This is a genomic window from Rhizobium sp. O111 (assembly GCF_055616315.1).
In genome coordinates this window covers 501,431-723,175 of sequence record NZ_JBSHXL010000001.1, presented here as the reverse complement: position 1 = coordinate 723,175, position 221,745 = coordinate 501,431, and the positions used below count along the sequence as shown (strand labels likewise).

At 62.6% G+C, this 221,745-nt stretch carries 218 protein-coding genes, 2 tRNA genes and 4 pseudogenes (2 of these 224 only partly in view); 111 read left to right on the top strand and 113 right to left on the bottom strand.

What is annotated here, in order from left to right; genetic code table 11:
* Positions 1-563 carry the 5' portion of a LysE family translocator gene (locus ACVTFQ_RS03600; RefSeq protein ID WP_111564446.1) on the bottom strand. The gene continues 76 nt to the left of window position 1, outside the view, so only the first 563 of its 639 coding nucleotides appear in the window; it begins with the start codon at positions 561-563; the stop codon falls past the left edge of the window.
* Positions 564-691: 128 nt separating this feature from the next.
* Between ACVTFQ_RS03600 and ACVTFQ_RS03595 the strand changes: the two genes are divergently transcribed.
* A complete protein-coding gene (locus ACVTFQ_RS03595; protein ID WP_047507677.1) occupies positions 692-1,396 on the top strand; it encodes a helix-turn-helix transcriptional regulator in 705 nt (234 codons plus the stop codon).
* 45 nt (positions 1,397-1,441) lie between these two features.
* Here the strand turns inward: ACVTFQ_RS03595 and ACVTFQ_RS03590 are convergent, their stop codons facing one another.
* Positions 1,442-2,221: an SDR family NAD(P)-dependent oxidoreductase gene (locus ACVTFQ_RS03590; RefSeq protein ID WP_111564445.1), complete on the bottom strand. Its 780-nt coding sequence runs from the start codon at positions 2,219-2,221 to the stop codon at positions 1,442-1,444.
* A 160-nt stretch (positions 2,222-2,381) separates the two neighbouring features.
* Between ACVTFQ_RS03590 and ACVTFQ_RS03585 the strand changes: the two genes are divergently transcribed.
* Positions 2,382-3,296 carry an AraC family transcriptional regulator gene (locus ACVTFQ_RS03585; RefSeq protein ID WP_111564444.1) on the top strand — a complete coding sequence of 305 codons (915 nt, stop codon included), beginning with the start codon at positions 2,382-2,384 and terminating at the stop codon, positions 3,294-3,296.
* 24 nt (positions 3,297-3,320) lie between these two features.
* Here the strand turns inward: ACVTFQ_RS03585 and ACVTFQ_RS03580 are convergent, their stop codons facing one another.
* Both ACVTFQ_RS03580 and ACVTFQ_RS03575 read right to left on the bottom strand, forming a co-directional pair.
* Entirely contained in the window at positions 3,321-4,169 is an 849-nt protein-coding gene (locus ACVTFQ_RS03580) for a metallophosphoesterase (protein ID WP_111564443.1), read from the bottom strand.
* A 323-nt stretch (positions 4,170-4,492) separates the two neighbouring features.
* Entirely contained in the window at positions 4,493-5,095 is a 603-nt protein-coding gene (locus tag ACVTFQ_RS03575; protein ID WP_037180608.1) for a superoxide dismutase, read from the bottom strand.
* Between the two features lie 254 nt (positions 5,096-5,349).
* Between ACVTFQ_RS03575 and ACVTFQ_RS03570 the strand changes: the two genes are divergently transcribed.
* From ACVTFQ_RS03570 to ACVTFQ_RS03555, 4 genes are all read left to right on the top strand, one after another.
* Positions 5,350-5,682 (top strand): hypothetical protein, encoded by a 333-nt coding sequence (locus ACVTFQ_RS03570; RefSeq protein ID WP_111564442.1) that lies wholly within the window; start codon positions 5,350-5,352, stop codon positions 5,680-5,682.
* Between the two features lie 136 nt (positions 5,683-5,818).
* Positions 5,819-6,268, top strand: coding sequence for a M15 family metallopeptidase domain-containing protein (locus ACVTFQ_RS03565; RefSeq protein ID WP_111564441.1), 450 nt, complete (start codon positions 5,819-5,821; stop codon positions 6,266-6,268).
* Positions 6,269-6,405: 137 nt separating this feature from the next.
* On the top strand, positions 6,406-6,996 hold the full coding sequence (locus ACVTFQ_RS03560; RefSeq protein ID WP_111564440.1) for a TetR/AcrR family transcriptional regulator: 591 nt from the start codon (positions 6,406-6,408) through the stop codon (positions 6,994-6,996).
* Positions 6,997-7,078: 82 nt separating this feature from the next.
* On the top strand, positions 7,079-7,582 hold the full coding sequence (locus ACVTFQ_RS03555) for a hypothetical protein (RefSeq protein ID WP_111564439.1): 504 nt from the start codon (positions 7,079-7,081) through the stop codon (positions 7,580-7,582).
* 8 nt (positions 7,583-7,590) lie between these two features.
* Here the strand turns inward: ACVTFQ_RS03555 and ACVTFQ_RS03550 are convergent, their stop codons facing one another.
* On the bottom strand, positions 7,591-7,938 hold the full coding sequence (locus ACVTFQ_RS03550) for a nuclear transport factor 2 family protein (RefSeq protein ID WP_111564438.1): 348 nt from the start codon (positions 7,936-7,938) through the stop codon (positions 7,591-7,593).
* 280 nt (positions 7,939-8,218) lie between these two features.
* On the opposite strand from ACVTFQ_RS03550, the gene ACVTFQ_RS03545 reads away from it, so the two are divergent.
* Entirely contained in the window at positions 8,219-9,454 is a 1,236-nt protein-coding gene (locus ACVTFQ_RS03545; protein WP_470423671.1) for a multidrug efflux MFS transporter, read from the top strand.
* Between the two features lie 289 nt (positions 9,455-9,743).
* Here the strand turns inward: ACVTFQ_RS03545 and ACVTFQ_RS03540 are convergent, their stop codons facing one another.
* Positions 9,744-10,670, bottom strand: a complete 927-nt coding sequence (locus tag ACVTFQ_RS03540) for a bestrophin family protein (protein ID WP_112437082.1) — start codon at positions 10,668-10,670, stop codon at positions 9,744-9,746.
* A gap of 230 nt (positions 10,671-10,900) precedes the next feature.
* A complete protein-coding gene (locus ACVTFQ_RS03535; RefSeq protein WP_112437083.1) occupies positions 10,901-11,788 on the bottom strand; it encodes a branched-chain amino acid aminotransferase in 888 nt (295 codons plus the stop codon).
* 268 nt (positions 11,789-12,056) lie between these two features.
* On the opposite strand from ACVTFQ_RS03535, the gene ACVTFQ_RS03530 reads away from it, so the two are divergent.
* From ACVTFQ_RS03530 to ACVTFQ_RS03495, 8 genes are all read left to right on the top strand, one after another.
* On the top strand, positions 12,057-13,097 hold the full coding sequence (locus ACVTFQ_RS03530) for a zinc-dependent alcohol dehydrogenase family protein (RefSeq protein ID WP_112437084.1): 1,041 nt from the start codon (positions 12,057-12,059) through the stop codon (positions 13,095-13,097).
* A 103-nt stretch (positions 13,098-13,200) separates the two neighbouring features.
* Positions 13,201-14,253: a patatin-like phospholipase family protein gene (locus ACVTFQ_RS03525; RefSeq protein WP_112437085.1), complete on the top strand. Its 1,053-nt coding sequence runs from the start codon at positions 13,201-13,203 to the stop codon at positions 14,251-14,253.
* Between the two features lie 155 nt (positions 14,254-14,408).
* The gene (locus ACVTFQ_RS03520; RefSeq protein ID WP_111564436.1) at positions 14,409-14,843 is read left to right on the top strand and encodes a cupin domain-containing protein; all 435 of its coding nucleotides are present in this window, start codon (positions 14,409-14,411) and stop codon (positions 14,841-14,843) included.
* Positions 14,844-15,236: 393 nt separating this feature from the next.
* A complete protein-coding gene (locus ACVTFQ_RS03515) occupies positions 15,237-16,796 on the top strand; it encodes a TerC family protein (RefSeq protein ID WP_018902479.1) in 1,560 nt (519 codons plus the stop codon).
* Positions 16,797-16,814: 18 nt separating this feature from the next.
* Positions 16,815-17,585, top strand: coding sequence for a trans-aconitate 2-methyltransferase (gene tam, locus ACVTFQ_RS03510; RefSeq protein ID WP_111564435.1), 771 nt, complete (start codon positions 16,815-16,817; stop codon positions 17,583-17,585).
* 393 nt (positions 17,586-17,978) lie between these two features.
* The gene (zwf, locus tag ACVTFQ_RS03505) at positions 17,979-19,502 is read left to right on the top strand and encodes a glucose-6-phosphate dehydrogenase (protein ID WP_111564434.1); all 1,524 of its coding nucleotides are present in this window, start codon (positions 17,979-17,981) and stop codon (positions 19,500-19,502) included.
* A 441-nt stretch (positions 19,503-19,943) separates the two neighbouring features.
* Positions 19,944-20,072 (top strand): hypothetical protein, encoded by a 129-nt coding sequence (locus ACVTFQ_RS03500; RefSeq protein WP_018896989.1) that lies wholly within the window; start codon positions 19,944-19,946, stop codon positions 20,070-20,072.
* Positions 20,073-20,262: 190 nt separating this feature from the next.
* The gene (locus ACVTFQ_RS03495; RefSeq protein ID WP_111564433.1) at positions 20,263-20,691 is read left to right on the top strand and encodes a hypothetical protein; all 429 of its coding nucleotides are present in this window, start codon (positions 20,263-20,265) and stop codon (positions 20,689-20,691) included.
* 255 nt (positions 20,692-20,946) lie between these two features.
* Here ACVTFQ_RS03495 and ACVTFQ_RS03490 read toward each other — a convergent pair whose 3' ends face one another.
* Positions 20,947-21,342: a hypothetical protein gene (locus tag ACVTFQ_RS03490; RefSeq protein ID WP_111564431.1), complete on the bottom strand. Its 396-nt coding sequence runs from the start codon at positions 21,340-21,342 to the stop codon at positions 20,947-20,949.
* A 232-nt stretch (positions 21,343-21,574) separates the two neighbouring features.
* Here ACVTFQ_RS03490 and ACVTFQ_RS03485 point away from each other — a divergent pair, with 232 nt between their 5' ends.
* The 3 genes from ACVTFQ_RS03485 to ACVTFQ_RS03475 all read left to right on the top strand — a co-directional run bounded on the left by ACVTFQ_RS03485 (position 21,575) and on the right by ACVTFQ_RS03475 (position 25,366).
* Entirely contained in the window at positions 21,575-23,131 is a 1,557-nt protein-coding gene (locus ACVTFQ_RS03485; RefSeq protein ID WP_112437442.1) for a helicase HerA-like C-terminal domain-containing protein, read from the top strand.
* 28 nt (positions 23,132-23,159) lie between these two features.
* On the top strand, positions 23,160-23,546 hold the full coding sequence (locus ACVTFQ_RS03480) for a hypothetical protein (protein WP_146618541.1): 387 nt from the start codon (positions 23,160-23,162) through the stop codon (positions 23,544-23,546).
* A 293-nt stretch (positions 23,547-23,839) separates the two neighbouring features.
* The gene (locus ACVTFQ_RS03475) at positions 23,840-25,366 is read left to right on the top strand and encodes an ABC-F family ATP-binding cassette domain-containing protein (protein WP_111564427.1); all 1,527 of its coding nucleotides are present in this window, start codon (positions 23,840-23,842) and stop codon (positions 25,364-25,366) included.
* A gap of 86 nt (positions 25,367-25,452) precedes the next feature.
* Here ACVTFQ_RS03475 and ACVTFQ_RS03470 read toward each other — a convergent pair whose 3' ends face one another.
* The 3 genes and pseudogenes from ACVTFQ_RS03470 to ACVTFQ_RS03460 form a co-directional block, all read right to left on the bottom strand.
* Entirely contained in the window at positions 25,453-25,773 is a 321-nt protein-coding gene (locus ACVTFQ_RS03470; RefSeq protein ID WP_409527939.1) for a YccF domain-containing protein, read from the bottom strand.
* A pseudogene (locus ACVTFQ_RS03465) lies at positions 25,759-25,884 on the bottom strand (YccF domain-containing protein); the annotation flags it as partial. The pseudogene ACVTFQ_RS03465 and the gene ACVTFQ_RS03470, both read right to left, overlap by 15 nt.
* 178 nt (positions 25,885-26,062) lie before the next feature.
* Positions 26,063-27,295, bottom strand: a complete 1,233-nt coding sequence (locus ACVTFQ_RS03460; RefSeq protein ID WP_111564425.1) for an ABC transporter substrate-binding protein — start codon at positions 27,293-27,295, stop codon at positions 26,063-26,065.
* Positions 27,296-27,709: 414 nt separating this feature from the next.
* On the opposite strand from ACVTFQ_RS03460, the gene ACVTFQ_RS03455 reads away from it, so the two are divergent.
* Positions 27,710-28,507, top strand: a complete 798-nt coding sequence (locus tag ACVTFQ_RS03455; protein WP_313760622.1) for a transglutaminase-like cysteine peptidase — start codon at positions 27,710-27,712, stop codon at positions 28,505-28,507.
* Positions 28,508-28,625: 118 nt separating this feature from the next.
* Here the strand turns inward: ACVTFQ_RS03455 and ACVTFQ_RS03450 are convergent, their stop codons facing one another.
* Positions 28,626-29,054: an SRPBCC family protein gene (locus tag ACVTFQ_RS03450; RefSeq protein WP_111564423.1), complete on the bottom strand. Its 429-nt coding sequence runs from the start codon at positions 29,052-29,054 to the stop codon at positions 28,626-28,628.
* Between the two features lie 4 nt (positions 29,055-29,058).
* Positions 29,059-29,382, bottom strand: coding sequence for an ArsR/SmtB family transcription factor (locus ACVTFQ_RS03445; protein WP_026283089.1), 324 nt, complete (start codon positions 29,380-29,382; stop codon positions 29,059-29,061).
* 157 nt (positions 29,383-29,539) lie between these two features.
* Between ACVTFQ_RS03445 and ACVTFQ_RS03440 the strand changes: the two genes are divergently transcribed.
* Positions 29,540-29,794 (top strand): type II toxin-antitoxin system Phd/YefM family antitoxin, encoded by a 255-nt coding sequence (locus tag ACVTFQ_RS03440; protein WP_111564422.1) that lies wholly within the window; start codon positions 29,540-29,542, stop codon positions 29,792-29,794.
* A gap of 1 nt (position 29,795) precedes the next feature.
* Here ACVTFQ_RS03440 and ACVTFQ_RS03435 read toward each other — a convergent pair whose 3' ends face one another.
* Complete coding sequence (locus ACVTFQ_RS03435; RefSeq protein ID WP_111564421.1) at positions 29,796-30,329, bottom strand: hypothetical protein; 534 nt, start codon at positions 30,327-30,329, stop codon at positions 29,796-29,798.
* A 176-nt stretch (positions 30,330-30,505) separates the two neighbouring features.
* Between ACVTFQ_RS03435 and ACVTFQ_RS03430 the strand changes: the two genes are divergently transcribed.
* Complete coding sequence (locus ACVTFQ_RS03430) at positions 30,506-30,898, top strand: GFA family protein (RefSeq protein WP_111564420.1); 393 nt, start codon at positions 30,506-30,508, stop codon at positions 30,896-30,898.
* A gap of 6 nt (positions 30,899-30,904) precedes the next feature.
* Here the strand turns inward: ACVTFQ_RS03430 and ACVTFQ_RS03425 are convergent, their stop codons facing one another.
* The 4 genes and pseudogenes from ACVTFQ_RS03425 to ACVTFQ_RS03410 all read right to left on the bottom strand — a co-directional run bounded on the left by ACVTFQ_RS03425 (position 30,905) and on the right by ACVTFQ_RS03410 (position 36,646).
* Complete coding sequence (locus ACVTFQ_RS03425) at positions 30,905-31,564, bottom strand: ribbon-helix-helix domain-containing protein (protein WP_111564419.1); 660 nt, start codon at positions 31,562-31,564, stop codon at positions 30,905-30,907.
* A 2-nt stretch (positions 31,565-31,566) separates the two neighbouring features.
* A complete protein-coding gene (locus ACVTFQ_RS03420; RefSeq protein ID WP_111564418.1) occupies positions 31,567-32,856 on the bottom strand; it encodes an HlyD family type I secretion periplasmic adaptor subunit in 1,290 nt (429 codons plus the stop codon).
* Positions 32,853-35,264: pseudogene (locus ACVTFQ_RS03415) on the bottom strand (type I secretion system permease/ATPase). Before ACVTFQ_RS03415 ends, ACVTFQ_RS03420 begins: the two are co-directional and overlap by 4 nt.
* A 20-nt stretch (positions 35,265-35,284) precedes the next feature.
* Positions 35,285-36,646, bottom strand: coding sequence for a TolC family outer membrane protein (locus tag ACVTFQ_RS03410; RefSeq protein WP_047508392.1), 1,362 nt, complete (start codon positions 36,644-36,646; stop codon positions 35,285-35,287).
* A gap of 454 nt (positions 36,647-37,100) precedes the next feature.
* On the opposite strand from ACVTFQ_RS03410, the gene ACVTFQ_RS03405 reads away from it, so the two are divergent.
* Together ACVTFQ_RS03405 and ACVTFQ_RS03400 are read left to right on the top strand one after the other, a co-directional pair.
* A complete protein-coding gene (locus ACVTFQ_RS03405; protein WP_470423670.1) occupies positions 37,101-37,724 on the top strand; it encodes a GGDEF domain-containing protein in 624 nt (207 codons plus the stop codon).
* A gap of 117 nt (positions 37,725-37,841) precedes the next feature.
* Entirely contained in the window at positions 37,842-38,216 is a 375-nt protein-coding gene (locus ACVTFQ_RS03400; protein ID WP_162718193.1) for a hypothetical protein, read from the top strand.
* Here ACVTFQ_RS03400 and ACVTFQ_RS03395 read toward each other — a convergent pair.
* The 3 genes from ACVTFQ_RS03395 to ACVTFQ_RS03385 form a co-directional block, all read right to left on the bottom strand.
* Complete coding sequence (locus ACVTFQ_RS03395) at positions 38,213-48,766, bottom strand: T1SS-143 repeat domain-containing protein (RefSeq protein ID WP_470423669.1); 10,554 nt, start codon at positions 48,764-48,766, stop codon at positions 38,213-38,215. The two genes, ACVTFQ_RS03400 and ACVTFQ_RS03395, sit on opposite strands and share 4 nt — an antisense overlap.
* Before the next feature lie 256 nt (positions 48,767-49,022).
* Positions 49,023-49,802: a VOC family protein gene (locus ACVTFQ_RS03390; protein ID WP_111564415.1), complete on the bottom strand. Its 780-nt coding sequence runs from the start codon at positions 49,800-49,802 to the stop codon at positions 49,023-49,025.
* A gap of 73 nt (positions 49,803-49,875) precedes the next feature.
* On the bottom strand, positions 49,876-50,604 hold the full coding sequence (locus ACVTFQ_RS03385; protein ID WP_111564414.1) for a DUF899 domain-containing protein: 729 nt from the start codon (positions 50,602-50,604) through the stop codon (positions 49,876-49,878).
* Positions 50,605-50,688: 84 nt separating this feature from the next.
* On the opposite strand from ACVTFQ_RS03385, the gene ACVTFQ_RS03380 reads away from it, so the two are divergent.
* On the top strand, positions 50,689-51,135 hold the full coding sequence (locus tag ACVTFQ_RS03380; protein WP_111564413.1) for a MarR family winged helix-turn-helix transcriptional regulator: 447 nt from the start codon (positions 50,689-50,691) through the stop codon (positions 51,133-51,135).
* A 2-nt stretch (positions 51,136-51,137) separates the two neighbouring features.
* Here ACVTFQ_RS03380 and ACVTFQ_RS03375 read toward each other — a convergent pair whose 3' ends face one another.
* Both ACVTFQ_RS03375 and ACVTFQ_RS03370 read right to left on the bottom strand, forming a co-directional pair.
* On the bottom strand, positions 51,138-51,896 hold the full coding sequence (locus ACVTFQ_RS03375; RefSeq protein WP_111564412.1) for an RES family NAD+ phosphorylase: 759 nt from the start codon (positions 51,894-51,896) through the stop codon (positions 51,138-51,140).
* Positions 51,856-52,239 (bottom strand): MbcA/ParS/Xre antitoxin family protein, encoded by a 384-nt coding sequence (locus tag ACVTFQ_RS03370; RefSeq protein ID WP_111564411.1) that lies wholly within the window; start codon positions 52,237-52,239, stop codon positions 51,856-51,858. Before ACVTFQ_RS03370 ends, ACVTFQ_RS03375 begins: the two co-directional genes overlap by 41 nt.
* Here ACVTFQ_RS03370 and ACVTFQ_RS03365 point away from each other — a divergent pair.
* Positions 52,238-52,372 carry a hypothetical protein gene (locus ACVTFQ_RS03365; RefSeq protein WP_470423668.1) on the top strand — a complete coding sequence of 45 codons (135 nt, stop codon included), beginning with the start codon at positions 52,238-52,240 and terminating at the stop codon, positions 52,370-52,372. The genes ACVTFQ_RS03370 and ACVTFQ_RS03365 overlap by 2 nt on opposite strands.
* A 2-nt stretch (positions 52,373-52,374) precedes the next feature.
* Here ACVTFQ_RS03365 and ACVTFQ_RS03360 read toward each other — a convergent pair whose 3' ends face one another.
* Together ACVTFQ_RS03360 and ACVTFQ_RS03355 are read right to left on the bottom strand one after the other, a co-directional pair.
* Positions 52,375-53,706 carry an MFS transporter gene (locus ACVTFQ_RS03360; protein WP_470423667.1) on the bottom strand — a complete coding sequence of 444 codons (1,332 nt, stop codon included), beginning with the start codon at positions 53,704-53,706 and terminating at the stop codon, positions 52,375-52,377.
* Between the two features lie 399 nt (positions 53,707-54,105).
* Positions 54,106-54,528, bottom strand: coding sequence for an organic hydroperoxide resistance protein (locus tag ACVTFQ_RS03355; protein ID WP_018898985.1), 423 nt, complete (start codon positions 54,526-54,528; stop codon positions 54,106-54,108).
* A 132-nt stretch (positions 54,529-54,660) separates the two neighbouring features.
* On the opposite strand from ACVTFQ_RS03355, the gene ACVTFQ_RS03350 reads away from it, so the two are divergent.
* The 3 genes from ACVTFQ_RS03350 to ACVTFQ_RS03340 all read left to right on the top strand — a co-directional run bounded on the left by ACVTFQ_RS03350 (position 54,661) and on the right by ACVTFQ_RS03340 (position 56,783).
* Complete coding sequence (locus ACVTFQ_RS03350; protein WP_047507757.1) at positions 54,661-55,131, top strand: MarR family winged helix-turn-helix transcriptional regulator; 471 nt, start codon at positions 54,661-54,663, stop codon at positions 55,129-55,131.
* Positions 55,132-55,248: 117 nt separating this feature from the next.
* Positions 55,249-55,959 carry a gamma-glutamylcyclotransferase gene (locus ACVTFQ_RS03345; protein WP_313760862.1) on the top strand — a complete coding sequence of 237 codons (711 nt, stop codon included), beginning with the start codon at positions 55,249-55,251 and terminating at the stop codon, positions 55,957-55,959.
* Between the two features lie 77 nt (positions 55,960-56,036).
* Positions 56,037-56,783: a class I SAM-dependent DNA methyltransferase gene (locus tag ACVTFQ_RS03340; RefSeq protein WP_111564408.1), complete on the top strand. Its 747-nt coding sequence runs from the start codon at positions 56,037-56,039 to the stop codon at positions 56,781-56,783.
* A gap of 32 nt (positions 56,784-56,815) precedes the next feature.
* Here ACVTFQ_RS03340 and ACVTFQ_RS03335 read toward each other — a convergent pair whose 3' ends face one another.
* On the bottom strand, positions 56,816-57,694 hold the full coding sequence (locus ACVTFQ_RS03335; protein WP_112437163.1) for a LysR family transcriptional regulator: 879 nt from the start codon (positions 57,692-57,694) through the stop codon (positions 56,816-56,818).
* Between the two features lie 96 nt (positions 57,695-57,790).
* Between ACVTFQ_RS03335 and ACVTFQ_RS03330 the strand changes: the two genes are divergently transcribed.
* Entirely contained in the window at positions 57,791-58,018 is a 228-nt protein-coding gene (locus ACVTFQ_RS03330; protein WP_111564406.1) for a DUF1127 domain-containing protein, read from the top strand.
* An 85-nt stretch (positions 58,019-58,103) separates the two neighbouring features.
* On the opposite strand, the gene ACVTFQ_RS03325 is transcribed toward ACVTFQ_RS03330, so the two are convergent.
* The 9 genes from ACVTFQ_RS03325 to paoA all read right to left on the bottom strand — a co-directional run bounded on the left by ACVTFQ_RS03325 (position 58,104) and on the right by paoA (position 68,376).
* Positions 58,104-58,829 carry a L,D-transpeptidase family protein gene (locus tag ACVTFQ_RS03325; protein ID WP_111564405.1) on the bottom strand — a complete coding sequence of 242 codons (726 nt, stop codon included), beginning with the start codon at positions 58,827-58,829 and terminating at the stop codon, positions 58,104-58,106.
* A 169-nt stretch (positions 58,830-58,998) separates the two neighbouring features.
* Positions 58,999-59,835, bottom strand: a complete 837-nt coding sequence (locus ACVTFQ_RS03320) for a L,D-transpeptidase (protein WP_111564404.1) — start codon at positions 59,833-59,835, stop codon at positions 58,999-59,001.
* A gap of 108 nt (positions 59,836-59,943) precedes the next feature.
* Positions 59,944-60,876, bottom strand: coding sequence for an alpha/beta hydrolase family protein (locus tag ACVTFQ_RS03315; RefSeq protein WP_111564403.1), 933 nt, complete (start codon positions 60,874-60,876; stop codon positions 59,944-59,946).
* A 171-nt stretch (positions 60,877-61,047) separates the two neighbouring features.
* Entirely contained in the window at positions 61,048-61,488 is a 441-nt protein-coding gene (locus ACVTFQ_RS03310) for a hypothetical protein (RefSeq protein WP_146618537.1), read from the bottom strand.
* A gap of 63 nt (positions 61,489-61,551) precedes the next feature.
* On the bottom strand, positions 61,552-63,177 hold the full coding sequence (locus tag ACVTFQ_RS03305; RefSeq protein ID WP_470423666.1) for a cisplatin damage response ATP-dependent DNA ligase: 1,626 nt from the start codon (positions 63,175-63,177) through the stop codon (positions 61,552-61,554).
* Between the two features lie 241 nt (positions 63,178-63,418).
* On the bottom strand, positions 63,419-64,429 hold the full coding sequence (locus tag ACVTFQ_RS03300) for a ligase-associated DNA damage response exonuclease (RefSeq protein ID WP_111564473.1): 1,011 nt from the start codon (positions 64,427-64,429) through the stop codon (positions 63,419-63,421).
* Between the two features lie 162 nt (positions 64,430-64,591).
* Positions 64,592-66,799 carry an aldehyde oxidoreductase molybdenum-binding subunit PaoC gene (gene paoC / locus ACVTFQ_RS03295; RefSeq protein WP_111564400.1) on the bottom strand — a complete coding sequence of 736 codons (2,208 nt, stop codon included), beginning with the start codon at positions 66,797-66,799 and terminating at the stop codon, positions 64,592-64,594.
* Positions 66,800-66,802: 3 nt separating this feature from the next.
* Positions 66,803-67,753, bottom strand: coding sequence for an FAD binding domain-containing protein (locus ACVTFQ_RS03290; RefSeq protein ID WP_111564399.1), 951 nt, complete (start codon positions 67,751-67,753; stop codon positions 66,803-66,805).
* Positions 67,750-68,376, bottom strand: a complete 627-nt coding sequence (gene paoA / locus ACVTFQ_RS03285; protein ID WP_111564472.1) for an aldehyde dehydrogenase iron-sulfur subunit PaoA — start codon at positions 68,374-68,376, stop codon at positions 67,750-67,752. Before paoA ends, ACVTFQ_RS03290 begins: the two co-directional genes overlap by 4 nt.
* 600 nt (positions 68,377-68,976) lie before the next feature.
* On the opposite strand from paoA, the gene ACVTFQ_RS03280 reads away from it, so the two are divergent.
* The 3 genes from ACVTFQ_RS03280 to ACVTFQ_RS03270 all read left to right on the top strand — a co-directional run bounded on the left by ACVTFQ_RS03280 (position 68,977) and on the right by ACVTFQ_RS03270 (position 73,192).
* Positions 68,977-69,438, top strand: a complete 462-nt coding sequence (locus ACVTFQ_RS03280) for a (2Fe-2S)-binding protein (RefSeq protein ID WP_111564398.1) — start codon at positions 68,977-68,979, stop codon at positions 69,436-69,438.
* On the top strand, positions 69,435-71,702 hold the full coding sequence (locus ACVTFQ_RS03275; protein ID WP_111564397.1) for a xanthine dehydrogenase family protein molybdopterin-binding subunit: 2,268 nt from the start codon (positions 69,435-69,437) through the stop codon (positions 71,700-71,702). The genes ACVTFQ_RS03280 and ACVTFQ_RS03275 overlap by 4 nt, the downstream gene beginning before the upstream one ends.
* Before the next feature lie 137 nt (positions 71,703-71,839).
* Positions 71,840-73,192, top strand: a complete 1,353-nt coding sequence (locus ACVTFQ_RS03270; RefSeq protein WP_313760471.1) for a c-type cytochrome — start codon at positions 71,840-71,842, stop codon at positions 73,190-73,192.
* An 89-nt stretch (positions 73,193-73,281) separates the two neighbouring features.
* On the opposite strand, the gene ACVTFQ_RS03265 is transcribed toward ACVTFQ_RS03270, so the two are convergent.
* The 4 genes from ACVTFQ_RS03265 to ACVTFQ_RS03250 all read right to left on the bottom strand — a co-directional run bounded on the left by ACVTFQ_RS03265 (position 73,282) and on the right by ACVTFQ_RS03250 (position 77,428).
* Positions 73,282-73,680, bottom strand: coding sequence for a c-type cytochrome (locus ACVTFQ_RS03265; protein ID WP_047507789.1), 399 nt, complete (start codon positions 73,678-73,680; stop codon positions 73,282-73,284).
* A 60-nt stretch (positions 73,681-73,740) separates the two neighbouring features.
* On the bottom strand, positions 73,741-74,667 hold the full coding sequence (locus ACVTFQ_RS03260; protein WP_111564396.1) for an XdhC family protein: 927 nt from the start codon (positions 74,665-74,667) through the stop codon (positions 73,741-73,743).
* A gap of 216 nt (positions 74,668-74,883) precedes the next feature.
* Positions 74,884-77,199: a sensor domain-containing protein gene (locus ACVTFQ_RS03255; protein ID WP_111564470.1), complete on the bottom strand. Its 2,316-nt coding sequence runs from the start codon at positions 77,197-77,199 to the stop codon at positions 74,884-74,886.
* Positions 77,192-77,428 carry a hypothetical protein gene (locus tag ACVTFQ_RS03250; RefSeq protein WP_162726025.1) on the bottom strand — a complete coding sequence of 79 codons (237 nt, stop codon included), beginning with the start codon at positions 77,426-77,428 and terminating at the stop codon, positions 77,192-77,194. Before ACVTFQ_RS03250 ends, ACVTFQ_RS03255 begins: the two co-directional genes overlap by 8 nt.
* Positions 77,429-77,459: 31 nt before the next feature.
* Here ACVTFQ_RS03250 and ACVTFQ_RS03245 point away from each other — a divergent pair, with 31 nt between their 5' ends.
* Positions 77,460-78,815, top strand: a complete 1,356-nt coding sequence (locus ACVTFQ_RS03245) for a TIGR03808 family TAT-translocated repetitive protein (RefSeq protein ID WP_313760472.1) — start codon at positions 77,460-77,462, stop codon at positions 78,813-78,815.
* Positions 78,816-78,974: 159 nt separating this feature from the next.
* Positions 78,975-79,634: a glutathione S-transferase family protein gene (locus ACVTFQ_RS03240; RefSeq protein WP_112437165.1), complete on the top strand. Its 660-nt coding sequence runs from the start codon at positions 78,975-78,977 to the stop codon at positions 79,632-79,634.
* Here the strand turns inward: ACVTFQ_RS03240 and ACVTFQ_RS03235 are convergent, their stop codons facing one another.
* On the bottom strand, positions 79,635-80,531 hold the full coding sequence (locus tag ACVTFQ_RS03235) for a LysR substrate-binding domain-containing protein (RefSeq protein ID WP_111564393.1): 897 nt from the start codon (positions 80,529-80,531) through the stop codon (positions 79,635-79,637). It abuts the gene before it with no gap.
* A 164-nt stretch (positions 80,532-80,695) separates the two neighbouring features.
* On the opposite strand from ACVTFQ_RS03235, the gene ACVTFQ_RS03230 reads away from it, so the two are divergent.
* Positions 80,696-80,866, top strand: a complete 171-nt coding sequence (locus tag ACVTFQ_RS03230) for a hypothetical protein (RefSeq protein ID WP_313760470.1) — start codon at positions 80,696-80,698, stop codon at positions 80,864-80,866.
* Positions 80,867-80,913: 47 nt separating this feature from the next.
* Entirely contained in the window at positions 80,914-81,267 is a 354-nt protein-coding gene (locus ACVTFQ_RS03225) for an MmcQ/YjbR family DNA-binding protein (protein WP_112437166.1), read from the top strand.
* A gap of 6 nt (positions 81,268-81,273) precedes the next feature.
* On the opposite strand, the gene ACVTFQ_RS03220 is transcribed toward ACVTFQ_RS03225, so the two are convergent.
* Both ACVTFQ_RS03220 and ACVTFQ_RS03215 read right to left on the bottom strand, forming a co-directional pair.
* The gene (locus tag ACVTFQ_RS03220; protein WP_111564391.1) at positions 81,274-81,894 is read right to left on the bottom strand and encodes a glutathione S-transferase family protein; all 621 of its coding nucleotides are present in this window, start codon (positions 81,892-81,894) and stop codon (positions 81,274-81,276) included.
* Between the two features lie 104 nt (positions 81,895-81,998).
* Entirely contained in the window at positions 81,999-82,364 is a 366-nt protein-coding gene (locus ACVTFQ_RS03215) for a DUF4406 domain-containing protein (RefSeq protein WP_111564390.1), read from the bottom strand.
* Positions 82,365-82,482: 118 nt separating this feature from the next.
* On the opposite strand from ACVTFQ_RS03215, the gene ACVTFQ_RS03210 reads away from it, so the two are divergent.
* Positions 82,483-83,238 carry a DeoR/GlpR family DNA-binding transcription regulator gene (locus tag ACVTFQ_RS03210; protein WP_111564389.1) on the top strand — a complete coding sequence of 252 codons (756 nt, stop codon included), beginning with the start codon at positions 82,483-82,485 and terminating at the stop codon, positions 83,236-83,238.
* On the opposite strand, the gene ACVTFQ_RS03205 is transcribed toward ACVTFQ_RS03210, so the two are convergent.
* Positions 83,213-83,962: a hypothetical protein gene (locus tag ACVTFQ_RS03205; RefSeq protein WP_111564388.1), complete on the bottom strand. Its 750-nt coding sequence runs from the start codon at positions 83,960-83,962 to the stop codon at positions 83,213-83,215. The genes ACVTFQ_RS03210 and ACVTFQ_RS03205 overlap by 26 nt on opposite strands.
* A 140-nt stretch (positions 83,963-84,102) precedes the next feature.
* Positions 84,103-85,110 carry an asparaginase gene (locus ACVTFQ_RS03200; RefSeq protein WP_111564387.1) on the bottom strand — a complete coding sequence of 336 codons (1,008 nt, stop codon included), beginning with the start codon at positions 85,108-85,110 and terminating at the stop codon, positions 84,103-84,105.
* 155 nt (positions 85,111-85,265) lie between these two features.
* Here ACVTFQ_RS03200 and ACVTFQ_RS03195 point away from each other — a divergent pair, with 155 nt between their 5' ends.
* Entirely contained in the window at positions 85,266-86,003 is a 738-nt protein-coding gene (locus tag ACVTFQ_RS03195; protein ID WP_111564386.1) for a DUF3750 domain-containing protein, read from the top strand.
* 100 nt (positions 86,004-86,103) lie between these two features.
* On the top strand, positions 86,104-87,327 hold the full coding sequence (locus ACVTFQ_RS03190) for an MFS transporter (RefSeq protein WP_111564385.1): 1,224 nt from the start codon (positions 86,104-86,106) through the stop codon (positions 87,325-87,327).
* On the opposite strand, the gene ACVTFQ_RS03185 is transcribed toward ACVTFQ_RS03190, so the two are convergent.
* The gene (locus ACVTFQ_RS03185; RefSeq protein ID WP_112437167.1) at positions 87,314-87,934 is read right to left on the bottom strand and encodes a helix-turn-helix transcriptional regulator; all 621 of its coding nucleotides are present in this window, start codon (positions 87,932-87,934) and stop codon (positions 87,314-87,316) included. The genes ACVTFQ_RS03190 and ACVTFQ_RS03185 overlap by 14 nt on opposite strands.
* A 118-nt stretch (positions 87,935-88,052) precedes the next feature.
* On the opposite strand from ACVTFQ_RS03185, the gene ACVTFQ_RS03180 reads away from it, so the two are divergent.
* Complete coding sequence (locus ACVTFQ_RS03180; protein WP_470423665.1) at positions 88,053-89,498, top strand: MFS transporter; 1,446 nt, start codon at positions 88,053-88,055, stop codon at positions 89,496-89,498.
* A gap of 3 nt (positions 89,499-89,501) precedes the next feature.
* On the opposite strand, the gene ACVTFQ_RS03175 is transcribed toward ACVTFQ_RS03180, so the two are convergent.
* The 4 genes from ACVTFQ_RS03175 to ACVTFQ_RS03160 all read right to left on the bottom strand — a co-directional run bounded on the left by ACVTFQ_RS03175 (position 89,502) and on the right by ACVTFQ_RS03160 (position 93,562).
* Positions 89,502-90,497: an NAD(P)H-quinone oxidoreductase gene (locus ACVTFQ_RS03175; protein WP_111564382.1), complete on the bottom strand. Its 996-nt coding sequence runs from the start codon at positions 90,495-90,497 to the stop codon at positions 89,502-89,504.
* 75 nt (positions 90,498-90,572) lie between these two features.
* Positions 90,573-92,378 (bottom strand): GGDEF domain-containing protein, encoded by a 1,806-nt coding sequence (locus tag ACVTFQ_RS03170; RefSeq protein WP_111564381.1) that lies wholly within the window; start codon positions 92,376-92,378, stop codon positions 90,573-90,575.
* Between the two features lie 168 nt (positions 92,379-92,546).
* Complete coding sequence (locus ACVTFQ_RS03165; RefSeq protein ID WP_018899011.1) at positions 92,547-92,774, bottom strand: ribbon-helix-helix domain-containing protein; 228 nt, start codon at positions 92,772-92,774, stop codon at positions 92,547-92,549.
* A 236-nt stretch (positions 92,775-93,010) separates the two neighbouring features.
* Positions 93,011-93,562, bottom strand: coding sequence for an HdeD family acid-resistance protein (locus ACVTFQ_RS03160; RefSeq protein ID WP_111564380.1), 552 nt, complete (start codon positions 93,560-93,562; stop codon positions 93,011-93,013).
* A 138-nt stretch (positions 93,563-93,700) separates the two neighbouring features.
* Between ACVTFQ_RS03160 and betI the strand changes: the two genes are divergently transcribed.
* Positions 93,701-94,387 carry a transcriptional regulator BetI gene (gene betI / locus ACVTFQ_RS03155; RefSeq protein WP_111564379.1) on the top strand — a complete coding sequence of 229 codons (687 nt, stop codon included), beginning with the start codon at positions 93,701-93,703 and terminating at the stop codon, positions 94,385-94,387.
* Position 94,388: 1 nt separating this feature from the next.
* Positions 94,389-95,852 carry a betaine-aldehyde dehydrogenase gene (betB, locus tag ACVTFQ_RS03150; RefSeq protein ID WP_111564378.1) on the top strand — a complete coding sequence of 488 codons (1,464 nt, stop codon included), beginning with the start codon at positions 94,389-94,391 and terminating at the stop codon, positions 95,850-95,852.
* A 7-nt stretch (positions 95,853-95,859) separates the two neighbouring features.
* Here betB and ACVTFQ_RS03145 read toward each other — a convergent pair whose 3' ends face one another.
* Positions 95,860-96,270, bottom strand: coding sequence for a helix-turn-helix domain-containing protein (locus tag ACVTFQ_RS03145; RefSeq protein WP_112437169.1), 411 nt, complete (start codon positions 96,268-96,270; stop codon positions 95,860-95,862).
* A gap of 6 nt (positions 96,271-96,276) precedes the next feature.
* A complete protein-coding gene (locus tag ACVTFQ_RS03140) occupies positions 96,277-96,594 on the bottom strand; it encodes a type II toxin-antitoxin system RelE family toxin (protein WP_313760468.1) in 318 nt (105 codons plus the stop codon).
* Here ACVTFQ_RS03140 and betA point away from each other — a divergent pair.
* Positions 96,575-98,224, top strand: coding sequence for a choline dehydrogenase (betA, locus tag ACVTFQ_RS03135; RefSeq protein WP_111564376.1), 1,650 nt, complete (start codon positions 96,575-96,577; stop codon positions 98,222-98,224). The genes ACVTFQ_RS03140 and betA overlap by 20 nt on opposite strands.
* Positions 98,225-98,227: 3 nt before the next feature.
* On the opposite strand, the gene ACVTFQ_RS03130 is transcribed toward betA, so the two are convergent.
* Both ACVTFQ_RS03130 and ACVTFQ_RS03125 read right to left on the bottom strand, forming a co-directional pair.
* Positions 98,228-98,428, bottom strand: coding sequence for a type II toxin-antitoxin system RelE/ParE family toxin (locus tag ACVTFQ_RS03130; protein WP_470423968.1), 201 nt, complete (start codon positions 98,426-98,428; stop codon positions 98,228-98,230).
* A 102-nt stretch (positions 98,429-98,530) separates the two neighbouring features.
* On the bottom strand, positions 98,531-98,806 hold the full coding sequence (locus ACVTFQ_RS03125; protein ID WP_111564374.1) for a YlcI/YnfO family protein: 276 nt from the start codon (positions 98,804-98,806) through the stop codon (positions 98,531-98,533).
* Positions 98,807-99,016: 210 nt separating this feature from the next.
* Between ACVTFQ_RS03125 and ACVTFQ_RS03120 the strand changes: the two genes are divergently transcribed.
* Positions 99,017-100,378, top strand: coding sequence for a chloride channel protein (locus ACVTFQ_RS03120; RefSeq protein WP_111564468.1), 1,362 nt, complete (start codon positions 99,017-99,019; stop codon positions 100,376-100,378).
* 15 nt (positions 100,379-100,393) lie between these two features.
* Here the strand turns inward: ACVTFQ_RS03120 and ACVTFQ_RS03115 are convergent, their stop codons facing one another.
* Positions 100,394-100,837 (bottom strand): RrF2 family transcriptional regulator, encoded by a 444-nt coding sequence (locus ACVTFQ_RS03115; RefSeq protein ID WP_026283096.1) that lies wholly within the window; start codon positions 100,835-100,837, stop codon positions 100,394-100,396.
* A 412-nt stretch (positions 100,838-101,249) separates the two neighbouring features.
* Here ACVTFQ_RS03115 and ACVTFQ_RS03110 point away from each other — a divergent pair, with 412 nt between their 5' ends.
* The 4 genes and pseudogenes from ACVTFQ_RS03110 (at position 101,250) to ACVTFQ_RS03095 (ending at position 105,630) form a co-directional block, all read left to right on the top strand.
* The gene (locus tag ACVTFQ_RS03110; protein WP_111564373.1) at positions 101,250-101,993 is read left to right on the top strand and encodes a phosphoadenylyl-sulfate reductase; all 744 of its coding nucleotides are present in this window, start codon (positions 101,250-101,252) and stop codon (positions 101,991-101,993) included.
* 108 nt (positions 101,994-102,101) lie between these two features.
* Positions 102,102-103,055 carry a sulfate adenylyltransferase subunit CysD gene (gene cysD / locus ACVTFQ_RS03105; protein WP_111564372.1) on the top strand — a complete coding sequence of 318 codons (954 nt, stop codon included), beginning with the start codon at positions 102,102-102,104 and terminating at the stop codon, positions 103,053-103,055.
* A gap of 1 nt (position 103,056) precedes the next feature.
* The gene (gene cysN / locus ACVTFQ_RS03100) at positions 103,057-104,541 is read left to right on the top strand and encodes a sulfate adenylyltransferase subunit CysN (protein WP_047507833.1); all 1,485 of its coding nucleotides are present in this window, start codon (positions 103,057-103,059) and stop codon (positions 104,539-104,541) included.
* A gap of 130 nt (positions 104,542-104,671) precedes the next feature.
* Positions 104,672-105,630: pseudogene (locus tag ACVTFQ_RS03095) on the top strand (DMT family transporter).
* Between the two features lie 9 nt (positions 105,631-105,639).
* Here the strand turns inward: ACVTFQ_RS03095 and ACVTFQ_RS03090 are convergent.
* The 4 genes from ACVTFQ_RS03090 to ACVTFQ_RS03075 all read right to left on the bottom strand — a co-directional run bounded on the left by ACVTFQ_RS03090 (position 105,640) and on the right by ACVTFQ_RS03075 (position 108,517).
* Complete coding sequence (locus ACVTFQ_RS03090; RefSeq protein WP_111564371.1) at positions 105,640-106,149, bottom strand: GNAT family N-acetyltransferase; 510 nt, start codon at positions 106,147-106,149, stop codon at positions 105,640-105,642.
* A gap of 15 nt (positions 106,150-106,164) precedes the next feature.
* Positions 106,165-106,983 (bottom strand): bifunctional allantoicase/(S)-ureidoglycine aminohydrolase, encoded by an 819-nt coding sequence (locus ACVTFQ_RS03085; RefSeq protein WP_111564370.1) that lies wholly within the window; start codon positions 106,981-106,983, stop codon positions 106,165-106,167.
* A 152-nt stretch (positions 106,984-107,135) separates the two neighbouring features.
* Positions 107,136-108,062, bottom strand: a complete 927-nt coding sequence (locus ACVTFQ_RS03080) for a hypothetical protein (RefSeq protein ID WP_111564369.1) — start codon at positions 108,060-108,062, stop codon at positions 107,136-107,138.
* 378 nt (positions 108,063-108,440) lie between these two features.
* Positions 108,441-108,517, bottom strand: a tRNA-Pro gene (locus ACVTFQ_RS03075).
* A 269-nt stretch (positions 108,518-108,786) separates the two neighbouring features.
* Here ACVTFQ_RS03075 and ACVTFQ_RS03070 point away from each other — a divergent pair.
* Positions 108,787-109,206: a hypothetical protein gene (locus tag ACVTFQ_RS03070; protein ID WP_111564467.1), complete on the top strand. Its 420-nt coding sequence runs from the start codon at positions 108,787-108,789 to the stop codon at positions 109,204-109,206.
* 159 nt (positions 109,207-109,365) lie between these two features.
* Complete coding sequence (locus ACVTFQ_RS03065) at positions 109,366-109,830, top strand: type II toxin-antitoxin system PemK/MazF family toxin (protein ID WP_111564368.1); 465 nt, start codon at positions 109,366-109,368, stop codon at positions 109,828-109,830.
* Positions 109,831-109,985: 155 nt separating this feature from the next.
* Here the strand turns inward: ACVTFQ_RS03065 and ACVTFQ_RS03060 are convergent.
* A tRNA-Gln gene (locus tag ACVTFQ_RS03060) sits at positions 109,986-110,060 on the bottom strand.
* Positions 110,061-110,247: 187 nt separating this feature from the next.
* On the opposite strand from ACVTFQ_RS03060, the gene ACVTFQ_RS03055 reads away from it, so the two are divergent.
* Both ACVTFQ_RS03055 and ACVTFQ_RS03050 read left to right on the top strand, forming a co-directional pair.
* Positions 110,248-110,544 (top strand): cupin domain-containing protein, encoded by a 297-nt coding sequence (locus ACVTFQ_RS03055; RefSeq protein ID WP_111564367.1) that lies wholly within the window; start codon positions 110,248-110,250, stop codon positions 110,542-110,544.
* Positions 110,545-110,586: 42 nt separating this feature from the next.
* Positions 110,587-111,501: an MBL fold metallo-hydrolase gene (locus ACVTFQ_RS03050; protein WP_111564366.1), complete on the top strand. Its 915-nt coding sequence runs from the start codon at positions 110,587-110,589 to the stop codon at positions 111,499-111,501.
* An 8-nt stretch (positions 111,502-111,509) separates the two neighbouring features.
* Here the strand turns inward: ACVTFQ_RS03050 and ACVTFQ_RS03045 are convergent, their stop codons facing one another.
* Complete coding sequence (locus tag ACVTFQ_RS03045) at positions 111,510-112,442, bottom strand: DUF1499 domain-containing protein (protein ID WP_111564365.1); 933 nt, start codon at positions 112,440-112,442, stop codon at positions 111,510-111,512.
* A 243-nt stretch (positions 112,443-112,685) separates the two neighbouring features.
* Between ACVTFQ_RS03045 and ACVTFQ_RS03040 the strand changes: the two genes are divergently transcribed.
* Positions 112,686-113,072 carry a hypothetical protein gene (locus tag ACVTFQ_RS03040; RefSeq protein ID WP_047507852.1) on the top strand — a complete coding sequence of 129 codons (387 nt, stop codon included), beginning with the start codon at positions 112,686-112,688 and terminating at the stop codon, positions 113,070-113,072.
* A 55-nt stretch (positions 113,073-113,127) separates the two neighbouring features.
* Here the strand turns inward: ACVTFQ_RS03040 and ACVTFQ_RS03035 are convergent, their stop codons facing one another.
* Positions 113,128-113,373, bottom strand: coding sequence for a hypothetical protein (locus ACVTFQ_RS03035; protein WP_018899034.1), 246 nt, complete (start codon positions 113,371-113,373; stop codon positions 113,128-113,130).
* Between the two features lie 105 nt (positions 113,374-113,478).
* Here ACVTFQ_RS03035 and ACVTFQ_RS03030 point away from each other — a divergent pair, with 105 nt between their 5' ends.
* The gene (locus ACVTFQ_RS03030; protein WP_018899035.1) at positions 113,479-113,676 is read left to right on the top strand and encodes a hypothetical protein; all 198 of its coding nucleotides are present in this window, start codon (positions 113,479-113,481) and stop codon (positions 113,674-113,676) included.
* A 92-nt stretch (positions 113,677-113,768) separates the two neighbouring features.
* On the top strand, positions 113,769-114,041 hold the full coding sequence (locus ACVTFQ_RS03025; RefSeq protein WP_047507856.1) for a hypothetical protein: 273 nt from the start codon (positions 113,769-113,771) through the stop codon (positions 114,039-114,041).
* Positions 114,042-114,044: 3 nt separating this feature from the next.
* Here the strand turns inward: ACVTFQ_RS03025 and ppdK are convergent, their stop codons facing one another.
* The 5 genes from ppdK to ACVTFQ_RS03000 all read right to left on the bottom strand — a co-directional run bounded on the left by ppdK (position 114,045) and on the right by ACVTFQ_RS03000 (position 122,356).
* Positions 114,045-116,714, bottom strand: a complete 2,670-nt coding sequence (ppdK, locus tag ACVTFQ_RS03020; RefSeq protein WP_111564364.1) for a pyruvate, phosphate dikinase — start codon at positions 116,712-116,714, stop codon at positions 114,045-114,047.
* 395 nt (positions 116,715-117,109) lie between these two features.
* Complete coding sequence (locus tag ACVTFQ_RS03015) at positions 117,110-120,571, bottom strand: chromosome segregation SMC family protein (protein ID WP_111564466.1); 3,462 nt, start codon at positions 120,569-120,571, stop codon at positions 117,110-117,112.
* 225 nt (positions 120,572-120,796) lie between these two features.
* Positions 120,797-121,489, bottom strand: coding sequence for a DsbA family protein (locus tag ACVTFQ_RS03010; RefSeq protein WP_047507864.1), 693 nt, complete (start codon positions 121,487-121,489; stop codon positions 120,797-120,799).
* 165 nt (positions 121,490-121,654) lie between these two features.
* A complete protein-coding gene (locus ACVTFQ_RS03005; protein WP_313761090.1) occupies positions 121,655-121,834 on the bottom strand; it encodes a hypothetical protein in 180 nt (59 codons plus the stop codon).
* A 33-nt stretch (positions 121,835-121,867) separates the two neighbouring features.
* Positions 121,868-122,356 carry a DUF721 domain-containing protein gene (locus ACVTFQ_RS03000; protein ID WP_111564363.1) on the bottom strand — a complete coding sequence of 163 codons (489 nt, stop codon included), beginning with the start codon at positions 122,354-122,356 and terminating at the stop codon, positions 121,868-121,870.
* Between the two features lie 94 nt (positions 122,357-122,450).
* Here ACVTFQ_RS03000 and mutY point away from each other — a divergent pair, with 94 nt between their 5' ends.
* From mutY to ACVTFQ_RS02980, 4 genes are all read left to right on the top strand, one after another.
* Complete coding sequence (gene mutY, locus ACVTFQ_RS02995; RefSeq protein WP_111564362.1) at positions 122,451-123,548, top strand: A/G-specific adenine glycosylase; 1,098 nt, start codon at positions 122,451-122,453, stop codon at positions 123,546-123,548.
* Complete coding sequence (locus tag ACVTFQ_RS02990; RefSeq protein WP_111564361.1) at positions 123,549-124,157, top strand: HAD family hydrolase; 609 nt, start codon at positions 123,549-123,551, stop codon at positions 124,155-124,157.
* A gap of 2 nt (positions 124,158-124,159) precedes the next feature.
* On the top strand, positions 124,160-124,525 hold the full coding sequence (locus ACVTFQ_RS02985) for a nuclear transport factor 2 family protein (RefSeq protein ID WP_111564360.1): 366 nt from the start codon (positions 124,160-124,162) through the stop codon (positions 124,523-124,525).
* 235 nt (positions 124,526-124,760) lie between these two features.
* Complete coding sequence (locus tag ACVTFQ_RS02980) at positions 124,761-125,672, top strand: hypothetical protein (RefSeq protein WP_111564359.1); 912 nt, start codon at positions 124,761-124,763, stop codon at positions 125,670-125,672.
* Positions 125,673-125,844: 172 nt separating this feature from the next.
* Here ACVTFQ_RS02980 and ACVTFQ_RS02975 read toward each other — a convergent pair whose 3' ends face one another.
* Positions 125,845-126,975 carry a site-specific DNA-methyltransferase gene (locus tag ACVTFQ_RS02975; RefSeq protein ID WP_047507873.1) on the bottom strand — a complete coding sequence of 377 codons (1,131 nt, stop codon included), beginning with the start codon at positions 126,973-126,975 and terminating at the stop codon, positions 125,845-125,847.
* Positions 126,976-127,157: 182 nt separating this feature from the next.
* Between ACVTFQ_RS02975 and ACVTFQ_RS02970 the strand changes: the two genes are divergently transcribed.
* Complete coding sequence (locus tag ACVTFQ_RS02970) at positions 127,158-127,343, top strand: hypothetical protein (RefSeq protein ID WP_047507875.1); 186 nt, start codon at positions 127,158-127,160, stop codon at positions 127,341-127,343.
* Positions 127,344-127,346: 3 nt separating this feature from the next.
* Here ACVTFQ_RS02970 and ACVTFQ_RS02965 read toward each other — a convergent pair whose 3' ends face one another.
* Together ACVTFQ_RS02965 and ACVTFQ_RS02960 are read right to left on the bottom strand one after the other, a co-directional pair.
* Positions 127,347-127,700 carry an antibiotic biosynthesis monooxygenase family protein gene (locus ACVTFQ_RS02965; RefSeq protein WP_111564358.1) on the bottom strand — a complete coding sequence of 118 codons (354 nt, stop codon included), beginning with the start codon at positions 127,698-127,700 and terminating at the stop codon, positions 127,347-127,349.
* Positions 127,697-128,026, bottom strand: a complete 330-nt coding sequence (locus tag ACVTFQ_RS02960; protein ID WP_111564357.1) for an NIPSNAP family protein — start codon at positions 128,024-128,026, stop codon at positions 127,697-127,699. Before ACVTFQ_RS02960 ends, ACVTFQ_RS02965 begins: the two co-directional genes overlap by 4 nt.
* Positions 128,027-128,127: 101 nt before the next feature.
* Between ACVTFQ_RS02960 and ACVTFQ_RS02955 the strand changes: the two genes are divergently transcribed.
* Positions 128,128-128,826: an ArsR/SmtB family transcription factor gene (locus tag ACVTFQ_RS02955; protein ID WP_112437417.1), complete on the top strand. Its 699-nt coding sequence runs from the start codon at positions 128,128-128,130 to the stop codon at positions 128,824-128,826.
* Positions 128,827-128,903: 77 nt separating this feature from the next.
* Here ACVTFQ_RS02955 and ACVTFQ_RS02950 read toward each other — a convergent pair whose 3' ends face one another.
* The 3 genes from ACVTFQ_RS02950 to ACVTFQ_RS02940 form a co-directional block, all read right to left on the bottom strand.
* Positions 128,904-129,329 (bottom strand): DUF1284 domain-containing protein, encoded by a 426-nt coding sequence (locus ACVTFQ_RS02950; RefSeq protein WP_111564355.1) that lies wholly within the window; start codon positions 129,327-129,329, stop codon positions 128,904-128,906.
* Between the two features lies 1 nt (position 129,330).
* On the bottom strand, positions 129,331-129,909 hold the full coding sequence (locus ACVTFQ_RS02945; protein ID WP_111564354.1) for a biotin transporter BioY: 579 nt from the start codon (positions 129,907-129,909) through the stop codon (positions 129,331-129,333).
* Positions 129,910-130,110: 201 nt separating this feature from the next.
* Positions 130,111-130,782 carry a GntR family transcriptional regulator gene (locus ACVTFQ_RS02940; RefSeq protein WP_111564353.1) on the bottom strand — a complete coding sequence of 224 codons (672 nt, stop codon included), beginning with the start codon at positions 130,780-130,782 and terminating at the stop codon, positions 130,111-130,113.
* Between the two features lie 187 nt (positions 130,783-130,969).
* On the opposite strand from ACVTFQ_RS02940, the gene ACVTFQ_RS02935 reads away from it, so the two are divergent.
* Positions 130,970-131,659, top strand: a complete 690-nt coding sequence (locus ACVTFQ_RS02935) for an HAD family hydrolase (RefSeq protein WP_018899055.1) — start codon at positions 130,970-130,972, stop codon at positions 131,657-131,659.
* 238 nt (positions 131,660-131,897) lie between these two features.
* On the opposite strand, the gene ACVTFQ_RS02930 is transcribed toward ACVTFQ_RS02935, so the two are convergent.
* Entirely contained in the window at positions 131,898-132,557 is a 660-nt protein-coding gene (locus ACVTFQ_RS02930; RefSeq protein ID WP_181459223.1) for a hypothetical protein, read from the bottom strand.
* A 232-nt stretch (positions 132,558-132,789) separates the two neighbouring features.
* On the opposite strand from ACVTFQ_RS02930, the gene thrC reads away from it, so the two are divergent.
* From thrC to ACVTFQ_RS02910, 4 genes are read left to right on the top strand one after another with little or no spacing between them, the layout of a single operon-like run.
* Positions 132,790-134,190, top strand: coding sequence for a threonine synthase (gene thrC, locus ACVTFQ_RS02925; protein WP_111561918.1), 1,401 nt, complete (start codon positions 132,790-132,792; stop codon positions 134,188-134,190).
* A gap of 27 nt (positions 134,191-134,217) precedes the next feature.
* The gene (locus ACVTFQ_RS02920) at positions 134,218-135,516 is read left to right on the top strand and encodes a M16 family metallopeptidase (RefSeq protein WP_026283105.1); all 1,299 of its coding nucleotides are present in this window, start codon (positions 134,218-134,220) and stop codon (positions 135,514-135,516) included.
* A 29-nt stretch (positions 135,517-135,545) separates the two neighbouring features.
* Positions 135,546-136,160: a GNAT family N-acetyltransferase gene (locus ACVTFQ_RS02915; protein ID WP_018899059.1), complete on the top strand. Its 615-nt coding sequence runs from the start codon at positions 135,546-135,548 to the stop codon at positions 136,158-136,160.
* On the top strand, positions 136,157-139,069 hold the full coding sequence (locus ACVTFQ_RS02910; RefSeq protein ID WP_111561917.1) for an EAL domain-containing protein: 2,913 nt from the start codon (positions 136,157-136,159) through the stop codon (positions 139,067-139,069). The genes ACVTFQ_RS02915 and ACVTFQ_RS02910 overlap by 4 nt, the downstream gene beginning before the upstream one ends.
* A 21-nt stretch (positions 139,070-139,090) precedes the next feature.
* Here the strand turns inward: ACVTFQ_RS02910 and ACVTFQ_RS02905 are convergent, their stop codons facing one another.
* From ACVTFQ_RS02905 to ACVTFQ_RS02895, 3 genes are all read right to left on the bottom strand, one after another.
* The gene (locus tag ACVTFQ_RS02905; protein WP_111561916.1) at positions 139,091-140,176 is read right to left on the bottom strand and encodes a putative zinc-binding metallopeptidase; all 1,086 of its coding nucleotides are present in this window, start codon (positions 140,174-140,176) and stop codon (positions 139,091-139,093) included.
* Between the two features lie 80 nt (positions 140,177-140,256).
* A complete protein-coding gene (locus ACVTFQ_RS02900) occupies positions 140,257-140,448 on the bottom strand; it encodes a CsbD family protein (RefSeq protein WP_111561915.1) in 192 nt (63 codons plus the stop codon).
* An 87-nt stretch (positions 140,449-140,535) separates the two neighbouring features.
* Positions 140,536-141,141: a YqgE/AlgH family protein gene (locus ACVTFQ_RS02895; protein ID WP_018899063.1), complete on the bottom strand. Its 606-nt coding sequence runs from the start codon at positions 141,139-141,141 to the stop codon at positions 140,536-140,538.
* 139 nt (positions 141,142-141,280) lie between these two features.
* Here ACVTFQ_RS02895 and ACVTFQ_RS02890 point away from each other — a divergent pair, with 139 nt between their 5' ends.
* From ACVTFQ_RS02890 to ACVTFQ_RS02865, 6 genes are all read left to right on the top strand, one after another.
* Entirely contained in the window at positions 141,281-142,117 is an 837-nt protein-coding gene (locus tag ACVTFQ_RS02890) for a protein-disulfide reductase DsbD domain-containing protein (protein WP_181459220.1), read from the top strand.
* A gap of 82 nt (positions 142,118-142,199) precedes the next feature.
* Complete coding sequence (locus ACVTFQ_RS02885; protein ID WP_111561914.1) at positions 142,200-142,685, top strand: peroxiredoxin; 486 nt, start codon at positions 142,200-142,202, stop codon at positions 142,683-142,685.
* Between the two features lie 895 nt (positions 142,686-143,580).
* Positions 143,581-143,706 (top strand): hypothetical protein, encoded by a 126-nt coding sequence (locus ACVTFQ_RS02880; RefSeq protein ID WP_313760291.1) that lies wholly within the window; start codon positions 143,581-143,583, stop codon positions 143,704-143,706.
* On the top strand, positions 143,703-144,443 hold the full coding sequence (locus ACVTFQ_RS02875; RefSeq protein WP_111561913.1) for a metal ABC transporter ATP-binding protein: 741 nt from the start codon (positions 143,703-143,705) through the stop codon (positions 144,441-144,443). The genes ACVTFQ_RS02880 and ACVTFQ_RS02875 overlap by 4 nt, the downstream gene beginning before the upstream one ends.
* Entirely contained in the window at positions 144,440-145,312 is an 873-nt protein-coding gene (locus tag ACVTFQ_RS02870) for a metal ABC transporter permease (protein WP_111561912.1), read from the top strand. Before ACVTFQ_RS02875 ends, ACVTFQ_RS02870 begins: the two co-directional genes overlap by 4 nt.
* Positions 145,313-145,327: 15 nt before the next feature.
* Entirely contained in the window at positions 145,328-146,227 is a 900-nt protein-coding gene (locus tag ACVTFQ_RS02865) for a metal ABC transporter solute-binding protein, Zn/Mn family (protein ID WP_111561911.1), read from the top strand.
* A gap of 31 nt (positions 146,228-146,258) precedes the next feature.
* Here the strand turns inward: ACVTFQ_RS02865 and ACVTFQ_RS02860 are convergent, their stop codons facing one another.
* Both ACVTFQ_RS02860 and ACVTFQ_RS02855 read right to left on the bottom strand, forming a co-directional pair.
* On the bottom strand, positions 146,259-146,567 hold the full coding sequence (locus ACVTFQ_RS02860; protein ID WP_111561910.1) for a Dabb family protein: 309 nt from the start codon (positions 146,565-146,567) through the stop codon (positions 146,259-146,261).
* Positions 146,568-146,703: 136 nt separating this feature from the next.
* Complete coding sequence (locus ACVTFQ_RS02855; protein WP_111561909.1) at positions 146,704-148,587, bottom strand: methyl-accepting chemotaxis protein; 1,884 nt, start codon at positions 148,585-148,587, stop codon at positions 146,704-146,706.
* Between the two features lie 303 nt (positions 148,588-148,890).
* Here ACVTFQ_RS02855 and fdhA point away from each other — a divergent pair, with 303 nt between their 5' ends.
* Entirely contained in the window at positions 148,891-150,081 is a 1,191-nt protein-coding gene (gene fdhA / locus ACVTFQ_RS02850) for a formaldehyde dehydrogenase, glutathione-independent (RefSeq protein WP_111561908.1), read from the top strand.
* A 31-nt stretch (positions 150,082-150,112) separates the two neighbouring features.
* Here the strand turns inward: fdhA and ACVTFQ_RS02845 are convergent.
* Both ACVTFQ_RS02845 and ACVTFQ_RS02840 read right to left on the bottom strand, forming a co-directional pair.
* Positions 150,113-150,269, bottom strand: a pseudogene (locus tag ACVTFQ_RS02845) (endonuclease domain-containing protein); the annotation flags it as partial.
* A 628-nt stretch (positions 150,270-150,897) separates the two neighbouring features.
* On the bottom strand, positions 150,898-151,800 hold the full coding sequence (locus ACVTFQ_RS02840; protein WP_111561906.1) for a LysR family transcriptional regulator: 903 nt from the start codon (positions 151,798-151,800) through the stop codon (positions 150,898-150,900).
* A gap of 99 nt (positions 151,801-151,899) precedes the next feature.
* Between ACVTFQ_RS02840 and ACVTFQ_RS02835 the strand changes: the two genes are divergently transcribed.
* Entirely contained in the window at positions 151,900-152,838 is a 939-nt protein-coding gene (locus tag ACVTFQ_RS02835; protein ID WP_112435948.1) for an AEC family transporter, read from the top strand.
* 284 nt (positions 152,839-153,122) lie between these two features.
* On the opposite strand, the gene rnhA is transcribed toward ACVTFQ_RS02835, so the two are convergent.
* The 5 genes from rnhA to ACVTFQ_RS02810 form a co-directional block, all read right to left on the bottom strand.
* Positions 153,123-153,563, bottom strand: coding sequence for a ribonuclease HI (rnhA, locus tag ACVTFQ_RS02830; protein WP_018902017.1), 441 nt, complete (start codon positions 153,561-153,563; stop codon positions 153,123-153,125).
* Positions 153,560-154,525 carry a homoserine kinase gene (locus ACVTFQ_RS02825; protein ID WP_111561904.1) on the bottom strand — a complete coding sequence of 322 codons (966 nt, stop codon included), beginning with the start codon at positions 154,523-154,525 and terminating at the stop codon, positions 153,560-153,562. Before ACVTFQ_RS02825 ends, rnhA begins: the two co-directional genes overlap by 4 nt.
* A 227-nt stretch (positions 154,526-154,752) precedes the next feature.
* On the bottom strand, positions 154,753-155,754 hold the full coding sequence (gene ispH, locus ACVTFQ_RS02820) for a 4-hydroxy-3-methylbut-2-enyl diphosphate reductase (protein ID WP_111561903.1): 1,002 nt from the start codon (positions 155,752-155,754) through the stop codon (positions 154,753-154,755).
* A 62-nt stretch (positions 155,755-155,816) separates the two neighbouring features.
* The gene (locus ACVTFQ_RS02815; RefSeq protein WP_111561902.1) at positions 155,817-156,596 is read right to left on the bottom strand and encodes an SURF1 family protein; all 780 of its coding nucleotides are present in this window, start codon (positions 156,594-156,596) and stop codon (positions 155,817-155,819) included.
* Positions 156,565-156,948 (bottom strand): DUF983 domain-containing protein, encoded by a 384-nt coding sequence (locus ACVTFQ_RS02810; RefSeq protein ID WP_047507915.1) that lies wholly within the window; start codon positions 156,946-156,948, stop codon positions 156,565-156,567. The genes ACVTFQ_RS02815 and ACVTFQ_RS02810 overlap by 32 nt, the downstream gene beginning before the upstream one ends.
* Before the next feature lie 121 nt (positions 156,949-157,069).
* On the opposite strand from ACVTFQ_RS02810, the gene ACVTFQ_RS02805 reads away from it, so the two are divergent.
* On the top strand, positions 157,070-157,711 hold the full coding sequence (locus ACVTFQ_RS02805; protein WP_111561901.1) for a chloramphenicol phosphotransferase CPT family protein: 642 nt from the start codon (positions 157,070-157,072) through the stop codon (positions 157,709-157,711).
* Between the two features lie 296 nt (positions 157,712-158,007).
* Here ACVTFQ_RS02805 and ACVTFQ_RS02800 read toward each other — a convergent pair whose 3' ends face one another.
* The 6 genes from ACVTFQ_RS02800 to coxB all read right to left on the bottom strand — a co-directional run bounded on the left by ACVTFQ_RS02800 (position 158,008) and on the right by coxB (position 163,320).
* A complete protein-coding gene (locus ACVTFQ_RS02800) occupies positions 158,008-158,886 on the bottom strand; it encodes a cytochrome c oxidase subunit 3 (protein WP_112435949.1) in 879 nt (292 codons plus the stop codon).
* A 57-nt stretch (positions 158,887-158,943) separates the two neighbouring features.
* Positions 158,944-159,549, bottom strand: a complete 606-nt coding sequence (locus ACVTFQ_RS02795) for a cytochrome c oxidase assembly protein (RefSeq protein ID WP_111561900.1) — start codon at positions 159,547-159,549, stop codon at positions 158,944-158,946.
* 9 nt (positions 159,550-159,558) lie between these two features.
* Complete coding sequence (locus tag ACVTFQ_RS02790) at positions 159,559-159,687, bottom strand: hypothetical protein (RefSeq protein ID WP_018902030.1); 129 nt, start codon at positions 159,685-159,687, stop codon at positions 159,559-159,561.
* Positions 159,684-160,640 (bottom strand): heme o synthase, encoded by a 957-nt coding sequence (locus ACVTFQ_RS02785; RefSeq protein ID WP_111561899.1) that lies wholly within the window; start codon positions 160,638-160,640, stop codon positions 159,684-159,686. Before ACVTFQ_RS02785 ends, ACVTFQ_RS02790 begins: the two co-directional genes overlap by 4 nt.
* 71 nt (positions 160,641-160,711) lie before the next feature.
* Positions 160,712-162,409, bottom strand: coding sequence for a cytochrome c oxidase subunit I (ctaD, locus tag ACVTFQ_RS02780; protein ID WP_111561898.1), 1,698 nt, complete (start codon positions 162,407-162,409; stop codon positions 160,712-160,714).
* Positions 162,410-162,426: 17 nt separating this feature from the next.
* Positions 162,427-163,320: a cytochrome c oxidase subunit II gene (gene coxB, locus ACVTFQ_RS02775; protein WP_018902033.1), complete on the bottom strand. Its 894-nt coding sequence runs from the start codon at positions 163,318-163,320 to the stop codon at positions 162,427-162,429.
* 337 nt (positions 163,321-163,657) lie between these two features.
* Here coxB and ACVTFQ_RS02770 point away from each other — a divergent pair, with 337 nt between their 5' ends.
* Positions 163,658-164,263 carry an invasion associated locus B family protein gene (locus ACVTFQ_RS02770; RefSeq protein ID WP_018902035.1) on the top strand — a complete coding sequence of 202 codons (606 nt, stop codon included), beginning with the start codon at positions 163,658-163,660 and terminating at the stop codon, positions 164,261-164,263.
* A gap of 137 nt (positions 164,264-164,400) precedes the next feature.
* Positions 164,401-165,816, top strand: a complete 1,416-nt coding sequence (tldD, locus tag ACVTFQ_RS02765) for a metalloprotease TldD (RefSeq protein ID WP_111561897.1) — start codon at positions 164,401-164,403, stop codon at positions 165,814-165,816.
* 196 nt (positions 165,817-166,012) lie between these two features.
* Here tldD and ACVTFQ_RS02760 read toward each other — a convergent pair whose 3' ends face one another.
* The 3 genes from ACVTFQ_RS02760 to ACVTFQ_RS02750 form a co-directional block, all read right to left on the bottom strand.
* Positions 166,013-166,549, bottom strand: coding sequence for a hypothetical protein (locus tag ACVTFQ_RS02760; RefSeq protein WP_162718066.1), 537 nt, complete (start codon positions 166,547-166,549; stop codon positions 166,013-166,015).
* A 222-nt stretch (positions 166,550-166,771) separates the two neighbouring features.
* Positions 166,772-167,083 carry a nucleoside triphosphate pyrophosphohydrolase family protein gene (locus ACVTFQ_RS02755; protein ID WP_111561950.1) on the bottom strand — a complete coding sequence of 104 codons (312 nt, stop codon included), beginning with the start codon at positions 167,081-167,083 and terminating at the stop codon, positions 166,772-166,774.
* Positions 167,084-167,153: 70 nt separating this feature from the next.
* Complete coding sequence (locus ACVTFQ_RS02750) at positions 167,154-168,479, bottom strand: D-alanyl-D-alanine carboxypeptidase (protein ID WP_111561895.1); 1,326 nt, start codon at positions 168,477-168,479, stop codon at positions 167,154-167,156.
* Positions 168,480-168,726: 247 nt separating this feature from the next.
* Here ACVTFQ_RS02750 and ACVTFQ_RS02745 point away from each other — a divergent pair, with 247 nt between their 5' ends.
* The gene (locus ACVTFQ_RS02745; RefSeq protein WP_111561894.1) at positions 168,727-169,776 is read left to right on the top strand and encodes a polysaccharide deacetylase family protein; all 1,050 of its coding nucleotides are present in this window, start codon (positions 168,727-168,729) and stop codon (positions 169,774-169,776) included.
* A 219-nt stretch (positions 169,777-169,995) separates the two neighbouring features.
* Here the strand turns inward: ACVTFQ_RS02745 and pdxH are convergent, their stop codons facing one another.
* Positions 169,996-170,616, bottom strand: a complete 621-nt coding sequence (gene pdxH / locus ACVTFQ_RS02740) for a pyridoxamine 5'-phosphate oxidase (RefSeq protein WP_018902041.1) — start codon at positions 170,614-170,616, stop codon at positions 169,996-169,998.
* 66 nt (positions 170,617-170,682) lie between these two features.
* On the opposite strand from pdxH, the gene ACVTFQ_RS02735 reads away from it, so the two are divergent.
* The 4 genes from ACVTFQ_RS02735 (at position 170,683) to ACVTFQ_RS02720 (ending at position 174,235) form a co-directional block, all read left to right on the top strand.
* A complete protein-coding gene (locus tag ACVTFQ_RS02735) occupies positions 170,683-171,141 on the top strand; it encodes an RT0821/Lpp0805 family surface protein (RefSeq protein WP_111561893.1) in 459 nt (152 codons plus the stop codon).
* 256 nt (positions 171,142-171,397) lie between these two features.
* Positions 171,398-172,624: a DnaJ C-terminal domain-containing protein gene (locus ACVTFQ_RS02730; RefSeq protein WP_111561892.1), complete on the top strand. Its 1,227-nt coding sequence runs from the start codon at positions 171,398-171,400 to the stop codon at positions 172,622-172,624.
* Between the two features lie 122 nt (positions 172,625-172,746).
* On the top strand, positions 172,747-173,565 hold the full coding sequence (fabI, locus tag ACVTFQ_RS02725) for an enoyl-ACP reductase FabI (RefSeq protein ID WP_026283646.1): 819 nt from the start codon (positions 172,747-172,749) through the stop codon (positions 173,563-173,565).
* 79 nt (positions 173,566-173,644) lie between these two features.
* On the top strand, positions 173,645-174,235 hold the full coding sequence (locus tag ACVTFQ_RS02720; RefSeq protein WP_018902045.1) for a histidine phosphatase family protein: 591 nt from the start codon (positions 173,645-173,647) through the stop codon (positions 174,233-174,235).
* 21 nt (positions 174,236-174,256) lie between these two features.
* Here the strand turns inward: ACVTFQ_RS02720 and ACVTFQ_RS02715 are convergent, their stop codons facing one another.
* A complete protein-coding gene (locus tag ACVTFQ_RS02715) occupies positions 174,257-174,517 on the bottom strand; it encodes a DUF1344 domain-containing protein (protein ID WP_018902046.1) in 261 nt (86 codons plus the stop codon).
* Between the two features lie 285 nt (positions 174,518-174,802).
* On the opposite strand from ACVTFQ_RS02715, the gene ACVTFQ_RS02710 reads away from it, so the two are divergent.
* The 3 genes from ACVTFQ_RS02710 to ribB all read left to right on the top strand — a co-directional run bounded on the left by ACVTFQ_RS02710 (position 174,803) and on the right by ribB (position 180,313).
* Positions 174,803-177,934: a bifunctional diguanylate cyclase/phosphodiesterase gene (locus ACVTFQ_RS02710; protein WP_111561891.1), complete on the top strand. Its 3,132-nt coding sequence runs from the start codon at positions 174,803-174,805 to the stop codon at positions 177,932-177,934.
* A gap of 170 nt (positions 177,935-178,104) precedes the next feature.
* Positions 178,105-179,202, top strand: a complete 1,098-nt coding sequence (aroC, locus tag ACVTFQ_RS02705) for a chorismate synthase (RefSeq protein WP_111561890.1) — start codon at positions 178,105-178,107, stop codon at positions 179,200-179,202.
* A 10-nt stretch (positions 179,203-179,212) separates the two neighbouring features.
* Positions 179,213-180,313, top strand: coding sequence for a 3,4-dihydroxy-2-butanone-4-phosphate synthase (gene ribB, locus ACVTFQ_RS02700; protein ID WP_047507948.1), 1,101 nt, complete (start codon positions 179,213-179,215; stop codon positions 180,311-180,313).
* Positions 180,314-180,364: 51 nt separating this feature from the next.
* Here ribB and ACVTFQ_RS02695 read toward each other — a convergent pair whose 3' ends face one another.
* Together ACVTFQ_RS02695 and ACVTFQ_RS02690 are read right to left on the bottom strand one after the other, a co-directional pair.
* A complete protein-coding gene (locus ACVTFQ_RS02695; RefSeq protein ID WP_111561889.1) occupies positions 180,365-180,718 on the bottom strand; it encodes a KTSC domain-containing protein in 354 nt (117 codons plus the stop codon).
* A 117-nt stretch (positions 180,719-180,835) separates the two neighbouring features.
* On the bottom strand, positions 180,836-182,026 hold the full coding sequence (locus tag ACVTFQ_RS02690; protein WP_111561888.1) for a winged helix-turn-helix domain-containing protein: 1,191 nt from the start codon (positions 182,024-182,026) through the stop codon (positions 180,836-180,838).
* Positions 182,027-182,174: 148 nt separating this feature from the next.
* Between ACVTFQ_RS02690 and ACVTFQ_RS02685 the strand changes: the two genes are divergently transcribed.
* From ACVTFQ_RS02685 to ACVTFQ_RS02675, 3 genes are read left to right on the top strand one after another with little or no spacing between them, the layout of a single operon-like run.
* Complete coding sequence (locus ACVTFQ_RS02685; protein WP_111561887.1) at positions 182,175-182,849, top strand: energy-coupling factor ABC transporter ATP-binding protein; 675 nt, start codon at positions 182,175-182,177, stop codon at positions 182,847-182,849.
* On the top strand, positions 182,849-183,457 hold the full coding sequence (locus ACVTFQ_RS02680) for an energy-coupling factor transporter transmembrane component T family protein (RefSeq protein ID WP_111561886.1): 609 nt from the start codon (positions 182,849-182,851) through the stop codon (positions 183,455-183,457). Before ACVTFQ_RS02685 ends, ACVTFQ_RS02680 begins: the two co-directional genes overlap by 1 nt.
* A gap of 24 nt (positions 183,458-183,481) precedes the next feature.
* Positions 183,482-184,045, top strand: coding sequence for a biotin transporter BioY (locus tag ACVTFQ_RS02675; RefSeq protein WP_047507957.1), 564 nt, complete (start codon positions 183,482-183,484; stop codon positions 184,043-184,045).
* An 8-nt stretch (positions 184,046-184,053) separates the two neighbouring features.
* Here ACVTFQ_RS02675 and ACVTFQ_RS02670 read toward each other — a convergent pair whose 3' ends face one another.
* A complete protein-coding gene (locus ACVTFQ_RS02670; RefSeq protein WP_047507960.1) occupies positions 184,054-184,455 on the bottom strand; it encodes an acyl-CoA thioesterase in 402 nt (133 codons plus the stop codon).
* Between the two features lie 510 nt (positions 184,456-184,965).
* Here ACVTFQ_RS02670 and ACVTFQ_RS02665 point away from each other — a divergent pair.
* The 3 genes from ACVTFQ_RS02665 to ACVTFQ_RS02655 all read left to right on the top strand — a co-directional run bounded on the left by ACVTFQ_RS02665 (position 184,966) and on the right by ACVTFQ_RS02655 (position 187,236).
* On the top strand, positions 184,966-185,901 hold the full coding sequence (locus ACVTFQ_RS02665) for a histone deacetylase family protein (RefSeq protein ID WP_111561885.1): 936 nt from the start codon (positions 184,966-184,968) through the stop codon (positions 185,899-185,901).
* A gap of 2 nt (positions 185,902-185,903) precedes the next feature.
* The gene (locus ACVTFQ_RS02660; RefSeq protein WP_047507965.1) at positions 185,904-186,155 is read left to right on the top strand and encodes an exodeoxyribonuclease VII small subunit; all 252 of its coding nucleotides are present in this window, start codon (positions 185,904-185,906) and stop codon (positions 186,153-186,155) included.
* A 313-nt stretch (positions 186,156-186,468) separates the two neighbouring features.
* Positions 186,469-187,236: an SDR family NAD(P)-dependent oxidoreductase gene (locus ACVTFQ_RS02655; protein WP_111561883.1), complete on the top strand. Its 768-nt coding sequence runs from the start codon at positions 186,469-186,471 to the stop codon at positions 187,234-187,236.
* 169 nt (positions 187,237-187,405) lie between these two features.
* Here the strand turns inward: ACVTFQ_RS02655 and ACVTFQ_RS02650 are convergent, their stop codons facing one another.
* Positions 187,406-187,756, bottom strand: coding sequence for an HVO_A0114 family putative DNA-binding protein (locus ACVTFQ_RS02650; protein WP_111561882.1), 351 nt, complete (start codon positions 187,754-187,756; stop codon positions 187,406-187,408).
* A gap of 128 nt (positions 187,757-187,884) precedes the next feature.
* On the opposite strand from ACVTFQ_RS02650, the gene ACVTFQ_RS02645 reads away from it, so the two are divergent.
* Both ACVTFQ_RS02645 and dxs read left to right on the top strand, forming a co-directional pair.
* On the top strand, positions 187,885-188,805 hold the full coding sequence (locus ACVTFQ_RS02645; RefSeq protein ID WP_111561881.1) for a pirin family protein: 921 nt from the start codon (positions 187,885-187,887) through the stop codon (positions 188,803-188,805).
* A gap of 135 nt (positions 188,806-188,940) precedes the next feature.
* Positions 188,941-190,857 carry a 1-deoxy-D-xylulose-5-phosphate synthase gene (gene dxs / locus ACVTFQ_RS02640; protein ID WP_047508446.1) on the top strand — a complete coding sequence of 639 codons (1,917 nt, stop codon included), beginning with the start codon at positions 188,941-188,943 and terminating at the stop codon, positions 190,855-190,857.
* A 257-nt stretch (positions 190,858-191,114) separates the two neighbouring features.
* Here the strand turns inward: dxs and ACVTFQ_RS02635 are convergent, their stop codons facing one another.
* Together ACVTFQ_RS02635 and ACVTFQ_RS02630 are read right to left on the bottom strand one after the other, a co-directional pair.
* Positions 191,115-191,456 (bottom strand): Atu4866 domain-containing protein, encoded by a 342-nt coding sequence (locus ACVTFQ_RS02635; protein ID WP_409527940.1) that lies wholly within the window; start codon positions 191,454-191,456, stop codon positions 191,115-191,117.
* Positions 191,457-191,458: 2 nt separating this feature from the next.
* Entirely contained in the window at positions 191,459-192,196 is a 738-nt protein-coding gene (locus tag ACVTFQ_RS02630) for an SDR family oxidoreductase (protein WP_112435951.1), read from the bottom strand.
* 150 nt (positions 192,197-192,346) lie between these two features.
* Here ACVTFQ_RS02630 and ACVTFQ_RS02625 point away from each other — a divergent pair, with 150 nt between their 5' ends.
* Positions 192,347-193,234, top strand: coding sequence for an AraC family transcriptional regulator (locus ACVTFQ_RS02625; protein WP_111561877.1), 888 nt, complete (start codon positions 192,347-192,349; stop codon positions 193,232-193,234).
* Here the strand turns inward: ACVTFQ_RS02625 and cax are convergent.
* Positions 193,231-194,370, bottom strand: coding sequence for a calcium/proton exchanger (gene cax / locus ACVTFQ_RS02620; protein WP_111561876.1), 1,140 nt, complete (start codon positions 194,368-194,370; stop codon positions 193,231-193,233). The genes ACVTFQ_RS02625 and cax overlap by 4 nt on opposite strands.
* Between cax and ACVTFQ_RS02615 the strand changes: the two genes are divergently transcribed.
* Both ACVTFQ_RS02615 and ACVTFQ_RS02610 read left to right on the top strand, forming a co-directional pair.
* Positions 194,335-194,778 carry a hypothetical protein gene (locus tag ACVTFQ_RS02615; RefSeq protein ID WP_162718064.1) on the top strand — a complete coding sequence of 148 codons (444 nt, stop codon included), beginning with the start codon at positions 194,335-194,337 and terminating at the stop codon, positions 194,776-194,778. The genes cax and ACVTFQ_RS02615 overlap by 36 nt on opposite strands.
* Positions 194,779-194,868: 90 nt before the next feature.
* A complete protein-coding gene (locus tag ACVTFQ_RS02610) occupies positions 194,869-195,294 on the top strand; it encodes a potassium channel family protein (RefSeq protein ID WP_111561874.1) in 426 nt (141 codons plus the stop codon).
* Between the two features lie 4 nt (positions 195,295-195,298).
* Here the strand turns inward: ACVTFQ_RS02610 and ACVTFQ_RS02605 are convergent, their stop codons facing one another.
* Positions 195,299-196,195, bottom strand: a complete 897-nt coding sequence (locus ACVTFQ_RS02605) for a DMT family transporter (RefSeq protein ID WP_111561873.1) — start codon at positions 196,193-196,195, stop codon at positions 195,299-195,301.
* 171 nt (positions 196,196-196,366) lie between these two features.
* Between ACVTFQ_RS02605 and ACVTFQ_RS02600 the strand changes: the two genes are divergently transcribed.
* The gene (locus ACVTFQ_RS02600; RefSeq protein ID WP_111561872.1) at positions 196,367-197,257 is read left to right on the top strand and encodes a LysR family transcriptional regulator; all 891 of its coding nucleotides are present in this window, start codon (positions 196,367-196,369) and stop codon (positions 197,255-197,257) included.
* 86 nt (positions 197,258-197,343) lie between these two features.
* Here the strand turns inward: ACVTFQ_RS02600 and ACVTFQ_RS02595 are convergent, their stop codons facing one another.
* Positions 197,344-199,275, bottom strand: coding sequence for a methyl-accepting chemotaxis protein (locus ACVTFQ_RS02595; protein WP_111561871.1), 1,932 nt, complete (start codon positions 199,273-199,275; stop codon positions 197,344-197,346).
* A 456-nt stretch (positions 199,276-199,731) separates the two neighbouring features.
* Between ACVTFQ_RS02595 and ACVTFQ_RS02590 the strand changes: the two genes are divergently transcribed.
* Entirely contained in the window at positions 199,732-200,478 is a 747-nt protein-coding gene (locus tag ACVTFQ_RS02590; RefSeq protein ID WP_111561870.1) for a TlyA family RNA methyltransferase, read from the top strand.
* On the top strand, positions 200,475-201,725 hold the full coding sequence (locus ACVTFQ_RS02585) for a class I SAM-dependent RNA methyltransferase (protein ID WP_112435952.1): 1,251 nt from the start codon (positions 200,475-200,477) through the stop codon (positions 201,723-201,725). Before ACVTFQ_RS02590 ends, ACVTFQ_RS02585 begins: the two co-directional genes overlap by 4 nt.
* A 29-nt stretch (positions 201,726-201,754) precedes the next feature.
* Here the strand turns inward: ACVTFQ_RS02585 and ACVTFQ_RS02580 are convergent, their stop codons facing one another.
* Positions 201,755-202,327 (bottom strand): TetR/AcrR family transcriptional regulator, encoded by a 573-nt coding sequence (locus tag ACVTFQ_RS02580; protein ID WP_111561868.1) that lies wholly within the window; start codon positions 202,325-202,327, stop codon positions 201,755-201,757.
* A gap of 227 nt (positions 202,328-202,554) precedes the next feature.
* Between ACVTFQ_RS02580 and ACVTFQ_RS02575 the strand changes: the two genes are divergently transcribed.
* From ACVTFQ_RS02575 to ACVTFQ_RS02560, 4 genes are all read left to right on the top strand, one after another.
* Positions 202,555-202,959, top strand: coding sequence for a RidA family protein (locus ACVTFQ_RS02575; protein WP_111561867.1), 405 nt, complete (start codon positions 202,555-202,557; stop codon positions 202,957-202,959).
* A gap of 72 nt (positions 202,960-203,031) precedes the next feature.
* On the top strand, positions 203,032-203,493 hold the full coding sequence (locus ACVTFQ_RS02570; RefSeq protein WP_111561866.1) for a MarR family winged helix-turn-helix transcriptional regulator: 462 nt from the start codon (positions 203,032-203,034) through the stop codon (positions 203,491-203,493).
* A 42-nt stretch (positions 203,494-203,535) separates the two neighbouring features.
* Positions 203,536-203,937, top strand: coding sequence for a DUF1398 domain-containing protein (locus ACVTFQ_RS02565; RefSeq protein ID WP_111561865.1), 402 nt, complete (start codon positions 203,536-203,538; stop codon positions 203,935-203,937).
* 125 nt (positions 203,938-204,062) lie between these two features.
* The gene (locus ACVTFQ_RS02560; protein ID WP_111561864.1) at positions 204,063-204,278 is read left to right on the top strand and encodes a hypothetical protein; all 216 of its coding nucleotides are present in this window, start codon (positions 204,063-204,065) and stop codon (positions 204,276-204,278) included.
* A gap of 81 nt (positions 204,279-204,359) precedes the next feature.
* Here the strand turns inward: ACVTFQ_RS02560 and ACVTFQ_RS02555 are convergent, their stop codons facing one another.
* The 3 genes from ACVTFQ_RS02555 to ACVTFQ_RS02545 form a co-directional block, all read right to left on the bottom strand.
* On the bottom strand, positions 204,360-206,180 hold the full coding sequence (locus ACVTFQ_RS02555) for a methyl-accepting chemotaxis protein (protein ID WP_111561863.1): 1,821 nt from the start codon (positions 206,178-206,180) through the stop codon (positions 204,360-204,362).
* A 202-nt stretch (positions 206,181-206,382) separates the two neighbouring features.
* Entirely contained in the window at positions 206,383-207,135 is a 753-nt protein-coding gene (locus ACVTFQ_RS02550) for a crotonase/enoyl-CoA hydratase family protein (protein WP_111561862.1), read from the bottom strand.
* Positions 207,136-207,145: 10 nt separating this feature from the next.
* Positions 207,146-208,936 (bottom strand): acyl-CoA dehydrogenase, encoded by a 1,791-nt coding sequence (locus ACVTFQ_RS02545; protein ID WP_111561861.1) that lies wholly within the window; start codon positions 208,934-208,936, stop codon positions 207,146-207,148.
* A 319-nt stretch (positions 208,937-209,255) separates the two neighbouring features.
* Here ACVTFQ_RS02545 and ACVTFQ_RS02540 point away from each other — a divergent pair, with 319 nt between their 5' ends.
* Positions 209,256-210,251 (top strand): transporter, encoded by a 996-nt coding sequence (locus ACVTFQ_RS02540; protein WP_111561860.1) that lies wholly within the window; start codon positions 209,256-209,258, stop codon positions 210,249-210,251.
* Positions 210,252-210,454: 203 nt separating this feature from the next.
* Here ACVTFQ_RS02540 and ACVTFQ_RS02535 read toward each other — a convergent pair whose 3' ends face one another.
* Positions 210,455-210,970, bottom strand: coding sequence for a BA14K family protein (locus ACVTFQ_RS02535; RefSeq protein ID WP_111561949.1), 516 nt, complete (start codon positions 210,968-210,970; stop codon positions 210,455-210,457).
* A gap of 156 nt (positions 210,971-211,126) precedes the next feature.
* Between ACVTFQ_RS02535 and ACVTFQ_RS02530 the strand changes: the two genes are divergently transcribed.
* On the top strand, positions 211,127-212,194 hold the full coding sequence (locus ACVTFQ_RS02530; protein WP_111561858.1) for a glycoside hydrolase family 25 protein: 1,068 nt from the start codon (positions 211,127-211,129) through the stop codon (positions 212,192-212,194).
* Positions 212,195-212,262: 68 nt separating this feature from the next.
* Here the strand turns inward: ACVTFQ_RS02530 and ACVTFQ_RS02525 are convergent, their stop codons facing one another.
* Positions 212,263-213,507 carry an aromatic ring-hydroxylating oxygenase subunit alpha gene (locus tag ACVTFQ_RS02525; RefSeq protein ID WP_111561857.1) on the bottom strand — a complete coding sequence of 415 codons (1,245 nt, stop codon included), beginning with the start codon at positions 213,505-213,507 and terminating at the stop codon, positions 212,263-212,265.
* 153 nt (positions 213,508-213,660) lie between these two features.
* On the opposite strand from ACVTFQ_RS02525, the gene ACVTFQ_RS02520 reads away from it, so the two are divergent.
* The 4 genes from ACVTFQ_RS02520 to ACVTFQ_RS02505 are packed head-to-tail and all read left to right on the top strand — an operon-like array spanning position 213,661 to position 217,007.
* The gene (locus ACVTFQ_RS02520) at positions 213,661-213,873 is read left to right on the top strand and encodes a hypothetical protein (protein ID WP_146618473.1); all 213 of its coding nucleotides are present in this window, start codon (positions 213,661-213,663) and stop codon (positions 213,871-213,873) included.
* A gap of 51 nt (positions 213,874-213,924) precedes the next feature.
* The gene (locus ACVTFQ_RS02515; RefSeq protein ID WP_111561856.1) at positions 213,925-214,530 is read left to right on the top strand and encodes a DUF6656 family protein; all 606 of its coding nucleotides are present in this window, start codon (positions 213,925-213,927) and stop codon (positions 214,528-214,530) included.
* 58 nt (positions 214,531-214,588) lie between these two features.
* Positions 214,589-215,563: an L-threonylcarbamoyladenylate synthase gene (locus ACVTFQ_RS02510; RefSeq protein WP_111561855.1), complete on the top strand. Its 975-nt coding sequence runs from the start codon at positions 214,589-214,591 to the stop codon at positions 215,561-215,563.
* Positions 215,564-215,579: 16 nt separating this feature from the next.
* A complete protein-coding gene (locus ACVTFQ_RS02505) occupies positions 215,580-217,007 on the top strand; it encodes an FAD-binding oxidoreductase (RefSeq protein ID WP_111561854.1) in 1,428 nt (475 codons plus the stop codon).
* 50 nt (positions 217,008-217,057) lie between these two features.
* Here the strand turns inward: ACVTFQ_RS02505 and ACVTFQ_RS02500 are convergent, their stop codons facing one another.
* Positions 217,058-219,805: a DUF1217 domain-containing protein gene (locus tag ACVTFQ_RS02500; protein ID WP_111561853.1), complete on the bottom strand. Its 2,748-nt coding sequence runs from the start codon at positions 219,803-219,805 to the stop codon at positions 217,058-217,060.
* A 299-nt stretch (positions 219,806-220,104) separates the two neighbouring features.
* Between ACVTFQ_RS02500 and ACVTFQ_RS02495 the strand changes: the two genes are divergently transcribed.
* On the top strand, positions 220,105-220,671 hold the full coding sequence (locus ACVTFQ_RS02495; RefSeq protein WP_047508453.1) for a DUF6101 family protein: 567 nt from the start codon (positions 220,105-220,107) through the stop codon (positions 220,669-220,671).
* Between the two features lie 133 nt (positions 220,672-220,804).
* Positions 220,805-221,704 carry an amino acid ABC transporter substrate-binding protein gene (locus tag ACVTFQ_RS02490; RefSeq protein ID WP_111561852.1) on the top strand — a complete coding sequence of 300 codons (900 nt, stop codon included), beginning with the start codon at positions 220,805-220,807 and terminating at the stop codon, positions 221,702-221,704.
* Positions 221,705-221,717: 13 nt separating this feature from the next.
* Here the strand turns inward: ACVTFQ_RS02490 and ubiA are convergent, their stop codons facing one another.
* Positions 221,718-221,745, bottom strand: partial view of a 4-hydroxybenzoate octaprenyltransferase gene (gene ubiA / locus ACVTFQ_RS02485; protein WP_111561851.1) — the 3' end only. It continues 932 nt past the right edge of the window; the window shows 28 of its 960 coding nt (coding positions 933-960); its start codon lies beyond the right edge, outside the window; its stop codon occupies positions 221,718-221,720.

Below are 221,745 nucleotides of genomic sequence, written 5' to 3'. Positions count from 1 at the left end.
ACGAGGATGGTGGCGCGTGGGTTGGAGATCAGCAGCGTGCGGCTGCGCGAGGCGGTGACGGCGATGGTGCCGTAGATCGCCGCCTGCGTTGCCATGGTCATCAGCCCCATGACGATGCCCTGCAGCCAGATCGGCCCATAGACGGGCTTCAGGAACTGCGGATAGACCGCCAGCATGAAGAGATAGGCCTTCGGATTGATGAGGCAGGTGATGGCGCCCTGGCGAAAGGCGCGCCAGCCCGAACCGCTCGTGCCACCTTCGACTGATGAAACCGTGATTGAGCTTGCGATCAGCGTGTAGCCGATCCAGGCCATGTAGGCGGCGCCGATGAAGAGCAGCGGGTTGAAAAGCGCCGGGAGCAGCGTCGCCAGGAGGCCGACGCCGATGGCGCCATAGAGCGAATGCACCGCCCCGCCCGCCATGATGCCCGCCGTCGCCGCCATGCCGGCGCGCCGGCCAGACGTCAGCGAATTGGCGAGCACGAAGAGCATGTCCATGCCCGGGACGATGATGATGCCGAAGAGAAGGGTGAAATAGAGCCAGAGGTTTTCGCTGTAGGTCATGTCAGTTGCCTATCGTCGATCCGCGATGCAGAGCTTGCGGATAGCGTTGAATTTCAATTCGATAGGGTGATCTGTACGACGGCCCAACTGACAGTGTAGTGTCAGGAGCGTTTGGCGGAGGAGAGGATATGCGCAAGGCGTCCCGGCTTTTCGAGATCATACAGCTGCTGCGGCTGGCGAAGCGACCGGTGACGGCCGCCGTCATGGCCGAGGCGCTGGAGGTGACGGTTCGCTCGATCTACCGCGACATCGCGGCGCTGCAGGCGATGCGCGTGCCGATCGAGGGCGGGCGTGGGATCGGCTATATTCTCCGGCCCGGCTTCGACCTGCCGCCGCTGATGTTTACGATCGAGGAAATGGAGGCGATCGTGCTCTCGCTGGCGCTGGTGGAACGCACCGGCGACGCGGCGCTGAAGCAGGCCGCCAAGAGAGTGAACCAGAAGATTTCAGGCGCCGTGCCGGCACCGCTCCGAGAAGCGATGGAGGGAAAGGCGCTCTACGCTTGGGGCACGATCGCGCCCTCGCCGGAGGGTCTGGATCTCTCGCTGGTGCGCGGCGCGATCCGCGACGAGCGAAAATTGACGCTCGATTATCGCGACGAGCTCGGCCGGGGCAGCCAGCGCACGATCCGGCCGATCGCGCTCATTTATTACTCGCAGAGCTCGAACATCGTTGCATGGTGCGAGCTGCGCGAGGCGATCCGCAATTTCCGCAGCGACAGGGTCGAGCGCTGCGTGGAGGCCGAGGGCTTCTTCAAGGGCGAAGGCGACGGTTTGCGGACGCTCTGGACCTCGGGGTGGACACAGACGCCGGCCGCCGTTTCGGCGATCTGACGCCGTCCCCGTGGCTGGGATCACGGGGACGGCCGTTTCTCATCCTCAGAGGGCGGCGCCGCCGGAGACTTCGATGCGCTGGCCGTTGACCCAGCGATTGTCCTCAGAGAGCAGCGAGGCGATCATCGGGCCGATATCGTCGGCGACGCCGGGGCGGCCGAGTGCTGTCATGTCGGAGACCATCTTGTTGACCACGGGATTGTCACGAACGATGCCGCCGCTGAAATCGGTCATGACAGCGCCCGGCGCGACCGTGTTGGCGGTGATGCCGCGGGCGCCGAGTTCCTTGGCGAGGTAACGGGTGAAGACCTCTACCGCGCCCTTCATGGCCGCATAGGCCGAGCTGCCGGGAACGCTGAAGCGGGCAAGACCGCTCGAGATGTTGATGATGCGGCCGCCATCGGCCATCAGCGGCAAGAGCTTCTGCGTCAGGAAGAAGACGCCCTTCAGGTGGACATTGACGAGGCCGTCGAAGGCCTCCTCGGTCGTCTCGGCGATCGAGGCGTGGTAGCTGGTGCCGGCATTGTTGACGAGATAATCGAAATCCCTGGCTCCGAAGGCTTCCAGCGCCTGCCGGACGCTTGCGACGAAAGCGTCGAACGAACCGGCATTGCCGGTGTCGAGCTGGAGGGCGACAGCCTTGGCGCCGGCCGCCTCGATCTCGGCGACGGCGCTTTCGGCTTCTGCCTTATTCGTGTTGTAGGTCAGGATGACATCGACGCCGCGCCTGGCGAGGCTGACCACCGTGTTGCGGCCGAGGCCGCGACCACCGCCAGTGACGATGGCGATCTTGTTCTTTGAATTTGCTTGATTTTCACTCGGCATGACAGGCTCCTTGGGGCTCATTCGATGGCCTGATGCTACGCCTGCACACCCTCTCTGCTGAATGCCGGAACTCTCGAATTTCTTGCCTATTCCTCCAATCGACTTGCGGCCTGAAGCCAGTGATCTAAGATCACTCCCAGTGGTTTTGATGGAGAGCAGCATGGCGGAAGCGCTGAAGGACATGGTGTCGCGCTATATCGATGCGGTCGGTGGCGGCGATGGGTCGTTTGCCATGCCGGTGCCCGTGCCGGGGCTTGCGATTTCGCGCGTCAGCCAGCCGGTGATACCGCATCACCGCATCTACCGGCCGACCATCTGCGTGGTGCTGCAGGGCGCCAAGCGGATCTTGAGCGGCGACCGGGTGCTCGACTATGGCGAGAACCAGCTGCTGATCGTCACCGTCGAACTCCCCGCCTCCGGCCAGATCGTCGAGGCGAGCCCTGAGCAGCCCTATCTCGGGCTCAACATCGATTTCGATCCTGTCCTGATGCGCGAGGTGATGGACGATCTCGAAAATCCGCCCAAACCCTCCGGCGACGGCATCGCCTGCGTCTTCGTACAGGATTTCGACGAAGCGCTGCAGGATTGCGTGCGCCGGCTGCTCAATCTCATGGAGACGCCGAAGGCCATCCCGGTGCTGGCGCGCTCGATCATGCGGGAGATCTGCTACTGGCTGCTGACAGGGCCGAACGGCCGCGAGATCTGCAAGCTGGCGCTTCCGGGCAGCCATGCGCGGCGGATGAGCGATGCGATCTACCGGCTGCGCGACAATTTCGCCGAACCGGTGAGGATCGAGGAACTGGCGGCCGTGGCGCGCATGAGCCCCTCCTCCTTCCACCAGCATTTCAAGACACTGACCTCGATGACGCCGCTGCAATACCAGAAGCACATGCGCCTGCTCGAAGCCCGCCGCCTGATGGTGACCGACGGCGCCAATGTGGCAAGCGCCGCCTATCAGGTGGGCTATGAAAGCGCCTCGCAGTTCAGCCGCGAATACACCCGCATGTTCGGCACGCCGCCGAAGCGGGATGTGAGCGAGATGAGAGCGTCGCCGATGGAGACGGCGGCGGCTTAGGAGCTTGCCGGGGATCGCCTAGGCTCAGCCCCTCAGCGCCAGCACCCTGCTCTCCTCGCGGCCGAAGCCGCGGATCTCGATGCGGTCGGCATGCACGTCGACGATGGCGAAGGTGTTTTCGGCTTCGGTGTCGACCATGCCCTTGAAGTTGACGAAGTGGCAGCCGTCGACCGCGCCGTAATTGCCGACGTGGTTGTGGCCGTTGAAATAGGCCATGACGTTGGGGCTCTTTGCCAGGAGCTCGATCATGCGTTCGCGGTCCCAGCAGTCGTGCTGGTTGGGCGGGTAGACAGGGTAGTGGTTCATGACGATGACGCGTTCGCCGCGCTCGGCGGCGTCGGCGATCTCGGCTTTCAGCCAGTCGAACTGGCGATCGCTGATCATGGCGTTCCAGGCTTCGGCGTTGATGGCGCCCGCGGCACGGAGTTCGGCGAGCTTTTCGGCAGCGATCTCGCGGTAGGGGTGGCCCTCCTCCGGAGCGAAGGTGCTGACTTCATTGCCATCGAGCATGATGAAGCGCCAGCCGTGGTTGGCGAGGCTGTAATAGGGCGCCGGCATGCCGAGGCGGGCGGCGACGTCTTCCAGATGCTCGGGTGCGACGGCGAAGTCGTGGTTGCCGAGCAGGAACAGATTGTCGTGCTTCAGGGCGTCATAGACGGGCAAGATGGTGTCGAAGCTTTTGAAATCGCGGTCGATGATGTCGCCCAGCGTGATGACGAAGCTCAGATCCTCCGCGTTGAAGACCTCGATCGCGGCTTTCAGCTTGGCCGGGCTGTTTTCGTAATAGCGATCCATGCCGGCATGCGGCTCACGGGCGGCGTATTGCGGGTCGGCGATGATGCCGAAGCGGAACAAGGGGAGCGGTTGGGTCATGGTGCCGGATTAGGTGGGGTGGGTGACAGGGATGTGACAGCTATCATCAACGCGGAGGGGGAATGCGCAAGTGGTCGCTTAACGGATGCTGGGGTGCCCGGAGCCCCCTCATCCGACCCTGCGGGCCACCTTCTCCCCTATGGGGCGAAGGGAAGATGGAGCGAGCGGCCGGCTTCCGAGTCTCTTCTCCCCAGCGGGGAGAAGGTGCCGGCAGGCGGATGAGGGGGCCACGAGCGCAACGCCGGCGACACACCCCTCGCCCCACAAAACAAAAACACCCGGCGTCTCCACCGGGTGCTCTCATCACTCTCTAAAAAACCGGCTTACTTGGTTGCGGCTTCGTAGCGTTCCAGGACGTAGTCCCAGTTGATCAGGCTGTCGACGAAGGCTTCGAGGTACTTCGGACGGGCGTTGCGGTAGTCGATGTAGTAGGAGTGCTCCCAGACGTCGACGCCGAGGATCGGGGTGGCGCCGTGGACGAGCGGGTTTTCGCCGTTCGGGGTCTTGGAGATTTCGAGCTTGCCGTTCTTGACGGAAACCCAGGCCCAGCCGGAGCCGAACTGGGTGGTGCCGGCAGCGACGAAATCGGCCTTGAACTTGTCATAGCCGCCGAGATCGGAGTTGATGGCCGCTTCGAGCTTGGAAGGCAGCTTGTTGCCGCCGCCGCCCTTCTTCATCCACTTCCAGAAGTGGACGTGGTTGTAGTGCTGGGCAGCGTTGTTGAAGAGGCCGGCATTGGTGCCGAAGGACTTCTTGACGACTTCTTCGAGCGAGAGGTCGGCGAGACCGGCTTCCGCCGCGAGCTTGTTGCCGTTGTCGACATAAGCCTTGTGGTGCTTGTCGTGGTGGAACTCCAGGGTTTCCTTCGACATGAAAGGCTGCAGCGCTTCGTAATCGTAGGGAAGTTCAGGCAATTCAAAAGCCATGGTCGTCTCCTTTTGGCAATAGTTTGCGTAATCGGCAGGTGTGCGGGAACATAGGAGCGCAAGCTTGGTGAGGCAACCTGCGAAATGTCAAAAAAGACCGCTGCGGAAGAAAATTTAACCGCGCTAAGGGCTTGGCATGCAAGGCGCAAATCAATCATGATGACAGTGCTTTACGGCAAGGCCTTCCAAGCTTGGGCGCGAGGGCCGAAAATGTGCGAGGGCTCAGTATGAGGCTTGGCGTTACAGGGCACCCTATGCTCCACCCGATCGGCTTTGCGGCCGTCTTCATCGCGGCTTTTCAGATCGCGGGCGGCACCGCCTTGGCCTCCTCGGGCGACGGCTGGCAGGATTTTGCAGCCGAGGTGCAGGGAAAATGCGAGATGGCGGCGCGCGCGCAGGTGGAACTGCCGCATGCCGTGGTCGATCCCTTCGGCAGCGAGAATTTCGGCATGGCGCTGGTGACGGGCAAGCCAAAGGGCGCCAACGGTTTCGTCAGCTACTTCTGCATCTACGACAAGAAGACCAAGGCGGTGGAGCTTGGGACGGAACTGGAGACCGAGCGGATGGGGATCTTGCCGGACGAGTGAGGCGGCGCCCCCCTGTCTTCAGCCACACAGCCGCCCTATGCGCAATCAAGGATTGCATTCGATTTGTGTACGCGCAACCTGAATTTCGATAGCCTTCCCACGCCGGCCCATAGATGGCGCGGCATGGGAGGATGTCATGTTTCATTTCAGCAGCGCATCGCTTGCCGCCCTTGCGAAATGCCATCCACATCTGCAGGCCATCGCCCAAGCGGCGATCCGCGAGATCGATTTCAAGGTGCTCGATTCGACGCGCGGGCGCGATGCGCAGGAGCGGGCGTTCAATGGCGGTTTTGCGAAGGTGCATTTTGGCGATTCGGCCCATAACTACGTGCCGGCCATAGCCTTCGATCTGTTTCCTGCGCCCTATGACTGGAACGACAAGGAGGCTTTCATCAGGCTCTACGGAGTGATCATGCCGCTGCCGCAAAAGCTTGGGCTGAAAGGCCTCGACGGCAAGACGCTCCTGTTGCGTGCAGGTATCGACTGGAACATGGACGGCAACTTTAGCGACGGCTGGGACATGCCGCATTATGAGCTGCATCCCTGGCGCAAATGGTCGAAGAAATCGAAGCTTTACGAAGACTGACGTCCGCGCGTGGGAGCGGGCCGTAACGGTGTGCGGGTGCCCTGCTCCGCGCTGCCGGCAATACCAGTCTCAGCTCGCCAGTCACGTTTCCGTGCGCCCCATTGACGACCGACCAACTAGTCGGTAGACTCCCATTCATGGCATCGGACACATACACACGCATTCTCGACACCGCGCAGTCGCTGATCGTCAACCGCGGCTACAACGCCTTCAGCTATGCGGATATCTCCGCGGCGCTGGGCATTGGCAAAGCGACGATCCACCATCACTTCCCCGGCAAGGCCGATCTCGTGGTCGCGGTGATCGCCCGCTACCGGCAGGCGACCGAGGATGGGTTGGCGGCGATGGCGGCGCATGAGCCGCGCGCCGGCCGGCGGCTTGCCGGCTATGTCGGCTTCTGGGAACAATGCATCCGCGACAACAACGCGCCGTTTTGCATCGCAGCCCTTCTCGCCGCCGAGCTGCCGAGCCTGCCGGCCGAGGTCGCCGAACAAGTGAAGGCGCATTTCGACGAGCTCACCACCTGGCTCACCGGCTTCATCGACGAGGGGCTGAGAAAGGGCGAGCTGACGAGTACAGAGGATGCGGAGCGTAGCGCCCGCATTCTCGTCGCCACGGTGCACGGCGCCATGCTGGCGGCACGGGTCGCCGGTGGCGACGCGGAACTTTATGCAAGCATTACAGCGCCGGCGCTGCAGAGGCTGACCCGCCAGATCGCTTCGACCTGATACGTGACGTGCATGCGCATTTCCTACCCCTCTTCTCGTTCTTCAAGCCGACCGACTGGTTGGTTCGCAAAAGGAAACAGACATGGCCAATCCGCTTTCGCTTCTCGGTGAGATCCACACCGCCATCAGCATCATCCCTGCCGTTGCCGGGCTCTACAGCTTTGCCAAATACCGGACCATCCGCCCGGAAACGACGGTCGGCAAGGTCTATCTCGCGACGCTGGCTCTATCAGCCATCAGCGCCTTTGGCCTGTCTTCCACCGGCGGCTTCAATCCCGGCCATGCGCTGGCGATTGTCGTGCTTCTCGTCTCCGCCATCTGTCTCGTGCTGCCGAAACTTAGCTTCTTAGGGCGGCTGATCCCCTATCTAAGAAACCTCGGCTTCTCCTTCACCTATTTCCTGCTCTGGGTGCCCGGGATCAACGAGACCCTGTCGCGCCTGCCGCCCTCACACCCGATCGGCAACGGCCCGGATTCGCCGCCGGTGCAGACTGCTTTGCTGATCTGGGTGGTGCTGTTTGCCGCCGGCAGCCTTGCGCAGGCCTTTCTCGTCTCGCGCGGCCAGGCGCGGCGGGTGATTGCGTAACTGGCTAACTAGGCCTCACGGCCGAAATAGACCTCGACGGCCGCAAGCCTGTCACCCCTGAAGCGGAGCGTTTCCATATTGCGGAACGCTCCGCCGTCGTGTTTGACGGCGCGGTAGCGCACCACGGCCTCATCGCCCGCAAGGCCGAGATATTCGATCTCCATGCGCGTAAATGGCGGCGACGCCGGCCAGCACCTCTCGAAATAGGCGTCGCGGTCGATATGGTCGTCGCGCGGGCTGGAGAAGGTGAAATCCTCCGTCAGCATGGCCGCGACGATATCCTTGCGGCCATCGATATAGGCGGCGTAGAGGGCGCGGACCGTTTTCTCGCGCCTTGTGTCGGTTTCATCCGTCATAGTATTTCTCCTCCTCCTTCAGAAACTGCGGTCACACGGACAAAAGGCCAGCCCCACGAGGCGAAATCCGACATCGGGCGAACGGAATGGCCCCGTATCCGTCCTTGATGGGCTGTCTGCGGAAGGGCTATACCGATGGCGTGCCACCGGAAACGGAGGCTCTCCTGTCTTTCCTCACCCGCTCCGCCCGGCCCTCGCCCGGGCCTGACCGGTTTGTGATCGACATCAGTGCCGCCTTTCCCTTGCGATGTGGACGATCGATGATGCAGAAGGCCCTGACATGAGTGACAAGACAGAGGATGCCGGCGCGGCCGCGCCGGGCTCGATCCATTGGAAACGCAATCTGGCCGTTTCGCTTGTCGGCTCGTTCACGACCATCGTGGCGATGACGCTGCTCCTTCCTTTTCTACCGCTCTATGTCGAGGAGCTCGGCGTCAGCGACCATGCCGCGATCGTGCAATGGTCGGGCATCGCCTATGGCGCCACCTTCTTCGCCGCCGCCTTCGTGGCGCCGCTCTGGGGACGGCTGGGCGATATCTATGGGCGCAAGCTGATGCTGGTGCGCGCCAGCCTCGGCATGACCGTTGCGATCTCGCTGATGGGCATGGCCGGAAACGTCTGGCAGCTGGTGGCGCTCCGGCTCTTCGTCGGGCTGGCGGGCGGCTACTCGTCGGGCTCGATGGTGCTGGTGGCGACGCAGACGCCGAAGGACCGTTCGGCCTGGGCGCTGGGGACGCTGGCCTCAGGCATCATGGCGGGCAATCTGGTCGGGCCGCTGATCGGCGGCGTGCTGCCGCCCCTGATCGGCATTCGCGGCACGTTTCTCGCCGCCGGCGCGATGATCTTCCTCGCTTTTCTGGCGACGCTGTTTCTCATCAAAGAGGAGAAGTCCCCTGCCCGCAAGAAGGCCGCCAAGCAGAGCGGCGGCTGGGCCTCGATACCGGATAAGCGACCCGTCATCGCCATGCTCTTCACCGGCATGCTGTTGATGCTCGCCAACATGTCGATCGAGCCGATCATCACCGTCTATGTCGCGCAGCTGGTGCACGACGCGGCGCGGGTGACCATCATCGCCGGCATCGTCATGTCGGCGGCCGCACTCGGCAGCATCCTTTCGGCCTCGCGGCTGGGCAAGCTCGCGGACAGGATCGGCCACTGGCCTGTCATCGCAGGCGCGCTCGGCATTGCCGGCCTGCTCTTGATCCCGCAGGCGTTCGTTACCTCGTCATGGCAGCTGATCGTGCTGCGCTTCCTGATGGGCGTGGCGCTCGGCGGCCTGCTTCCCTGCATCTCCGCCGTCATCCGCCACAGCGTCCCCGACAGCGCGGCGGGCAGCATCCTCGGCTGGTCAGTCTCGTCGCAATATGTCGGCCAGGTCGCGGGGCCGCTGCTCGGCGGCTTCGTCGGCGGACATATCGGCATGCGGGCGGTGTTCCTCGGCACCTGCGTGCTGCTGATCGCCGGGGCGGCGTATTCTTGGATGGTGCGGCCGCGGGGGGATGCGGTGCGCACGTAAGGTTTTGGAGTTGCTAGGATTCCACGCTCTCGGCGTCATGCTCGGGCTTGTCCCGAGTATCTAAGCACGCAGCAACGCGCTCGACTTGGATGGATCGACCGGGGGCGTGGGCTAGTGTTTATGGCCACGGCTGTCCTAGAAGCCGCGCCGTTGCATTCGCGGAGACGTCCTTAGATCCTCGGCACGACGGCCGAGGATGACGGCGGAGAATTGTCTTTCGCCATTAAGCCATTGATATAAAACGGCTTTCGTGCCTCGCGACACCAGCCGTCGCGGAAGGTGCCACCCCTTACATCAACAAATAATCCACCGCCACCGGCAGCGCCGGCAGGTCCTTCTCGCCCATGGCTTCGCGGATGTTGATCTCGACCGTGTCGGCGATCGCCTCGATCGGGAGTGCGTTGGGTTGCTTGCCGAAGGGTTCTTCCAGCTCGTCGCCGAGCGCGTCGAGGCCGAAGAAGGTGTAGGCGACGAGTGCGGTGGCGAAGGGCATGAACCAGCCGAGTACGTCGTCGAAGCCGAAGGGCAGCAGCAGGCAGAAGAGATGGGCGGTGCGGTGCAATAGCAGTGTGTAGCCGAAGGGGACCGGCGTCCAGCGGATGCGCTCGCAAGAGGCCTGGGCGAGCGTGAGGTCGGCGAGCGTTCGGTCGAGCATCTGGTAGTTGATGTCGGTGAGCAAGCCCTTGGCGCGGAGGTCGGCGAGTTCGCGGGCGATTTCCAGCGACAGTGCTTCGGGCGGGTTGCGGCTGGCGGCGTAGTGGGCGTTGATCGCTTCCGGCAGCAAGCGTTCGACCTTGTGACGGGAGATGCCGGTGCGCAGGTGCGGAACGAGCGACTGGACGAAGGCGATGACGAGCGTCAGCACGCGCTTGCGGGCTTCCTTTCCGGCTTCGCCCGACATTGCTTCGAGGATCAGTGTCTGGCGGGCGAAGTGGCGGGCGGAGAAGACGATCACGCCCCATTGCCGGCGCGCTTCCCACCAGCGGTCGTAGCAGGCGTTGTTGCGGAAGCCGAGGAAGATCGACAGCGCGATGCCGAGAAGCGCGAAGGGGGCGCCGTTGAACACAGGCAGCATACCGGGCCTCAGCGTGTGACAGAGCACGACCAGCGAGGAGAGCACGGCGGTGAGGATGATCTGCGGCAGGACGCGCTTGATGATCGAGCCGCGGAGAATGAAGAAGAGCTTGAAGAGGGTTGGGCGGGGGCGCACGATCATGATGCGAGGGACCAGGTGGGGGTGGGAGTGATGACGACTTTCAACGTAGCGTGTGTGGCCCCCTCATCCGCCTACCGGCACCTTCTCCCCGTGGGGGAGAAGAGACTCGGGGCAGGCCGCTCGCGCCGACCTCCCCTTCTCCCCCGCGGGGAGAAGGTGGCCCGAAGGGTTCAGGCACAACGAGTTGCGCCGGGGATGAGGGGGCCACGCTCTCCTCCCTCAATAGCAGATCAGCTGTCGCTTGCGCTGCGACCAAATGCCCAATTCATGTAGATTTCGAGCGCCTTGCGGGTGACCGGGCCCTCCTGCAGTTCGCGGCCGTCGAGGCGGCTGACGCCGACGACCTTGGAGTAGTTGCCGGAGGTGAAGATCTCGTCGGCCGCCATGAAGTCGTCGACCGAGAGCGTCTCCTCGCGGACCTCGAAGCCGGCCTGGCGCAAAAGGCCGATGACGCGGGCGCGGGTGATGCCGGCGAGGAAGGTGCGGTTGGCGACAGGGGTCTTGACGACGCCGTCCTTGACGAGGAACACGTTCGAAGACGCGGTCTCGGCGACATTGCCGTTCATGTCGCGCATCAGGGCGTTGTCGAAGCCGCGGCTTCTCGCTTCCGCGATCGCGCGGCCGCTGTTCGGATAGAGCGAGCCGGCCTTGGCGTCGGTCATTGCGGTTTCCGGCGACGGGCGGCGGAAGGGCGAGACGGTGAGCGAGTTCGGCTTGTTGTTGCCAAGCGGGGCTTCGAACAGGCAGAGCGCGAAGCGCGTGCTGTCGCCATCGACAGTGACGACGCTGCCGGCCGAGCCATGCTCGCCCCAGTACATCGGCTTGATGTAGATCGGCGTCTTGCCGTCGAACTTCTTGATGCCTTCCCAGGCGAGCGCTTCGATCTCTTCAGCGGTCTTCACCGGCTTCAAGCCCATGTTGACTGCCGAGCGGTTGATGCGCTGGCAATGCAGGTCGAGATCCGGCGCGATGCCGTCGAACCAGCGGGCGCCGTCGAAGACGGTGGAGGCCAGCCACATGGCATGCGAGGTCGGCCCGATCAGCGGCGGGTTGCCGGTCAGCCACTCTCCCTCGACATAGGTCCAGGTGTTGGAACGGGGCGATGTATCGACGGCCATGAGACTCTCCTTCAAGAAATTGCAGGGAGACAAAACCCCGCGTGCAGACCGGGTCAAGGAGAAATATGGCGCGGTGAACGCTAAGCAAGAAACGGCATGCGGTGACGGAGCCAAGGGCAATATTCATGCGTGCTTGATGAAACATGCGGGATGGATGCATCAGTGAAAATCATGGGTAATCCGGTTGGAGCCGGTCGTGACCCCGTGTCATTATGTATGGCAACGAGGATGCCCGCGCACTGAGCGCGCCCTGCAGGAGTGAAGACCCATGAAAGCCATGTTCTACGACGCCTTCGAAAAGGCCCCGGAGATCGCCACCCTGCCCGATCCGACGCCCACCGAAGACGGCGTCGTGATTGCTGTCGGCGCCACCGGGCTTTGCCGCAGCGACTGGCATGGCTGGATGGGCCACGATCCCGATATCAAGCTGCCGCATGTGCCGGGCCATGAGCTTGCCGGCAAGGTGGTGGCGACGGGCAAGGGCGTGATGCGCTACAAGGTGGGCGACCGGGTGACGGTGCCCTTCGTCTCCGGCTGCGGCCGTTGCGGCGAGTGCCACTCCGGCAACCAGCAGGTCTGCCCCGACCAGTTCCAGCCGGGCTTCACCCATTGGGGCTCGTTCGCCGAATATGTCGCGATCGACTATGCCGACACCAATCTCGTGCACCTCCCCGAGACCGTCGACGATGCGACGGCCGCCAGCCTCGGCTGCCGCTTCGCCACCTCATTTCGCGCCGTCGCCGACCAGGCCCGCACCGGGCCGGGCGAATGGATCGCCGTGCATGGCTGCGGCGGGGTCGGCCTTTCGGCGATCATGATCGCCACCGCGCTCGGCGCGAATGCGATCGCCATCGATGTGTCGGACGAGAAGCTGGCCTTTGCGCGGGAGTGCGGGGCCGTCGCAACGATTAACGCGACTGAGGTTGCCGATGTGCCCGAGGCGGTGCGCGAGATCACCAAGGGTGGCGCGCATGTCTCGATCGACGCGCTCGGCCATCCTCAAACCTGCTTCAACTCGATCAAGAACCTGCGCCGCCGTGGGCGCCATGTGCAGGTGGGCTTGATGCTGGGTGAGCATTCAACGCCCTCGATCCCGATGGCGCAGGTGATCGGCCATGAGCTGGAAATCTACGGCAGCCACGGTATGCAGGCCTGGCGCTACGACGCGATGCTATCGATGCTCGCCGCCGGCAAGATCGCGCCGCAAAAGCTGATTTCGCGACGCATCAGCCTGGAAGAAGGCATCCCGGCGCTGATGACGCTCGACAAGGCGGAGACGACGGGGATCAGCGTCATCACGCGCTTCTAGGCCCACAACCGCCTTCAATCAAAACGTGCTTTTCAGTTTGTTGCAATCTTTGGTTTAGATTGCATACTCCCCTTCAACCGGATGAACCGGGATGGAGGGGAGCATGCCAAAGCGTTTTATTCTTTCGATCGATGGTGGTGGCATTCGCGGGATCATCCCGGCGGCCATCCTGGTGGAGCTGGCCAAGCGGTTGGAGGGGCTGCCGCTGCATCAGGCGTTCGACATGATCGCAGGGACATCCACCGGCGGCATCATCGCGGCGGGGCTGACATGCCCGCATCCTGACGATGAGGAGACGGCGGCGTGCACGCCGGCCGATCTTCTGGCGCTTTATGTCGATCACGGCGGCAAGATCTTCGAGAAAAACCCGATCCTAGGCCTCATCAACCCATTCGGCCTCAACGATCCGCGCTACCAGCCAGATGAGCTGGAAAACAGGCTGAAGGCGCAGCTCGGCTTGACGGCGACGCTCGATAAAGGGCTCACCAAGGTGCTGATCACGGCCTATGATATCCAGCAGCGGCAGGCGCTGTTCATGGCGAACACCGACAAGGAGAACAGCAATTTCCGCTACTGGGAGGCGGCGCGGGCGACATCGGCGGCGCCCACCTATTTTCCGCCGGCGCTTATCGAGAGGGTTGGCGAGAGAAACAAGGACAAGCGCTTCGTGCCATTGATCGACGGCGGCGTCTTCGCCAACGATCCTATTCTCGCGGCCTATGTGGAGGCGCGAAAGCAGAAATGGGGCAATGACGAGCTCGTCTTCCTGTCGCTCGGCACCGGCCAGCAAAACCGCCCGGTCGCCTATCAGGAGGCCAAGGGCTGGGGCATTTTAGGCTGGATGCAGCCGTCTCATGACACGCCGCTGATCTCGATCCTGATGCAGGGACAGGCGAGCACCGCCTCCTATCAGGCCAATGCGCTGCTCAATCCGCCCGGCACCAAGATCGACTACTCGACCGTGGTGACAAAGGAGAACGCGGCTTCGCTCAGCTATTTCCGTCTCGACCGGCAGCTGAGCTCCAAGGAGAACGACGCGCTGGACGACGCATCGCCCGAAAACATCAAGGCGCTGAAGGCAATCGCCACCTCGATCATCAAGGAAAACGCCCTGGCGCTCGACGAAATCGCCAAACGCATCCTAGCCAACCAATAACGGCCAAACACGATGCGGTGATCGGCGGGCTGAAAACCCGCCGATAGCGCGGGGGTGCCGATCCGTGCATCGGAGCCTTGCGTTTTCGCGGGTTGCCATTGCCCGGCTAAAGGTCTATCGCGCTCGCCGCTAAGAAAAAGAAAAAGCGAGACATCATGTCCAACTCATTTGTGAACACACATGCGCCCGAGGGCGTACAGGCCGGCTTTGCGCCGGAAGGCCAGCTCGAGCGGCACACGCGGCTTGAAGGAACCTGGCTGAACATCTTCGACGTCACGGTGCCCGCGGGCGGGCGTACGCCGCTGCATCGCCACGAAAGCCCCGAGATCCTGCGCATCATCGAAGGCTGTCTCATCATCCGCCGGATGACGGACCAGGGGCTGGAAGAATTCGAAGCCACCGCCGGCGATATCGTCCGCATCGAGGCCGATCAGGCGCATGGCTATTCCAACCGCGGCCCCGACATCGCCCGGTTTTCGGCAACGATCGACAGCGACATGTCGGACTTCTTCGAAGCCGCCGAATCGCGCACCCGCGACCTGTTGACCGTCGTCGCCAACAGCGACAGCACGCGCATTCTGGCGGCCTGATCGCCGTCTTGGAGCCGTCCGGATCACCGGGCGGCCATTCTCCCCGGCCGTTCACCCCGGCCTCGATCGCAAGCATGCGAACGAATTCTGCCATGCCCCTCTTGCGCTTGGCCACGTTACCCTTCAAAATTGAAGAATGCCCGACAGCGACCCTTCCAGTACCAGCTCCACCCCCTCTTCCAGCGATATCTCTGCTGATGGCGATGGGGATGGCTGTAGATGGCGTGCGCTTCGCCGCGCCGACCTTAGGTCAGGCATAGCCGCGTTCGGGGCGGCTCTTTTCTTATCCATCGCGGAATCTGATCGCCGGTCGTTTGCGGCCGCCGTCATCCGCCTTTCATATTTTCATCGCAAAAGGAGCGGTCCCGTCAACGTGGCCGCGTTACACCATTGATGTTCTTCGACTGGATGTCCGACCCCTCCGCCTGGGTGGGTCTCGCAACCCTGATCGTGCTCGAGATCGTTCTCGGCATCGACAATCTCGTCTTTATCGCCATTCTCGCCGACAAGCTGCCGCCGCATCAGCGTGACCGCGCGCGCCTCGTCGGCTTGGGGCTCGCTCTGTTCATCCGTCTCGGCTTGCTCGCCTCGATCGCCTGGATCGTGACGCTGACGACGCCGATCTTCTCGGTCATGGAGTTCAGTTTCTCCGGCCGTGACATCATTCTCCTCATCGGCGGCGTGTTCCTGCTCTTCAAGGGTACGATGGAGCTGCACGAACGGCTGGAAGGCCATGTCGAGACATCCGAGAAGAAGGTGGTGCATGCCGTCTTCTGGCAGGTCATCGTGCAGATCGTCGTGCTCGACGCGATCTTCTCGCTCGACAGCGTGATCACCGCCGTCGGCATGGTGCAGCACCTGCCGGTGATGATGATCGCCGTCGTGATTGCCATTGGCGTCATGCTGCTCCTCTCGAAGCCGCTGACGAGCTTCGTCAACAAGCACCCGACGGTCGTGATCCTCTGCCTGGGCTTCCTGATGATGATCGGTTTCTCGCTGATCATCGAGGGCTTCGGGGTGCACCTGCCGAAGGGCTATCTCTACGCGGCGATCGGCTTCTCGGTGATCATCGAATCGCTGAACCAGCTGGCGCGGCACAATCGCGAGCGGCTGATCACGCCCACCAACATCCGAGAACGCACCGCCGACGCCGTGCTCGGCCTGCTCGGCGGCAGACGGCCGCAGGTGACGCTTGGGCCGACGGCGGAACATATCGCCGAACAGGCGGCCGAAGAGGACGTGTTCTCCAACGAGGAGAAGGACATGATCCAGGGCGTGCTGACGCTCGCCGACCGCTCGGCCAAATCGATCATGACGCCGCGCATCGATATCGACTGGCTGGATCTCGATGCGCCTGAGGCAGAGCTGCAGCGCCGCATCGTCGATCTCGGCCATTCCCGCTTTCCGGTCGCGCGTGGGAGCCTCGACAATTTCATCGGTGTCGCCAGCGCCCGCGACCTGTTGCGTGACCTGATCGTCGACGGGTCGATCAATGTCGAGCGCTCGATCCGCGAGCCCTTCGTGGTGCATGAGAGCATCAGCGCGCTGAAGCTGATGGAACAGCTGCGCCATTCCAGCGAAGCGGTCGCCATCGTGCTCGACGAGTACGGCGATCTCGAAGGCATGGTGACGCCCACCGACCTGCTTGAGGCCATCGCCGGCGAGTTTCCCGACGAAGACGAGGAGAAGCTCTCGATCGAGCGCGGCGAGGATGGCTCGCTGACAGTCGACGGCTGGATCGATATCCGCCACGCCTCCAAGCTTGTTGATGTCGACCTGGTGGACGAAGGCGACCGGTTCTCGACGCTGGCAGGCTTCATTTTGTGGCGGCTCGGGCATCTGCCGCATCAGGGCGAGACGATCCGCTTCGAGGAACTGACATTCGAAGTGGTATCGCTCGATGGCCGCAACATCGACAAGATCAGGATCAAGCGTATCGAAGACGCAGACTAAGAAAGGGAGAGAGACGCCATGGCATGGTCGGCAAGCCAATATGTGAAATTCGAGGATGAACGGACACGTCCGGCGCGTGATCTTCTGACGCAGGTGCCGATGGAGCGCATCGAGCGCGCCATAGACCTCGGCTGCGGCCCTGGCAACTCGACGGAGCTGATCATCGACCGCTACGGTGCCTCGGGCGTCAGCGGGCTCGACAGCGATCTCAACATGCTGGACGCCGCGCGCAAGCGCCTGCCCGGCACCGATTTCCTCGAGGCGGATCTCGCAACCTGGCAGCCGAAAGAGCCGGTCGATCTGCTCTTCGCCAACGCCGTCTTCCAATGGCTGCCCAATCATCTCGACATCTTCGACCGGCTGATGGATGGCCTGAAGCCGGGTGGCGCCCTTGCCGTGCAGATGCCCGACAACCTGACCGAGCCGACGCATATGCTGATGGAAGAGACCGCCCATGCCGGCCCCTGGAAGGCCGCCTTCGAGGCCAAAAGCGTGCGCCGCAACCCGCTGCCGGCGCCCTCCACCTATTACTCCCGCCTGATCGGCAAGGCCAAGCGCGTCGACATCTGGCACACCGCCTATAACCACCCGATGGCGGATGCGGCAGCGATCGTCGAATGGGTCAAGGGCACCGGTCTGCGCCCCTATCTCGACCATGCCGGCGATCAGCATCGCGAGGCGTTTCTGGCGGATTATCTCGGGCGGGTGGAGAAGGCTTATCCTGAGATGTCCGACGGGCGGGTGTTGCTGAGGTTTCCGCGGATATTCATGGTGGCGGTGAAGGGGTAGACGGGGCTAGGTGTCCGAGGCGACTTAGGCCGCGACATTTCAATGGGTTACCGACGATCGCCAACACTCCGACGTCATCCTCGGGCTCGTCCCGAGGATCTAAGCACGTCTCCACAAATTCAACGGCGCCGGTGCTTTCGACGACAGACCAAGCGATACCTGCACGCGTCCCGGTCGATCCATCCACGTCGAGCCCGTTGCTGCGTGATTAGATCCTCGGGACGAGCCCGAGGATGACGTCGCGAGGGTGGATATCTGCGTATTTCAATAGCTTACAACAAGCGACCCGGCCAACCCCCGTCATCCTCGCCTTACCTCACATATCAATGCCACACCCGCTTGGCACCCCATCCGCCCGCTCTATCTTCCCCCTCCCATATCAAGGAGATCATCATGGACGCAGCTCCCAGCCCGCCGGTCACGCTTGTCATCTTCGGGGCCACCGGAGACCTCACGCGGCGGCTGCTTGTTCCCGCGATCATCAACCTCACGCAGAGCGGGCTGACCGGCGAGGATCTCCGCATTCTCGGCGTCGGCATCGAGCCTGGTGACGATGCGATGCTGGTGGCGCGGCTTGATGATTTCCTGAAGACGCTCGATGATGGCGGGGCGCATGCTGAAAGCGATGGCTGGAAGAGCCTCAGCAGGCGGATCGCCTATACGTCCGGCGATTTCACCAAGGACGAAATCTATCTCGACATCAAGGCGCGGCTCAAGAAGGCGTCCAGCGGTAATGCTGCCTTCTATCTTGCCGTGCCACCGCAATTCTTCGGGACGATCGTCGAGAAGCTCGCCCAGCACGGGCTGACCCAGGAGACCGACAGCGCGTTTCGGCGGATCGCCATCGAAAAGCCGTTCGGGACCGATCTCGCCTCGGCCAAGGCGCTCAATGCGCGCATCCTCTCCAAGGTCTCGGAAAGCCAAGTTTACCGGCTCGATCACTTCCTCGGCAAGGAGACGGTGCAGAACATCCTGACCACCCGCTTCGCCAACATGATGATCGAGGCGCTGTGGAACAACAACTATATCGACCATGTGCAGATCACCGCCGCCGAGACGGTCGATGTCGGAAGCCGCGGCAAGTTCTACGATGCGACGGGCGCGCTGCGCGACATGGTGCCGAACCATCTGTTCCAGCTGCTGGCGATGATCGCCATGGAGGCGCCGAACGGGTTCGGCGCCGAGGCGATCCGCAGCGAAAAGAGCAAGGCGCTCAGCGCGCTCAGGATTTATACGCCCGAGGAAGCGGCCGAGCATGGGGTGCGCGGCGTCTATACCAGCGGCCCTCTCAACGGTAACCCGGTCACCGCCTTTCGTGAGACCAAGGACGTCTCGCCCGACACAAGGACGGAGACCTTCGTGGCGCTGAAGCTTTATGTCGATACGTGGCGCTGGGCGGGCGTGCCGTTCTATCTCCGGACCGGCAAGGCGATGAAGGCGCGCGATACGGAGATCGTGGTCACCTTCCGCCAGGTGCCCTTCGCGCAGTTTCGCGAGACCGACATCAAGCGCAGCCTGCCGCCGAACCGGCTGGTCATCCAGGTGCAGCCGGATGAAGGCTTGAGCGTCGAGCTCTCCATCAAGTCGCCGGGGCTTTCGGTCGATACCGTGCCTGTCTCGCTCGACTTCCGCTATGCCGACAAATTCGATATCGGCAAGATGACCGGCTACGAGTCCCTGCTCTACGATCTCTTCATCGGCGACCAGACGCTGTTTCAGCGCGCCGACGGCATCGAGGCGGGCTGGGCCGCCGTGCAGCCCTTCCTCGACCTCTGGGGCAAGAGCGACAACCAGCCGGAGCCCTACCTGCCGGGAAGCATGGGGCCGACCTGCGCCGACGAGCTGATCCGCAAGGATGGCCGGCAATGGCACGAGCTCGGCGTTATTCTACACAACCCAAAAAGCGCACATGAATAAAAATACACTCTTATGTTAGTATATCCGGAACAACCATGCTCACGCGCCGCCGTCCCGAAATAAACCCATAATATTTACGGGAAACGGCTCGCTTCGCCGCTGAAAGGCGGTACCAAGTACAAAAAAGGTAGAAGTTGACCGGTTACTTCCCCGGATCCAAGCTTTTACTGCTGACAGAGTTGCTTTTCCAGTGCGACAAAGAAGGCGGGGGCCCGCCACACCCCGGCGGGCCCTTCTGGACGCTTTAGTTGTTTTTTTGCTTATATCAGGCAAAAAAATCGAATTGTTAATGACCGATTAACATATTTACTTGCGCTCTTCAGCGGCCTTGCTAAATCTACCCTCTAATCTGGGGTATTGATGATGACGGATATTCAGTCTTCCAAGAATCGATCCAATTCAGACCAACGAATGGAGACCTGCCGGTCCGAATTCGAACCCATGCTCTTCGAACTTATCCGTGACGGAGAGAAGAGAGGGTGGAAAGCCGCCGAAATCGCCATGGCCCTCGCCGACGCGGCCGATGACGTCATCCTGAAGCTTGCCCGCGAGACAAAAAGCAAGCACTGACACCCCATCCGGCCGCCTGAACCAGGACCGCGTCAGGATAGATTTTCCGGGCCGAAACCCACTTTCGGCGAGCGGCGATAACACATACACTCACGACTGATTTGGCATTCATCACTGATTTGGCCTGTCGTGAGCCATCGTCCGATGTCTCCCAGCAAGCAGTGTGGTCGCGCAACGGCGGGAGACGATATTGCAGTGGTTTGCGGCAGCACTTCTGGCTTGCGGATGCGTCAACCTCGCCGAATTCCCCGACTTCCCGCCGGCGAAGGATTATGTTGCTACGACATCGTGCGATTTGAGCGCTGACCCGGCCGGATGCCGGGATACGCGTGCCGGGTGGGCGGTGACTTATGCGCGTGCTGTTGGCGGGGGTTATGAGAGCCAGAGGGCGGTCGCGTTGTGCCTCAGCACTGGGTGTGACAAGGCTATCGTCGAAGACCGGGTTTTGGGCTGCGCTTGGCGGCATGTGATCGTCGGCGCGAAGCATGCGACGACGGCGGAGAGTGATCGGGCGCAGGTGGAGCGGTTTTGCGGCGGGAGCGCGCTGGATGAGGCTGATCGGCAGACGGCGCGGGATCAGGCGGCTGTTTGGATGCAGTTGGTTGGGGTGACGCAGTAGGGTTTGCTGGCGGTCGAGTGGTGGCTGGCGTTGGAGTGCGCAGCCCCCTCATCCGACCCTTCGGGCCACCTTCTCCCCGCGGGGGAGAAGGGAAGAAGGAGCGAGCGGCCCGCCCCGAGTCTCTTCTCCCCAACGGGGAGAAGGTGCCGGCAGGCGGATGAGGGGGCTGCACGGCACGACGCTAACCTCACCATCCACATCACAGCAAAACGGGCGGAAAATCCGCCCGCTGCATCATCCATCATCCCAATCCGATCAAACGAACTGGCTGAGCCCCGGCACCGAAGCCACGACCTCGTCGACAACTTCCTTGCCGGCGTGCTGTTCGGCAATTGAAAGGGTTTCCTTGGCGAGGGAGGTGATCTCGCCCATGCCGAGGCCTTCCGACATCAGCTGCTGGCCGAGCGCCATGATGCCGCCGCCGCCCAGAGCGCCCATGATGCTGCCGAGAAGGCCGCCGCCGCCGGTTTCGCCGGCGCCGTTATATTGGGCGACCAGATCGGAAGCGCCCGGAATGGCTTCGATCATCCGGGCGACCGGGCCGTCGGCCGCTTCGCGCTGGAGAAAGCCAAGCATCATGCCGAGCGCCTTTTCGGCCACTTCGGCCGGAATGCCGACCCGTGCGGCTATCTGATCCACGATTTCATTCATCGTCATCCTCCTGGTTTTATTGACGTTAACGTCAACGTTAATCGAGTTTGAGTGGCAACTCAAGGCATCCGCGACGCGATCATCGCTTATCCAGTTTTCCTTTTAATGCAGACAGTTGTCGGCATTGCGGTCCCTGCTTATAACAGTCGAAGCATATTACAATGAACATGCGGATTATGCTCTCCGCATTTTGACGCAATCGGCGTCCGTCGCCGGCAGGGAGACCTTTCGCATGCTCGAGGATGGCAAGATCTACATCGGTACCAGCCGCAACCCTGATGACAGTATCAACACCCCCGAATATCTGGAACTCAAATACGGCAACCGCCACGGACTGGTGACCGGCGCCACCGGCACCGGCAAGACGGTGACGCTGCAGGTGCTGGCCGAAGGCTTTGCCAGGGCCGGCGTCCCGGTCTTCTGCGCCGATATCAAGGGCGATCTCTCCGGCATTGCCATGAAGGGCCAGCCCCAGGACTGGATGACCAAGCGGGCCGAGCAGATCGGTTTCGACGATTACGAGGCGGACCAGTTCCCGGTCATCTTCTGGGACCTGTTCGGCGAAAAGGGCCACCGGGTGCGCACCACCATCGCCGAGATGGGCCCTCTCCTGCTCGCCCGGCTGATGGATGCGTCGGAGCCGCAGGAAGGCGTGATCAACATCGCCTTCAAGATCGCCGACAAGGGCGGCCTGCCGCTGCTCGACCTCAAGGATTTTTCGGCGCTTCTCAACTACATGGGCGAGAACGCCACCGAGCTTTCCAGCCAGTACGGGCTGATCTCCAAGGCCTCCGTCGGCTCGATCCAGCGCGCGCTGCTGGTGCTCGAGCAACAGGGCGCCGAGCATTTCTTCGGCGAGCCGGCGCTGAAGATCACCGACATCATGCGCATAGACAATCGCGGCTACGGGAACATCTCGGTGCTCGCCGCCGACAAGCTGATGATGAACCCGCGTCTCTACGCGACCTTCCTCCTCTGGCTGCTGTCGGAGCTCTTCGAGGAGCTGCCCGAAGTGGGCGATCCGGAGAAGCCAAAGCTGGTATTCTTCTTCGATGAGGCGCATCTGCTCTTCAACGACGCGCCGAAGGTGCTGGTCGAGCGTGTCGAACAGGTGGTGCGCCTGATCCGCTCCAAGGGCGTCGGCGTCTATTTCGTCACGCAGAACCCGCTCGACGTGCCGGAGACGGTGCTGGCGCAGCTCGGCAACCGCGTGCAGCACGCGCTGCGCGCCTATACGCCGCGCGAGCAGAAGGCGGTGAAGACGGCGGCCGATACGTTCCGCCCCAACCTGGCCTTCGACTGCGCCACCGTGATCACCACGCTTGGAACCGGCGAGGCGCTGGTCTCGACGCTGGAGGCCAAGGGCGCGCCATCGATCGTCGAGCGCACGCTGGTGCGGCCGCCATCCGGCCGTGTCGGGCCGCTCACCGATGCAGAACGCCAGCAGGTGATGGACAAGAGCCCGGTGCTCGGCGTCTACGACGAGGATGTCGACCGCGAATCCGCCTTCGAGATCCTGGCGGCGCGGGCGCAGAAGGCATCGGATTCCGATGCCGCCAAGCAGGCGCAGCCGACACAGCCGACCGAGGGAAGCGCCTCCGGCCGCTGGACGCTGCCGGGCTTTGGCGACGACGACAAGGACGAGAAGCCGGCGCAGGGCCGCCCCCGCTCCGGCGGCTACCAGCGCGAGACGGTGGTGGAAGCGGCGATGAAGAGCGTGGCGCGTACCGTGGCGACCCAGGTCGGGCGGGCGCTGGTGCGCGGCATTCTCGGCAGCCTGAAACGGTGACCCCTCAACTCTTTTCGGAAGCGACCGCGTGACGTTGATTTGGAGAGAGTTGAACCCCGCAGAAAAGCAGATCATCCAGCGTCTGGCGCGATACGCCGCGCGCGGCGAGGTGCCGCCAGCCTGGGACTGCGACCACTACCGCGCTGCCGAGATCGACGCATCCGGCTCGCTGCGCCTTCGCCTGCGTGACAGGACCGATTGGCCCGCCGACCTGCCGGCGCATCCCGTCGCGTCGGGCTATTTCGACGACAAGGAGGTCGCCGATCCCTACGGGCCGCTTGTCGACATCATCCTGTTTTCGGCCGCGGGCGTGCTTTCGGAATTGCAGATCTACCGCAGCGATGGCGGCGTAATCCTGAAGGCGATAGAGGCCGACGCGATCTTCCTGATCACGGTGCACGAGCATCACGGTTGAATTTTCGCGGCCGCAATGCTATCGCTGGGATACTTGAGAAAGGAGGGTTGCGCGTGACGATACATTTCCGATTCAATCGCCAGCGTGGCCCCGTCAACGCCCTGCAAATGCGTTTGCAGGGCTGACCAGAGACCGTTTCTCGACACCCTCTTCCTGGTCCGCCCCTCGTGGCACTGCAGCCGTGAGCCTATGCTCGCCTGCATGTTTCTATCCCCCGAGCTTGAGCACACGCGCGCGATGAAGGCTGATGCCCGCGACGCGCCTGTGCCTGCTCGCAAGACCAGAGCAAGATCATGACGACAATCCATATCCGCAATCTCGGCATCACCCTTGGCAAGCCGCTGTTTTCCAACCTCACGCTTGCGATCGGCGCCGGCGACCGCATCGGCCTTGTCGCCGCAAACGGGCGCGGCAAGTCCACGCTGCTGCGCTGCCTGTCCGGCGCGATAGAGCCGAGCGAGGGCGACGTCACGCGCTCGCGCGGGCTCACCATCGGCCATGTCGAACAGGACGTGCCGCCTGCCCTTCTTCCTCTGCCGTTGCATGAGGCGGTGCTGAAGGCGCTGCCGGAGGACCAGCAGCTCAACGAGAGCTGGCGGGTCGACATGGTGCTTGCCGGCCTCGATGTGCCCGACGAGATGCGCGAGCGACCGGTGGGGCAGCTCAGCGGCGGCTGGCAGCGGCTGGCGATGCTGGCGCGAGTCTCGGTGACCGAGCCCGACGTGCTTCTGCTCGACGAGCCGACCAACCATCTCGACCTCGGCAAGATCGCCCGGCTTGAGGACTGGCTGAGCGCGCTGCCGCGCGACATGCCCGTCATCATCTCCAGCCACGACCGCGCCTTTCTCGACGCCACGACGAACCGGACGCTGTTTCTGAGGCCGGAACAATCGGCGCTGTTTTCGCTGCCCTATTCGCAAGCGCGGGCAGCGCTCGACGACAGCGACGCGGCCGACGAGCGGCGCTACCAGCGTGACATGAAGGCGGCGGAAAAGCTGCGCCAGCAGGCCGCCAAGCTCAACAATATCGGCATCAACTCCGGCAGCGACCTGCTTGTCGTCAAGACCAAGCAGCTGAAGCAGCGGGCGGAAAAGCTGGAGGACGCGGCGAAACCCGCGCATCTGGAGCGCTCCTCGGGCGCGATCCGGCTTGCCAACCGCGGCACCCACGCCAAGGTGCTGGTGACGCTCGAGGATGCGATCGTGGCGCGGCCGGATGGCACGCCGCTCTTCAAGACCGGCAAGCAATTCATCTGCCAGGACGACCGCATCGTTCTCCTCGGCGCCAATGGCATGGGCAAGAGCCGGATGGTGACGATGCTGCGGCGGGCGATCCTGGAGATGGAGGGCGCCGTCGAGGGCATCAAGGCGACGCCGTCGCTGGTGCTCGGATATGGCGATCAGGCGCTGAACGAGCTGATCGACGAGGAAACGCCGATGCGGATGATCCTCAGGCGCTTCGATGTCGGCGACGCGAGAGCCCGCGCGCTGCTTGCCGGCGCCGGGATGACGATCGAGATGCAGGGCAAGCCTATCGGCAGGCTCTCGGGCGGGCAGAAGGCACGATTGGGGATGCTGGCGCTGCGGCTGACCAACCCAAACTTCTACCTGCTGGACGAACCGACCAACCATCTCGACATCGAGGGCCAGGAGGCGCTGGAGAGCGAGTTGATGGCGCAGCAGGCAAGCTGCCTGCTGGTCTCGCACGATCGCGACTTCATCCGCAACGTCGGCAACCGCTTCTGGCTGATCGACGGCAAGAGGCTGGTGGAGGTGGAGAGCCCGGAAGGATTCTTCGCCGCTGCCGCGACGGCTGCCTGATCGGGCGGCCGTCGGTTTAGGTCATAGCGAGGCTGGCGGCGGAATTCGATCTCCGCCGCCCGGCCAGCAACGTTGCTCGATCGCGATCAGCCCTGCCGAAGCGCTGCCAGCTGTGCCTGCGCATTGGCGGAGCGCGCGGCGGCCATGAGTTCCTTGGTGACCACGCGCTTGCCAACGGGAAACAGCGAGATGCCCGCAAGCTTGAAGTCCTGGAGGCCGAGCGGAATGCCGATGATCGTCACGAACATCAAGCAGCCGTGCAGCACATGAGAGATTGCCAGGATGACGCCGAATGGCAGCCAGATGATGTTTGCGATCAATCGAAATAGTGTCAGCCCGGCGCTGCTTTTGCCGGTAAGTTCGGCATGCGATACGACATCCCGTCCGAAGGGCCAAAGGCTAAGCAAGCCGATCTCCCAGCAGGCGCGCGCCCACGGCAAGCCGATGATTGAAATAGTCATCAGTGCGGCGGCGAACCACCACATCAGTGCCAATGCCCATCCGCCAAGTATGAACCATAGAAAATTCGCGCCAGTACGCATGATGAAATCCCCTCATATCTATAAGACGAGATGAGCAATACATCGCGCCGCCGTCAATCTGTGCGCGAAGAATTTACATCTACAATTCACGCAAAGTTTGTCCCGTCGCAGGCGAAGGCGAAGTGCTATCCGCGTCAGGAAATGTTTGCTCGCTTCAGAACGAAGCCGGTGCGGCGGCGAGCACGTTGAGCTTGCCGCCTGATATGGCGTAGAGGCTCAAGCGGCGCTCGACCTGGCCCGATGGCGACAGGCGGAAGAGGCCGGTGACGCCGCGGAAGCCGACCTTGCTGGTCAGCGTCTCGGCGTTGAGGCCCGTCGGGCCCTTGGTGCGGATGATGCCGGAGGCGATGGCGATGGCGTCATAGCCATAGGCGGCATCGGCCGAGAGCGGGCGCTTGTAGTGGCGCTGGTAGCGCTCCGAGATCAGCGAGGTGGCCTCGGGCTCGACCATGGCGATCAGCGTGCCGTTGGCGGTCGGCTCGCGGTAGGTCTGCGGCGGCCAGGCGCTGGTGCCGATGAAATTGAGATTGCTCTGGCCGCCGGCCTTGATGGCCCCTTCGATGGTGGTGGTGATCGCCGTGCGGCCGAGGATGAGCACCGTATCGGCCTGCTGCAGCTGCGGCTTGGCCGTCCCAACGGCGGCAGCGGCCGCTGCGTCCGTCAGGTCATATCTGACGATACCAAGAAAGGTGCCGCCCGAGGCGCGGATGGCGTCCGCCAGCCTGAGATCGGCAGTTTGCGGGAGATCCCGCTGTGCGAACACGACGACCTTCTTGTGGCCGCTGGCAGCGGCTGTGCGCAGGCCCTCCAGCGCGCTGTCGGTCTCGCTCGATGCGAGATTGTAGACATTGCCGGATGTTGCCGGCACGGGCTGGCCGAGATTGAGGAGCGGCGGGCGCTGGTCGGACGGCATGGCGGCGACGGCGGCCGTGGTCGCCGGTGGCAGGTAGCTGATAAGGATCGAGGAGTTTCTGGACTTGGCGGCGGCCACCGCAGCAGGTGCTGCGGCGGGGCTTGCGACGTCGATCACCTTGACGAAGGCCTGGTTGGAGCCGAGTTCGCCGATGCCGAGGGCTGCGGCATCACGGACATCGCGGGACGGGCCTTCGAAGAGCCCGTTCGAGCCCTTCTGCATCAGCAGAGTGATCTCGGCACCGTTTTCGCCGAAGCTTTCCTCGACGTCGCTCGACGGCGGCTTGATGTCGTTGGTCTTGACGTTCCTGGCGATGCCATCGACGTCGGACTGGCAGGCGGCAAGTGCGCCGCAGGAAAGGACGACGGAGAGAAGCAGGAGCGATCGTGCGGCTTTCGCCCCCTTGCGGGCTGCGCGAAGGACGCCGCGTAAACCATGCGCGCCACGCGCCTCATCCCTACCCTGCACTGTCACTGCTTCCCCCAAACCCTAATCAGGCCGTCTATAGCGGCCATTTCGCGGCCTCATATCTGCATAGGCATCTGGCGAAAGCAAACCCTTCCCCCAAACTTGGTTGACGGAAAAGCTAAAATTTTCAGCTTTTTTGAGCGGATAACTTCGTTCTAAGTTATCCACGCTTCCAAACCCGATATTTATGGCTGATCGGTACATTTCTCCCAACAAGTGGAGAAATTAAGTCCCGTGACCAAAAGAACAAAAACAAACAAAATCGCTTTTATCGCACTTCTTTCGGCATTTTCTTCTTTTTCTTACAATCATGCATCGGCTTCTGTTCTTTATAATACAGAAGCTTACGGCGCATCTTACTCCAGCTATATTTCGGCAAGCATCGCCGAGCAGGCGGCAAGCGCCGTCAGCGTCGGCGGCATGGCGCGCCTCGTCACGCTCGCCGGACGCGGTCTCGCGCAGGCTTTCGGCTCGATCGATCTCGCGGCCCTGAAGACGCCGGCGCCGGTTGCGGCCGCCGCATTCAGCCCCGAGACCACCGCATCCGTGAAGCCGGCAACCCGCCCCTCGATCGCCGCGCGTCCTGATGATGGCGGCGTGTTCGGATCGGTCGCGATCCCCTTCAAGCGCCTGGCAGCCCTGAAGCGGCTGGCGCCTTCGCTGGACGAAATGACCAGCGGCACCGCCATTTCCTGCGGCGCGGGCAAGTGCACTGAGGCGGTCACCGCGGTCAAGGTCGCTTTCACCAAGACCTCGCAGGCATCGCTGCGCGACAAGATGAACGCGATCAACACCACGATCAACCACACGATCCGCTATGCCCGCGACATCGATACCTACAAGGTCGCCGATTACTGGGCGACGCCTTCCGAGACGCTGAAGCGCCAGCAGGGCGATTGCGAGGATTTCGCGATCCTGAAGATGGCGGCACTCAATGCCGAAGGCGTCGATCTGAAGGACATGGCGGTCGTCGTGCTGTTCGACCAGAAGCGCCATTTCTACCACGCCGTTCTCTCGGTCTCGGCCGGCGGCAACCACTATATTCTCGACAACATGCGCGACGAGGTTCTCGCCGACAGCCGCCTGCCCGACTACATGCCGCTCTATTCGATCGCCGGCGGCAAGGGCTACCTGCACGGCTCGCGCGTTGGCGGCAGCCAGATGGCATCTGCCATGCCGATCGAAAAGGTCGCGCCTGGCGAAGGTGTTGCCTTCTGATTGGAAGGCAATGGCGAGGGCCGGGGCTGGCCTCCTCTCGCATCCCGCTTCGATACCGAGGCGAAATGGAGCCGCCGGCGCTGCATTGCCGGCGGCTTTTTCATGTCGGCCCCCTGACTTAGCCGAGATATTTGTCGAGTTCGCCGAGGATCGAGGTCCAGCCCTGGATATGGCCGTCGCGGGCGCCTTCGCTGCGGAACTTCACCTGCTTCAGCGTCAGCTCGGTGGTTTCCGCGTCGATCTCCTTCAAGTCGATGGTGACGACGCTGTCATCCAGCGAATGCGGGGATTCCCAGGTGAAGGACAGGCGCGAATAGGGATCGACTTCGAGATAGGTGCCGGAATGCGGGATCTCGCGCTCCGGTGTGACCATCACGATCATGAACCGACCGCCCTTGACCGGATCGGTGGTGACATCTCGGGCGTCGAAATTGCCCGCCGGCGTCTTCATGAATTTGGCCAGCGCTGTTGGCGAGAGCCAGGCGTTGAAAATCTTCTCGCGCGAGGCGGCGATCTTGCGGCTTACCGTCAGTTCAAGTTCGGACATGACTTCACTCCTTTGAAACGAGTAACTCTTCCAACGCCGTAAGGCGCAGCTCCCATATCGACTTCAGTTGCGCGAACCAGTCTTCCGTCAGTTTCAGCGGTTCAAGCTCCGCTGCAATGAAATGCTCGCGGCCCAAAGTACGCCGGGTGACCAGCCCCGCCTCCTCCAGAACCTTGATGTGCTTGGAGACGGAATTCAGGGACATGTCGAAATGAGCAGCGAGCCCCGTCACCCTGAGAGGCCCCTCTTGCACGAGGAGCGTCAGGATCTGCCGCCGCGTGGTATCCCCCGCGGCCTTCAATATCCGTGACAGTGCGTCTTCATCCATTTCATTCACCCATGTGGTTGAATATATCCATATCCGAGCGATAGTCAACCACATGGGTGAATATCTTTACAGAGGTGAAACGCGCCCTCCCCTGAAACTTTTGAGAAACGGCCGGATTTTGTGTACGTTACGCAAGTTACGGAAAATGGAGACCAACATGCCGCGCGTCTCTGCTTCGGAATTTCAGAAGAATTTTGGCGAGTGGCACGACAAGGTCCAACAGGCACCGGTCGAGATCACCAAATACGGCAGGCCGACCGCCTATCTCGTCTCGGCGGAGATGTTTCATCAGCTTTGGGATCGTTTCAGGGTTTCGCTTCCCGTGGGCGCGCTTTCGGAAAGCGAAGTGCACCTGATCATGCAGGCGCGCGTGGAGATCGACACGCCTTACAATCTGGATGACATTAGGTAGGCTAGCCGAAGTAGGTGTAAATAGCGATCTGTTCCTGCGGCAGCACAATAAGCTGCGCTTCGCTTTTTGTGGTGAAGTAGCCCTCGGCCCCCTTGCCGCCTTCGGTGATCTTCCGGATCAAGTCGTTGGCGACGCCCGCGCACGAAAGGGAGCCGGCAACGGCACCATCACCGAACCAGCCTTCCGGTGCCGGGGTTGCCTGCCAAGCCGCGTATGCATAGTAGCGACCCTTGGCACTATTGGCATCATAGCCTCGCGCCTGCCGCGCATCTTGGAAAAATGCCAACCCCTGTTGGCGGATTTTCGCGATGGTTTCCGGGGACAGCCGGAAGACGACTGCGCCGCATCCTTCGCGGCGTATCGGAACGACCATGTCGAACCAGCTTGCATCGCTTCCCAAAACCAGAATGTCAGTTGTTCCAAGCGCTTCGGGCAACGCGTTCTGATAGAAAGACGCCTTGCCCGGCACGCATGCGGCTAAGGTCGCTGCGACCACGGCGGCGGTCGATACCCATCGAAAAGCACGAAGAATCATCTGGCCCCTTCTGATATTCGCGGAAACAAGATCTGCATATCACTCCTCTCGCAGCAATTATTTAGTGTATTTCCGCAAGGCGCCCACAGATGAATGACGCCGCCATTTAAGCAGGAATTGCCATGATGCCATATCACTCTACATAGCTCTTCCTGCGCGTTTGGAGGAGCGACACCATGGATCAGTTTACCGGAGGATGCCTCTGCGGCCGCGTTCGTTTGACTGCATCCGGTGCGCCCTATCGGGTCGGCATCTGTCATTGCATGGATTGCCGCAAGCATCATGGAGCGCTGTTTCATGCGTCTGCGATCTTTCCCGAGGATGCGGTGCGGGTCGAAGGCGAGACGGGGGAGTATAATGGGCGGTTCTTTTGTCCGCGCTGTGGGTCGCCGGTGTTTGGGCGAAGCGGTGATGAGGTCGAGGTCAATCTTGGATCGCTTGATCAGAAGGACCAGTTTCAGCCGACGTATGAGCTGTGGACCATCCGCCGCGAGGGGTGGCTACCGGCATTTCCGTTGAGGCACCGGTACGAGCGCGACCGGGATGCGGCGGGGCGTTTCGAGGATTGATGTGGATCAGTAGCGGGAGATGTAGCCGATCAGCATCGACTTCTCGTGCGTCGGCGCCAAAGCCAGGTTGATCTGGCCCTTCATGGTCTGTGTGCCGACGGTGATCGTGAAGCCTGTCGCGAGCGTCTTGCCCTTGTTGCGCGACAGGGTGGCGATGGCTTCCTCGATCTGGGTGTCGATCGAGAAACGCAGGCTCTTGGTCAGTTGCGCGAGATCGCCGAGCGGCAGGCGCTGGCGCAGCATCGACAGGAAGGCGTCGTTGAAGAGCTGTACCTTCTTCTCATGCGTCAAAAGGATCGCCGGCGACGGCGAGGCCTGGATGATGGCGTTGACATTGGCGAGCGAGGAGATGTCCTCGACCGTATCCAGCCGGCGCAACGCCCATTTGAGGCTGAGGACGCGCAGCAGCGAGGCGAGATTGCCGGATTCCGGCATCTGCGAGGCGGTATAGTGCACGAGATCGGCGGTCGACATCTTGCCGGAGGCCGACATGCGGCTGAGGCCGTCCCAATAGATGCGTTCCAGCCGGATGCCGCGACGCTCGCCGCCACGACCCGCGACAGCCCGGAAACGCGGCTCGATCTCTTCGGCGTCGATCGCCGGCAGCTGCTCGTCTGATGGTTCGAGATCGGTTGCGTCCTGAATTCCGGGCTTGACGATCAGCATGGTCAGCGCTCCGTCAGCGCTTCGGTGCGCGCCTTGTTGATCGGCTTCATGAGATAGCTGAGCACGGTCTTGCTGCCGGTCATGATCTCGACCGAGGCGACCATGCCCGGGATGATCGGATAGGTCTTGCCGTCGCGCGCGAGCTCCGACTTGTCGGTCTTAACCTGCACGAGATAGTAGGTCTCGCCCTTTTCCTTCTCCACCAGACTGTCGGCCGAGATGTTTTCGACGATGCCTTCGAGGCCCCCGAAGATCGAGAAGTCGTAAGCCGTGATCTTGACGATGGCCGGCTGGCCACGGCGGATGAAGGCGACGTCGCGCGGCGAGATCTTGGCTTCGACGAGCAGCGTATCGGCCGTCGGAACGATGCCGGCGATGACGCGGCCGGGATCGACATAGGCGCCGATCGTGTTGACCTCGAGCGTGTTGACGATGCCATCAACAGGCGAGCGGATATCGGTGCGCTTGACGCGATCGGATGCGCCACGCACGGTTTCGTCGACGACCGAGAGCTCGGCCAGCGCCTGCGCCTTGTCCGTCAGCGCCTGCTGGCGCAGTTCGAGCGCGAGATCGCCGAGCTGCAGTTTTGCTTCCTGCACGGCGGCCTGAAGGCGATCGAGGCTTTCCTGGTAGACCTTGAGCTGGCCCTGCTGATCGGTGAGATCGCGCTCGGTCTTCAGCACTTCGGTTTCGGCGACCAGCTTCTTCTTGGCGAGCGGGCTGATCAGGTCATACTGGCGCTGGGCGCCGTCGATATTCTGCGTCAGGCGGTCGATATTGGCGTGCGCCTCGCTGAGTTCGTTTTCGCGCTGGCGGACGCGCTCTTTCAGCACGCCGAGCTTGTTGGTATAGCTGGCGCGATCGGCGGCGAAGAGCTGGGCTTCGTTGGCGCAGACTTCCTTGGCGACGGCCAGAATATCCTCAGGGCAATTATAGGGCTCGTCGTACTTGCCCTCTTCCTCTAGCTTCAGGCGCGCCACCTTGGCGCCGAGCGCGCGGGCCTTGGCGACCGATTCACCGAGCGTAGAGGTGGTGGTGGTGTTGTCGAGCTGGACCAGGAGCTGGCCCTTGCGCACGACCTGGCCGAGAACGACGGCGATCTGCTGGACGACGCCGGGTTCCGACGATTGGATGATCTGCGTCTTCGAGACGGGAATGACCTTGCCTTCGCCGCGGGCGATCTCGTTGATCTTGGCGATCGCCGCCCAGGCGACGAAGCTGGCGATGACGAGCGCCACGAGGCCGAGAATGGCGCGGGCGAGAAAGGGCGGGTTGTCGTGCTTGTTCTTCATGACAGCTTAACCCCCGGAACGATCGGCGTCACGTTCGCGGCAGCCGCCGGGCCGACAGGCGCGCCGGATGCAACCGAGGCTACCGGGATCGGATGGGCGTGGGCGGGAGCAGCGGTTGCCACCTGCGCGACCGGCATGGCGGCGGAGCCTGCGGGGGCCGGCGCGACTGAGGTGACCGGGGCGACGGACATGGCGACCGGCGTGACCGGAGCCTGCCTTGCGACCGGCACAGCCTGCGGGGCCACGGCCGGAGCCGGCGCGCCGGGCTTGCGCTGCATGGCTTCGATGACGGCCTGCTTCGGACCATCGGCAATGATGCGGCCCTTGTCGATGACGATCAGGCGGTCGACGAGATCCAGCATGCTGTAGCGATGGGTGGCGATGATCAGCGTCGTCTTGCGGTCGAAGGCCTTGGAGAGGCGGGCGATCAGGTTGCGTTCGGTCGCGAGATCCATGGCGCCCGAGGGCTCGTCGAGGAAGACGACCTTGGGGCGTGTGAGGAGCAGACGGGCGATGGTGAGCGCCTGCTTCTGGCCGCTCGACAGATTGCTGCCGCGCTCTCCAACAGGCATGTCGAAGCCGCGCGGATGGGTACCGACGAACTCGTCGACGCCAGTCATGCGGGCGACTTCGAGCAGGTCCTCATCGGTGGCGTCGGCGCGGCCGAGCAGAAGGTTTTCCTTCACCGTTCCCGAGAACAGATCGGAGGACTGGCCGGCGACGGCGACGTTGGCGCGCACTTCGGCCATGTGATACTGGCGGATATCCACACCATCGATCAACACGCGGCCGCCTGACGGCGCGAACAGGCCATCCAGCAGACGTCCCAGCGTCGTCTTGCCGGAGCCGATGCGGCCGATGATGCCGATGCGCTCGCCGGGATTGACGTTGAAAGACAGCTTGTTGATGACGGGATAATCCGAACCCGGATACTGGAACGAGACATCCTGGAAAGAAAAGGCGCCGCGGGTGATCTCGCGATTGACGAAACCGACCGTCGAGGGGCGGTCGTCGGGCTGTTACATGATCTTGTCGAGGATGCGCAGCGACATGGTGGCCTGGCGGAAGCGTGCCAGCGTCATGGCGATCTGGCCGAGCGGCGCACCGGCGCGGCTGGCCAGCATGACGGTCGCGACGATCGCGCCCATGGCGATGCGGCCTTCGGAGAACTCATAGGTGCCGGCGATGACGATCAGGACGCTCACCATCTGCTGCACGAACATGGTCATGTTGATGGCGTTGGTGGAGACGTGCTTGATCTCTTCGCTGGTGCGGCTGGAATATTTCGTCAGTTCCTGCCAGCGGCGCAGCATGGTGGCTTCGGCGCGCAGGCTCTTCAGCGTCTCGATCGTCGAGATGGTTTCGACCAAGAGCGACTGACGGCGCGAGGCTTCGTTGGCGGCGGTCGCCATGCGCTTGCCGATCGCGGCCTGGGCGTAGAGACCGATCACGACCGAGAGCACGAAGGCGACGGCGGGGATGACGACCAGCCAGCCGGAGATGAGATAGATGACGGCAAGGAAGATGAAGACGAAGAGGCTGTCGATGATGACGCCGATCGTGTTCGAGGTGAAGAATTCACGGACGAACTCATATTGCGTGACGCGGTTGGCATATTCGCCTGTCGACATCGGGCGCGAGGCCAGCGTCGAGTTCAACACCTTGTCGAACAGCATCTGCGACAGGCGCAGATCGGCCTTGCGACCGGCATAATCGATCAGCGAGGAGCGCGCGGTCTTCAGCAGGAAATCAAAGAGATAGGCAAGCGTGATGCCGGCGGCGAGAACCCAGAGCGTCGGGATCGCCTTGTTGGGCAGAACGCGGTCATAGACGTTCATCGTAAACAGCGGCGAGCCGAGCGCGATCAGATTGATGAAGAGTGCGGCCACCATGACGCGGACATAGGTGCGCCAGTAAGGCGCCAGCGTCGTTGCCAGCCAATGGCGCTTTTCGATCTCGACGGCATTGCCGACCAGCGCCTCTTCCGAAGCGTTCTGATAATAGAGCGTGAAGGCGAAAGCCGTCTCAGGCTTCAGCGCGATCAGGTCCTCGCGCGACAGGCGCGAGGAAACGCCGGCGACCGGGACGATGTCGGTGATGTAGGAGCCGTCTTCGGCCATCTCCAGCAGCGGGAGCACGCCGCCATCGGCAAAGGCAACGATGGCGGGACAATCGAAATTGCCCAGCCGGCAATCGCGCTCCGGATGCTTGATGACCTGAAGGCCGATGCGCTCGGCCATCTGCTCGACATCATCGCCCTCAAGCGATTCGGTGATCTCATCCGGAAGGCCGGAGAAGAGCACCGTATCGGAGCTTGGTCGACCATAGAACGCTGCCACGGACTTGAACGCGGCCTTGAATGTTTGAAGCGGCATGCTGCCGTTCGTCTCAGATGCAACGTTCCGCATGTTCTATGGTCACCTGACTACTACTGCTGCCGGATCGGCGCCAGCAGGTCCATAGGCATGCCAGCCTTCTGATGAGAGTCGACTTCGGCATATCCGGGATTCTGAGCGGCCGCTGGAACAGCGAACTCTTCTCGTGCGTAAGGCTTGGCCTGATCCAGCGGCTTCAGCTTCATGGTCTGAAGCAGATTGCCGGATGCGGCGAGGATCTTGTATTCCGCAAACAGCGAGGCAACGCGGGCCGTATCAGCCAGCACCTTGGTGTTGAAGCGGGTGTTCTGCGCATCGAGCACGTCGAGCAGCGAGCGCTGGCCGACCTTGAACTGCTCGCGGTAGGAACCGACCAGCTGGTTGTTGATCGACGACTGCTTGGCAAGAATGCCCGACAGCTCGCCGCGGCTGACGCGTTCGTTCCAGGCGGAGCTGACCGATTCCTTCACCTCGCGCTGGACCTGGGCAAGCGCATAGCGCTCTTCGCCGGCGCGGCGGATCTGCTCCTGCTCACGGGCGACATCGATGCCGCCGCGATAAAGGTTCCAGCGGGCGACGACGCGCACCTGGTAATCGTTGGTATTGCCTTCGTCGCCGTCGATGTCGTTACCAACGCGGGCCGTACCCTCGAGATTGACCTTCGGCAGGTAATTGGCGCGCGCGCCACGAACACCTGCATCGGCCGCGTCAACATCGGCGTTGGCGGAGAAGATGCGCGGGCTGTTCTTGTTGGCGACGAACAGTGCATCGTCGAGCGTCTTCGGGATATACTTGGCGACCGACGGCGGGGTCTGGGCATTGACGATCGGCTGGCCGACGGCCTTCATGAAGCGGATCTTCGTTGCTTCCAGCTCTTCGAGCGCTTCGCGCATGCGGGCCTTGGCGGCCTGCAGACGTTCGCTGCCCTGAAGACGGTCGGCATCGGTCAGCGCGCCGCCCTTGATGCTTTCATTGATATCGCCGACCATCGCCGTGTGGAAGGAGACGTTTTCCTTCGCGGCGGCAACGATCTGGTTTTGCAGCATATATTCCAGGTAATCCTGGGTTACTTCGAGCGCCAGCGCTTCGGAGCGCTCGAGGACCCGAAAGGAGGCGCCATCGACGCGCGAGGCCTGCTGATCGACCTGCGACTTGCGCGCGCCGCCATCAAACAGCGTCTGCGTGACCGTCACGCCGACATCGCCGGGCGACAGGTAATCATGGTCGGAGCTCAGCGTGCCCGTGGTCGAATTCGACAACCGGCGGCGGCCGATGCCGCTCTCCAGATCAACCGACGGCAAGTATAACCCGCGCGCCTGACGAAGCTCAAACTCGATTGCTTCTTTGTCTTTTGCAGCCTGAAGTATCTGCGGATTGGTTTTCATCGTCGTTTCGATGGCTTGCTGCAAAGACATCGCATTGGCGTCGACGAAAAACGAGAAATTCAGAGCAACAGTGGCAGACAATGCTGCAATAATGCTTTTGGTTTTAAACAAGACGGATGCCCCTCAACATCTAAATTCACCGAGTGAACCCGTATACCGAACGCTTTCATTCGGCAAACAAGTAACACCTATTTTTCCACATTCCAATTCCGGTACAGGTCTTTCCTGCGGAGACGGTTAATTCCCTAGTATCAAGCGCTAAAGCTAGAATTTTACAGGGTTTTTTAACGCCAACTTTTCCCGTCCGTGTTTATCTGCCGTTACTTCCACAGGGACCTGCCCCGCGATGAAATTCCGTCAGCGTTACCAATCCGCAACAAACCTTTCCGCACTCCGCATCGCATCGATCGTTTCGATCTGCTTCGCGGCCTTCTCGGTCGGTTTTTTACTTATCTTAAACCTTCTGATGCCGGAGCGACCATTTTTGGTTGGATTCGTCGGAGCCACCGCTATTTCGCTTTTTGTTGCATTTCCGCTGCTCATGATGCTGCAGATCAAGAATAACGAGCTCAGAAAACTGCAGGAAGCCGTTAACTATTCTCAGCGGCACGACAGCGTTACCAAGACTCTCAACGGAACAGCCTTCGCGGCCGCCGTCGAACACTATATCGACCGCCGCAAGCGAATCTCTACTGACGCGGGCGGCGTGATGATCGCCGTCGTGATCGACACGCTCGACGCCATCAGCCGCCGCTATGGGCCGCAATGGGCCGATACCGTGATGCAGTCGCTTGCCGCGATCACCCAGTCCTCGGTGCGTTCGGGCGACCTCGTCGCGCGTCTCGCGACCAACGAGCTCGGCGTGTTCCTGCCCGGCGCCACGATCGAGAACGCCCAGGATGTCGGCATGCGCATCCGCCGCCGCTGCGAACAGGCGGCCTTCACCGCCGGCGATGCACCGTTGTCACTCGACATCCGCCTCGGCGGCGCCGTTTTCGACGGCCCGACCGACTTCAACCACATCCGCCAGCTGGCCGACGAAATGGCCATGGACCGTGGCGGCGAAGCGGACGACACCGTGCCGATCTCGAGACTGCCGGCGGCCTGAGGGCTGCGGACTGACGCGGACAAGGCAGCAATCGCGACGTGATCTTGAGGCGCCAGCAGGCGCCTCTTTTCGTTTGGGCGATTGGCGGATGGATCGGGGTTTCGGCCAGGCGGAGGCATGGCGGCGGACGCTGGCGTCGATACCGGCGAACGCAGGCTGGAGGCGTATCGCAATCGCCGCAGCTTGCCGCAACGGCGAAAACCTGCAGCAACCATCAATATCCGCCGCGCCTCACCAGCCATTTGTATTGCAACGCTTCTGGCCATCCGAAGCGAAACAGTCCACGTGGTTTCATTCGCCATCCACCGACCACGCAATCAGGCTGGCCGTAACGGCCGACTGCCCGACCATACTCCGCATCTCGACCGCACGCCGATGGGGAGCCGTCCGTCCCTCACCCCGCGCACGCCCCTCAAAACGCGAAAAAGGCGCTCGCGCGCCTTTTCCCTTGTCATGTCAGGCGGAGTGTTCCGCCTGTCCGTCACCCCTTAGCCGACATGCGGCGCGGTGGTGGTGTCGTGCTTGTCGTCGAACAGGATCTTGACCGCTTCCGTGGTGTTCTGGAGAACCGCCACATCGTGCCAGCCGCCATTGGCGTTGACGCTGACCACCGTGTCGGCACCCTGGACCGTCGTCTTGACGCTCGAGAGCGCCTCGGCTTCGGTGGCCTGGTGGCCGAGCAGGCTGTCGAGGAGCTTCGACACGTCGAGCGTGTCGCCCTCGCGGGCCTTGTAGTCGGTGATCACGTCAGCGATCTTCACATCCGAAAGCGCGTCGGCATCGAGCACGAAAGTATCGGCCCCTGCCCCACCCGTCAGCGTATACATGCCGCCGGCGCCCGAGAGCGTGTCGTTGCCATCGCTGCCGACCAGCGAGTAGGCATGGTTGTCGTCCGCGCTGCCAAGCGTGGCATCGAAGGCGACCTCGACGAAGTGGCCGGTGGAGCCATCCGTCAGCGTGTAGCTGCCATCCGCTAGGATCGCCTGACCGTTGATCGCGCTATCCGACGCGTGTGCGTCGAGCGACAGGCTGGCGATCTGATGATCGGCAAGGCTCGAAAGCTCGCCGGCATCGCTGATGCCATTGTGGTTCAGGTCCTGCCAGATCGTGAGCTTCGAGAAGGCCTCGTCACTGGCATCGATCTTGCCATCATGATTGCTGTCGAGCGTCGCCAGCGCCTGAAGACCATCGACATAATTGCCGCCGGCAAAGTGCGGCGAGAAGATCTCGCTGCCATTGTCGATCTTGCCGTTGCCATCCACATCATAGGCCAGGATGCCATCCGTGCCCGCCGTCCAGGCGATCTTGTCCTGGTGGCCATCGGCATTGATGTCGAAGGAGACACCATGCTCGAGGCTGGTGAGCGCGATGCCGTTGTGGTCGAGGTCGAGGATGATGGGGTCGATGGCGTTGGGGGCAGGCGCGAAGTTGCTCGAAGTTAGGCTGCCGTAACCAACATTATGCAACGTCATAATGTGCTCAAGCGTGAACTGACTGGAAGTCAGATTATTGGCATCGCCGGTAACGTGGAGCGTGTAGATGCCGGCATCGGCGGTCGAGGTGTTCGTCGAAGAATAAACCACGATCGTGTAGTAACCGGCCTTGATATTGCCGATTGCGTCAGCAATCCGACTTGCAACTGAACCGCTGTTCGTGTCGGTCGTCAGCGATGAAGCAACGAACGACGAATTCTGTAGCTCTATGACCTTGATACCACTCGATACCGTAGTACCGCCTGAAGAGGTCGATTGAATCGTCTGGTATGTCGCAGCCGGGTTGCTGCTGCCAGCGATGTCTGTCGTACCGAGCACGACGGCGATCTTGTCGCCCGAACCGAACCCATAGACGTCCGCCACAGTGTTTTCACTCGACGCGACCCCATTGTGTTTGAACACGATCGTGTCGGCACCGTTGGAACTCAAGTTGACGGTCCAGGAGTCGTTGGAGGAACCGCGCGCATCGATAACGACAACGTCGTTACCGGTTCCGACATTTACGGTGCCGCCGCCGGAACTTGCCGTTATAACGTCGTTCCCGCTTGTGCCGGTGATGGTAAGGCGTTCGGTCTGGTTCGACAGGTCGAGTTTGCCGCTGGACGTCATGACGACGCTTTCGATCTGGTCGATCTGCGCATCGCTGGTGCTGATAAAGCCACCGGCAACGTAAAGTGTGTCGTTACCCGCGCCGCCGTTCAGAACAACGTCGTTCTGCGCGCCGTAGATCGCGTCGTTGCCAGCGCCGCCAAACAGTGAATCGGCCCCACTGCCGCCGATGATCATGTCATTGCCGCTTGAGCCAGTAACCGTGAACCCTTCGGTCTGCTTCGACAGATCCAATGTACCGGACGTTGTCATGATGACATTCTGGATGTTGACGATCTGGCCATCGCTTGAGCTGTCGAACCCACCTGCGACCATCAGCGTATTGGTGCCGGTTCCGCCGTCGATGATCTTGTCCGTATCGAAACCGTAGATCCGGTCATCACCGCTGCCCGCAAATATGTAGTCGCGGCCGCCGCTGTAGATCGTGTCGTTGCCGGCGCCGGCGGAGATGAAGTTAGAGTCTTTGGACGCATCCAGATAGACCTCGTTAAAGACGCCGACGCTACCCCCGACGATCGTATCGTCCTTGTCACCGCCGTAGATTTGGTCCGATCCGCTACCGCCGATCAGCGTGTTGGCGCTGGACTTCAAGCCGATGATGACATCATCGCCCCCGCCCGCTGATAGATTGTTTACTCCCGTGTATAGATCGCCATCTCCGTCCCAAAGCGTATCATCGCTGTACTTCGTCCCGCCATCCTCGATCGCAGTGATCGCGACATAGGTCGATGTCGAGACCCCGGCATTGGTCGCCGTAACCTTCAGGATGTAAAGACCGTCGCGGTTGGTGTCGGGATCGCCTGACAGGACGTTGCCTGTGCGGGTCAGCCAGTTGTCCCAACCGTTGTTTGTTGTGCCGTTGCCCTGGCGTACAACCTCATAGCTATAGGTCGTTGCCGCGGTCGCGCCGCTGAACAACGACGCCAGATCAAGCCGGATGCTTGTCGGCTCACCCGCCGGGTACTGGCCCGAACGACCGTCCGTGAACGCATATTGCGGTCCTGCCTGAAGTGCCGCAAGCGGCGCCTCCGGGAGATCGTTTACATTCAGAGTGAACTGTTTCGACGCGTCGACATCGCCGCCGACGTTCGGATCATTGACATTCACATTGACTGAATAGGACGACTTCGTTTCGAAATCAGGAGACGAGCCCACGTAGTATAGTTCGTTGCCGTTGCGGATTTGGAAGGAGCTGGCATCCGCGCCCGTCAGCGAAAAGCTGTTCTGGCCGAGCGCATCATCGGTCGCGCCAAGGACTGCAACCTTGATGCCTGTGCCGACGTTGATGTTCTCGTCAATCGAGTTGACGACACTGCCGAAGGTAACCCCGGTCGGCGCCTCGTTGACGTCACCGACCTGGATCGTGAAGTCCTGGCTGGTCGTGAGGTTGCCGCTGTCCGTCGACGTAACGCTGACGGTGACGGTGTGGGCTGTCTCGTAGTCCAGCGATACGCCTTGCTTCAGCTTTAGATCGCCGTTGACCACCTCGAAGCGGTCGTCGGAGACGGTGTAAGTGTGGGTGTCGCCGACATCCTTGTCCGTCGTCGTCAGGTGGCCGATCGTCGCGCCAAACTTGTTTTCGTTGATGGTGTTGGCAGAGAGCGCGATCGCCGTCGGCGCGTCGTTCGTGCCGGTGATGGTGACCGTCACGTCCTTGCTGATGACGCCGCCGTGGCCGTCACTGATCGAGACGGTGTAGGTTTCGGTGCGGATTTCGCCCGCTTTTAGCGCCTGCGCCGCCTCGTTCAGCTTATAGGTCCACTCCACGCTGCCGCCCGCCGTAAGAGAGGACTCGTTGACAGCGCCGAGCACGAGGGAGCCAAGCGCCCCCTGAGGGGAGGTCACACTTACCGTGTGGGTGTCGGTCAGGTCGACGTCGATGAAGTTGATCGTCCCCGTTTCAGTCGGCTTGGTGTCCTCGATGACAGCGGCTGAGACGTTGTCGGCGATCTCGAATATTGGCTTGTCGTTGCGACCCTCGACCGTGACGGTCACCGTTGCGGTGCTGAAGCCGCCCTGGCCGTCGCTGATCGTGTAGGTGAAGGTATCCGTCGTCTTCTCGCCTTCGGCAAGATGCTGCAACTGCGCAGAAGCGCTGGCGTCGTAGCTGAAGGACGTGCCGTCGAAGGAGATCGCGGCACCCATCGCGGAGATTGCAGCCTTCGCGCCAGCCTGATCGAAGCCGATAACGCTCAGCTTTTCACCGATGTCGACGGTCTTGTCGTTGGCGAGCAGCAGGCTGGCATCGATCTTGTAGGTGTGATCCTCGTTGATCGCGGCGTAATAGGAGCCGGGCTCGCCCGCTTCGGCGACGAAGCCGAACTGATAGCCACCGAAGGCCAGGCCACCGCTCGGCGCGTCATTCCACACGCCGTCGCGGAACTGGCCGTAGAGCCACAGGATGTTTTCGTTGCCGTTGCTGTTGTTCGGCTCGTTTGCATCCCAGTTCGTATAAACGAAGGGCTGGCCGGCCTCGGGGCCGGTTGCCCAGACCCAATGGCCCTCGTGGCCTTCGTCCGTGCCGCCGAGATAGGCGATAATTTCGGCCTTGCCGCCATCGTGATTGACGACACCAAGAACGACATTCTGCTCATGCGCCGAGGTGATGGTCGCCAGATAGCTCTTGTTGTCGGCCAGCAGCTGGGCCGCATCCACCCGTGCCTTGTCCCAGGTCTCGGAATTGTCGGTGGGCTTGAAAGTGTAGGCGTGACCGCTGGCGGCATCGAGCGTCCAGCCATTCGGCACGCTGGAGAAGACGTCGTCATTGGCGATCGGGTTGTCGTTGGCGCCGTGGATGGTGACCTGGTAGACGGCGGACTTGCTGTCGCCGTCGGCGTCGGTGACCGTGAAGGGAACCGTCAGCGTCGCGACATCGCCCTTGCCCAGCGCGTTGAAGGCGCTTCCCGGCTCGATCTTGAGGACGCCGCTAGTCTGGTCGTAGCTGTAGACGAGCTGATCAAGCGTAACGGTCATGCCGGCTGGCGTCGTGATCGTCGCGTGATCGAAGTCGAAGTCCACGGCGCCCGGACCATCGGCGCCGAACGAGACCTTGTTGTCCTCGTGCAGGTTGAAGGTGATTGCGCTGCTGTCTTCACTGGCTGATGCGGTGAAGACCGGGGTTTCCGTGCCCGTTTCGCCGTTAATCACCGGCTTGTCGTCATGGATCGTGGTCGAAAGCGTCAGGTTGACGCTGTCGCCGTCGCCGTCCTTGGCGATAACGCCGAAGCTCAGCGACTGATCGGCACCAAGGCCGGTATTGCCCGGCTGATGGTCGATATTGCCGAGCAGCGTCACCTTCCAGCCGGCGTCGCCCTGATCGAGCACGGCGCGCAGGATGACTTCGCCGCTCTCGGTGCGGCCTTCGATCGTGTGCGCGTCGGAAGACAGGCTGAAGAAGATCGCTCGCTTGTCGGAGGTCAGGCCGCTGTCGACGCCCGGGGCGCCGGCGACCAGCGAGCGGCTAGCGCCGCCGTTCACGGTGAAGCCGCCCGAGAAGGCCGTGGAGCCGAAGCCGTCGGCGCCAAAGTTGACCGCCAGATTGCCGGATGTGACGTTGCCATGGCCGGCGTCGGTGCCAGCGGGCTGGGTACCGACCGCCACGATGCCGCTTTCAGAGAGCAGCGCCTGTGAAATGCCATCCGCGTTGGTGAGGACGGGCTTGTCGTCGGCGACGGTGACCGTGAAATGGCTGTGGGCCGGATCGCCATCGGCATCGGTCGCGGTGAAGGCGAACTGCAGGCCGCCCTGGGGCACCGACGGATGGTCGAGCGTATCGATAAGCGTCAGCTTGTACTGACCCGTCGTCTTCGACAGCTCGACCGTGAAAATGGTGCGGCCGTCGGCGGAGATCGCCGTCAGCAGGGTGTTGTTTGCAGACAGCGTGTAGTGGATCGCATCGCCGTTCGAGGTCAGGCCTGTCGGCTGTTGGGTGTCGAAAGTAACGCCGCGCAGGTCGACATTGTTGTCAGCACCCCAGCTGATGCCGAGCGAGCCGGTCGCGACCGACGGCGTGAACTGGCGCAGCTCGACGTCGTCGATGAGGATCTGGTTGCCAGTGCCGCTCGTCTGGGTGATTTCGACGCTCAGATGCCAGCCGGCATAGTCGCTGCCGATAACAGGCGAGTTCAGGTCGACCGAACCCCACTTGCCGTCGGCCGGCTCCGTCAGGGTGATCTGCGAGAGCACGACCGTCTGGTTTCCGTTGGTGGCGATCAGCTTGGCAACACCGCCGCCGAAGTCCTGGTCGGTGCGGTTGCCGACGTCGAAATGCAGCGAGTAGACCTGGCCGGCGACCAGCGTCGTGCCGGTGTCCCTGGCCAGCGTCGCGCCACTGTGCAGCCAGACGACGTTGCCGCCGTCATGCCCCTCGGCCGACACGATCGATGCCGCCGGCGCGAACAGGCCGCCAATACCGCCGGTGATGGTCCAGCCGGTCGGGGCGTTGTAGCTGTAGTTGCCCCTGGTGTCCGGTTGCACACCGGGCAGGCCGGCTGCCAGCCTATCTTGCTCGAAGGTGCCGTTGGCGAGGATCTGCGAGGAGCCGACTTCCTCGGCATGACCGAGCGTCGGCGTGCCGATCGTGGGCACATCATCCTTGATATGGAACTGCAGATTGATGTTGACGGTGTCGCCATCATAATCCTTGCCTGTGAGCGCGAAGCTCAGTTCCTTGGCGACGGCGTCGCCGCCCAGATGGTCGATCGCGCCCTTCAGTTCGAAGGCGTAGCCGCCGAGCGCAGGCGCAAGCGACAGGGTGAAGACCTGCGAACCCTGCGAGGGAACATGGCCGGCCTGCGGGGCTGCACCCACATAGCCGTAAAGCGTGTTGCCGACGACGGCGTAGTGAACCTCTGCGCCTCCGGACGTAAACTGCGGCTGGCCGTTCAGCGCGCCGAAGCTCAGCGAGCCCGCCTTGTAGCCGTCGGGTCCGAAGTCGACCGCGCCGTTCGACAGGAAGCCTTCGACCACAGAGCCGATGCGCACTTCGTCCAGCGGATTGCCCGTCAGGATCGCATGCTCGTCGATCGTCGTGTTGACGTCGTTGACCTGCGCGCCGACAGGATTGGCGTCATCGACATGCAGGTTCAGCGTGAACTTCACCGCATCCGTATCACCATCCTGCGCCGTCAGCTTGAAGCCAAGCGACAGGTCGTCGCCCTTGACGTGGTCGAGCGGCTTCAGAAGCGTGAAGCTGTAGGATGCCGTCGCCGGATCCAGGACCACCTTGAACACCTGCACGCTCGAAAGCCCGGCCACGACATTGGCCGAAAGCGCGATCGGGCTGACATAGCCGTAAAGCGTGTTGCCGGAGAGGACGTAGCGAACCGTCTCGCCATGCGAGGTCACCGCAGGCTGGCCGGCGGTGCCGTCGAAGGCGAGCGAGCCGGTCTTGTAGCCGTCGGCGCCGAAGTTGATCTCGCCGTCACCTGCCTTGCCGTTGATCAGGCTGCCGGTGATCGTGTTGTCGACAGGCGTCTTCGTCGTCAGCGCCATCTCGCCGACATGGTTTGCGCTGGCGTCGGCAATCTGGTTCGGTGCCGCCACGTCGTCGGTCACCTTGACCGTGATCGTCGCCGGCGCCGAGACGTCGCCGTCACCGTCGGTGATGGTGAAGCCGAAGCCGATCTCCTTGACGTCGGCGCCCTGTGTCGAGTGCGACAGCGCGACGTTCTGCACATACTTGTAGGTGCCGTCGGCATTGACCGTCAGCGTGAAGGCCACCGTGTTCGTACCGTGGACCGTGCCGGTCAGCACATTGCCCGACTGCGTCACGTCGATCGCAACGCCCGCCGTCGTCTTCAATTCGGAGGAAACCGGCGTGAAGTGGATCGCCGTTGCCAGCGAACCGCCCTGGTAGCCATCGGCACCAGGCGCAAGCGCCGACACATGGCCCGTCGCCTCAATCGCACCGGACGCAAGATTGTGCTCGTCGACGGAAAGCGTCGCGTTCTTCGGCGTGGTCGGAACGTCGTCCTTGATATGGAATTGCAGTTCGATGTTGACGGTGTCGCCGTCGTAATCCTTGCCTGTCAGCGCAAAGCTCAGTTCCTTGGCGACGGCATCGCCGCCCAGGTGATCGATCGCGCCCTTCAGTTCGAAGGCGTAGCCGCCGAGCGCAGGCGCAAGCGACAGGGTGAAGACCTGCGAACCCTGCGAGGGAACATGGCCGGCCTGCGGGGCTGCACCCACATAGCCGTAAAGCGTGTTGCCGACGACGGCGTAGTGAACCTCTGCGCCTCCGGACGTAAACTGCGGCTGGCCGTTCAGCGCGCCGAAGCTCAGCGAGCCCGCCTTGTAGCCGTCGGGTCCGAAGTCGACCGCGCCGTTCGACAGGAAGCCTTCGACCACAGAGCCGATGCGCACTTCGTCCAGCGGATTGCCCGTCAGGATCGCATGCTCGTCGATCGTCGTGTTGACGTCGTTGACCTGCGCGCCGACAGGATTGGCGTCATCGACATGCAGGTTCAGCGTGAACTTCACCGCATCCGTATCACCATCCTGCGCCGTCAGCTTGAAGCCAAGCGACAGGTCGTCGCCCTTGACGTGGTCGAGCGGCTTCAGAAGCGTGAAGCTGTAGGATGCCGTCGCCGGATCCAGGACCACCTTGAACACCTGCACGCTCGAAAGCCCGGCCACGACATTGGCCGAAAGCGCGATCGGGCTGACATAGCCGTAAAGCGTGTTGCCGGAGAGGACGTAGCGAACCGTCTCGCCATGCGAGGTCACCGCAGGCTGGCCGGCGGTGCCGTCGAAGGCGAGCGAGCCGGCCTTGTAGCCGTCGGCGCCGAAGTTGATCTCGCCGTCACCTGCCTTGCCGTTGATCAGGCTGCCGGTGATCGTGTTGTCGACAGGCGTCTTCGTCGTCAGCGCCATCTCGCCGACATGGTTTGCAGTCGCATCGGCAATCTGGTTCGATGCCGCCACGTCGTCGGTCACCTTGACCGTGATTGTCGCCGGCGCCGACACGTCGCCGTCACCGTCGGTGATGGTGAAGCCGAAGCCGATCTCCTTGACGTCGGTGCCCTGCGTCGGATGCGACAGCGCGACGTTCTGCACATACTTGTAAGTGCCGTCGGCATTGACCGTCAGCGTGAAGGCCACCGTGTTCGTACCGTGGACCGTGCCGGTCAGCACGTTGCCCGACTGCGTCACGTCGATCGCAACGCCCGCCGTCGTCTTCAGGTCGGAAGGAACCGTCGTGAAGTGGATCGCCGTGGCCAGCGAGCCACCCTGGTAGCCATCGGCGCCAGGCGCGAGCGCCGACACATGGCCCGTCGCCTCGATCGCACCGGACGCAAGGTTGTGCTCGTCGACGGACAGCGTGGCATCACTTGGGTTCACGGGAATGTCGTCGGCGACCGCAACGGAGAAATAGACGGGGACCGCATCGCCATCCGAATCCGTAGCGACGGCGTGGAAGGTCAGTGTCAGCGCATCGGTGCCCTTGAACTTGTTGTCCAACGGACCGGTGAGCGTGAATTCGTAGGTACCGCTGCCGTCGTCGTTCAACGTGACGGTGAAGATCGGCTGTCCTTCTGCGGTGGCGACAAGCGTCGTGCCGTTCTCCGAAAGAGTGTAGGTCAGTGCAATGCTGTTCGATGTGAGGGCAACTGTCTCGCCATTGGCATCGACCGCCGACATGGCGGCGACCTGCGCGGAGGTATCGCCCGCAGCCGAGGCGAAGACGAGCGAGCGGCCGACGCCGTCATTGGCGCCTTCGACGTCGTAGTTGTCGGCGCCCCAGGAGATGTGAAGGTCGCCGGAAGCGGTCGTGGATGACGAGGAGACGGCCTCGCGCAGCAGAACCGGCATCTCACCGCCGTTGCCGAGATTATGCTCGTCGACAGTCGTGTTGCTGTCTTCCGACGGGCTCCAGGCGATGACGTCATCCTTGACGTTCAGCGTCAGCGTGCCGTTGGCGATGTCGCCGTCCTGGTCACGAACCTGGTAGCCGATGGTGAAGGCCTGGGTGTTTTCGCCCTGGCCAGCGGCGTGCTGGATCGCGGCGTTCTGAACGATCGTGTAGATGCCGGAGGTGGTGTCGCTCAGCGTGACAGTCAGAACCGTGATGTTGGTGCCGTGCTGGACCTGCGAGATCACGATGCTGCGGCCATCGGCGCCGACGGCCTGGAAGAAGGAGCCTTCGCCTGCAGGCGACGTGGCGAGGCCGGCGCCGGTCAGGAGCACGGAGCCGATACCGTCGTTGCCGGAGAGGAAGCCGAGCGTGCCGGTGGTGTTGAGGAGCGTGGCTTCGCCGTTGCCACCAGGCAGCGAGCTGTCGTCGAGCAGGACCACGGCATTGGCAAGCGCCGTCGGGGTGTCGTTGTTGAGATCAGGGGTGCGCTCGGGCGTCGAGTCAGCCTGCTGCGTATCGGCCAGCAGCGAAGCGAGCTGCGTCGGGTCGCCGCCGTTGCCCTGGATCGAGTCCTGGAAGTTGGCGCCGGAGCTCGAGGGGGAGGAGCTGGCGGAATAGGAGCCGTCGGGGCCGGCGGCGACGTTGATGTTGCTCTGTTCGAGAGCGGCGATCACGGCCTGCTGGGGCAGCTCGACTTCGCCGAGCAGGAAGGTCGGAACGTGGAGCGCGCCGTTGACGATGACGATTTCAGTGCCATTGGCCTGGACGAGGACGAGGTCGTTGCCGCGCACGTGGATATCGTCGATCGCGGTGCCTGCCGGCAGATGGGCGATGTTGTTCTGATCCGGGACAACCTGGCCAGCGGGTGCTGCGGCTGCGGCCTCCTGGGCTGCGGGCAAGCGGCCGGTCGTTTCAGTCGACTGGGCGCCCTGCTGGTCGCTCGGCTGAGTGGTTCCGGCCTGTGCGACCTCGACGCCACCTAGGGCGGAAGTCTGCAGGCGAGCGTCCTGATGAATATCGGAGATCAAGTCATGCGATGCGTTTTCATTTTCAACGGCAGAGATGCGAGAATCTTCGATAGACATACAAAATACCCCAATGAGAAACTGAGGCCAAATAATTCCGCCGAAGATACAAAAGCAATACTGCCCTATAGGCGCCGATATAGCCGGTTATGCATCCACCCAGAAATGTTTAAGAACGGTTAACCGCAAAACCGCTTAATCGGTAAAATTCTAATAAAAATAGAACGATAGAGGCTATTTCGCCACAGCAGAACGGCCCCGTTTCCGGGGCCGATTCGAGCGTGTTTCGGGTGTTCGCAGGCGGGCTTGCGAGGCCTCAGCGGGCCGGCGCCACGAGGCAGAAGAAGGCGCCCTGCGGGTCGATCGCCTGTATCACCCAGCTGCCGCCGGGCACTTCCATCGGGCCGTTGACGACCTGGCCGCCGCCGGCCTTGACCCGCTCGATGGCGGAATCGATTGCCGGGACATTGAAGTAATAGGCCCAGGCCGGCATCGGCACATTCTCCGGCTTGGTCATCATGCCGCCGACGGGTGTGCCGTGTTCGGCGAAGATGCGGTAGACGCCCATCGGGCCCATGTCGAAATCATGGTCCTTGGTCCAGCCGAAGAGCTTTTCATAGAAGGTGAAGGCCTCACCGCCATCGCCGGCGTAGAGTTCGCTCCAGCCGAGCGTGCCGGGGGCGCCCATCGCCGGCTCTGGCGGCGGGCTGTCCATCGGGGCCGGGGTCATGATGCAGATGACGGCGCCATGCGGGTCGGCAACCACGGCGAAACGGCCGATTTCGGGGATATCCTCCGGCGGGCGGCGGACGGAGCCGCCATTGGCGGCGAAATCCCGGGCGCTCCGGTCGACATCGTCGACGGCGACATAGCCGGTCCAATTCGGCGGGATGCCGGTGCCTTCAAGCTCTGCGGGAAAGACCATCATGCCGGCGCGGCCGACGCCATCGGCCTCGAAGATGGTATAGGGCGGCATGCCTGGGACGGTCATTTCGCTGGTCGTCCAGCCGACGACCTTTGTGTAGAAATCCCTGGCGCCCTTGGTGTCGGGCGTCATCAATTCGCACCAGATGAACTTGCCGTGGGTCTCCGACATCGTGATCTCCCTTTCACGTTCTTCGTTGCGTCGATGCAGGCGTGATGATCTCAGGCGCCCATGATCTCAGGCGTCAGTGGCAGCAGGATGACGTCTTGGCCGCTTCAGCATACTCGTCGTGGCGCTTGACGAAGTTCATCGTCGAATCCTCGTTGCGGCCCTTCGGGGCGCGGTCGAGGATCATCAGCGTGCCGATCAGCTCTTCCGGGCCGCGGGCATAGCTGGAGTATGTGTGGAAGATCTCGCCTTTCTCGTTTTTGTAGAAGGCGCTCAAGCCCGGCAGTTCGTCATTGGCATCTTCGGGCGGGATCGAAGTAAAGTTATAGAATACCTTGTCCTTGCCGAGATCTTCCGGGCTGAACGATACATGATAGTCGAAGTTGAAGTCGCTCGATGCCGAGGATACCCAGGGGAATTTCCAGCCCATCCTGGTCTTGTAGGCCTCGATCTTGGCCACGGGCGCACGCGAAACGGCCACCCAGGTGACATCGTGGTTGTTCAGGTGCGGCAGCGCGCCATCGACATGGTCTGACAGGAACGAGCAACCGGGACAGCCGGCCTCCCAATCGGGACCAAGCATGAAATGATAGATGATCAGCTGGCTGCGGCCATCGAAGAGCTCGCTGAGCGATCTCTTGCCATCGGGCGTGTCGAAGGCATAGTCCTTTTCGACCTTGACCCAGGGAAGCGCCATGCGCTCGGCATTGACCTTGTCCCTCAGATGCGTTGCTTCCTTCTCCTTGAGAAGCAGCGCGCGGCGGGCTTCGAGCCATTCTTCGCGGGAAACGACTTGGTTCTGCATCGTGTGCGCCCTCCTCCGGCGCGACCGAAACGGTCCATTCTCCTTTTCCTTGACTATATATATTGATATCAATAGAAATTGGACATGTCAAACGCTACCGAGATTCCTTTCGCGACGACGCTTCTGGTGCGCGACACGTGCCTGTGCCTGCATGCGCAGCGGGCGGCGCGAGCCTTGGCGCGGCTGTTCGACGATGCGCTGCGGCCAGCGGGGCTGACCAATGGGCAATTCTCGCTGATGATGTCGCTGAACCGGCCGGAGCCGCCGCCGATGGGGCCAGTCGCCAAGCTGCTCGCCATGGACCAGACGACGCTGACGGCGGCGCTGAAGCCGCTCCAGCGGCGCGGCTGGGTCGAAGTCTTCCCGAACCCGAGGGACAAGCGCGGACGGTTGTTGCGGTTGACGCCCGAGGGTATGCGCGTGCTGACCGCCGCGCTGCCGATCTGGGAAAGCACGCATGCGGCGCTGGAACAGACGCTGCCCGAGGGCAATGCCGAGCGGCTGCGGCAGGATCTGCAGGCGCTGGCCTAGCCTCAGAGCTTGTTGGCGATGCGTGGGTCATCGCCGAAATCGGCGCGGGTAAACCCGATTCTCGCTTTCGGAAATTCGCAGAGCGCCTGGACGCCTGATGCGGAGAGACGCAGGCGCCATGTCTGGCGCTCGACGGGATCGCGCGCGGCGAAGGCCGAGGCGGTGAGCAGCGCGATGTTGCGGCGATGGCCGGGATCGCGGACCGAGGCGTAGAGGATCGCCTGGCAATCGGCCTCGCGGGCGGCATCGGCCAGCGCCTGGCAGGGCTCGTAGCGCTGGGGATCGGTCCATATCGCATGGTCGCGATCGAGCGGCGGTGTGGTGAGATCGATCGCGCGCGGTGTCTCGATGGCTGCGGCAAAGGCGGTGTATTCGGCGGCGTTGGCGGGAAGCGGCGTATCGGGGGAATCGGCGAAGAACAGCAGCCGGTAGAAGGCCATCTCCGATATCGCGGTCTCGACCGCTTCCGATGCGTAGTAGACGCCGAGCGTGCGCCCTGCCCGGCGGAAGCGCGAGCCGTGGGGATAGATGGCGCCGTAGCGGAAGGGTGTGGCCAAGAGGTAGTCGAGGCCTTTGCATTCCGGCGGCAGGACCGGCTTGCTTTCTTCCAGCAGCGTTTCGAGCAGGGCCTGCTCTTCCAGCGTATCGACGATCTTCAAGGTCGAGATCTGATGCTGCGCCTCCACCAATCGCCAGAAACGGCCGGAGACGGGTCGCGCTTCAGACGATAGCGCGGCGGGCGTCCAGGTAGGCGAGGACATCGGTCAATCCTGATATGCTGACGATCTTCTCGAGCGGCGTGGCGCCGAGCGCGGTGTTGGCGTTGCGCAGCCATGAGCGCGCGACCGCTTCATCACCACCGACGATGGCATCGAGCGAGCGGAACAGGCGCACGAGCAGAATGGCGAGCTCGAAGGATTTCGAGCCGCGCTCGAGCAGGTAGTCCTGCCTTTTCATGCGCGAAACCGTGGCTTCCGACAGGCCAAGCACTGAAGACAGCGTGCGGGCACTGATGCCGAGGCGCTCGGCGGCGGCAACGGCGGCCTTGGTGATGACGACGGCCTCCTGGGGATGCGTGCCTGATATCGTATGAGCGATGGCCATGGCGATTTCCTTTCCTTGGAAACAATATAGCGATTATATTTCTAATGGAAAGGTGATCGGCGGGAATTCCGCCCGAAATGAAAACAACCCGGCCTGCAATGCAGACCGGGTTGCCAATAGTGGTGACGGCTAGGCTTACTTCGCCGATGGGTCCTTGATGGTCTTGCCGATCGAGAAGGCCAGAAGGGCCGAGATCAGCATCAGGGCGCCGACGATGAACATCGGCATCTCGTAGAGACCCGTGGCATCCTTCACCGCACCGGTGATGTAGGGTGCCGCGAAGCCCGCGATGTTGCCCACGGTGTTGATGTGCGCGATGCCTGCGGCAGCCGCAGCACCCGTGAGGAAGCGCGAGGGGAAGGACCAGAAGTTCGGCAGCGCCGAGAAGATCGCGCAAGCGGTGAGCGTGATGGCGATGACGGTTGCCTCAGGGGACGACATCAGCAGAGCGAGCGGGATGCTGATCGCGCCGACCAGAGCCGGGATGCCGACGTGCCAGGCGCGGACGCCACGCTTGGACGCATCGCGGCTCCAGAAGAACAGCGCGACGGCGGCCGGCAGATACGGGATCGCCGTGATCAGGCCCTTGTCGAAGACGTTGAACTTGGTGCCGAACTTAGTCTCGAAGCCGGCAATGATGGTCGGCAGGAAGAAGGCCAGTGCATAAAGGCCGTAGATCAGGCCGAAGTAGATGACCGACAGGAGCCAGACGCGCTTGTCCTTGAGCGCCTGCAGGGTCATCGAGCCGTGGCCGGAGAGCTTGCCTGCTTCTTCCTTGGCGAGTTCGCGGTTCAGCCAGTCACGCTCTTCCGAGGTCAGCCACTTGGCGGCGGTCGGGGTGTCGGGAAGGTAGAACCAGGTGATGATGCCGACGACGATCGCAGGAACGGCGACGCCGAAGAACATGATGCGCCAGCCTTCGTAACCGAACAGGCCGTGCGCCTGGATGAGCAGCGAAGCGATCGGCGCGCCGATAACTGTCGTCAGCGGCTGGGCCAGATAGAAGAGCGCCAGGATCTTGGCGCGGTGGCGGCCGGGAACCCAGGTGCTGAGATAGAGGATGGCGCCGGGGAAGAAGCCCGCCTCGGCAACGCCGAGCAGGAAGCGCAGCGAATAAAGGCCGGTGACGCTGCTGACCCAGGTGAAGAGCATCGCAACGACGCCCCAGGTCACCATGATGCGGGCGAGCCAGCGGCGGGCGCCGTATTTGTGGAGCGCCAGGTTGCTGGGGATTTCCAGAACGATGTAGCCAACGAAGAAGATGCCGGCGGCAAAGCCGAACTGGGCCGCGGTCATGCCGAGGTCCTGCGTCATCCCGTTCGGGCCGGCAAAGGAGATTGCCGTACGGTCGAGGAAGTTGATGAAGAACATCAATGCGATGAAGGGAACCAGGCGAATGGAGATCTTGCGGATCGCCGATTTTTCGACCTGCTGTTCCTGGTCTGATAGTTTAAACGTCGCGTTCACATAGTCCTCCCGACAAGACCGCTGCGGCCCATCGAGCCTACGAGTGCGACTTGCGCTATGCAGCCCCGTTGTGTCGGGAATGCTGGATGTTGATCTCTAGCCCTACCGCGAAAGTCGGTCTCCTATGTCCGATACTTGTGCAACTGATCGCGCCCGATTACCGAATGCGCCTTGTCACACGAGCCCCAACGGACATGCCTCCTCCCCTAGCGAGCGACATATTTCTTTCAAATTACCAGCCACTCGTCAACTGGTATGATGAGATGGTGAGTATTCTTTAACAGAATATTAGAACATGTTCAAAATCCGCGTACACCGAATCGCGCGCTTCTAGACAGCAAAAAGCGCCGCGCTCCGAAAAGCGCGACGCTTTGGCAGTTAGTATCAGGTTCTGCCTGATCAGGCGACAGTCACCGGCACTTCCGTGGAGGTGCGCATGGCGTGGCTGTAGGGGCATACGATGTGGGCGGCAGCGGCCAGCTTCTCAGCGGTCGGCTTGTCGAGGCCCGGGATATTGACGGTCAGCGCAACTTCGATGCCGAAGCCGCCGCCATCTTCACGCGGGCCGATGCCGACGGTGGCCGAGACGGTCGTGTCTTCCGGAATCTTGACCTTCTGCTGGCCCGCGACAAATTTCAGGGCACCGAGGAAGCAGGCCGAGTAGCCGGCCGCGAAGAGCTGTTCCGGGTTGGTGCCGGTGGCGCCGTCGCCGCCAAGTTCCTTCGGAACCGTCAGCGTGACATCGAGAACGCCGTTTTCGGAAACGGCGCGGCCTGCGCGGCCACCGGTGGCGGAAGCTTTGGTTGTGTAGAGGATCGGCATGTCAGTCTCCTTCGTTGGCTCCTTCGTTGGGGCTGGATTTTGTATATCGCGCAATTAAATTGTACGCAAGTGAATTTTGCAAATTGCATTCGGAATCCGAAAAGACGACAATGCAAACGCCGGGGAAGCACGATGACGAAAGCGCAGACGACAAAGACGATGAAAATTCCGGAAGAGGAAAAGCGGCTGGAGCGACAGCTCTGTTTCGCGGTCTATTCGACGGCGCATGCCTTCACACGCGCCTACAAGCCGATCCTCGACAAGGTGGGCCTCACCTATCCGCAATATCTCGTCATGCTGGTCCTGTGGGAAAAAGCGGCGCTGCCGGTGAAGACCATCGGCGAACAGCTCGATCTCGATTCGGGCACGCTGTCGCCGCTATTGAAGCGCCTCGAGCAGAGCGGGCTCATCGTTCGCACCCGCGACCCCAAGGACGAGCGGCAGGTGATCGTGACGCTGACGTCAGAGGGCGACGCGATGCGCTCGCAGGTGGACGGCATCATGGGCGAGATCGGCAAGGCGATCGGCTGCACGCTCGAAGAGATGGTCGACATCCGCGAGAAGCTGCACGGCCTGCGCGGCAATCTCACCGAGACGCGGTAAGCCCGCACCATTCCCTCGCCCGGGCCGACAGACGGGTTGACTCCGAGGGATAGTTTGCGAATTTTATAGCCGCGACGCCTGTTCGCGCAGTTCAGTCGGGAGGAATTGCGAGATGTCATGCCCAAACCACGCACCATGTGCCTCACACCCGATCTTGTCCAACTCTGCTATCGCGAAGAGGTCGATCCCGGCCCGGATCCGCGCCTGACGACACTGACGGACGACGATTTCGCCTCGCTCACCGCGCGGCTGACGGAAGAGAGCGGCGACGAGCCGCTCTGGGTCTTCGCCTACGGCTCGCTGATCTGGAAACCGGAATTCGAGTTCGTGGACCAGAGCCGCGCGACGGCTCTCGGCTGGCATCGCTCCTTCTGTCTCGAGATCAAGAGCTGGCGCGGCTCGCCCGAGCAGGCCGGGCTGATGATGGCGCTCGATCGCGGCGGACAATGCGACGGCATGATGTACCAGCTGCCTCAGGGAGACCGGGCCGCGCAGATTTCCCGGCTGCTGCGCCGCGAGATCAGCGAACGCGAGCATATCGACACGATAAGATGGCTGCCGGTGAAGACGCCTAAGGGCCGGGCTCGGGCGCTGGGCTTCTGGATCGGGCCGACGGGCAACCGGATCTACCGCAAGCAACCCCTGCCCCTGGTGGCCGCGACGCTTGCGCGCGCCTGCGGCTATGTCGGCTCCTGCGCCGAATATCTCTACAACACCGTCACGCATCTCGAGAATTTCGGCATCCACGACCGAAACCTCTGGCGCCTGCAGGAGCTCGTCGCCGCCGAGATCCGCCAGATCCACGGGATCGCGGAACCGACGGCATAGAGGCTTGCCGACGCCGGGCGATGCGAGTAGCCGCATGACGACAGAGCGGTCATAACCAACGCTCGCAAGGAGGACGCATGTCAAACGGTGGTCAGCCTGGACTGTATGATGATCCGGCACTTTTCTCCGCCTATGAAGCAATGCGCCAGCGTGCCGGCAGGTTGAATGAAGTCGTTGAGGAACCCGCGGTCCTCTCCCTTCTTCCAGATGTCGCCGGAGCGGATGTGGCAGATCTCGGATGTGGTGCAGGCGCCATGGGCCGAAAATTGGTGGCGCTCGGCGCGGCAAGTGTGCTCGGCATCGATTCCTCACAGCGCATGCTGGAACAGGCAAAACAACACGGGGCCGCTCTTAAGCAGTTGGCATTCAAACAGCAGTCGCTTGAGGATCTGCAACTTCCAGAGCTTGGGTTCGACGTCATTCTGAGCAGTCTGGCATTGCACTACGTTGGAAATTTCGAGCGGCTAGTCGATGTCATCTATCGAGCGCTGAAGCCCAAGGGCTGCCTGATCTTCTCCGTCGAACACCCAATCGTCACCTGCCATACCCGAGAATGGATAACCGGTGACGACGGTGTCAGGCAGGCATGGCCGGTCGACCGCTACGGTGAAGAGGGTCATCGGGACGCACGTTGGCTTGAGCTGACCGTTCCGCGAGAACACCGAACGGTGGCGAGCTATATCAACGGATTGCTGGACGCGGGCTTTTCGATTGCCCGCCTGCTGGAGCCCATGCCTGATCAAGCCGATATCGATCGATGGCCACGCCTTGCGGACCAGCGGCGCAGACCACCCTTTCTCGTCGTTCGCGCCGACAAAACCTGACGCTTTCACCAATCATGAGACCGACTTGCGTCTCATGACCCAGCCTCGCGCAGTGATTTCATCATTTCCCGCAGGCCGCGGCTCAAGTGCTTGTCGCGGCGCACGACCATTCCAAGCTTGCGCACCAGCGGCGGGTTGACGGGTGCGGTTTCGAGGAAGCCGGCGCGGTCGCGCTTCAGCGCCAGGCCGGGCAGGATCGACCAGCCGAGGCCGGCCGCCACCAGTTCCTTGATGGCCTCGACGCTGCCGAACTCCATGACAGGGCGGGCGACCAGACCGGCCTGCCCCATCCATTCATCGATGGTCCGCCTCGTGTTGCCGCCGTCATAGAGCAGCAGCGGCTTGGTGTTGATGAAGGCCGCGTCCGGGCCGCCATGCGGGATGGCCGAGCCGCGCGGCGCAACGACCATCAGCTCGTCGTCATAGAAGGCCTCAACCTCGAAGGACCGGCCGGGTGCGGGCAGCGTCACGACCGCGACGTCGAGCGCATTGGTCTCGAGATCGCGCAGGATGTCGTCGGTGTTGCCGATGCGGACGGTGATTTCGAGCCCGGGCATCTTCTTCCTGGCGCGCGAGATCGCCAGCGGCAGCAGATGGATGGAAGCGGTGGCGCCGCTGCCTATGCGCACGCGGCCGCTCTCGCCATTCCTGTGCGGCGCCATCGCCTCCTCGGCATCGGCAAGTTCCCGCATGATCCGCCGCGCATAGTCAAGAAATTCGAGACCGGCCGCCGTCGGCTGCGCCCGACGTCCGACGCGCTCGATCAGGCGCACGCCGAGGCGCTGTTCCAGGAGCTTGATCTGCAGGCTGACCGCCGGCTGGGTCACGCCCGCCTTGTCGGCGGCGGCGGTGAAGCTCCCGAGTTCGGCGATGTGAATGAAGGTCTGCAGCTGGTCGAAGCCGAATGCCATGCGAAATTTCTCTTATGGTTTGCATAAGATGCATAAGCTTCATTGCGGGATATATCCAGCGCATTGTCGGGACGTGCCAATACGGAGACAGAAGAGATGGCGACCGACACATCGGACGAAAGAGCAAGCCAGCCGCGCGTGGCGACAGTGCTGGCAACGGTTGCAGAGGCGGCGCGAAACCTCATCGAAAGCATCGAGACGCGCTGCCGGAAACGACGCGGCAGGGCGGCGCTCAGCGAGCTGACCGATGACGAACTCAAGGATATTGGCGTGTCGCGCGCCGACGCGATGACGGAAGCGGCGAAATCGGCGTTCTGGGGATAAGGATGGCTTGGAGCGCCTGAAGCACGCAGCCGTGGGGCCGGCGCGAAAAGTCTCTCCCCTGATCGGGGAGAGACGAAGACATAGCTTACTGCTTGACGACGATCGGCGCCTTGGTCGGCACGCGGTCGTAGAGGTCGATGATGTCCTGGTTGAGCAGGCGCACGCAGCCCGACGATACGGCCTTGCCGATCGAACGCCAGTCCGGATTGCCGTGCAGGCGGTAGAGCGTGTCCTGGCCGCCGGAGAAGATGTAGAGCGCGCGGGCGCCGAGCGGGTTCTTCAGACCCGGCTCCATGCCGCCGTTCTCGATCGAATATTTCACGAGTTCCGGCTGACGAGCGACCATCTCATTCGGTGGCTTCCAGCGCGGCCACTTCTGACGCCACTGGATGACGCCATCGCCCTGCCAGGCGAAGCCTTCGCGGCCGATGCCGACGCCGTAGCGCATCGCGGTCCCGCCCGGCTGGACGAGATAGAGGAAGCGCGAGGGTGTATCGACGACGATGGTGCCGGGGCGCTCGCCGGTCGGATCGATGACCTGCTGGCGATAGTAGCGCGGATCGATCTGCTGGTAGGGAACCGGCGGAATGAGGAAGCCGCCATCCTCGACCGGGCCGTACATGACAGCGAGCTCGGCATCGGTGGGCGCCGGCGTCGTCTGGAAGGCACGGATGGGGTTCGGGAATGCCATTGGCTGGCCGTACGACGGGCTCGTGCCCGAAGTGGAGGCACACCCTGCCAGCGCCGATGCCGCGGTTACCGCTGAAAGCGATAGAAAGTTGCGGCGGGATATGGATTTGTCAAAGCTCATAACGAGGGTCAATTTTCCTTAAGCGCGGAAACGGCGGACGTCGTTTCCTGGAGGGTTGTTCAACGCTAGTCACAATTCAAGGAAACTATCCCGTTATGCTAAATAAACCAGAACCTCACGAAGACGTGTGCCCGCTTGCGGCGACGTTCTCACGCCGCCTGTTGCGCGGCTACATCACCACGATCTCGGACTTGGCCGAAACACGGTCGTAGAGGTCGATGACGTCCTGGTTCATCATGCGTACGCAGCCCGACGACGTGGACTTGCCGATCGATTCCCAATCGGGCGTTCCGTGGATTCGGTAAAGCGTATCCTCGCCATTCTTGAAGATATACATGGCGCGCGCGCCGAGCGGATTTCCAAGACCGGGGTTCATGCCGCCGTTTGCCGCCGAAAACGAGCGGACGTCGGGCTGGCGCTTGACCATTTCATCGGGCGGCGTCCAGCGCGGCCACTTCTGCTTCCACTGGATGACGCCACGGCCCGACCAGGCATAGCCTTCGCGGCCGAGACCGACGCCATAGCGCATGGCCTTGCCATTGGGCTCGATGAGATAGAGGTGCTTGGTCTTGGTGTTGACGACGATGGTGCCGGGCTTTTCGGTCGAGGGGTAATCGACCTCCTGGCGCATATATACAGGATCGACGCGGCTGACGGGAATGGCGGGCAGCGTAAAGTCGTTGTCCCTCACCTCGCCATACATCGCGGCGCTGACGGGATTGATCAGCGGCATGCCGTAGGTGCGCATCTGGGTGGCGCCGGGGATGCCATAGGTCTGGTTGTAGATCGTCGCGGGGACGCCGGGTCGCTGCGGGATCGGCGCATTGATCGGCCGGACGCGATCGGGATCGATGCCCGGCGGCTTGTAGAACACCGGATAGGTTTCCTGCACGAAACGGGCCGGATCGGTGGCGCCGGTATCGGGCACGAGAATGTTGCAGCCGCCAAGCGACAGGGACGCCAACACAAGCCCCGACATGGCCGACAACCGGCTTAGACCCTTCATGAAACCACCCTCATCGATATCAGCGACATTTATAGCTGCCGCGAGGATGGCATGCGCGGCTGGCGCGAAGCTGGCGATGCCGGCCAGCCAGCGCCCTAACGCGACTGATTAAGCAGCCACGCCGTGGAAGAAGCGGATGCTCTGCTCGATTTCCTCGGGCAAGGCCGAGGTATGGCCGCCCTTGGCCGTATCCGTCTCGATGCGAACGCCGCCGGATCGCGCGCGGCTGGCAAGCAGGCCGGCGCGATCGTTGAAATGCGATTCGTCCGTGCCGTGGACGACGCGCACCGGGCACTTGAAGCTCTGGGCGTAGCACAACGCCGTGCGCACCTCGAACTCGTGGGTGTTGTCGTCGTCGAAGCGGATATCCTGCGGATAGCGATTGAAGAAGCGGAAGGCGTCGGGATTGCCGGAGATCGGGGCGGCCGCGCGGAACTTGTGGGTCGACATCGAGGCGAGCATGGTGAGCGTCCCGCCGATGCTGTGACCGGCGATGAAAAGCCTGTTCGCATCGACACCCGGCAGATGCGCCAGGCGGTCTGCGGCCGAGAGCACATCGTCCACCTCGTCATAGAAGCCGGAGAAATTGCCCGCCTGGCCATTTTCGCCGCGCACCGAGGGCATCAGCACCACGAAGCCGGCATCGATATATGGACCCATCAGGTTCCAGTGGCCGACGCCCATGGCATTGCCGCCATGCAGGAAGAGAATGCCGGGTTTGGCCTTGCGCTCGCGCTTGTACTTCGACACCCAGGCGACCAGCTCCAGCTCGCCGCCATAGCCGGAGCGATAGAAGATCTTTTCAGCATTGGCCGGCGCATCGAGCGGCTCGTACTTGTCGGGCGCCGGGCCCTTTTCGAGCAGCCGCGTGCGGAAGCGCTTGCGCACCTTGGCGTAATCGCGGGTGATCAGCCGCGGCTCGGGCGGAACGTCGAAGGCATTGGCGACACCGGGAAGAGCCGGAAGAACAAGGGCGCCGGCGAGCCCGGTCAGAAGCAGGCGGCGCTGGCGCGAAAAGGAATGGTCGTTGTCGTCTGTCATATCACTCTTCCGTCTTCCCCGGCATGATAGATGCTTGCACCCTCGGCGCGCCGACGCCAAGACACATTGTGTTGAGGATGCACAGTCGGATGTATTTTGCATCAGGAAAATGCGAGATGAGGGATTTGGGCGGGTGGAAACGCAGTTTGCCAACAATTGCGTAAGCCGAATTTAGCCTGAACCAACTCCGCCTAAAGCAACAATCCCACGCATTGCTCGCCTCACCCTGTCTATCTCTTCAGACAGCGATCGGATCATATCTAAGGTGAGCTTATGCGACGTGCCTTCTGCGTCGGCACAGATTGCGTAAGCGCTGTTGGGCTCCCAAGGATCAGCGGAGACTGATTTAATTCCATGAGCAAGAAGATTGCGCGCCTTCGCTGCATTCTCCACCTCGTTGATGCAGTGCGCGACATCCGATCTCCCGACGAACTGCCGCATGTAGACGCGCCAGTGCGAAATAATCGGACCTTTTTCGATCTGCTTTTGCATACCTCCAGCGGCCAGCTGTTTGCGCATCTCATTCTCGAGAAAGCTCCAATAAATTTGCACCTGGCCGATTTCGCAGGCCAGATCGCGCAAGGTAGGATAGGAGCCATTTTCAGTGTCCATGGCATTAAGCATATGAGATAGAACCTGAAATGCTAGCCCCGCGCCCTCGACCCAATAGAGCCCCTACCCCGCCTTCGCATCAATCATCGCCACCAGCGTCGTCAGCCTATCGGCCTCGTAGGACGGCTTGTCCTGTCGCAGCCGCGAGATGCGGGGGAAGCGCATGGCGACGCCTGACTTGTGGCGGTTGGAGCGGTTGATGCCTTCGAAGGCGACTTCCACCACGAGGCCGAAATCCTTGTCGGCGCGCACGGCGCGCACCGGGCCGAAGCGTTCGGTGGTGTTGTTGCGCACGAACTTGTCGAGGACTTCAAGCTCGGCGTCGGTGAAGCCGAAATAGGCCTTGCCGACGGGCACCAGCTGCTCGCCGTCGGGCGTTTCGGCCCAGACGCCGAAGGTGAAATCGGAATAGTAGCTCGAGCGCTTGCCGTGACCGCGCTGCGCATACATCAGGACCGCGTCGACATTATAGGGGTTGCGCTTCCACTTGAACCACGGCCCCTTCAGCCGCCCGGCCTGGTAGACGCTGTCGCGGCGCTTGATCATCACGCCTTCGATGACGGGATCGGGCGGGGTCGAGCGCAGGTCGTCAAGTTCTTCCCATGAGGAAAACGGAACCAGCGCGGAGAGGTCGAAGCGCTCGTGCGGGGCTTGCTCGACGATTTCGCTCAGGCGCGCGCGGCGTTCGAGATAGGTTTTGGCGCGCACGTCCTCCTCGCCGTCGAAGAGGAGGTCATACGCGCGGATGAAGGCGGGGTAATCGTCCTGCATCTTCTGCGTCACGGTCTTGCGGTTGAGGCGCTGCTGCAGGTCGGAGAAGGTGCGGGTCGGGCTGTTGGAGCGGGCGGTGCCGCCGACCAGAAGCTCGCCGTCGATGACGCCGTCGAAGCTGATGGATTGGACGATATCGGGGAATGCGGCGGAGATGTCGTCGCCGGAGCGAGAGTAGATCTTGCGGGTCTCGCCGGCGCGCGACAGCTGCACGCGGATGCCGTCCCATTTCCATTCGGCCGCGTAATCTGATGGATTGAGCTGCGTGAGATCGCCCTCCTCCACCGGGTTTGCCAGCATCACCGAATGAAAGATCGCCGGCGTCGCCAGCACCGGCTTGCCGCCCTTGCCCTCCAGCCATGCGAACAGGCTCTCATAGGGCGGCTGCAGGCCGTGCCACAAGGTCTCGATCTCGGTCACATCGGGTTCACCGAGGTCGGCCAGCGCCTGCTTGGCGAGCCGTGCCGAGACGCCGATGCGCAGCGCGCCAGTGGCCAGCTTGATGAAGGCGAAGCGGCCGGAAGCGTCGAGGCGGTCGAGCAGGTCGCGGACATAGCCTCGCACCTCCGTGCGGCCGAGCGTGTTCATCTCAGCCACCACCTCGCCGAGCCTCGGCTGCGCCAACGCCGAGCGCTCTATGTCGCGCTCATTGTCCCAGACGAGCGAGATGGTTTCGGCGAGATCGCCGACGTAGTCATAGGAATAGCGGAAGAGGACGTCGTCGATGCGCTCCAGCGCGAGCTCGCGCAGCATGGCGGGCTTGACGTTGCGGACGTCGAGCGTGCCGGCGATGGCCGCGAGGCCGTAACCGCGATCGGGGTCGGGCGTGTCGCGGAAGTAGTCGGTCAGCAGCTTCAGCTTGCCGTTGCGGGATGGCGTGAGGACCAGGCGGTCTAGGAGGTCGGCGAAGGCTTTCATGGATGGCCTCCGTCGCTTTTGTAGGAGGCGATGGTGGGTGGGATACCCCCCTCTGTCCTGCCGGACATCTCCCCCACAAGGGGGGAGATCGACTCGTGGCGAGATTTGCGCCAACCAATGAAGGTGGAGCGAGCGGGTAAGCCCAGCCAATCTCCCCACCTGTGGGGGAGATGCCCGGCAGGGCAGAGGGGGGTATCACGGGCGCCAAGCGTATCGACGGCGCTAAGGCTAACCATCGTTATCACTCCGCCTCATCCTCATACCCCACCAGATGCAGCGGCCTAGCCTTGATGCCCTGCAATTCGCACCAGCGCACCAGCGCCTCCTCGCGCCCATGCGTTACCCAGACCTCGGCCGGATGAAGCTCGGAGATCGTGTCGGTCAGCTCCGGCCAGTCGCAATGGTCGGAGATGACGAGCGGCAGCTCGACACCACCCTGCTTGGCGCGCTGGCGTACCATCATCCAGCCGGAGGCGAAGGCAGGCAGCGGGTCGTTGAAGCGGCGGGCCCAGCGGTCGGCGAAGGCCGATGACGGGCCGACGACGACGGCGCCCTTGAACAGAGACTTGTCGCGTCCCTCGACGGTTGCCGGGCGCAGTTCGCCGAGGTCGATGCCCTGGCTGACGTAGTAATCGCAGAGCCGCTCCATGGCGCCGTGGATATAGATGGGCTCATTGTAGCCGGTGTCGCGCAAGAGGCGGATGACGCGCTGGGCCTTGCCGAGCGCATAGGCGCCGATCATGTGGGTGCGCTCGGGAAACTGGCGGAGCGACGCATAGAGCTTGGCCATTTCGCCGGCGGGGTCCGGGTGGTGGAAGACAGGCAGGCCGAAGGTCGCCTCGGTGATGAAGACGTCGCAGGCAACCGGTTCATAGGGCGCGCAGGTCGGGTCCGGGCGGCGCTTGTAATCACCTGACACGACGATGCGGGTCGCATCCTTCTCGATGGCTATCTGGGCGGAGCCGAGCACATGGCCGGCGGGGTGGAAGCTCACCTTGACGCCGTTGACCGATGTCTCCTCGCCGAAGGCGGCGGCCTGCTCCGAGCCGCAGAAATCCTCGCCGTAGCGGATGCGCATGATATCGAGCGTCTGGCGGGTGGCGAGCACATGGCCGTGGCCGGAGCGGGCGTGATCGGAATGGCCGTGGGTGATCAGCGCGCGCTCAACGGGCCTGACCGGATCGACATAAAATCGGCCATCAGGGCAATAGAGCCCCTCGGGTGCGGGATAAAGCAGCGCGTCAAATCTCATCGGCATAGAGATAGCGGCAAATGGCGGAAGAACCAGAGGGGATGGAGAGCTGTCCTCCCGCCATTTGCCGCGCTGAACGCACACCCTGACCACGGCGTGCGTTCAGTTAACCTGTCGGCCTGCCAGTCCGCGGACTTGCCAGCGTGTCGGCCTGCCGGCGTGTCAGCCGACCTGCGGCATTTCCCGCAGCAGCTTGTCGAGCGTGACCGGGTAATCGCGCACCCTGACGCCGGTGGCATTGTGGACAGCATTGGCGAGCGCGGCCGCAACGCCGCAAAGTCCAAGCTCGCCGACACCCTTTGCCTTCATCGGCGAGGAGTATGGGTCCGTCTCATCCAGGAAGATCACGTCCTGGTGCGGAATATCGGCGTGAACAGGAACCTCGTAGCCGGCGAGATCGTGGTTGACGAAAAAGCCGCGGCGCTTGTCCACCGCCAGCTCCTCCATGAAGGCGCCGCCGACGCCCATGGTCATCGCGCCGATCACCTGGCTGCGCGCCGTGATCGGATTGAGGATACGGCCGGCGGCGCAGACGCTCAGCATGCGGCGAATACGGATTTCCGCCGTATAGGCATCGACGCCCACCTCGACGAAATGCGCGCCAAAGGTAGCCTGCTGCATCTGCTGGCCGAGATCGCCGAACTCGATCGTGTCTTCGGCGACGATGCCCTCCTGTCCCGCGGCCTCGGTCAACGGAATGCTCCGGTTGCCGGAGCGGATCGCGCCGTCCGCAAAGGTCGCGTCGGTCGAGTTGAAGCCGACCTTGCGGGCGATTGCCTCGCGCAGCGCAACGCAGGCCGCGTAGACGCCGGCGGTCGCGCTGTTAGCGCCCCATTGGCCGCCCGATCCCGCCGAAACGGGAAAGCGGGAATCGCCAAGCTGGACCGCGACTTTGTCCATGCCGACCCCCATCATCTCGGCGGCGGTCTGCGCGATGATCGTATAGCTTCCGGTGCCGATATCCGTCATGTCGGTCTCGACGGTGACCACACCTTCGGCATCCAGGCGCATGCGGGCGCCCGACTTCATCACCAGATTGCCACGGAACGCCGCCGCGACGCCCATGCCGCGCAACCAGCGGCCGTCGCGAAGGCGGCCAGGCTGGGCGCTGCGCCCCGACCAGCCGAAGCGATCCGCGCCGGTTCGCAAACACTCGACCAGCTGCCGGTGCGAGAATTTCTTGTCGGGCTTTTCGGGATCGACCTGCGTATCGTTGAGAATGCGGAACTGCACCGGATCCATGTTCAGCTTCTCAGCCATCTCGTCCATGGCGATCTCAAGCGCCATGAGGCCAGGCGCCTCCCCCGGCGCGCGCATCGCGTTGCCTTCGGGCAAATCGAGCGTGGCGAGCCGCATCGCCGTCATCCGGTGCTCGCCCGCGTAAAGCAGGCGCGTCTGCTGGACGGCGGATTCGAGCTTGCCATCCGGCAGGTTCCCGCTCCAGCTTTCATGCGCAATCGCCGTAATCCGTCCCTCGCGGGTGGCGCCGATGCGCAGGCGCTGGATGGTTGCCGGGCGGTGGGTGGTGTTGTTCATCAGGAACGGCCGGGGCAAGGCCACCTTGACGGGCCGCCCGGCAGCCTTGGCGCCCAGCACTGCAAGCAGTGCATCGGCGCGCAGGAACAGCTTGGAGCCGAAACCACCACCGATGAAGGGCGACATGATATGCACCTTCTCGGGCTCGACGCCCAAGGTGGCGGCCAGTTCCGCGCGGTTCCAGGCCACCATCTGGTTGGAGGTCCAGACCATAATCTCGTCGCCATCCCAGGCCGCCATCGATGAATGCGGCTCCATCATCGCGTGCGACTGGTCGGGCGTCGTGTAGCGCTCGTCCAGCTTGACCGCTGCCTGCTCGAAAGCCGATGCGAAGTCGCCGGCCGCGCTGTCGGCGTCATCCCCCTCGGAACCGGACGGCTTCGTGGCCGAGCTCTGGGCGGCCTGAAGATCGTAGGCGCCGGGGGCCTCGACATAATCGACCTTCACGAGGCTCGCGGCCGCCCTCGCCTGCTCGAAGGTTTCGGCGACCACGACCGCGATTGCCTGGTGATAGTGCGAGATCTGCGGGCCGCCGAACAGCTGGGCGATATTGAATTTGCCCTTGCCGAGCTCGCCTGCGCTCTGGGCCGTGACGACGGCAATGACGCCGGGTGCGCGCTGGGCGGCCTGCACGTCCATGGAGCTGATCCGCCCCTTGGCGATGGCGGCGCCGACCGGATAGCCATAGGCCGCGTTCAGATTGGCGCCGTGCCATTCGTAAGCGTAGGTGGCGGTGCCGGTGACCTTGCGCGGACCATCTATCCGGACGATCGGCTGACCGACAACCTTCAGCTGATCGATCGGGTTTGTCGTTGCGGGAGTGTCGAAGCGCATGGTTCAACCTTTCATTTCGTCGAGGATGCCCGCGAGCGTGCGCTCGACGAGGGTCACCTTGAATGCATTCTCGTGCGTGGTGCGTGCCCCCTCGAGCAGCTTCGCAGTGACGGCGACGGCACCGTTCGGCAGCTCGGCGTCCGCCGCCTCGACCCGCCATGGCTTGTGCGCAACGCCGCCAAGCGCCACGCGCCCGCTGCCGTCGTTCCGCACGACGGCGGCGACCGAAACCAGCGCGAAGGCATAGGATGCGCGATCACGAACCTTGCGATAGACATGCCGTCCGCCGATCGGCGGCGGCAAGGTGACCGCGGTGATCATCTCGCCGCGCTCCAGCGCAGTTTCGATATGCGGCGTGCTGCCCGGCAGGCGATGGAACTCGCTGATCGGGATCGCGCGCGTCGAGCCGTCGGGTTTCACCGTCTCGACCACGGCGTCGAGCGCACGCATGGCAACCGCCATGTCGCTCGGATGGGTGGCAATGCAGCCATCGCTGACACCCATGATGCCATGCAGCCGGGTAAAGCCGCCAATCGCCGAACAGCCGCTTCCCGGCTGGCGTTTGTTGCAGGGCTGGTTGGTATCGTAGAAATACGGACAGCGTGTCCGCTGCAGCAGATTGCCCGCGGTCGTGGCCTTGTTGCGCAATTGTCCGGATGCTCCGGCCACCAGCGCCCGCGACAGCAGGCCGTAATCCCGGCGTATCCGCTGGTCCGAGGCGAGATCGGTGTTGCGCACCAGCGCTCCGATCCTAAGCCCCCCGGCTTCCGTCCGCTCGATCCTGTCCATGCCGAGACCATTGACGTCGATAAGGTGGGTTGGCGTCTCGATCTCGAGCTTCATCAAGTCGAGAAGGTTGGTGCCGCCGGCGATGAATTTTGCGGTCTCGTTGCGGGCGGCGGTGGCGGCGGCGTTCGCCACCGAGGTCGCGCGTTCGTATGAAAATGTTCTCATGCCTGCCTCCCTGCGACTTCGTTGATGGCTGCAACGATGTTCGGATAGGCGCCGCATCGACAGATGTTGCCGCTCATGCGTTCGCGGATTTCCGCATCGCTGACCTCGGTCGGCGCCGTCAGGTCATTGGTGACATGGCTCGGGATGCCGGCCTTGATTTCCTCGAGCACGGCGACGGAGGAACAGATCTGTCCGGGCGTACAGTAACCGCACTGGAAACCGTCATGCTTGACGAAGGCGGCCTGCATCGGGTGCATGTCGGCGGTGGTGCCGAGCCCCTCGATCGTGGTGATCTGGTCGCCCTCGTGCATGACGGCGAGCGATAGACAGGAATTGATCCTGCGGCCATCCACCATGACGGTGCAGGCGCCGCACTGTCCGTGATCGCAGCCCTTCTTGGTACCGGTCAGGTGCAGATGTTCCCTCAGCGCATCCAGCAGGGTCGTGCGGTTGTCGAGATCTAGTTCGTGTCGCGTTCCATTCACCGTGAACGCGACCTGCGAATGATTCTCCGCGGCTGCCGGGGCAACGGATTGGGCGAATACCGGGCTTGCCGCATTCGCGGTCGCGACGGAAACGGCGGCGGTCCCCACCATCAGGTCCCGCCGAGATATTTCGATCATGCTTGGGACGGTCTTCAAGGCTTTCTCCTTTGCTCAGTCGCCACGGCGGCGGCCGACCTCGGACGAAGTTTGAGGTAAGGCCGACAGTCCGCTTCGTTGAGTGAGAAAGGTTAGGTCAGAGAGAGACGGTGATTACCGGCCGCATGACGATAAGGCTTATACTCTGCGCTCACCAATGCAGAAAATTTGAAATAGCAATATATTTCAATAGGTTGAATGATCGGAAACCGGCCAGGATCAAATTCACGGCCGGTTAAAGAGAAAGTGAACCGGTCGTTAGAAGCGTGGTGCTGTCCGATTTCAAAGTTTGTGGCATATATGCGAGAGATTGCTCGGCGCACGATGTCGGTAAAACGACGGGGGCGTTGGAACTAAATGCTTCGCAATTCGTTAGTCCACGCTCGTATCTTGCACGATCGATCATAGCATCTGCCACGCCTGCGGATTTATGCTCTGGATTCATAACCCCTATGACTTCTAGCGGTCTATTCAAGCCGCGGATATTCGGGGAAGCTGAGCGACCGAAGCGTGACTGACATTGGTCAGCGCGACGGATCGCGAGACATTCTCACCAGTATCCGACCAAGCTAAGGCACAAAGATGAAAATCCAGATCAATGGACAGGCCCACGATGTGACATCGGAGGGCGACACACCACTCCTGTGGGTAATTCGTGACGAGCTCGGGATGACGGGCACGAAGTATGGTTGCGGACTTGCGCAGTGCGGGGCTTGCTCCGTCATGGTCGATGGCGAAATCGTCCGATCCTGCGTCACGCCGCTCGAAAGCGTCGTCGGCCGATCGGTTACCACGATCGAAGCGATCGAGAACGATCCAGTGGGCCAGCGCGTCGTGGCCGCATGGATCGCGCACCAGGTGCCGCAATGCGGCTACTGCCAGTCCGGCCAGGTGATTGCGGCAACCGCGCTCTTGAAGCAGACCGCCACTCCATCAGACGATGAGATCGCCGCCGCCATGGTCAATCTCTGTCGTTGCGGAACGTATAACGCCATCAAGGCAGCGGTTCAGGATCTCTCCGGTCAGAAGGTGGAAACGCTATGACCGCCCCCGTTCGCGAAATCGACGGTCAGACGGAACTGACCACGGCCGTACCGGTCAACGTATCACGGCGCAACTTCCTGCTCGGCTCCATCGGCGCGACCGCCGGTGCTTTGGTGCTGGGTTTCGGGCTGCCGATCGACGGCGCACGCGCCCAGGAAGCGGCCAAGACGATGGCGCCGGGAACCCGCGTTCCGGCGTTTCTGGAAATCCGCCCGGACAATACGGCGCGGCTGATGAGCCCCTTCGTCGAGGGTGGCCAGGGCGTTTTCACCGCAATGGCCCAGATCGTCGGCGAGGAGCTCGACCTCGACCCGGCCTCCTTCGTGGTGGAAAACGCGCCGACCGGACCGGATTATCTGGTCGTCAACGGCACGATGCGCATCACCGGCGGCAGCATGTCGGTGCGCACCAGCTATGACACGATGCGCAAGCTCGGCGCCCTCTGTCGGGCGATGCTGGTGCAGGCCGCCGCAACGCGGTTGAACGCGCCCGCCAGCGAATTGACGACGGAGCCCGGCCATGTGGTGCACGCGGCCTCGGGGCGCAAGCTCGCTTACGGCGAACTCGCGACGGAAGCCATGGCGCTTGACGTTCCGGCCACCGACAGCGTTACGCTCAGGGACCGGTCGCAGTTCCGCTGGATCGGCAAGCCCGTACAGCGCCTCGACGTGCTCGACAAATCAACCGGCAGAGCGATCTACGGGATCGACTGCAAGGTCGACGGCATGTTGCATGCGGCTGTCCAGCACGCGCCGCGGCTCGGCATGTCGGTCGGCGACATCCGCAATGAGGATGCCGTCAAGGCGATGCCGGGCATCCACTCGGTACACCGCCTGCCCGGCGCCGTCGCGGTCGTCGCGGAACGCTGGTGGAACGCCAAGCGCGCCGCCGAAGCACTGCAGGTCGAATGGCAGGAGGCAGGCGCCAAGCCGGTGATCGACGGCATCCGCACGATGCCCGCGGATTTCTCGACCGCAGCCTTCAGCCAGCGTCTGGCCAATGAGCCGGGTGACGGCAAGGACGCGGAAAAGGTGGGAGATGCCACGGCAGTGCTTGCCGCCGCCAAGACCGTCGTCTCGGCCACCTATCACAGCCAGTATCTGCATCACGCACAGCTGGAGCCACCTTCGACGCTGGCGCGGTTCAACGAGGACGGTACTCTGGATCTGTGGATGCCGAACCAGGCGCCCGAACAGTTCCAGGCGAATATCGCCACCCTCACCAGTCTCGATGCATCGAAGATCAACGTGCACAGCCCGCTGCTCGGCGGCTTCTTCGGACGCCACTTCCTCTATCCCGCGGCCAACCCCTACCCGCAGGCAATCCAGCTTGCCAAGGAAACCGGCCGCCCGATCAAGCTGATCTGGAGCCGTGAAGAAGAGTTCCTGCGTGATCCGATGCGGCCGATGGCGGCCGTGCGGTTCCGTGGCGCGCTCGACGATAACGGCATGCCGGTGGCCATCGAGGCCGTCAGCATCTGCGAGGGACCGAGCGAGAACATCTACGGCCACAGCGACGACAAGATCGACGACACCGCCGTGGAAGGCCTGACAGGCAAGGCCTACGCCATCCCCAACCGGCGCATCGCTCAGCTATACGTCGAAAATCCGACCATGCTCGCCTACTGGCGTTCGGTGGGCAACTCGATGAACGACTTCCTCTACGAGTCGTTCCTCGACGAGCTGGCCGACAAGGGTGGCAAGGACCCCTACGAGCTGCGCCTTCAGCTGTTGAAGGACAATCCGCGACTGAGCACCCTTCTCAAGGCGGCGGGCGAACTGTCGGGGGGCTGGAAGCGCGGACCGTTCACGGCGGCCGACGGCTCACGACGCGCCCGTGGCGTGGCCATGGCGTCGGCTTTCGGCAGCTTCACCGCAGCCATCGCCGAGGTGTCGATCTCGGCGGGCAAGGTTGTGGTGCACGACCTGTGGGAAGCGGTCGATCCGGGCAACATCGTCAATCCGGCGATTGTCGACGCCCAGATCAACTCGGCGGCGGCGCTGGGTGTTTCCCAGGTCCTGCTTGAGGAAGTGGTCTATCAGGAGGGGCAGCCGATTGCCCGCAACTACGACCTCTACCCGATCCTCTCGCCAGCTGAGATGCCTCGCGTTCACACGCGGGTCGTCGAAAGCGGCGAGAAGATGGGCGGCATCGGGGAACCGGGTCTTCCGGCTGTCCCGCCAGCGGTCGCAAATGCGGTCTCGACCCTGACGGGCCAGCGCATCCGCAGCATGCCTCTTTCTCAATACACGTTCGACAGCTAGCGCGCCGCGCCCCTCCGCCGTCAGCAACGTTGCCGGGATCTTTTATCCCGGCGACGTTCTGGTAACCGCCGCGGTCGAGCCACGCGCGCTTGCGCAAAGCCGTTAACATCAGCCTGTTTCAAGAGGATGGATTGTCCTTGAAAAAAGTCTTTCTGGTCGTTCTTCTAATCATTATTGTCGTCGGAGGCGGCCTTTTCTGGTTCGTCACCTCCAAGCCCTCATCACCATTCGAGAGCGCCGGCATCACCACCGGCGCCGCCAGCGAGCTTGTTGCGCGCGGCGAGATGGTCGCGCGGCAGGCCGATTGCGTTGCCTGCCACAGCCTTCCCGATGGCAAGCCGTTCACCGGCGGGCTCGAAATGGGCACGCCGCTCGGCTCCATCTTCGCCACCAACATCACGCCGGACAAGCAGACCGGGATCGGCAACTATACGCTGGCCGATTTCGACCGCGCCGTCCGCCACGGCGTGACCCCCGATCGCAGGCGGCTTTACCCCGCCATGCCCTATCCGTCCTACGTCAAGCTGAGCGACGATGACGTCCGCGCTCTCTACGCGTTCTTCATGGACGGTGTGCAGCCGGTCAATCAACCGAACCGCCAGACCGGCATCGAGTGGCCGATGAACATGCGCTGGCCGCTGGCGCTCTGGAATGCTGTTTTCGTCGACCAGGGCATCTATGCCGACAAGCCGGCGCAGGACGCGGTGTGGAACCGCGGCGCCTACCTGGTGCAGGCAGCCGGCCATTGTGGCGCGTGCCATACGCCACGCAGCGTCACGATGAACGAAAAAGCGCTCGACGACGGCAGTCCGCTATTCCTGTCCGGTGCGCTGCTCGACGGATGGTATGCACCGAGCCTTCGGCAGGATCACAATACCGGCCTCGGACGCTGGAGCGAGGACGATATCTTCGCCTTCCTCAAGAACGGTCGCAACCAGCATGCCGTTGTCTTCGGCTCGATGGCCGAGGCCTATAACAACTCGACGCAGTTCATGAGCGATGACGATCTCCGGGCGATCAGCCACTATCTGAAGTCGCTTCCGGGCGATCCGGCCCGCGACGGCACGCCATGGGTCGTTCAGGCATCGGCGACCGCCGTCACGAATGTGAGCAGCACCGCGGATGCAGCGCCCGGCGCCAAGACCTATGCCACCAGATGCGGATTCTGCCATGGGCCCGACGGCGGCGGCAAAGCCCCCTGGATTCCGCCGCTTGCAGGATCGACGGCTTCGCTGATCGACCACCCGGACTCCCAGATCAACGCAACGCTCAACGGCTCCGCCCGCGTCGTGACCGCCGGCGTGCCCGACGCCTACCGCATGCCGCCCTTCCGCGAACAGCTCTCGGACCGCGAGATCGCCGATGTCCTCACCTATGTCCGCTCCTCGTGGGGCAACCATGGCAAGGCCGTCGCCCCGACCGAGGTCAAGGCCATGCGAGAGCATACCGACCCGGCAAGCAGCAGCCCGATCGTTCTGCAAATGCGCTAAGCGCTCGTTTAAAGATCACGGAAAACAGTGCCTCCCGTCCCGCTCAGCGCGGGGCGGGAGGCTATCACGTTGATCTCGTCCACCGGGCGTTAGTTGGCCGGCTGGACCGAGACGCTTTCCAGGTAGGATATGATGTTGTGCCTGTCCGCGGCATTGCCCACGGAGATCGGCATGAAGGAGCCCGGCACCATCTGGCGCGGGTTGGTGAGAAACCTGTCCAGGCTTTCCGCATTCCATTGAACGCCGAGCGCCTGCATGCCCTTCGAATATCGCGCGCCCTCGACACTGCCAGCAGGGCGGCCGACGACACCATCGAGATGCGGCCCCACCCTCTTTTGAGCGGCATCCAGCGCGTGGCATGCCGAGCACCGCTGCCGGAACAACATCGCGCCGGCGGAGGCATCCTGTGCTCTTGCGCCGATATTGGGAACGGCAACGAGAACCAGACAGGACATCGCGAAAGCGAGGCGTTTTCCCGAAAATGTCATGGGGTATCCTTTATTCAAGCGGCTCTGAGCTGATTGTTGTTTGCGCGCGGAAAGGCCGGCCTAGCGGCGGAGAGCGGCGATATCGGCGAGGATCGACAGGGAAAGCGATACAGCGTCCCGCGCCTTGGAAAAGATCCCGATCGGCGCCTTGATCCTTTCGATGGACGCTTTCGAGCATCCGAGCTCCTCGAGCTTCGCAACGCGCCGCGCATGCGTTCTGACGCCGCCGAGCGCCCCGATATAAAACGGCGCGCCGGCAAGGGCGGCGATCAACGGCCCGACTTCACGCTCGATATCGTGATGCAGAAGGACGAGCGCGGAATCGGGATCGAAATCTTCCGGCTTTGGCGCGTTGGCTGGATCGAGCTGGCGCACCTCGTAACTCGCCGATTGCGCTATGCGCGACAATGTCTCGGTTTCGATCGACTGTCCGGACACGAAAATGAGCGGCGCCGGACGATATGCCATAGTGAAACCGGCCTCGGACCAGCCGGTCTCGACCGCCTGCGCATCGAACACGAGGGAGGAGGACGCGGGCACGTAACGCAGGGCAACGCGGCGCCGCGCCTTCAGACCGCGGACGATCTCACTCAACGCCGTGCCGTCCTTCAGACAGTGTATCGTCAATGTCAGGCCGCCGCCGCAGGGCAGAACAATATCGAAGTAAGGCGAGCCCGCGCCAAGCATCAGCTCCTTGTCCGTGCCGAGTTCCAGCGCCTCCAGCGCCTCTGCCGCAACCGCAGCCTCGACGCATCCGCCGGAGACAAATCCACAGAAGCCGCCATCGGCCCGCACCGCCATCTGCGCGCCAAGCGCGCGCGCCGCACCGCCTCGAATTTCGGTCAAGAAAATGAGGGCGGCCGGCATTCCGGATTTCAGGGCATCGAGCGCGAAGGACAGGATCTCGAGCGGAGCGTCCGAGCTTTTCTCGCGAAACGGCACAGCTAGCGCCGTGCTGTCGACACCCTGGTGAAATCTCGTGTTCATCGGCGCTCACCTCACTGTGACCGATCATGGAAGCGACAGGCTCGGAACAGAGCTACGACATCGCAACCGACAATGCCAATGTTCCGAAAATACTCATTGTCGATTCCGCGATCGATTGAAGTCGGACACAAACGGTCGACCATCCATCTTGGAAAGTTAGTGGCGAAGAGGCAAGATCGGTAGATATTGAAAACAGATAAAGCTTATGAATTGAGATTATGAATGTGACGGAAGGCCAAATCTAGAGCCTTTCAGGAAGCCGGGAACCTGATCGGCGGGCAGCGGCCTGGAGAAGCGGTAGCCCTGCGCCTCCTCACACTTGGCGAAGCGCAGGAACTCCCGCTGCTCGTCGGTTTCCACGCCCTCGGCGACCACTGTGAGCTTCAGCGTCTGCGCCAACGAGATGACGGCGAGGCCAATGGCGACGGCGGTCTTGTCCGACGGCAGCGCCTCGATCAGCGAGCGGTCCATCTTCAGGCGGTCGAAGGGGAAGGTCTTCAGCGAAGCCAGGCTCGAATAGCCGCTGCCGAAATCATCGATCGAGAAGCGGATGCCCAGCGGGCGCAGCGCAGTCATCGTCGCCAGCGCGCGGTCCGCATCCTGCATCAGCACGCTTTCGGTGAGCTCGAGCTCAAGCCAGCGCGGCGCGAGCCCGAAGCGCTCCACCGCTTCCTTCACCAGACGCGCGAAGTCCTTGTCGGTAAACTGCCGCGCCGAGACGTTGACGCCAATGCGAAGCGGCGGCAGGCCCATGTCCTGCCACGCCCGCGCCTGGCGGCAGGCTTCGTTAAGCACCCAAAGGCCGAGCGGGACGATCAGACCGCTCTCCTCCGCCATCGGAATGAAATCCGCCGGCGGCACCATTCCGCGGGTCGGATGCTTCCACCGGACGAGCGCTTCGAGGCCCGTGACTGCGAGTGTCGAGACATCGACCTGCGGCTGATAGTGGAGGACGAGCTGATCGGAGATAATCGCCTGCCGCAGTTCCTCCTGCTCGCTGACCGGTAAATTGAGGTCGGCGTCGCGAGCGCCGTGGTAATGTTGCAGCGTGTCGCGCCCGAGCTGCTTGGAGCGGTACATGGCGCTGTCGGCGTTTGCCAGAAGCTCGTCGGCGGTCGCGCCGTCGCTCGGGAAAGAAGCGACGCCGATGCTGCAGGTCACGCGCAGCTGCTTGTCCTGGTAGTTTATCGGCTTGCGCACCGCCTTGTGCAGCTCGCGCAGGCGCCGCGTGATGCCGGTGTCGTGGTTCGACTGATGCACGAGCACGACAAGGAATTCGTCGCCACCGAGGCGCACGACCATATCGGAGGCGCGAACGCCATTCGCCATGCGGGCCGCGACTTCCTTCAGCACTTCGTCGCCTGCCCCGTGGCCCAGCCTGTCGTTGATATCCTTGAAATCGTCGAGGTCGATATAGGCGACGGTCACCTTGCGGCCGCTGCGGCGCGCCTGATGCAGCGTCTTGGCCATGCGCTCCTTGAAAAAGGCGCGGTTGGGCAGGCCGGTCAGATCGTCGTGATGAGCCATGAACTGGATGCGCTCGTCGCCGCGGCGGCGCTCTATGGCGATGCCGGCGATATGCGTCGCCATGGCGACGAACTCCATCTCGCGCGGCGTCGGGCGGCGGACCTCGCTGGAATAGAGCGCGAAGGTGCCGAGCACATTGTTCTGCGCCGTCATGACCGGCATCGACCAGCAGGAGCGGAAGCCATATTGCTGGGCGACGCCGCGATAATCAGCCCAGAGCGGATCAACCATCATGTCCTCGACCATGACGAACTTGCCACGCCAGGCCGCCGTTCCGCACGAGCCGGCGTTCGGACCGATGGTGACGCCATCGATCATGCGGCTGTAGATGCTTGGCAGGCTGGGCGACGCGCCGTGACAAAGCCGCCGTCCGTCGCGATCCAGAATGAGCACCGAGCCCATTATGCCCTCGATCTCGGCCTCGACCAGAAGGACGAGTGCCTCAAGGATCATCTCAAGCGGCTCGTTGCGGGCGATCATCTCCACCACCTGCGCCTGGCCGCGACGGAATTCTTCCTGCCGCTTGCGCTCGGTGATATCGCGCGAAACGCCGATCAGACCGACGACTTCCCCCTTCTCGTTGCGCAACGGAAGCTTCGAGGTGAGCCGGCAGGTGACGAGTTCGCTCAAGGGCGAACGGACCATCTCCTCGACGTCGAGCCGATGCTCGCCCGTCGCCATGATCTCCTGCTCGATCTCGAAATAGCCACGAGCGGTCTGGAAGTCGAAGAAATCGAAATCACGCTTGCCGGTGAGATCCTCGGGATCGTCAACATCGAAGGCCCGCGCGACGGTTGCATTGGCGAAGACGAAGCGGCTGGCGCGGTCCTTGACATAGAAGAAGTCGGGAAGCTCGTGGATGATCGCCTTCAGCCCGAGATCCTCGATACCGGCGGCCATGCTGCGGCTGCTGGAGACAATGAGCGCTTGCGCGGCGGTGACGATCCTGCCCGTATCGATCTCGGTCGTATCGGCATCACGAAAGCTGGCACTCAAGTCATTCATGGTCAGCCCCCAGAGTGGCCGCACGGCGAGCCACACCATCAAACACAGTCGCACACATAGTAAATCCTGAAGTGTTTCCGAATTCTTGGCGCACACTCAAATAAAAAGGTGAATCATACACCAACGGAACTGCACGAATTCCATGATTAATAAATAATAATGCCCGCAACCTTGAGTGTGCCAAAACGATACTTCGATCGCGGCACGGTTCCTGCATGGCTGAAATCATGAACAGATCGCCGCTCCTTTCGTCCCTCCCCCTGGCGTCCCGCCGCAATCTCTTGCGCCTTGCCGCCTGCTCCACGGTCGCCCTGCTCGCGCCTCCCGCCTTCGCGGCGAGCCGGCAGCCGGATCTGCGCGGCTCGATCGACGCGGTGAAATACAAGGCCGCACCTGATCCAGGTGACCGCAAGAGCAGCAGCCTGCAGAAGATGATCGACGACGCATCGGCCGAGAACGTTCCGGTGTTCCTGCCGCCGGGTGTCTACAAGGTGTCGAACCTGACCTTGCCCGACAATACGCGCATCACCGGCGTGCCCGGCGCGTCACGGATCGTCTATACCGGCGACGGACGCCTGTTTACCGCCGAGAACGTCAAGCGCATCGAGCTTTCCAACATCGTGATCGACGGGCAGAATCGCTGGCTTGGCGATAATGCATCCGCGCTGGTGCAATTCACCGGCGTCGACGACGTCGTGATCGACAATTGCGAGATCTCGGGAAGCCGCAAGCATGCGCTGCAGCTGGAGCGTTGCGGCGGGCGGATCGAGCGCAGCCGCATATCGGGGGCCGCGCAATCCGGGCTCTACGCGGTGGAATCCTCAGGCCTTTCGGTGACCAATAACGAGGTGTTCGATTGCGGCAATGGCGGCATCCTGATCCATCGCTGGAAGAAGGCTGCCGATGACAGCATCGTGAGCGGCAACCGAATCTACAGGATCGGCGCGACCGATGGCGGCACCGGGCAGAACGGCAACGGCATCAACCTGTTTCGCGCCGACAATGTCATGGTGAGTAACAACCACATCTCCGACTGCGCCTTCACCGCGATCCGCGCCAACTCGGCCTCCGACGTGCAGATATCGGGCAACCAGTGCCGGCGCTCGGGCGAGACGGCGATCTATGTCGAATTCGAGTTCGAGGGGGCCGTGGTCGCAAACAACATGATCGACGGGGCCGCCAACGGCATCTCTATCGCCAATTTCGACAAGGGCGGCAGGCTCGCCAGCGTAACCGGCAATGTCGTGCGCAATCTCAAGCTCGACGGCCCCTACAAGCCGGATGTGAGCTTCGGTATCGGCATTGCCGCCGAGGCCGACACGCTGGTTTCGAACAACATCATCGAGGGTGCGCCAAGATGGGGCATGCAGCTCGGCTGGGGTCCCTACATGCGCAACCTGGTGGTGACAGGTAACGTGGTGCGCAAGGCGCCGGTCGGCTGCGCGGTCTCGATTGTCGATGGGGCGGGAACCGCCGTCATTACCGACAACGTTTTTCAGGACATGGCCGAGGGCGCGGTGGTCGGGTTCGAATGGGACAAAAAGATGTCGGGAGAACTGGCGGATGGCGCCGGCGGCTACGCGCATCTGACTGTCGAGCGCAATCGCGTGTCGTGAAGCATGTCGCGCAAAAATGTGCAGCGGTTTTGCGGCGCCGACATGCGACGAGCTTTAATCCACCATCAAAAGCTTTGATTGACCCATCAGCCTTGGAAGCTTCCGCTTGATCGCCCTAGCCTCTAGGCTCGCGGCAGGTTTTAAGAGGGGCACATCATCATGCTGACAATCTACGGCGTTTATCGCTCGCGCGCCTCGCGCGTCTACTGGATGGCTGAAGAGCTCGGGCTGGAGTTCAAATCCGTGCCGGTGCTGCAGGCGCGGCGCCTCGACAACCCGCTGGCATCGGATGCGCCGGTCAATACGCTGTCGCCTGATTTTGCCGCCATCAATCCGATGGCCATGATCCCGGCCATCAAGGATGGCGATCTCGTGATGCACGGATCGCTGGCGATCACGCTCTATCTGGCCCGCAAGCATGGCGGCTCGCTCGCCGGCCAGAGCGTGGAGGAAGACGGTCTTCTGACCATGTGGACGATGTGGGCGGCGACCGAGGTCGAGATCCACACGATCAAGCTCGTCATGACCTACGACAACGAGAAGGAAGACACCGAGGAAGGCCGGGCGACCATCGCCGTGGCCAGCCGCTCGCTGAAGCGGCCGCTGGCGGTGCTCGAAAAGCATCTCGCAACCACCGACTATCTCGTCGGCAACCGCTTCACCGCCGCCGATCTGAACCTTGCCGAAGTGCTGCGCTATGCCCAGTCGGAGCAGGCGCTGTTCGACGCGCATCCCAAAGTCGACGCCTGGATCAAGCGCTGCCAGGCCCGCCCGGCCTATATCGCCATGCAGGCGGCACGGTCCAAAGAGACGGTGTGATCAGACAAAGAGCTTCAAGGTCTCGGCCATCTCGGCGCGGATCCAGGCCTTGAAGTCCCTGACCTTCTTCGGTTCGCGCACCCCGTGCGCGGTCACGAAATAGTGGCCGAAGCCGGTTCTGGCGCGAATGCCGAAGGGCGCGACCAGCTGGCCCTGCTGCAGCGCATAGCCGGCCAGCGTCTGCCAGGCGAGCATCACACCCTGCCCGGCGATAGCGGCATCGAGGCAGAGCGACGCATCGTTGAAGACGTGGCGGGTTTCGAGCGCGGCACCCTCAAGCCCCGCCGCGCGCATCCAGACGTCCCAGCCAAACATCGCACGGCCGTCGATGATCGCGGGCAGCGCCAGAAGATCGGCGGGTTCGCGCAGGCTTTCGGCCATAGCGGGCGTGCAGACCGGGAACACCTCCTGCTCCAGCAACAGCTCCGCCTTCACATCGGGCCAGCGACCATCGCCGACGCGGATGCCGATATCGACATCGCAGAGCGCCGGATCGACCAGCTTCATGGTCGCGTCCATGCGCAGGTTGATGTTGGGGTGGTGCTCGGCGAAACGATCGAGGCGATAGACCAGCCAGCGCGCGGCGAAGACGGGCGCCACCGAGATCGTCAGGATGCTGTCGTCGCGGCGTTGCGCGAGCGCCACCGCCCGCGACAGATGCGCGAAGCCTTCATTGAGCGTCGCCAGCAACGGAGCGCCCGCCTCGGTCGCCAGCATGCCCTTGGGCGTGCGCTCGAAGATCGTTCGATCAAGCTGCGCCTCGGCCTTGATCACCTGCTGGCTGACGGCGCCGATCGACACACCAAGCTCCTCGGCCGCCGCCTGCAGCGAGCCCAGCCGCCCGACGGCTTCGAGCGCGCGCAAGCCGTTCAGATGTACCGAGTTCAGATTTCTCATATAGATTTTCTATATCAGAATTCCGTTATTCTCAATTGAAACCCTCCCCACTTCGGGAGGATATTGCCCTGCATCACGCATGCATCTTTCGTCTGTGAAGCGATCACTCCCCGCAGGCAGAGACCGAGAAAGCGAGGCATCCGATGCATTGGCTAAAGTTTTTCTTGAACGAAGAGATCGTCGAACCGCTTTATGGCGTCGATCCGGCAGGCGATCCGCTCTCCCATCCCGATCTTGCGCGGATGTCGCTGACGGAGTTGGCAGACCTGCCGCTCGAGCGTTGCGAGCAGCCCAACCCCGTCCTCGAGCGGCCCGAACTGGCGCTCTGCGCATAGGCTCCGAAATCTGCTAGTCTCTCCCGGACGTTCGACCGGGAGGATGCATGGCCGACAATATCGACGCGATCTTCAAGCGGCTGCTGCGGCTTGTGGCCGAGGCGAAACTGCCCGGCGTCGAGGAAGGCACGTCCTATGGCAACCACGCGCTGAAGGTCGCCGGCAAGTCCTTCGTGGCCGTGAAGGACAACGAGACGATCGTGATCTCGATTTCGCTCGACGAGAAGGAAGCGCTGCTTGCGCTGGCGCCCGAGATCTATTTCCAGACACCGCATTATGTCGGCTGGCAGTATCTGCCCGTGCGTATCGACGTCATCGGCGATGCGGAACTGACGGATCGGCTGATCGGCGCGTGGCGATTGCGCGCGCCGAAGAAGCTTTCGGCAAATTACCAGCGTTGATGCGGCTTACGCCTTTTCGCGGGCGAGCGCGCGCTGCACGGCCGGGCGCTCGAGCATGCGGGCGTAGTGGTCGGCGACCTTTGGGAAGCGCGCCGGGTCGACATCGTCGCTCGGCAGCCAGCCGGTCATGACGAAGAGATAGGGATCGGCGACGGAGTAGCGCTCGCCCATCACCCAGGGACCGGCGAACATGCCGTCTTCGATCAGCGCGAAGCTCTCCGCCATCGTCTCCGGCACCTTGGCCTTCATCGCCTCATGGGCTGCGGCGTCGTCGGCCCAGCGGCTGGCGCGGCGGCCGTGGGCGTGGTTCACATGGACCGTCGAGCAGATGTAGCTGTTGAAGGCCTGCAGGCGGGCGAATTCGAAGGGATCGTCGAGCGGCGCAAGGCCGGCCGCCGGCGCGATGGCGGCGATATAGGCCAGGATCGCCGGCGTTTCGGTGAGCACGCCCTTTTCGGTGGCAAGTGCCGGAACGCGGCCCTTGGGATTGATTGCCCGATAGGCTTCGGAGCGCTGCTCGCCATTGGCGGTATCGACCCGCTTCGCCTCGAAAGGAAGACCCGATTCCTCAAGCGCGATGAGGCTGGCGCGGGAACATGCGCCGGGCGCGAAATACAATGTCAGCATGACGACTCCTGTTTTGTCAGGAGAGCATAGAGCGCGCGAGCGGGATTGCGAGCGAGAAAGAGAGACCGCATGCGCGGCCTCCCCGATTTGTCTCTGGCGTCGCTTCAAGCGGCCTTGGCGCAGCCCGGCACGTCTTCCAGCCGGTACCAGACGGGAATGCCGCGCTCGTTCGCGATGCGAACATCGTTGTCGGCGCCCTTGGATTCCCCTTCCAGCCGCAACACGCCCTCGCACAGTTGCAGCAGGCGGCCCGCGACCGGGTGGAATATCCGCTCGTAGAGATCATCGCCCACGCTTTTGCCGCCGGCGGCATGCCAGACCGGCAGGGCGACCCATTCGCCGATCATCGGCACATGGCCGGCTTCGAACAGAGCGTGCGACGGCGCTTCCAGCCGCTGCAGATTGGCCGCCATCTTCGCCGGATCGTCACCGGTTCCGGAACGATAGGGGCCTGCAATCAAGATCAACATGTCTCTTCTCCTCAACTCCCGGCTTCATGCACGGGATTACGTGAAAATGCATGATATTTCTTGATTGTCGAATCATTTCGTGCAAACTCAGGAAAATTCATTCAACTTCGTGAGCCCGATGCTGACCTCCCAACGCAAGACACTGATCCTCGACCTGCTGCGCCGCGACGGCCAGGTGATTGCAAAGCGGGTGGCCGAGGACCTCTCCGTGTCGGAAGACACGATCCGGCGCGACCTGCGCGAGATGGCGGCGGAGGGGCTCTTGAAACGCGTGCATGGCGGCGCGATGCCGCTTTCGCCGGAGCTGCCGGATTTTACGACCCGCAAGGATGTGTCGCGGGACGCCAAGCAGCGGCTTGCGGCAAGAGCGATCGGCCTGATCAAGCCGGGCCAGATGGTGTTTCTCGACGGCGGCACGACCACGGCGGAGATCGCCCGACAGCTGCCGCGCGGGCTTGCGGTCACCATCGTCACTCACAGCCCGACGATCGCCGCCGAGTTCGAGCATCATCCGAGCGCCGAGGTGATCCTGATCGGCGGCAAGCTCTACAAGCATTCGATGGTGGCTGTCGGCGCCGTCGCGATGGCCGCCATATCGCAGCTGCGGCCGGATCTGTTCTTCCTTGGGGTGACGGCGGCGCATCCGGTGCACGGGCTGTCGACGGGGGATTTCGAGGAGGCCGCGATCAAGCGGCATATCGCCGGCTCCGCGATCGAGACCTATGTGCTGCTGACGGCGGACAAGCTCGACCGGGCCTCCGCCTGCCAGGTGCTGCCGGTCGCTTCGGTTTCGGGGTTGATCGTGCCTGACGATATCGACGAGGCGCAGCTTGCGCCCTATCGCAGCCTCAACGGCGCGATCCTTTCAGCATGAAGGGCGTCATCAGGCGGGCACGGAAGTCCTCGATACGGGGGCCGAACAGGCTTGCCGCGAGTGCGACCGAGAAGACGGCAAGGGCCAGATAAGCCAGCCGATCATCCAGTGCGCCAAGCGTGAGTGCCATCTCCAGCTTCGGCTGCCAGGTGGCCAGCAGCACCGAGAGCGAGGGCATGTCGAGCAGCCGGCCGGGCATCCAGGCAAATGTCGGTGTCTGCGCGAGCGCTATCATGGCGCCATACAGGGCCGAGAACCGGATGGCGACCCGCAGCCAGCGCCAGGGGCCGAGCGGCCTGCCCCCTCCATCCTCGAACGACCAGCCGATATAGGTGCAGAACACCACGAGGAAGGGGAAGGCCACCGGCAGGCTCTGCATGACCATTTCCGCGTTCATCTGGCCGGTCCAGACATTGGCGAGCAGGAGCGGAAATGGCGCCGAGGCGCCGAAGAGGACGAGCACGAAGAGGCACCAGAGCCAGCTCATGCCGATGTGGTGAATGCGAGCGAAGGTGATGACGAGGATGATGCCGCCGGCGATGTAATAGCCAATCGGCTTGATCGTGCCGGTCATCATCAGGATCAGCGGACCGCAGGAGCCGGCAACCCGCGCGCAGCTCGATGTCGCGACCGTTGCCCAGGTGACGTAATCGAAGCTCATGGCAAAGAACAGAAAGACCGCCAGAGCGATCAGCATCCACCAGAGATAGCGGCCTGCAAACATATCCTGCCCTCATGGCAATCGATGTACTGCGCCAAGAGTAGCTTAACCGGATGAAAGCGCACGCGCCGTCATCCGGTTCAGTTTCGCATATATTAGAATCGCCTATCTTTTGTGTTTGGAATGTACCGTTCCGGCACGCTTTAATCAGAGAGTACCGCCGCCGCGCGAATGTCGCCGACGTGAATACCATTCCAGTTGTGCATGCTCGATGTCGCCAGATCGGTGAGACCGACGCCGATGGCGCTGTCCTTGTCGAAGAAGCGGGCAAGGGCCGCGGCAACCATGCTTTCGGCGGCGCGCGCGTGGCCGTCGTCACATTTGACGGCGATCGAGATGCCCTGATCGGGAATGGCGGCGCAGAAGACGCCCTCGGCGCCCGTCTTGGCGAAGATGCGGCCGGGCGCCAGCTGCATCAGCTTCGTGCAGAAGCGGCCGGTGCCTGCGACATAGAAGGGCTCGGCCATGCAGGCATCAAACAGGCGGCGCGAGGCCTTGGCGCGCAATGGTTCCAGGCCGTTGCCGGTCGCCATCCTGGCGAAGCCATGCGCCAGCCCCTTCAGCGGCACGGCGTAAGTGGGGATCGAGCAGCCGTCGGTGCCGCAATTATCATGGCCGAGCACGGCGCCGGTCAGGCTTTCCATGGTGGCGCGGATCTCCCGCTGCAGCGGGTGATCGTAACCGACATAGCCCTTGGGATCGACGCCCTGATGCACGCAGGTGCAGACGAAGCCGGAATGCTTGCCGGAGCAATTGTTGTGCAGCGCCGTCGGCTTCTCCATCGTGCGGGCCTGGTGGATCAGCACCTTCTGGCTCGATGACCAGTGGCCGCCGCATTCGAGCGTTTCGACATCGCGGCCGGCACGTGCCAGCATAGAGGCTGCGACTGCAACATGCTCGTCCTCGCCATTATGCGAGGAGCAGGCGAGCGCCAGCTCCTTGTCGCCGAAACCGTAGGCATCGGCAGCGCCGCTTTCGACCAGCGGCAGCGCTTGCATGGCCTTGCAGGCCGAACGCGGAAAGGTGGGCGCCTCGACATCACCAAGCGAGAAGACGACCTTGCCATCGCCATCGACCGCGATGACGGCGCCGCGATGCCGGCTTTCGACGCGCGCGCCGCGGGTGACTTCAACGGTGACGGGATTGGTCATGAGCTTATCCTGATATTCTGAACAGGCTGTCACGCATAAATGATGGGCGCGATAAAGCAATCGGGTTCATGTTGAAAAAGAGCGGCGCAATTGCGCCATCTTGCTCGTCACATCCTTGGCCGCAACCGCACGTCAGCAAAGGTCCCCGGCGTTTCATGCGTCATCTCAAACGGCTCCTTCTTCTCATCCTCGTCGTCTATCTGCTGCCGGCCCTGGCGTCGGCCGGGTGGTGGTCGCTGCAGAACCACCCGAGCTCCTGGCGGGAGGCCGAATGGGGCACGTCGGGCGTGCTGCCTAGGGCTGATGCCAGCGGCGATGCCAAGATCTACATCATGTCGGCCAGCACCGGCGGGCTGAAGGGCGCGGTCGCCAGCCACTCGTGGATCGTCACCAAGGCCGAGGGCGACGCGACCTACAATCGCTACGACAAGGTCGGCTGGGGCTCGCCGATCCGCCGCAACAATTATGTCGCGGACGCCTACTGGTATTCCAACACGCCTCATATCGTTAAGGAAATCTCCGGCGACGAGGCCCAGAGGCTCATCCCCGCCGTCGAGGCGGCGATCCAGTCCTACCCCTATGCCGGTGTCGGCGACTACCGGATCTATCCGGGGCCGAATTCCAACAGCTTCGTCGCGCATGTGCTGCGCACCGTGCCCGATCTCGACGCGGTGCTGCCGCCCGATGCGGTCGGGCGCGACTACCTCAGCGACGGGCGGATGTTTGCGATCGATGCCGACGGGCGCGACATGCACGCGACCCTCTACGGCCTGATCGGCATCGCCGCCGGCCAGCGCAGCGGCTTCGAAGTGCACTTCATGGGCCTGGTCGCCGGCATAGATGTCGCCAATCCCGGCGTGAAGATCCCGGCGATCGGGCGGATCGGGCTTTAGGGTCAAAACATCGATCACATAATTGAATGGACGCCATCGCGGACACGAGGTTGCAATCAAGTGGTGCGGGTCTAGACTTTTGGCAACTGGAGTCCGCCGCATGTCATCCGCCTTCTCATCCATTCTCCGCGATCAACGAATACGCATTCCGTCGCTGACGCTTGTGACGCTCGCCTTCACCTATGCCTCAACCATGCCGTATCAATCGATCATCGGAATTACCGAACTCGGCATGTCGGATCACGCCTATTCGATACTGATCTTCGCCGCCGCCCTTATCAATGTCGTGACCAGCCTGACGCTCGGCATCTGGTCCGACAAGCTCGGCGACCGCAGGCTGCTGGTGCTGGCACTGTCGGTAAGCGGCATGATCGGCTTCGGGATGATCTACGCGTTCCGCAACACGGCCGCCTTCATGATCGGCGTGCTGCTGTTCATCCCGATCAGCAACGCGACCTATTCGGTCCTTCTAGCGAGCATCCGCGCGGCAACAAACACCATGGATCGCGGCAAGTCGGCCGCGATCACTTCAACGGTACGGGCGCTGTTTTCCGGGTCATGGGCGCTGGCGCCGGGTTTGATAGGCCTCTATCTCGTCAGCGCGCACTCGATGACGCCGGCCTACGGCATTGCCGGGCTGGCGAGCCTCGTTTGCTTCTGCCTGTATCTCTTCCTGGCGAAGGCCGAGCCAAGGCGAGATGCGTTGTCCTCACAACAGGTTGGCTTCTTCAGTTCGCTCGCGCTTGTCTTCTCGCCTCGCGTGCTGATGCGTGTCGGCATCTTGTCGATGATGCTGGGCCTGCAGCGGTTGAGCAGCGTGGTGTCGCCGCTGATCATCACTCATGATGCCGGCGGCAGCGTCGCGGATGTGGGGATCACAGCCGGTATGGTCGCGTTCCTGGAAATGCCCTTCATGCTGATGTGGGGCGCATTGCAGCGGCGTTTTCGCAGCGTCCATATCCTGGCTACCGGGACGCTGATCTATTGCGTCTATCTGGTGATGCTCAGCCTCGTTACCGCGCCGTGGCAAATCTATGCGCTCGTCGTCGTCAACGCCTGCGGTTGCGCGGCGATCCTGAGCGTGCCCATCACCTACCTGCAGGACCTGATCGCCGATCGGCCAGGGCTCGGCACATCACTTATCTCGGTCAATACGTTTGCGGCGAACGGCGTCAGCGCGGGAATTTTTGCCCTGGGAACAAGCTTCACAAGCTATTCCGGAACCGCCTTGCTGGCGGCTGGTGTCGGCATTGCAGCGATATTGCTGCTGCTGTTCGTGGAAGCTGAAAAGCAACAGCTTCAGCAATCCGCTAACCCGCGCTAATCCGATACGCGCAACGCCGCGCGCCGTGGAGGATGTGTTCCTCGCGCTCTACGTCCGCGCCGAGGATGCTGCGGAAGGTTTCGAGTTCGGAGCGGCAGAAGCCGGCGCAGGTGGTGGCGGCGGCGCAGATTGGGCAGTGGTTTTCGATCAATAGCAGCGAGCCGTCCTCTTCCTGCCAGCTATCGGCCATGTAGCCTTCGTCGGTGCGGATGCCGGCCAGCTGGCGGACGCGCGTGGGAAGATCTTTAGCGGTGATCTCGCTGCGGTAGCGCGCCAGCGTCTCAGTCTCGCGGGCGGCGATGACGGTGTCGAGCGCCTGGGGGCCAAGGCTCTGGACCATGGTTGCGAGGAGCGTCGCGGTCAGCTCGGCGTGGCGGTCGGGGAAGCGGGCGTTGCCTGATGGCGTCAGGTGCCAGAGCTGACGGGGACGGCCCCTGCCCGGCGCGGGCTCGGAGACGGGCTCGACCAACCCCTCGTCGGCCATCTTCGCCAGTTGCTGGCGCGCGGCCTCGCCGGAGATGGACAGCGCCTCGCCGATCGCCGATAGAAGTTGTGGCCCTTCGGTCTTAAGCAGCATCAGGATTCGGTTAGCTGATGATTGGCGCATAGGCTGATATTTTTCCAAGCTTGTTCTTGCTTTAATAGCGCGGCTGTGTATTTTTTCCAAGCTATAACTTGCAAAAAACTTCCCAAGAGCTTTCCAGGAAACATTCAAGGCATTCCGCATGAGCAGCATCGACGACGTCGTGACGGAGCGCTCCTCCGTCTTCCATCTCTTTTCCAGATCGGTCCTGGCAGCCACGCTGATGCTCGGCGGCGGCGTGACGCTCTATGCGGTCGAGGCCTATATCATGGCGACGATCGCGCCATCGATCGTGCGCGATATCGGCGGGCTGGAACTGCTCTCGTGGGTCACCACGCTGTTCGTCGCGGCGGCGGTGCTCGGCTCCATCTTCGTCGCCATGCGGCCGCGCGGCATCGGCCTGCGCACGGTTTACGTGGCCGGCGCGCTGATGTTTGCGGCCGGCAGCCTGATCTGCGCGCTGGCGCCCTCGATGCAGGTCATTCTGGCCGGACGCGCCGTGCAGGGATTTGGAGCCGGCGCGCTGGGCGGGCTTGCCTATGCATTCATCCGCTTTGCCTATCCCGAGCACCTGTGGCGCAAGGCCTCGACCCTTTATGCGGCGATCTGGGGCGTGGCGACGCTGCTCGGCCCAAGCCTTGGCGGCCTGTTCTCCGATGGCAGCACCTGGCGCCACGCCTTCATGCTGCTTGTTCCCGTGAGCGTGCTCATGGCTATCCTTGCGCCCGTGCTGTTGCCTTCGGCGCATGACGATCGGGCTCCCGGGCGCACGCCGATCACGCAGATCGCGCTGCTCCTGGCGGCCGTGCTTCTGGTCAGCATCGCCGGCACGATCGAGGCGACGCAATCGAAAGCGCTGCTGGTTTCGGCATCGCTCATCGCCGTGGTCGCCATGCTCGGCATTGAGCGGCGCAGCGGGAACCGCCTGCTGCCGACAGGCGCCGTGGCCCTCAGCATGCCGATTGCTCGCGTTTACCTGATGATGTTCCTGCTGATCCTGGTGCTGACCAGCGACATCTACATCCCCTATTTCCTGCAATCCCTGCACAGCGTCAGCCCACTGGAATCGGGATACCTCACGGCGCTCGTCGCGCTCGGCTGGACAGTGGCAGCGTTTCTCAGCGCCTCGTTCTCCGGCCCCCGCGCCGGGCGCGCGATCGTTATCGGCTGCGTGATCGAGACGGTTGCGGTCGCGGCGCTGGCGATCTTCCTGGCACGCGACAATCAGGCAGGCAGCATCGCACTGCTCGCGCCGGCCGTCGTCTTCATGTTCCTCATGGGGTTCAGGGTCGGGCTCGGCTGGGCGCATCTGGTGACCAAGGTGCTGCGCCTCGTCGCGACATCGGAGCAGGACAAGGCCTCGGCGGCGATCACCACCGTGCAATCGCTCGGAAGCGCATTCGGCGCAGCCTTCGCGGGCGTTATCGTCAACAGCACCGGCCTGCTTGCGCCAGGCGGCGTTGCGGGAGGCATATCCGCGGCGCATTGGCTGTTCGTGCTGATGGCGCTGCCGGGGATCGTGACGATCTTGATCTCGCTGTCGATCCAGAAGTCCGGCAACGAGACGCAAGCGACGGCAGCGGCGTGATCGTCAGACGCGCAGCATGATCTTGCCGATATGGCTGCTCGATTCCATCAGCTTGTGGGCTTCGACGACATCCTCGAAAGCGAAGGTCTTGTGGATCACGGGGGCAAGCTTGCCCTCGTCGAGCAGCGGCCAGACCTGCGACAGGAGATCGTCGCGGATGGCGCGCTTTTCTTCCGGCGTGCGCGGGCGCAGCGTCGAGCCCGTCACTGTCAGCCGCTTGACCATGATCGGCGCGAGGTTGGCCGTTTCGGCAACCGCGCCGCCGAGGAAGGCGATGATCGAGAGGCAGCCGTCCTTCGCCAGCGAGGCAAGGTTCTTCTCGAAATAGGCGGCGCCGATCATATCGAGGATCATGTCGACGCCATGGCCGGTCTCGGCCTTGATCACCTCGGCGAAATCCTCGGTCTTGTAGTTGATGGCGCGCTTCGCGCCGAGCTTGACGCAGGCGTCGCATTTCTCCTGAGAGCCCGCGGTCGCATAGACCTCGGCGCCGAAGGCGCGGGCAAGCTGGATCGCGGTGGTGCCGATGCCGCTCGTGCCGCCGTGGATGAGCACCTTTTCACCCTCGGTCAGGCCCGCCATCTGGAACATGTTGGCCCAGACGGTGAAGTAGTTTTCAGGAAGTGCTGCCGCCTGGACCGCATCGTAACCTCTTGGGAACGGCAAGGCTTGCCCTGAGGGGATGAGGCAATATTCGGCATAGGCGCCGCCATTGGTGAGGCCGCAGACCTTGTCGCCGACAGAATAGCCGCTGACGCCGGGGCCGATCGCGACCACTTCACCTGCGATTTCAAGGCCGAGGATCGGGCTTGCGTCCTTCGGCGGCGGATAGGTGCCCTGGCGCTGCGCGACATCGGGACGGTTGACGCCGATCGCCTGGGTGCGCACGAGGATCTGCCCCTCGCCCGCCACGGGCAGCGGCCCGCTCGATATGTTCATCACGTCAGGGGCGCCGAAGCGGGGCAAATCGACAAAACGCATAAGCGCAGGCAAAGACATCACCGGTCTCCTCATTCGGATAGCAGTGAGATAGTTCAGCAACGCGGCGTTGAGAAGGGCGGAAACGCCGGAGCGTCAATTCGCCTCGCCCAGCCGATGGAAGACAAGGCCTTCCGCGCTTTCCTTGGCCAATGCCTTGATATGGGCGATGGCGGCGGAGACGCGGCTGATGTCGTCGATGACGAGCCCCTTGGGGAGCTCCAGAACGCCGATCGAGCAGCGCATCAGCGGGAAGAAGGCCTCGACGCCGGCGCGGTCGTGGCCGCGGATGCGGCCGGCGGCGCGGTCGATCTCGGAATAGAGATCCTGGGCATCGTCATGGAAATCGCCGATCAGACGATCGAGAATTTCCGTCAGCTCCTCCTTGGTCCAGCCCTGCACGCCGATGAAGAAATCATCGCCGCCGACATGGCCGAGGAAGTGGCGCTCGGCGAAGAAGTAGCGGCGCATCAGGGCTGCGAAGAGCGAGATCGCGTGGTCGCCGAGGTGGAAGCCATAGGCATCGTTGAAGGGCTTGAAGTTGTCGAAGTCGCAATAGCAGAAGTGACGGGTCTCGTCGCTGTCGCGGCTCGCCTCGCGCATGAAATCGCGGATGGCGTGGTTGCCGGGAATGCCGGTCAGCGGGTTCTGGTCCTGCGCGGTCTTGAGCTTCTTCTCGTTCATCACCTTGATGAGCGAGGCGGCCGAGACGACGCCGGCATAGCGCATGTTTTCCGTCAACAGCAGACAGTTGGCGCCTTCCATGTTGGCGAAGATGGTCATCAGCTGCTCTGCATCGGAATCGAGGCCGACGATCGGCGCCATTTCGACGAAATGCGAGATGGTGCGCTCATACATCTTGTTCTTCAGCAGATCGCGGCCGAAGGGGTGGTAGATATATTCCTTGAGATGGCGCTCATGCAGGATGCCGCGCGGCTCGCCATTGGCGTTGAGGACCGGGAAGAAGGCATTCTGCGGATGGCGGCGGAAGACCTCGAAGACGCTGTCGATCGTGTCGTTCTCATAGACCGTCGGCAGCACTTCGATCTGCTTGCGGATGAGGATTTCATCGAGCGACTGGTTGTTGCGCTTGCTCTTGCCGAGTTCCTGCAGATGCGGGAATGACGGCACCAGCTCGGAGACATGCGTGGTCGGGCGCGAGATGAACCAGCCCTGCACGAGATCGACGCCATATTCGCGGCAAGTGATGAACTCGGCTTCGGTCTCGATACCCTCGGCAATCACGCGGGTGCCGAGCACATGCGCGATGTGGACGATGTTCTTCAACAGGTGGAGCTTGCGCGGGCTACCATCGATATCAGCGATGAAGTAGCGGTCGATCTTCAGGTAATCCACCGGATGATCGCAGAGCAGCTTCATCTCGCCATGGCCGACGCCGAAATCGTCGATCGCCAGCTTGAAGCCGCGCTTGCGCAGCAGCGACACCAGTGCGGCGAATTCGGGAACCGAGGTGTTGTCGAAGCGCTCGGAGAATTCGAAGCAGATCGAGGATGGCGGGATATTGGCAAGCTTCAGATGCTGCAGCAGGTTCTCCACCAGCTGCTCGCCATGCGGAATGAGGCGGACATCGAGATTGAGGAACAGCGTCGCGGTGGAGAAATTGGGCAGCGACGCGAACTTGGCGAGCGCGCGGCTGGCCACCATCTGCTCGAGTTGCAGCAGCTGATCACCGCGCTGGGCCTCGTCCAGAATTTCGAGCGGCGAATTGAAGCCCAGGCGCTCCTGGCCGCGCATCAGCGATTCATAGCCGAAGGCAACACCGGTGCTGGCTTCGACGATCGGCTGGAAGGCGTTTTCGATAACGAGTTTGGCGAGAGTAATGATTTGATCGCTGGTGTAGCGACGAATAAGGGCGGGCTCTACGGTGGCAGCCAACGACATGCCATTCTCCACTATACGGCATTTATAATTATAATTTTTCGCGCGGAGACTAGGGGCGAAGCGTCAACGAACACTTTCCCCAATGTGAAGGTTTTGTGAAAACTGGCGATTTATCAAATGCATGCGGCAACCGCCGCGCCAAGCGGCGGCTATTAAGTATGCCCGCCTTCAGGCGGTGCGGCGATGCTCGTGGTCGGCGAACATGTCGGCGACGCATCTGGCATCGGCGGGGGCGCAATCGCGCGCTTTCGGCAGGCCATCGACCTTGCGGGCGGCATCCCACAGCCGGAGCGCTTCGCGCACCACCTCGCTGCTGGAAACATAAGTGCCATCGTCTATCGCCGCGCGGATATCGGCCGCCTGCAGCGGAGAGATGGAAACGGTTACCATCGGCATGACATCACTCCCATTGCCTCGTGGTCTCCCATCGCCTCGTCGGGCAGACACCTGCCCGGTCGAGGAACGGATACACACTCGCTTCGGCCGCCCTTCCGGTCGCGGGTGCTGGGCTTTCAGCAGTGTCGCTTTCACACGTTTGCGACCTCTGCCATGAGGTTAATTTTAGTCTTCACTCACATTCTTGTCAAAAAAGAAACAGTGCGTGATGAACAGGCTGTGAATAGCGGGCACAATCAGCGGCGGATGGCGAGCCCGAAAGCGAGCATCGACCAGCCCTGCAGCAGCAGGTCGCAAGCGAGGAAGAGGCCGAGGATCCACAGGCTGTTGACCGGCCAGCCAAGCACGATGACGAAGCCCGCGAGCGCCGTGATCAGGCCGCTCAAGAGCACCCAGCCCCAACCTCTCGACGGGCGCATGCGCCAGCCGACGAAGACGCGGAAGATGCCCGCCACCAGCAAGGCCATGGCCAGAAACAGCGTGAGCGCCGCCGATGCCAGAATGGGATTCATGAAGGCGAAGACGCCGGCCAGCACATAGAGCACGCCGCTCAGCGCCCAGAAGAGCAACTGCTCCCACTCGCGCACCTGAAAGGCATGGGCGAGATAAACGATGCCGCCGACCAGCATGAGCAGGCCGACGTAATAGACGGAAACGACGGTGGCCAAAAAGACGTTGGCCGCGGCGATGGCGCCGAAGACGATCAGCAGTGCGCCGAGCACCACGAACCAGACCCATTTCGACCGCAGCGCGGAGGACGAAGGCATTTCATCGGACATATCTGTCATCATGCACCTCCCGGTTGTTCATTGAGTATGGCGCAGAAACGGCGGATGGAAAGAGATATCTTACGGAAAAGGCGATCAGATTTTTATTGATTGATCAGTCAATCAAAATTATGCTGGCCGTATTGCAGGAGAAAGACCGTGCCGAAAGTCGGAATGGAACCGATGCGCCGCAAGGCGCTCGTCGATGCAGCGCTGCGCGTGATCGGGGATCACGGCTCGCTCAGCGTCACCATGTCCGAAATCGCCAAGCAGGCCGGCGTTTCCGCGGCGCTCGCGCACCATTATTTCGGCAGCAAGGAGCAGCTGCTGATCGAGACAATCCGCTCGCTTCTAAAGCAGTTGCGCGACGACGCGGTGACGGCGCTGAAGGCAGCCGCCACGCCGCGCGCGCGGCTTTCGGCGGTGATCCGCGTCAGCTTCCACGCCGACCAGTTCGCGCCGCAGACGGTCGCCGCCTGGCTTGCCTTCTACGCCGAGGCGCAGCGCTCGGAAGAGACGCGCCGCTTCCTCGTCATCTATTCCAGGCGCCTGCGCTCCAACCTCGTCGCCAATCTGAAGCCGCTCTGCCCAGCCGATGTCGCGGAACATATCGCAGAAGGCGTGGCCGCGATGATCGACGGGCTCTACATCCGCCAGAGTCTCGGCTCGACGCGTGTTGGCGCCGAGGCCTCGATCGCGCTGACGGAGGATTATGTGACGATACAGCTGGCCCGCCATTTGCCTTCTTTGAGCGAAGCAGGCGCGGCCCCCTCATCCGGCCTTTCAGGCCACCTTCTCCCCGAGGGGAGAAGGGAAAGCGAACCCAAGCACCGCAAGGACATCTGACATGAGAGCCCAGCCCACAGCATCGCACTTCATCGATGGCGAATATGTCGAGGACGATGCAGGCACCGTGATCGAAAGCCTTTATCCGGCGACCGGCGAGATCATCGCGCGGCTTTACGCGGCCACGCCCGCCATCGTCGAAAAGGCGATCGCCGCTGCCAAGCGCGCCCAGCCGGAATGGGCGGCGATGAGCCCGACGGCGCGCGGCCGCATCCTGAAGCGGGCCGCCGACATCATGCGCGAGCGCAACCGCGAACTCTCGGAACTTGAAACGCTCGACACCGGCAAGCCGATCCAGGAAACCATCGTCGCCGACCCGACGTCCGGCGCCGACAGCTTCGAGTTCTTCGGCGGCGTGATCGCGGCCGGCCTCAACGGCTCCTACATCCCGCTCGGCGGCGATTTCGCCTATACCAAGCGCGTGCCGCTCGGCGTCTGCGTCGGCATCGGCGCCTGGAACTATCCGCAGCAGATCGCCTGCTGGAAGGCAGCACCGGCGCTTGCAGCAGGTAACGCCATGGTCTTCAAGCCCTCCGAAAACACGCCGCTCGGCGCCCTGAAGATCGCCGAGATCCTGATCGAGGCGGGCCTGCCCAAGGGGCTCTTCAACGTCATCCAGGGTGACCGCGATACCGGCCCGCTGCTCGTCAACCATCCCGATGCCGCCAAGGTGTCGCTGACCGGTTCGGTGCCGACCGGCCGCAAGGTGGCGGCAGCGGCAGCCGGCAATCTCAAGCATGTGACGATGGAGCTCGGCGGGAAATCACCGCTGATCGTCTTCGACGACGCCGATATCGACAGTGCCGTCGGCGGCGCCATGCTCGGCAATTTCTACTCGACGGGCCAGGTCTGCTCCAACGGCACCCGCGTCTTCGTGCAGAAGGAGATCAAGGGCGAGTTCCTGAAGCGACTGAAGGCGCGCACCGAGGCGATGGCGATCGGCGACCCCATGAACGAGGCGACGCAGATCGGCCCGATGGTCTCCTGGGCGCAGCGCGAGAAGGTGCTTGAATACATCGAGAAGGGCAAGGCCGAGGGCGCGACGCTCGTGGTCGGCGGCGGCATTCCGAACAACGTCTCGGGCGAAGGCTACTACGTACAGCCGACGGTGTTTGCCGACGTGACCGACGAGATGACGATCGCCCGCGAGGAGATCTTCGGACCTGTGATGTGCGTGCTCGATTTCGAGGACGAGGCGGAAGTCATCGCGCGCGGCAACGCCACCGAATTCGGCCTGGCGGCGGGCGTCTTCACCTCCGACATGAGCCGCGCCCACCGGGTGGTCGATCTTCTCGAAGCGGGTACGCTTTGGATCAACACCTACAATCTCTGCCCGGTCGAAATCCCTTTCGGCGGCTCCAAGCAATCCGGCTTCGGCCGCGAGAATTCGCTCTCCGCGCTGGAGCATTACTCCGAGCTGAAGACGGTTTATGTCGGCATGGGGCCGGTTCAGGCGCCTTATTGATATGAACTCAGCCGACAACGAGATCGTCGAGATCGACATTCAGGGCCGACGCGATGCGCTTCAGCACATCGACGGAACCCGTCTTCTTGCCGGTCTCGATTTCGGAGAACTCCGCTTCGGACAGCCCGGCCGCCTGCGCAAGTTCCGCCGGGCTCATCTTGCGGTAGGTACGATAGGAGCGGATGCGGCTGTCGCTCTCGAGCAGCTCGTAGACAAATTCCGCTGGCCAGGTCTCCTCGCCGGCGGCAATGCGCGCCATTACCCTGGTGGCACTCAAGCCATCGACCAAATCTTCGTAATCTTCCTCAAGCAGCAAAACGTAATTCTTGCCGTCGATCTTGAGCCTTTGAACATCAAGCTTCGTGAAGACGTCATCGTCGCGGTCACCGTCGACAGCCAATTTGTGCGCTTTGGTCATGCCGCGTTACTCCTTGTAAATGCTGCCGCGGGGGCCGACGTTGATGACAAGGACAAGCCCGGTCTGCTCATCGATGATGACGCGGTCATTGCCGACACGTATGCGAACGAGATCCGTTCCGACAAGCTTTTTCACATCCACCGTCTCTCCGCGAGCGAAGGCGTGGACCTTTGCCTTGATCGCGGCCTGACGCTTGGGCTGCATCCGCTCCAAGCTTCTCTGCGCAAGTTTAGAGTAGATCACAGGCTTCATCCTAGCAACATAAACCAGAGCGCCGCACAAATCAATTAAGGGTTGCAAATTCATGCAGGCAGATTTCGTCATCATCGGTTCCGGCTCGGCGGGCTCGGCGCTTGCCTACAGGCTGTCGGAAGACGGCAAGAACAGTGTTATCGTCATCGAGGCCGGCGGGTCGGATTTCGGGCCGTTTATCCAGATGCCGGCGGCTCTGGCCTGGCCGATGAGCATGAAGCGCTACAATTGGGGCTATCTTTCCGAGCCAGAGCCAAACCTCAACAACCGCCGCATCACCGCGCCGCGCGGCAAGGTGATCGGCGGATCGTCGTCGATCAACGGCATGGTCTATGTGCGCGGGCATGCGGAGGATTACAACCGCTGGGAGGCGCTTGGCGCCAATGGCTGGGCTTATGCCGACGTACTCCCCTATTTCAAGCGGATGGAGCATAGCCACGGCGGCGAAGAGGGATGGCGCGGGACGGACGGGCCGCTGCATGTGCAGCGTGGCGGCATGCGCAACCCGCTGTTTCACGCCTTCATCGAAGCCGGCAAGCAGGCAGGCTTCGAGGCGACGGACGACTATAACGGCTCGAAGCAGGAAGGCTTCGGGCTGATGGAGCAGACGATCTTTCAGGGGCGGCGCTGGTCGGCCGCTTCAGCCTATCTGAAGCCGGCGCTGAAGCGGGCGAATGTTGATCTCGTCTATGGCCTTGCCCGCAAGGTGGTGATCGAAAACCGCCGGGCTGTTGGCGTCGAGATCGAACGCGGCGGCAAGGTCGAGGTCATCAAGGCCAACCGCGAGGTGATCGTCTCGGCTTCCTCGTTCAATTCGCCGAAGCTGCTGATGCTCTCGGGCATCGGCCCGGCGGCGCATCTGAAGGAGATGGGGATCGAGGTGAAGGCGGATCGGCCTGGTGTCGGCGCCAACCTGCAGGACCATCTGGAATTCTATTTCCAGCAGGTCTCGACCAAGCCGGTGTCTCTTTACTCGTGGCTGCCCTGGTTCTGGCAGGGCGTTGCAGGCGCGCAGTGGATGTTCACCAAGTCGGGCCTGGGCACTTCCAACCAGTTCGAGGCCTGCGCTTTCCTGCGATCAGGCCCCGGTGTCAAGCAGCCGGATATCCAGTATCACTTCCTTCCTGTTGCAATCAGCTATGACGGCAAGGCGGCGGCCAAGAGCCACGGCTTCCAGGTGCATGTCGGCTTTAACCTGTCGAAATCACGAGGGAACGTGACGCTCGCCTCCGCCGATCCGAAGGCCGATCCGTTGATCCGCTTCAACTATATGAGCCATGCCGAGGACTGGGAGAAGTTCCGCCACTGCGTGCGGCTTACCCGCGAGATCTTCGGCCAGCAGGCTTTCGACCAGTATCGCGGCTCCGAGATCCAGCCGGGCGAGAACGTCCAGACCGACGAAGAGATCGACGCCTTCCTGCGCGAGCATCTGGAAAGCGCCTATCACCCCTGCGGCACCTGCAAGATGGGCGCCAAGGATGATCCGATGGCGGTGGTCGATCCGGAAACGCGGGTGATCGGCGTCGACGGCCTGCGCGTCGCCGATAGTTCGATCTTCCCGCATGTGACCTATGGCAACCTCAACGGCCCGTCGATCATGACCGGCGAGAAGGCCGCCGATCACATCCTCGGCAAGCAGCCGCTGCCGCGCTCCAACCAGGAGCCGTGGATCAATCCGCGCTGGGAAGTGAGTGATCGGTAGGGGTTAATGGTAATCGTCTTCGCGTTGATGGCGGACGGCGAGGATGGTTACGGTTGTGCTGTCTTCGATTTCAAAAAGGATGACATAGCCACTGTCCCCGAATGGGATCAGCATCTCCCGTAGAAAGGCGTCTCCAGCCTCACTAAGATCAGCCTTTCGGCAGCTGAACGGGAACTGGCTGAAGCTGACAATGCCTCTCTGGATAGCGGAATAGGCACGCTTGGCAGCGTGCTTATCTCGCTGCAGAAGAAACTGGTAGAGGCTTGATATTTTCCCTGGCCCTTCGCGTTAAGCGGACCGAGTAAGTCATTCCGCAGCATCTTTATCCAGAGCATCGTCCAGCATTTCCTTCAGTTCCGCGAGGACGAATTCCGCGCTGTAATACTCACCCGTCCGCTTGGCTTCCTCTCTCGACGCCAAACCCCGCGCAATGAATTCCGCCTGCGTTCTCCGATAATGAACCTGTCGACGCAGCGAATCTTCCATGAACGCCGACAGGGTCTCGCCTTCGTTCAGGACGCTTTCAGCGGCGGCACGCAGCTCCGGATCGACACGCAGAGACGGAAGCGTTGCAGATTTCATGACAGACCTCGCGCGTTGCAATTGCGATGCATGATAGTGCAACAGGCGACAGGTGACAAGTTACGGCTCGGCTCGGCGATCAGTTGGCCGTCAGACGAAATTGGAGATCCGCAACCTCGCCCGCATATTCGCCAGGGCTTGCAAACGCGGGCCACGGGGCAGATAAGACCGATGCCCCCTTTTCTGTCCCCATGCCCCCAAGTGACCGACATGCCCCCACTCTATCGCAAATCCAAGCTGCTCCGCCGTTCGCGCGTGTTTCGAGGCTCGTTCTCGCTCTGGCGTCCGCGTCTGGTGTTCTGGTGCGGGGCGCTCGCGATCGGGTTGATCAGCGTCGCCTTCGCGGAACTCGCCGACATGGCGCAGAAGGCGTTTGCGGCGGTGACGACATCAGGGCGGTGGTCGTTCCTTTTGCCGCTGATCATCACGCCGGCCAGCTTCGTGCTGTCGGCCTATCTGGCGGCGAAGCTGTTTCCGAATTCGCAGGGGAGCGGCATTCCGCAGGCGATCGCGGCGCGGCACCTGCATGACGAGGCCGACCGCACGCGGCTGCTGTCGCTCCGGATTGCCGGCGGCAAGATCCTGCTCACCGTGCTCGGCCTCTTCTCCGGCGCATCGATCGGCCGCGAGGGGCCGACGGTGCAGGTGGGCGCGTCGATCATGCTGGCGGTCGCCCGCTTCGGCGGCATGGCGCAGGCGCGCGGGCTGATCCTGGCGGGCTCGGCCGCCGGCATCGCGGCTGCGTTCAACACGCCGCTTGCGGGCATCGTCTTTGCCATCGAGGAGATGAGCCGCACCTACGAGTCGCGGTCGAACGGGCTGGTGCTGACCGCGGTGATCCTCTCCGGTCTCGCCGCGCTCGGGCTGTCGGGCAGCTACAACTATTTCGGCTCTACCTCGGTGGCCCCGATGCATATGGCCGATTGGGGCCTCGTCCTCATCTGCGGCGTCGGCGGCGGGGCGCTCGGGGCCGGGTTCAGCGGTCTTGCACTGCATGTCGGCCAGCGCGTGCGTCGCTGGGCGCAACCGCAGCCCCTGAAGCGGATGCTGTGCCTTGCAGGCGGCTGCGGGCTTGTTATCGCCGTTATCGGCATCGCGTCGGGCGGCAATACGTTCGGCACCGGCTACGAGCAGGCGCGCGGCGCTGTCGAGGGCCATGCGCTGCCGCTATTCTTCTTCGTGGAGAAACTGCTCGCCAGCTTCCTGTCGATGATCTCAGGCATTCCCGGCGGCATCTTCGCGCCGTCGCTTGCCGTCGGCGCCGGTTTCGGCAGCACGGTCGGCTCGCTGATCGGCAGCAGCATCGCGCTGGCCGCGATCCTCGGGATGGCCGGATATTTCGCTGGTGTCGTGCAGGCGCCGATGACGGCCTTTGTGATCATTCTGGAGATGACGGGCGATCATGAGGCGGTGATCCCGATCATGGCGGTGTCGATGATCGGCTATGTGACCTCGCGCTTCCTGTCGCGCGAGCCTCTCTATCACGGCCTGTCGCGGGTGTTCATCGCAGCCACGATCCGGGCGCGGCGCGCGGCGGAGAAGGCGTCACATCAGGAAGAGCCGGCCCATTAGGACCAGTGGCGTGCCTTAGGCCAGCATCCGCGTGACCTCGGCACCGCGTGGCGCCACGGCGTCGGCGATCGTCGTCGAAAACAGCACCTTGCGGGTGGCGTCGGCCACCTTGGCGAAGACGTGGCGGATTTCGCAGTTCTGCTCGCCGTCGCAATCGTCGCACTTGCGGTAGGCGGTGATCGATAGGCAGGGCAGCGGGGCGATCGGGCCGTCGATGATGCGCAGCACTTCGCCGAAGGTGATCATGTCGGCCGGCTTCAGGAGCAGATAGCCGCCCTGCTTGCCACGGCGGCTGACGACGATGCCCTGGTGCTTGAGGTCGAGCAGGATCTGCTCGAGGAACTTCTTCGGGATCTTCTGCTGCGCCGCGATATCGGAGATCATCACAGGTTCGCCGTCATCGGCCTCGGCCAGAACGGTGAGCGCCCTAAGCGCGTATTTCGCCTTCTGCGTAATCATTTTCAGCCATCGACACACAAGCGGCGGACACTAATTGCGCCCGGCGGAACTCTTCTTTTTCTTTCTATCTCACGCGCTGGATGAACATAGTTTGAACAAGCGCGCAAAACCCCTGAGAAACAGGCTTTTCAGCCTTGTTTTCAATCTCAAATCAGCAATCTCGAATTTAACCGAAAAAGCGATCCTCCAAGCATCAAATCACATTTCCGATTGACAGGCGACGTGTAACCCTACTAAATCAATAGAGATTAAGGCGCGACGCTGGCCATTCATGCTGGCGCGGCTGCTTTTCTGCATTGCAGCGGCAGGGGAGAGATATTTGCTCCATTCCAGCCTGCTTTCGAAATGCCTGTTTCTGTCCTCTCCATCCCCAAGCTGCGATACTCCTGTCAACATCTAGGACAGGATTCCCATGACTGTTGCTCATACAATCGAAGAAGCGGAAACGCTGAACACGAAGCTTGCAAGCCTATCTCTGGCGGAACGCCTGTCGTTCGTCGCCAGCCTCGGCGGGCGGGTCGTGTTCACGACGTCGCTTGGTATCGAAGACCAGGTCATCACCGCCGAGATCGGCAATCACCGACTGCCGATTGACGTCGTGACGCTGCAGACCGGCCGCCTCTTTGCCGAGACGCTGAACCTGATCGACGAGACGGAAAAGCAGTACGACATCCACATCAGCCGCTACGAGCCCGAGCAGGCCGATATCGACGCCTATGCGGCGCAATACGGCCTTAACGGTTTCTACGAGAGCGTCGAAGCCCGGCATGCCTGTTGTGGCGTGCGCAAGCTGAAGCCGCTTGCGCGCGCGCTCAATGGGGCAACCATCTGGATCACCGGCCTGCGCCGCGGCCAGTCGGCCAATCGCTCGGAAACGCCGTTCGCCGAATATGACGCCGATCGCCATCTGCTGAAGGTCAATCCGCTGGCCGATTGGGACATCGACGTCATCAAGGCTTACGTCGCCGACAGCAGCGTGCCGATCAACCCGCTGCATGCGCGCGGTTACCCCTCGATCGGCTGCGAGCCGTGTACCCGCGCCATCAAGCCCGGCGAGCCCGAGCGCGCCGGCCGCTGGTGGTGGGAACAGGACCAGACGCGCGAATGCGGCCTGCACGTGGCTGAAGAGGCGTCCGCCATTTCCATCCAACAGTAACCCCTCGGCATCGGGATCAGAGCGCGGCAGCCGCCGGCGCTCCCCGATGCATAGTCTCATTGCATTCCAGGTCATTTGCCTGCGAATGATCGAAGTCTGGAGTAAGACATGCCCGATAGCCGTCCGGATACGGAACTCAGCAATCCGCAGAGCACCAAGCCGCCGCTCGACCCTCATCTGAAGGCGCTCGAAAACGAATCCATTCATATCTTCCGCGAAGTGGCGGCCGAGTTCGAGCGTCCCGTGATGCTCTACTCGATCGGCAAGGATAGTTCCGTGCTGCTGCATCTGGCGCGCAAGGCCTTCTATCCCGGCCGCGTGCCCTTCCCGCTGCTTCACGTCAACACCGGCTGGAAGTTCGCGGAGATGATCACCTTCCGCGACAAGATCGTGAAGGAATATGATCTCGATCTGATCGAGCACATCAATCCGCGCGGTGCGGCCGAAAACATCACGCCGTTCACCTATGGCTCGGCGCGCTATACCGACATCATGAAGACAGAAGCGCTGCGCAATGCGCTCGACGCTGGCAAGTTCGACGCGGCCTTCGGCGGTGCGCGACGCGACGAGGAAGCCAGCCGCGCGAAGGAACGCATCTACTCTTTCCGCACCCCCGACCACCGCTGGGATCCGCGCAACCAGCGCCCCGAGCTCTGGAACATCTATAACGGCCAGATCCGCAGCGGCGAAAGCGTGCGCGCCTTCCCGCTGTCGAACTGGACCGAGGTCGACATCTGGCGCTACATCCAGGCCGAAAACATTCCGATCGTGCCGCTCTATTTCGCCGCCAAGCGCCCCTATGTCGAGCGCGACGGCATGATGATCGATGCGACCGATCCGCGCCTGGAGCTGCTGCCCGGCGAGACGAAGCAGGAAGACTTCATCCGCTTCCGCACGCTTGGCTGCTTCCCGCTGACGGGCGCGATCAAGTCCACCGCCACGACGATGGACGACATTATCGCCGAACTTGAAATTGCCACTGTCTCCGAACGCCAGGGCCGCGCCATCGACCGCGACCAGTCCGGCTCCATGGAGAAAAAGAAGCGTGAAGGATATTTCTGAGATGACTGCAGCAGCAACAGCAAGCGCCATCGCCGCCCCCGCCGCCGAGCCCGCCCAGGCCGTGCGCGACACGCGACCGTTGCGCCTCATCACCTGCGGCAGCGTCGATGACGGAAAGTCCACGCTGATCGGACGCCTGCTCTGGGACACCAAGGCTGTCAAGGAAGACCAGGCAGCGACGCTGCGGCGCGATTCCACCGGCAAGCAGAACGATCTCGGCCTTCCCGACTTCGCGTTGCTTCTCGACGGCCTGCAGGCCGAGCGCGAACAGGGCATCACCATCGACGTCGCCTATCGCTATTTCGCGACCGACAAGCGCTCCTTCATCGTTGCCGACACCCCCGGCCACGAGCAGTACACCCGCAACATGGCGACCGGCGCCTCGACCGCCGACCTCGCCATCCTCTTGGTCGATGCCCGCGCCGGCATTCTCGAGCAGACGCGCCGTCATGCGACGATCGCCTCGCTGCTCGGGATCAAGCAGTTCGTGCTCGCGGTCAACAAGATCGACCTCACGAACTATGATCGCGCCGGCTTCGAAAAGATCGTCCACGAGTTCCGCGAGTTCGCGCTGTCGCTCGGCGTCAAGCAGATCACCGCGATCCCGATGTCGGCGCTGAAGGGCGAAAACGTCGTCTATTCCGGCGAGGCTTCGATGCCATGGTATGCCGGCCCGACGCTGGTGGAAACGCTGGAGCTTGCCACCGTGCGCTCGTCGCAGACGGTCGGCTTCCGCCTCTCCGTGCAGCGCGTGTCGCGTCCGGGCGAAAGCTTCCGCGGTTATCAGGGCACGGTTGCCGGCGGCTCTGTGAAGCCGGGTGACAGCGTGATGATCCTGCCGTCGGGCATGGTCGCCAACGTCACCAAGATCGTCACCTTCGACCTCGTGCGCAACGCGGCGGTGGCGGGCGACGCGATCACGCTGGTGCTCGACCGCCAGGTGGACGTGGCGCGCGGCGACATGATCGTTTCGATCGACAGCCAGCCGCAGGTGGGCCTCTCCTTCGACGCGCAGATCGTCGCCTTGCAGCCCGAGGGCATCGAGGCTGGAAAGCGCTACTGGCTGAAGAGCGGCAGCCGCCGCCAGCGTGTTCAGGTCCAGCCTGTCGCGCAGTTGCAGCTGAAGACCGGCACCTGGACCTCGGCCGAGACGCTCTACATGAACGCCATCGGCAAGGTGCATCTGACCTTCGACGAAGCGGCGATCTTCGACCCCTATGAGCAGAACCGCTCCTCGGGCGCCTTCATCCTGATCGATCCGGAAACCAACAACACGGTGGCCGGCGGCATGGTGACGGGCAAGCGTTCGGAGCTCAGCGGCCTTCACAGCGGCGACGGCCGCGTGATCCTGTCGCTGCCGGCCGATCTTGCCGACCAGATCATGGCCAGCGAGCTGTTTTCCAGCCGCCGCGACGAAGCGGAAGTGCGCCGGATGACGGCGGCGGAGGCCGCCAACCTCTGGACCAACGCCGGCGGCGACATCTGACATGACGACATGAGACGGGGCCGATTGGCCCCGTTTTCTTTTGGGAGGCAAGGGCATGCGTGGCATCGCAACACCGGTAAGGCCTGTCTCGTCACAAAGCACCGTCGTGCCTGTCACGGCGGGGCGCGCCATGTCATCACAGGATTGGAGCCGGCTGCTGCTGCTCGGCGCGCTGTGGGGCTGTTCGTTCTTCATCGGGCGAATCGCCGTTTCCGAGATTTCGCCGCTGGCTCTCGTCTTCTACCGGGTATCGATCGCGGCACTGGCGCTGCATCTTTGGCTGAAGCTTCGCGGCCTGTCCTTCGCCCCGGTGCTGGCGCACCCGGCCGGCTTCCTCGGCCTGGCGCTGTTGAACAACGTCATCCCGTTTTCGCTGATATTCGCCGGGCAGACCGAACTCGGCGCCGGGCTCGCCTCGATATTCTATGCGACGACGCCGCTCTGGACGATCTTCGTCGCCACCATGCTTGCGAAAGACGAGAGGCTGTCAGTCACGGCACTCGCCGGCATCGCGCTCGGCGTCGCCGGTGCCGTGGTGCTGATCGGCCCCAGCTTGATCTTCGATCTCGATGGGCCGCTATGGGCCAAGCTCGCGGTCATCGGCGCGCCTCCATCTCCTATGCATTCGGCGTCGTGCTTGCGAGACGCTTCCGCAGCATCGGCGCCGAGGTGATCGCCACCGGCCAGCTGACGGTCTCGAGCCTGCTGATGCTGCCCGTCGTCGCCATCTTCTGCGCGCCTGATGACATCATCCCCGTGAGCGGAACGACATGGGTGGCGATCGCGATCCTCGGTCTCCTGTGCACGGCGCTTGCCTTCATCCTCTACTTCAGCCTCATCGCCTCGGCAGGCGCCACCAATGCCTCGCTGGTGACGCTGCTGGTGCCGGTGAGCGCCACGCTGCTCGGCGCGCTCTTCCTCGGCGAGCGGCTGCGGATGTTCGAGTTCGCGGGAATGGCGCTGATCTTGAGCAGCCTGGTCGTGATCGATGGCCGGGTGTTGCGGCGGTTCGCCGGTGGCGGCGGGGTGCGGCGGATGACGGCGGCGCAGGCGGTGCGGCGTTGGCCTTATGCGGCGAGCGATATTTGACGACGGGCGCTAGCGCGTCGCGCGTTCCATGACGATATCCGTCTGCACATCCTGACCCACCGTGAAGGTCGTGCTGCCGACCGGCACGAAGCCGACCTTGTCGTAGAAGGCGATGGCGCGGGCGTTCTTTTCGTAGACCGTCAATTGCAGGCGCTCCACGCCGCGCGCCGCACATTCCGAGATAACAGCGTCGAGCAGGTGATTGGCGAGGCCCTGGCCGCGCCAGGCGGTGTCGATGTAGATGCGGCTGAGCAGGCTGGCGTCGGCGATGGATGGCGAGACGACGAGATGGGCGTAGCCGGCAATCGTGTCGCCGTCCGTTGCCAGAAAGACGGCGGCCTCAGGGTCGGCGATCTCGGTGGCCTGGATGTCCGGCCGGAAGGCCTTGGTAACATAGGCTTCGAGATCGGCGGCCGGCGTGTCGTCGCCATAGGTGGCGCGGAACAGGCGGGCGGCGAACTGGCTGAGTGCCGCCGCATCCGCCGCTTGGGCCCGCCTGATCTCGATAGATGCCGTCATCGGTATTGCCTCCGCCTAGAACAGCGGCATGTGCCGGTTGACGTCCTTGTAGAGCAGATAGCGGAAGCGGCCGGGGCCGCCAGCGTAGCAGGCCTGCGGGCAGAAGGCGCGCAGCCACATGTAGTCGCCGGCCTCGACCTCGACCCAATCCTTGTTGAGCCGATAGACCGCCCTGCCCTCGAGCACGTAGAGACCGTGCTCCATGACGTGGGTTTCCATGAAGGGGATGACGCCGCCGGGCTCGAGCGTGACGATGGTCACATGCATGTCGTAGCGCAGGTCGGACGGGTCGATGAAGCGGGTGGTCGCCCAGACGTCGTCGGTATCGGGCATCGACTGCGGCGGGTTCTGATCCTCATGGGTGAAGAGCGCCGGTGGCGGCTCCAGGCCTTCAACCGGCTGGAAGGCCTTGCGGATCCAGTGAAACTTGGCGGCATCTGCACCCTTGTTCCAGAGCGTCCACTTCGAGCCCGCCGGCAGGAAGGCGAAGGAGCCGGGACGCAGCACGTGGGTGGCGCCCTCGTGATCGACCGTCACCTCGCCATCGACGACGAAGAGCACGCCCTCGGCGCGCTTTTCCGGCTCCGGCCGGTCACTGCCGCCGCCGGGCTGCACTTCCATGATGTATTGCGAGAAGGTCTCGGAGAAGCCGGTCATCGGGCGGGAGATCACCCAGGCGCGCGTGCCCTGCCAATGGGGCAGATAGCTGGTGACGATATCGGTCATCACGCTGCGCGGGATGACGGCGTAGGCCGTCGTGAACACCGCCTTGCTCGACAAAAGATCGGTCTGCGGCGGCAGGCCGCCCATGCTGGAATAGTAATCTCTGCTCATCGATCCGCTTCTCATGACATTTGTGACATCAAGCTTTAAGCGCGAGATTCCAACGAGGCAATATGCGGATTGGCGGAAGTGTTTTTCTGTCCGGGAGACCATGGCGCCGTGGGCCAGGTGACCTGACCGTGACGCTCATCGTGAAAGCGGCATCACGCCGCCTTCTTGGCGCCATCAACCGGCAACGGCTGCGCCGTGCGCGTGACCGCGTATAGTTCCGCCTCGGCGATTTCCTTCGCGAAACGCTGACGAAACGGGATGTAGTTCGGTCTGCCAATCGGCGCGGAAATACAAGACAGGTGCGAATTGTCGCCAACAAATCGTCGGCCCGCTCGATCAAAGCCGATGGTCGAATAGTAGTAAGGAAGTTGCCCTTCCTCGATAAGGTTCGCCAGAATCAAGTTCAGAACCGACTGCTCGGGGCAGAACCATCTGTATTCCTCGTGATGATCACCGACCAAAGGCGGAAGGATAAACTTCTGCACCCTGCACAGTGCGAGCCAGTACAGCAGTATTTCCTTGGCGGCCGGCGTGTTCCTGGACACGATCCTGTTGACGATATGCATCGGGAAATTGCACGAAAACACCGTATTCCCGCCAATTTCGACGATCTGGCGACCGCTCGCATGTTGCGCGACCTTTCGGCGCTGATCCTCACACTCGCGGCCCACGAAGAAGTCATGAACATCGCCCGTTCCGGCAACGAATTCCGGAATGTTTTCCATGGCAACCCGCAGGCCGGGATACTTGCCAATGTTGGCGTCCGTGTAGATCACGAGGTCGTTTTTGTTCATCGATTGCAAAGCATGGAGCAAGACGAACGGCTTCCAGGCGCACATGCCGATCGTGTGCAGGCCCGGATTTTTCGGCAAGGCGTACTTGTCGTCATAGCGCTGCACCAGATCCTCGGCGCCCAAGGCGCGGAGTTTTCGCGGCGTATAGGCCTCAAACTCGCATCCCTGCGATAGAACGAGCGCCTTCAGATCTTCCATGGATTGGTCCAGCGGCAGACCATCATCATGGGGAAAACCTTCGGTGTGGAAAGTAATGACCTTTATTCTGGTAATCATGGCCTGCATTCCCCCACGCCTATTTGGCTCGCTCAGAATAGCTATCGTTTTATGGTTAACAGATTGTTACCACTGGCATGCGACTAATCTACACACGCAATACGGGTCATTGCAGCGAGCCGCTCGGATTCGTGAAATATTGCGACAGAAGCCCGATGGCAGCAATCGCCGACTGACCTGTCCGTGAGGATATTCGCGCGAGGCGTATTTTAATCTTGCAGATGATATTGGGGATCGGCGAATCCGGGTGGCTGATGGGAAGAAAACCGTGCCGGTTTAGACAAGTATGGGCAAGGCCGACAGAGTTCTGCCATTGCCGCCGTGAGAACAGAGAAAGTCAGAAATTCGGGATCGGGTGGAAAATCCTGTAGTGCCGGGATTTTCAGCTGGTCGGAGTGAGAGGATTCGAACCTCCGACCCCCACGTCCCGAACGTGGTGCGCTACCAGACTGCGCTACACTCCGTGACCAGCGGCGCCTCTATAGACCGGCCCAACGGCTTGCGCAAGCACCAAAATCCAAAGCGGGTTGCATTTTTATGACGGCGGCGGCGGGAAGCGCGCCCAGGCTTGCGCGCGAGCAAAAAGCCACACCTGACGCAAATTTTGCGCTTGCGAAAAAGAGCTGATTTTCTTTTGCCGGGTTCCGCGCTAAAGCGCTGTCAGGACAGGCTGAAACGCTGCAGGGGCAGTGATTCCCGCCGCCGAATGCGCGACAAATCCAGGGACGACACCATGAAACTCCGCACTTTCGCAGCCGCAGCGCTGGCCATCGCCTTGGCCGGCTGCACGACCATCCCGACGGCCGCCGATCCGATCTCCAGCCGCTGGGTCGGCCAGTCCGCCGGCAAGTTCTTCGCAGCCTTCGGCCCGCCGCAGACCGACGCCGACAATGGCGGCGGCAATGTCTACACCTGGCAGGGCGGCTACAAGACCGTGACCATTCCGGCGAAATACGCCGATGGCACTGAGGGCAAGCGCGGCAAGCAGATCTCTCCTGCCCGCAAACAGTATCTGCGCTGCAAGGCCGTGATCACCACCAGCTCGGACTACACGATCCGCAGCATCAAGGTATCCGGCGACCTGCCCGGCCTCAACGGCGGCCCATCCTACTGCGCCGAATTCCTGGCGCCTGCCCAGCCGGCCGCGCAGTAAGGCGCAGCGAAAGCGAGAGACACGAAAGGCGGGACGCGGGTTCCGCCTTTTTTGTTTTGGACGAAGTCTCAAAGCTATAGCGCCCCCCGGGAAATGGACGATCTGCAAACCATGGTTTTAGCGTCAAATTTATCGACTCTTGGATGTATTTGACGCTAGATGCTCACGAGAGAACGACGTGAGCGGTGGATCGTGGCCCTTAATTTCCATCCGAGAGTGGGTGCAGTTGTCATTTGCGATTACAGAACCGGCTTCAAAGAGCCAGAGATGATCAAAGAGCGCTTGGCGGTTGTCATCTCCCCTCGGCTGCCCAACAGAAGCGATCTTTGTACGGTTGTTCCGCTAAGCATGTCACCACCTAAGCGAGACATCAAATATCAGTGCCGCATCGAACTCCCGATGGAGGCACCCAAACCTTACGAGGGCAAATTCAAATGGGCTAAGGCCGATATGTTGGCGACTGTCGGCATCAGGCGGCTGACACTCCCATATACGGAACGAGACCCTGTCAGTAACAAGCGAAAGTATCTGACGATTATTCTCGGCCACGAGGAGATGGACAAGATCACAACAGCAGTTCTGCATGCATTGGGTCTGGAACACTTGACGAAGGCAGTGCTATAGCCCATATCTTGTGGTGTCTGCGCTACCGATCTATCGGGGAGCGCCTCAAGTCCACCGCGAGGTGGCGGATTATCCTAGCGACGACAAGCCAAGATGATTGACACCCCGTCTTACGAGGCGGGGTTTATTTTTTTGGATTTGGACAAAAACATCATTGGCTGGGGCGCCAGGATTCGAACCTGGGAATGCCGGTACCAAAAACCGGTGCCTTACCGCTTGGCGACGCCCCACCAGAGACTGGCAGCGAGAAACGCTTGCCAATTGCGTCGCCTGATTAGCAAAGGTCCGTGAACGTCACAATCATTAAGTTTCGGGGCGAGCATATTTCTGTGTGGTCTTTTCTGTGCGCTCTTTTTTGTACGCTTTGGCGGACGGCATGCTAGGTCTCTTCCAAGACCATACCGCTTCGGAGTGACAATGAGCCAGTATCGTGCCCGCCCGCCTGCCCTTGCCACGCTTCTCCTCGACGATGCCGTCGTCAGGATCACCCGTTGGGACTTCGAGCCCGGCGCAGATACCGGCGTGCATACGCATGGCATGGGCTATGTCGTGGTGCCGATGACGGATTGCCAGTTCCTGATCGAGGAGAACGGCGATAGCCGGCGCGTGGATATCACGGCCGGTGCCGCCTATCGGCGCGATGCGGGCACCGAACACAATGTCGTCAATGCCGGCGACAAGCCGATGTCCTTCATCGAGATCGAGTACAAGTAGGTCGTTACAGGACACGACCGGGTGGACGACCGCAGGAACGACATGGCCAATCCAGACTTCAATCGCGCCTTCGAGCCCGCCTACGGCCAGGCAGTGCCCATCGCACCCGGCGTTCAGCGGATCACGGTCAACAATCCGAGCGCGTTCACCTTTCACGGTACCAACAGCTATATCGTCGGCGACCGCTCGGTCGCGGTCATCGATCCCGGTCCCGATGACGACGCGCATTTTTCGGCGCTGATGGCAGCGCTTAAGGGGCGCGAGGTCACGCATATCCTCGTCTCGCATACGCATCGCGATCACTCGCCGCTCTCGCGCCGGCTCAAGGAGGCGACGGGGGCTATCGTCGTCGCCGAAGGGCCGCACCGGGCGGCGCGGCCGCTGCATGCGGGGGAGACCAATCCCTTCGCCGAGAGCTCCGACATGGCGTTTCGTCCCGATATCGCGCTTGCCGATGCGCAAGCGATCGAGGGCGATGGCTGGCGGCTGACGGGCGTGCATACGCCGGGGCACGCGGCCAACCACATGGCATTCGCGCTTGAAGACACCGGCATCTTGTTTTCGGCCGATCATGTCATGGCCTGGGCGACCTCGATCGTCGCGCCGCCGGATGGCTCGATGGCCGATTACATGGCCTCGCTCGACAAGCTGATTGCAAGGCGCGACCGGCTGCTCCTGCCCGGCCATGGCGGCCCGGTACGCAAGCCGATCTCCTTCATGCGGGCGCTGAAGACGCATAGGCGCATGCGCGAGCGCGCGGTGCTGGGGCGGATCAGGGCCGGCGATACCAATATCCCCGGCATGGTCAAAGTCATCTACCGCGACACCGATCCGCGGCTGCACGGCGCGGCTGCCCTTTCCGTGCTGGCGCATATCGAGGATCTGATCGAGCGCGGCGAGATCGAGACGGATGGCCCGCCAGCGCTTTTGGGGTCGTACCGGATGGCCGTGCGATAGGGCTCACGTCAGCTGCCGGCGATGCCGAGCAGTTCGGCGTCCAGCGCTTTCAGATAATCCTCGGCGATATCGGCGCTGAAGCCGAGGTCGGAGGGGCCGTAGCGGGAGGCGACGCGGACGTCGACGAAGGTGGTCTCGGCCTCTTCGCGCAGACGGATGATGACGTCGAAGCGCAGGCCGAGAACCAGCGTGCGCGTCTCGCCCTGCAGCGTCACGCCGTTGGCGCGGCGGATCAGCTGGGCAACGTCGTCGTCATAGGGACGCGGCGTTGGGACGGGCACGACATCGGGGGCCTCGTCGGGAACGGCGGTGTTGTCGGCGGCTTGGCTCTGGGCTTGGGGCTGGGGCTTGGCCGCCGGCTTGTCTTCCGGATCGCGGGTCGGCACGCTGTCGCCTTCGGCGCGCGTGATGCGGATGCCGTTGAGCTTGGCGACCTTCTTGACGGCCTCCAGCACGCGGTCGATGGCGCCATCGTAGCGGCGGCCGGTGAGTTCGGGATAGGCTTCCAGCTGCTTTTCGCGATCCTCCGGCGTCACCGGAACCCGCTTCAGCCAGATCTGGTCGGCGCTTGGGGTCTTCAGCCAGTCCGGCACCGAGACGGGATCGGTGGAGACGTCGTAGATGACCGGCATGCTCATATAGCGCTCGACCGCCAGTCCGCCGATGAAAAGCGGCAATGCCGCGAAGATCAGCGCCTTCAGCGCATCGTGTCCGCCTTCGGCGCCCGTCAGCCACAGGCTGCGCAGGCCGGCTGCGGCGAGCACGGCGGCCAGGATGCTGAAGCCGGTCGCGACGATGAGGATGAGCACGAGATAGGGCGTGGCGAGGCCGGCGAAGCGGTGACCGATCAGCGCCGCCAGGCACAAGACCAGCGCAAAGGCCGCGAACCGCCTGGAAAAGCGGGCGGCACTGGAAATGGGGCGGTCGAAACGGATTGCCATCAAACTTACCGGTTAGTCGCAAGCGGCGCGTCCCGCATGAACGCGCAAATCGCCCAAGCACTTGTTTAGTGCAAGATTCGCCTAAATTGAAACTGTTGTCTTACGCGAGCGTGTCCAATCCACGATGAAGCCACGTTTTAGACCACCAAAGCGGGCATGGATTACGTGAGCATTTTCTGATATTGAGTTGATTTCCCGCAGTTGCAGCATGTTCATCGGTCACGGACGAACAGGAGAAAAGCAATGATCGCATCCGAGCTTGCAGTGGAAAGCCCCATGCCGACGCTTGCCGGGGCCGATGCGAGCGATCCGCTTCTGCCGATGGAGCTTCTGGAGCTCGAGCTTTCGCTCGAAAGCTACGATGGCGACAGCGACTTCTGCGATGCGGTGCGCACGGCGGCGGGCAAGAGCGGCGGCGAGTTCCTGTTCGATCTCCCTGCCGAAGGGCTGATCGACGATTGCAAGCGGATCGCGGTGCTGCGCATCCCGTCCGCTTCCACCGACATGCGGATCGTGCTCGCGGTGCTCGACCAGAACGGCACCGATATCCGCATGGAAAGCCCGGCGCCCGAGACCGCCCATATCGCGCAGTTCGCCGATGCCTTTATCGAGGTGCTGGAGCGGTTCTAAAGCATGTCGCGCAAAAGTGTGCAGCGGTTTTGCGGCAACGACATGCGACAAAAGCCTAATCGCGGCCGGATGCGGCTTCGGCCAGCGTGCGGAAGGCGAACTTTCGGCCGCATTCGCATTTGATCACGCTGGTTTCCTGAAAATTGGTCTGGCGCTGGACGAAAAGTCCGCGCGGCAGCTGGTCGATGTTGAAGCCCGGGTGCTTGCGCTTCGGATCGTCCGTCTCGGAGGCTTCGGCGAAGCCGCTATTGCCGCATTGCGGGCAGGTCAGCTTTTTCGAGAATCGATCACGCAGTGCCATCAGTCGCTTCCATTTCCGTGAGGCGTCTTCTTATAGCGGTTCTCATCCGGGCGAAAGCCGGAACCAAAGCTTGGGGGCATCGTTTTCCCTTGAAAGGAGACAATCATGCCCAATCGCGACCCGATTCCCGTGCCCACGCCAGAGACCCCGCGCGGCCCGACGCCGACACCCGGCATTCCCGACCGCGTGCAGGAAAAGCCGCCGCTGACGCCGGCACAGGATCCCGGTGACAGCAAGAACCCGAACGACCCGACGCTCGATCCGGCGCTGCTGCCGATCGGCGATCCCGCCGGCGCCGCGTGACAAGTTTTGCGGCTGACGGAGTTTTTAGTTGACGGGTGATCGGGCTTGGCGTCTGCTATTTCCAGCAAGATCAATCCGTTGAAGATGAAACCATGCGTATTCTCCCGCTGACGCTCACCATCGCCGCCATTGCGATCGGCCTTTCGGCCTGCCAGACGATGACGCCGGAAGAACGGCGCGCGGCCGATGAGCGGCAATGCATGAGCTACGGCTTCAAGCGCGGCACCGAAGGCTTCGCCACCTGCCTGCAGCGCATCGATCTCAATCGACAGGCGCAGGCGCGGGCCGACAGCGCATACGTGATGTCTGATATGTCGTGGCGCATGGGCGGCCCCTATTACGGCGGTCCCTACTATCGCTGGTAAGCCCTAAAGCGACCTCTCCTTGATCGCCGCCTGCGCCGCAGCCAATCTGGCGATCGGCACGCGGAAGGGCGAGCAGGAGACGTAGTCGAGACCGATGCCCTCGCAGAAATGGATCGAGGCCGGATCGCCGCCGTGCTCACCGCAGATGCCGAGCTTCATGTCGGCGCGGGTGCGCCGGCCGCGCTCGGTGGCGATGCGGATCAGCTCGCCGACACCATCGAAATCCAGCGAGATGAACGGATCATGCTCGATGATGCCCTTGCGCTGGTAAGTCGGGATGAAGGCCGAGGCGTCGTCGCGCGAGATGCCGAAGGTGGTCTGCGTCAGATCGTTGGTGCCGAAGGAGAAGAATTCGGCGGCTTCGGCGATGATGTGGGCGCGCAGTGCCGCGCGCGGCAGCTCGATCATCGTGCCGACGAGGTAATCGATCTGCATCTCGGCTTCCGTCATCACATCGCGGGCGATGGCGTCGATGCGATCCTTGACGTAATCGAGCTCGGAGCGCAGGCCGACAAGCGGCACCATGATCTCCGGCACGACGGCGGCACCCGTCTCGCGCGCCGCATGGACGGCTGCCTCGAAAATGGCGCGCGCCTGCATCTCGACGATCTCGGGATAGGAGATCGCAAGGCGGCAGCCGCGATGGCCGAGCATCGGGTTGAACTCGTGCAGCGCATCGACGCGCTGGCGAAGTGCTGTTGCGTCCATGTTCATGGCGGCCGCGACATCGGCGATTTCCTCGTCGGTCTTCGGCAGGAATTCGTGCAGCGGCGGATCAAGCAGGCGGATCGTTACCGGCAGGCCGTGCATGACGTTGAAGAGGCTCTCGAAATCCTCGCGCTGCATGGGTAGCAGCCTGTCGAGCGCCGTGCGCCGCCCCGCCTCGTCCTCGGCCAGGATCATCTCGCGCATGACATGGATGCGCTCGCCCTCGAAGAACATGTGCTCGGTGCGGCAAAGGCCGATGCCTTCGGCGCCGAAGGAGCGCGCGGCGCGCGCGTCGGCGGGCGTATCGGCGTTGGTGCGCACCGTCATGCGGCGGACGCGATCGGCCCACTCCATGATGCGGCCGAAATCGCCCGAGAGCGCCGGCTGCACCATCGGCACCTCGCCCTTCAGCACCTGCCCGGCCGATCCGTCGATGGTGATGATATCGCCCTTCTTCAGCGTCACGCCCATGCCGATCAGCCGCTCGTTGCGCAGATCAATGCGCATGGTGCCTGCGCCGACGACGCAGGGGATGCCCATGCCGCGGGCAACGACGGCCGCATGGCTGGTCATGCCGCCACGGGTCGTCAGGATACCTTCGGCGGCATGCATGCCGTGGATGTCCTCGGGGCTGGTCTCGACGCGAAGCAGAATGACCTTGCGCCCCTCCTCTTCCGCCATGACAGCCTCTTCGGCGGTAAAGACGATCTCGCCGGATGCAGCACCCGGTGATGCCGGAAGGCCGGTGCCGATCACCTCGCGCGCAACGCGGGGGTCAATGGTCGGATGCAGCAGCTGATCGAGCGAGGACGGCTCGATGCGCAGCACCGCCTGCTCCTCGGTGATCATCTTCTCGTCCACCATATCGACGGCGATCTTCATCGCCGCGCGGGTCGAGCGCTTGCCTGCGCGCGTCTGCAGCATCCACAGCGTGCCGCGCTCGATGGTGAACTCGATATCCTGCATGTCGAGATAATGGCCCTCGAGACGATCGCAGATCGAAACGAACTCCCTGAAGGCCTCCGGCATCAGCTTTTCCATCGACGGCCGGTCGGAGCCGGAGGAGATGCGGGCTTCCTCGGTGATGCTCTGCGGCGTGCGAATGCCGGCGACGACGTCCTCGCCTTGGGCATTGACCAGAAACTCGCCGTAGAGCGACTTTTCGCCGGTCGACGGGTTGCGGGTGAAGGCGACGCCGGTGGCCGACGAGTTGCCGAGGTTGCCGAAGACCATCGCCTGGATATTGACGGCGGTGCCCCAGCTTTCGGGAATATTGTGGAGATGGCGATAGGTGACGGCGCGCGCGCTCATCCAGCTCGAAAACACCGCACCGACAGCGCCCCAGAGCTGCACCTGCGGATCCTGCGGGAACTCCTCGCCGAGTTCTTCTTCCAACACCGCCTTGTAGAGATGGACGACGTGCTGCCATTCGCTCGCGGTCATCTCGGTATCGTATTCGTAGCCGTGGCGGGCCTTCTCGTCTTCCAGGATTTCCTCGAAGACCTCGTTGTCGAGGCCCATGACGACATCGGCGTACATCTGGATGAAGCGGCGGTAGCTATCCCAGGCAAAGCGCGCGTCGCCGGCATCGTGGCCGAGCGCCTGAACGGTTTCGTCGTTGAGCCCGAGGTTCAGCACCGTGTCCATCATGCCTGGCATCGATACGCGCGCACCGGAGCGGACCGACAAGAGCAACGGACTGGCGCCCGCGCCGAAGCGACGGCCGGTGACGGCCTCTATGCTCGATATGCCTGCCAGCACCTGCTGGCGCACCTCATCGGATATGCGGCGGCCATCGCGATAATAGGCGGAACAGGCGTCGGCGGTGATGGTCAGGCCGGGGGGAACGGGCAGGCCGAGGCTGCACATCTCCGCGAGATTGGCCCCCTTGCCGCCCAGCATCTCATGGTCGAGCGCTCGCCCCTCCGCCGCACCATTACCGAATGTATAGACCCACTTGGTCATGCTCTCCCCAACACCAAAATCGGGATCAGCTTAATCCCTTGGTGTTAAAATGAAAATCGCACAAATACGGCCAAAATGTTGCAGTGCACAACATCCGCGTATTCAAGCCGTTTGAATTTTCAGGAAGAGTAATAAAGCTTTGCGGGACCGCAACAAAGTCCCGCAAAGCCTTATTTCCGTCCGGCCAGGAAAACCGGACGGGGGGTTCAGCATGCCGATACAACGTGGAGGAAGCCTCAACACATGCGCACGGCAATCTGTACGCAAAACCGGTGGCGCGATCCCTGCGGACCGCACATACAGTTTCTTCTAATGCAAGATGGGTAAAAAGGCATCACCTTATTGGGTGAGAAGCCCATTCAGGCCTGACTTTTTTTGGGTGTTTCGCCTTGACCTCAGGCGATCTCGCGCAATTGTTCGGCGGTTTGCAGGTCGACGGAGACCAGCTGCGACACGCCCTGTTCCGCCATCGTCACGCCGAAGAGGCGGTTCATGCGGGCCATGGTGATCGGGTTGTGGGTGATGATGACAAATCGCGTCTCGGTGGAGGCCGCCATCTCGTCCATCAGGTTGCAGTAGCGTTCGACGTTGTGATCGTCGAGCGGTGCGTCCACTTCGTCGAGCACGCAGATCGGCGCCGGGTTGGTGAGAAACACCGCGAAGATCAGCGCCATCGCCGTCAGCGCCTGCTCGCCGCCCGAGAGCAGCGTCATGGTCTGCGGCTTCTTGCCCGGCGGGCGGGCGAGGATTTCGAGGCCGGCTTCCAGCGGATCGTCGGATTCGATCAACTGCAGCTCGGCCGTGCCGCCACCGAACAGATGGGTGAAGAGGCGCTGGAACTGGGTGTTGACCACATCGAAGGCGGCGATCAGGCGCTCGCGGCCTTCGCGGTTCAGGCTCTGGATGGCGCCGCGCAGCTTGCGGATCGCGTCGATGACGTCGTCGCGCTCCTTGATCAGCGCCGCCAGCCGGTCGCTCAGTTCCTTCTGCTCTTCCTCGGCGCGCAGGTTGACGGCGCCGAGCCGTTCGCGCTCCATCTTCAGCCGTTCCAGCTCGCGCTCGACCTCGCGCAGATCAGGCATCGCCTGCATGGCATCGAGACCGGCGAGCCGGAAGGCTTCGTGCGGGGCGACGTTCAGCGCCTCGCGGATGCGCGCCTCGGTCTCCACGCGCTTTTCGCGGGCCGAGACCAGCCGCTCTTCGGCGCGGCCGCGGCGTTCGCGACTTTCGGCGAGCTCGGAGAGCGCAATCGCCGCCTTGTGATCGACATCGCGCTGCATCAGCTCGGCCTGCGCCAACAGGTCGGCGGCGGCGCGGCGTGCGTCGTCAGCCTTCTGCAGCTCGTTCAGCAGGCCCCGGCGCTTGTCGTCGAATTCGTCCGGCGCCATTTCGAGATCGGCGGCTTCCTCGCGGGCTTCCTCTTCGCGGTCGCGCAGCGTCGCGATGTGGTCCTCGGCACTTGCGGCGCGCTGGCGCCAGGTCTCGCGCTCCTGGCCGATGGCGATGATGCGGCGCTGGCGGGCGTCGTTTTCACGATTCAGGCTCTCGTGGCGGGCGCGGGCCTCGGCAAGGGCGCCGCGATCGGTGGCGACATCGGCCTGCTGCAGCCGCAAGCGCTCATCGAGTGCCGAGAGATCCGGCGCGTCGTCGAGCTCGATGCGGGCGTTTTCTTCCTGGATGGCGATGTCTTCGAGCTGGCTCTGCAGCTGGCTGATGGCTTCGGCAATGACATCGCGGCGGCGGATGAGATCGCCGGAGGCGCGCTCGGCAGCAGCCAGCGCCTCGCGGGCTTCCGCCAGCTGGCGCGCCGCCATGCGCGCGGTATCGCGGGCTTCGGCCAGGCGATGTTCCTCGCCCGAGATAGCTTCGGCCGCGATCGCCAGCTGCTCTTCGGCTTCAGCCAACACGTCGCGGGCGATCGATGCTTCGCTCTCGAGCTCGGAGAGACGGTTCTTCTGGGCCAGACGGAGGGCTGCCGCACTCGGCGCATCGGCGCCGGTGACGTGGCCATCCCAGCGGTAGACGGCGCCATCGCGGGTGACGAGGCGCTGGCCAGGCTTGAGGCTCGCCATCAGGCCAGGCGCATCGGCGTCGGAGACGAGGCCGATCTGCTTGAGGCGGCGAGCAAGGGCGGCCGGCGCGCGGACATGCGTGATCAGCGGCGTGACGCCAGAGGGCAGCACTGGATCGGCCGCGCCATCGCCGTTCTCCGACCAGTGGGCCGGTGCCTTCGGGTCGAGCGGGGATTCGAGATCGTCACCGAGGGCAGCACCCACGGCGGTCTCGAAGCCGCGATCGACCTTGAGATCATCGGCGACAGGCGCGAATTCGCCGGCGGTGGCACCGGATGCCAGCATACGGGAAATGGTGCGCGCTTCGGTCTCGATGGCGTTCAGCTGGGCGCGGGCCTGATCGACCGGCGCGCGCGACATCGCCTCCGTCTGCCGGGCAGCGGCCAGCGCCTGCTCGACCGCCTGGATGGCGGCTTCGGCCTCGGCCACAGCGCTTTCGCCGGCTTCGACCACCATGCGCTTCTCGTCGGGATCGGGCAGCGTCGCGATGCGCTCGCCGATGCCTGACAGCTCACGATTGGCCTCGTCCATCTGGCGCTCGAGCCGCATCTTGCGATCTGAAAGATCGCGGATGGCGCGTTCGAGCTGGTTGCGGCCGGCGGCGGCCTCGGCGCGTTCCGATGTCAGGCCGGCGAAGATGCGCTCGCTGTCGGCAAGCTTGGCGGCGGCTTCCTCGAAGGCCTCGCGGGTCTCTTCCGCGTAACGGCCGGAATCGGCGAGGATCTCGTTGATCTCGGCTTCCTCGGCATCGAGGCGCTGGAGGATCTCGGCATTGTCGGCGACGAGCCGTTCCTCGCGCCTGATATCCTCCGAGAGCTGCGCCAGGCGGCGGGTGAGCTCATCGCGACGGCGCAGGATGCGGTTGGCGTCTTCTTCCAGCTGGGTCTTGGCGATCTGCAGGCGCTGCAGCGCGGCCGCGGCGCGGGCCTCGCCTTCGCGCAGTTCAGGGAGCTTGAGGCTCGATATGCCTTGAGACTTGGCGGCCTCCATCTGCATCTGCGCCTTTTCGGCGACGATGGAGGTGGCCTGGTTGAGCGCGCTGTCGGCCTCGGCCTCCGCCTCCTTGGCCTGCACCCAGCGGATATGCAGGAGCATCGCCTCGCGGGCGCGGATATCGGCGGAGAGCGACTTGAAACGATTGGCCTGGCGGGCCTGGCGCTTCAGGCTCTCGATCTGGCTTTCGAGCTGCGATGTCACGTCGTCGAGACGCTCGAGATTGCTTTCGGCGGCGCGCAGGCGAAGCTCGGCCTCGTGGCGGCGCGAATGCAGGCCGGAAATGCCGGCGGCCTCTTCCAGCAACTGGCGGCGGGCCTGCGGCTTGGCCGAGATCAGCTCGCCGATACGCCCCTGCCCGACCATCGACGGCGAACGGGCACCGGTGGAGGCGTCGGCGAAGAGCAGCTGCACATCCTTGGCGCGGCTTTCCTTGCCGTTGATGCGGTAGACGGAGCCCTGCTCGCGCTCGATGCGACGGGTGACCTGGATCTCGTCGCTGTCGTTGAAGCCGGCAGGCGCCGTGCGGTCGGCATTGTCGAGATAGAGCGCCACCTCGGCGGTGTTGCGGGCGGGGCGATTGCCGGAACCGGAAAAGATCACGTCGTCCATGCCGGACGCGCGCATGTTCTTGTACGAGTTCTCGCCCATCACCCAGCGAAGGGCCTCGACAAGATTGGACTTGCCGCAGCCATTCGGCCCGACGACACCGGTCAGGCCGCGCTCGATGACGAATTCAGCGGGTTCGACGAAGGATTTGAAGCCGACGAGGCGGAGCTTGTTGAACTTCATGCGGTGGACCTCGGAAGCCGGAGCCCCCTCATCCGCCTGCCGGCACCTTCTCCCCGCTGGGGAGAAGAGACTCGGAGCTGGCCACTCGCTCTACCTCCCCTTCTCCCCCACGGGGAGAAGGTGGCCCGAAGGGTCGGATGAGGGGGCCGCGCGCGCAAACTTCGCAGCAACGAAAAAACGGGCGCACGGCTTCCGCCGTCGCCCGTCTTATAGGAACGGCTCAGCTTAAAGCAGGCTGTCGATAAGGGCCGACATGATGTCAACCGACATGTCTCCAGAGTAGCGCTTCCCGTTGATGAGGAAAGTCGGCGTGGCGTTGACGCCGAAATCCTTGGAACCCCGTTCCCGCGTCGCGTTCACTTCATCCAGCAGCTTCTGGTTCGTCAAGCACTTCGTGAAGCTTTCCTCACTAAATCCAGCGAGTTTGGACATCTGGAGGAGTGCGGTGCGGCCATCTTCGGCGGCGGCCCAGGTCTGCTGCTGCTTGAAGAGCATCGAGACCATCGGGAAATACTGCTCCGGCGTGCTCAGATCTTCGGGCTTGGACGGATTGCAGCGGGCCAGCATGAAGGCTGCGGCAGCGCGCGGGTCGAAGGGGAATTCGCGGATGATGAAGCGAGCTTTGCCGGTGTCGACATACTTCTTCTTGATCTCGTCGAAGGTGGTGGTGTGGAAGTGCGCGCAGTGCGGGCAGGTCATCGACATGTATTCGACGATGGTGACCTTGGCGTCTTCCTTGCCCAGCGCCATTTCCGGCAGAGCGCCCGGCTTCAGCACGGCTTCCATATCGACATCGCCGTCGGACTTCGGAATTTCCACAGCCGCATTGGCGCTGCTGAAGACCGCCAGGCTGGCGGTCGCGGCAGCTGCGCCGCCCAGGAGCTGGCGCTTGGTCAGTTGCATTTCGGACATCTGCATAATTTCCTCATAAATGAGAGTAGCGGCTGGAAGTGCGATATAACGGCTGATCGCCGCTAACAAGGCACGCATGAACGAGTTTCTTCAAACAATTGTGACCTTGATGGGACGAAGGGACGGGAGTGGCAAGCAACTCTTGATTTTATTTGGCGCGGGAGGCGGCGTTTAGTCCTTGCCTTCGCGTCTCATGCGCTCAGCATGGCGACGCTCGATGCGATCGAAAACCGCATCCTCATCAATATCATCGCTTGGGTCGTCGATTGCTTCGCGAATTTTTCTACGCATCACCTCATCTGAAAGAGGCGTAGTCTCGCCTGTTGTGCCAATTGACCGCTTGTTTGACATTCTTATCTCCTCGCCACACTGGCGGCCGAGGCTCTACCGCCCCTTCTTCCCCAACACTGCCGTGCCCAACCGCTTCACCGCCTCACGCAGCTTCTCATTGTCGATGCCCTCCATCATCCCCTCCAGCCGGCGCGCCGCCTCGCCTTTCAGGGGTGGTGGGGTGCGGGAGCGTTTGAAGGCTTGGGAGACCGGTTTCTGGACAATGCGGATCTGGTGGACGGCGGAGAAGCCGAAGAAGCTGTTGATGCGCTGGATGAGCTCGCCCTGCGCATGCGTGAGGAACAAGGCGCGGGCGCCCTCGCAGGCGATGGTCAAGACGCCGGGGCGGAAGCTGCCGTCATCGCCGCCGCGCGCCCAGGCGATCTTTTCCGGCCGGGTGCAATCGGCGAAATCCTCGCCGGCGATCTCATCCCAGGAGCCGAGCAGCGCCGTGTTGATGCCGGCGCGCTTGGCGAGCACGGGGTCGATCAGGCCGTTGGCCAGTTCGGAGATCTGTTTTTCACCTTTGCGTGGATAACTCATGGAAACCTTTGGATGCCGCCGCTATCGGGCGCCGCCGCCTTGATCGGGCGGCAATGCTTCGCCAAGTATAGGGCACTTCCCCTCCGCACGGCAAATGATGACCTTAAAGACCACCACCGCGCCCTTAGCAAAGCCCCTGCTCGACTGGTACGATCGCCATCACCGCGACCTGCCTTGGCGCGTTTCTCCGCCGATGGCAAAGCGCGGGATCACACCGGATCCCTATCATGTGTGGCTTTCCGAGGTCATGCTGCAGCAAACCACGGTTCCAGCAGTCAAAGCCTATTTCCTGAAATTCCTCGCGCGCTGGCCAACGGTTGATGATCTCGCCGCCGCACCCAGCGAGGACGTGATGGCGGCATGGGCGGGGCTTGGCTATTACGCCCGTGCGCGCAACCTGAAGAAATGCGCCGAGGCCGTGGCGTACGAACATGGCGGCGTGTTTCCGGATACCGAGGAAGGGCTGAAGGCGCTGCCGGGGATCGGCGATTATACCGCAGCGGCGGTGGCGGCGATCGCGTTCAACCGGCAGGCATCGGTGATGGACGGCAATATCGAGCGGGTGATCTCGCGGCTTTACGCGATCTCGACGCCGCTGCCTGCAGCCAAGCCGTTGATGAAGCAGGAGGTGGCGCTGTTGACGCCGGCGGACAGGCCGGGCGATTTCGCGCAAGCGATGATGGATCTCGGCGCCACGATCTGTACGCCGAAGCGGCCCGCCTGCGCGCTCTGTCCCTTCAACGGATCGTGCGAGGCGCTGGCGCTTCACGATCCCGAGCATTTCCCGGTCAAGGCCGCCAAGAAAGCCAAGCCCGTTCGCGTCGGCGCCGCCTTCGTGGCGGTGACATCAGATGGCGAGGTTCTGTTGCGACGCAGGATCGAGAGCGGGCTGCTCGGCGGCATGACCGAGGTGCCGACGACGGGCTGGACGGCGCGGATCGACGGCGAGACCTCGACGGACGCAGCCCCCTTCCCGGCCGACTGGCAGCCATCGGGCACTGTCACCCATGTCTTCACCCATTTCGAGCTCAGGCTTTCGATCTGGCGCGTGGCGATCTCCGCCAGGATCGAAGGGGATGACGGATGGTGGGAGCCGGTTACAAATCTTGACGCGCAGGCATTGCCCACAGTCATGAAAAAAGCGATCACAGCGGCTATTCCACGCGCGTTTCAACAGTCCAAGGACGGATAAATGCCTATTGATCATATCGTTTTCGATATCGGAAAAGTTCTTATCCACTACGATCCGAACATTCCCTTCAGCCGCATCATTCCGGATGCGACCGAGCGGCAGTGGTTTTTCGACAATGTCTGCACCCACGACTGGAACATCGAGCAGGACCGCGGCCGCACATGGGCGGATGCCGAGGCGCTTTTGATCGACAAGCACCCCGATCGCGAGGAACACATCCGCGCCTTCCGCAAGCACTGGCACGAGATGGTATCGCATTCCTACGACGACAGCGTCGCCATCATGGAAGGGCTGATCGCTGAGGGACGCGACGTGACGATGCTGACGAACTTCGCCTCCGACACGTTCCGCGAAGCACAGGTGCGCTTCCCCTTCCTCACCAAGCCGCGCGGCGTTACCGTCTCGGGCGATATCGGCCTGATCAAGCCTGATATCGCTATCTACGAAGCGCACACAGAGAGCTTCGGCCTCAATCCGGCAACGACGATCTTCATCGACGATTCGGCGCCCAACATCGAAGGCGCCAAGAAGGCGGGATGGGACGCGGTGCTCTTCACCGGCGCCGAGCAGCTGCGGGCCGATCTTGCAGAACGCGGCGTGAGGGTCTGATCATGGCATTCGATCCAGTCAAGGAAATCACCCTGTTTCACGACGCGATCAACAGGCTCGACTACCAGATGATCGAAGACTATTTCGCCGAGGACGCGACCTATGTCTCGAACGGCGTCGGCAGTCTTGCGGGCCGCGACGAGATCATGACGGCGTTCCGCAAATATTTCGACGACTACCCCGACCAGACAGCCTTCAACACGCTTGTCGAGCGCGTCAGCCCCTATGCTGGGCGCGCCGTATGGTCGGTGCGTGCCACGCACAGCAAGACCGGTAAGCAGCTGGTGCGTGAGGGCGAGGAGACGATCACCTTCAACGAAGAGGGACGCGTGACGCGGGTGGATGTGAAGGATTACCAAGACTTCTAAGCCAGGCCTCCCTCCCTGCCCGCGAAGAGAAACCGTAAATCTCTCATCGCCTTAGGAACAATCAGCGCCGTTGACGGTTTTGTGAGGACCCGCGCATGACGCGGTTTCGAGCAAACGATAAGTCAGCCGTGCTGACGGGAGGTTATGATGGGTAGAGGTATCTTGCTGTGGTTTCTGGGCGTTCCGATCCCGCTGATCCTGATCATCCTGCTGTTCTGGCACTAGGGGGTCGGCGATGTCCTTTACCTCCTCCGCCGTGGTGACCGACGCACCACTGGAATCATCGGCTCCCGCCGTCAGCTGGGGGCCGATCATCGCCGGCACGCTGGCCGCCACCGCGATCTCCTTGATCTTCATCCTCATCGGCTCCGGCCTTGGCCTGACCATGGTATCGCCCTGGTCGCATGACAACGCCTCGCTGACCGCGATCGGCGCAACGGCCGCGATCTGGCTGATCGTCGTGCAATGGGTTTCGGCCGCGCTCGGCGGTTATCTGACCGGCCGGTTGCGGACCAAATGGGTCGGCGTCCACACGTACGAGGTTTTCTTCCGCGATACCGCGCATGGCTTCCTCTCCTGGGCGCTGGCAACAGTGGTCGTTGCCGGATTGCTGGGATCGGCGCTGTCATCTGTGATCAGCACCGGCACGCAGGCCACCGCAACAGCGGTGGGAGCAGTCGGCGCCGCAGGTGCCGGGGCGGCTGTCAGCGCCAGCGACAATACGAGCGGCTTCTCGCCGGCCTACTTCACCGACGCCTTGCTGCGCCCGGCCAATACGGCGCCTGCGGCCGGCAACCAGAGCGATGAAGCGGTCAATGCCCAGGTGACGCGCGTGCTGGTGAACGGCATTGTCGACGGCAAGCTTTCGGCCGATGACCAGGCCTTTGTCGAGCAGGTGGTTGCTGCCCGCACCGGCCTTTCCGCGACCGATGCCAAGGCACGCGTCGATGCCGTCATGAAGCGCATCGACGACGCCAAGCTTGCTGCCAAGGAGGCTGCGGATAACGCCCGCAAGACGGCTTCGGCGGTTGCCCTGTTCGGCGCACTGTCGCTGTTCGTCGGCGCCTTCATCGCCAGTGTCGCCGCCGCAATCGGCGGACGCCAGCGCGACGAGGATGAAGAGCGGATGGCGTTACTGCGCCGCTAAGCGGTGAAGCTGAAAACTGAAAAGACGCTCGGAGCGATCCGGGCGTCTTTTGCTGTCTTGGAAGTCCTGAACTGAAGACGCCCGGGGTATGATCCCGGGCGCCTTTTGCCGTCTTCCGCAACTGGAGGTACAAAAACCGGTCGACGGCAGTCTCGATCGGGCCTTTCGCGGATCAGCCCGCGTTTGCCAGATCACTGCGGATGACGGCTCTGAGATCGTCGATCGGGCGCAGGGATTGCCCATCGTCGAAGTGCCAGAACGTCCATCCGTTGCATGCGTCGAAACCCTGGACCTTTGCGCCCATTCTGTGGATCGAACCCGCCTCGCCGCCTGCCGTAACCGTGCCGTCGGCGCGAACGATCGCGCTATAGCGGCGCTTGGCGTCGGTCAGCACCTGGCCGGGCTTGATGAGGCCGCTTTCGACCAGCGTGTTGAAGGCCACGCGGACCTCCTGCTTCTTGCCGGTCATAACCGTCAATTCCGCCTTGCCGAGCGGCTCGACTGCCTCGATGCGGGCGGAGGCCGCGTCGATATAATCCTGCTCGCGCTCGATGCCGACGAAGTGGCGGCCGAGGCGCTTGGCGACGGCGCCCGTGGTACCCGAACCGAAGAACGGATCGAGGATGATGTCGCCCGGCTTCGAAGAGGCCATGATGACACGGGCAAGCAGCGCTTCCGGCTTCTGCGTCGGATGCACCTTCTTGCCGTCCTCGCCCTTCAGGCGCTCATGGCCGTTGCAGATCGGGAACAGCCAGTCGGAGCGCATCTGGACGTCGTCGTTCGAGGCCTTGAGCGCATCGTAGTTGAAGGTGTAGCCCTTGGCCTTAGCATTCGGGCTCGCCCAGATCATCGTCTCATGTGCGTTCTGGAAACGACGGCCCTTGAAGTTCGGCATCGGGTTGGTCTTGCGCCAGACGATGTCGTTCAAGATCCAGAAGTTCAGATCCTGCAGCGTGGCGCCGACGCGGAAGATGTTGTGATAGGAGCCGATGACCCAGAGCGTGCCCGTCGGCTTCAGCACGCGGCGGCAGGCGAGCAGCCAGGCGCGGGTGAAGGCATCGTATGCTTCGAAGGAGGCGAACTGGTCCCATTCGTCGTCGACCGCATCGACCAGCGACTGATCGGGACGATGCAGATTGCCGCCGAGCTGCAGGTTATAGGGCGGATCGGCGAAAATGACGTCGACGGAATGGGTCGGGAGGGCTTCAAGAGCGGCAACGCAATCGCCCTTGATGATCGTGTCGATCCAGGAATCCGGCTTTGCGGAGGCCTTGAGATCGGCAAGCGGAAATACAGACGCCATCTTTTAACTCGCTCATACACATTACGCTCTTTACTGTCTGTTATGGTTACTCATCTTGGTTACCAAAGCCTGAACCGGGGTGCGATTTCGGGAAAATAAAATCGCCAGCGCGCGTCACGTGGCACGCACTTGCCGGTTTGCAGGCTATTGCCTATGATTGAATTCTCAGGAGCGAACACGCGATGCGATCGACCAAGGCAGCCGAAAGCTCAGGCAAGCAACCGTCCCGGAAGAGCATTCTGGCGGGAGAGTTGACCGATGAAGAAATTCGGCTGATCCGCAATGCGCGCGTTGAAACCGATGCGCCTTACGAACTTGACGATCTCGATGAGGATGGAAAGCTCAGCCCTTCGAAACGGCCGGGCTGATCCTTAACCCACCGCATCATGCACCGCCCGGCTATCCGCCGGCGCCTCGTCCCGCTCCTTCATTCCGTAATCGCGCACGACATGGCCGATGCGCAAACGGTAATCCGCGAAGATGCCACCGCGGCCGGCGGCTTGGGCGGCGCGGTGGTGTTCGAGGTTGCGCCAGCGTTTGACCGCTCCCTCGTCGCGCCAGAAGGAGAGCGAGAGCAGCTTGCCGCGCATCGTCAGGCTTTCGAAGCGCTCGATGGAGATGAAGCCATCCATCTTTTCCAATTCGGCGCGCAGTTCGCCGGCGAGGTCGAGATAGGTGTGGCGCTCGCCCATATAGGGCAGGACTTCGAAGATGACGGCGATCATGGCAGCACCTTTGCGACGTGGGGGAGCGAGACGTTCTTCAGGAAGATGCGGTCTTCCTTGAGGATAAAACGTTCGCGTCTTGCGAATTCGTAGTTCTCGCGGCCGAGCGGGTCGGCGGTCAGGCGGGCGCGGTAGGCTTCGTAGGCGGCGAGGCTTTCGATGTTGTAGACGCCGTAAGCCGTCGTTGCCGAACCCTCGTGCGGGGCGAAATAGCCGATGAGATCGGCGCCGTTGCGCGGGATCGCCTCGCCCCAATTGCGCGCGTATTCGGCGAAGGCATCCTTCTTGAACGGGTCGATTTCGTAGCGGATGAAGCAGGTGATCATCTTTTTTCTCCTTGATTGCAGGATGGTTTTGCCATGTTGCGAGACGGAGATGCTTCGGCTACGGTCGAAGTATGGAAGATAAGATCCTGAGGAGGTGAGCCGTGAAGGAAGGACCTGATATCGCTCAGATCGGCGCGCTGATCGGCGACCCCGCGCGTGCCAACATGCTGGCCGCGCTGACGGGCGGGAAGGCGCTGACGGCGACCGAGCTCGCCGCTGTTGGCGGCATCACGCTCCAGACGGCGAGCGCGCATCTCGCCAAGCTCGAGGCCGGCGGCCTGCTCCTTCCCCGCAAGCAGGGTCGGCATCGCTATTTCACGCTTGCTGATGAAACTGTCGCGCGGCTGATCGAGAGCATGATGGGCTTTGCGGCGAGCCGCGGGCATCTGCGCCACCGGCCGGGGCCGAAGGAGCCTGCGCTGCGCAAGGCGCGGATCTGCTACGACCACCTTGCCGGCGATTACGGGGTGCGGATGCTGGATAGCCTCGTCGCCAAGGGCGCGATCGACGCCGTCGGCGACGGCTTGGCGCTGACCGCGAAGGGTGAGGATACGTTCCAGTGCATCGGGATTAATGTCGCCGACCTCAAGGCGTCGCGGCGGCCGCTCTGCCGCTCTTGCCTCGATTGGAGCGAGCGGCGAGCGCATCTGGCGGGCAGCCTCGGCAAGGCGCTCCTTGCGAGCTTCTTCGACAAGGGTTGGGCGCGTCGTACGGCGGGCAGCCGCTCGGTGATCTTTTCGCCTGATGGAGAACGCCAATTCCTGGCACTGTTTCCGGTGAAGACGTCGGTCGCGGCCTGAAGCGCGACGCGCTTCAGGCTCTTGTTTTGGCGCATGTCTTTGTCCCGAAACCGGGAACCACTTTCGGGAGACATGCGTCAGCTTGGCGTGACCAGCACATCGGTGAAGCCACGCTCGGCGATATCGTTGCAGAGTTCGCTCCATTCACACTCGTCGCAGGCCTTGCGGATCGTGCCGAGAGCGAAATTGCGGCGCAGGCGTTTCAGCAGCGCCGCGTCGGGATAGATGCGGGTGCCCTTCCAGACCGCCATCCCCAACAGACGGCCGACGGCTTGCGCCGCCGCCCTGTCCCGCGCCACGACGCTTTCGTTGTGGCAATGCGCCGCCGCTCCTGAGAGCAGCGGCGCGCAAATATCGTCGGGGCCGTCGACCAGCTCGATATCCTCCCCCGACGACAGGCGCCGGGCGATGCGGATGTAATTCTCGGTGAAGGCGGGCGTGTAGCCTTCACCGACGAAGGTCAGCATGCAGAGCAGGTGGTGGGCGCGCAGGCGAATGGTCACTTCAGCGGCCGGTGTAGATCCTGATACCCTTCAGCACGGCTGCCGCCAGCGCCGACTTCAGCACCGCGCCCAGGATGAAGGGGGCAACGCCGAGCAGCCAGGCTTTTTCCATGCCGAGCAGGTTTGCGAGCCACAGGCCACCGATCGCCAGGCACAGGATATTGGCGGCGAAGTGGGCTGCGAAGCTGCGGATCACGGCATCGCCGGTCCAGCCGCGCGCGGCAAGCCAGCCGACAAGGGCGGCGATCACGGGGAAGGATGCGAGATAGCCCGCCGTCGGGCCGGCGAAGGGTGCCAGACCACCGGCGCCACCGGCCAGAACCGGGAAACCCATGGCTGCTTCAGCGAGCCAGGCCAGCACCGTCGCCGCGCCGAGGCGCCAGCCGTAGAGCGCGCCGATCATCGTCACCGCGAAGGTCTGCATGGTGATCGGCACCGGCACCATCGGCACCGAGATCTGCGAGGCGAGCGCCAGGATGAGCGTGCCCGCCAGCACGAAGACGGCCTTGATGGCGGCCGGGCGGGCGGCGAGGCGCAGCGGGTCGAAACGGAACTCCTGGGATTGATCGAACAGGGACATGAACTCTCCTTCTCAAATTATAGATAATTTTTGATTCCCATCTATTTTATGAGAGAGATTTTTCGCGATGGCAAGCGGGTACGATGCGATTGCGCGGTGGACAAGCGGGATCACACGCAGGATCGGCGGCGAAAGTGAGCGCAAATGCGCACATTTCTAGGCGATTCACGCCGACAACAAATTATCTATAATTTTGAGAAATCAGCCGACGATGGCGAAGGCTTCGCCGTTTTCGCCAGCCTTGTTGGTGGATTTCGGCGCGCGGCCGATCCACTGGACGTGGCGCTCGAGGATGCCGGCCGCCTCTTCCACCCTGCCCTGGCGCAAGGCCACGAGGATGGCGCGGTGGTCGTGGTCGGTGCGCTTTTCCCAGCCCGAACGCCAGGCGGAAAACAGGAAGCGGGCGCTGGCGGCGTGGAGATCGTCGATCGAGGCGAGCAGCCGGCTCATGTTGCAGGGCGTCAGGATCAATCGATGGAAGCGGCGGTTGGCCTCTTCCCAGGCGTGGACGTCGGCCGCCGCATCGCCCTCGCGGGTCGCCTCCTCGGCGGCGTCGAGGATTGCAGGCGTCAGATGCTTGGCGGCGTGGCGCAGCGCCAGCACTTCGAGTGCCGCCCGCATCTCGGCCACCTCGCGGACCTCCTTGATGTCGAAGGAGGCGACGCGCACGCCGCGGCGCGGCTCGCTGATCGCAAGCCCCTGGGCCTCCAGGCGGCGGAAGGCTTCGCGCACGGGCACGTGGCTCGCGCCGAACTCCTCGGCGATATGGTCCTGGCGCAAACGGAAGCCGGCCGGCAGTTCGCCGCGAACGATGCGGTCGGCGAGCACGCGGCTGATGCGGCTTGCGATTGTGTCTTCCGGTTCCTTGGCCATACTCATCCATTAGAGGGCGAGCCGTGGCTTGTCGAGGCGGCAAGCGCCTGCATCCGCAGGCATTTCAATTGAGCGCAACCCTAGCCATCCAGCACCCGCAGGCCAGCCATGACACCCGGCCGGTTGAGATCGGGCGAGGCATCGTGTAAAGCCGCAGCATCCCCACAAACCAAGGCTTGAGACTTATATGAACGGCTTCGACCTCATCCTTTTCGACTGCGACGGTGTTCTGGTCGATTCCGAAATCATCGCCGCGGACGTCGAGTCCAAGCTTCTGACGGAGGCCGGCTATCCAATCAGCATCGAGGAGATGGGCGAGCGGTTCTCCGGCATGACCTGGCAGAACATCCTCATGGAAGTGGAGCGCGACGCCAGCATTCCGCTCTCGGCCTCGCTGCTCGACAAGTCCGAAAAGCTGCTCGACATGCGCCTTGCATCCGACGTGCAGGCGATCGCGGGCGTCGAGGCGGCCATCAAGCGCATCGATCTCAAGCGCTGCATCTGCTCGAACTCTTCCAGCGCGCGGCTCACCATGATGCTCTCGAAGGTGGGGCTCAGCCAGTTCTTCGCGCCGAACATCTTCTCGGCCAAGGACCTCGGCGCCGATCGCGTCAAGCCGAAGCCCGATATCTTCCTGCACGGCGCCAAGCAGATGGGCGCTTCGCCGTCGCGTTGCGTGGTGGTCGAGGATTCCGTGCACGGCGTCCATGCGGCCCGCGCCGCCGGTATGCGGGTGATCGGCTTCACCGGCGCCTCGCACACCTACCCCTCGCATGCCGACCGGTTGACGGATGCGGGTGCCGAGACGGTGATTTCGCGGATGGTGGATCTGCCGGGTGTGGTTGCGGCGCTGGCGGAATGGGAAGGCGTGGCGTGAGTTTGGATGAGATGTTTGCGGGAATGGGCTCAGGCGCTGTGCCGTGAAGCCCCCTCATCCGACCCTTCGGGCCACCTTCTCCCCGTTGGGGCGAAGGGAAGATGGAGCGAGCGGCCGGCTCCGAGTCTCTTCTCCCCAGCGGGGAGAAGGTGCCGGCAGGCGGATGAGGGGGCCACGCGGCACAACCTCACCCTTTATCCCCACAAAGCGGCCATAGCCGCCCTACCCCAAAGCCCCGTTAGCTAGACTTCTTCTTGCCCTTGCCCTTGGCGGGTGCACCCTGGTCGAAGCCGACGTTGACGCGGACCAGTGCGCCGGAGCCGACGGGCAGCTTGATGTCGTCCTTGCGGAACAGGACCTGGGTGGCGCCGGTCGGGTCGATCTGGGCGGGGAAGTTGGTGACTTCCGAATAGAGCGCGTCTTCGCCATCGAAGACGGAGATGCGGATCGGCAGCGTGACGTTGCCGCCGGTGCCGGCCGGGCCTGCGACGACGCGGACCTGTGCCACGACGGTCATCACGAGGTTCTGGTCGTTCAGCGTGCACTGGCGCGTGTAGTTGCCGATCGAGGCCTGGAAGGAGAGCTTGTCGGGCGCGCCGGTCTTGGCGCCGCCGGCGTAGCGGTAGAGGATCGCGTCTGCGTCCTTCATATAGATGGTCGGGCAAGCGCCCTGGACGACGCGCGCCGTGGTGCCGGACGCCGTGGTGGCGGTGCCGATCGACGGGTCGTTGGAGGACGGGTTGGCAGGCGACATCGGCATGATCTGGCCGGTGGCGCCAGCGGGTGCCGTTTCCGCCGTCTTCGTTTCTCCACCGCCCATCCCGAGCGAGTTGCAGCCGACCAGAACAGCCGCGAAGGATACGGAAGCGATAAGACGAGAGACCTTGCCGAGCACGATTATTCCACCCTCTTCACAAAGTTTTTTGCCAGGCCTGCTGAGTGAAAACAGGGCCTTTCGTGACAGTTTGCGATGGTCTATATCAGCGGCGCAAACAAAAATCGATTGGGTAAGCACTGTTTTGATGCACATTTCGGGATTGCAGCCGGCGAAGGCCAGAGCTGCGGCCAAGAGGCGGCGCGACACAGGTTTTCTCTTCAATCCGGATTTTATCTAGGCCGGCACATCAAGGATGACGACAGTGGAATATATCTCGACCCGCGGCAAAGCCCCTGCTCTCGGTTTCTGCGATGCATTGCTGGCGGGTCTGGCGCGTGACGGTGGCCTCTATGTGCCGCGCGAATGGCCGCAATTCTCCAAGAAGGAGATCCGGGCGCTGCGCGGCAAGAGCTACCAGGACATCGCCTTCACCATCCTGTCGCCGTTCACCAACGGTGAAATTCCGGCTGACACGTTTCGCGCGATGATCGACGAAGCCTACGGCACCTTCCGCCATCCGGCGATCGCGCCCCTGGTGCAGACCGGCCCGAACAGCTTCGTGATGGAGCTCTTCCACGGCACGACGCTCGCCTTCAAGGATGTGGCGATGCAGCTTCTGGCGCGGCTGATGGACTATGCGCTGGAAAAGCGCGGCGAGCGCGCCACCATCGTCGGCGCCACCTCGGGCGACACGGGCGGGGCCGCGATCGACGCATTCGCCGGCCGCGAGCGCACCGACATCTTCATTCTCTTCCCGCATGGCAAGGTTTCGCCGGTTCAGCAGCGGCAGATGACGACGTCGACGGCGTCGAACGTGCATGCGCTCGCCGTCGAGGGCAATTTCGACGATTGCCAGAACCTCGTGAAGGCGATGTTCAACGACGGCGCCTTCCGCGACAAGGTGAAGCTCTCGGGCGTCAACTCGATCAACTGGGCGCGCATCATGGCGCAGATCGTCTATTATTTCACGACGGCGATCACGCTGGGCGCACCCGACCGCAAGGTCTCGTTCACCGTGCCGACCGGCAATTTCGGCGATATCTTCGCCGGTTACTGCGCCAAGCGCATGGGCCTGCCGATCGGCAAGCTGGTCGTTGCCACCAACGAAAACGACATCATGGCGCGCACGATCAAGACAGGCCGCTACGAGATGAAGGACGTCAAGGCGACGACCTCGCCGTCGATGGACATCCAGATTTCATCGAATTTCGAACGGCTGCTGTTCGAGGCCTATGGCCGCGATGCCTCGAAGGTTCGCGCCGCCATGGACAGTCTGAAGCAGTCGAACGGTTTCGACATTTCCGCCGATGCGATGTCCTTCATCAAGAAGGATTTCCGCGCCGGCCGCGCCAGCGAAAAGCAGGTGGCCGAGACGATAAAGACCACGCTCGAAAAGACCGGCTATCTGCTCGATCCGCATTCGGCGATCGGCGTTTTCGTGGCCGACAAGCACGAAAAGGCCAATTCGCCGATGGTGACGCTTGCCACCGCGCATCCGGCTAAGTTCCCCGCCGCCGTAAAATCCGCATCCGGTATTGACCCCGCGCTTCCGACGTGGCTTGCTGATTTGATGGACAAGGAGGAGCGCTTTCAGATCGTTAAGCCCGAGCTCAAAGAGGTAGAAACATTTATCGACGAGCATTCCCGGGCCTAATCGGCAGAAGGCGCAGAAAGATAGCCAATGACAGTTGAGTGCACCCGGCTCAAATCCGGGCTGACAGTAGTGACACAGACCATGCCGCACCTCGAAAGTGCAGCACTCGGGGTCTGGATCAAATCAGGTTCGCGCAACGAGACGACAGACGAGCACGGGATTGCCCACCTGCTCGAACACATGGCCTTCAAGGGAACCGCGCGCCGCAGCGCCCGCGAGATCGCCGAACAGATCGAGGATGTCGGTGGCGAAGTAAACGCCGCCACCTCGACCGAAACGACCTCCTACTACGCGCGCGTCCTGAAAGACCACGTGCCGCTCGCCGTCGATATCCTGGCTGACATTCTCACCGAATCCGCTTTCGAAGAGGAAGAGCTGGAGCGTGAGAAGCAGGTCATCCTGCAAGAAATCAACGCCGCCAACGACACGCCCGATGATGTGGTGTTCGACCGGTTTTCCGAAGTCGCCTATCGCGACCAGACGCTCGGCCGCGCCATTCTCGGCACGCCGCAGACGGTGGTGTCGTTCACGCCGCAGCAGATCCGCGGCTATCTCAGCCGCAACTACACGACCGACCGCATGTTCGTGGTCGCCGCAGGCGCCGTGCAGCACGACGAGTTCGTGCGCATGGTCGAGGAGCGATTCGCGTCGCTGCCGACCGCGCCGAGTGCCACGCCGGTCATGGACCCCGCCAAGTACATCGGCGGCAATATCCGCGAGACGCGCGACCTGATGGACGCCCAGATCCTGCTCGGCTTCGAGGGCAAGGCCTATCACGCGCGCGATTTCTACTGTTCGCAAATCCTCGCCAACATCCTCGGCGGCGGCATGTCTTCCCGCCTGTTCCAGGAAGTGCGCGAAATCCGCGGCCTCTGCTATTCGATCTATGCCTTCCACTGGGGCTTTTCCGACACCGGCATCTTCGGCATTCACGCCGCGACCGGCGGCGAGAACCTGCCGGAACTGGTGCCCGTCATCATCGACGAGCTGCACAAGTCGGCGACCTCGATCGACCAGAAGGAAATCGAGCGTGCCCGCGCACAGATCCGCGCGCAGCTTCTGATGGGCCAGGAAAGCCCGGCGGCGCGTGCCGGCCAGGTGGCGCGGCAGATGATGCTCTACGGCCGGCCGATCTCCAATCCTGAAATGATGGAGCGGCTGGAAGGCATCACCATCGAACGCCTGACCGACCTTGCGGGCCGGCTGTTCTTCGACACCGTGCCGACGCTTTCGGCGATCGGCCCGCTCGAGCATCTGGCGCCGATGGAAGACATCGCCGCGTCGCTCACCTCGCCTGCCCCACAGGGCAAGCAAGCCGTACTTTGAACCTGCATTCGCGTTGCCGGGAGTGATCGATGCCAAAATCGGTGTTTCGGTTCCTGTCTCGGCAGCCGGAAGCAGTTGAAATCGAAGACGCCAATTATGTGCTGCGGCTGCCGCGCTATCAGGATTTCAACCAGTGGCACAAGCTGCGGTCGGCAAGCCGCGGCTTTCTCGAGCGCTGGGAACCGACCTGGCGGCGCGACGAGCTGACGGAAGGCTCGTACCGGGCGCGCGTCATTCGCGGCAAGCAGGAATACGCGTCGGGACAGGCCGTTCCGCTGCTTCTTTTCCACCGTGAAAACATGACGCTGCTCGGCGGCATCACCATCGGCTATATCAGGCGCGGGGCGGCACAGAGCTGCATGATCGGCTACTGGATGGGCGAAGCGCATGCCGGCCAGGGCCATATGTTCGCCGCACTTCAATTGGTTATACCCTACATCTTCGCAGGCCTTGAGTTGCACCGTATCGAAGCAGCCTGTATTCCAGACAATGCTCGGAGCATCCGCCTGCTTGAAAAAGCCGGGTTTCAGCGGGAAGGCTATCTGCGCGGATACTTGAAGATCAACGGTCAGTGGCATGATCACGTGATGTTTTCACTGCTCGCCACCGATACGGATAAAGGCAGGATAACCGACAGCCGATGACCAACAAACGCATGCTGCACCTATCACCATCTGGACGTTTCGTCGCGGTGATCGCAGCGCTTTTCCTGTCGGCTTTGGCGCTGATGGCAGGGGTCGCGCAGGCGGCCGAACCGGTGAAGATTTCCCGCGACGACACCGCGCTCGATCTGACCAAGACCACCGAGATCTACGCCAACCAGGGCGAGGCCTTCCAGGTTTCGACCGCGGCCGGCGCTGACGGCATCCGGCGACGCATCGAGGTGCGGTCGAGCTCCGGCAACCACCAGGGCGACTGGGCGGTCTTCGCGCTCGCCAACGTTTCCGACGAACAGCTGGAGCGCGTCATCGTCGCACCGCATTTCCGTCTGGTGAATTCCAAGCTGTTCTGGCCCGACCTCGGGTCGCAGCGCATCATCGCGATCACGCCGAGCGAAGGCTTCGCGCTCGACCGGCAGCCGAGCGACGATTCCGACGTCTTCCGCATCACGCTCAACCCGGGCTCCGTCATCACCTTCGTCGCCGAGCTTTCGACGCCGGAACTGCCGCAGATCTATCTGTGGGAGCCCGACGCCTACAAGGACACGATCAACGCGTTCACGCTCTATCGCGGCATCGTGCTCGGGATCGCCGGCCTGCTGGCGGTGTTCCTGACCATCCTCTTCGTCGTCAAGGGCACCTCGATGCTGCCGGCGACGGCAGCGCTCGCCTGGGCGGTGCTCGGCTATATCTGCGTCGATTTCGGCTTTCTCGGCAAGCTCGTCAGCATCGCCTCGGCCGACCAGCGAATATGGCGCGCCTGCGCGGAAGTGGCGCTGGCATCGAGTTTCGTCATCTTCCTCTTCACCTATCTCAACCTCAACCGCTGGCATACGCATCTCGGCTATGTGACACTGGCCTGGGTGCTGGGCTTGGCGCTGCTCTTCGGCGTCGCGATCTATGACCCGGCCATCGCCGCCGGTATCGCCCGCCTATCCTTCGCGCTCACCGCGACGCTGGGCTTGCTGCTCATCATCTATCTCGGCCTCAACCGCTACGACCGCGCCATCCTGCTCGTGCCCGCCTGGGCGCTGATCCTGGTATGGCTGTTCGGCGGCTGGCTGACGATTACCGGCCAGCTCGACAACGACATCATCCAGCCGGCGCTCGGCGGTGGTCTCGTGCTGATCGTGCTTCTCATCGGCTTCACCGTCATGCAGCACGCCTTTGCCGGCGGCACGTTCCAGCAGGGGCTGTTCTCCGATCTCGAACGGCAATCGCTGGCGCTGACCGGCTCCGGCGACATGGTGTGGGACTGGGACGTGGCGCGCGACCGCGTCGTCACCATCCCCGATGTCTCCGTCAAGCTCGGCCTTTCGCCCGGCACGATGCATGGTGCGGCCCGCAACTGGCTGCCGCGCCTGCATCCTGACGATCGCGACCGTTTCCGCGCCACGCTCGACGTGCTGCTCGAACATCGCCGCGGCCGGCTGAACCACGAGTTCCGCATTCGCGCCGAGGACGGGCATTTCCACTGGCTCCTGATCCGCGCCCGGCCGGTGCTCGATTCCAACGGCGAAGTGATCCGCTGCGTCGGCACCGTCATCGACGTGACCGAGCAGAAGAACTCGATCGACCGGCTGCTGCAGGACGCGCTGCACGACAACCTGACGGGCCTTCCCAACCGCCAGCTGTTCCTCGACCGCCTGCAGGGCGTGCTGGCGCTGGCGCCGGGTGGCGATATGCTCAGGCCAACCGTGATGGTCATCGATATCGACCGCTACAAGCTGGTCAACGACGCACTTGGCGTAGCCGCCGGCGACAATATCCTGATCGCGCTGACGCGCCGTCTTCGCCGGCTCCTGAAGCCGCAGGACACGCTGGCGCGCCTCTCCGGTGACCAGTTCGGCCTCATCCTCGTTTCCGAGCGCGATCCGGCCAAGATCGCCGACTTCGCCGATGCGATCAGCAAGGCGATCATGGTGCCGATCAACTTCGCGAACCGCGAGATCATCCTGACGGCGTCGATCGGGCTTGCGTCCTTCGTCGACCAGCAGGAAAACGCAACGGGGATGCTCAGCGATTCCGAGCTTGCCATGTACCGGGCGAAACGCGCCGGCGGCAATCGCGTCGAGCCGTTCCAGCCCGCCTTCCGCGACTTCGGCGCCGACCGGCTGCAGCTGGAATCGGATCTCCGCCGTGCGCTGGAGCGCAAGGAACTGTCGATGGTCTACCAGCCGATAGCCGGCCTGGAAGATGTCGAGATCGCGGGCTTCGAGGCGCTGATGCGCTGGGAGCATCCGAAGCGCGGCAACATCCCGCCGTCGGAGTTCATCCCGATCGCCGAGGCTTCCGACATCATCAACATGCTCGGCGTCTTCGCGCTCGAACAGGCGACCAACGACCTGATGGCCTGGGAGAGCCAGACCGGCGAGCTGCCGATCTTCGTGTCGATCAATCTCTCGAGCGCCCAGCTCCTGAACAACGATCTCTATGACGACGTGCGCTCGGTTCTGGCCAAGACCCATTGCGATCCGACCCGGCTGAAGCTGGAGCTGACCGAGACGATGGTGATGGAAAACCCGGAACAGGCGCGCCTGGTGCTGGGCAAGCTGCGCGAGATCGGCCTTGGGCTGGCGCTCGACGATTTCGGCACCGGCTACTCCTCGCTCTCCTACCTCACCCGCTTCCCGTTCGACACGATCAAGCTCGACAAGACGCTGGTCTGCGACACCAGCGACCGGAAATCGACCGTGCTGCGTTCGGTGATCTCGATGGCGCGGGAGCTCGAGATGAAGGTCGTGGCCGAGGGTATCGAGTCCAACGAAGACGCGATCGAGCTCGCGAAGATGGGCTGCACCTACGGCCAGAGCTATCTCTTCGGCCCGCCGATGGCGTCGGAATCGGTGCTGCGGCTGCTGAAGGAACGGTTTCCGCTGACCAAGCGCGCCTGAGGTTTCTCAGGCGCCCGAATTTCAGGCCGCGGCTTGCCGTGGCTCGGCGACGCGATCCTGGATCAATCGGTGCAGATATTCGAGCTTTTCGACAACGGCGTTCGACAGCACGAAGGGATAGGAATCCGGCTGGCCCATGCTGCGCTGGATGGCATTGATCGCCACCGATAGCGGCACCCAGGCGCTGACCAGCTGCTCGGCGCCTGCCGCCCGATAGGGATTGAAATCAACCTCCGACGCCATCTCCTCATGACCGCGCGGATCGATGGCGATGCCGAAGCCGCGCGCCGTCTCCAGCGTATCGACGATGTGCAGATAATGCGCGAAGCACTCGGCGAAATCCTCCCAGGGATGGGCCGCCGCATAAGCGCTGATGAAGCTCTGCTGCCAGCCGAGAGGCGCGCCGTTCTGATAATGGTTCTGCAGCGCCTGGCCATAATCCTGGCGCTCATCGCCGAAGACGGCGCGGAAGCCATCGAAGGCGTCGCGGTCGCGGACCAGGCGGTTCCAGACGAAGTGCCCGATCTCGTGGCGGAAATGTCCGAGAAGCGTTCTATAGGGTTCGTTCATCGAGGCGCGGGCAAGTTCGCGGGTGATGTCGTCGGCTTCGGCGGCGCGGATGGCGATGACGCCTTCGTCGTGGCCTGTCATGGCCGGGATGACATTGCCGTCGAGCTGCACCTCGTCCTCGAGAAAATCAAATACCAGGCCGCCTTGCGGATCCTCGATACGGTCAGGCGGCGGAAGACGCCAGCGCAGCAGCGAATAGAAGAGATGGCGCTGCGCCTGGCTGATGCGGCGCCAGCGATCGATCCCCTCCTGCGTATGGGTATTCGGCACGAGGCGATTGTAGCGACAGGCGATGCAGAACGGATTTTCGTCATCCGCATTCACCAGCCAGTTGCAGATGTCGAGACCGGCATTGGCGCAGAAACGCACGGCGCGCTGCGGGTCCGAGGTCAGCTGCCACAGCGTCTCGTCGCGCGGCTCGAGCGCGCGCATCGAGAGGTCATCGGGCAGGAAGCCGAGGCGATGGTTGCAGCGGACGCATTGCCGGTTGTCGAAGTGCACGACCTGATCGCAGTTATCGCAGGCGAAAAGCCGCATGGAACGCCCCATAGCGTGGTGTTGATACAAAACGACCCGCAGCGCGGATGCGCGACGGGCCATTGCGGGGATGTTTTCGATCACATGCGATCGACGACATCCTTGATCTTGCCTTTGGCATCGCCCTTGGCGGACTGGGCCTTACCCTTGGCTTCCTGGACGGCGCCCTTGGCGCGGGTGGAATTGTCGCCGGTCGCCTTGCCGACAGCCTGCTTCGCCTTGCCGGCGATTTCGTTAGCCTTGCCGGAAATCTTGTCGCTGGTGCTACCCATCTGATGTCTCCTTTTGGAACGGGCCTCGTGCCCGGTGCGAAAAGAGAACGTGGTTCGCAGCTATTCGTTCCGCGAATTTTTGCGTCTTCAGGCGTGGCCGGCTTCGGTGGAGAGCATGGCCGCCGAAATGCCCATGCCGGCCAGCGCGCGCTCGTATTTATCATCGAGATTGGGATCGAAGATGAGGGCATCGTTGGCCGGGCAATTCAGCCAGCCATTGCTGGCGATCTCGGCTTCGAGCTGCCCGGCACCCCAGCCGGCATAGCCAAGCAGCATGGTGGCGCGCTTCGGCCCCTCGCCCTTGGCGATGGCGCGGATGATGTCAAGCGTCGCCGTCATGCAGATATCGTCGCTGACGGGAATGCTGGAATCGCAGAGATAATCGTCGGAATGAAGAACAAAGCCACGGCCGCTTTCCACCGGCCCGCCCGTCTGGATCGAAAGGTCGCCAGATGGCGGCGGCATGAGGATTGCCTCGTCGCTCTTGATCATGTCGAGATGCATGAGCACGTCGGTGAACGAAAGCTCCTGAGAGCGATTGATGATGAAACCCATGGCGCCGGCGTCGGAATGGGCGCAGACATAGATGACCGTGCGGGCGAAATTGCTGTCCGATACGCCGGGCATGGCGATCAGGAACTGGCCGTCGAAGAAGCCGCGTTCACGTCTGTTTTTCAGGGTCGACAGGGACATGATACCTCCTGATGCCAGACCGCTCGAGGCGCCGACAAGAGAAACATGGGCCAATGTCCTGTTTCAATCAACTGAAAATGAAAATTAAATCGGATGCGGCTGCTGGCGAAGGGCAGCGGATTTGAATAACCATTGCCGCATGACCTTTGCCCCGCACAAAAGCCATCTCGTCCTGATCATCGCCACGGCTCTTGGCCTGACCCTGCCCGCGCTCTCCGCAGCGCAGGCGGGCACCAGCGAATGGGTCGACAATGCCGGCGGGCGGATGCGGCTGGTGGCGATGGCGCCCGACGCGCACGGCAAGATCCGCGCCGGGCTGCAGATCGAACCCAATGCCGGATGGATCACCTATTGGCGCGAGCCGGGCAATAGCGGCATCCCGCCGCAGATCACGATTGCGCCCGAGACGGGGGTAACGCTCGATAAGATCGGCTACCCGATCCCGAAGCACATCAAGGACGACAGGCTCGACGACATCGGCTACGACGCGCCGGTGACGCTGCCGCTCACGCTTTCGGCCGAGAGCGGCGCGACCGAGATCAAGGCGCAGGCCTTCATCGGCATCTGCAAGGATATCTGCGTGCCCTTCCAGGCCGATCTCACCGTTCCCCTCTCGGCGGCGGGGCAATCGCAGCCGGAGGAGAAAGCCATTCTTGACGCCGCCGACGCCAGACTTCCGGAAGCGCCCTCCTCCAAGTTCAAGGTGACCAAGCACACGCTGTCGGCCGACCAGAAGGAGCTGACGCTCAATATCACGCTCCCCGACATCGGCGATACGACCCCTGACGTCGTCATTGCCGGCCCGAGCGGCTACGTCTTCACCAAGCAGCTGATGAGCAAGCGCGATGGCACGTCGCTGACGACGACGGTTGCGATCGGCAAGCTGCCGAAGAATTACGACATATCGGGCAAGAGCTGGAGCGCGCTTGTGATCGATGGGGCGCGCGCCATCGAAAGCCCGCTTGCTTTCAAATAGGCCAATCCTATCATTCACACCTGCCCTCGATCTCAACGTCTGCGCGCCGACGGCGCCTCACAAACATAACCAGGAGATAGTCATGACCATTGCAATCGGCGACACGCTGCCTTCGGCGACCTTCAAGGAAAAGACGGCTGACGGCCCGGTCGAGACCACGACCGAGGCGCTGTTCAAGGGCAAGCGCGTCGTGCTCTTCGCCGTCCCCGGCGCCTTCACGCCAACCTGCTCGCTCAACCACCTGCCCGGCTATCTCGAAAACCGCGACACCATTCTCAATAAGGGCGTCGACGACATTGCGGTCATCGCCGTCAACGACTGGCACGTCATGGGCGCCTGGGCGCAGTCCTCCGGCGGCCTGGGCAAGATCCACTTCCTCCCCGACTGGGATGCCTCGTTCACCAAGGCCATCGGCCTCGACGCCGACCTCTCCGGCGGCGGCCTCGGCGTGCGCTCCAAGCGCTACTCGATGCTGGTCGAGGACGGCGTCGTGAAGTCGCTCAACGTCGAGGAAAATCCGGGCCAGGCGACGGTGTCCAGCGCTGCGACGATGATCGAGCAGCTTTGATGTGATGTTTGCGGGGTGGAGCCGCGCGTCGGCTTCGCCCTGCGCTTGGCCGCGCTGACGCGCTGGCTTCCGTGACGGGTTGCGGCGCTTGGCGCCCTTCCGCTCCTGCTGCGCCGTTGTATTTCTGGTGGCGTGCTTAGATCCTCGGGACGAGCCCGAGGATGACGTCGAGAGCGTGGGAAGCGGCGTCTTTTCAATAGCTTACGACCCGGTAGATTGACGACGGCCCATCCCCACGGCCGTCATACTCGGGCTCGTCCCGAGTATCTGCTGCGGGCGCAATTGGCTCGACGTCTATGGACGCTGGGCGAGGACGGGGCTGCGGGTGCCCAGGCGTCAATACACATCCTCCCGCTAATTCCAGTGGCTCGCGCCCCTTTCACTCCCCTGCACCGTCGCATTCCTGGAGGCGTGCTTAGATCCTCGGCACCTTGGCCGAGGATGACGACGAGAGCGTGGGAAGTGACGCTCTTTCAACATGTTAGCGACGAAGTAGGTTAGCGGCGCATCATCCCCACGGCCGTCATACTCGGGCTTGTCCCGAGTATCTGCTGCGGGCGCAATTGGCTCGACGTGCATGGACGCTGGGCGAGGACGGGGCTGCGGGTGTCGCTCGGACGCAAGTACGCACCCGCCCACCAATTCCAATGGCTCGCGCCCCTGTCACCTCCCCTGCACCGTTGCATTCGCGGCTGCGTGCTTAGATCCTCGGCACGTTGGCCGAGGATGACGCCGAGAGCGTGGCGGCGCCTCCTCCCAATCCGCCAGTCCTCTTCCCTGTTCTCCACCAACCTCTGTCGATCGTCGATATTTTTCGCGCTCGACCGCTTGCGTCTCGGCTCGAACTATCGTTATAACGTTACAAAGTAATGTTATTACATACTGAGTACCCGCAATGACCCTCCTGAACAATCTCGCCGCCGGCCTGATGGGCGGCTCGGCAATGAGCCGCGTGATCGGCGCCGTTGTCGTCGCAGCCCTGCTCTGGATCGCCATCGCATGGGCGGTGGTGCTGCCATGAGCGAAGAACTGATCCGGCTCTCCAATCTCACCGTCGCCTATAACCGGCACCCGGCCGTGCACCACGTCTCCGGCGCGATTACGGCCGGCAGCCTGACGGCCATTGCCGGGCCGAATGGGGCGGGAAAGTCGACGCTGTTGAAGGCGATTATGGGTGAGCTCAGGCCGAGCGAGGGGCGCGTGGAGCATCGGCTGCAGCGCACCGATTTTGGCTACCTGCCGCAGGCGGCGGATATCAACAAGCGGTTTCCGATCTCGGTGCTCGATATCGTGCTGCTTGGCGCATGGCGGCAGGCGGGGGCGTTTTCGCGGGTGTCGGGTGCGGAAATGGTGAAAGCACAAGAGGCGATTTCGGCGGTCGGGCTGGAGGGCTTCGAGCGGCGGCAGATCGGGTCGCTGTCGTCGGGACAATTGCAGCGGGTGCTGTTTGCGCGGCTGCTGCTGCAGGACGCCAAGGTGATCCTGCTCGACGAGCCGTTTACCGCGATCGACGCCCGCACCACCCGCGACCTGATCGAGATGATCAGGCGATGGCATGGCGACGGGCGAACGATCGTGGCGGTGCTGCATGATTTCGAGCAGATCCGCGCGCATTTCCCGCAGACGCTGCTTCTCGCCCGCGAGATGATCGACTGGGGGCCGACGGCTTCCGCCATGTCTGCCGAGAACCTGTTGAAAGCAAGGGCGATGGCCGAGCGCTGGGATGAGGACGCAGACACCTGCGCGCCTGCCGCATGACCATCTACGATCTCTTCTTCGCGCCCTTCGTCGATTACGGCTTCATGCGTCGGGCGCTGGTTGCGTGCCTGTGCCTCGGGCTCGGTTCCGGGCCGATCGGCGTGTTCTTGATGCTGCGGCGCATGAGCCTGATGGGCGATGCGATGAGCCATGCGATCCTGCCGGGTGCGGCGATCGGCTATCTCGTCGCCGGCTCGCTGTCGCTGACAGCGATGGGGATCGGCGGGCTGGTGGCGGGGCTCGCGGTGGCGCTTTTGTCGGGCGCGGTCAGCCGGGTGACGGTGCTGCAGGAGGATGCGAGCTTTGCCAGCTTCTATCTGGCGTCGCTGGCGCTCGGCGTGCTGATCGTCTCGCTCAGGGGGTCCAACATCGACCTGCTGCATGTGCTGTTCGGCACCATTCTCGCCATCGATCCGCCTGCCCTTTACCAGATCGGCGCGATCACGACGCTGACGCTGATCGTGCTCGCCGCGATCTACCGGCCGCTGATCGCCGAATGCTTCGACCCGAGTTTCCTGAGGGCCATCGGCGGGCGCGGTCCGGTCTATCACTTCCTGTTCCTGCTGCTCGTCGTGCTCAATCTCGTCGCCAGCTTCCAGGCGCTCGGCACGCTGATGGCGGTGGGGTTGATGATGCTGCCCGCCGCGATCGCGCAGCTCTGGTCGCGCAGCCTGCCCTCGATGATGCTGGTGGCGGCCTTGAGTGCCGCAGCATCCGGCTATTTCGGGCTGATCGCCTCCTACCATTTCGAGCTCGCCTCCGGGCCGACGATCATCATGACGGCGGCGGCGATCTACGGCTTTTCCATCTTCTTCGCACCGTCGGGCCTTGCCCGGCGACTTTTCCCCCGCGCCCATCTCAAGGGCTAACCAAAGGATCTTTCTATGCCCCTTAGAAGATTGCTTCTCACCGCCTCGCTTCCCGCGCTGATGGCCTTCTCGGCCATGCCGGCTTCGGCCGAAACGCTGAAGGTCGTGGCCTCGTTCACCGTGCTGGCCGATGTCGTCAGCCAAGTCGGCGGCGACCATGTCGAGGTCAAGAGCCTCGTCGGGCCAAACGGCGACCCCCATGAATTCGAGCCGTCGCCCACTGACGCCAAGAACCTGAAGGCCGCCAAGGTCACCTTCGTCAGCGGCGAAGGGCTGGAAGGCTGGATGGACCGGCTCATTGCGGCATCGGGCTACAAGGGCACGCCGGTGACCGTTTCCGAGGGTGTGAAGACGCGCACCATGGAAGAGGACGGCAAAACGGTGACCGATCCGCATGTCTGGAACAGCCCCATCAGCGTCAAGGTCTGGGTCGCCAACATCGAGAAGGCGCTTTCATCGGCCGATCCTGCCGATGCGGCGGCGTTCAAGGCCAATGCCGAGGCCTACACCAAGAAGCTCGACGAGATGGACGCCTATGCCAAGGCGAAGTTCAAGGACATTCCCGAGGATCATCGCAAGGTGCTGACCAGCCATGACGCCTTCGGCTATTTCGGCCGGGAGTATCATGTGAGCTTCCTGGCGCCGCTCGGCGTTTCCACGGAGAGCGAGGCATCGGCGGCTGAAGTGGCCCAGCTGATCGAGCAGATCAAGGCTGAGCACGTGAAGACCTATTTCTTCGAGAACTCCAACGATCCGCGCCTCGTCAAGCAGATCGCCAAGGCAACGGGGGCAGAGCCCGGCGGCGAGCTCTATGTGGAATCGCTCTCGGATGCCAAGGGCCCGGCATCCACCTATGAGAAGATGTTCCGCTACAATGTCGACCAGATTTCCGCCGCGATGCGCAAGGGCAGCTGACGACGGAAACCGAGACGTTCGACCTGCGGGATCAGACCTGCAGGTCGAAGACGATCAGGCCGCCGAGGCCGCCATCGAGCGACGAGACGATGCGCTCGCCGACGGCGACATGCTCGGGATGGATGAGATAGGCGTCGCGCGCCTCCGGGCTTTCGAAGGTGACGGCAAAGCCATCGACAAAGCCGGCATGCAGGCCCTCGGGCGAGACGTTCGGGCCGTATTTGATATCCAGAATACCCGGAATGACCTGCTTCAGCGCGACGATCTGCTCGAATAAGGACTGCTTCTCTTCGCCCGTGATGGCCGATTTCAGCCGCATCAGCACTGAGTGCAGGATCATATGTTGCCTCCCGACATGTTGTTATCCGCAAAGCATAGTGGGAATGCGGCTGCGGGCAAGATGCAAAGATTAGCCATGGAAAAAGGCGCGACCGGTGACCGGCCGCGCCTTCTGATCAATGATTGCCGAGCCGCGATCAGGCGGCGGAGCGACCTGCGAAAGACGACGTCAGGCGATCTGCGAGTGCGCGGGCCGGCGACTGCACCGGACGCGAGCTTGACGTGGCGGCGCTGACGGCGCGGTCGTCGAGCTTGAACTGCGACAGCAGTTCCAGCAGGGTCGCCGCCTGGGTTGCCAGACCGTGGCTTGCAGCGGTTGCTTGCTCCACCATGGCCGCGTTCTGCTGGGTGCCCTGGTCCATGAGATTGACCGAGGTGTTGATCTCGGAAAGGCCGGTCGACTGTTCGCGCGAGGAGAGCACGATCGACTGGACGTTGCGGTTGATCTCCTGCACTTCTGAGACGATCTCCTGAAGCGCCTGACCGGTGCGACCGACGAGATCGACGCCGCCGCGCACCTGGTCGCCGGATTTGGTGATCAGCTGCTTGATCTCCTTGGCGGCGTTTGCCGAACGCTGGGCGAGTTCACGCACTTCCTGGGCCACGACCGCAAAGCCCTTGCCGGCTTCACCGGCGCGCGCCGCTTCGACGCCTGCGTTCAGCGCAAGCAAGTTGGTCTGGAAGGCGATGTCATCGATGACGCCGATGATGTTCGAGATCTGGCTCGACGACTGCTCGATCTCCTGCATGGCATCCACCGCTTCGCGGACGATCTCGCCGGAGCGCTCGGCGCCGGCCTGGGTGCGCTTGACCAGCTCGCCGGCGTCACCTGCGCGGCCGGCAGAATCCTTGACCGCGGTCGTGACCTGTTCGAGTGCCGCTGCCGTCTCTTCGACGGAGGCTGCCTGCTGCTCGGTGCGGCGGGAGAGATCGTCGGCCGATGCCTTGATCTCGGCTGCGCCGGCATCGATCATCCGGGCATTCTCGCCAACGGTGCGCAGCGTTTCCTGCAGGCGGCCGATTGATTCATTGTAGCTGATGCGCAGTGCGTCCAGCTGGTCGGCGAAGGGCGTTTCGAGACGGTAGGTCATGTCGCCATCCGACAGGCGCTGCAGGCCGACGCCGAGGCCATCGACGGCAAAGCGGACCTCTTCGGCTTCACGCGCCTTCTGGGCTTCGCGAGCAATCCGCTCGTTTTCGCTGAGGCCGCGATTGGCTTCCGTTTCGCGCTCCAGGCGTTCGCGCTCCAGCGCGTTGTTGCGGAAGACGGCGACAGCGGCTGCCATTTCGCCGATCTCGTCCCGGCGGGCGCCGTGCGGGATCTCGTGGCTGTTGTCGCCCGATGCAAGCTGGTTCATCGCGCCGGTGATGTCGCTGATCGGACGCGCCACGCGGAAGAAGGAGATGAAGGCGGCAACGATGGCGAGCAGAGCGGCGATCGCGACGGCCGTGAAGGTCGAGATCCGGGCGAAGCTGACGACATCGCTGGAGATCGCAATCGACTGCGCCGCCAGATCCTTGTTGTTGTCCACCACGCCCTTGATGATGCCGCTGGCTTCGATGCCGATCGGATCCATGTTCTCGACCATGAACGGCTTCAGGTTCGCCTGCTCGCCTGAGGTCGCCATCTTCGCGATCGTCGCGCCGAACTCGTCATAGGCGCGGAAGTCCTTCTTCAGCGTCTCGACCTTGGCGCGGGTGGCCGGCAGCGTGACGCGGGTCTCGAAGGAGTTGAGTGCCTCATCGCGGATGGCACGCGCGTCGTCCACCGCCTTCTGGTGCGCCGCGATTTCCTGCGGGCCGGTCGCCGACAGCATGGCCGTGACATTGCGGCGCTGATCGCCGAAGCTCTTGTCGAGCGCCGCCAGGAAGGCGTTGCCGGTCATGTTGCGGACCATCAGCTGCGACTGCGTTTCCAGATTGGAAATGGAATTGAGCGCCAAGCCGCCCTGAATGACACCCAAGACAACAACGCCGCCAAAGAGCGCTGGTATCAGTGTCCTGATCTTCAAATTCATCATCGTAAGCCCCGGTCTTTCTTCAATCTTTTTCGATCTGGCCCTCCTCAACCGCTGACAGGTTTGACAAATCGCAATTTAGAAATACTTACCGGACGGGTTGTTGCGGCGAAATGTAGCAAGTCCTTGTAGTCGCGTAGGCAGGTATACAGCGCGATAGATCACGGCTTCGAGATGGCCGTTTCGGGCGGAAAAACCGTCGTAAACGGGACGACGTTGGCGACATTCTCCTCTAAGCTGCGACGCATGACCGCACGGGAAGAGGAGCCCGCGTGGACCGCAGCATTTTCAACGGAGGAGATGAAAATGAGCAAGAACCGTGGCGTCGTCTACATGCGGCCCGGCGTTGTCGAAATCCATGACATCGATGATCCCAAGCTCGAGGCACCCGATGGGCGCCGCATCGAGCATGGCGTGATCCTGAAGGTGATCTCGACCAATATCTGCGGATCGGACCAGCACATGGTGCGCGGCCGGACCACGGCGATGCCGGGGCTGGTTCTCGGCCATGAAATCACCGGCCAGATCATCGAAAAGGGCATCGATGTCGAGATGCTCGAGGTCGGCGACATCGTCTCGGTGCCGTTCAACGTCGCCTGCGGCCGCTGCCGCTGCTGCAAGTCGCAAGACACCGGCGTCTGCCTCACCGTCAACCCGTCACGCGCCGGCGGTGCCTATGGCTATGTCGACATGGGCGGCTGGATCGGCGGCCAGGCGCGCTACGTGACCATCCCCTATGCCGACTTCAACCTCCTGAAATTCCCGGATCGCGACCGGGCGATGGAGAAGATCCGCGATCTCACCATGCTTTCCGACATCCTGCCAACGGGCTTCCACGGTGCGGTGCGCGCAGGCGTCGGCGTCGGCTCGACCGTCTATGTCGCGGGCGCCGGTCCGGTTGGGCTTGCGGCTGCCGCTTCCGCCCGCATCCTGGGTGCTGCCGTCGTGATGATCGGCGACTTCAACAAAGATCGCCTGGCGCATGCCGCTCGCGTCGGCTTCGAGCCGATCGATCTGTCGAAGAGCGACCGGCTGGGCGACATGATCGCGCAGGTGACCGGGAGCAACGAGGTGGACAGCGCGATCGACGCCGTCGGCTTCGAGGCACGCGGGCACTCTGGCGGCGAGCAGCCGGCGATCGTCTTGAACCAGATGATGGACATCACCCGCGCCGCCGGCTCGATCGGCATTCCCGGCCTCTACGTGACCGAAGACCCCGGTGCCGTCGACAGTGCCGCCAAGACCGGCAACCTGTCGCTGCGCTTCGGGCTCGGCTGGGCGAAGGCGCAATCCTTCCACACCGGCCAGACGCCGGTGCTGAAGTATAACCGGCAGCTGATGCAGGCCATCCTCCACGACCGCCTGCCGATCGCCGATATCGTCAACGCCAAGGTGATCCCGCTCGAAGAGGCCGTTCAGGGCTATGAGAGCTTCGACCACGGGGCCGCGACGAAGTTCGTGCTCGACCCGCATGGGGATGTGGCGAAGGCGGCTTGAGGGATATGAGGATGAGGGGGTGGCTGGCGTTAGCGCGTGTGGCCCCCTCATCCGCCCTTCGGGCACCTTCTCCCCGTTGGGGAGAAGAGACTCTTGGCGGGCCGCTCGCTCCATCTCCCCTTCGCCCCAACGGGGAGAAGGTGGCCCGAAGGGTCGGATGAGGGGGCCGCACCCGCTGAGTTAGCCATTTTTTACACCACACACATGCGTTTCCTCCGGCAGGTGATGGTCAGCACGCTCGAATGCCATCAGAGGCAGTTTACCTGACCTACTGCTGCATAAGCTGCCACTGGAAATGCTTGCAGTCCGATGGCGAACACCAACCCATGACAGGCTGCCAGAAACCACGCGCTTTCTCGAAGCTGCGGGCGGCTTATGGAAGCGATGAGGACCGCGAAGCTGGAGAATCCCACAGCAAGCCAGATAAAGGTTAGTGGCGGAAAATATATCATGATGATCGGAAAGCAGCTTCCAAACGTATAGTCACCTGCTGTCATGTAGGACCATGCACTCACCGCTATCCAAAATAGCGCATGCATGAGCACCGTAGCTGGTCTCCATAAGCATCGGTATCGCACGATCTGCCTCCATTGGTTTGGCTGAGACAGCGATACAATCTTGACGATAACTGCGCAATAACTGCAATTCCTACAAGGTGGTCGAACTCCTTCGACAATTAACCCAGTCCGCTGATCATCGGACCTACTGTGTGGCCCCCTCACCCTACCCTCTCCCCGAGGGGAAGAGGCGCGCGCCACAAGCCCCTTCTCCCCAGCGGAGATGAGGGGGCTGCTGGCGATGAGGCTGACTCTTCGATCAAGCTCCTTCGACGCGTCTACCCACCCCACCCAACCTCTCCGCCACCTCAAACAGCGCCGGCACCGCCGGATTGGTCGACGCAGCCGAGGCGCAGAGCACGATGTCGAACTCCGGCGCATCCACAATCGGCCGCGAGACCAGCCCTTCCGCCAAGTCCGCGCACAAAGACTGCGGGATGAGCGCGATGCCCAGGCCTTCGGCCACCAGGCGGATGATGGTGTGTTGCAGGCGGGGTTCGAGCGCGAAATGCGGGACGACGCCTGGGGAGGCGCAGTAGTTGCGGATGGCGTCGCGCAGCGTCGGCGTCACGCTTGCGGGGGCGGCGATCAGGCGTTCGCTTGCGAGGTCGGTTGGGCCGGCGATGTCGAGTTTCGCCAGGCGGTGATCTCGCGGCACGATCAAACGCAGGCGGTCGCGGGCGAGAAGCGTGGTGCGAAGATGCGTGGCCGGGCTGCCGCCGAAGGTGACGGCGGCGTCGAGGTGGCCTTCGATCAGCATCTCCTCGATATCGGTCGGTATGCGCTCCTCGAGCACGAGGCGGACATCCGGCCGCTTTTCGGAGTACAGCCGCACCAGCGCCGGGACGACGCTGTAGGCGGCGTTCATCATGAAGCCGAGCTTCAACTCGCCCTTCACGCCGGATGCGACCAGCTGCACATCGCGGCAGGCGGCATCGAAATGGGCGAGCACCGCGCGGCACTCCTCCAGAAAATGCTTGCCCGCCGCCGTCAGCGCGACGTTGCGGGAATTGCGCTCGAAGAGGCGGGCGCCGAGCGTCTTCTCGATCGCGGCGATCTGGCGGCTGAAGGGCGGCTGGCTCATGTTCATGCGTGCCGCCGCGTGGCCGAAGTGCAGCGTCTCGGCGAGCGCCACGAAATAGCGCATGTGGCGCGTGTCCATTTCATACCTCTGAGGTATCAATCAGCAATGATATCGACATTGGATTATATCGATATCAGGGGCTAGACAATCGTCTTTGCAACCTGAGCTCCTTCCCCAATGCTGACCAATCTCCTCATCGTGCTCCCCATCTTCGCGCTGATCCTGACCGGATGGATCGCGCGCAAGACAGACGCGCTCGGCCCCAATGCGACGCGCGAGGTGAACCGGTTGGTGGTCTATCTGGCGCTGCCGGCTCTGCTTTTCGACATCATGGCCAACGCCAAGCTCTCACAGATCTGGCAGCCGGGCTTCATCCTCGCCTTCACTTCCGGCTGTGCCATCATCTTCTGCGCGACGCTCTGGTGGCGGATGGCGAAGGGCCGGCATCTGGCGGATGCGGCGATCGATAGCCTCAACGCCAGCTACGCCAATACAGGCTTCGTCGGCTTTCCGCTGGTACTCTCGATCGTTGGCGACAACGGCATGGCGCCGACCCTGATCGCGACGATCGTCACCGTCTGCGTGCTCTTCGCCGTCGCCATCGTCCTGATCGAGGGCGGGCTGCAATCGGAGACGCGGCGGCGCGATATCGCCCGGAAGACATTTCTCTCGCTGGCCAAGAACCCGCTGTTGATCGCGCCGGTGCTGGGGGCGCTGTTCATGGTCTCGGGTGTGGCGCTGCCGGCGCCGGTGCATGCGTTTCTAAAACTTCTCGGCGGCGCGGCTTCTCCCTGCGCGCTGATTGCGCTTGGGTTGTTCCTAGCGGGATCGAAGGCGGGGGCTGCGACCGAGCGGGCGGCGACGGCCGGCATTCTCGTCGGGCTGAAGCTGGTTGCGCAGCCTTTGGTAACATGGGTCATCGCCGGGCCGCTGCTGCAGCTGCCGCCGATTGCGGTGCATACCTGCGTTCTCTTGGCGGCGCTGCCGACGGGGACCGGGCCGTTCATGCTGGCGGAGTTTTATGGGCGGGAGGCGAGTTTGACGGGACGCGTGGTGCTCGCCTCGACGGTGCTGTCGATCGGGACGATTTCGGCTTATCTGGCGGTTGCGGGGTGAGCGGCCGGTAAGAAATGTTTTGCCGTGTGGCCCCCTCATCCGCCCTTCGGGCACCTTCTGCCCTATGGGGCGAAGGGAAGATGGAGCAAGCGGGCCGCCACGAGTCCCTTCTCCCCAGCGGGGAGAAGATGCCGGCAGGCAGATGAGGGGGCGGCAGGTGAGAGGTCTAAGATAGTAATTTCAGATGGATAGCTGGGAGCCCGGAGCCCCCTCATCCGACCCTTCGGGCCACCTTCTCCCCGTTGGGGAGAAGGGGAAGCCGAGCAAGGGAAGCCTCCCCCACCCTACCGCTTCTTGAACGGCTCCATGCCCTTTCGCGCCAACTCGTCGGCGCGTTCGTTTTCCGGGTGGCCGGCGTGGCCCTTGACCCAGTGCCACTTGACCTTGTGGCGCTGGTTGGCGGCGTCCAGCGCCTGCCAGAGTTCGCCGTTCTTCACCGGCTTCTTGTCCGCGGTCTTCCAGCCGTTCTTCTTCCAGCCGAAGATCCACTTGGAGATGCCGTCCATGACGTATTTGCTGTCGGTGTGGAGATCGACCTCGCAGGCGCTTTTCAGTGCCGTCAGCGCCGAGATGGCGGCCAAAAGTTCCATGCGGTTGTTGGTCGTTTCCGCCTCGCCGCCGCAGAGCTCCTTTTCGACCTCGCCATAGCGCAGCACCGCGCCCCAGCCGCCGGGGCCGGGATTTCCGGAGCAGGCGCCGTCGGTGTAGATATCGACGTGCTTCATGGCGTGAGCCCGTATTCGGCGGCGGATTTGATCTGCCGGTGGAAGCGCAGCTTGCGCAGGTATTCGAGCGGGTCCTTCTTCGTCACCATCGCGCCCTCGGGCGTCATCAGCCAGTCGTAGAGGCGGGTAAGGAAGAAGCGCAGCGCCGAGCCGCGCGAGAGGATCGGAAGTGCCTGAAGTTCGGCGTCGCTCAGCGGGCGCACGCTGGTATAGCCTTCGAGCATGGCCATGCCCTTGGTGATGTTATAGGCACCGTCCTTTTCGAAGCACCAGGCGTTGAGGATGATCGAGACGTCGTAGGCGAGCAGGTCGTTGCAAGCGAAGTAGAAATCGATCAGGCCCGAGAGATCATCGCCCAGGAAGAAGACGTTGTCGGGGAAGAGATCGGCGTGGATGACGCCGGAAGGGAGATCCTTCGGCCAGCTTGCCGCGAGAAAATCGAGCTCGCCGCGGATTTCGGCCTGCAGGCCCTTCTCGACCTCGTCGGCGCGGGCTTCAGACTTGTCCCACAGTACCTGCCAACCATCGACGGAGAGCGCGTTGGGGCGCTTGAGGTCGAAACCTTCGCCGGCGAGGTGCATGTGCGCCAACGCCTTGCCCACTTCGCGGCAATGCTTGGCTTCCGGCTTGCGCAGCCACATGCCTTCGAGGAAGGAGATGAGGGCAGCGGGGCGATCCGACAGCTGGCCGAGCAGCGCGCCATCCTTGCGCGGCAGCGGCAGCGGGCAGGACAGGCCGCGGGCGGACAGATGCTGCATCAGGCCGAGGAAGAACGGCAGGTCGCTTTTCTCGACGCGCTTTTCGTAGAGCGTCAGGATCAGCGGGTCCTTTGAGGTATGCAGCAGGAAGTTGCTGTTTTCGACGCCCTCGGCGATGCCCTTGTAGGACAACAGCGTGCCGGCGTCATATTCCGTCAGGAACCACTTCAGATCGTCTTCGGAGATATCGGTGTAGACTGCCAAGGCGGGCTCTCGTTTTCGGTTTGGTGCTTCGGTCGGCTTCGGGCGGTGCAGATGATACCCCCCTCTGCCCTGCCGGGCATCTCCCCCACAAGGGGGGAGATTGATCCGTGGTGGGGGTTTCCCCAAACAATTGATCTTGCAGCGAGCGGCGTCCCTCAGCCGATCTCTCCCCTTGTGGGGGAGATGTCCGGCAGGACAGAGGGGGTGGCCCACCCTCCGACCGCCAATTACCCGTTGACGAAGGCCATATCCGCCGTCGTCAGCTCGATGTCGCGCAGCTCGCGGTTGACGAGGAAGTGCTCGTTTTCCTGAACCGTTTCGGCAAGCTCGACCTTGGCATCGAACCGGGCGCGAAAAGCCTCGATGATCTCGTTGACGATGACCTCGGGGGCCGAGGCGCCGGCGGAGAGGCCGAGCGTGCCGACGGGGCCGATATCGTCCCAATCGAGCTCGGAGGCGCGCTGCACCAGGATCGATTTCTTCGCCCCTGCCCTGAGCGCCACTTCGACGAGGCGCTTGGAGTTGGACGAATTGGGCGCGCCGACGATGATGAAGAGATCGCAGCCGGGGGCCGCCTGCTTGACGACTTCCTGGCGGTTGGTCGTCGCGTAGCAGATCGAATCGGCCGATGGCGCCGTCAGGTTCGGGAAGCGCTCCTGCAGGCGGGCGATGACGCCGGCGGTGTCGTCGACAGACAACGTGGTCTGCGTGACATAGCCGAGATTGTCGGGATCGGCAGGCTCGTAGAGATCGACATCGGCGATGGTTTCGACCAGCGAGACAGCGCCTTCAGGGAGCTGGCCCATGGTGCCGATCACCTCGGGGTGGCCGGCATGGCCGATCAGGACCACGTGGCGGCCGAGCTTGTTGTGGCGCATGGCCTGCTTGTGGACCTTGGAGACCAGCGGGCATGTGGCGTCGAGATAGAAGAGGTTGCGAGTGGTCGCATCCTCGGGCACCGATTTCGGCACGCCGTGGGCGGAGAAGACGACCGGCTGGGCGCGATGCTCTTCCGGGATCTCGTTCAGCTCCTCGACGAAGACCGCACCCTTGGCTTCCAGGCCTTCGACGACATAGCGGTTATGAACAATCTCGTGCCTGACATAGACGGGCGCGCCATAGGATTTCAGCGCCAGAACGACGATCTGGATCGCCCGGTCGACGCCGGCGCAAAAGCCGCGCGGCCCGCAGAGCCTGATCGTCAGTGGAGGTTTCGCCGCAATATTCATGTCTTTTCCGGTTGATGCAGATGTGCGTCTCTAGCCCAATATAGGCAGAAATTGAAGCGATACTATTGCGCCGGCGGATTGCCGCGCTTGCGCAAGCGCGCGACGACGACGATCACGACCAGCGTTAAGGCCAGGCCATACCAGGTGAAGGCGTATTGCAGGTGGTTGTTGGGCAGGTCGACCTCGGTGACGCCGCCGATCGGCATGCCCTTGGGATTGGGCGTGTCATCGGCATCGACGAAGAAGGGCACGACCGCAGCCTTGTCGAGCCCGGTGCTCGAGGCCATGACGTCGAGATCCTTCCAATAGAAGATGTTCTTGGCGACGTCGTTGTCAGGCACGACCCATGACGGCTTGCCGGGGAGTTTGCCGCGAGCGAGACCGTTGACGGTCTGCTCGCCCGTCAGCTGGCCCTGCATGCGCATTTCCGGTTCCTTGTTATCATAGGGCACGAAGCCGCGATTGACGAAGAGGAAGCGGCCGTCTGAAAGCTGCAGCGGCGTATAGACATAAAAGCCGGTCTGGCCGCGCCAGGTGGCGAAGAAGTGGCGTTCGCGGCTGTTGTCGTAGACGCCGGTCGCGGTGACGCGGCGGTATTCGATATCCTCGCCCTTGGCGGCCATGGCCTCGATCTCGGACAAGGGGACCACGGGGGCCGCGAGGCGGGCGGCGATATCGGCGAGCAGGCCTTCTTTCCAGTGCAGCCGCTCGACCTGCCAGGTGCCGAGCGCGATCAGGATGGCGAGTGCTACGAGGACCGCGATGGCGGTCAGGACCGATCGCGTGCGGCGGGGGGCTGCGGCTGTGGCATCAATCACGGGAGAGACGTCCTTCACGGGCATTGTGGCGATACTGCATGGCGATCAAAATGCCCTTGCACCAACGCAGCGCCAAGAGCGAGAGGATGATCGTCAGCGGCGCGAAGAGCAGGATGTGCAGCCAGATCGGCGGCGAATAGTTCACTTCCAGCCACAGCACCGAGCCGATGACGATGAAGCCGACGATCAGGATGACGAAGACGGCCGGGCCATCGCCGGCGTCGGCAAAGGCATAATCGAGGCCGCAGGCGGCGCAGCGCGGCTTCAGGCCCAGCAAGCCATTGAAAAGCTTGCCATTGCCGCAGCGCGGGCAGCATCCGCGAATACCTGTTTTCAAAGGATCCACAGGTGGGAAATGCGCGCTGTCTTCGTTCATGCTATCCTCCCGACGCGGTGAGTCACCGCCTTAAAGTCACCCATAATGTAATCGCAATACGAAGTGAAATGCCTGCGCGATTTCGCCTCACTGATTCGCGCCAAACAAAAGAAGAAAACACATGTCCGAGGAAAACCCCGCCGCTCAGATCGTTATTCTGAACGGCGCACCGCGCAGCGGAAAATCATCGATCGCCAAGGCGATCCAGGACGAGTTCGACGGCCCGTGGATGAACATCGGCGTCGATGCCTATAACGCCATGACGCCCGAGCGCTATCTGCCGGGCATCGGCCTGCGGCCCGGCGGTGAACGGCCCGATCTGGAAGACGCGGTGCCGTTCTTCTACGCCGCCCTCTACGAGACCATCGCCATCCATGTCGGCCTCGGCCTCAACGTCGTCGCCGATCTCGGGCACCACGATTTCTACTCGCAACCGCTCGGCATTCTCGCCGACTGCGCCCGCAGGCTGGAAGGTTTTCCGGTTCTGTTTGTCGGCGTGCACTGCCCGATCGACACGATCATGCGCCGCCGCGAAATCCGCATGCCGGGCCGCGAGGGGCTCTACGACCAGGCAAGCGCAGAAGACCCGATCCCCGATTCGGTGCAGCGCTGGCAGGACCATGTGCACCAGCCGGGCATCTACGATCTGGAAGTGGACACGTCGCTTCTGACGCCGCTGGAATGCGCGGAGATCATCCGGCAGACGCTGGATATCGGGATTGCGAGGCCGTCGGCGTTCGAACGGATCGCGGAAGCGCGGTAGGGGCGAGACGGTAGAAGCAGACTTCGTACGCAAGTGAACCGTGGGTGCAGCTAACTCAGCATCCGGAGCCCCCTCATCCGCCCTTCGGGCACCTTCTCCCCGGCGGGGAGAAGGGAAAAGCGGCACCCTCTGCGCGATCTTCCCCTCTCCCCTCGGGGAGAGGGCAGGGTGAGGGGGCCACTGGTGAGACGAAGCTAAGGGCCGAAACCTCTGAAATAAAAAAATGCGGAGCCACCTCTCGATGGTTCCGCATTTTGCATTTCAGGCGGCCTCTGCAGACCGTCTTTCCGCAGCCCTCACCCGGCCGCGAGCGGTACGCCCCAGCCGCCCCAGACGTAGATCGAGAAGAACAGGAAGAGCCAGACCACGTCGACGAAGTGCCAGTACCAGGCGGCCGCTTCGAAGCCGAAGTGTTGCTTGGGGGTGAAATCGCCGCGTATGGCGCGGATCAGGCAGACGATCAGGAAGATCGTGCCGACGAGCACGTGGAAGCCGTGGAAGCCGGTCGCCATGAAGAAGGTGGCGCCGTAGATCGAGTTCTTGAAGGCGAACGGCGCGTGAGCGTATTCATAGGCCTGGACGCTGGAGAAGAGCACGCCGAGCAGCACAGTCAGCGTCAGGCCCTGGATGAGGCCCTTGCGGTCGTTGTGCAGCAGCGCGTGGTGCGCCCAGGTGACCGTGGTGCCCGAGAGCAGCAGGATGACGGTGTTGTAGATCGGCAGGTGCCAGGGGTCGAGCACCTCGATGCCCTTCGGCGGCCACTGACCACCGGTGAAGGCCAGACGCGAGGCCTGGATGGCTTCGTGCGGATAGAGGCTGGCGTCGAAATAGGCCCAGAACCAGGCCACGAAGAACATCACCTCCGAGGCGATGAACATGATCATGCCGTAGCGCAGATGCAGCGAGACGACGCGGGTGTGGGCGCCCTCATGGGCTTCCTTGACGGTATCGGCCCACCAGCCGAACATCACGTAAAGAACGACCGCAAGACCGATGAAGAACAGCCAGGGATGGGCCCATTCGATGCCGAAGATGTGCAGCGAGCCGCCGTTGAGATAGCGCATGTAGCCGACGCCGCCGAAGGTCATGACGAAGGCGCCGAACGACGCCAATATCGGCCACGGGCTCGGATCTATGATGTGATAATCGTGGTGTTTCTGATGCGCTTCGGCCATTTGGACTCCCCCGGACCTATCCTCTCCGCTCCGGCTTAGCCGGAAACGAACCCAGTATCAAAGTTTCTTTTCAAGCGTTTGCGTTCCATCCTCGCGCGAAGCCACCGGCTTCGGTCCTTCCTTCGGATAGAACGTGTAAGACAAGGTGACCGTGTGGATATCCTTGGATTCCACGGCCTTGACGATATCGGCATCGATGTAGAAGACGACAGGCATGTCCAGCTTCTCGCCCGGCTGCAGCACGGTCTCGTTGAAGCAGAAGCACTGCACCTTGTTGAAATAGACACCCGCCTCGCCCGGCGTGACATTGAACACGGCCTGGCCGCGCTGCGGCTGATCTGACTTGTTGACGGCGGTGAAATTCACCTGGATCGTTTCGCCGATGCGCGGATTGACCTCGCGCTCGACGGGCTTGAACTCCCAATCCAGCCCCGGCGCGACATTGGCATCGAAGGTGACGCGCATCTTGCGGTCGAGGATGACAGTCGAGGCCTGCTCGACGCGCTGCGTCGTGCCGTTATAGCCGGTGAGCTGACAGAACATGCGATAGAGCGGCACGGCGGCATAGCTTGCCGCGCCCATGCCGAAGACGAAGGCAAGGCACATGAAAACGACGGCGCCATTGTTGCGCGGTTTTCTCGGCGTGCTTTGCGCTTCGCTCATCTCATGCCCTCAAGTGAATTTCACGATGGTTATGGCGTAGAAAATGACGACCAGAGCGGCCAGCACGAGGCCGAGCGCAACGTTGCGGTTGCGGCGAGACTTGCGCTGGGCCTCGGTGAGCTTGACGGTCTCGATCAAAGGCCGGCTCCCCAATGCGTCATCAGGAACGACGCCAGGCGGTCGAACATCAGCGCCGAGAAGATGGCGAAGAGATAGAAGATCGAATAGGCGAAGAGCTTCTTGGCCGGAACCATCTTCTCGTCGCCATCGGGCATGCGCCAGCAGATGACGGACCAGTAGATGAAGACGGCGCTGAGCAGGCCGGCGACGACGCCATAGCCGGTGCTGGCAAAGCCGAGGAAGGTTGGCGCGACGGCGCTGAACGCGGTCAGAACGGCATAGACGACGATCTGGTTCTTGGTGGTGCGCTCGCCCGAGACATTCGGCAGCATTGGCACGCCGACGGACTGATAATCGCGCATCTTGAACAGCGCCAGCGCCCAGAAGTGGGCCGGCGTCCAGAGGAAGATGATGAGGAAGAGGACCGTGCTTTCGATGGTGACGCTATCGGTCACGCAGGCCCAGCCGATCATCGGGGGGAAAGCACCGGCCGCACCGCCGATGACGATGTTCTGCGGCGTCGAGCGCTTCAGCCACATCGTGTAGACGACGGCGTAGAAGAAGATGGTGAAGGCGAGGATCGAGGCTGCGAGCCAATTGACGGCGAGCCCGAGGATCGACACGGAAAAGCAGGAGAGCACGAGACCGAAGGCGAGCGCCTCGTTGGGGGCGATACGGCCGGCCGGGATCGGGCGCTTGGCGGTGCGGGTCATCACCGCATCGATATCGGCGTCATACCACATGTTGAGCGCGCCGGATGCACCAGCGCCGACGGCGATGCAGAGCACCGCGATGATGCCGATGATCGGGTTGATGTGGCCGGGCGCCACGATCAGGCCGGCGAATGCGGTGAAGACCACAAGCGACATGACGCGCGGCTTGAGAAGCTCGAAGTAATCGCGGGCGCTGGCTTCCGACATGCGAAATTCGCTGTCGTCTCCTAGGCTGCTGCGATCGTCGATGACTGTCATTGGTATTGTCCTGAAAACTGAACGGTGACCGCCGCGCTCCTCCGGCGGCGGTCACGATGTCTCGCATCCATTTACTTGATGCGCGGGAGCTGTTCCCATTGGTGATAAGGGGGTGGCGAGGAAAGCTGCCACTCGAGGGTCGTAGCACCCTCACCCCACGGATTGTCTCCGGCGACGCGCTTCTTGGCGAAGGCTTCGAACACGCCGAAGAGGAAGATCAGAACGCCGAAGGCCGAAATGTAGGAGCCGATCGAGGACACGTAGTTCCAGCCGGCGAAGGCGTCCGGATAGTCGATATAGCGGCGCGGCATGCCGGCGAGGCCGAGGAAGTGCTGCGGGAAGAACACCAGGTTGACGCCGATGAACATGACCCAGAAGTGCAGCTTGCCGATGAACTCGTTGTACATGTAGCCGGTCATCTTCGGGAACCAGTAGTACCAGCCAGCGAAGATGGCGAAGACGGCGCCGAGCGACAGAACGTAGTGGAAGTGCGCCACGACGTAATAGGTGTCGTGCAGCGAACGGTCGAGACCGGCATTTGCCAGCTGCACGCCGGTGACGCCACCGACCGTGAACAGGAAGATGAAGCCGATCGCCCAGACCATCGGCGTCGAGAAGGTGATCGAGCCACCCCACATCGTCGCGATCCAGGAGAAGATCTTCACGCCCGTGGGCACGGCGATGACCATCGTTGCGAAGACGAAATAGCGCTGCGCATCGAGCGACAGGCCAACCGTGTACATGTGATGCGCCCAGACGACGAAGCCGACGGCGCCGATCGCGACCATGGCGTAGGCCATGCCGAGATAGCCGAAGATCGGCTTCTTCGAGAAGGTCGAGATGATGTGGCTGACGATGCCGAAGCCCGGCAGGATCAGGATGTAGACCTCAGGGTGACCGAAGAACCAGAACAGGTGCTGGTAAAGGATCGGGTCGCCGCCGCCCTCGGGCACGAAGAAGGAAGTGCCGAAGTTGCGGTCGGTCAGCATCATGGTGATGGCGCCGGCGAGAACCGGGAGCGACAGCAGAAGCAGAAAGGCGGTGATCAGAACCGACCAGGCGAAGAGCGGCATCTTGTGCAGCGTCATGCCGGGAGCGCGCATGTTCAGGATCGTGGTGATGAAGTTGATCGCACCGAGGATCGACGACGCACCAGCGATGTGGAGCGCGAAGATCGCAAGATCGACCGCGGGACCCGGCGTACCCGTGCTCGAAAGCGGCGGATACATGGTCCAGCCACCGCCGGCACCATAAGCGCCAGCCGGGCCTTCGACGAACATCGACATGATGAGCAGAAGGAAGGCCGGAACGATGAGCCAGAAGGAGATGTTGTTCAAACGCGGGAAGGCCATATCCGGCGCGCCAATCATGATCGGCACCATCCAGTTGGCGAAACCGCCGATCATCGCCGGCATGACCATGAAGAAGATCATGATCAGCGCGTGCGCGGTGGTGAACATGTTGAACATCTGCTTGGCGCCGTCGATGGCGGCATCGCCTTCGTAACCATAGACCATGGCGGCAAGGCCATGGAAAATCTGGATACCGGGCTCCTGCAGCTCCATGCGCATGGCAACGGAGAGCGCGCCGCCGACGATGCCGGCCATGATCGCGAAGATCAGGTACAGCGTGCCGATGTCCTTGTGGTTGGTCGAAAAGAGCCAGCGATTGACGAAGCTCGGCTTGTGCGAGTGGTCGTGGTGATCGTCATGGGCGTGCGCGCCATGATCGTGATCATGCGAATGATCGTGTGCGGAAGGTCCAGCCATGTCCCGTTCCTTTTCCTTTACTGAGCGACGTTTTCGGCGACATCGAGGGTCTTTGCGGGACCATCGGTTTCAGCCATGAGGTTCTTGTAAGCACCCGGCAGGTCGGAGGCGGCGGACGCCATCCACTGCTTGTACTTGTCCTCGGAAACGACGCGAATTGCGATCGGCATGAACGCGTGGTCCTTGCCGCAGAGTTCGGAACACTGGCCGTAGAACAGGCCCTCGCGCTCGGCGCGGAACCAGGTTTCGTTCAGACGGCCGGGCACGGCATCGATCTTGACGCCGAAAGACGGCATCGCGAAAGCGTGAATGACGTCGGTCGGGGCCGCGGTCACGAGAACGCGCACCGTCTTGTTGACCGGCAGCACGAGTTCGTTATCGACGGCGAGAAGGCGCGGATACTTGGCCTTGTCTTCCTTGCCGGCGGCGGCGCGGTCCTGATCCTTCAGGAGATAGCTGTCGAAGGCGAGCGGATTGTCGCCCGAGCCCTCGTATTCATAATTCCACTGCCACTGCGTCGCGGTCGCCTTGATGGTGACATCAGGGTTCTCAGGAAGCGTTAGCTGGGCGGTCAAAAGATTGAACGACGGAACCGCCAGGAAGAGCAGCACCAGAACCGGTCCCACAGTCCAGGCGATCTCGATTGCCGTGTTGTGGCTTGTCTTTGATGGAACCGGGTTCGCACTGGCCCGGAAGCGAAGACAGACGATGATAAGAAGAGCGAGCACGAAGAGTGTCACGGGAACAATAAACCACAGCGTATATTGTTCGAACCAGTGAATATCGCGCATGATCGGCGTCGCGGCTGGCTGCAAAGTGGCCTGCCACGGCATCGGTTGGTCGGCATAACTGCCGGAAGCAAAAAGCAGACAGACCATCGCGGTCATGCCTGCATAGGCCTTCTTAATCACGTTTCATCTCCCTCGAGCGCTGACCCGCGTGCACTGCACGCAGAATCCTTGCCATCCTCATGCGCTTCAAACCACAGTTTAGCACTTGCCGCAATAATCCAAAGCATTTGGCCATGCGGCATTTTCGCCCCGATGATCCCTCCTCCGGGCGCATCGAAACATGCCATGATTTTCCTTATGATACGGAAAATGTTGGCTTGAGCCAGCCATCCTTCCCAAGAATAATCAAGAAACGTCCCATTTCCGCCGTAGTCCCCGGCTTTTCAGCGGGTGGGGCTTTTCATTTTGGACGGCCCGCCCCAACTTAGCGGCACTGATTCGAACTGCAGAGGTTTTCATGGGTTTCCGTTCCCTAGTGCGGCCGTTCGTGCTGTCGGCTTGTGTTACCGCCGCGGCGATCGCTCCGGCTTTCGCGCAGACGCCGGCGCCGACACCAGCTCCGGCCGCGCCAGCACAGCCCGCCCCCGGCGCCCCTGCCGCGCAGGCGACACCAGGACAGACGCAACCGCAGGCGCCCGGAACCGTCCGCTCCAATCACGGCGCATGGTCCGTGGTGTGCGACAAGCCGGCCGGCGCTTCGGCCGAGCAATGCGCGCTGATGCAGAACGTCATTGCCGAGGATCGCCCGGAAGTTGGCCTCTCGGTGGTCGTGCTGAAGACCGCCGACCGCAAGTCGAAGATTCTTCGCGTGCTTGCGCCACTCGGCGTGCTGCTGCCCAACGGTCTCGGCCTTAACGTCGACGGCAAGGATATCGGCCGCGCCTACTTCGTGCGCTGCTTCGCCGACGGCTGCTACGCCGAAGTCGTGCTTGAGGACGAGTTGCTCAAGACCTTCCGCAGCGGCGCCAGCGCCACCTTTATCGTCTTCCAGACGCCTGAAGAGGGTATCGGCATTCCCGTCGACCTGAAGGGCTTCGCCGAAGGCTACGACGCGCTTCCCTGATGTCAGGGGGCTAACAAGGGCCCCTGACCTCCGCGTCTGATCGCTTTTGCGATCCTTACGAATTCGACACTTGCTCGAACCGTCCCCGGGACCTACATCGGCAGGAAGCATTTCCTGCCGCAGCGGAGCATAATGACATGAATACCGATCTCCTGACGCTTTTCGACGCCGACGAAGCGAAGATGCGTTCGCTTGTCGCCGAGGCCCTTTCCGGCGCGGACGACGGGGAGCTCTATATCGAGCACGCGCAGGCCGAATCGCTGATGTTCGACAATGGCCGCCTCAAGGGCGGCAGCTTCAACACCGAGCAGGGTTTTGGCCTGCGGGCGGTGGCCGGTGAAGCGGTCGGTTACGCGCATGCGGGCGATCTCTCGGTTTCGGCGCTGAAGCGGGCTGCCGACGCGGTGAGCGCGGTGACCCGCGGCTATACCGGCAGCTATGCGGCGGCCCCACAGGGCACCAACAAGAAGCTCTATAGCGACGAAAACCCGATCGGCTCGCCCACCTTCGAGGAGAAGGTCAAGGTTCTGCAGGACATCGACGCCTATTTGCGCGGCAAGGACGACAAGGTCCGGCAGGTGACGGCTTCGGTCGCAGCCAGCTGGCAGGTGGTCGACATCCTGCGCGCGGACGGCCACCGGGTCCGCGATATCCGGCCGATGACGCGCATTAACATCTCCGTCATGGTCGGCCAGGGCGATCGCCAGGAAAGCGGCTCCTACGGCAGCGGCGGACGCATCGGCTTCGGCGACTTCATCGCCGAGGGCAACTGGCAGTATGGCGCCGACGAGGCGCTGCGCCAGGCGCTGGTCAATCTCGAGGCGATCGACGCGCCTGCCGGCACGATGGACGTCGTGCTCTCCTCCGGCTGGCCGGGCGTGATGCTACACGAGGCCGTCGGCCACGGGCTGGAAGGCGATTTCAACCGCAAGAAGACGTCGGCCTTCGCCGGCCTGCTCGGCCAGATGGTCGCCGCCCCCGGCGTCACCGTGGTCGATGACGGGACGATCGACAGCCGTCGCGGCTCGATCACCATCGACGACGAAGGCACGCCCTCGGGCTACAACGTGCTGATCGAAAACGGCAAACTGGTGGGCTACATGCAGGATCGGCAGAACGCCCGGCTGATGGGCATGAAGCCGACAGGCAACGGCCGCCGGCAGGGCTATGCGCATGTGCCGATGCCGCGCATGACAAACACCTACATGCTGGGTGGCGACAAGACGCCGGAAGAAATCATCTCTTCCGTGAAGAAGGGCATCTATGCCGTCTCCTTCGGCGGCGGCCAGGTCGACATCACCTCCGGGAAGTTCGTGTTCGGCTGCACCGAGGCCTATCTGATCGAGAACGGCAAGATCGGCCCGGCGGTCAAGGGCGCTATGCTGATCGGCAACGGTCCCGACGCGATGCAGCGGATCTCCATGGTCGGCAACGACATGAAGCTCGACACCGGCATCGGCAATTGCGGCAAGGCCGGCCAGTGGGTCCCCGTCGGCGTCGGCCAGCCGCATCTGAGGATGGACCAGGTGACGGTGGGCGGCACGCAGGCGTAATAGGCCCCTCCCCGCCCCACACGAATGGCTTGAAATAGGCGACCGCGAGAGTTATATAACTACCAGCAGCAGACAACGAGGCTTCCGAAAGGACGCTGTTGCAAGTGCACCCTTAGAGGTCGGTACACCACGGTAAGGCACACTCGTTCGGCGGAAACGCCATGGGAAAGGCTCCTTTTGGGGGCCTTTTTTGTTTCTAAGGCACCCGTATCTGTTGGAAATGGGCCTTTTTCACGAGTTGGCGGACGTTATACTTCCGCTTGATGTGATTGAAATCGATGTCTTTCTGGTAAGCGCTTTTGACTACAAGCTCGACGTTGTGTTGGTCGGATCTGCTCGGAAAGAGATAATAGATAACAAGATCATTGAGGCCAGAGGTCAGGACAGGACCTGAAACGGCAAGATTGCTTGCCTTGTTTTTGTCGAGAGACTGCCATGTCAGATAGTTGTCCTCGACCATCCTCCTGCAGATATCTGGCAGCTTCAGAGAATTTTCGTAGCGCTCCTCGCTAAACTGCCTCAAAAGGCCAGCCTCATCTCGCAAGGTAAAGGCTGCGGAACCGCCTTCATGGCGCCGAGAAAATACATGTGTCTGATAGGAGATACGGATGTCGATGTCGGCACCTCCAGCCCCTTGTCCAGCAAGGCATACCGAGGTAGGCACAAGGTGTTCGAACGTGAACCTACGTCGCGCATGTTCGATTGTTGGAAACGAGTCGTTGATAGTCGTCATGAGGCGCAAGGACCCGAAGCAGCAAGACAGCTCTCACGATCTGGACCCATTCACCAAATGAACTGGATTATAGATTGCGCCGGGTAGCCTAGCTCTAAAACATCGAATTCTCGCGATAAAAGGGCACCTGTCAAGCCTCGCAACCCTGCACTGCCGCCGAGCTTCACGGTCATGGCCGTCGACAGCAAGTTCTACAGGCTAGGCCTCGGCACCGCCTGACGCTCAAAGAGCTTCATCAAGCGAAAACAGCCACTTGCGCTTTATCGCGGCTGCGAGGTCGATATCGTTACGGTGCGCGAAAAGAAGGATGTGGCCGAGCACGTCGGCGGCTTCGTCTTCGAGGTCGCGGGCCATGTCCTCGCCGGAGCGTCCCTTGGGCCGCCCTCGCCCGCTGACACGGTTCCAGGCCTGGGTCAGCTCGCCCATCTCTTCCTGGAGCTTCAGCAGAAACCAGTCGGCATCGCGGGTGATGCCGTTTTCTCCGGCATAGGCACTCGAGGCCCGCTCGAACTTCAGGGCAAGATCATCCAGCATCATGTTCTCTTTTCGTTTACGTAGGAGAACCCTGATTCAGCGGCAATGTCCAGTCGGAATGGCTGGCGGATCAGCCGCGGTCGCCGAGCAGCATGCAGTCGTAGGACCGCTTCTTCAACGCGTCGCAGGCGGATGTCGCTGCGTCGCGGCTTTCAAAGCCGACGAAGCGTGCGCGGTAGACCTTGTTGGCGCCCTTGCCGACGGCTTCCGTATAGGGGTTGGCCGACTTCAGCGCGGCGCCGCCTTCGGACTTGGCCTGGGCGAGAAGCGCGCGGGCGGCTTCGTCGCTCGGGGCAGCCGAGATCTGGATCGACCAGTCGCCGGTTGAGGCAACGGATGCGAGCGGCTTTGCAGAGCCGATTTTTGCCGACGGCGTGACGGCGTCGAGCGCCGAGGGACGCTCCTGCGGAACGGTGTCGCTCAGATAGCCGAGCGCCTTGGGTGCAAGTTCGCTGCGGGCGATTTCGGGTGCTGCGACCGGGGCGACATCCTCGACGCGCGGTGCGGATGCGGGGACCGGCAGGTCGCTGGCGTCTGCCGCAGAGGCAACTTCGACCGGCTCGCGCGAATTGACGCTGGCGACCAAGCGGGCGCCACCCGAGGAGGATGCGCGGCCCATGGCCTTGTCGAGCAGGGCCGCCATCTTGTCGTCGCGGCTACGGGCTGTGCGGCCACCGAGGACCACGCCGACGACGCGGCGGTTGCCATCCTTGACGGCGCTGACGAGGTTGAAGCCCGAGGCGTTGGTATAGCCGGTCTTGATGCCGTCCATGCCCTGGTAGCGGTACATCAAGTTGTTGTGACCGCGAATCTGGCGGCCGCGGAAATTGAAGCTCGCGGTCGAGAACAGGCGATATTCGCGCGGATAATTCTTCATCAGGGCGACGGCGAGCGTCGACATATCACGCGCCGTGGTCACCTGGCGGCCATCCGGCAGGCCCGACGCATTGTAGAACGAGGTGCGGCTCATGCCGAGCTGGCGCGCCTTCTGCGTCATCAGCCTGGCGAAATTGCTCTCCGAGCCACCGAGCTTCTCGCCCATGGCGGCAGCGGCGTCGTTGGCCGACTTGGTGATCATGCCGAGGACCGCTTCGCGCACGGTGATCGACGTTCCTGCCTTGGCGCCGAGCTTGGTCGGCGGGCGGGAGGCTGCGTATTTCGACATGACGATCGGCGTATCCCAATTCATCTTGCCGCGATTGATGGCCTCAAACGCCATGTAGATCGTCATCATCTTTGTAAGAGACGCGGGATGGTTGAGGACATCGGCGTTTTCCGACGACAGAACCTTGCCGGTTCTCGCATCGAGGATGAGTGAAGCGCTGCCAGCCATAGCCGACAACGGCGCCGCAACGACCAACGTCGCGGTTATAATCGCGGCCAACAGCTTTCTCATGCACTTCCCCTCGATGAACGGCCGACCCTCGTCGCCCGAATTTTGTCCCGTTCCTGTACAGAAGGACACAATATGGCGCGACTTTGCGGCAACGTGGACCATTTTTGTCAAATTCTACCCTTTATGGTGAAAAAAACGTAAAACACGCCCTGCAATATTAGCATTCAGGCAAAGTCAGCATTCAGCAAGGCTTAACCTCGCCCTTGCTAGGGTCGCCTTCCTCACGACCCCCGCAGACGGAGCGGAGATGATGAACGCCAGAACGCTGGCAAAGCGGATCGCGATAACCGGCGGGCTGGAGGTGGCCAACCTCCTGCGCTCGGTCGGGCTGATGCGCGGCGCACGTGGGATGGGCGCGATCTTCACGCTGCATCACGTTCGCCCCCACGAGCCCTCCGCCTTTTCGCCGAACGCGCATCTGGAGATCACGCCGGAATTTCTCGACGCGGTGCTGACGCGGCTGAAGAGCGACGGCTATCGATTCGTGTCGCTTGCAGAGGTTCCCGAAGCGCTCCTAGAGCCCAAGCCGTCGCAGCCCTTCGCGGCCTTTACGCTTGACGACGGCTATCGCAACAATCTCGTCTACGCCATGCCCGTGTTCGAGCGGCATGAGGCGCCGTTCACGATCTTCGTGGCCAAGGGGCTGGTGGAGCGGACGCATACGATCTGGTGGGAGACACTGACGGCGCTCTTGCGACGCGAAGACAGGCTGAGCTTCGATTTCGGCGATGGGACCGAGACGATCGACACCGCCACCCCTCAAGACAAGCACCGCGCCTTCGCCCGCTTCGCACGCTACATTCATGCACATGAAGAGACGGTGGCCGTGGAGGCCGTGGATGCGCTCGCGCGGTCGCATGGGATCGACCCCACCGAGATCGTCGACGATCTGGTGATGGGCGCGCCGGAGCTCAACCTCCTGGATGCCAGCCCGCTCGCCTCGCTCGGCGCCCACACCGTCAGCCACCGTGCCGTCGCGCGGCTCTCCGACGCCGAGGTTCGCGATGAGATGACGCACTCCCAGGATTATGTCGAGGTGATCAGCGGACACCGGCCTGATGCATTTGCCTATCCCTATGGAACGCGCGAGGCGGTGACGCAGCAGCAGGCGGCGATTGCTAGGGATCTCGGATTTTCTCTGGCGGTGACGACGCAGCCCGGCGTGATCGGCCGGCAATCGCTCGAGCGCTCCACCTATCTGCCGCGCCTGTCGATCAACGGGCTCTATCAGAAGCCGCGCTATGTCTCCGGCCTTGCTTCGGGGATTCCCTTGAAGCTGATGGGCAATCGCGGCTGAGGGGCTGCCCCTCCCCGCCAGATTATCCACCGATCACTTTCTTTTGAGGCGGCGCGCCATTTACAGGTCACGCCGGCGCCCCGAGGCACGATCTTTTCAACCTAGGATGAAAATTCGAGCGAGGAGCGCCGTGGTTGCGCGGCGCTCCTTTTCGATGTCAGCGGCGGCGGGTTCGCGGCGCCCTTGCGCGGGCGATTGCAGACGCCGCCGAGGGGATGCTTACGGATACATCCTGACCTTGTCCCAGCCGCCCTCGGGCGTGGCGCGGCGGAACTCTATGCGGTCGTGGAGCCGGAACTTCTGGTCTTTCCAGAACTCGATCGAGGTCGGCTTGATGCGGAAGCCGGACCAGTGCTGCGGGCGGGGAATCTCGCCGATGGCATAGCGCGCGGTGTATTCGGCGACGGCTTTCTCCAGCGCGAAGCGGCTTTCGAGCGGGCGCGACTGCTTGGAAGCCCAGGCGCCGATGCGGCTGCCGCGGGCGCGGGTCTTGTAATAGGCGTCGGCTTCCTCGTCGCTCACCACTTCAACCGGGCCGCGCAGCCGAACCTGGCGGCGCAGCGTCTTCCAGTGGAAGCACATGGCCGCTTTTTTCTGGCCGAGGACTTCACGGCCTTTCTGACTTTCGAAATTCGTGTAGAACACAAATCCGTCTTGATCGAATCCCTTAAGGAGAACCATGCGGACATTGGGAAGGCCGTCTTCATCGACCGTCGCAAGTGCCACCGCATTCGGGTCATTGATCTCGGAAGCTTCGGCTTCCTTCAGCCAATCCGCAAAGAGCTGGAACGGCTCGTTTTGCTCGGTGAAGTCACTGGTTGTTAACTCATTTTCCGACATATTAGCTCAAATGCCCCGGGTTTATTCGATAATTGCCCAGCCCAAAACCACTGGACAGGACACAGGGTGGAAGTCATAGCAAAGTCAGTTCGTCATACAAAGGGCCTCATGCGCCAATGCGCGGCCATCTGCGTTGTCGGAACGGCAGTGCTTACTCTCTCGGGCTGCATGGCCGGCGGGCTTGATATGTTCAGCAGCAACAAGGTCGACCGTTCGGTTGCGACAGGCACCGTGCCGCAGCCGGCGCCGACAAGCGACAGCATCTCGGACGAAATGACCGTGGGCAATGCCGTGACCTCGGCCGACATCAACGGCCTGCAGGGACGCCCCCTTCCCTGGGCGAACGCTTCCACCGGCAGCGCCGGCGTGATCGACACGATCGTCGAAAACAACGACACCGGCCAGGTTTGCCGTCAGTTCAAGACGACGCGTCACTCTTATGTCGGCATCTCGAAATTCTACGGCAAGACCTGCCTCGTCGGCGGCGGCAACTGGCAGCTCCTGAGCTTCCAGCCCGAGAGCTGAGCAGCCTTTTCAGGCAGTCGTTAACGGCCGCCCCCGGCTTCGTTTCCAGATTTAGCAAAAGATAACCATTCCGCATGAAACCGTGGCGTGTCCTGACGCCAAATAAGGACTGATTAGCAACTTTGCGGGACTGTGGTTCGCATATGTGCGCAGATTTTCTGCTCGCGAAGCGAACTTCGGCGCACCAAATGAGTTTAATCGGGGCTTCGAGGTGCCGGACAGGGCACCTCGCATTTGGACACCGGGCGGTTTGGACATGCGCGATCCTTATAAGATATTGGGCGTCAGGCGCGACGCGGGGCAAGACGAGATCAAGGCAGCCTGGCGCAACATGGCCAAGGTGGTGCACCCTGACCATAATCAGGGCGACCCGCTGGCCGGTGCGCGCTTCGCCGAGATCGGCCGCGCCTACGACACGCTGAAGGACCCGAAGAAGCGCAGTCTCTTCGACAGCGCGGCTCGGGCGGCCGAAGCCAAGCAGAACGAAAAGCAAAACGAAAACACCATCATGGCGCAGCGCCAGGCGGCGCGCGAAGCCGCGATCCGCGCCAAGCAGGCGCAGGAAAACGCCGAGCGGGTGATGGAAGAGCTGGCGCGGGCAGCGGCGCAGAAGGCGGCCGCCGAGGCCGCCAAGCAGCCACAGCCGCAACAACAGCAGCAGGCCGGCGCCGCAGAACCCGCGGAAGAGATGATCGAGCGGATCTTTGGCAACCAGGCGCGCGCGGCGAGCGGTGGCGGACGGACGCGTGGCTTTGCTTCCGGCCGGGCCAAGCGGCCGGAGCCCGAGAGCGCCGAGGCCGACAAGCAAACAGAGAAGACTACCGAGAGCGCCAAGGCCGGCGATGCCGGCAAGACAGTAGACGACGAGCACGGCGCGGAAGAAGCCGCGGCGGCGAGCGCTGCCGTCCTGCAGCCGCTGAGTCTCCTCACCTCCTTCGTCCGCCGCTTCACCGGCGGCGCGGCACCCGCGCCCGAGAAGGCGCCGGACCAGCTGGCCATCGCGACAGTGACCATCGAGGATATCTTGAAGGGCGCCTGGGTGAACGTCGATCTCGGCGATGGCCGCGATGCCGGCTTCGCGCTGACGCCTGGAACCACCGAGGGCCACACCGTGCGCCTCAAGGGCCAGGGTCACAAGCTGACGGGCATGCAGCGCGGCGATGCTGTGGTCAACATTCACATCGCGCCGCACGCCGATTTCACCGTCGACGGGTTCGACCTGCATACCGTGCTTCCCGTGACGATCGAAAACGCCGTGCTCGGCACCGACGCGCGCATCGACGGACCGAACGGACCGCTGACGGTCACCGTGCCGGCATGGTCGGGATCGGACAAATCAATCCGCTTCGAAGGTCAGGGATTGCCCAAATCGGATGGCGGAAAGGGCGATCTGGTGGTCGAACTGCGCATTATCCTGTGGGAAAAGCCGGACGATAAGGTCACGGATTTGATGAGAATTATGAAGAACGGCCTGTTTTTGTGAATTTTAGGTGACATTAGCACCCTTTGTTACGTTCCCTAACAGTTGATGATTGCTGCCAATCTTGAACCGGCTGGCCGGCTATGCCATAGGCAGGATCGATCAATTTACTTAAGGGGCGAAACATGGCTCAGGCACAAGGCCTCATGTCAGGCAAGCGCGGCGTCATCATGGGCGTTGCCAACAATCGTTCGATTGCGTGGGGCATTGCCAAAGCTATTCATGCACAGGGCGGCGAGGTTGCCTTTACTTATCAGGGTGATGCGCTGAAGAAGCGGGTCGAGCCGCTGGCAGCTGAACTCGGCGGCATTCTTGCCGGACACTGTGATGTCAGCGACGAAGCATCGATCGACGAGGTTTTCGACAACATCGAGAAGACCTGGGGCAAGATCGACTTCATCGTGCATGCGATCGGCTTTTCCGACAAGGACGAGCTCACCGGCCGTTACGTCGACACCTCGGCGGACAACTTCGCCAAGACGATGCAGATCTCCGTCTATTCGTTCACCTCGGTCGCACGTCGCGCCGAGAAGCTGATGACGGACGGCGGCTCGATGCTGACGCTGACCTATTACGGCGCCGAAAAGGTGATGCCGAACTACAACGTCATGGGCGTTGCCAAGGCAGCTCTTGAAGCCAGCGTGAAGTATCTGGCGGTCGATCTCGGACCGAAGAACATCCGCGTCAACGCGATCTCGGCCGGCCCGATCAAGACGCTTGCAGCGTCCGGTATTGGCGACTTCCGCTACATTCTCAAGTGGAACGAATACAACGCGCCGCTGCGCCGCACCGTCACCATCGAAGAAGTCGGCGATGTCGGCCTCTACATGCTGTCCGACCTGTCGCGCTCGGTCACCGGCGAAGTGCACCACGCCGACAGCGGTTATCATGTTATCGGCATGAAGGCTGTGGACGCGCCGGATATTTCCGTCATAAAAGACTGATCGTACTCTCTTATGAGTCATGCTCGCGGCCCCTCCTCGCGGAAGCGATAAGGGGCCGTTTGCAATATGGAGCCGATCATTGCTTATCTACGTCATTCGTCACGGCCAGACAGACTGGAACGCGGAACGTCGCCTGCAGGGGCAAAAGGACATCCCGCTCAATGCCATCGGTCGTGAGCAGGCGCGCCAGAACGGCATCAATCTCGCGGAAATCCTGAAAGTCGAAGGCATCGAGTTCGATTTCATCGCGAGCCCGCTCGGCCGCACGCGCGCGACGATGGAGATCGCCCGCGAAGCAATGAACCTGCCCCCCAAGGACTACCGGACCGACGAGCGCCTGGTCGAAGTGTCGTTCGGCGACTGGGAAGGCTTTACGGTCAAGGAACTGAAGGCGACCGCCAAGGACCGAATCGTCGAGCGCAATCTCAACAAGTGGGATTTCATTCCGCCGGGTGCCGATGCCGAAAGCTACGAGATCATGTCGTGGCGGGTGGCGTCCTGGCTGAACGAGGTGGACCGGCCGACGGTCTGCGTCACGCATGGCGGCGTTATTCGCAGCCTGTTCAGGACGATTGCCAACGTGCCGAAGGATGAAGCGGCCGAAGGCGAGATTCCGCAGGACCGGATTCTCAAGATCGAGACCGACACGAAGCAGATCGCCTGGATCTAGGCCTGCTTCGCGGCGCCCGAATTACTGTACGATATCGAGATCGTTGATGACGCGCTTTCCGTCGACTTCCGTGTAGAAGACGATGACCTTCACGCCTGCCTTCAAGCCTTCGAAATTGAACTCTTCCGACGCCTGATAGGTCTTGCCGTCATCGAGCGTGAGGCTGAGATTGCTCATGTCGATGTTCTTGATCGTCGCTTCCACGTCCGCGCTTTCGGCAAAGCCGCTGATCGGCGACAGAAAACTCGCTGTGGCCAAAAGTGTAGCAACTACGAAGCGCATAACGGCATTCCTTCGAAAACACGACTCAAACATCCAATTGTGCATAGATAGCCTCCCGAATATGGCGAAATTTGCCCTGAACCGTGACCATTCCCGCCCAATTGATGAAGCGCATTTTAACAACAATCAAGAGGGTTCGTTAATACAGTCGTACACTTAAAACGTGTTCCCAATACTACCTGTAAGAAATCGTAAATTAACACCCGCTACTTACAGTCATAAGGAAACGGGGAGACTGGGGTTTTGCTATTCCGCAGGAAACATAACGAGGCAACGCGGAGTTCTTTGAGGAATACCCATATCTCGTTTCTGGTTTCCTGCCTGGTCGCCGTGGTCGTCATCATCGTCGGTTTCAGCCTGGATCGCGCCAATACCGCGGCTAATCTTCGCGAATTGACGATCCGCACGGAAAACGAGACCAGCCTTATTCGCGCGCGTGTGACCGCCCAGATCAACATGGACATCACCATCGTGCGCGACCTCTCCAACATGGTCGCGATCAGCTCGAAGATGAATGCCGAGGAGATGGAGCGGCAGATCAACTGGCTGCTCATCCAGAACCCGCATTTCGTGCATATCGCCGTTGCCCCCGATTTCATCGTGCAGTCGGTATTTCCGCCGACGGAGGGCAAGGATCGGCTTGGCCACGACGTGCGCGAATTCCTGATGGATCGCCAGTCGGTGGCGCGCACCACCGGCAACCAGCAGGCGCGATTCTACGGACCGATCCGCACGCTCGACGGCAAGGACACATTCGCGATCTTCTTCCCCGTCTTCGTAAAAGAGAACGGCCAGCGCCGGGTCTGGGGCGCGGTCGAGGCGGTCATCGATGCCGACATGTTCTATGAGAACACCGGCCTGAAGCCGGCGCGCGACAGCGAGAACCGCGAGAAATATCCGCATCTCGACCACCTCTCCATCGCGCTGCGCGATCTTGGAACGACGGGTGCCGCCGTCTCCCCGTTCTTCGGTTCGCCGGAGGTGCTGGGGCAGCGGCCGTTGACGCGCAAGATCACATTCGCCGGCGGGCGCTGGGAGATCGCCGCGGCGCCGAAGACCGGCTGGACCGCCCCTCCAGAGAATCAGCAGACGCTGCGCTTCATCATTCTCGCCGCCGCCTGCCTCACCATCATTCCTGTGTTTTTCGCGACCCTTTTGCTTGGCGAGCGCAACAAGAACATCAGGCAGCTGGAAAAGCGCGAGGAGACGCTGCTGGAACTGTCACAGCGTCTCAACCTGGCGCTGGAAACATCCAACATCGGCATCTGGGAACTGAGGAATGGCGGCCAGAGCCTGTTCTGGGACGGGCGCGCCGCCGCATTGCACGGCAAGCAAGCGATTGAGGGCAGCTACTCGCTCGACGACTGGCTTGAAACGATTGTTCCCGACGATCGGCGGGTGGCGAAGATCCACCTGCTGAAAGATGGCCGGTCCGGTTCCTCCTACACGACGCAATACCGGATCGAGCTTTCGGACGGCAGCACGCGCTATCTGCGATCGGTGGGCTCTGTCTATAACGACGCAGCCGGCACCATCCGCACGATCGGCATCGTCTGGGACGTGACCGCCGATGCGGTTGCGGCCGAGACGCTGCGCCGTGCGAAAGACAGCAGCGACATCAAGAATGCCGAGCTGGAACTTGCGCTTGACGAACTGTCGCACCGTGAGGCCGAACTCGCCGAGCTCTCGGGCAAGCTCGATCTGGCGCTCGATTCCTATCAGTGCGGTATCTTCGAGGCCACGCTCGGCAAGCCCGGTTCGTTCTGGGACGACCGGATGCACGAGCTCTATGGGCTGGAGCCGCGCGCCGGCTTCATGGACGAAGAGACGTGGCTGTCCTGTGTGCTGGAAGAAGATCGCGCGCTTGCGGTCGAGAGCGCGCGTTATTTCAAGAAGGTCGGCGATACCCATACCGTCGTCTGTCGCGTGCCGACCGAAGACGGGACGATGCGCTATGTGCGCTCGACCGGAAAGGTGCATGCGACCTCGAGCGGCCAGCTGAAGATCATCGGCGTTGCCTTCGACATCACCGAAGACGCGCTGATGACGGCGGAGCTGAAGGCGGCGAAGGACGAGGCGATCGGCAAGAACATCGAGCTTGAACTCGCCAACAACCGTATCGAACACAATTCGCTGCATGATCCGCTGACGGGGCTCGCCAACCGCCGCAAGCTCGACAAGGCGCTGGAGCAGCTGACCGAGGCCGGGCAGCACGCCAGGCAGAAGTTCGCGATCCTCCACATCGACCTCGACCGCTTCAAGGAGATCAACGACACGCTGGGCCACGCGGCGGGTGACGCCATGCTTGTACATGCCTCCCGCGTGCTCTCGCGCAGCATTCGGCCGAGCGATATCGTCGCGCGCATCGGGGGCGACGAATTCGTTATCCTAGCGCTCAATGCCAATGACGCCGAGATGTCGGCGCTCTCGGGCCGTATCGTCGAGGAGATGCGCCAGCCCATCGATTTTCAGGGTTTTGCCTGCCGCTGCGGCGTGTCGATCGGGATTGCGCTGGCGAGCGGCATGCGCGTCGATGCCCGCAAGGTGCTGATCAACGCCGACATCGCGCTCTACCGAGCGAAAAGCCAGGGCCGCAACCGGTTCCAGTTCTTCAATCACAATCTGCAGGCCGACATCATCAACAACAAGCGGCTGGCCGACGAGATCCTCTCGGGCATCGAGAACGGCGAGTTCACGACCTGGTACCAGCCGCAATTCAGCGCCCGTACCATGCAGCTGACCGGCGTCGAGGCGCTGGTGCGCTGGCAGCATCCGTCTCGGGGTCTGCTGACGCCGGACAAGTTCCTGAAGATCGCCGAAGAGATCAACGTCGTGCAGACGCTCGATCGCATCGTTCTCGAAACCGCGCTGAAGGACAAGATGCGGTGGGCGGCGCTTGGCGTTTCCGTTCCCAAGGTCTCGGTCAACGTATCCGCCCGGCGCCTGCATGACGATGCGCTGGCCGATTCGCTGCGCATGCTGCAGATCAGGCCGGGCGAGATCTCGTTCGAGCTGGTGGAGTCGATCTTCCTCGACGAGAGCGAGGACGTCGCTGCCGAGAACCTCGACAAGATCAAGGCGCTCGGCATCGACATCGAGATCGACGACTTCGGCACGGGCCACACCTCCATCGTCAGCCTTTTGAAGCTGAAGCCGAAGCGGCTGAAGATCGACCGGCAGCTGGTGCAGCCGATCATCACCTCGGCGCAAGAACGTGCGCTGGTGCGCTCGATCATCGACATCGCCCGCTCGCTTGGCGTCGAGACCGTAGCCGAGGGTGTCGAGACTGTCGCGCATGCCAGCCTGCTTCTCGAACTCGGCTGCGACCTGCTGCAGGGCTACGCCTTCTCGCGCCCCCTCTCCTTCGACGATTTCACCGAAGCGGCCACCCATACGGCCTGGCGCATCGCTTCATAGGATCGCTTTGCGCGGTTGTTCTCGGATTTGAGGAAACACCGTTTCCCAATGGAGACGGTTTGGCGCAAAGAAAGCCTTTTGCCCTCTCGGCTTTTGGCCTATGAGTGTCGCGCCTTTTTAAAGAATGGCGCGGCCCGGGGACGCCCGGCGGCGCGATCCGGTCGGAGCATATGTCACACAATACATTCGGTCACCTCTTCCGCGTAACCACCTGGGGCGAAAGCCACGGACCGGCGCTTGGCTGCGTCGTCGACGGCTGCCCTCCCGGCCTGCGTTTCAAGCTTGCAGACCTTCAGGTGTGGCTCGACAAGCGCAAGCCCGGCCAGTCGCGCTTCGTGACGCAGCGCCGCGAGGATGACCTCGTCAAGGTGCTCTCCGGCGTGATGTTCGACGCAGACGGCGAGACGATGATCTCGACCGGCACGCCGATCTCCATGCTGATCGAGAATACCGACCAGCGCTCGAAGGATTACGGCGAGATCGCCCGCCAGTACCGGCCGGGCCATGCCGACTACACCTACGATCTGAAATACGGCATTCGCGACTATCGCGGCGGCGGGCGCTCGTCTGCGCGCGAGACCGCGGCGCGCGTTGCGGCCGGCGGCATCGCGCGGCTGGTCGTTCCCGGCGTTCGCGTGCGCGGCGCGCTGGTGCAGATCGGCAAGCACAAGATCAACCGCGACAATTGGGATTGGGATCAGGTCGACCAGAACCCCTTCTTCGCGCCCGATCGTGACATCGTTCCCGTCTGGGAAGAGTATCTCGACGGCATCCGCAAGAAAGGTTCGTCGATCGGCGCCGTGGTCGAGGTCGTCGCTGACGGCGTTCCGGCAGGTCTCGGCGCGCCGATCTATTCCAAGCTCGACCAGGATATCGCCTCACTTCTGATGTCGATCAACGCCGTCAAGGGCGTGGAGATCGGCAACGGCTTCGAGGCGGCCGAGATCACCGGTGAAGAAAACGCCGACGAAATGCGCATGGGCAATGATGGCCAGCCGATCTTCCTGTCCAATCATGCCGGCGGGATCCTTGGCGGCATTTCGACCGGGCAGCCTGTCATCGCTCGCTTTGCGATCAAGCCGACCTCGTCGATCCTGACCGAGCGCCAGTCGATCGATGCCGACGGCAAGAATGTCGATATCCGCACCAAGGGTCGCCACGACCCCTGCGTCGGCATCCGCGCCGTGCCGATCGGTGAGGCGATGATCGCCTGCGCCATCGCCGACCACTACCTTCGAGACCGCGGCCAGACCGGCCGGCTGAAATAGGAACGTTCCCATGCCTTACGATCAGAAGCGCGTCGTAGACGCTATCCGGGCCTTCGAGGCCGGCGAAATCGTTGTCGTCGTCGATGACGACGGCCGCGAGAACGAAGGCGATCTTATCGTTGCCGCTGTTCACTGTACACCGGAAAAGATGGCCTTCATCGTGCGCCATACCTCGGGCATCGTCTGCACGCCGATGCCGAAGGAAGAAGCCAAGCGCCTCGGCCTCAATGCCATGGTCGCGGAAAACGATAGCGCGCATACGACGGCCTTCACCGTCACCGTCGACTTCAAGCACGGCACGACGACCGGCATTTCCGCCGACGACCGGACGCTGACGGTGCGCAACCTCGCCAACCCGAATGTCGGCGCCTCCGACTTCGTGCGCCCCGGCCACATCTTCCCGCTGGTCGCCCGCGAGGGTGGCGTGCTGATGCGCTCGGGCCATACGGAAGCCGCCGTCGATCTCTGCAAGCTCGCCGGCCTGCCGCCGATCGGCGTGATCTGCGAACTGGTCAACGATACCGGCAGCGTGATGCGTGGTCCGCAGGTCTCGAGCTTTGCCGAAGAGAACGGCCTCAAGCTGGTCTCCGTTGCCGACCTCATCGCATACCGCCAGCGCAAGGAAACGCTGATCCAGCTGCAGGCGAGCTTCGATGTCGAGACGCCGTTCGGCAAGGCGAAGGCCCACAGCTACTCCCTGCCCTGGGATCCGATGCAGCATCTCGCCGTCGTCTTCGGAGACATCCGCGATGGCATCGACATTCCGGTGCGACTGCACACGGAAAGCGTCGTGGACGACCTGTTCGGCAAGCGCTCGGTCGATCACTACATGAAGAAGATCGCCGAGAAGGGTCGCGGCGTCATCGTCTATCTGCGCGAAGGTTCTGTTGGCGTCGGTCACCAGGACAACGGCCGCAAGGCGCTTGGCCAGGGCCGCGAAGCCCATGCGGAAGCGCAGAACCGTGAAAGCGAATGGCTGGAAATCGGTCTCGGCGCGCAGATCCTGAAGGATCTCGGCGTCAGCTCGATCAAGCTACTGACCCGCAGCGAGCGCCACTATGTCGGCCTCGAAGGCTTCGGCATCAAGATCGCGGAAACAGAGATCGGCTAAGGCCGGTGAGATGATCAGCCGGCGGGTAAGGCCCGCCGGTTTCGCCCTTCGTCAGGCGGCGATGCGCTTGAAGCGCGTCCTGACGTTCTGCATGTAATATTTGCCCGGCGATTCAGACGTCACCATGGCGATGACATGGGCTTCGGCCACGCCTTCGAACATGCGTTCCTCGCCATTGTTCAGGCAGACACGCAATCTGCCATCTTCCTGGCTGAAATAGACCGCATCGATCAGGGCGGACTTGACGGTAACGGGCTTCATCCGCGCACGCTTCTCGCTCAACGAAACGATCGAACCTGTCGCCGCGGCGCGGGCGTCGCGACGGTTACGCATCAGTGCTCTGACCCTGCGGGCGAGGCTGTTCCATGCCGTCCATGCGGCGTATCTGATCGCTCGTGTTTTCATGCTGTCATCGTAGGAGCGCGGTCCTTAAGAAGTTCGCGAAGAAGCATGGTAAACCCCCGTCAAGATTAACAGGCGGTAATCATCTAAAATCCGAACTATCTCAACGATGACAATCGCTTAGCCGCGCCACCCCTCCAGCATCTCGACCCGCTCGACACCGGCGAAGCGGGCGACGCGATCAAGCTCCGCAGCGAGCTTTTCAAGGCGGCCGGCGGAGGGTTTTACGCCGGGCTCCAGCCACAGGCGCTTGACGTCGAGCGAGCCCTTCCTGCGGTCCGCCTTCATGTCGATGCGGCCGATCAGGCGATCGCCCTCCAAGAGCGGGAAGACGTAGTAGCCATATTCGCGCTTCGGCTCGGGCACGAAGATCTCGATGCGATAGAAGAAACCGAAGAGGCGTTCGGTGCGGTTGCGGTCGCGGATCATCGGATCGAAGGGGCTGAGCACCCGGATGCGCGGTGGTGCCGCTGGATAGTCATCGAGCGTATCGAGGAAATCCGAGAACGCCCAAGAGGGGCGCGGCTTGCCGCCCAATGCCGGCTCGATCAGGATCTCGGTCAGTTCATCGCGGTGGGCGACGACCCAGCCCTTGGCCTCATCCGGCGAGACCAGCGCCCAGAAGGCCGCTATCTCGCCATGGGTGGCAAAGCCCAGCCTCGTCAGCGCGCTGCGGCAAGCCCAGTCCACGAATTCCTCGCGGCTAACCTCTGGCTCGTGAAACTCGGCCGGAATGACGCGCTCGACGAGATCATAGACCTTCTGGAAATTCGAGCGGCCCGAGATGGCGAACTTGCCGGTGCGCCAGAAATATTCGAGCGCCGTCTTGTTGGGATGCCAGTTCCACCAGCCGCCGGAGACATGGCCATCGGCCTTGATCTCGCGCGCCATGATGGCGCCGTCGCGGCTCACCCGCTCGTAGGTCTCGTCGAAGGCATCTTCGAAGCCCTCGCCGCGCCATTTGCGCCAGCGATCGACCAAAACCTCCTCCTCCCGCCGGAACTTGTGCTTCCAGTAGCGGAAGTAGCTGCTCGGCAGGATGGAGGCGTCGTGCGTCCAGTGCTCGAACAGCGCGCCGTCCTTTTCGAGCAGCGTGGTCAGGTGCTCGCGCTTGTAGGTCTGGTTGCGCGAGAAGAGAATCTGGTGGTGGGCGCGCTCCACCCACTGGATGCTGTCGATCTGCACGAAGCCGAGATCGTGGATCAACTGCAGCAGGCCAGGTTTGGTGAGCACGCGGTTGGGCGGGGCACTCAAGCCCTGCTTGGCCAGAAAGATGCGGCGGGCGGCGGCATTGGAGATCAGCTTCGTCATGGCAGCGATGATAATCCGGAAAATGTTCCTAGCCACCCGAATATGGCGGGTTCGGGCGAGGATGCAATGGGGTCAAGTCGCGTCGCGTTTTGATCTTCCCTCCGGCCGCATTCGTTTATAGAACGGCGCTTCACCTCAGGGGGACGCAGTGAATATCCGTTTCGAAAGCGCCGGTGTCAGCTATGGATCGCGGACTGCGCTGCAGCCGCTGACGTTGGAGCTCACCGAAAAGCGCATCGCCATCATCGGGCTGAACGGCTCCGGCAAGACGACCTTCGCAAGGCTGATCAATGGCCTGACCAAGCCGACGTCAGGCCGCGTCATCGTCAACGGGCGCGACACATCGGACGAGAAGGCAGCGCTTGGCGATGTCGGCTTCATTTTCCAATCGCCACAGAACCAGATCATCCTGCCTGTCGTGCGCGATGATATCGCCTTCGGCCTGAAGAGCCGCGGGCTTGCGAAGGCCGCGATCGAGGCCAGGGTGACCGAGGTGCTCGACCGTTTCAACGCCGGGCATCTGGCCGAGCGGCGCGCGCACGAGCTTTCCGGCGGCGAACTGCAGATGGCGGCACTCTGCTCGGTGCTCGCTACCGGCCCCGACATTCTCATTCTCGACGAGCCGACCAACCAGCTCGACCTGCGCAACCGCGGGCTCGTGCAGGGGCTGATCGAGAGCCTGCACGAAAGCGCCATCGTCATCACCCACGATCTGGAGCTGATCGCCGATTATCCGCGCGTGCTGGTGTTTCACCAGGGGCAACTGGCAGCCGATGCGCCGGCCGCCGAGGCGATCGCCCGCTACCGGGAGCTCGCGGCCTGATGCAATCGCTTTATGTCGAGGGCAATAGCCGGCTGCACCTGATCTCGGCGCGGGTGAAGCTCATCGTGCTCGCCGTGCTCGGCATCGCGCTATTCGCCACCGCCAACATCGCGCTGCTGGCCGTGGCCGTCGTCGCCACCGGCGTCGTCTATTTCGGCATTGGCATGCCGGTTCGTGCAGCCCTTGCGCGTTTGAAGCCGATCCTTCTCACCATTCTCATCGTCGCCGTCTTCAGCCTCGCCTTCAATCCCTGGCATGGCGCAGTCGTGGCGCTGCTTCGGCTAACGGCGCTGATGCTGTTTGCCGCGAGCGTGACCGCCACCACCACGATTGCCGCCTTCATGGACGAGATCACGCTGGCCGCCCGGCCACTGGAGCGCCTGGGGCTGGTGCGGGCCGACGATGTCGGGCTGGCCGTCGGGCTGGTGGTGCGCTTCGTCCCTGAAATCATCGGCCGCTACCACGCGATTGCCGAGGCGCACCATGCGCGCGGGCTGAAGGTGAGGCCATCGACCGTTCTGGTGCCGCTGATCATCCTGACGCTGAAGGATGCTGATAACATCGCGGCTGCGATTGACGCGCGCGGTATTCGGCGGCATGTGAATTAGCACCTGTTGAACCACGGAGCCATCATGAGCACCCGAGATCTCGTTCTGTCCGCCCTGTTTGCCGCCATCATCGTCGCACTCGGCATTCTGCCGCCAATCACGCTCGGCTTCATTCCGGTGCCGATCACGGCGCAGTCGCTCGGCGTGATGATGGCCGGTGTGGTGCTCGGCGCCCGGCGCGGCACGGTGGCGGTGTTGATCGTGCTTGTGCTTGTCGCGATCGGCCTGCCGGTTCTTTCCGGCGGACGCGGCGGGCTGGCGGCGTTTGCGGCGCCCACCACCGGCTTCCTGATCGGCTGGGTCTTCGCCGCGTTTACGACCGGCTATATCAGCGAGCGGCTGGTGAAGCATGGCCAGGCGGCCGGCATGCAGCTGACCGGCTTCTTCTTCGCGGCGATGATGGGCGGGATCGTCGTGCTCTATGCCTTCGGCATCGTCTATCTCGCCTTTGCCGCGCAGATCGGCCTGAAGGCCGCGTTTACCGGCTCGATGGCCTTCATCCCCGGCGACGTGATCAAGGCCTTCGTGGCGGCGCTGGTCGGCCGCGCGGTCATGGCCGGCTATCCGCTGCTGCCGGTTAAAGGCTAAGCCAGAACCTAGTTCATGAAACCGTAGAGCCAGTCCCGCGTCACTTCAGGCAGCGGGACCGGCGCCTTGTCCTCGCGCGTCTGGGCCTGCCAGACGATCTCGACCTCGGCGGCGCGCTCATCGCCAGTATCCACCGCGATGATGAAGCCGACGGAGCGAACGCCGATCTTGTCGACGGCGGTGGTAAACAGCACCATCTCGTCATAGCGTAGCGGACGGTGCAGGATGCATGTGATCTTGCTCGCCACATAGAGCGGCTCGTCTGCCAGTTCCGGTCGCTCGGACCAGAATTTCGCCAGCGCGGATTCGGCATAGGAGATGTAGGAGCCGAGGAACATCTGGCCGTTCATATCCACATCGCGAAACGGCACGTGGATCTGCACAATGTTGGAGCGCATCGCAGCGTTCATCGATTTCCCCCAGTCTCAGCCTTAGCTATTGCGCAATTCCGGACGCAAAACCGCGCTACACTTTTGCTGGAATTGCTTTAGTCCCCCAAGAATAATCGCCTGCTAATATTATGTAAATGAAGGCGAAAGGCGTATGACAGCGCAGGATTGTTGAAATCGCGAGCCCCTACCCCATCTGCTGTGGAACATGACGAGGCAGGCAGATAGAGTGATTTAGAGCCTTTCCTGGTTAGCTTGAAGCATTCTGCCGGAGCAGGTTTTCGTCAGGGCAAAGGCGATTGGCGAAGGGCATACCCCGGGGTACGGTCGAGCCGATCGCCTTTGATCCTGGCGGAAAGATGCCCGGCCCTAGCTGGTTTGCGAAGCAAACCACCGGGGTTGGCTGAAACGGGCCGCCTGATCGTCCGGCCGGCTTGGCCGTATGCTTGGGCTACGACGCGCGCCGGCCGGACGACCATTCGACTCCGTTTGAGCCAACAGAATGCTTCAATCTAACCAGGAAAGGCTCTTATGAGCACCCGCCTTTACGAACATCCGATCTTTCTGGAACACATCACGCCCGAGGGCCACCCCGAGCGATCCGACCGGCTGCGGGCGCTGAACGTGGCGCTGGGGCATCCGCATTTCGACCGGCTGGACCGCCAGCAGGCACCGCAGGCATCGGAAGACGCCGTGCTTCTGGCGCATCCGGAAGAGCATCTCTTCGCCGTCATGCGGCAGGTGCCGGAGGAAGACGGCGAGATCAACCAGCTCGAGGCCGACACCTATGCCAGCCCAAAAAGCTTGCAGGCGGCGCTGACAGGGATCGGCGGCGCCATGGCGGCGGTCGACGACGTCTTCACAGGCAAGGCGGACAATGTCTTCGTCGCCTCGCGGCCACCCGGCCACCACGCCGAGAAATCCAAGGCGATGGGTTTCTGCTTCTTCAACAACGCCGCCATCGCCGCCCGCCACGCCCAGCTTAGGCACGGCGCCGAGCGCGTGGCGATCGTCGATTGGGACGTGCACCACGGCAACGGCACGCAGGACATCTTCTGGGACGATCCGTCCGTGCTGTTCTGCTCTACGCACCAGATGCCGCTCTATCCCGGCAGCGGCGCCAAGAACGAAACCGGCGCGCACGACACGATCGTCAACGCACCGCTTTCGCCCAATGTCGGCAGCGAGCATTTCCGCGAGGCGTTCAAATCCCGCGTACTTCCGGCGCTGAACGACTTCCGCCCCGACCTGATCATCATCTCGGCCGGCTTCGACGCGCACCACCGCGACCCGCTGGCGCAGATCAACCTCGTCGGCGAGGACTTCGACTGGGCGACTGGCCGGCTGCTCGAAGTGGCCGACAAAAGTGCCGGCAACCGGGTCGTCAGTCTTTTGGAAGGCGGCTATGATCTCGAGGGCTTGGCCGAATCGGCCGGCTTGCATGTTTTGAGAATGATGAAGGGTTGAGCATGACCGACAACGCCAAGCCGGAGGTTTCCGGCCTCTCTTTCGAAAAGGCTGTCGCCGAACTCGAAAGCATCGTCGCCCGGCTGGAACGCGGCGACGTGGCGCTGGACGAGTCCATCGAGATCTACGAGCGCGGCGAAGCGCTGAAGAAACATTGCGAGACGCTGCTTTCGGCCGCTGAAAACCGGATTGAGAAGATCAGGCTCGACCGCGCGGGAAAACCGCAGGGCGTGGAGCCTTTGGACGGGGCTTGAGGCGTTCAGCAAGCTGAGGATAGCGCAGCCGATATTCTCGGCGCGTAACCAGATATTCCGCCCTCATCCCTGTGCTCGTCACAGTGATCCAGCGCGATCAAGTCCTTGATCGCGATAGACTCTTTTCGCCGCGCAGACGTGCGGCGGCTGGATTCCTGTGACAAGCACAGGAATGAGGGAGGTGAAGGTGGCGCGGCCGAATAAGTCCCTTTCCTGCAGTAGCCACTCTCTGCAAACATCCCCATCAAACCCTCTTGGCCAGCGCCCAGATCGCGGTCTATCATCCCCAAAACACCAGAGGGGACGACGTAGCATGACGGATAGATTGAAGGGCAAGATCGCGATTGTCTCGGGCGGAGCGACCGGCATGGGCGGAGCGGCGTCGAAGCTGTTTGCCGCCGAGGGCGCGAAGGTCGCGATCATCGATCGCAATGGCGAGGCGGCGGCTGAGACGGTGAAGGATATCCGTGCGGCCGGTGGCGAGGCCGATTTCTGGACGGCGGATGTTTCCGACGAGACGGCGGTGAACGCGGCGGTCGCGGACATCGAGGCGCGCTATGGCGCGGTGACCGTGCTCTTCAACCATGCCGGCACGATCGTCATCAAGCCGTTCCTCGAAACCACGCTTGAGGAATGGGACTGGCTGCATGCCGTCAACGTGCGCTCGATGTTCCTGATGACCAAGGCGGTGCTGCCGAAGATGATCGCGGCCGGCGGCGGGTCGATCGTCTGCACCTCGTCGATCTCGGCTGTCGCCGCAACGCCGATGGAAGTGCTCTACGACACGACAAAGGGTGCCGTGCACATGTTCGCGCGCGCCATCGCCGTCGAATTCCGCGACCGCAACATCCGCTGCAACGCGGTCTGCCCCGGCTTCATCCGCACACCGCACGGCCTGCGCGAAGTGGCCGACCTGCAAAAACTCGGCGTCGACGTCTCGGATGCCGCGATCGCAGCGCAGCAGGGGCGGATCGGCGAGCCGGAGGATGTCGCGCGCGCGGCCCTTTATTTGGCGAGCGATGAATCGAGCTTCGTCAACGGCGCGCATCTGTTCGTCGATAATGGGTTTACGGCGATGTGATCGCTGCGGGCGGCGCCGCTTGATGGGCTGTCGACGTCATCTCGGAACCGATCGAGAAACCTCGCCTAGCGAAAGAGACCGCCAAGTTGCCTTCTAGCAAGCCATGGCTCCGTCTGGCTGACATCACCGACAACAGTCGAAAGATACCGGCCTATACCGAAGACATGACCTATAGCGCGATTACCGTCCTGATCTCAGCGTAGTCGGCATGCAGGCCATCGGCATCGCGCTCGATCAGACCGGCGCGGGAGAGGATATCGACGTCGTCGTGAACACGGCGATAGTCGCGGTTCAGGCTCTTGGCCAAAGCGGCGATGCTTGTCTGCGGATTGCTGCGTAGGTGACGAAGCAGTTCGAGCCGCTTGGCCGTCATCGTGCGCGCGAAGACCTCCCAATCCACGAAAGTCAGATGTTCCTCGGAAACGGGCTGGCCCGCCTCGGCGCGCTGCCAAGCGTCGATGAAGCGGTTAGCGGCGTCCTCGAAAGAACCGCCAGTATGTACGTCGATGCTCTTGCTCATATCGCCTTGCCTCTCGCGTGGCCCATACTGTCGGTGATCGCCATAGCCCGTCAATCGCCTCGAGCCTGCCTTCTGGTCATCAGGCACGATAGCCGATAAGCTCACCACTTTCGCCAACGGAGACACCCATGTCCTTCTTCCCCGGCAAAGACCCCCTCCCCGGCGATGCCTTTGCCTGCGACGCCATCGAGAACCTGATCATCCCCCGTACCAGCGATATCGGCGGGTTTCAGGTCAGGCGGGCGCTGCCGACCAGGCAGCGGCGGCTGGTGGGGCCGTTTATCTTTTTTGATCGGATGGGGCCGGCGATCTTGAAGCCGGATGAGGCGCTCGATGTAAAGCCGCATCCGCATATCGGGTTGTCGACGGTGACTTATCTGTTCGACGGCGAGATCCGGCATCTCGATAGCCTCGGCACCGAGAAAGTGATCCGGCCTGGAGATATCAACCTGATGACGGCGGGGCGCGGTATCGTGCATTCGGAGCGCACGCCCGACAACCTGCGCGGCCATCCCCTCCTGATGTCCGGGCTGCAGACGTGGCTGGCGCTGCCCGATGACAAGGAGGAGATCGATCCCTCCTTCGCGCACACCGAAAAGAGCGAGATGCCCGTGATCGACGAGCGCGGGGTGCGCGGGCGGGTGGTGATCGGCGCGTTCGAGGGCATGACCTCGCCGGTCAGCGTGTTTTCCGACACGCTCTACGCCGATATCAATCTCGATGCCGGCGCGAAGTTCCCGTTTGGCGCCGCGCATGAGGAGCGGGCGATCTATGTTCTGTCTGGCGAAGTGGTGATCGCGGGCGACCGATTCGCGGCCGACCAGCTGCTGGTTTTCCGCCCGGGTGATGCGATCACGCTCAAGGGCGGCGCCCAAGGCTGTCACCTCATGCTGTTCGGCGGGGCGGCGCTGAACTCGAAGCGCTACATATGGTGGAACTTCGTTTCCTCGTCGAAAGAGCGCATCGAAAAGGCCAAGGAGGAGTGGCGCACCGGCCGTTTCGACATCGTTCCGGGGGATGAAGAGGAATTCGTCCCTTTGCCGGAGTAGCGTTCTCCTCTAGAAAGGATCCTTGCGGTTCTTGAAATCGACTTCTTTCACCGCAACTTATGGCCTAAAGGCTATGTGCCCCAAAACGCCTGGAAAAGACGACAAGAACAAGAACGACAAGAAAGAGTGCCTCCCGTGACACAACCGCCGAAGACGCCGCTGCTGGACAAGGTCATTTATCCGGCCGACCTCCGAAAGCTGGAGGATCGCGACCTGCCGCAGCTTGCGCGCGAGGTGCGCGACGAGATGATCGACGCGGTGTCGAAGACGGGCGGACATCTTGGCGCCGGCCTCGGCGTGGTCGAACTGACGATCGCCATCCACAATGTCTTCAACACGCCCGACGACAAGCTGATCTTCGATGTCGGGCACCAGTGTTATCCGCACAAGATCCTGACCGGCCGGCGCGACCGCATCCGCACGCTGCGCCAGGAAGGCGGGCTCTCGGGCTTTACCCGCCGCGCCGAAAGCGAATACGACCCGTTTGGCGCCGCGCACTCCTCGACCTCGATCTCGGCCGGCCTTGGCATGGCGGTGGCGGCAGACCTTTCTGGCTCGAAGCGCAATGTCATCGCGGTGATCGGCGACGGCGCTATGTCGGCAGGCATGGCCTATGAGGCGCTCAACAATGCCGGCGCGCTCGATGCGCGGCTGATCGTCATCTTGAACGACAACGACATGTCGATCGCGCCGCCGACGGGCGCCATGAGCGCCTATTTGGCGCGCCTCGCCTCAGGCCGCACCTATATGGGCATGCGCGAAGTCGGCAAGAAGCTCACCAGCTATCTCGGCAAGTCGGTCGATCGCGCCATTACCCGCGCCGTCGAGCATGCGCGCGGTTACGTGACCGGCGGCACGATGTTCGAGGAGATGGGCTTTTATCATATCGGCCCGATCGACGGTCACTCCTTCGAGCACCTGCTGCCCGTGCTGCGCAATGTGCGCGACAATGCGCATGGGCCGGTGCTGATCCATGTGGTGACGCAGAAGGGCAAGGGCTACGCACCCGCCGAAGCCGCCGCCGACAAGTATCACGGCGTCAACAAGTTCGATGTCATCACCGGCGCGCAGGCGAAGGTGAAGCCGAACGCGCCGAGCTACACCAATGTGTTTGCCGAAGCGCTGGTGCAGGAAGCCGAGCTCGACGACAAGATCGTCGGCATCACCGCCGCCATGCCGAGCGGCACGGGTCTCGACAAGCTGGCAAGCGTGTTTCCGTCGCGCTGTTTCGATGTCGGCATTGCCGAGCAGCATGCCGTGACCTTCGCAGCCGGACTTGCCGCCGAAGGTTACAAGCCGTTTACAGCACTTTACTCGACCTTCCTGCAGCGCGCCTTCGACCAGGTGGTGCACGACGTGGCGATCCAGGGCCTGCCAGTGCGCTTCCCGATCGATCGCGCCGGTTTCGTCGGCGCCGACGGGCCGACGCATGCGGGCTCCTTCGACACGACCTTCCTCGCGACGTTGCCTGGCTTCGTCGTGATGGCCGCCGCCGACGAGGCGGAGCTGAAGCACATGGTGCGCACGGCGGCTGCCTATGACGCCGGCCCGATCTCCTTTCGCTATCCGCGCGGCGAAGGCGTGGGCGTCGAGATGCCGGTTCGCGGCGAAATCCTGCAGATCGGCAAGGGCCGTATCGTCAAGGAAGGCACCAAGGTGGCGCTGCTCTCCTTCGGCACGCGATTGGCCGACTGCATGCTGGCCGCCGAAGACCTCGATGCCGCAGGGCTTTCGACCACGGTTGCCGATGCGCGCTTCGCCAAGCCGCTCGACCACGACCTGATCCGCCAGCTGGCGCGGCACCACGAAATGCTGATCACCGTTGAAGAGGGTGCGGTTGGCGGCTTCGGCAGCCATGTGCTGCAGTTCCTCGCGACCGAGGGCCTGCTCGACAACGGGCTGAAGGTGCGCTCGCTTGTTATGCCCGATCTCTGGGTGGAGCAGGCGAAGCCCGAGGTGATGAATGCGCAGGCCGGGCTTGATCGGGCCGGAATTGTCGGCACCGTGTTCAAGGCGCTTGGGCGGCCGGCGGCTGTTGGGTTTGCTGGGTAAGCGGGTTGATTGATGGGTCGGGTGAACGCTCGGCCTCTTCGAGTTGCTCGGTAAGCTAACTCCGCGCGAGAATTACCCCCCTCTGCCCTGCCGGGCATCTCCCCCACAAGGGGGGAGATCGACTCGTGGTGAGGTTTACGCCAAACAATGATCGTGGAGCGAGCGGCTGCCCCCAGCCAATCTCCCTCCCTGTGGGGGAGATGTCCGGCAGGACAGAGGGGGGCGCCACTTGCCTCAACATTCGCGAATAGCGTCTCTCAATCCTTCCTCACGCCGTCGCGATAGAACATCATGCCGCCATGATGGAGCACGTCGTTGACGAACTCTCCGTCGGCGGTGAAGCCGGTGTCATCCCAGTAGTCGATATGGCGGCCCCTCACCTCGTAGCGCCCCTGATAGGCACTCTTGACCGTCCCACGCGCTTCGTCATAGCGGCCGTTAGGCAGGAGTTCCTGCCTGATGCGGCCGTCGGCGGTTACCCACATGCCGATATAGGGGTGGGTCGAGTCGGGAGGTGTTTGCATGTTGATATCCTTGGCGAAAGCGCTGGCGGCGGCAAGGGTGATCAGCGCCGCCGCGAGGGATTGACCGATGACCATGATCACAACCCCGCATTGGCCGTCGGGCGCACGACGATGTCGTTGACGTCGACATCGGCGGGTTGGTCGATGGCGTAGAGGATGGCGCGGGCGATGGCGTCGGGTTTCAGCGCCACGGCGCGGTAGGCGACCATGGCTTCGGCGGCGAAGGGTTCGGTTATGGTGTCGGCGAGTTCGGATTCGACCACGCCGGGATAGACGCAGGTGACGCGCAGGATCTTGTTTTCCTGCCTGAGGCCATCCGAGATCGCCCGCGCCGCGTACTTCGTCGCGCAATAGACGGCCGCGGTCGGCGAGACGGCGAGGCCGCCGACGGAAGAGACATTGATGATCTGGCCGGATTGCTGGGCGTTCATGACGGGCAGCACGGCGGCAACGCCATAGAGCACGCCCTTGATGTTGACGTCGATCATCCGGTCCCATTCCTCGACCTTCAGCGAGGACATCAGCGACAGCGGCATGACGCCGGCGTTGTTGACAAGGACGTCGACGCGGCCGAACTCGGCAATGGCGGCAGCGACGAAGGCCTGCATGTCGGCGCGGTCGGTGACATCGAGCGCTCTCGAGATGACGACACCGCCCGCGGCACGGATTTCCTCGCTCAAAGCGTCCAACCGGTCGGTTCGGCGCGCGCCGATGACCAGCTTTGCGCCAGCGCGCCCCAATTCGCGGGCGGTGGCGGCGCCGATGCCGCTGCTGGCGCCTGTGATCAGAACTACCCTGTTGTTCATATCGGTCATGTCTTGCTCCTCAAGCGATCTGTTGACCGACACAGGATCGCGCCGACGAGACCTGTTGCGGTAGACGGCTTTTCCGGAATTCTTGCACGATCCTCCGAAATGGGATGATGGTCTCTTGGCAAATCGCGCGAGACGTCCGATGCTGGCGCCATGGAAACAATTACCGATCTCGCCGCCCTGATCGACCGCCATGCCGGCGTGGATGGAAACTTCGACACCGTGCTGCCGCGCGTCGGCGTTATACGATCCTCGGCGACGACGGAGCCGCTGCATACGCTCTACAAGCCCTCCTGCTGCATCGTGGCGCAGGGGCGCAAGCGGGCGACGATCGGCGACACCAGCTATATCTACGATGCCGCGCATTATCTCGTTGTTGGCGTCGACCTGCCCGTCATCGGCGCGGTGATAGAGGCCAGTCCCGATGCGCCCTATCTCTGCCTGCGGCTGCAGTTCGACCGCACGCTTCTGAACGAAATGATCGCCGGTGCACCAGCACGCGACGAGAACCCGGCGGCGGCGCGGGTCAGCGAGACGACGCCAAGGCTGATCGATGCGGCGGCGCGTCTGCTTGGTCTTCTCGATACGCCCGAGGATGCGCCGGTGCTGGCGCCGCTTGTCGAGCGGGAGATTTTGCACCGGCTGATTTCCGGACCGCAGGGCGGGCTGATCCGGCAGATCGCCAGCGGCGAGAGCCGGTTGAACCAGATCGGCCGGGCGGTGGATTATGTCTGCCGCAATTTCGGGAGCCCATTCGCGATCGAGGAGCTGGCGGATATCGCCGGCATGAGCTCGTCGTCCTTCTACGAGCATTTTCGCGCGGCGATGGCGATGAGCCCACTGCAGTTTCGCACCCAGATCCGCCTGCAGGAGGCGCGGCGGCTGATGATCGTCGAGGGGATGACGGCGGCCGAGGCGGGGTTTCGCGTCGGATATGACAGCCCGTCGCAATTCAACCGCGATTATGTCCGTGTGCACAAGGAGACGCCGAAGCGGGATGTGGCGCGGATGCGCATATCTCCGAACCTCTCCGGATTCTAGGAGGCGGCGGGCGGCAGCAGGAACAGCGTCAGGCCGAATATGGCGTAGACGGCGAGCGCCAGCACGCCGACATACCAAGCGCCGCGCCCGCCATTGGAGAGCAGTGCGGCCGCCATCATAGCGAGGAACATCATGGCCACCGCACCCGGCCAGAACTGCAGCGACATGGGCTCGGGGCCGATGAAATAGCTGACAATGACGAGAACGGGGGCGACGAAGAGCGCAATCTGCGAGGCGCTGCCAAGGGCGATGCCGACGCTGAGATCGAGCCGGTTGGCGCGGGCGGCCGAGAAGGCCGCGGTCATTTCCGCCGCCGCACCCACGAGCGCCACGACGATGAAGCCGACAAAGGCGGGCGTCATCCCCATCTTCTCGGCCGCCGCCTGCACCGAGCCGACGAAGACTTCGCTGATGACCGCGACGAAGAGTGTGACCACGACGAGGATGATGATGCTGGTCGAGAGCCCCCAGCCGCCATGATGCTCCTCGGCCTCGCCGACGCTGGCGAAGAGCTCGCGGTGGGTCTTCAGCGAAAACAGCATGCCCATGGCGTAGACCGCGATCAGGATCACGGCGAGGCCGAGGCTGAGCGCCTGCACCATCTCCGGCCCCTGGTCAGCACGGCTCACCAGCGAGGGCACGAACAGGGCGACGGTGGCGAGAAAGAGCAGCGACGCCTGGAAGCGGGCGCTGACGCGATTGAACTCCTGCAGGTGATGTTTGAGACCGCCGAGCAGGAAGGAGCCGCCGAGCATGAACAGCGTGTTGGTGACGATGGCGCCGGCGATCGAGGCCTTGACCAGCAGATATTGCCCCGCCTGCAGGGCGGCCAGCGATATGACGAGTTCGGTGAGATTTCCGAGCGTGGCGTTCAATAGGCCGCCGACGGCGTCACCCGTGCGGGCGGAGACGGCTTCCGTTGCGCGGCTGAGCAAAGCCGCGAGCGGGATGATGGCCAGCACCGAGAGGATGAAGAGCAGCGTGTGCGATTCCGGCGAGGCGATATCCGTCAGGATCACCACCGGCACGAAGACGAGGAGTGCCAGGAGCGGCGCGGCGCGGAGCTCGGCTATTGTCGCCTCGACCAGCCCCGAAGGCCCATGTTTGCGCTGAACGTTCTGCACGGCGGGCTCCATCCGAATTTTCGCGCGGATGAGAATAGGGGCTTGGCTATCGGCCTGCATTGCGCGCGATCAACGCTGCGCCGATATCGCTACCTTTCCCGCGAAGGATTGATCCTGCGCAATGCGGAGCGTCCTATGCCTGCTAATTTGGCCGGGATGAAAGCGAGAGGTGTGGTTGGAATGCAGTCAGGAGCGGCGATCGGAGTGCGGTACGTGGTTGTGCCGGGCCGCCTTGGGCTTGTCGACGTCATCGATGGGGCGACGGGCTTGCCTGTCGAGGCCGGGGTGACGGCCGTGCTGCTCGAGCCGCGTGAAGCGAGCGAACTTGTGCGGTGGCTGCTGCGTCGAGCGCATGCAGAAGGCATTCGAGCGCGTGCCGAAAGCGACGACGCTGGCGAGCGTTCATCGCGCGCCGCTTGAAGCGTGCCGTTCTGTCGGCTCTCGCGTAGACGCAGCGAAGCCGAGATCGCCGCGCAATATTGATATTGACCCACATAGGCTGGAGGTCCGGTGCCCGTCAATTTTCTCCTTGCCACCGCGCTGATCGCGGCCACGGTCGCCATACAGGCCGTCTTCATGGAGATCGGGCTTCGCGCCATCCGGCACGCGGAGCCCGGATATCTCGGCCGCCATGCCACGATCGCCACCGTCGCCTGGGTCAGCTACCTCCTCATTCCGATCAGTCTCGATATCTGCCTCTGGGCGCTTCTCTACTATCTGATCGGTGCGCTGCCATCGCTTGACGACGCGATCTATTTCTCTACCGCCACCTTCACGACGGTCGGCTATGGCGATGTCGTGCTTGGCAAGGAGTGGCGGCAGATTTCGGCTTTCGAGGCGGTCAACGGCTGGATCATCTTCGGCTGGGCGACGGCGCTGATCATGGCGGTCATCCAGCGCCTGTATTTCCCGGACGGCAAGGCTAACGACGCGTGACGCGTCAGCCTCGCGAGGTCATGAAGACGCCGACCAGCGTGACGCCGAGACCGACGAACATCGTCAGCGTCAGCGGCTCGGAAAACAGCGCCCACGCCCAGAGCATGGTGACCGGTGGGCTCAGATAGATCGCGGCGCTGACCTTGGCGACCGGGAAGAGCCGCAGGCTGGTGTAATAGACCGAATAGGCGGCGAAGGTGGCGATCAGCACCAGCCAGACCATGCCGATGGCAAAGTTCTGGGTCATCGGCGGCGCGATATCGCCTTGGATCAGGGCGCAAATGCCGAAGAGCACTGAGCCGGTCAGCGTATGGATGCAGAGGCTCTGATGCACCGGCATGTGGCCGACGCGCCGGCGCTTGTGGAGCACCGAGGCGAGCGCGAAGATCAGCATCGAGCCGACGGTCAATCCATAAGCCCAGAGCGGTGCAGAGCCGAAGCTCAGGCTATCGAGCGAGACGATCAGCACGCCGGCGACGGCGATCGCCGTACCCAGCCACTGGCGGCCGCTCAGGCGTTCGCCGAGCACCGGCTGCGACAGGGTGGCGATGGCGAGCGGCAGCAGGTCCGAGATCAGCGCCACAAGACCCGTCGGCACGCGCTGCTCGATCGCCAGCGCGAAGCCGCCGAGATAGAGGAAGACGGACATGACGCCGAACCACATTTGCCCGACGATCGCCTTCCGCTGCATGCGCGGGCCGATGGTGAGGGCGAAGGGCAGCAGGATCAGGCCGGACAGCAGCGTGCGCCAGAAGAGCACGAGCACGACGCTCGCCTCCTCGCTGGCATAGCGGATACCGACGAAACCGGAGCTCCAGCCGATGATCAGCAATGTGGCCATCAGCGGCCATAGAAGGCGATGCTGCTGCTTGGTCGTGGCGGTCAATGCGTGGTCCGTCATCGGTCATCCCTGTCATGCGTCTCACCGAGGGCATAAGCCATCGCTGCAAGCCAGGCACATGACAAATTTCGATCACAGCATGACTTTCAAACTAATCCAGTCATGGAAGTTTGCAAATGCGGGCTCTCCGTTGCATGCTCTGATCGGCAGGCAACGAAGAGACCGAGCGAAATGAGCGACCTGAACAACCGGCGGCTGGAGATCGACGCTCTGCGCGCCATCTGGGCGATCCGCCATCACGGCGGCATCACGCGGGCGGCGGAAGCGCTTGGGCTGTCGCAATCGGCCGTCAGCCACAAGATCAAGCGGCTGGAAACGAGCCTCGGCTGCGAGCTCCTGAACCGCAAGGCCGGTTCCACCGCCTTCACCACCGAGGGCGAGGAGCTGCTGGACTATGCCGGCCGCATTCTCGGCCTGCATGACGAGGCGCTGCTCAGCCTGTCGAAGACGACGCTGGCCGGGCGGATCGCACTCGGGCTGACGGAGGATACGACCTGCTCCGCCCTCGCCCACATTCTCGGCCGCTTCCGCCGGCTGCATCCCGATGTGTCCGTGCGTACGCAGGTCCGCATGAGCCTGGTCTTGAGGGCGATGCTCGAGCAGGGCGAACTCGACGCGGCGATCGTGCAGGTCTTCGCCCACGAGGTGCGCCCGACCGATGTCATCCTGTTTCGAGAGACGCTGCACTGGGTGAAGCATCCGAGCCTGCTCTTGCCGCAGACGACTTCCGTGCCCTTCCTCTCCTTCCACGACGATTGCTTCTATCGCCATTGGGCGCTCGATATCGGGCAGGATGGCGGGATCATGCTGGAGACGGTGTTCGAATGCGCCAGTGCCGCGGGCATTGTCGCCGCCGTCAGCTCCGGCATGGGGGTGGCACTGCTCAACGAGCGGCATCTCAGGCCGGAGATGCAGATCATCACCGACCGCTTCCCCGTGCCGCCCGATCTCGTCTATGTGGTCCGTCGCGGCCGCAAGGTGCGCAACGCAGCGCTCGATACGCTGGTGGCAGAGATCGAAAGCGAGATCAGCCGCTATGGCGGGCTGGCGCTGGCGAGCTGAGGTTTTCGGCCAGCTGGATCCTCAACGAGAAAGGGGCCGCGTCATGCGCAGCCCCTTTCCTTTCCGGTCCATGATCAGGCGTTCAATCAGAACTCCGACCATTCTTCCTTGACGGCCGCGGCACTTGCACCGCCACCGAAGGCGCGGGCGACGCTGCGCTTCAGCGCATTGGCCGGCGACGCGACCGGGCGCGAGGCGTTGTTCGCGGGTGCTGCGCGTGGCGCGGCGCGGTCGTTGCCGAGGTTGAACTGGCGCAGCAGATCGTCCAGCGCCATGGCTTCCTGGGCGAGCGAGTGGCTGGCGGCCGTCTGTTCCTCGACCATGGCGGCGTTCTGCTGGGTGCCCTGGTCCATGTTGTTGACGGCGGTGTTGATCTCCTGCAGGCCGATCGACTGTTCGCGCGTGGCGGTGACGATGGCGCCGACATGGCGGTTGATCTCCTGCACGGCGCCGACGATTTCGGACAGCGCCTTGCCGGTTTCGCCGACCAGCGAGACGCCGGAATTGACCTGCGTACCCGAGGTGTTGATCAACGCCTTGATTTCCTTGGCGGCATTGGCGGAGCGCTGGGCGAGCTCGCGCACTTCCTGGGCGACGACCGCGAAGCCCTTGCCGGCTTCGCCGGCGCGTGCTGCCTCGACGCCTGCGTTCAGCGCCAAAAGGTTGGTCTGGAAGGCGATGTCGTCGATGACGCCGATGATGTTGGAGATTTCGCCCGAGGACTTCTCGATTTCCTGCATGGCGGTGACGGCCTTGCGGACGACCTCGCCGGAGCGTTCTGCGCCGAGACGGGTGCGCTCGACGAGCTGGCCGACATCCTCGGCGCGCTTGGCGCTGTCGCGGACCGTCGTGGTGACTTCTTCGAGGGCTGCTGCGGTTTCCTCGACGGCTGCGGCCTGTTGCTCGGTGCGGCGGGCCAGATCGTCGGCTGCGGTGCGGATTTCGCCGGCGCCGGCATTGATGGCGGACGCGTTATGGCCGACCGACTGCAGGGCTGCCTGCAGCTTTTCGACGGCGTGGTTGAAGTCGTTGCGCAGGCGGTCGAACTGCGGCGCAAAGGCGGTGGTGATGCGGATCGCGACATTGCCGTTGGCAAGGCCGGAGAGACCATCGGCGAGGTTGTCGATGGCGAAGCGCAGATCGCTTTCCTCGCGCGCCTTCTGCTCGTCGCCCATCTGGCGCTGGCGTTCGGCATCTCCACGCATGCGGTCGGTTTCGCCGGCAAGGCGCAGCTTCTCGATCGCCGCGTTCTTGAACACCAGCACCGACTGCGCCATGCGGCCGACTTCGTCCTGGCGATCAAGTGCCGGAACCTCGATATCGTTCTGGCCACCGGCCAGACGGCCCATGGCGGAGGTCATGCCGACGATCGGGCGAACGATGCTGCGCGACAGCATCCAGGCAAGCACGACGGCTGCGAGTGCCGCGAAGATGCCGCCGAAGAGCAGCGTCATGTTGAGCGCCGCGCTGGCATCGGCCTTGATGGCGGAAAGCGCTGCGGATTCATCACGCGCGGCCTGCTTGATCTTGGCCGAGGCCTGGCGGAAGCCGTCGAGCTGGCCCTTGGTTTCGTTGACGCCGATCTTGACGATCTGGTCGATCGGCATGTCGGTTTCCTTGCGCGCCTTGCTCTGCGGCACCGCAAGCTGATTGAAGTAGAGATCGGCGGCCTTCTGCATGGCGTCGATCTGGCCCAGGAACTCGGTCTTGCCCGCGGCTGTCTGCTTGGCGGCGGCGATCGCGTTCAGCATGCGGTCGCGGTTGTTGAAGAGATCGCCATAGGTGCTGTCGCTCTTGAAGAGCAGGAAGCCGCGCAGGTTGACGGCCTGCTCGAGCATGGCCTGCAGCGCGTCGTCGATCTGGTTGACCAGCAGCTCCGACCGCTTTTCCTCGATGGCAGCTTCCGCCACGGCGCCGGCCTTCGAATAGACGAAGGCGGAGACGGATACAAAGATGAGAATGAGAGCCGCGAAGGTCGCGGCGAGCTTACCGTTCAGGGACATGTTTCTAGCAAACATCAGTCGGTCTTTCCTGGGCGCCTGGCGCCATGGCAAATCGGGCACGCGTCAGCGCGTGCGGGGAAACTATCAACGAGGGAAAACATGATCGGCGGTAGAATTTCGGGCCATCATGGCGGACGCGGTTTTCGGCCGCTGCAATCGACGGCGACACTAGCCACGGAAAATTTAAAATTGTTTAAGTCGGCGCGGCAACTGGTCGCAGTTTATCCTGGAAAACCGCTGTGCAGCAGGGTGAGCAGCCTACTTGAGAGCAACATCACCCTCTGAACAACCGCGCAGGTTGTAGCTCTCTTCAAACTCACACAGGACAGGCTAATTTCGTCGTTGCTTGGATAGGTCAGCCGCTACGCAACCGGGCGCGCATGTCGCGCGGCGGTCTGTGCAAGGAGGCAGCTTGCAACGCAAACCAACAAAAGGCTTGCAACGCGCGGCATTGCCCGGCATGGACAGGCCATGTCCGATCAAAATACACAACGCATCGACCAGCTCCTCGTCAGCCTGGGTCTTTTTGCCAGCCGTTCGCGCGCCCGCGACGCGGTCAGCCGCGGCACCGTCAAGGTCGACGGCAAGGTCGTCACCAAAGCCGGCGCCGTCTTCGACGAGGATGTCTCGATCGAGATCGACGATCCCGCGCAGGAATATGTGTCGCGCGCGGCGCTGAAGCTCGCGGCCGCGCTCGATCATTTCAAGCTCGATCCGACGGGCCATCACTGTCTCGATGTCGGCGCATCCACCGGCGGCTTTACCGAAGTGCTGCTCGAACGCGGCGCCGCGCATGTGACCGCGATCGACGTCGGCCATGGCCAGATGCATCCGCGGCTTGCCGAGAACCCCGATGTCACCAACATCGAGGGACTGAACGCGCGCAATCTGGAGGCCGAGGATATCGGCCATCCCCTCACCTTCATCGTTTCCGACGTTTCCTTCATCACGCTGAAGCTGGCGCTTGCCCCGGCGCTCGATCTCGCTGAGCCGGGTGCGACGGCCGTGCTGCTGGTCAAGCCGCAGTTCGAGGCCGGGCGCGAAGCGATCGGCAAGGGCGGCATGCTGAAGGACCCTTCGACCGCGCCCGCCGTTGCCGCCGAACTGGAGCGCTGGTTCGTCGAGGACATGGGCTGGACCAGCCTCGGGCTCATCCCCTCTCCCATCTCGGGCGGGGACGGAAACCAGGAATATCTACTCGCAGGAACCAAGCCGTGAGCACTGAAACAGTCACCATCCAGAAGCTCGGCGCCCAAGGCGACGGCATCGCCAACGGCACTGATGGCCCCGTCTACGTTCCCTTCACGCTGCCGGGCGAGGCAGTCGCCATCGCGCGCGTCAAGAGCCAGGGCACGGTGATGTCGATCACCACGCCCTCGCCGGCGCGGCAGGAGCCGCACTGTCGGCACTTCGGCCCCGATGGCGTCAACGGCACCTGCGGCGGCTGCACGCTGCAGCACGCAGGCGACGCGGTCTATCGCGGCTTCAAGCGCCAGCTGGTCATCGATGCACTGAAATCCAAGGGACTGGCGCCTGAAGTCGGCGAGCTCGTCGTCGCTCATCCCGGCGAGCGCCGCCGCGTGACATTCGCCGCGCGCAAGACCGAGAAAGAGATGCTCATCGGCTTCAACCAGGCCGAAAGCCATCATCTCGTCAACATCGAGGAATGTCCCATCTCGTCGGCAAGCCTAATCGCCCGGCTGCCGGCGATCAAGGCGATCGGCGCGGCACTTGCCGTCAACGCCGAAGCGTTCCGTATCACCGTGCTGGAAACGGCAACCGGCCTCGACATCGCCGCCGACGGATTGAAGAAACTGTCGGACCAGCAGCGGCGTAAGGCGACCGAGACCGTGCTTTCGATGCGCGGGATCGCCCGCGTCTCCGTCAATGGCGAGATCCTGATCGAGCCGGTGAAGCCGATGCTCGATTTCGGCGGTGTCCAGGTATCGCCACCGGCGGGAAGCTTCACGCAGGCGACAAAGCCGGCGGAAGAAGCAATGTCCGAGCTGGTGCTTGCCCATGTCGGCAAAGCCAAGCGCATCGCCGACCTCTTCGCCGGCACCGGAACCTTCTCGCTCAGGCTGGCGCGGATTGGCCGGGTGCATGCGGTCGAAAGCGAAGACAAGCCGCTTGCGGCACTCGACCACGCCGCGCGCAACACGCAGGGGATCAAGCCCGTTAGCGTCGAGCGCCGCGACCTGTTTCGCCGGCCGCTGATGACATCGGAACTCAAGGTCTACGACGCCGTCGTCTTCGACCCGCCGCGCGCGGGTGCCGAATTCCAGTGCAAGGAGCTTGCCCGCTCCACGGTCAAGAAGATCGCCGCCGTCAGCTGCAACCCGCTGACGCTTGCGCGCGACCTCGCCATTCTCGTCGAGGGCGGCTATCGCATCACCTCGGTGACGCCGATCGACCAGTTCCTCTGGACCTCGCATGTCGAGGTGGTGGCGACGCTGGAGAAGTAAGCCCGGCGCGCCCGACTACCGGATAGAGGTCAGCTGGCGGTCCGCAAAAGGCCGCCGGCCAGATGCTTGAAGGCATCGACGACCTTTTCCAGAACCGCATGCGGATCATCGGCCGCGGCGATCCAGAGCGCTGCATTGAGCGCCGCTCCGTTGATCAGCCGGGCGGCGGCTTCGGCATCCACGGGCTTGACGATACCATCAGCAATCAGCGCCTCGATGGTCTCAGTGCTGGTGCGCAGGCAGGCTGTCTGGTTCGGCCATTGCGAGGGATCGCCGAGCACGGCGGGACCATCCAGCAGCATGATCCGCTGGATTTCAGGCTCGATCGCCATCTCGATATAGGCGATGCCTTCGTTGATAAAGCCTTCCCAGGGTGTCTTCCCCTTGGCCTGCGCGGCGCGCTGGCGCACCAGCATCTCGGCGTCGATCTGGTCGATGACGGCCTGCAGCAGCCCCTTCTTGTCGCCGAAATTGTGATAGAGCGCACCGCGCGTCAGGCCCGCTTCGGCCGTGAAATCATCCATCGACGAGGCGGCGTAACCCTTTGTGGCAAAAGCCTTTCGGCCGGCCGCGATGAGCTTTGCCCTCGTTTCCTCGACCATCTGCGCACGCGTTCTCGCCGTCACTCTCGTCTCCATAAATTAGCATACGCAACGTATGCGTATTGACATACGTGATGTATGCCAACATATATTCGCATACGGGGCGTATATCATTTGCGCACCCGGGAGTGAAGAGCAGAGATCCAGGTGACTGAAAAGCAACGTGTCGCGCCCTTTGGCGTGACGGCGGACGCCCTGCCTTTGCCTTGTTGAAACAGGAGCATGACATGACCAAACGCGACGCAATCTTCCCCGCCGGCCGACAGGCGCTTTATGAGATCAACAGCTATTCGGCGGCGATCCGCTCCGGCGACCTCCTCTTCGTCTCCGGCCAGGTGGGCAGCCGTGAGGACGGATCGCCGGAGCCCAATTTTCCGAAGCAGGTGCAACTCGCCTTCGACAATCTCGCCGCCGTGCTGAAGGCCGCCGGCGCCGGCTTCGACGACATCATCGACGTCACCAGCTTTCATACCGATCCCGAAAACCAGTTCGCGACGGTCAACGACGTTCGGCTGAAGGTGTTCAGCGATAAGCCCTATCCGAACTGGACGGCTGTCGGCGTCAACTGGCTGGCGGGCTTCGATTTCGAGATCAAGGTGATCGCCCGCATCCCCTCCCCCGCTGCGAAATAAGCCGGCCTCGCCAATTTTGGTTGACTAGGAAACTTAAATGTCTTAGTTTACTAGTCAACTAACGAGGTATCCGTGGCCAAAGTCAAACCTATCTCCGATATCGAAGCGCATCTTGGCTATTGGCTGCGGACGGTATCGAATGCCGTGTCGCAGAGTTTCGCGCGCAACGTGGAAGCGGAAGGCGTGACGGTGGCGGAGTGGGTGTTTCTGCGCATGCTTTACGACGTCGAGAGCATTGCGCCCTCGCAACTGGCCGAGCGCATGGGCATGACCAAGGGAGCGATCTCCAAGCTTGCCGATCGACTGGTCGAGAAGAACCTGGTGAGCCGCGACGCCAAGCCGGATGGCAAGCGCGGGCAGACGCTGATGCTCAAGCCTGCGGCCCGCGAGCTGGTGCCACGGCTGGCGGAACTGGCGGACCGAAACGACGCGATGTTTTTCGGCGGGCTTTCGCCTGAGGAGCGCGGGGAACTCGAGCGGCTGTTGCGGCTGATCGCGCGGGAGCGTGGTCTCAGCGACATCCCGGTCAGTTAGGGCCAGCGAGCTTCGATTTCAGTTTCAAGAGAGGAGAGCGCCATGAACGCGCAACAGACGACCATTGCCCAGACCTGCCTTGATGGCGCTTATGACGGGACGATGAGCTTTCCCGAGATCGTCGGAACGCTGATCGGTTCCGGCTTCGAGGGCTATACCGTCGATTATCGCCTGAACACGACGACCTACTTCCTGCCTGATGGCGACAGCGTCGTGCTCGACAACCGCCCGGTGGAGGATATGGTCGCGCTCGCCTTCGACGCGGAAGGCGTTGGCGCGCAGATCAGATGGGCGCAGGCGAACCCGCCCGATTACAGCTACGGCGCCTTTTGCAAAAATGTGAAGGCAATGGGTTGCGCCGGCTACATGGTGTCGTTTCCCGGCCGCCGCGTGCTCTACTTCGGTCGCACCGCCGAAACGCATGTCGAGCATTTCCCGTCGTGAACAAATGCGCGTGTATCGTCGATAGAAAATCAAAGCATATTTTCATATGCTGAAGATGGATGATCTATAAATTCATCTATGATAAATAATCTGCGTGTATCAATGGATAATACACGGAGGATAATATGTTTGTTATTTCCATTGATGATCATGGCGACGAACGGAATTTCCTGGCGACATCCTTCAATATTGACAGGGGCGTCGTGATTGCCACGATATGCGGCATGAAGCGCAAATTCGATGCTGCCGATGTCATCGATATTCTACCGGTGGAGCCGCTTTCGGCCCGCAACAACCGTTTCGTCGCGGAACAGCCCGAGCGTCAGCGGATGCACGGATAACGGGTTTCCCCGATCTTTCCAAGTCCATAAAAGAACGCCCGCGACATGCGCGGGCGTTTTGTCGTTTATATCACCGATCGATCAGGCGGCGGCGTAGCGGCGCGCCATGCCGCGATTGCCCGGCTGCAGGTTGAACTGGCCAAGCAGGTGCATCAGCTTGGCGGCTTCCTGGGCGAGACCGTGGCTTGCGGCCGTCTGTTCCTCGACCATGGCGGCGTTCTGCTGGGTGCCCTGGTCCATGGTGTTCACGGCCGTGTTGATCTCGGCTAGGCCGGTCGACTGTTCGCGGGTGGCGGTGACGATCGCGTCGACATGGCGGCTGATATCCTGCACCTGGCCGACGATCGTTTCCAGCGACTTGCCGGTTTCGCCGACGAGGCTGACGCCGGAGCGCACCTGGGCGTTGGAGGCCGAGATCAGCGTCTCGATCTCCTTGGCGGCTGTGGCCGAGCGCTGCGCGAGTTCGCGCACTTCCTGGGCGACGACGGCAAAGCCCTTGCCGGCCTCGCCAGCGCGTGCGGCTTCGACGCCGGCGTTGAGCGCAAGCAGATTGGTCTGGAAGGCGATGTCGTCGATGACGCTGATGATGTTGGCGATCTTCTGCGAGGATTGCTCGATCTCGGTCATGGCGGAGACGGCCTTGCGGACGATGTTGCCGGATTCCTCGGCGCCGCCGCGCGTGCGCGACACGAGGCTGCCGGCTTCCTCGGCGCGGCGGGCGGTGTCCTTCACCGTGGTGGTGATCTCTTCGAGTGCTGCGGCCGTTTCCTCGATCGAGGCGGCCTGCTGCTCGGTGCGGCGCGCAAGGCCATCGGCGGCGTTGCGGATTTCGCCGGCACCGGCATCGATCGCATGCGCATTGTGGCCGACCTCTTCCAGCGCTTCGCTGAGCTTGGCGACCGAGGCGTTGAAATCGCTGCGGAGGCGATCGAGGTGATCGGCGAAAGGCTGCTCGATGCGATGGGCGAGATCGCCTTCCGACAGGGCGCCAAGGGCACCGGCAAGCGCTTCGACGGCATGATTGATCTCGGCTGCCTCGCGCGCCTTGACGGCTTCGTTGCGGGCGCGTTCGTCGCGGGCATGGGCGCGGTTGTCCTCGGCGCTGCGTTCGAGATCGAGGCGGGCAAAGGCGTTGTCGCGGAAGACGGAGACGGCGGCGGCCATGTCGCCGATCTCGTCATGGCGGTTGGTATAGGGAACGGCGGCTTCGAGATCGCCATCGGCAAGGCCGGCCATGCGCGAGGCAATCGTCGTGATCGGCCGCGAAATGCGCTTCCAGGCGAGATAGGCGGCGGCGATGGCGGCAACGAGCGCCACGGCAAGACCGGCGACGATCGAGACCGTGCCGGCGTAATAGTTGCCGGCGGCCGAGACGAGGCCGGCATCGGTCGACTGACGATCTCTCGCGATCATGCCGTCGACCAGCGTCTGAATGTTGTTGGCCGACATTGACAGCTCGCCGCGATAGAGCGAATTGGCCTGGCTGCGCTTGTTGTCGAGCGCGAGCGCGATGATCTTGTCGGCAACGGCGGTGTCGTTATCGAGCGCCTTCTGCAGCCGCGCGAAATTCTGGGTCATATACTCGCTCTTCGGCTGCTTTTCGAAGGCATCGATGGCGCTCGCAAGCCGCTGGCGGCGGGTCTTCAGCGTGGTCTCGGCGTTGCGGAAATCGGTCTTGCCCGAGGCCAGCAGATAGTCGGCATAGCTGCGGCGCACGTCGTTCAGCGTGGTGACGATGGCGTGCAGGCGCTCGGTATTCGGAATATTCTGCCCGCCGATCTCACGCGTATTGGCTTCGAGACTGGTCAACGCGACGGCGGCGATGGCGCCCTGCACGAGGGAGATGGCGACGAGGGACAGAAAGAGCACCGGTAGCAGCGTCTTGATCTTCATTTTGAACATAGCATTGTCTCGAATGCGGCCGACCGACATGCCTCAGCGATCGGAGTGACGATCCGCTGGCGTCTGCGCCTTTGATTTTGCCGGAAAAGGGGCCGGGCGCTCATGCCCGTGCTGCGTCATGCATTGCCGATCACTAAACAAGGGAATTGGTAAAATTTGATTAAAAGTAATACTTTTTGAACATTCCGGCACCTTCGCAGCCTCAACGGCGCATGAAAGCTTCGAATGCGGCGCGGGCTTCGGCGCTTTGCAGGCGGGTGGCGAAGTGGCGAGCTTCCTCGTCGATACGGGCGATGATCTCTTCGCGGTCCCCGCGGATGAGATCGCGGGACAGGCGCAGCGCCTCGGGCGGCTTGGCGGCGAGCTTTGCGGCGAGGCTGAGCGTTTCCGCTTCGACCTGATGCGGCTCCACGACTTTGAAGACCAGGCCGGCATCCCTCGCCTTCTCGCCGGAGAAGGGTTCGCCGGCGGCGAGCATGGCGAAGGCGCGCTGGGCGCCCATGATGCGCGGGGCAAGCAGGCTGGAGGCGGCTTCCGGCACCAGAGCGAGATCCACGAAGGGGGTGCGGAACTGGCTGCGGGCGGACGCGATCGTCAGGTCGCAATGCAGATGCATGGTGGTGCCGATGCCGATCGCCAGGCCATCGACACCCGAGACGATGGGCTTTGCCGAGCGCACCAGCGCATAGAGGAAATCGATGACCTCGCGCGGCATGCCGCCGCCCATCGCCATAGCCAGGAAGTCGCCGAGATCGTTGCCAGCGGAAAAGCAGCCCTCTGTGCCGAGGAAGGCCGTGGCGCGGATGTCGGGGTTGCCATCAGCCGCGGTCAGCGCCTCGGTCATGACAGAATACATCGCGCGGGTGATGGCGTTCTTCTTGTCCGGGCGGTTGAAGCGGATGATCTGGACGCCGAGATGGGGCTCGGGGCGCTCGACGAGAATGTGGTCGGTCATATCGGGTCCCTCAGGCGAGAATGGATCTGGCGGCGGCGAGGCTTGCGGCACCGTTGACGACGCTGTCCTTTAGCGCGGTGGTCTCGGCCAGCAGGTTTTCGGCGGCGAAGCGGCAGAGCGCGATGCGATCGGCGGCCTTGCCATCGTCAGCATCGGCAAGAGCACCCTTGGCGAGATAGCAGCCGGTGAGCGTCAGGCCGAACAGGCGCTGATAGGGCGTGGCGCCGGAAAGCGCGTCGGCCACGTTGCCCGCCGACAGTTGCGCCAGGAGCCAGTCGGTCGCCTCCTGGAGATCGGTGACGGCGGCGTTGAGGCGGTTTGCACTGGCGCCGAAGTTTTCGGTGTTGGAGGCACCGACGCGGTCGGCGATCGCCCGTAGCTCGGCGATCAGGCTTTTGACCTCGCCGCCATCGGATAGCGGCAGCTTGCGGGTGACGAGGTCGATCGCCTGGATGCCGTTGGTGCCTTCGTAGATGGGGGCGATGCGGGCGTCCCTGAGATAGCGCGCGGCGCCGGTTTCCTCGATGAAGCCCATGCCGCCATGCACCTGGATGCCGAGCGAGGCGACGTCGACGCCGATATCAGTGGCGAAGGACTTGGCGACCGGGGTCAGCAGGGCGGCGCGCTCCTGCCAGTGTTTTTTGTCATCACCGGCGCGGTGGGCCATGTCGGTGGCGTGGGCGCAGCTATAGGCGATGGCGCGGGCGCCCTGGGTCAGCGCCTTCATGGTGAGCAGCATTCTGATGACATCGGGATGCTCGATGATCGGGCTCATGCCGCCCGTTTGGCCTGCCCCCGTCCAGCCGGGCGCCTTGCCTTGGGTGCGCTCGCGGGCATAAGCGACGGCCTTCTGCGTGGCGGCTTCGGCGATTGCGACACCCTGCATGCCAACGGCAAGGCGGGCGTTGTTCATCATCGTGAACATGCAGGCGAGGCCCTTGTTTTCCTCGCCGACCAGCCAGCCGATGGCGCCCTTTTCCTCCCCGAAGCGGCCGTCGCCATAGATCATCGTGCAGGTGGGCGAGCCGTGGATGCCGAGCTTGTGCTCCAGCGCGTGGCAGAAGAGATCGTTGCGGGCGCCGAGCGAACCGTCTTCGTTGACGAGAAACTTGGGTACCAGAAACAGCGAGATACCGCGCGTACCAGCCGGCGCATCCGGCAGTCGGGCGAGCACCAGGTGGATGATGTTGTCGGCGGCGTCGTGTTCGCCCCAGGTGATGAAGATCTTCTGCCCGAAGATACGGTAGCTCCCATCGCCGCGGCGTTCGGCGCGGGCCTTGAGCACGCCGAGATCGGAGCCGGCATGCGGCTCCGTCAAGTTCATCGTACCGGTCCATTCGCCGGAGACGAGTTTCGGGAGATAGGTTGCTTTCAGCGTGTCGCTGCCATGGGCGGCGATGGCCTCAATGGCGCCCATGGTGAGCGTCGGGCAGAGCGCGAAGGCCATGGAGCCGGAGTTCCACATTTCGAGTGCCGCGACATTCAGCATGTGAGGCAGCGCCTGGCCGCCGAAGTCTTCGGAGGCCGTCAGGCCGTTCCAGCCGCCTGATATCCAGTTGCGATAGAGATCGCGCCAGCCATCCGGCGTCGTCACCTTGCCGTCCGATATGCGTGCGCCCTGGCGATCGCCGATGTCGGCCAGCGGGGCGATCTCGTCGGATGCGAAGCGGCCGGCTTCATGAAGGATCGCATCGACCAGATCCTCGCCGAGATCGCCAAGCAGGCCGTCGTCGATCGCCTGGGCGAGACCGGCCACATGCTTGAGGGTGAATGCGATCTCCTCGACGGGCGCCTTGTACATGCTGCTCTCCTCGCAAGCCTGATGGCGCGGGATAGCTCTCCCCTACCCGCTCCTCCGACGGCAGAGCTAATTGATTTTTACGTAAACGTCAATTTCAAACTTGCCGCAGGCCACCTCGCCCGCCCGGCGGGCGAGATATGGGTCACTGTCATGAAACTGTAGGGTTGCCGTCATAGGGAGGCATCGCTTGAAAGGGTCTTGCCATCGGGTGCGGCGCCATGCTCATGCTCTCCTATGAGCTGCCGATCCGGTGCTGCTGGTCGCCAAGACCCAGACGCCAGCGTGGAGCACACCGCCAATGCAAGAGGACCGGCAAAGAATGGATACACTGCCTGTGAGCATGCCGGGTTTCGTCTGGGGCTACCGTTTCCCCGATGGCGGCGGCAAGCCGATACGGCTTTCCAACAACGCGCTGCCGGCGGACCTCACCACCGATGGCGGCTTCTACTGGCTGCACCTCAACCTCGCTGACGCCCGCGTGCCCGCGCTTATCGATGCGCTATCCGGGCTTACCGACGACGCAAAGGCGGCGCTCACCACCCATGACACGCATTCGGCCATCACCGTCGACGAGCAGATGCTTTACGGCACGCTGGTCGATTGCCAGCGCGAGTTCGACCACGAGACCGCCGATCTCGGCTGGCTGCATTTCGCCATCTCCGACCGCTTCATCATCACCACCCGGCTGCAGCCGCTGCGCAGCGTCGAGCGGGCGCGGCTCTTGATGGAGAAGAACCCGGCGAAGTTCACCCGGCCGGTCGATCTGTTCGAGCTGCTGGTCACGGAATTCCAGCGCACGCTGATTTCAATCGTGATGGACCTGACCGAAGAGCTTAATATCATCGAGGACTTCGTCTACGACACGGCGCCGCGCGACGAGCGCCGGCGGCTGGCGCCGGTCCGGCGCACCGTCGTGCGCATCCACCGGCACCTGAGGACCGTGCTCGGCCTGATGCGCCGGGCGGCGGCTTCCGATGACGACGAAATGCCTTTCGGCTTCGAGGATGTGGCGGGACGCCTGACGGCGAGGCTGGAGACGGTCGATCACGACATTTACGCGCTGCAGGACCGGGCGCGGCTGCTGCACGAAGAAATCGATTCCAAGCTCTCGTCGGAGACCAACCGGCACCTCTACATCCTGTCGATCATGACCGCCTTCCTGCTGCCCCCGACGCTGGTCACCGGCTTCTTCGGCATGAACACGGCCAACCTGCCGTTTACGCAAGGGTCGACGGGGACGGAATACGCGATCGGGATGATCATCGCGTCGATCGCGCTGGCTTGGTGGCTGTTGAAGCGGGTGAATATTTTGTGAGGTGGTGGGGTTGGGCGCCGAACGTTACGGCGGAGCCCGGAGCCCCCTCATCCGACCCTTCGGGCCACCTTCTCCCCGCGGGGGGAGAAAGGGAGGTTAGCGCGGGCGGCCTACCACACGTCCCTTCTACCCAACGGGGAGAAGGTGCCGGCAGGCGGATGAGGGGGCCGCTAGCGCTGAGCTAGCGAATACCCCTCTAACCCTCAATAAGGCGAAACGCACTGCTGGCGGGGGCCGTTGTACGGCTGGAAGGTGTTGTCGTAGGCGCGGTAGGAGCGGTAGCGCTGCTGGCACCAGGCGACATGGCTCGATCCGGCCGGGGCGACGTAACGCGGTGCCGGTGCATAGCGCGGCTGGCTGGCGATTGCGCCGCCGATGATGGCGCCGGCGCCGAAGGCGGCGAGCGGGTACCAGTAGCCGTTATAGTGGCGATAGCCGGGACGCGCATAGGTGTAGCCGCGATAGCCGCCGTACCAGCCGGGACGATAGGCCGGGCGGTAAGCGGGGCGATAACCGGGATAGTAGCCGCCCGGACGACCATAATAGCCTGGACGCGGGCCACAACGACCATAGCGGCAATATTGCACGTTTTGAACATCCGCCGATTTTTCCACCTGCGGCGCGGCAGGCATCTGCACGGCCTGCGACGGCGCGAAGCTTGTCACCAGCATCAATGAGGAAATGGCCGCGACGACGAGTTGCTTGAACGACCTGGGCATGAACACTCCAATCTCACCATAAATGAACCCGAGATGTAACGCATTGATGGGGAAGATGTTCCTGAGCGCATCTTTTTTCGCGACCGCTCACGGTTTTTTGTTTATTCGTAAAATCTGATAAGCAATCCGTTAACCAGTTTTCATCACTCTCGTTACATGAAGCAACGGCATGGAAGAGCCACTTTCCGTATTCTGCTTCTGGCGATCGCGGCCGGACTGTCTCATTACGCCACGGCCGGCGACACACTCCCCTGGAAAAAGACCGATAACGCGCTCGTCGTCGATGGCTACGAGCTGAACACGATCGACTGGGAAGCGCTGACATCAGACAAGCGGATCGCCGGCTTCATCTCCAAGGCGTCGGACGGGCTGCCCGAGAGTTTTTCGTGCGATGGCGACCATGCGGGCGACACGGTGGGGCACTGCAAGACGATGTGGCGCAAATACGCGGTCAGCCGCGAGCTGTTCCAGACAAGACGGCTGGTGGCGCGCGCGGCGGGGCTCTTGTGGGGCGCCTATCACCTCGCCCGCCCGGGAAACCCGATCGACCAGGCCAACCACTTTCTCGACTATGCGACACCAAAACCGGACGAGATGATGATCCTCGATCTGGAGGGCATCGATCCCCAAAAGTTCATGTCGCTTGAGGATGCGCAGATTTTCGTCGGCCATATCAAGACGCGGACCGGTCGCTATCCGGTGCTCTACACCAACCACGACACGGCCCGCTACATCGCCGCCTATCGCAACGACTATCCGGTGCTGGCGCGGCTGCCGATCTGGTATGCGCGCTACAAGCCCGACGTCAAAGGCGTGTTCCCGATGGGCAATTGGGACAACTATCTGCTCTGGCAGTTCTCGGCCGGCGCCAATTGCAGCAAGCGGCGCTGCCCCTACCGGGTGCCGGGGACGCTGACCGATATCGACGTCAATGTCGCCGCCATGGACAAAGCGGCACTGACAAAGATCTGGGCGCAGGGCAATCTCCTGCCAGCGCGCGAGCCGGATCCGCCGCTGATCCTCGCCAAGATCGAGATGGAACCGCGCCAGCCGCTGCCACCACCAGTGGCCGCAACGCCGGGCCTGCCGCCGATCGCGCAATTGCCCGCCGTCACACAGCTGCCGGCAACCGCGACAGCGGTAACCGTGGCTGCTCGGGATGGGCTTGTGACCTCATCGGTGCCGCCGCGCGAAATCAACGCGCTGAACTATCAGGATTTCTGAACGCCCAAAACGAAAACGGCCCCGGCTTCGGTGAAGCGCGGGGCCGTTCTTTTGGTGCGAGGCTAGCGTCACGCGACGACGGAGAGCTTGGCCTGATCGCCCTGCAGGCGGTTGGTCATGAACAGCGCGTACCATTCGAGGAACTGCATGACGCCGCCCTCGTGCAGCGTCGAGTACGGGCCGGGCTCATAGGCCGGCGAGTGGATGCCGAAGGCGTTTTCCTCGACGATGCGGCGGTCCTGGTCGTTGGTCTCGGTCCAGACGTGGGTCAGTTCCTCGAGATTGTAGTCGACACCTTCGACGGCGTCCTTGTGGACCAACCACTTGGTGGTCACGGCCGTCTCGTTGGCGCTGAGCGGCAAGACGCGGAAGGAGATGGCGTGGTCGCCGAGGATGTGGTTCCAGGTCGTCGGATAGTGGAAGAGCAGCATGGTGCCGATCCGGTCGATCGTCACGTCATCCGACAGCGGACGGGCGACGGCGCGCTTGCCGGACATGGTGTAGCTCTCGGCATCCTCGATCAGCGGCATGCGGGCGGTGCGGAACTGGCCATCCGGCGAGATCTGGAACTTGCTCGGCAGGCCGGCGGCCTCGCAGCGTGCCCAGTGGCCCGCGATCTCCGGATCATCGGCGCCGCCGTCGGTGCCGGTGACGCTTGGCGCCTCGGGATAGGTGCGGCAGAGTTCGGGGTGGTTCGCGGCGCAGTGGTAGCACTCGCGGTTGTTTTCCCAGACGAGCTTCCAGTTGCCCTTCTCGATGATGGTGCTCTGGAAGGCGATCTTCGCGTCCTTCAGGTGATGCGGCATCATGTAGGGCGCGACCATGTCGCGAACCGGCTGGAAGTCCGGCGCCTTGTCGGCGAGGCAGATGAAGATATAGCCGCCGAAGCTTTCGCAATGAACCGGCTTCAGGCCGAAGCCCGACTTGTCGAAATCATCACCCATATGGCGGGCGAAGGCGAGCTTGCCGTCGAGATCGTAAGCCCACTGGTGGTAGGGACAGACAAGACGGACCGACGAGCCGTGGTCCTTGGTGCAGACGCGCGAGCCGCGATGGCGACAGCTGTTGTGGAAGGCGCGGATGACATTGTCGCGACCGCGAACGATGACGACGGGATACTGGCCGATCTGCACCGTGAAATAGGCGCCGGCCTTCGGCAGCTCGCAATCATGGCCCATGAACAGCCAGTCGCGATAATAGATCATCTCCATATCGAGCTTGAAGTAATCCTCGTCGATATAGAAGGGTTGCTCGAGGCTGAAGCCCTCGCGGCGGTTCTTGAGCTGCCGTAAAACGTTGCTGCGAATATCCATCTCATATCCTCGTCTATTCGGGCTGCCACATATCGGATGGCGAAAGCCGCGGGAAGCGCTCGCCCCCTCTCCCGAAGGAGATATTGCCTATGTCATACATTTAACCACTGCCCACGCCGCCCGCGTGGCTGCAAAGCGACATCGGCTTCGAAAATGACGACAGTTGCATTCGGGCATTGGCGGCACGACAGAAAACGGGCATTTCCGCGTCGCTTCAAACAAATAGGATTATTTGCGACTTTGTCGAAATTACCAGAGATCAAGGAAGGCGAGAGTGGCCTTGTCGGCGATATTCTGTTTGCGACAGAGCTTGTGGCAGTTTGTAGCAGCCGCGATCGCGCCCGGCCCAATTTAACATCGCATTAAGCATGATTGCCTATCCTTCGGCCAAAGAGACAGGCAGCCGGATCCGAGACCATGGCGAAACTTCGTTACTTCGACGCCAGAGCAAGCGTCGACCAGCCCGCCGCGCCGGTCGCGCCGCATTCCGAATTCCTGCGCACGGGCAAGATCACCCGCCACCAGTCGCATTGGCTGGCCGCCGAGCGTCGCTATCTCACCCACGACGAAGTGGCCGAGAAGACCGGGCGCAAGCTGCAGACCGCCGGCGAGAAGACGCACCAGCATATTAACGGCTTTCACCGCTCCATCCAGTTTCCGAAGATGGTGTTTCACCGCACGCTGGAAGACAGCCCGCATCTCGGCTACTGCCATGTGACTGCGGCGCGCACCAAGTTCGCGCAATATGACGCGGTCAGCTGGGCCTTCTACATCGCCAATTTCTACGCCGATATCGGCGACAACGACAATGTCTTCGAGAAGATCGACGTGCGTTACTCGCGCATGTACTTCGCCGTCGCCATCCGGCCCGGCGAGCATACGCCAGAGAAGATGACGATCGACCGCAATATCCGCGGCAACGGCTTGCTGTTTCGCACCGACGATCCGCAGGTGGCGATCAAGAACGTGCTCCTGCTTGGCGCCCGTAACGAGCAGCTTCGCGAGATCATTCGCCAGCTCTGATATTGATCGCGAGGCCGCAAGGGCATAAGGACTGCCGGACAGACTATCCGGGCGGCACATGGCAGAGATCATCGACATCACCGAGAACAGGCAGCAGGCGATCGACGCCGCTTGCAAGGTGCTGGGCGAAGGCTTGCCGATCGCCATTCCGACCGAGACCGTCTATGGCCTTGCCGCCGACGCCACCAATCCGGCCGCCATCGCCCGCATCTACGAGACAAAGGGCCGCCCGCAGTTCAATCCGCTGATCTGCCATATGGCGGATCTTGAAATGGCGGAAACCTATGCCGATTTCGATACGCTGTCGCGGGCGCTGGCGAAGGCCTTCTGGCCCGGTCCACTGACGATCGTCGTGGCGCTGAAGGCCACGAGCGGCATTCATGCGCTGGCGACGGCCGGGCTCGACACCGTCGGCATCCGGGTGCCGAAGGGATTTGCCGGCGAACTCATCCGCGCTTTCGGGCATCCGCTGGCGGCGCCGAGCGCCAACACCTCGGGCAAGATCAGCGCCACCAGCGCCGCCCATGTGCAGGCCGACCTCGGGGAGAAGATCAAGTTGATCCTCGATGCCGGGGCGAGCGATGTCGGCGTTGAATCCACCATCGTCAAGGTCGAGGATGGCAAGCTCAGGCTGCTGCGGCCGGGCGGGCTGCCGGCTGATGAGATCGAGCGCGTCGCCGGCGTGAAGCTGGTGCGCCCGAAAGTGGCGTCCGCCGCGATCGAGGCGCCGGGCATGATGGCCTCGCACTATGCGCCGGGTGCGGCTGTGCGGCTCGATGCGATCGAGGTGAGAGATGGCGAGGCGTTGATCGCCTTCGGCTCCTCCCCCATAGCGAACGCCGATAGGGCCAAGGTCGTGCTCAATCTCAGCGAGAGCGGCGACCTTGCCGAAGCGGCCACCAATCTTTTCGACTACATGAAGCGCGCCGATGCCAGCGGTGCGGCGACGATCGCATTCACCGCCATTCCCGACGAGGGTCTCGGCGAAGCCATCAACGACCGGCTGCGGCGCGCCGCGGCCCCACGGGAATAACAGAGGATAAAGCCCGATGAGCAGCGTTTCACCTGAGCTACTCGACCGTTTCGCAGCCATCGTCGGCGACAAGTATGCGCTGCGCAGCGAGGCTGATCTGGCGCCGCACCTGATCGAGAATCGCGGCCTCTATCACGGCTCCTCGCCGATGCTCCTGAAGCCCGCCAACGTCGAGGAAGTCTCAGCCATCCTCAAGCTCGCCAGCGAGACCGGCACATCAGTGGTGCCGCAGACGGGCAATACCGGGCTTGTCGGCGGCCAGACGCCGCGCGAGGGTAAGTCAGACATCATCCTGTCGCTGGAGCGGATGAACAAGATCCGCGACGTCGATCCGGTCGCCAACGTTCTCGTTGCCGATGGCGGCGCGATCCTCGCCGACGTGCAGAAGGCGGCCGAGGCGCATGGCCGGCTGTTTCCCTTGTCGCTCGGCTCCGAAGGTTCCTGCCGGATCGGCGGCAATCTCTCGACGAATGCCGGCGGCACGGCTGTGCTTGCCTATGGCAACATGCGCCAGCTCTGCCTCGGGCTCGAAGTCGTGCTTCCGACCGGCGAGATCTGGGACGGGCTGCGCCGCCTGAAGAAGGACAATACCGGCTACGACCTGCGCGATCTCTTCATCGGCGCCGAGGGCACGCTGGGTGTCATCACCGGCGCGGTGCTGAAGCTCTTCCCGCAGCCGCTCGGCAAGCAGGTGGCCTTTGCCGGCCTGAACTCGGTCGAGGATGCGCTATCGCTCTTCAACCTCGCTTCCAGCCTGTGCGGCACGTCGCTGACCGGTTTCGAACTGATGCCGCGCTTCGGCGTGGAGATCACCGCCCGCAATATCGAGGGCGTGCTCGATCCGCTGGAGAGCGAACATGCCTGGTATGTGCTGATCGACATCTCCACCTCGGATTCGGCCGAGACCGCCGAGCGAATGATGACGGCGCTGCTTGAGCAGGGTTTCGAGGCCGGGCTGGTGCAGGACGCTGCCATCGCCTCCTCCGTCGCGCAGCAGACGGCGCTGTGGCATATGCGCGAGAGCATGTCGGAAGCGCAGAAGCCTGAGGGCGGATCGATCAAGCACGACGTTTCGGTGCCTGTCTCGACCGTGCCTCAGTTCATGCACGAGGCCGAGCAGGCGGTGATGGCGGTCATGCCCGGCGCACGCATCTGCGCCTTCGGGCACATGGGCGACGGCAACATCCACTACAACATCTCGCAGCCCGTAGGCGCCGACAAGCAGGCGTTTCTCGAGCGCTGGCACGAGATGAACGTGATCGTGCATGGGCTGGTGCTTGCGCATGGCGGCTCGATTTCGGCGGAGCACGGCATCGGGCAATTGAAGCGCGACGAGCTTGCCGCGATCCGTTCCGCGATCGAGATAGACCTGATGCGCCGCATCAAGAAGGCCTTCGATCCTGAAGGCATCATGAACCCCGGCAAGGTGGTCAATATCGACTGACGAAAAAAGCGGCCGGCTGGCCGCTTCTCACCTCACCGTAACGACAGCGTTTAACGCCTGCTGTTGCTGTTGATGCTCGCCGCGTTCGAGGCGTAGGAGCTCATGATTGTCAGCGCCGGCGATGTCTGCGTGTTGTTCTTCAGATCGTACATGGCGGTGAACCGGCGCATCAGCTTGTCGACCTTTTCCGGGTCCTGGAAATCGCTGACGTCGATGAACTTCTTCAAGAGCGTGGCCTGCTTGTCGACATCCATGTTCGACATGCTCGTCGGCAGGCTGTAGGCGGTGGTGATGACCTGGAACAGCGCCTGATCGCCGATCAGCGAGTAGATGGACGTTATGCTCGGTGCCTTGCGGGCGAAGTAAAGCGCGAGGCGCACGCCGTCATTGCTCTCGCCCTGTTGGGTTTCGAGCGTCATCTGCAGGTAGCCCTGCTGGGTCCGCTCCTCGGCGCCGACGTTCTGGATGGCGCCGATCTTCGAACGGGTCAGGTTGCCTGATGTGTCGAAGTTGAAGTCGGCGACGATTTCCTTGAATTTCGTCGGCGCCGTCTTGTTCAGATAGCTGTTGGCGTCCGTCGTATCCGAGGTGAAGATCTTCTTCAGGGTCGCCTTGTCATAGTCCTTCGGCTCCAGGCCGTTTGCCTTCAGGACGAAATCGGTCAGCGTGCTGTCATCGAGGAAATCGTCAAGCGACTTCACGGTGACGATCTTCTTGGCAAAATCATCGACCTCGGTGGTAGCGTCCTTGGATGCCTTGTCTCTCAAGGGACCGGATGCCATGCCGAGCGTGGCGAGCGACTTGTAGGTCGTGCCATATTTCGCAAGCACGGCCGTCGATACAGCCTGCACTTCCGAGGTGGCTTTGCCGTCCGTGTCGAAGTTGAACGCGCGCACCATGTTGGTGATGCGTTCATCCTTCAGCGAGGCGACGTAGCCCTTGGGGTCGTAGGGATCGCTCTGCAGCAGCGTGCGCATCATGCTGCGCGGCACGTCCTGCTCCGTCAGCCCGTAGGAGCGAAGCGCCATCTGGTAGAGATCGGGAAGACTATCATTGCTGCGGTCGGTATCGGCCGTGAGGTTTGTCCTCAGGAAATCGGTGACATTGGTGACCTTGTCATCGGCCATCCGTGCCTTGTAGTTGGCAACGGAGCTGTCGATCTCGGCCTGCTGTTCATCGGCGTAATGCGCCGAATAGAGCGTATCGACGCTCGTCGTCTGCTGGGTGCTCTGCGGACCCGACATCGCGGCGGCGGAACCGTCGGCGGCGAAATTGAAGGCCTCTTTGACGTTGCTGAAACCGCTTGAGGCGGCGAAGCTCGTGTCGGTCAGGATACTCTTCAGATCGGCATCGCTGATCGTCGGTGGCAGCGAATAGGTGCTCTTGATGAAGCTTGTGAGCTTGGTGTCCGCAATCAGCTCGTCGACATTGGAAAGCGTGCTGATCTTGCTGCGGTAATAGTTGAGATTGTCGTTCGCGCTATAGCCCGCAAGGCGCGTCTGGCTGATGGTCTGCGCGCCGTCAGACGTCACGCTGCCATCGGCCTGGAAGTTGAAGGCGTCATGCACATCCTGAAGGCCGAGCAGGCCGGCGTAGCTGGAATCGGTCAGAACGCTTCTCAGATCGGCGTCGCTCAGGCTTTGCGAAATACCATAGGCATCCTTGATGTAGGATGTCATCTTGGTATCGGCGATCAGTTCATCGACCGTCTTGATGTCGGCGATCTTGGTTGCGTAGGCGCTCGAAATGTTGTTGGCGGCCGTTGCCGTCGCGCCGATCTGGGCCGATGTCTGCGCGGCGTATCCCGCTTTCGTCGTGTCGACGGTGCCATCGCTGTTGAAATTGAAGGCGGCGGTGATCGCGTCAAATCCCAGCATGCTGGCATAGCTTGAATCGGTCAGCACCCGCTTCAGGCCGGCATCGCTGAAATCCGCGCCGGTGCCATAGGCGGCCTTGATGTAGGAAGTCAGGCGCTTGTCGGATATCAGCTGATCGACACTGGTGATCGAGCCGATATTGGCGTCGTAATAGGCCTTGTTGTACTCGGCCGCTTTCGTCGTGACGATCGAGGGGACGGTCAGATTGTACTGCTCGATGACCGCGTTCTTCTGATCGGCGGTCTGCGCCGTGCCGTTGACCGTACCATCCGCATTGAAGCTGAACTGGGCGGCGAGCGCCTTGTACTTGGCGTTTCCGGTGGTGTTGACGAAGCTATCGGGATCGTTGACGTCGCTGGTCAGCACCTTGCTGAGATAGTCATTGGAGACGTAGGTCGGGTCGATGCCGAAAGCGCTGAGCACATAGGTGCGAAGGCGAGCATTCGACGTTAAGCCGGTGACGCTCTGTACCCTGTCGATCGCTGTGCTGTAATAGTTCGATTCCGTGGCAGCGTTGGCGCCTTCATCCGCATAGGACTGGGTGTAGAGCCCCAGCATGTCGGTTTCTTGGGCATCGCTCTGAGGGTCCGTCGCCGTCGTGCCGAAATTGAAGGCGGAGGCAAACTCCTTGTAGCGGCTGTCCGACAGCTTGTTGGCGAAGCTGTTGGCGTCCGTCAGGTCGCTCTCCAGAACCTTCTTCATGAAGGCCTTGGCGTAGGTCATATCCTCAAGGCCATAGGCCTTCATCGCATAGCTGTAGAGCTTATAATTGCCGAGGAAATCATCTACATCTTTGACTTTGTTGATGTTTTCTTCGTAATACTGGGCTTCGCGCTTCACCGTCGTCTGCGAAGCGACGCGGTCAAGGCTCTTCTGCATGTCGCCCGACAATATCGTGTAGGCCATCGAAGCGGAGATCATGAGCGTTCTATTCCGGCAAAGTCTTGAATGAATGACAGACGGTTTCCGCTCCATTTTGCTATGAAAAGCTTACCCGAGACTTACCCGCGGGATGTCGCGACCTGGCACAGCCGGTCGTTCACCTCTCGGAAACCCTGCCACGTTTGGTTTTGATAACCATCCAGGGAGGCAAGGTCTTCTTAACCGCGATTTTTAAGCTGTCTCGAACAGCCGGCGCCTATTGTCAGCCACAGAGGACGAAAAGTCCCGAGGAGAAGACCGGAAACCGGCTCTCAGGTAAGACAAGGGTGAGAATGAACATGAACAATACGGTTATGAAGCCCGCATGGGCTGGAGCGACACTTCGTCTTGATCCGTCGCGCTTTCCGCAGCAGGTGAGCTACGCCATCCACGACTCCACAACCGACGTCAGCATAACGATCGACGAACGCGGCGCCATCCTGCGCAAGATCCTGCCCTCCAGCGGCCTGCCGCTCTCCATCGCGCTGCCGAAGCGCGCCTTCAAGGGCGTCGCAGCCCGCGCCATCGACCATGGCAATGGCGAAGTGACCGTCACGCTCGAACTGCATCACGAAGATCCCGATCTTTGCGTGCCGCTTCTGGTCGCGCATGATCTCGCCGACATCGCCGCCGACTGGCGCGGCTGGTCGGAAGCCTTCCGTATTCCCATGCTGATGGTCGAGGCCGACGGCATCGCCCGCCCGCTGGAAGAACATCTCGGCGAGTTGCGCACCAGCCACCTGAAGCCGCGCCGCCGCCACTCCTACTTCGCCAACCGCCGCCCACGCTTCCTCGTGCGCCGCTCGACCGGCACGCTCGGCGTCGCCATGAAGATCGAAGGCAAGGAAATCATCGCCCGCAGCTAAGGGCTGAAGCACGAGATCAGACGGAAAGACCCGGCCCGCGTGCCGGGTTTTTCGTTTTTGGACCTCGGTTGACAAATGGCAGCCGGGCCATAAGCTGCGTGCATAGCTTTGAGATCGCAACCGTCTTTCGGAGATGAGCGTCATGCCGGTGGCAACAAAGTGCATGAGACGGTTCCCGCTGGCGATTATCGCCCTTTCCCTTTCAGCCCTGACGGCAAGTGCCGCCACTCTCGACGGCATCATCGAGCGCGGGACCGTACGCATCGGCTATATCGATGACGAAGCGCCCTTCTCCGCGGCCAAGGCCGGGGCAGAGCCGACGGGTTATGCGATCGACCTCTGCAACAAGATCGCCGATGACATCGAGCATCAGGTGCCCGAGTTGAAACGCGAATATGTGCAGAAAACGCTCGCCAACGGCTTCGATGCCGTGAAGGACGGGCAGCTCGATCTGCTGTGCGGCGCGATCACCGTCAATCTTGAGCGGCGGGAGATCGTCGATTTCTCGCAGCCGATCTTCCTGACAGGGGCAAGCGCCCTGCTTCGCAAGGATTCGCCCGACTACCTGCAATCGTTCTTTTTCGACAAGCCGGCTGTCAGCGCCGTCAGCCAGCGTGCCGCTTCGGCAAGCGTGATCGGCGCGCGGGCGAACTCGACGACGGGGGCGGCACTGCATGAGGCCATGAAGGGCCAAGCATCGACGACGACGATTGCCGATTTCAAGACGCATGAGGAGGGGCTGAAGGCGCTGGAGGATCGGAAGATCGACGCCTATATCGGCGATCAGGTGCTGCTGACCAGCCTTGCCACCCGTGCGAAAGATCCATCCTTGCTCGAGGTTGGCAATCGGCTGTTCACGCATGAGCCCTATGCGATCGCCCTGCCCCGAAACGACGCCGATTTCCGGCTGCTTGCCGATCGCGCCTTGACGGATTTCTATCTGTCCGACGATTTCCTGTCGGTGCTCGACACCTATTTCGGCGCCGATGCGCCAATGCTGCACACGCAGATCATCATGCAGCACGTTCCGTAGGCTTGTTATCGCCCTATGGAAGCACGAACAACAGCGACAGG

Excerpts from the sequence above, each read along its gene's own strand:
- ACVTFQ_RS02860 (WP_111561910.1), bottom strand. The coding sequence starts at position 146,567 with ATGATCCTGCACTCAGTGCTGATGCGGCTGAAATCGGCCATCACGGGC.
- ACVTFQ_RS03560 (WP_111564440.1), top strand. The coding sequence starts at position 6,406 with ATGGCATCGGACACATACACACGCATTCTCGACACCGCGCAGTCGCTG.
- ACVTFQ_RS02760 (WP_162718066.1), bottom strand. The coding sequence starts at position 166,549 with ATGACGACTATCAACGACTCGTTTCCAACAATCGAACATGCGCGACGT.
- ACVTFQ_RS02695 (WP_111561889.1), bottom strand. The coding sequence starts at position 180,718 with ATGAAAACACGAGCGATCAGATACGCCGCATGGACGGCATGGAACAGC.
- paoA (WP_111564472.1), bottom strand. The coding sequence starts at position 68,376 with ATGATCGAAATATCTCGGCGGGACCTGATGGTGGGGACCGCCGCCGTT.
- ACVTFQ_RS03220 (WP_111564391.1), bottom strand. The coding sequence starts at position 81,894 with ATGCTGACATTGTATTTCGCGCCCGGCGCATGTTCCCGCGCCAGCCTC.
- thrC (WP_111561918.1), top strand. The coding sequence starts at position 132,790 with ATGACGACAGTGGAATATATCTCGACCCGCGGCAAAGCCCCTGCTCTC.
- ACVTFQ_RS03260 (WP_111564396.1), bottom strand. The coding sequence starts at position 74,667 with ATGAACACGAGATTTCACCAGGGTGTCGACAGCACGGCGCTAGCTGTG.
- ACVTFQ_RS02625 (WP_111561877.1), top strand. The coding sequence starts at position 192,347 with ATGGAAACAATTACCGATCTCGCCGCCCTGATCGACCGCCATGCCGGC.
- ACVTFQ_RS03440 (WP_111564422.1), top strand. The coding sequence starts at position 29,540 with ATGCCGCGCGTCTCTGCTTCGGAATTTCAGAAGAATTTTGGCGAGTGG.
- pdxH (WP_018902041.1), bottom strand. The coding sequence starts at position 170,616 with ATGTCGGAAAATGAGTTAACAACCAGTGACTTCACCGAGCAAAACGAG.
- ACVTFQ_RS02805 (WP_111561901.1), top strand. The coding sequence starts at position 157,070 with ATGTCCGAGGAAAACCCCGCCGCTCAGATCGTTATTCTGAACGGCGCA.
- ispH (WP_111561903.1), bottom strand. The coding sequence starts at position 155,754 with ATGAATATTGCGGCGAAACCTCCACTGACGATCAGGCTCTGCGGGCCG.
- ACVTFQ_RS03500 (WP_018896989.1), top strand. The coding sequence starts at position 19,944 with ATGCTCTTCGAACTTATCCGTGACGGAGAGAAGAGAGGGTGGAAAGCC.
- ACVTFQ_RS03550 (WP_111564438.1), bottom strand. The coding sequence starts at position 7,938 with ATGACGGATGAAACCGACACAAGGCGCGAGAAAACGGTCCGCGCCCTC.
- ACVTFQ_RS03310 (WP_146618537.1), bottom strand. The coding sequence starts at position 61,488 with ATGGACACTGAAAATGGCTCCTATCCTACCTTGCGCGATCTGGCCTGC.
- ACVTFQ_RS03325 (WP_111564405.1), bottom strand. The coding sequence starts at position 58,829 with ATGAGCTTTGACAAATCCATATCCCGCCGCAACTTTCTATCGCTTTCA.
- ACVTFQ_RS02840 (WP_111561906.1), bottom strand. The coding sequence starts at position 151,800 with ATGGACACGCGCCACATGCGCTATTTCGTGGCGCTCGCCGAGACGCTG.
- ACVTFQ_RS03305 (WP_470423666.1), bottom strand. The coding sequence starts at position 63,177 with ATGAAAGCCTTCGCCGACCTCCTAGACCGCCTGGTCCTCACGCCATCC.
- ACVTFQ_RS03590 (WP_111564445.1), bottom strand. The coding sequence starts at position 2,221 with ATGCCGAGTGAAAATCAAGCAAATTCAAAGAACAAGATCGCCATCGTC.
- ACVTFQ_RS03340 (WP_111564408.1), top strand. The coding sequence starts at position 56,037 with ATGTCAAACGGTGGTCAGCCTGGACTGTATGATGATCCGGCACTTTTC.
- ACVTFQ_RS02865 (WP_111561911.1), top strand. The coding sequence starts at position 145,328 with ATGCCCCTTAGAAGATTGCTTCTCACCGCCTCGCTTCCCGCGCTGATG.
- ACVTFQ_RS02975 (WP_047507873.1), bottom strand. The coding sequence starts at position 126,975 with ATGGCGTCTGTATTTCCGCTTGCCGATCTCAAGGCCTCCGCAAAGCCG.
- ACVTFQ_RS02960 (WP_111564357.1), bottom strand. The coding sequence starts at position 128,026 with ATGATCACCTGCTTCATCCGCTACGAAATCGACCCGTTCAAGAAGGAT.
- fabI (WP_026283646.1), top strand. The coding sequence starts at position 172,747 with ATGGCTCAGGCACAAGGCCTCATGTCAGGCAAGCGCGGCGTCATCATG.
- ACVTFQ_RS02575 (WP_111561867.1), top strand. The coding sequence starts at position 202,555 with ATGACCAAACGCGACGCAATCTTCCCCGCCGGCCGACAGGCGCTTTAT.
- ACVTFQ_RS02650 (WP_111561882.1), bottom strand. The coding sequence starts at position 187,756 with ATGAGCAAGAGCATCGACGTACATACTGGCGGTTCTTTCGAGGACGCC.
- ACVTFQ_RS03275 (WP_111564397.1), top strand. The coding sequence starts at position 69,435 with ATGACCGCCCCCGTTCGCGAAATCGACGGTCAGACGGAACTGACCACG.
- ACVTFQ_RS02970 (WP_047507875.1), top strand. The coding sequence starts at position 127,158 with ATGCGATCGACCAAGGCAGCCGAAAGCTCAGGCAAGCAACCGTCCCGG.
- ACVTFQ_RS03485 (WP_112437442.1), top strand. The coding sequence starts at position 21,575 with ATGCTCGAGGATGGCAAGATCTACATCGGTACCAGCCGCAACCCTGAT.
- ACVTFQ_RS03250 (WP_162726025.1), bottom strand. The coding sequence starts at position 77,428 with ATGATTTCAGCCATGCAGGAACCGTGCCGCGATCGAAGTATCGTTTTG.
- ACVTFQ_RS03165 (WP_018899011.1), bottom strand. The coding sequence starts at position 92,774 with ATGCCGATGGTAACCGTTTCCATCTCTCCGCTGCAGGCGGCCGATATC.
- ACVTFQ_RS03030 (WP_018899035.1), top strand. The coding sequence starts at position 113,479 with ATGCCCAATCGCGACCCGATTCCCGTGCCCACGCCAGAGACCCCGCGC.
- ACVTFQ_RS02940 (WP_111564353.1), bottom strand. The coding sequence starts at position 130,782 with ATGGCCAAGGAACCGGAAGACACAATCGCAAGCCGCATCAGCCGCGTG.
- ACVTFQ_RS03200 (WP_111564387.1), bottom strand. The coding sequence starts at position 85,110 with ATGACCAATCCCGTCACCGTTGAAGTCACCCGCGGCGCGCGCGTCGAA.
- ACVTFQ_RS03570 (WP_111564442.1), top strand. The coding sequence starts at position 5,350 with ATGCTCCACCCGATCGGCTTTGCGGCCGTCTTCATCGCGGCTTTTCAG.
- ACVTFQ_RS02540 (WP_111561860.1), top strand. The coding sequence starts at position 209,256 with ATGGATACACTGCCTGTGAGCATGCCGGGTTTCGTCTGGGGCTACCGT.
- ACVTFQ_RS02565 (WP_111561865.1), top strand. The coding sequence starts at position 203,536 with ATGAACGCGCAACAGACGACCATTGCCCAGACCTGCCTTGATGGCGCT.
- ACVTFQ_RS03050 (WP_111564366.1), top strand. The coding sequence starts at position 110,587 with ATGGCCAATCCAGACTTCAATCGCGCCTTCGAGCCCGCCTACGGCCAG.
- ACVTFQ_RS02905 (WP_111561916.1), bottom strand. The coding sequence starts at position 140,176 with ATGCGGCTTTTCGCCTGCGATAACTGCGATCAGGTCGTGCACTTCGAC.
- ACVTFQ_RS02715 (WP_018902046.1), bottom strand. The coding sequence starts at position 174,517 with ATGCGCTTCGTAGTTGCTACACTTTTGGCCACAGCGAGTTTTCTGTCG.
- tldD (WP_111561897.1), top strand. The coding sequence starts at position 164,401 with ATGAATACCGATCTCCTGACGCTTTTCGACGCCGACGAAGCGAAGATG.
- ACVTFQ_RS03365 (WP_470423668.1), top strand. The coding sequence starts at position 52,238 with ATGGCGATTTCCTTTCCTTGGAAACAATATAGCGATTATATTTCTAAT.
- betB (WP_111564378.1), top strand. The coding sequence starts at position 94,389 with ATGAGAGCCCAGCCCACAGCATCGCACTTCATCGATGGCGAATATGTC.
- ACVTFQ_RS02555 (WP_111561863.1), bottom strand. The coding sequence starts at position 206,180 with ATGTTCAAAATGAAGATCAAGACGCTGCTACCGGTGCTCTTTCTGTCC.
- ppdK (WP_111564364.1), bottom strand. The coding sequence starts at position 116,714 with ATGACCAAGTGGGTCTATACATTCGGTAATGGTGCGGCGGAGGGGCGA.
- ACVTFQ_RS03110 (WP_111564373.1), top strand. The coding sequence starts at position 101,250 with ATGACTGTTGCTCATACAATCGAAGAAGCGGAAACGCTGAACACGAAG.
- ACVTFQ_RS03175 (WP_111564382.1), bottom strand. The coding sequence starts at position 90,497 with ATGTCTTTGCCTGCGCTTATGCGTTTTGTCGATTTGCCCCGCTTCGGC.
- ACVTFQ_RS02920 (WP_026283105.1), top strand. The coding sequence starts at position 134,218 with ATGACAGTTGAGTGCACCCGGCTCAAATCCGGGCTGACAGTAGTGACA.
- ACVTFQ_RS03160 (WP_111564380.1), bottom strand. The coding sequence starts at position 93,562 with ATGACAGATATGTCCGATGAAATGCCTTCGTCCTCCGCGCTGCGGTCG.
- ACVTFQ_RS03085 (WP_111564370.1), bottom strand. The coding sequence starts at position 106,983 with ATGAGCAGAGATTACTATTCCAGCATGGGCGGCCTGCCGCCGCAGACC.
- ACVTFQ_RS03065 (WP_111564368.1), top strand. The coding sequence starts at position 109,366 with ATGCTCACGAGAGAACGACGTGAGCGGTGGATCGTGGCCCTTAATTTC.
- ACVTFQ_RS02730 (WP_111561892.1), top strand. The coding sequence starts at position 171,398 with ATGCGCGATCCTTATAAGATATTGGGCGTCAGGCGCGACGCGGGGCAA.
- ACVTFQ_RS03345 (WP_313760862.1), top strand. The coding sequence starts at position 55,249 with ATGCCCAAACCACGCACCATGTGCCTCACACCCGATCTTGTCCAACTC.
- ACVTFQ_RS03025 (WP_047507856.1), top strand. The coding sequence starts at position 113,769 with ATGCGTATTCTCCCGCTGACGCTCACCATCGCCGCCATTGCGATCGGC.
- ACVTFQ_RS03055 (WP_111564367.1), top strand. The coding sequence starts at position 110,248 with ATGAGCCAGTATCGTGCCCGCCCGCCTGCCCTTGCCACGCTTCTCCTC.
- ACVTFQ_RS02755 (WP_111561950.1), bottom strand. The coding sequence starts at position 167,083 with ATGCTGGATGATCTTGCCCTGAAGTTCGAGCGGGCCTCGAGTGCCTAT.
- ACVTFQ_RS03400 (WP_162718193.1), top strand. The coding sequence starts at position 37,842 with ATGGCGGCGGACGCTGGCGTCGATACCGGCGAACGCAGGCTGGAGGCG.
- ACVTFQ_RS02875 (WP_111561913.1), top strand. The coding sequence starts at position 143,703 with ATGAGCGAAGAACTGATCCGGCTCTCCAATCTCACCGTCGCCTATAAC.
- ACVTFQ_RS02605 (WP_111561873.1), bottom strand. The coding sequence starts at position 196,195 with ATGACGGACCACGCATTGACCGCCACGACCAAGCAGCAGCATCGCCTT.
- ACVTFQ_RS03300 (WP_111564473.1), bottom strand. The coding sequence starts at position 64,429 with ATGAGATTTGACGCGCTGCTTTATCCCGCACCCGAGGGGCTCTATTGC.
- ACVTFQ_RS03120 (WP_111564468.1), top strand. The coding sequence starts at position 99,017 with ATGCCCCCACTCTATCGCAAATCCAAGCTGCTCCGCCGTTCGCGCGTG.
- ACVTFQ_RS03525 (WP_112437085.1), top strand. The coding sequence starts at position 13,201 with ATGCCAAAGCGTTTTATTCTTTCGATCGATGGTGGTGGCATTCGCGGG.
- ACVTFQ_RS03435 (WP_111564421.1), bottom strand. The coding sequence starts at position 30,329 with ATGATTCTTCGTGCTTTTCGATGGGTATCGACCGCCGCCGTGGTCGCA.
- ACVTFQ_RS03315 (WP_111564403.1), bottom strand. The coding sequence starts at position 60,876 with ATGACAGACGACAACGACCATTCCTTTTCGCGCCAGCGCCGCCTGCTT.
- ACVTFQ_RS03235 (WP_111564393.1), bottom strand. The coding sequence starts at position 80,531 with ATGAGAAATCTGAACTCGGTACATCTGAACGGCTTGCGCGCGCTCGAA.
- cysN (WP_047507833.1), top strand. The coding sequence starts at position 103,057 with ATGACTGCAGCAGCAACAGCAAGCGCCATCGCCGCCCCCGCCGCCGAG.
- ACVTFQ_RS02510 (WP_111561855.1), top strand. The coding sequence starts at position 214,589 with ATGGCAGAGATCATCGACATCACCGAGAACAGGCAGCAGGCGATCGAC.
- ACVTFQ_RS02600 (WP_111561872.1), top strand. The coding sequence starts at position 196,367 with ATGAGCGACCTGAACAACCGGCGGCTGGAGATCGACGCTCTGCGCGCC.
- ACVTFQ_RS02490 (WP_111561852.1), top strand. The coding sequence starts at position 220,805 with ATGAGCGTCATGCCGGTGGCAACAAAGTGCATGAGACGGTTCCCGCTG.
- ACVTFQ_RS02800 (WP_112435949.1), bottom strand. The coding sequence starts at position 158,886 with ATGGCCGAAGCGCATCAGAAACACCACGATTATCACATCATAGATCCG.
- ACVTFQ_RS03090 (WP_111564371.1), bottom strand. The coding sequence starts at position 106,149 with ATGACGGCATCTATCGAGATCAGGCGGGCCCAAGCGGCGGATGCGGCG.
- mutY (WP_111564362.1), top strand. The coding sequence starts at position 122,451 with ATGATGACCTTAAAGACCACCACCGCGCCCTTAGCAAAGCCCCTGCTC.
- ACVTFQ_RS03585 (WP_111564444.1), top strand. The coding sequence starts at position 2,382 with ATGGCGGAAGCGCTGAAGGACATGGTGTCGCGCTATATCGATGCGGTC.
- ACVTFQ_RS02580 (WP_111561868.1), bottom strand. The coding sequence starts at position 202,327 with ATGGTCGAGGAAACGAGGGCAAAGCTCATCGCGGCCGGCCGAAAGGCT.
- ACVTFQ_RS02785 (WP_111561899.1), bottom strand. The coding sequence starts at position 160,640 with ATGACAGTCATCGACGATCGCAGCAGCCTAGGAGACGACAGCGAATTT.
- ACVTFQ_RS03190 (WP_111564385.1), top strand. The coding sequence starts at position 86,104 with ATGTCATCCGCCTTCTCATCCATTCTCCGCGATCAACGAATACGCATT.
- ACVTFQ_RS03040 (WP_047507852.1), top strand. The coding sequence starts at position 112,686 with ATGATCGCATCCGAGCTTGCAGTGGAAAGCCCCATGCCGACGCTTGCC.
- ACVTFQ_RS02815 (WP_111561902.1), bottom strand. The coding sequence starts at position 156,596 with ATGCCCGTGAAGGACGTCTCTCCCGTGATTGATGCCACAGCCGCAGCC.
- ACVTFQ_RS03555 (WP_111564439.1), top strand. The coding sequence starts at position 7,079 with ATGGCCAATCCGCTTTCGCTTCTCGGTGAGATCCACACCGCCATCAGC.
- ACVTFQ_RS02795 (WP_111561900.1), bottom strand. The coding sequence starts at position 159,549 with ATGAGCGAAGCGCAAAGCACGCCGAGAAAACCGCGCAACAATGGCGCC.
- ACVTFQ_RS02670 (WP_047507960.1), bottom strand. The coding sequence starts at position 184,455 with ATGAACGCTGCGATGCGCTCCAACATTGTGCAGATCCACGTGCCGTTT.
- ACVTFQ_RS03035 (WP_018899034.1), bottom strand. The coding sequence starts at position 113,373 with ATGGCACTGCGTGATCGATTCTCGAAAAAGCTGACCTGCCCGCAATGC.
- ACVTFQ_RS02525 (WP_111561857.1), bottom strand. The coding sequence starts at position 213,507 with ATGGATATTCGCAGCAACGTTTTACGGCAGCTCAAGAACCGCCGCGAG.
- ACVTFQ_RS02680 (WP_111561886.1), top strand. The coding sequence starts at position 182,849 with ATGCAATCGCTTTATGTCGAGGGCAATAGCCGGCTGCACCTGATCTCG.
- ACVTFQ_RS02645 (WP_111561881.1), top strand. The coding sequence starts at position 187,885 with ATGTCCTTCTTCCCCGGCAAAGACCCCCTCCCCGGCGATGCCTTTGCC.
- ACVTFQ_RS02900 (WP_111561915.1), bottom strand. The coding sequence starts at position 140,448 with ATGGGTAGCACCAGCGACAAGATTTCCGGCAAGGCTAACGAAATCGCC.
- ACVTFQ_RS03420 (WP_111564418.1), bottom strand. The coding sequence starts at position 32,856 with ATGAAGAACAAGCACGACAACCCGCCCTTTCTCGCCCGCGCCATTCTC.
- ACVTFQ_RS02595 (WP_111561871.1), bottom strand. The coding sequence starts at position 199,275 with ATGTTTGCTAGAAACATGTCCCTGAACGGTAAGCTCGCCGCGACCTTC.
- cysD (WP_111564372.1), top strand. The coding sequence starts at position 102,102 with ATGCCCGATAGCCGTCCGGATACGGAACTCAGCAATCCGCAGAGCACC.
- ACVTFQ_RS03335 (WP_112437163.1), bottom strand. The coding sequence starts at position 57,694 with ATGGCATTCGGCTTCGACCAGCTGCAGACCTTCATTCACATCGCCGAA.
- ACVTFQ_RS03370 (WP_111564411.1), bottom strand. The coding sequence starts at position 52,239 with ATGGCCATCGCTCATACGATATCAGGCACGCATCCCCAGGAGGCCGTC.
- ACVTFQ_RS03080 (WP_111564369.1), bottom strand. The coding sequence starts at position 108,062 with ATGCAGGCCATGATTACCAGAATAAAGGTCATTACTTTCCACACCGAA.
- ACVTFQ_RS03210 (WP_111564389.1), top strand. The coding sequence starts at position 82,483 with ATGCTGACCTCCCAACGCAAGACACTGATCCTCGACCTGCTGCGCCGC.
- aroC (WP_111561890.1), top strand. The coding sequence starts at position 178,105 with ATGTCACACAATACATTCGGTCACCTCTTCCGCGTAACCACCTGGGGC.
- ACVTFQ_RS03350 (WP_047507757.1), top strand. The coding sequence starts at position 54,661 with ATGACGAAAGCGCAGACGACAAAGACGATGAAAATTCCGGAAGAGGAA.
- ACVTFQ_RS02660 (WP_047507965.1), top strand. The coding sequence starts at position 185,904 with ATGACCGACAACGCCAAGCCGGAGGTTTCCGGCCTCTCTTTCGAAAAG.
- ACVTFQ_RS02545 (WP_111561861.1), bottom strand. The coding sequence starts at position 208,936 with ATGTACAAGGCGCCCGTCGAGGAGATCGCATTCACCCTCAAGCATGTG.
- ACVTFQ_RS02985 (WP_111564360.1), top strand. The coding sequence starts at position 124,160 with ATGGCATTCGATCCAGTCAAGGAAATCACCCTGTTTCACGACGCGATC.
- ACVTFQ_RS03140 (WP_313760468.1), bottom strand. The coding sequence starts at position 96,594 with ATGACGAAATCTGCCTGCATGAATTTGCAACCCTTAATTGATTTGTGC.
- ACVTFQ_RS02965 (WP_111564358.1), bottom strand. The coding sequence starts at position 127,700 with ATGATCGCCGTCATCTTCGAAGTCCTGCCCTATATGGGCGAGCGCCAC.
- ACVTFQ_RS02655 (WP_111561883.1), top strand. The coding sequence starts at position 186,469 with ATGACGGATAGATTGAAGGGCAAGATCGCGATTGTCTCGGGCGGAGCG.
- ACVTFQ_RS02770 (WP_018902035.1), top strand. The coding sequence starts at position 163,658 with ATGGGTTTCCGTTCCCTAGTGCGGCCGTTCGTGCTGTCGGCTTGTGTT.
- ACVTFQ_RS03385 (WP_111564414.1), bottom strand. The coding sequence starts at position 50,604 with ATGCAGAACCAAGTCGTTTCCCGCGAAGAATGGCTCGAAGCCCGCCGC.
- ACVTFQ_RS03490 (WP_111564431.1), bottom strand. The coding sequence starts at position 21,342 with ATGAATGAAATCGTGGATCAGATAGCCGCACGGGTCGGCATTCCGGCC.
- ACVTFQ_RS02910 (WP_111561917.1), top strand. The coding sequence starts at position 136,157 with ATGACCAACAAACGCATGCTGCACCTATCACCATCTGGACGTTTCGTC.
- zwf (WP_111564434.1), top strand. The coding sequence starts at position 17,979 with ATGGACGCAGCTCCCAGCCCGCCGGTCACGCTTGTCATCTTCGGGGCC.
- ACVTFQ_RS03240 (WP_112437165.1), top strand. The coding sequence starts at position 78,975 with ATGCTGACAATCTACGGCGTTTATCGCTCGCGCGCCTCGCGCGTCTAC.
- ACVTFQ_RS02890 (WP_181459220.1), top strand. The coding sequence starts at position 141,281 with ATGACCTTTGCCCCGCACAAAAGCCATCTCGTCCTGATCATCGCCACG.
- ACVTFQ_RS03010 (WP_047507864.1), bottom strand. The coding sequence starts at position 121,489 with ATGCAGATGTCCGAAATGCAACTGACCAAGCGCCAGCTCCTGGGCGGC.
- ACVTFQ_RS02590 (WP_111561870.1), top strand. The coding sequence starts at position 199,732 with ATGTCCGATCAAAATACACAACGCATCGACCAGCTCCTCGTCAGCCTG.
- ACVTFQ_RS02835 (WP_112435948.1), top strand. The coding sequence starts at position 151,900 with ATGCTGACCAATCTCCTCATCGTGCTCCCCATCTTCGCGCTGATCCTG.
- ACVTFQ_RS02690 (WP_111561888.1), bottom strand. The coding sequence starts at position 182,026 with ATGACGAAGCTGATCTCCAATGCCGCCGCCCGCCGCATCTTTCTGGCC.
- ACVTFQ_RS02515 (WP_111561856.1), top strand. The coding sequence starts at position 213,925 with ATGGCGAAACTTCGTTACTTCGACGCCAGAGCAAGCGTCGACCAGCCC.
- cax (WP_111561876.1), bottom strand. The coding sequence starts at position 194,370 with ATGGAGCCCGCCGTGCAGAACGTTCAGCGCAAACATGGGCCTTCGGGG.
- ACVTFQ_RS03185 (WP_112437167.1), bottom strand. The coding sequence starts at position 87,934 with ATGCGCCAATCATCAGCTAACCGAATCCTGATGCTGCTTAAGACCGAA.
- tam (WP_111564435.1), top strand. The coding sequence starts at position 16,815 with ATGGCATGGTCGGCAAGCCAATATGTGAAATTCGAGGATGAACGGACA.
- ACVTFQ_RS03355 (WP_018898985.1), bottom strand. The coding sequence starts at position 54,528 with ATGCCGATCCTCTACACAACCAAAGCTTCCGCCACCGGTGGCCGCGCA.
- ACVTFQ_RS03045 (WP_111564365.1), bottom strand. The coding sequence starts at position 112,442 with ATGGCAATCCGTTTCGACCGCCCCATTTCCAGTGCCGCCCGCTTTTCC.
- ACVTFQ_RS03225 (WP_112437166.1), top strand. The coding sequence starts at position 80,914 with ATGGCCGACAATATCGACGCGATCTTCAAGCGGCTGCTGCGGCTTGTG.
- ACVTFQ_RS03530 (WP_112437084.1), top strand. The coding sequence starts at position 12,057 with ATGAAAGCCATGTTCTACGACGCCTTCGAAAAGGCCCCGGAGATCGCC.
- ACVTFQ_RS03115 (WP_026283096.1), bottom strand. The coding sequence starts at position 100,837 with ATGATTACGCAGAAGGCGAAATACGCGCTTAGGGCGCTCACCGTTCTG.
- ACVTFQ_RS03375 (WP_111564412.1), bottom strand. The coding sequence starts at position 51,896 with ATGTCCTCGCCTACCTGGACGCCCGCCGCGCTATCGTCTGAAGCGCGA.
- ACVTFQ_RS02855 (WP_111561909.1), bottom strand. The coding sequence starts at position 148,587 with ATGATGAATTTGAAGATCAGGACACTGATACCAGCGCTCTTTGGCGGC.
- ACVTFQ_RS03455 (WP_313760622.1), top strand. The coding sequence starts at position 27,710 with ATGGCGCGCCTCGTCACGCTCGCCGGACGCGGTCTCGCGCAGGCTTTC.
- ACVTFQ_RS03265 (WP_047507789.1), bottom strand. The coding sequence starts at position 73,680 with ATGACATTTTCGGGAAAACGCCTCGCTTTCGCGATGTCCTGTCTGGTT.
- fdhA (WP_111561908.1), top strand. The coding sequence starts at position 148,891 with ATGAGCAAGAACCGTGGCGTCGTCTACATGCGGCCCGGCGTTGTCGAA.
- ACVTFQ_RS03290 (WP_111564399.1), bottom strand. The coding sequence starts at position 67,753 with ATGAGAACATTTTCATACGAACGCGCGACCTCGGTGGCGAACGCCGCC.
- ACVTFQ_RS03005 (WP_313761090.1), bottom strand. The coding sequence starts at position 121,834 with ATGTCAAACAAGCGGTCAATTGGCACAACAGGCGAGACTACGCCTCTT.
- ACVTFQ_RS03520 (WP_111564436.1), top strand. The coding sequence starts at position 14,409 with ATGTCCAACTCATTTGTGAACACACATGCGCCCGAGGGCGTACAGGCC.
- ACVTFQ_RS03395 (WP_470423669.1), bottom strand. The coding sequence starts at position 48,766 with ATGTCTATCGAAGATTCTCGCATCTCTGCCGTTGAAAATGAAAACGCA.
- ACVTFQ_RS03180 (WP_470423665.1), top strand. The coding sequence starts at position 88,053 with ATGAGCAGCATCGACGACGTCGTGACGGAGCGCTCCTCCGTCTTCCAT.
- ACVTFQ_RS03535 (WP_112437083.1), bottom strand. The coding sequence starts at position 11,788 with ATGGCCGTCGATACATCGCCCCGTTCCAACACCTGGACCTATGTCGAG.
- ACVTFQ_RS03425 (WP_111564419.1), bottom strand. The coding sequence starts at position 31,564 with ATGCTGATCGTCAAGCCCGGAATTCAGGACGCAACCGATCTCGAACCA.
- ACVTFQ_RS02745 (WP_111561894.1), top strand. The coding sequence starts at position 168,727 with ATGATGAACGCCAGAACGCTGGCAAAGCGGATCGCGATAACCGGCGGG.
- ACVTFQ_RS02635 (WP_409527940.1), bottom strand. The coding sequence starts at position 191,456 with ATGGTCATCGGTCAATCCCTCGCGGCGGCGCTGATCACCCTTGCCGCC.
- ACVTFQ_RS03280 (WP_111564398.1), top strand. The coding sequence starts at position 68,977 with ATGAAAATCCAGATCAATGGACAGGCCCACGATGTGACATCGGAGGGC.
- ACVTFQ_RS03595 (WP_047507677.1), top strand. The coding sequence starts at position 692 with ATGCGCAAGGCGTCCCGGCTTTTCGAGATCATACAGCTGCTGCGGCTG.
- ACVTFQ_RS02810 (WP_047507915.1), bottom strand. The coding sequence starts at position 156,948 with ATGAACGAAGACAGCGCGCATTTCCCACCTGTGGATCCTTTGAAAACA.
- ACVTFQ_RS03540 (WP_112437082.1), bottom strand. The coding sequence starts at position 10,670 with ATGATCGTGCGCCCCCGCCCAACCCTCTTCAAGCTCTTCTTCATTCTC.
- ACVTFQ_RS03430 (WP_111564420.1), top strand. The coding sequence starts at position 30,506 with ATGGATCAGTTTACCGGAGGATGCCTCTGCGGCCGCGTTCGTTTGACT.
- ACVTFQ_RS02915 (WP_018899059.1), top strand. The coding sequence starts at position 135,546 with ATGCCAAAATCGGTGTTTCGGTTCCTGTCTCGGCAGCCGGAAGCAGTT.
- ACVTFQ_RS02990 (WP_111564361.1), top strand. The coding sequence starts at position 123,549 with ATGCCTATTGATCATATCGTTTTCGATATCGGAAAAGTTCTTATCCAC.
- ACVTFQ_RS02895 (WP_018899063.1), bottom strand. The coding sequence starts at position 141,141 with ATGTCCCTGTCGACCCTGAAAAACAGACGTGAACGCGGCTTCTTCGAC.
- ACVTFQ_RS03320 (WP_111564404.1), bottom strand. The coding sequence starts at position 59,835 with ATGAAGGGTCTAAGCCGGTTGTCGGCCATGTCGGGGCTTGTGTTGGCG.
- ACVTFQ_RS02665 (WP_111561885.1), top strand. The coding sequence starts at position 184,966 with ATGAGCACCCGCCTTTACGAACATCCGATCTTTCTGGAACACATCACG.
- ACVTFQ_RS03145 (WP_112437169.1), bottom strand. The coding sequence starts at position 96,270 with ATGACCAAAGCGCACAAATTGGCTGTCGACGGTGACCGCGACGATGAC.
- ACVTFQ_RS02550 (WP_111561862.1), bottom strand. The coding sequence starts at position 207,135 with ATGACCGACCACATTCTCGTCGAGCGCCCCGAGCCCCATCTCGGCGTC.
- ACVTFQ_RS03545 (WP_470423671.1), top strand. The coding sequence starts at position 8,219 with ATGAGTGACAAGACAGAGGATGCCGGCGCGGCCGCGCCGGGCTCGATC.
- ACVTFQ_RS02505 (WP_111561854.1), top strand. The coding sequence starts at position 215,580 with ATGAGCAGCGTTTCACCTGAGCTACTCGACCGTTTCGCAGCCATCGTC.
- ACVTFQ_RS03070 (WP_111564467.1), top strand. The coding sequence starts at position 108,787 with ATGAAACTCCGCACTTTCGCAGCCGCAGCGCTGGCCATCGCCTTGGCC.
- betA (WP_111564376.1), top strand. The coding sequence starts at position 96,575 with ATGCAGGCAGATTTCGTCATCATCGGTTCCGGCTCGGCGGGCTCGGCG.
- ACVTFQ_RS02630 (WP_112435951.1), bottom strand. The coding sequence starts at position 192,196 with ATGACCGATATGAACAACAGGGTAGTTCTGATCACAGGCGCCAGCAGC.
- ACVTFQ_RS03410 (WP_047508392.1), bottom strand. The coding sequence starts at position 36,646 with ATGTCTTTGCAGCAAGCCATCGAAACGACGATGAAAACCAATCCGCAG.
- ACVTFQ_RS02945 (WP_111564354.1), bottom strand. The coding sequence starts at position 129,909 with ATGTCCCTGTTCGATCAATCCCAGGAGTTCCGTTTCGACCCGCTGCGC.
- ACVTFQ_RS02495 (WP_047508453.1), top strand. The coding sequence starts at position 220,105 with ATGAACAATACGGTTATGAAGCCCGCATGGGCTGGAGCGACACTTCGT.
- ACVTFQ_RS02535 (WP_111561949.1), bottom strand. The coding sequence starts at position 210,970 with ATGCCCAGGTCGTTCAAGCAACTCGTCGTCGCGGCCATTTCCTCATTG.
- ACVTFQ_RS02880 (WP_313760291.1), top strand. The coding sequence starts at position 143,581 with ATGACCCTCCTGAACAATCTCGCCGCCGGCCTGATGGGCGGCTCGGCA.
- ACVTFQ_RS03575 (WP_037180608.1), bottom strand. The coding sequence starts at position 5,095 with ATGGCTTTTGAATTGCCTGAACTTCCCTACGATTACGAAGCGCTGCAG.
- ACVTFQ_RS03000 (WP_111564363.1), bottom strand. The coding sequence starts at position 122,356 with ATGAGTTATCCACGCAAAGGTGAAAAACAGATCTCCGAACTGGCCAAC.
- ACVTFQ_RS02520 (WP_146618473.1), top strand. The coding sequence starts at position 213,661 with ATGACGACAGTTGCATTCGGGCATTGGCGGCACGACAGAAAACGGGCA.
- ACVTFQ_RS03170 (WP_111564381.1), bottom strand. The coding sequence starts at position 92,378 with ATGTCGTTGGCTGCCACCGTAGAGCCCGCCCTTATTCGTCGCTACACC.
- ACVTFQ_RS03215 (WP_111564390.1), bottom strand. The coding sequence starts at position 82,364 with ATGTTGATCTTGATTGCAGGCCCCTATCGTTCCGGAACCGGTGACGAT.
- ACVTFQ_RS03390 (WP_111564415.1), bottom strand. The coding sequence starts at position 49,802 with ATGTCGGAGACCCACGGCAAGTTCATCTGGTGCGAATTGATGACGCCC.
- rnhA (WP_018902017.1), bottom strand. The coding sequence starts at position 153,563 with ATGAAGCACGTCGATATCTACACCGACGGCGCCTGCTCCGGAAATCCC.
- ACVTFQ_RS02615 (WP_162718064.1), top strand. The coding sequence starts at position 194,335 with ATGTTTGCGCTGAACGTTCTGCACGGCGGGCTCCATCCGAATTTTCGC.
- ACVTFQ_RS03205 (WP_111564388.1), bottom strand. The coding sequence starts at position 83,962 with ATGTTTGCAGGCCGCTATCTCTGGTGGATGCTGATCGCTCTGGCGGTC.
- ACVTFQ_RS03445 (WP_026283089.1), bottom strand. The coding sequence starts at position 29,382 with ATGGATGAAGACGCACTGTCACGGATATTGAAGGCCGCGGGGGATACC.
- ACVTFQ_RS02750 (WP_111561895.1), bottom strand. The coding sequence starts at position 168,479 with ATGAGAAAGCTGTTGGCCGCGATTATAACCGCGACGTTGGTCGTTGCG.
- ACVTFQ_RS02885 (WP_111561914.1), top strand. The coding sequence starts at position 142,200 with ATGACCATTGCAATCGGCGACACGCTGCCTTCGGCGACCTTCAAGGAA.
- ACVTFQ_RS03450 (WP_111564423.1), bottom strand. The coding sequence starts at position 29,054 with ATGTCCGAACTTGAACTGACGGTAAGCCGCAAGATCGCCGCCTCGCGC.
- ACVTFQ_RS02675 (WP_047507957.1), top strand. The coding sequence starts at position 183,482 with ATGAGCACCCGAGATCTCGTTCTGTCCGCCCTGTTTGCCGCCATCATC.
- ACVTFQ_RS03515 (WP_018902479.1), top strand. The coding sequence starts at position 15,237 with ATGTTCTTCGACTGGATGTCCGACCCCTCCGCCTGGGTGGGTCTCGCA.
- ACVTFQ_RS03195 (WP_111564386.1), top strand. The coding sequence starts at position 85,266 with ATGCGTCATCTCAAACGGCTCCTTCTTCTCATCCTCGTCGTCTATCTG.
- ACVTFQ_RS02935 (WP_018899055.1), top strand. The coding sequence starts at position 130,970 with ATGAACGGCTTCGACCTCATCCTTTTCGACTGCGACGGTGTTCTGGTC.
- ACVTFQ_RS02560 (WP_111561864.1), top strand. The coding sequence starts at position 204,063 with ATGTTTGTTATTTCCATTGATGATCATGGCGACGAACGGAATTTCCTG.
- ACVTFQ_RS03015 (WP_111564466.1), bottom strand. The coding sequence starts at position 120,571 with ATGAAGTTCAACAAGCTCCGCCTCGTCGGCTTCAAATCCTTCGTCGAA.
- ACVTFQ_RS03330 (WP_111564406.1), top strand. The coding sequence starts at position 57,791 with ATGGCGACCGACACATCGGACGAAAGAGCAAGCCAGCCGCGCGTGGCG.
- ACVTFQ_RS03125 (WP_111564374.1), bottom strand. The coding sequence starts at position 98,806 with ATGAAATCTGCAACGCTTCCGTCTCTGCGTGTCGATCCGGAGCTGCGT.
- ribB (WP_047507948.1), top strand. The coding sequence starts at position 179,213 with ATGCCTTACGATCAGAAGCGCGTCGTAGACGCTATCCGGGCCTTCGAG.
- paoC (WP_111564400.1), bottom strand. The coding sequence starts at position 66,799 with ATGCGCTTCGACACTCCCGCAACGACAAACCCGATCGATCAGCTGAAG.
- ACVTFQ_RS02500 (WP_111561853.1), bottom strand. The coding sequence starts at position 219,805 with ATGATCTCCGCTTCGATGGCCTACACGATATTGTCGGGCGACATGCAG.
- ACVTFQ_RS03475 (WP_111564427.1), top strand. The coding sequence starts at position 23,840 with ATGACGACAATCCATATCCGCAATCTCGGCATCACCCTTGGCAAGCCG.
- ACVTFQ_RS02870 (WP_111561912.1), top strand. The coding sequence starts at position 144,440 with ATGACCATCTACGATCTCTTCTTCGCGCCCTTCGTCGATTACGGCTTC.
- ACVTFQ_RS03580 (WP_111564443.1), bottom strand. The coding sequence starts at position 4,169 with ATGACCCAACCGCTCCCCTTGTTCCGCTTCGGCATCATCGCCGACCCG.
- ACVTFQ_RS02980 (WP_111564359.1), top strand. The coding sequence starts at position 124,761 with ATGTCCTTTACCTCCTCCGCCGTGGTGACCGACGCACCACTGGAATCA.
- ctaD (WP_111561898.1), bottom strand. The coding sequence starts at position 162,409 with ATGGCTGGACCTTCCGCACACGATCATTCGCATGATCACGATCATGGC.
- ACVTFQ_RS03565 (WP_111564441.1), top strand. The coding sequence starts at position 5,819 with ATGTTTCATTTCAGCAGCGCATCGCTTGCCGCCCTTGCGAAATGCCAT.
- ACVTFQ_RS02530 (WP_111561858.1), top strand. The coding sequence starts at position 211,127 with ATGAAGCAACGGCATGGAAGAGCCACTTTCCGTATTCTGCTTCTGGCG.
- ACVTFQ_RS03255 (WP_111564470.1), bottom strand. The coding sequence starts at position 77,199 with ATGAATGACTTGAGTGCCAGCTTTCGTGATGCCGATACGACCGAGATC.
- ACVTFQ_RS03380 (WP_111564413.1), top strand. The coding sequence starts at position 50,689 with ATGTCAAACGCTACCGAGATTCCTTTCGCGACGACGCTTCTGGTGCGC.